Annotated in this window: 180 protein-coding genes, 2 tRNA genes and 3 pseudogenes (1 of these 185 cut by a window edge); 137 read left to right on the top strand and 48 right to left on the bottom strand. The window is 64.8% G+C overall.

Going from position 1 to position 192,752, the window contains the following annotated elements:
• The 4 genes from AC1D02_RS18125 to AC1D02_RS18110 form a co-directional block, all read left to right on the top strand.
• Nucleotides 1-244: EF-Tu C-terminal domain-related protein (locus AC1D02_RS18125; protein WP_477319369.1), on the top strand; the 244-nt coding region annotated here is incomplete at its 5' end.
• A 124-nt stretch (nucleotides 245-368) separates the two neighbouring features.
• Nucleotides 369-686 carry a 30S ribosomal protein S10 gene (gene rpsJ, locus AC1D02_RS18120; RefSeq protein ID WP_010394389.1) on the top strand — a complete coding sequence of 106 codons (318 nt, stop codon included), beginning with the start codon at nucleotides 369-371 and terminating at the stop codon, nucleotides 684-686.
• A 143-nt stretch (nucleotides 687-829) separates the two neighbouring features.
• Nucleotides 830-1,312, top strand: a complete 483-nt coding sequence (locus AC1D02_RS18115; protein WP_477319366.1) for a DUF2784 domain-containing protein — start codon at nucleotides 830-832, stop codon at nucleotides 1,310-1,312.
• Nucleotides 1,313-1,378: 66 nt separating this feature from the next.
• On the top strand, nucleotides 1,379-1,819 hold the full coding sequence (locus AC1D02_RS18110) for a hypothetical protein (protein WP_477319364.1): 441 nt from the start codon (nucleotides 1,379-1,381) through the stop codon (nucleotides 1,817-1,819).
• Between the two features lie 107 nt (nucleotides 1,820-1,926).
• Here the strand turns inward: AC1D02_RS18110 and AC1D02_RS18105 are convergent, their stop codons facing one another.
• A complete protein-coding gene (locus AC1D02_RS18105; RefSeq protein WP_477319362.1) occupies nucleotides 1,927-3,216 on the bottom strand; it encodes a tetratricopeptide repeat protein in 1,290 nt (429 codons plus the stop codon).
• Here AC1D02_RS18105 and creB point away from each other — a divergent pair.
• The 35 genes and pseudogenes from creB to dsbD all read left to right on the top strand — a co-directional run bounded on the left by creB (nucleotide 3,215) and on the right by dsbD (nucleotide 24,253).
• Nucleotides 3,215-3,895: a two-component system response regulator CreB gene (gene creB / locus AC1D02_RS18100; protein WP_477319360.1), complete on the top strand. Its 681-nt coding sequence runs from the start codon at nucleotides 3,215-3,217 to the stop codon at nucleotides 3,893-3,895. The genes AC1D02_RS18105 and creB overlap by 2 nt on opposite strands.
• Entirely contained in the window at nucleotides 3,892-5,310 is a 1,419-nt protein-coding gene (creC, locus tag AC1D02_RS18095) for a two-component system sensor histidine kinase CreC (protein ID WP_477319358.1), read from the top strand. Before creB ends, creC begins: the two co-directional genes overlap by 4 nt.
• Nucleotides 5,311-5,380: 70 nt before the next feature.
• A complete protein-coding gene (creD, locus tag AC1D02_RS18090) occupies nucleotides 5,381-6,784 on the top strand; it encodes a cell envelope integrity protein CreD (RefSeq protein ID WP_477319356.1) in 1,404 nt (467 codons plus the stop codon).
• A 252-nt stretch (nucleotides 6,785-7,036) separates the two neighbouring features.
• Nucleotides 7,037-7,285 (top strand): annotated as a pseudogene (locus tag AC1D02_RS18085) (BrnT family toxin); the annotation flags it as partial.
• A 42-nt stretch (nucleotides 7,286-7,327) separates the two neighbouring features.
• Nucleotides 7,328-7,636 (top strand): hypothetical protein, encoded by a 309-nt coding sequence (locus AC1D02_RS18080; protein WP_477319396.1) that lies wholly within the window; start codon nucleotides 7,328-7,330, stop codon nucleotides 7,634-7,636.
• Nucleotides 7,637-7,754: 118 nt separating this feature from the next.
• A tRNA-Val gene (locus AC1D02_RS18075) sits at nucleotides 7,755-7,831 on the top strand.
• Between the two features lie 259 nt (nucleotides 7,832-8,090).
• Nucleotides 8,091-8,747 carry a 50S ribosomal protein L3 gene (rplC, locus tag AC1D02_RS18070; protein WP_477319354.1) on the top strand — a complete coding sequence of 219 codons (657 nt, stop codon included), beginning with the start codon at nucleotides 8,091-8,093 and terminating at the stop codon, nucleotides 8,745-8,747.
• A 3-nt stretch (nucleotides 8,748-8,750) separates the two neighbouring features.
• Nucleotides 8,751-9,371 carry a 50S ribosomal protein L4 gene (rplD, locus tag AC1D02_RS18065; RefSeq protein ID WP_477319352.1) on the top strand — a complete coding sequence of 207 codons (621 nt, stop codon included), beginning with the start codon at nucleotides 8,751-8,753 and terminating at the stop codon, nucleotides 9,369-9,371.
• Complete coding sequence (gene rplW / locus AC1D02_RS18060; protein WP_305507716.1) at nucleotides 9,368-9,685, top strand: 50S ribosomal protein L23; 318 nt, start codon at nucleotides 9,368-9,370, stop codon at nucleotides 9,683-9,685. The genes rplD and rplW overlap by 4 nt, the downstream gene beginning before the upstream one ends.
• Complete coding sequence (gene rplB / locus AC1D02_RS18055) at nucleotides 9,685-10,512, top strand: 50S ribosomal protein L2 (RefSeq protein ID WP_099789543.1); 828 nt, start codon at nucleotides 9,685-9,687, stop codon at nucleotides 10,510-10,512. The genes rplW and rplB overlap by 1 nt, the downstream gene beginning before the upstream one ends.
• Before the next feature lie 9 nt (nucleotides 10,513-10,521).
• Entirely contained in the window at nucleotides 10,522-10,797 is a 276-nt protein-coding gene (gene rpsS / locus AC1D02_RS18050; RefSeq protein WP_119811777.1) for a 30S ribosomal protein S19, read from the top strand.
• The gene (rplV, locus tag AC1D02_RS18045) at nucleotides 10,794-11,126 is read left to right on the top strand and encodes a 50S ribosomal protein L22 (RefSeq protein ID WP_180279404.1); all 333 of its coding nucleotides are present in this window, start codon (nucleotides 10,794-10,796) and stop codon (nucleotides 11,124-11,126) included. Before rpsS ends, rplV begins: the two co-directional genes overlap by 4 nt.
• A gap of 9 nt (nucleotides 11,127-11,135) precedes the next feature.
• A complete protein-coding gene (gene rpsC, locus AC1D02_RS18040; RefSeq protein WP_477319349.1) occupies nucleotides 11,136-11,981 on the top strand; it encodes a 30S ribosomal protein S3 in 846 nt (281 codons plus the stop codon).
• A gap of 2 nt (nucleotides 11,982-11,983) precedes the next feature.
• Entirely contained in the window at nucleotides 11,984-12,403 is a 420-nt protein-coding gene (gene rplP, locus AC1D02_RS18035) for a 50S ribosomal protein L16 (RefSeq protein ID WP_477319347.1), read from the top strand.
• Between the two features lie 12 nt (nucleotides 12,404-12,415).
• A complete protein-coding gene (gene rpmC, locus AC1D02_RS18030) occupies nucleotides 12,416-12,607 on the top strand; it encodes a 50S ribosomal protein L29 (protein ID WP_223464557.1) in 192 nt (63 codons plus the stop codon).
• Nucleotides 12,604-12,876 (top strand): 30S ribosomal protein S17, encoded by a 273-nt coding sequence (gene rpsQ, locus AC1D02_RS18025; RefSeq protein ID WP_099789557.1) that lies wholly within the window; start codon nucleotides 12,604-12,606, stop codon nucleotides 12,874-12,876. Before rpmC ends, rpsQ begins: the two co-directional genes overlap by 4 nt.
• 320 nt (nucleotides 12,877-13,196) lie before the next feature.
• On the top strand, nucleotides 13,197-13,565 hold the full coding sequence (gene rplN, locus AC1D02_RS18020) for a 50S ribosomal protein L14 (RefSeq protein ID WP_099789560.1): 369 nt from the start codon (nucleotides 13,197-13,199) through the stop codon (nucleotides 13,563-13,565).
• 9 nt (nucleotides 13,566-13,574) lie between these two features.
• The gene (gene rplX, locus AC1D02_RS18015; RefSeq protein ID WP_477319344.1) at nucleotides 13,575-13,889 is read left to right on the top strand and encodes a 50S ribosomal protein L24; all 315 of its coding nucleotides are present in this window, start codon (nucleotides 13,575-13,577) and stop codon (nucleotides 13,887-13,889) included.
• Between the two features lie 2 nt (nucleotides 13,890-13,891).
• The gene (rplE, locus tag AC1D02_RS18010; RefSeq protein ID WP_305507733.1) at nucleotides 13,892-14,431 is read left to right on the top strand and encodes a 50S ribosomal protein L5; all 540 of its coding nucleotides are present in this window, start codon (nucleotides 13,892-13,894) and stop codon (nucleotides 14,429-14,431) included.
• A 4-nt stretch (nucleotides 14,432-14,435) separates the two neighbouring features.
• On the top strand, nucleotides 14,436-14,741 hold the full coding sequence (gene rpsN / locus AC1D02_RS18005) for a 30S ribosomal protein S14 (RefSeq protein WP_305507735.1): 306 nt from the start codon (nucleotides 14,436-14,438) through the stop codon (nucleotides 14,739-14,741).
• Nucleotides 14,742-14,755: 14 nt separating this feature from the next.
• Nucleotides 14,756-15,151 carry a 30S ribosomal protein S8 gene (gene rpsH / locus AC1D02_RS18000; RefSeq protein WP_477319341.1) on the top strand — a complete coding sequence of 132 codons (396 nt, stop codon included), beginning with the start codon at nucleotides 14,756-14,758 and terminating at the stop codon, nucleotides 15,149-15,151.
• Between the two features lie 10 nt (nucleotides 15,152-15,161).
• Nucleotides 15,162-15,695 carry a 50S ribosomal protein L6 gene (gene rplF, locus AC1D02_RS17995; protein ID WP_305507739.1) on the top strand — a complete coding sequence of 178 codons (534 nt, stop codon included), beginning with the start codon at nucleotides 15,162-15,164 and terminating at the stop codon, nucleotides 15,693-15,695.
• An 11-nt stretch (nucleotides 15,696-15,706) separates the two neighbouring features.
• Nucleotides 15,707-16,069: a 50S ribosomal protein L18 gene (rplR, locus tag AC1D02_RS17990; RefSeq protein WP_099916724.1), complete on the top strand. Its 363-nt coding sequence runs from the start codon at nucleotides 15,707-15,709 to the stop codon at nucleotides 16,067-16,069.
• 11 nt (nucleotides 16,070-16,080) lie between these two features.
• Complete coding sequence (rpsE, locus tag AC1D02_RS17985) at nucleotides 16,081-16,599, top strand: 30S ribosomal protein S5 (protein WP_054265836.1); 519 nt, start codon at nucleotides 16,081-16,083, stop codon at nucleotides 16,597-16,599.
• A gap of 10 nt (nucleotides 16,600-16,609) precedes the next feature.
• Complete coding sequence (rpmD, locus tag AC1D02_RS17980) at nucleotides 16,610-16,798, top strand: 50S ribosomal protein L30 (RefSeq protein WP_305507743.1); 189 nt, start codon at nucleotides 16,610-16,612, stop codon at nucleotides 16,796-16,798.
• Nucleotides 16,799-16,826: 28 nt separating this feature from the next.
• Complete coding sequence (gene rplO, locus AC1D02_RS17975) at nucleotides 16,827-17,258, top strand: 50S ribosomal protein L15 (protein ID WP_477319337.1); 432 nt, start codon at nucleotides 16,827-16,829, stop codon at nucleotides 17,256-17,258.
• A gap of 29 nt (nucleotides 17,259-17,287) precedes the next feature.
• Nucleotides 17,288-18,622, top strand: coding sequence for a preprotein translocase subunit SecY (gene secY, locus AC1D02_RS17970; protein ID WP_477319335.1), 1,335 nt, complete (start codon nucleotides 17,288-17,290; stop codon nucleotides 18,620-18,622).
• A 21-nt stretch (nucleotides 18,623-18,643) separates the two neighbouring features.
• Nucleotides 18,644-18,862 (top strand): translation initiation factor IF-1, encoded by a 219-nt coding sequence (gene infA, locus AC1D02_RS17965; protein ID WP_005663428.1) that lies wholly within the window; start codon nucleotides 18,644-18,646, stop codon nucleotides 18,860-18,862.
• 37 nt (nucleotides 18,863-18,899) lie between these two features.
• The gene (gene rpmJ, locus AC1D02_RS17960) at nucleotides 18,900-19,013 is read left to right on the top strand and encodes a 50S ribosomal protein L36 (protein WP_010394471.1); all 114 of its coding nucleotides are present in this window, start codon (nucleotides 18,900-18,902) and stop codon (nucleotides 19,011-19,013) included.
• Nucleotides 19,014-19,041: 28 nt separating this feature from the next.
• A complete protein-coding gene (gene rpsM, locus AC1D02_RS17955) occupies nucleotides 19,042-19,407 on the top strand; it encodes a 30S ribosomal protein S13 (RefSeq protein WP_426115698.1) in 366 nt (121 codons plus the stop codon).
• Between the two features lie 12 nt (nucleotides 19,408-19,419).
• Entirely contained in the window at nucleotides 19,420-19,824 is a 405-nt protein-coding gene (gene rpsK, locus AC1D02_RS17950) for a 30S ribosomal protein S11 (protein ID WP_008444339.1), read from the top strand.
• A 184-nt stretch (nucleotides 19,825-20,008) separates the two neighbouring features.
• Nucleotides 20,009-20,632 (top strand): 30S ribosomal protein S4, encoded by a 624-nt coding sequence (gene rpsD / locus AC1D02_RS17945; protein WP_477319331.1) that lies wholly within the window; start codon nucleotides 20,009-20,011, stop codon nucleotides 20,630-20,632.
• Between the two features lie 111 nt (nucleotides 20,633-20,743).
• Nucleotides 20,744-21,721, top strand: coding sequence for a DNA-directed RNA polymerase subunit alpha (locus AC1D02_RS17940; RefSeq protein ID WP_073222604.1), 978 nt, complete (start codon nucleotides 20,744-20,746; stop codon nucleotides 21,719-21,721).
• 220 nt (nucleotides 21,722-21,941) lie between these two features.
• Nucleotides 21,942-22,337, top strand: a complete 396-nt coding sequence (rplQ, locus tag AC1D02_RS17935; RefSeq protein WP_477319329.1) for a 50S ribosomal protein L17 — start codon at nucleotides 21,942-21,944, stop codon at nucleotides 22,335-22,337.
• A 122-nt stretch (nucleotides 22,338-22,459) separates the two neighbouring features.
• A complete protein-coding gene (gene dsbD / locus AC1D02_RS17930; protein WP_477319327.1) occupies nucleotides 22,460-24,253 on the top strand; it encodes a protein-disulfide reductase DsbD in 1,794 nt (597 codons plus the stop codon).
• On the opposite strand, the gene AC1D02_RS17925 is transcribed toward dsbD, so the two are convergent.
• A complete protein-coding gene (locus tag AC1D02_RS17925) occupies nucleotides 24,217-24,906 on the bottom strand; it encodes a hypothetical protein (protein WP_477319325.1) in 690 nt (229 codons plus the stop codon). The genes dsbD and AC1D02_RS17925 overlap by 37 nt on opposite strands.
• A gap of 154 nt (nucleotides 24,907-25,060) precedes the next feature.
• A complete protein-coding gene (locus AC1D02_RS17920; RefSeq protein ID WP_477319323.1) occupies nucleotides 25,061-25,558 on the bottom strand; it encodes a Spy/CpxP family protein refolding chaperone in 498 nt (165 codons plus the stop codon).
• 195 nt (nucleotides 25,559-25,753) lie between these two features.
• On the opposite strand from AC1D02_RS17920, the gene AC1D02_RS17915 reads away from it, so the two are divergent.
• The 5 genes from AC1D02_RS17915 (at nucleotide 25,754) to AC1D02_RS17895 (ending at nucleotide 33,216) form a co-directional block, all read left to right on the top strand.
• The gene (locus AC1D02_RS17915; protein WP_477319321.1) at nucleotides 25,754-26,482 is read left to right on the top strand and encodes a response regulator; all 729 of its coding nucleotides are present in this window, start codon (nucleotides 25,754-25,756) and stop codon (nucleotides 26,480-26,482) included.
• A complete protein-coding gene (locus AC1D02_RS17910) occupies nucleotides 26,479-27,843 on the top strand; it encodes an ATP-binding protein (protein WP_477319319.1) in 1,365 nt (454 codons plus the stop codon). The genes AC1D02_RS17915 and AC1D02_RS17910 overlap by 4 nt, the downstream gene beginning before the upstream one ends.
• A gap of 101 nt (nucleotides 27,844-27,944) precedes the next feature.
• Complete coding sequence (locus AC1D02_RS17905; RefSeq protein WP_477319317.1) at nucleotides 27,945-29,111, top strand: efflux RND transporter periplasmic adaptor subunit; 1,167 nt, start codon at nucleotides 27,945-27,947, stop codon at nucleotides 29,109-29,111.
• The gene (locus tag AC1D02_RS17900) at nucleotides 29,108-32,200 is read left to right on the top strand and encodes an efflux RND transporter permease subunit (protein WP_477319315.1); all 3,093 of its coding nucleotides are present in this window, start codon (nucleotides 29,108-29,110) and stop codon (nucleotides 32,198-32,200) included. Before AC1D02_RS17905 ends, AC1D02_RS17900 begins: the two co-directional genes overlap by 4 nt.
• A gap of 212 nt (nucleotides 32,201-32,412) precedes the next feature.
• Complete coding sequence (locus AC1D02_RS17895; RefSeq protein WP_477319313.1) at nucleotides 32,413-33,216, top strand: hypothetical protein; 804 nt, start codon at nucleotides 32,413-32,415, stop codon at nucleotides 33,214-33,216.
• Between the two features lie 85 nt (nucleotides 33,217-33,301).
• Here the strand turns inward: AC1D02_RS17895 and AC1D02_RS17890 are convergent.
• Nucleotides 33,302-33,448, bottom strand: a pseudogene (locus AC1D02_RS17890) (ATP-binding protein); the annotation flags it as partial.
• 91 nt (nucleotides 33,449-33,539) lie between these two features.
• On the opposite strand from AC1D02_RS17890, the gene AC1D02_RS17885 reads away from it, so the two are divergent.
• Together AC1D02_RS17885 and AC1D02_RS17880 are read left to right on the top strand one after the other, a co-directional pair.
• Nucleotides 33,540-33,710, top strand: coding sequence for a hypothetical protein (locus AC1D02_RS17885; protein WP_477319311.1), 171 nt, complete (start codon nucleotides 33,540-33,542; stop codon nucleotides 33,708-33,710).
• Between the two features lie 485 nt (nucleotides 33,711-34,195).
• The gene (locus AC1D02_RS17880) at nucleotides 34,196-37,465 is read left to right on the top strand and encodes a protein kinase domain-containing protein (protein WP_477319309.1); all 3,270 of its coding nucleotides are present in this window, start codon (nucleotides 34,196-34,198) and stop codon (nucleotides 37,463-37,465) included.
• A gap of 117 nt (nucleotides 37,466-37,582) precedes the next feature.
• Here AC1D02_RS17880 and hemB read toward each other — a convergent pair whose 3' ends face one another.
• Both hemB and yihA read right to left on the bottom strand, forming a co-directional pair.
• Nucleotides 37,583-38,593 carry a porphobilinogen synthase gene (gene hemB / locus AC1D02_RS17875; protein WP_477319307.1) on the bottom strand — a complete coding sequence of 337 codons (1,011 nt, stop codon included), beginning with the start codon at nucleotides 38,591-38,593 and terminating at the stop codon, nucleotides 37,583-37,585.
• Between the two features lie 18 nt (nucleotides 38,594-38,611).
• Nucleotides 38,612-39,328 (bottom strand): ribosome biogenesis GTP-binding protein YihA/YsxC, encoded by a 717-nt coding sequence (yihA, locus tag AC1D02_RS17870; RefSeq protein WP_477319305.1) that lies wholly within the window; start codon nucleotides 39,326-39,328, stop codon nucleotides 38,612-38,614.
• Between the two features lie 158 nt (nucleotides 39,329-39,486).
• On the opposite strand from yihA, the gene AC1D02_RS17865 reads away from it, so the two are divergent.
• The 5 genes from AC1D02_RS17865 to AC1D02_RS17845 all read left to right on the top strand — a co-directional run bounded on the left by AC1D02_RS17865 (nucleotide 39,487) and on the right by AC1D02_RS17845 (nucleotide 45,303).
• Complete coding sequence (locus AC1D02_RS17865) at nucleotides 39,487-40,170, top strand: c-type cytochrome (protein ID WP_477319303.1); 684 nt, start codon at nucleotides 39,487-39,489, stop codon at nucleotides 40,168-40,170.
• 114 nt (nucleotides 40,171-40,284) lie between these two features.
• Nucleotides 40,285-42,378, top strand: coding sequence for a cytochrome c biogenesis protein ResB (locus tag AC1D02_RS17860; protein WP_477319301.1), 2,094 nt, complete (start codon nucleotides 40,285-40,287; stop codon nucleotides 42,376-42,378).
• A gap of 24 nt (nucleotides 42,379-42,402) precedes the next feature.
• A complete protein-coding gene (ccsB, locus tag AC1D02_RS17855; protein WP_477319299.1) occupies nucleotides 42,403-43,554 on the top strand; it encodes a c-type cytochrome biogenesis protein CcsB in 1,152 nt (383 codons plus the stop codon).
• A 115-nt stretch (nucleotides 43,555-43,669) separates the two neighbouring features.
• Nucleotides 43,670-44,647, top strand: coding sequence for a protein-methionine-sulfoxide reductase catalytic subunit MsrP (gene msrP / locus AC1D02_RS17850; RefSeq protein ID WP_477319297.1), 978 nt, complete (start codon nucleotides 43,670-43,672; stop codon nucleotides 44,645-44,647).
• Between the two features lie 2 nt (nucleotides 44,648-44,649).
• Nucleotides 44,650-45,303 carry a protein-methionine-sulfoxide reductase heme-binding subunit MsrQ gene (locus AC1D02_RS17845; protein ID WP_477319295.1) on the top strand — a complete coding sequence of 218 codons (654 nt, stop codon included), beginning with the start codon at nucleotides 44,650-44,652 and terminating at the stop codon, nucleotides 45,301-45,303.
• Here the strand turns inward: AC1D02_RS17845 and lysA are convergent.
• Together lysA and lptM are read right to left on the bottom strand one after the other, a co-directional pair.
• Nucleotides 45,296-46,573, bottom strand: a complete 1,278-nt coding sequence (gene lysA, locus AC1D02_RS17840) for a diaminopimelate decarboxylase (RefSeq protein WP_477319293.1) — start codon at nucleotides 46,571-46,573, stop codon at nucleotides 45,296-45,298. The two genes, AC1D02_RS17845 and lysA, sit on opposite strands and share 8 nt — an antisense overlap.
• Nucleotides 46,574-46,575: 2 nt before the next feature.
• Complete coding sequence (lptM, locus tag AC1D02_RS17835) at nucleotides 46,576-46,755, bottom strand: LPS translocon maturation chaperone LptM (RefSeq protein ID WP_477319291.1); 180 nt, start codon at nucleotides 46,753-46,755, stop codon at nucleotides 46,576-46,578.
• A 41-nt stretch (nucleotides 46,756-46,796) separates the two neighbouring features.
• Here lptM and cyaY point away from each other — a divergent pair, with 41 nt between their 5' ends.
• The 4 genes from cyaY (at nucleotide 46,797) to AC1D02_RS17815 (ending at nucleotide 52,756) form a co-directional block, all read left to right on the top strand.
• Nucleotides 46,797-47,123, top strand: a complete 327-nt coding sequence (gene cyaY, locus AC1D02_RS17830) for an iron donor protein CyaY (RefSeq protein ID WP_477319289.1) — start codon at nucleotides 46,797-46,799, stop codon at nucleotides 47,121-47,123.
• A gap of 142 nt (nucleotides 47,124-47,265) precedes the next feature.
• Entirely contained in the window at nucleotides 47,266-47,985 is a 720-nt protein-coding gene (locus AC1D02_RS17825; protein ID WP_477319287.1) for an NYN domain-containing protein, read from the top strand.
• Nucleotides 47,986-48,194: 209 nt separating this feature from the next.
• Nucleotides 48,195-49,586 (top strand): toll/interleukin-1 receptor domain-containing protein, encoded by a 1,392-nt coding sequence (locus AC1D02_RS17820; RefSeq protein ID WP_477319285.1) that lies wholly within the window; start codon nucleotides 48,195-48,197, stop codon nucleotides 49,584-49,586.
• Nucleotides 49,583-52,756, top strand: a complete 3,174-nt coding sequence (locus AC1D02_RS17815) for an nSTAND1 domain-containing NTPase (RefSeq protein WP_477319283.1) — start codon at nucleotides 49,583-49,585, stop codon at nucleotides 52,754-52,756. Before AC1D02_RS17820 ends, AC1D02_RS17815 begins: the two co-directional genes overlap by 4 nt.
• Nucleotides 52,757-52,796: 40 nt before the next feature.
• Here the strand turns inward: AC1D02_RS17815 and AC1D02_RS17810 are convergent, their stop codons facing one another.
• Nucleotides 52,797-55,094, bottom strand: a complete 2,298-nt coding sequence (locus AC1D02_RS17810; RefSeq protein WP_477319391.1) for a penicillin-binding protein 1A — start codon at nucleotides 55,092-55,094, stop codon at nucleotides 52,797-52,799.
• 402 nt (nucleotides 55,095-55,496) lie between these two features.
• On the opposite strand from AC1D02_RS17810, the gene AC1D02_RS17805 reads away from it, so the two are divergent.
• From AC1D02_RS17805 to AC1D02_RS17770, 8 genes are all read left to right on the top strand, one after another.
• Nucleotides 55,497-56,570, top strand: coding sequence for a pilus assembly protein PilM (locus AC1D02_RS17805; protein ID WP_477319281.1), 1,074 nt, complete (start codon nucleotides 55,497-55,499; stop codon nucleotides 56,568-56,570).
• A complete protein-coding gene (locus tag AC1D02_RS17800) occupies nucleotides 56,570-57,220 on the top strand; it encodes a PilN domain-containing protein (RefSeq protein ID WP_477319279.1) in 651 nt (216 codons plus the stop codon). Before AC1D02_RS17805 ends, AC1D02_RS17800 begins: the two co-directional genes overlap by 1 nt.
• Before the next feature lie 15 nt (nucleotides 57,221-57,235).
• A complete protein-coding gene (locus tag AC1D02_RS17795; RefSeq protein WP_477319277.1) occupies nucleotides 57,236-57,907 on the top strand; it encodes a type IV pilus inner membrane component PilO in 672 nt (223 codons plus the stop codon).
• Nucleotides 57,904-58,446 carry a pilus assembly protein PilP gene (locus AC1D02_RS17790; protein ID WP_477319275.1) on the top strand — a complete coding sequence of 181 codons (543 nt, stop codon included), beginning with the start codon at nucleotides 57,904-57,906 and terminating at the stop codon, nucleotides 58,444-58,446. Before AC1D02_RS17795 ends, AC1D02_RS17790 begins: the two co-directional genes overlap by 4 nt.
• A complete protein-coding gene (locus AC1D02_RS17785; RefSeq protein WP_477319273.1) occupies nucleotides 58,443-60,590 on the top strand; it encodes a type IV pilus secretin PilQ in 2,148 nt (715 codons plus the stop codon). Before AC1D02_RS17790 ends, AC1D02_RS17785 begins: the two co-directional genes overlap by 4 nt.
• A 35-nt stretch (nucleotides 60,591-60,625) precedes the next feature.
• A complete protein-coding gene (locus AC1D02_RS17780) occupies nucleotides 60,626-62,572 on the top strand; it encodes an Ig-like domain-containing protein (RefSeq protein WP_477319271.1) in 1,947 nt (648 codons plus the stop codon).
• A gap of 111 nt (nucleotides 62,573-62,683) precedes the next feature.
• The gene (gene aroKB, locus AC1D02_RS17775; protein WP_477319389.1) at nucleotides 62,684-64,306 is read left to right on the top strand and encodes a bifunctional shikimate kinase/3-dehydroquinate synthase AroKB; all 1,623 of its coding nucleotides are present in this window, start codon (nucleotides 62,684-62,686) and stop codon (nucleotides 64,304-64,306) included.
• The gene (locus AC1D02_RS17770) at nucleotides 64,303-65,439 is read left to right on the top strand and encodes a deoxyguanosinetriphosphate triphosphohydrolase (RefSeq protein WP_477319269.1); all 1,137 of its coding nucleotides are present in this window, start codon (nucleotides 64,303-64,305) and stop codon (nucleotides 65,437-65,439) included. Before aroKB ends, AC1D02_RS17770 begins: the two co-directional genes overlap by 4 nt.
• Nucleotides 65,440-65,694: 255 nt before the next feature.
• On the opposite strand, the gene AC1D02_RS17765 is transcribed toward AC1D02_RS17770, so the two are convergent.
• From AC1D02_RS17765 to mutM, 4 genes are all read right to left on the bottom strand, one after another.
• The gene (locus tag AC1D02_RS17765) at nucleotides 65,695-66,579 is read right to left on the bottom strand and encodes an SDH family Clp fold serine proteinase (RefSeq protein ID WP_477319267.1); all 885 of its coding nucleotides are present in this window, start codon (nucleotides 66,577-66,579) and stop codon (nucleotides 65,695-65,697) included.
• Between the two features lie 255 nt (nucleotides 66,580-66,834).
• Entirely contained in the window at nucleotides 66,835-67,926 is a 1,092-nt protein-coding gene (gene mutY, locus AC1D02_RS17760; RefSeq protein WP_477319265.1) for an A/G-specific adenine glycosylase, read from the bottom strand.
• A complete protein-coding gene (locus AC1D02_RS17755; RefSeq protein WP_477319263.1) occupies nucleotides 67,923-69,851 on the bottom strand; it encodes a dynamin family protein in 1,929 nt (642 codons plus the stop codon). Before AC1D02_RS17755 ends, mutY begins: the two co-directional genes overlap by 4 nt.
• Before the next feature lie 35 nt (nucleotides 69,852-69,886).
• Nucleotides 69,887-70,720 carry a bifunctional DNA-formamidopyrimidine glycosylase/DNA-(apurinic or apyrimidinic site) lyase gene (gene mutM / locus AC1D02_RS17750; protein ID WP_477319261.1) on the bottom strand — a complete coding sequence of 278 codons (834 nt, stop codon included), beginning with the start codon at nucleotides 70,718-70,720 and terminating at the stop codon, nucleotides 69,887-69,889.
• An 88-nt stretch (nucleotides 70,721-70,808) separates the two neighbouring features.
• On the opposite strand from mutM, the gene AC1D02_RS17745 reads away from it, so the two are divergent.
• The 14 genes from AC1D02_RS17745 (at nucleotide 70,809) to AC1D02_RS17680 (ending at nucleotide 84,055) form a co-directional block, all read left to right on the top strand.
• A complete protein-coding gene (locus AC1D02_RS17745) occupies nucleotides 70,809-72,599 on the top strand; it encodes a tetratricopeptide repeat protein (protein ID WP_477319259.1) in 1,791 nt (596 codons plus the stop codon).
• Between the two features lie 8 nt (nucleotides 72,600-72,607).
• Complete coding sequence (locus AC1D02_RS17740; protein ID WP_477319257.1) at nucleotides 72,608-73,189, top strand: lipoprotein insertase outer membrane protein LolB; 582 nt, start codon at nucleotides 72,608-72,610, stop codon at nucleotides 73,187-73,189.
• Nucleotides 73,190-73,191: 2 nt separating this feature from the next.
• A complete protein-coding gene (gene ispE, locus AC1D02_RS17735) occupies nucleotides 73,192-74,097 on the top strand; it encodes a 4-(cytidine 5'-diphospho)-2-C-methyl-D-erythritol kinase (RefSeq protein ID WP_477319255.1) in 906 nt (301 codons plus the stop codon).
• Nucleotides 74,098-74,161: 64 nt separating this feature from the next.
• Nucleotides 74,162-74,238, top strand: a tRNA-Gln gene (locus tag AC1D02_RS17730).
• 145 nt (nucleotides 74,239-74,383) lie between these two features.
• On the top strand, nucleotides 74,384-75,334 hold the full coding sequence (locus tag AC1D02_RS17725) for a ribose-phosphate pyrophosphokinase (protein ID WP_477319253.1): 951 nt from the start codon (nucleotides 74,384-74,386) through the stop codon (nucleotides 75,332-75,334).
• A gap of 189 nt (nucleotides 75,335-75,523) precedes the next feature.
• Nucleotides 75,524-76,144, top strand: a complete 621-nt coding sequence (locus AC1D02_RS17720) for a 50S ribosomal protein L25/general stress protein Ctc (protein ID WP_477319251.1) — start codon at nucleotides 75,524-75,526, stop codon at nucleotides 76,142-76,144.
• 100 nt (nucleotides 76,145-76,244) lie between these two features.
• Entirely contained in the window at nucleotides 76,245-76,829 is a 585-nt protein-coding gene (pth, locus tag AC1D02_RS17715; protein WP_477319249.1) for an aminoacyl-tRNA hydrolase, read from the top strand.
• Between the two features lie 134 nt (nucleotides 76,830-76,963).
• A complete protein-coding gene (locus AC1D02_RS17710; protein ID WP_477319247.1) occupies nucleotides 76,964-77,134 on the top strand; it encodes a hypothetical protein in 171 nt (56 codons plus the stop codon).
• 7 nt (nucleotides 77,135-77,141) lie between these two features.
• Nucleotides 77,142-78,227 carry a patatin-like phospholipase domain-containing protein gene (locus AC1D02_RS17705; RefSeq protein ID WP_477319245.1) on the top strand — a complete coding sequence of 362 codons (1,086 nt, stop codon included), beginning with the start codon at nucleotides 77,142-77,144 and terminating at the stop codon, nucleotides 78,225-78,227.
• Between the two features lie 141 nt (nucleotides 78,228-78,368).
• Nucleotides 78,369-79,460: a redox-regulated ATPase YchF gene (ychF, locus tag AC1D02_RS17700; RefSeq protein ID WP_477319243.1), complete on the top strand. Its 1,092-nt coding sequence runs from the start codon at nucleotides 78,369-78,371 to the stop codon at nucleotides 79,458-79,460.
• Between the two features lie 69 nt (nucleotides 79,461-79,529).
• Nucleotides 79,530-80,417 carry a subclass B3 metallo-beta-lactamase gene (gene bla, locus AC1D02_RS17695; protein WP_477319241.1) on the top strand — a complete coding sequence of 296 codons (888 nt, stop codon included), beginning with the start codon at nucleotides 79,530-79,532 and terminating at the stop codon, nucleotides 80,415-80,417.
• Between the two features lie 101 nt (nucleotides 80,418-80,518).
• Entirely contained in the window at nucleotides 80,519-81,937 is a 1,419-nt protein-coding gene (locus tag AC1D02_RS17690) for a coniferyl aldehyde dehydrogenase (RefSeq protein WP_477319239.1), read from the top strand.
• 66 nt (nucleotides 81,938-82,003) lie between these two features.
• The gene (locus tag AC1D02_RS17685) at nucleotides 82,004-82,840 is read left to right on the top strand and encodes an MOSC domain-containing protein (RefSeq protein WP_477319237.1); all 837 of its coding nucleotides are present in this window, start codon (nucleotides 82,004-82,006) and stop codon (nucleotides 82,838-82,840) included.
• Between the two features lie 93 nt (nucleotides 82,841-82,933).
• The gene (locus AC1D02_RS17680; protein WP_477319235.1) at nucleotides 82,934-84,055 is read left to right on the top strand and encodes a GGDEF domain-containing protein; all 1,122 of its coding nucleotides are present in this window, start codon (nucleotides 82,934-82,936) and stop codon (nucleotides 84,053-84,055) included.
• 88 nt (nucleotides 84,056-84,143) lie between these two features.
• On the opposite strand, the gene AC1D02_RS17675 is transcribed toward AC1D02_RS17680, so the two are convergent.
• Nucleotides 84,144-86,129 (bottom strand): monovalent cation:proton antiporter family protein, encoded by a 1,986-nt coding sequence (locus AC1D02_RS17675; protein ID WP_477319233.1) that lies wholly within the window; start codon nucleotides 86,127-86,129, stop codon nucleotides 84,144-84,146.
• A 106-nt stretch (nucleotides 86,130-86,235) separates the two neighbouring features.
• Here AC1D02_RS17675 and AC1D02_RS17670 point away from each other — a divergent pair, with 106 nt between their 5' ends.
• The 8 genes from AC1D02_RS17670 to AC1D02_RS17635 all read left to right on the top strand — a co-directional run bounded on the left by AC1D02_RS17670 (nucleotide 86,236) and on the right by AC1D02_RS17635 (nucleotide 92,822).
• Nucleotides 86,236-87,234, top strand: a complete 999-nt coding sequence (locus tag AC1D02_RS17670) for a KpsF/GutQ family sugar-phosphate isomerase (protein WP_477319231.1) — start codon at nucleotides 86,236-86,238, stop codon at nucleotides 87,232-87,234.
• Nucleotides 87,234-87,770: a KdsC family phosphatase gene (locus AC1D02_RS17665; RefSeq protein ID WP_477319229.1), complete on the top strand. Its 537-nt coding sequence runs from the start codon at nucleotides 87,234-87,236 to the stop codon at nucleotides 87,768-87,770. The genes AC1D02_RS17670 and AC1D02_RS17665 overlap by 1 nt, the downstream gene beginning before the upstream one ends.
• 4 nt (nucleotides 87,771-87,774) lie before the next feature.
• Nucleotides 87,775-88,383 (top strand): LPS export ABC transporter periplasmic protein LptC, encoded by a 609-nt coding sequence (gene lptC / locus AC1D02_RS17660; RefSeq protein ID WP_477319227.1) that lies wholly within the window; start codon nucleotides 87,775-87,777, stop codon nucleotides 88,381-88,383.
• Between the two features lie 24 nt (nucleotides 88,384-88,407).
• Nucleotides 88,408-88,965, top strand: coding sequence for a lipopolysaccharide transport periplasmic protein LptA (gene lptA, locus AC1D02_RS17655; RefSeq protein WP_477319225.1), 558 nt, complete (start codon nucleotides 88,408-88,410; stop codon nucleotides 88,963-88,965).
• Nucleotides 88,965-89,720 (top strand): LPS export ABC transporter ATP-binding protein, encoded by a 756-nt coding sequence (lptB, locus tag AC1D02_RS17650; protein WP_477319387.1) that lies wholly within the window; start codon nucleotides 88,965-88,967, stop codon nucleotides 89,718-89,720. The genes lptA and lptB overlap by 1 nt, the downstream gene beginning before the upstream one ends.
• Nucleotides 89,721-89,723: 3 nt before the next feature.
• A complete protein-coding gene (locus AC1D02_RS17645; RefSeq protein WP_477319223.1) occupies nucleotides 89,724-91,220 on the top strand; it encodes an RNA polymerase factor sigma-54 in 1,497 nt (498 codons plus the stop codon).
• A gap of 71 nt (nucleotides 91,221-91,291) precedes the next feature.
• Nucleotides 91,292-91,645, top strand: coding sequence for a ribosome hibernation-promoting factor, HPF/YfiA family (gene hpf / locus AC1D02_RS17640; protein ID WP_477319221.1), 354 nt, complete (start codon nucleotides 91,292-91,294; stop codon nucleotides 91,643-91,645).
• A gap of 94 nt (nucleotides 91,646-91,739) precedes the next feature.
• Complete coding sequence (locus AC1D02_RS17635; protein WP_477319219.1) at nucleotides 91,740-92,822, top strand: enoyl-CoA hydratase/isomerase family protein; 1,083 nt, start codon at nucleotides 91,740-91,742, stop codon at nucleotides 92,820-92,822.
• Here the strand turns inward: AC1D02_RS17635 and rapZ are convergent.
• The 5 genes from rapZ to ilvA form a co-directional block, all read right to left on the bottom strand.
• The gene (gene rapZ / locus AC1D02_RS17630) at nucleotides 92,819-93,682 is read right to left on the bottom strand and encodes an RNase adapter RapZ (RefSeq protein ID WP_477319217.1); all 864 of its coding nucleotides are present in this window, start codon (nucleotides 93,680-93,682) and stop codon (nucleotides 92,819-92,821) included. The two genes, AC1D02_RS17635 and rapZ, sit on opposite strands and share 4 nt — an antisense overlap.
• A gap of 60 nt (nucleotides 93,683-93,742) precedes the next feature.
• A complete protein-coding gene (gene hprK / locus AC1D02_RS17625; protein ID WP_305507922.1) occupies nucleotides 93,743-94,678 on the bottom strand; it encodes an HPr(Ser) kinase/phosphatase in 936 nt (311 codons plus the stop codon).
• A gap of 51 nt (nucleotides 94,679-94,729) precedes the next feature.
• On the bottom strand, nucleotides 94,730-95,212 hold the full coding sequence (locus AC1D02_RS17620; protein ID WP_477319214.1) for a PTS sugar transporter subunit IIA: 483 nt from the start codon (nucleotides 95,210-95,212) through the stop codon (nucleotides 94,730-94,732).
• 190 nt (nucleotides 95,213-95,402) lie between these two features.
• On the bottom strand, nucleotides 95,403-96,230 hold the full coding sequence (gene queF / locus AC1D02_RS17615; RefSeq protein WP_477319212.1) for an NADPH-dependent 7-cyano-7-deazaguanine reductase QueF: 828 nt from the start codon (nucleotides 96,228-96,230) through the stop codon (nucleotides 95,403-95,405).
• An 81-nt stretch (nucleotides 96,231-96,311) separates the two neighbouring features.
• Complete coding sequence (gene ilvA, locus AC1D02_RS17610; RefSeq protein ID WP_477319385.1) at nucleotides 96,312-97,874, bottom strand: threonine ammonia-lyase, biosynthetic; 1,563 nt, start codon at nucleotides 97,872-97,874, stop codon at nucleotides 96,312-96,314.
• A gap of 142 nt (nucleotides 97,875-98,016) precedes the next feature.
• Here ilvA and AC1D02_RS17605 point away from each other — a divergent pair, with 142 nt between their 5' ends.
• The 4 genes from AC1D02_RS17605 to AC1D02_RS17590 all read left to right on the top strand — a co-directional run bounded on the left by AC1D02_RS17605 (nucleotide 98,017) and on the right by AC1D02_RS17590 (nucleotide 103,498).
• Complete coding sequence (locus tag AC1D02_RS17605) at nucleotides 98,017-98,508, top strand: YqaA family protein (protein WP_477319210.1); 492 nt, start codon at nucleotides 98,017-98,019, stop codon at nucleotides 98,506-98,508.
• Between the two features lie 112 nt (nucleotides 98,509-98,620).
• The gene (locus tag AC1D02_RS17600) at nucleotides 98,621-102,637 is read left to right on the top strand and encodes a DUF3683 domain-containing protein (protein ID WP_477319383.1); all 4,017 of its coding nucleotides are present in this window, start codon (nucleotides 98,621-98,623) and stop codon (nucleotides 102,635-102,637) included.
• Nucleotides 102,634-103,068: an HIT family protein gene (locus tag AC1D02_RS17595; protein ID WP_477319208.1), complete on the top strand. Its 435-nt coding sequence runs from the start codon at nucleotides 102,634-102,636 to the stop codon at nucleotides 103,066-103,068. Before AC1D02_RS17600 ends, AC1D02_RS17595 begins: the two co-directional genes overlap by 4 nt.
• Nucleotide 103,069: 1 nt before the next feature.
• Nucleotides 103,070-103,498 carry a gamma-butyrobetaine hydroxylase family protein gene (locus AC1D02_RS17590; RefSeq protein ID WP_477319206.1) on the top strand — a complete coding sequence of 143 codons (429 nt, stop codon included), beginning with the start codon at nucleotides 103,070-103,072 and terminating at the stop codon, nucleotides 103,496-103,498.
• A gap of 83 nt (nucleotides 103,499-103,581) precedes the next feature.
• Here AC1D02_RS17590 and AC1D02_RS17585 read toward each other — a convergent pair whose 3' ends face one another.
• Complete coding sequence (locus tag AC1D02_RS17585; RefSeq protein ID WP_477319381.1) at nucleotides 103,582-104,403, bottom strand: PA2778 family cysteine peptidase; 822 nt, start codon at nucleotides 104,401-104,403, stop codon at nucleotides 103,582-103,584.
• Nucleotides 104,404-104,512: 109 nt separating this feature from the next.
• Nucleotides 104,513-104,911, bottom strand: coding sequence for a PA2779 family protein (locus AC1D02_RS17580; protein WP_477319204.1), 399 nt, complete (start codon nucleotides 104,909-104,911; stop codon nucleotides 104,513-104,515).
• Between the two features lie 190 nt (nucleotides 104,912-105,101).
• On the opposite strand from AC1D02_RS17580, the gene ubiE reads away from it, so the two are divergent.
• The 5 genes from ubiE to AC1D02_RS17555 all read left to right on the top strand — a co-directional run bounded on the left by ubiE (nucleotide 105,102) and on the right by AC1D02_RS17555 (nucleotide 109,738).
• Nucleotides 105,102-105,836, top strand: coding sequence for a bifunctional demethylmenaquinone methyltransferase/2-methoxy-6-polyprenyl-1,4-benzoquinol methylase UbiE (gene ubiE / locus AC1D02_RS17575; RefSeq protein WP_477319202.1), 735 nt, complete (start codon nucleotides 105,102-105,104; stop codon nucleotides 105,834-105,836).
• Nucleotides 105,837-105,846: 10 nt separating this feature from the next.
• Nucleotides 105,847-106,764, top strand: coding sequence for a Tim44 domain-containing protein (locus AC1D02_RS17570; protein ID WP_477319200.1), 918 nt, complete (start codon nucleotides 105,847-105,849; stop codon nucleotides 106,762-106,764).
• Nucleotides 106,765-106,943: 179 nt separating this feature from the next.
• Nucleotides 106,944-107,579 carry a ubiquinone biosynthesis accessory factor UbiJ gene (locus tag AC1D02_RS17565; protein WP_477319198.1) on the top strand — a complete coding sequence of 212 codons (636 nt, stop codon included), beginning with the start codon at nucleotides 106,944-106,946 and terminating at the stop codon, nucleotides 107,577-107,579.
• Entirely contained in the window at nucleotides 107,579-109,144 is a 1,566-nt protein-coding gene (gene ubiB, locus AC1D02_RS17560; RefSeq protein WP_477319196.1) for a ubiquinone biosynthesis regulatory protein kinase UbiB, read from the top strand. Before AC1D02_RS17565 ends, ubiB begins: the two co-directional genes overlap by 1 nt.
• A complete protein-coding gene (locus tag AC1D02_RS17555) occupies nucleotides 109,145-109,738 on the top strand; it encodes a methyltransferase (RefSeq protein WP_477319194.1) in 594 nt (197 codons plus the stop codon).
• Between the two features lie 44 nt (nucleotides 109,739-109,782).
• On the opposite strand, the gene AC1D02_RS17550 is transcribed toward AC1D02_RS17555, so the two are convergent.
• The 3 genes and pseudogenes from AC1D02_RS17550 to AC1D02_RS17540 form a co-directional block, all read right to left on the bottom strand.
• Nucleotides 109,783-110,907 carry an ABC transporter permease gene (locus AC1D02_RS17550; protein WP_477319192.1) on the bottom strand — a complete coding sequence of 375 codons (1,125 nt, stop codon included), beginning with the start codon at nucleotides 110,905-110,907 and terminating at the stop codon, nucleotides 109,783-109,785.
• 68 nt (nucleotides 110,908-110,975) lie between these two features.
• Nucleotides 110,976-111,644 (bottom strand): annotated as a pseudogene (locus AC1D02_RS17545) (ABC transporter ATP-binding protein); the annotation flags it as partial.
• Entirely contained in the window at nucleotides 111,641-112,594 is a 954-nt protein-coding gene (locus AC1D02_RS17540) for an HlyD family secretion protein (protein ID WP_477319190.1), read from the bottom strand. The gene AC1D02_RS17540 and the pseudogene AC1D02_RS17545, both read right to left, overlap by 4 nt.
• Before the next feature lie 98 nt (nucleotides 112,595-112,692).
• Here AC1D02_RS17540 and AC1D02_RS17535 point away from each other — a divergent pair, with 98 nt between their 5' ends.
• The 17 genes from AC1D02_RS17535 (at nucleotide 112,693) to AC1D02_RS17455 (ending at nucleotide 136,651) form a co-directional block, all read left to right on the top strand.
• A complete protein-coding gene (locus tag AC1D02_RS17535; RefSeq protein ID WP_477319188.1) occupies nucleotides 112,693-113,826 on the top strand; it encodes a branched-chain amino acid ABC transporter substrate-binding protein in 1,134 nt (377 codons plus the stop codon).
• 322 nt (nucleotides 113,827-114,148) lie between these two features.
• Nucleotides 114,149-114,463, top strand: a complete 315-nt coding sequence (locus tag AC1D02_RS17530) for an FmdB family zinc ribbon protein (protein ID WP_477319186.1) — start codon at nucleotides 114,149-114,151, stop codon at nucleotides 114,461-114,463.
• 53 nt (nucleotides 114,464-114,516) lie between these two features.
• A complete protein-coding gene (locus AC1D02_RS17525; protein ID WP_477319184.1) occupies nucleotides 114,517-115,143 on the top strand; it encodes a DUF502 domain-containing protein in 627 nt (208 codons plus the stop codon).
• Nucleotides 115,144-115,172: 29 nt separating this feature from the next.
• Nucleotides 115,173-116,969: an aspartate--tRNA ligase gene (gene aspS / locus AC1D02_RS17520; RefSeq protein WP_477319182.1), complete on the top strand. Its 1,797-nt coding sequence runs from the start codon at nucleotides 115,173-115,175 to the stop codon at nucleotides 116,967-116,969.
• A 172-nt stretch (nucleotides 116,970-117,141) separates the two neighbouring features.
• Complete coding sequence (locus AC1D02_RS17515) at nucleotides 117,142-118,272, top strand: AAA family ATPase (RefSeq protein ID WP_477319180.1); 1,131 nt, start codon at nucleotides 117,142-117,144, stop codon at nucleotides 118,270-118,272.
• Between the two features lie 29 nt (nucleotides 118,273-118,301).
• Nucleotides 118,302-118,856, top strand: a complete 555-nt coding sequence (locus tag AC1D02_RS17510) for a hypothetical protein (protein WP_477319178.1) — start codon at nucleotides 118,302-118,304, stop codon at nucleotides 118,854-118,856.
• A gap of 4 nt (nucleotides 118,857-118,860) precedes the next feature.
• Nucleotides 118,861-119,307, top strand: a complete 447-nt coding sequence (gene nudB, locus AC1D02_RS17505) for a dihydroneopterin triphosphate diphosphatase (RefSeq protein WP_477319176.1) — start codon at nucleotides 118,861-118,863, stop codon at nucleotides 119,305-119,307.
• Between the two features lie 159 nt (nucleotides 119,308-119,466).
• Complete coding sequence (locus AC1D02_RS17500; protein ID WP_477319174.1) at nucleotides 119,467-120,279, top strand: endonuclease/exonuclease/phosphatase family protein; 813 nt, start codon at nucleotides 119,467-119,469, stop codon at nucleotides 120,277-120,279.
• A gap of 24 nt (nucleotides 120,280-120,303) precedes the next feature.
• Nucleotides 120,304-121,464, top strand: coding sequence for a cardiolipin synthase ClsB (gene clsB, locus AC1D02_RS17495; protein ID WP_477319172.1), 1,161 nt, complete (start codon nucleotides 120,304-120,306; stop codon nucleotides 121,462-121,464).
• Nucleotides 121,464-121,841: an RNA-binding S4 domain-containing protein gene (locus tag AC1D02_RS17490; protein WP_477319170.1), complete on the top strand. Its 378-nt coding sequence runs from the start codon at nucleotides 121,464-121,466 to the stop codon at nucleotides 121,839-121,841. The genes clsB and AC1D02_RS17490 overlap by 1 nt, the downstream gene beginning before the upstream one ends.
• Before the next feature lie 202 nt (nucleotides 121,842-122,043).
• Entirely contained in the window at nucleotides 122,044-122,649 is a 606-nt protein-coding gene (locus AC1D02_RS17485) for a TetR/AcrR family transcriptional regulator (protein ID WP_477319168.1), read from the top strand.
• Between the two features lie 38 nt (nucleotides 122,650-122,687).
• Nucleotides 122,688-124,478 (top strand): acyl-CoA dehydrogenase C-terminal domain-containing protein, encoded by a 1,791-nt coding sequence (locus tag AC1D02_RS17480; protein ID WP_477319166.1) that lies wholly within the window; start codon nucleotides 122,688-122,690, stop codon nucleotides 124,476-124,478.
• 22 nt (nucleotides 124,479-124,500) lie between these two features.
• Nucleotides 124,501-126,897 carry a 3-hydroxyacyl-CoA dehydrogenase/enoyl-CoA hydratase family protein gene (locus AC1D02_RS17475; protein WP_477319164.1) on the top strand — a complete coding sequence of 799 codons (2,397 nt, stop codon included), beginning with the start codon at nucleotides 124,501-124,503 and terminating at the stop codon, nucleotides 126,895-126,897.
• 19 nt (nucleotides 126,898-126,916) lie between these two features.
• A complete protein-coding gene (locus AC1D02_RS17470) occupies nucleotides 126,917-128,113 on the top strand; it encodes an acetyl-CoA C-acyltransferase (RefSeq protein ID WP_477319162.1) in 1,197 nt (398 codons plus the stop codon).
• A gap of 181 nt (nucleotides 128,114-128,294) precedes the next feature.
• Nucleotides 128,295-130,550 carry a GGDEF/EAL domain-containing response regulator gene (locus AC1D02_RS17465; protein WP_477319160.1) on the top strand — a complete coding sequence of 752 codons (2,256 nt, stop codon included), beginning with the start codon at nucleotides 128,295-128,297 and terminating at the stop codon, nucleotides 130,548-130,550.
• Nucleotides 130,547-135,742 (top strand): hybrid sensor histidine kinase/response regulator, encoded by a 5,196-nt coding sequence (locus AC1D02_RS17460; protein WP_477319158.1) that lies wholly within the window; start codon nucleotides 130,547-130,549, stop codon nucleotides 135,740-135,742. The genes AC1D02_RS17465 and AC1D02_RS17460 overlap by 4 nt, the downstream gene beginning before the upstream one ends.
• Nucleotides 135,743-135,874: 132 nt before the next feature.
• Nucleotides 135,875-136,651 (top strand): enoyl-CoA hydratase, encoded by a 777-nt coding sequence (locus AC1D02_RS17455; protein ID WP_477319156.1) that lies wholly within the window; start codon nucleotides 135,875-135,877, stop codon nucleotides 136,649-136,651.
• Nucleotides 136,652-136,716: 65 nt separating this feature from the next.
• Here the strand turns inward: AC1D02_RS17455 and AC1D02_RS17450 are convergent, their stop codons facing one another.
• Complete coding sequence (locus AC1D02_RS17450) at nucleotides 136,717-137,484, bottom strand: nuclear transport factor 2 family protein (RefSeq protein ID WP_477319154.1); 768 nt, start codon at nucleotides 137,482-137,484, stop codon at nucleotides 136,717-136,719.
• Nucleotides 137,485-137,759: 275 nt separating this feature from the next.
• On the opposite strand from AC1D02_RS17450, the gene AC1D02_RS17445 reads away from it, so the two are divergent.
• Nucleotides 137,760-138,521 (top strand): lipid-binding SYLF domain-containing protein, encoded by a 762-nt coding sequence (locus AC1D02_RS17445; RefSeq protein WP_477319153.1) that lies wholly within the window; start codon nucleotides 137,760-137,762, stop codon nucleotides 138,519-138,521.
• Between the two features lie 60 nt (nucleotides 138,522-138,581).
• On the opposite strand, the gene AC1D02_RS17440 is transcribed toward AC1D02_RS17445, so the two are convergent.
• Nucleotides 138,582-139,343, bottom strand: coding sequence for a sulfite exporter TauE/SafE family protein (locus AC1D02_RS17440; RefSeq protein WP_477319151.1), 762 nt, complete (start codon nucleotides 139,341-139,343; stop codon nucleotides 138,582-138,584).
• A 168-nt stretch (nucleotides 139,344-139,511) separates the two neighbouring features.
• On the opposite strand from AC1D02_RS17440, the gene AC1D02_RS17435 reads away from it, so the two are divergent.
• Nucleotides 139,512-142,340 (top strand): GGDEF domain-containing protein, encoded by a 2,829-nt coding sequence (locus AC1D02_RS17435; protein ID WP_477319149.1) that lies wholly within the window; start codon nucleotides 139,512-139,514, stop codon nucleotides 142,338-142,340.
• On the opposite strand, the gene AC1D02_RS17430 is transcribed toward AC1D02_RS17435, so the two are convergent.
• Nucleotides 142,335-142,919: an FMN-binding negative transcriptional regulator gene (locus AC1D02_RS17430; RefSeq protein WP_477319147.1), complete on the bottom strand. Its 585-nt coding sequence runs from the start codon at nucleotides 142,917-142,919 to the stop codon at nucleotides 142,335-142,337. The genes AC1D02_RS17435 and AC1D02_RS17430 overlap by 6 nt on opposite strands.
• A 23-nt stretch (nucleotides 142,920-142,942) precedes the next feature.
• Here AC1D02_RS17430 and AC1D02_RS17425 point away from each other — a divergent pair, with 23 nt between their 5' ends.
• From AC1D02_RS17425 to AC1D02_RS17405, 5 genes are all read left to right on the top strand, one after another.
• The gene (locus AC1D02_RS17425) at nucleotides 142,943-143,506 is read left to right on the top strand and encodes a DNA-3-methyladenine glycosylase I (RefSeq protein ID WP_477319145.1); all 564 of its coding nucleotides are present in this window, start codon (nucleotides 142,943-142,945) and stop codon (nucleotides 143,504-143,506) included.
• Nucleotides 143,482-145,134, top strand: coding sequence for an FAD-dependent 5-carboxymethylaminomethyl-2-thiouridine(34) oxidoreductase MnmC1 (gene mnmC1, locus AC1D02_RS17420; RefSeq protein ID WP_477319143.1), 1,653 nt, complete (start codon nucleotides 143,482-143,484; stop codon nucleotides 145,132-145,134). The genes AC1D02_RS17425 and mnmC1 overlap by 25 nt, the downstream gene beginning before the upstream one ends.
• A gap of 106 nt (nucleotides 145,135-145,240) precedes the next feature.
• Nucleotides 145,241-145,942 (top strand): sensor histidine kinase, encoded by a 702-nt coding sequence (locus tag AC1D02_RS17415; RefSeq protein ID WP_477319141.1) that lies wholly within the window; start codon nucleotides 145,241-145,243, stop codon nucleotides 145,940-145,942.
• Nucleotides 145,939-147,597 carry a tetratricopeptide repeat protein gene (locus AC1D02_RS17410; RefSeq protein WP_477319139.1) on the top strand — a complete coding sequence of 553 codons (1,659 nt, stop codon included), beginning with the start codon at nucleotides 145,939-145,941 and terminating at the stop codon, nucleotides 147,595-147,597. The genes AC1D02_RS17415 and AC1D02_RS17410 overlap by 4 nt, the downstream gene beginning before the upstream one ends.
• 165 nt (nucleotides 147,598-147,762) lie before the next feature.
• Nucleotides 147,763-147,978, top strand: a complete 216-nt coding sequence (locus AC1D02_RS17405) for a hypothetical protein (protein WP_477319137.1) — start codon at nucleotides 147,763-147,765, stop codon at nucleotides 147,976-147,978.
• Here AC1D02_RS17405 and AC1D02_RS17400 read toward each other — a convergent pair.
• A complete protein-coding gene (locus AC1D02_RS17400) occupies nucleotides 147,975-148,544 on the bottom strand; it encodes a PhaM family polyhydroxyalkanoate granule multifunctional regulatory protein (RefSeq protein ID WP_477319135.1) in 570 nt (189 codons plus the stop codon). The two genes, AC1D02_RS17405 and AC1D02_RS17400, sit on opposite strands and share 4 nt — an antisense overlap.
• 81 nt (nucleotides 148,545-148,625) lie before the next feature.
• Here AC1D02_RS17400 and AC1D02_RS17395 point away from each other — a divergent pair, with 81 nt between their 5' ends.
• From AC1D02_RS17395 to AC1D02_RS17375, 5 genes are all read left to right on the top strand, one after another.
• Nucleotides 148,626-149,693: a DUF3108 domain-containing protein gene (locus AC1D02_RS17395; RefSeq protein WP_477319133.1), complete on the top strand. Its 1,068-nt coding sequence runs from the start codon at nucleotides 148,626-148,628 to the stop codon at nucleotides 149,691-149,693.
• Nucleotides 149,694-149,719: 26 nt separating this feature from the next.
• Complete coding sequence (locus tag AC1D02_RS17390) at nucleotides 149,720-150,445, top strand: DUF3108 domain-containing protein (RefSeq protein ID WP_477319379.1); 726 nt, start codon at nucleotides 149,720-149,722, stop codon at nucleotides 150,443-150,445.
• Between the two features lie 208 nt (nucleotides 150,446-150,653).
• The gene (locus tag AC1D02_RS17385) at nucleotides 150,654-152,033 is read left to right on the top strand and encodes a hypothetical protein (protein WP_477319131.1); all 1,380 of its coding nucleotides are present in this window, start codon (nucleotides 150,654-150,656) and stop codon (nucleotides 152,031-152,033) included.
• On the top strand, nucleotides 152,026-152,769 hold the full coding sequence (locus tag AC1D02_RS17380) for a hypothetical protein (protein ID WP_477319129.1): 744 nt from the start codon (nucleotides 152,026-152,028) through the stop codon (nucleotides 152,767-152,769). The genes AC1D02_RS17385 and AC1D02_RS17380 overlap by 8 nt, the downstream gene beginning before the upstream one ends.
• Before the next feature lie 7 nt (nucleotides 152,770-152,776).
• Nucleotides 152,777-155,605, top strand: coding sequence for an ATP-binding protein (locus tag AC1D02_RS17375; RefSeq protein WP_477319127.1), 2,829 nt, complete (start codon nucleotides 152,777-152,779; stop codon nucleotides 155,603-155,605).
• A 55-nt stretch (nucleotides 155,606-155,660) separates the two neighbouring features.
• Here the strand turns inward: AC1D02_RS17375 and AC1D02_RS17370 are convergent, their stop codons facing one another.
• Nucleotides 155,661-156,173: a hypothetical protein gene (locus AC1D02_RS17370; protein ID WP_477319125.1), complete on the bottom strand. Its 513-nt coding sequence runs from the start codon at nucleotides 156,171-156,173 to the stop codon at nucleotides 155,661-155,663.
• A gap of 5 nt (nucleotides 156,174-156,178) precedes the next feature.
• The gene (locus AC1D02_RS17365) at nucleotides 156,179-156,682 is read right to left on the bottom strand and encodes a CcdC protein domain-containing protein (RefSeq protein WP_477319123.1); all 504 of its coding nucleotides are present in this window, start codon (nucleotides 156,680-156,682) and stop codon (nucleotides 156,179-156,181) included.
• A gap of 130 nt (nucleotides 156,683-156,812) precedes the next feature.
• Here AC1D02_RS17365 and AC1D02_RS17360 point away from each other — a divergent pair, with 130 nt between their 5' ends.
• Nucleotides 156,813-159,251: a S9 family peptidase gene (locus AC1D02_RS17360; protein WP_477319121.1), complete on the top strand. Its 2,439-nt coding sequence runs from the start codon at nucleotides 156,813-156,815 to the stop codon at nucleotides 159,249-159,251.
• A gap of 103 nt (nucleotides 159,252-159,354) precedes the next feature.
• Nucleotides 159,355-159,516 carry a hypothetical protein gene (locus AC1D02_RS17355; RefSeq protein WP_477319119.1) on the top strand — a complete coding sequence of 54 codons (162 nt, stop codon included), beginning with the start codon at nucleotides 159,355-159,357 and terminating at the stop codon, nucleotides 159,514-159,516.
• On the opposite strand, the gene AC1D02_RS17350 is transcribed toward AC1D02_RS17355, so the two are convergent.
• Nucleotides 159,513-163,913 carry a translocation/assembly module TamB domain-containing protein gene (locus AC1D02_RS17350; protein WP_477319117.1) on the bottom strand — a complete coding sequence of 1,467 codons (4,401 nt, stop codon included), beginning with the start codon at nucleotides 163,911-163,913 and terminating at the stop codon, nucleotides 159,513-159,515. The two genes, AC1D02_RS17355 and AC1D02_RS17350, sit on opposite strands and share 4 nt — an antisense overlap.
• A complete protein-coding gene (locus tag AC1D02_RS17345; RefSeq protein WP_477319377.1) occupies nucleotides 163,913-165,685 on the bottom strand; it encodes an autotransporter assembly complex protein TamA in 1,773 nt (590 codons plus the stop codon). The genes AC1D02_RS17350 and AC1D02_RS17345 overlap by 1 nt, the downstream gene beginning before the upstream one ends.
• 169 nt (nucleotides 165,686-165,854) lie before the next feature.
• Between AC1D02_RS17345 and queC the strand changes: the two genes are divergently transcribed.
• Nucleotides 165,855-166,571 carry a 7-cyano-7-deazaguanine synthase QueC gene (queC, locus tag AC1D02_RS17340; protein WP_477319115.1) on the top strand — a complete coding sequence of 239 codons (717 nt, stop codon included), beginning with the start codon at nucleotides 165,855-165,857 and terminating at the stop codon, nucleotides 166,569-166,571.
• Nucleotides 166,571-167,377: a substrate-binding periplasmic protein gene (locus AC1D02_RS17335; RefSeq protein WP_477319113.1), complete on the top strand. Its 807-nt coding sequence runs from the start codon at nucleotides 166,571-166,573 to the stop codon at nucleotides 167,375-167,377. The genes queC and AC1D02_RS17335 overlap by 1 nt, the downstream gene beginning before the upstream one ends.
• 54 nt (nucleotides 167,378-167,431) lie before the next feature.
• Here AC1D02_RS17335 and AC1D02_RS17330 read toward each other — a convergent pair whose 3' ends face one another.
• The gene (locus tag AC1D02_RS17330) at nucleotides 167,432-168,796 is read right to left on the bottom strand and encodes an SGNH/GDSL hydrolase family protein (RefSeq protein ID WP_477319111.1); all 1,365 of its coding nucleotides are present in this window, start codon (nucleotides 168,794-168,796) and stop codon (nucleotides 167,432-167,434) included.
• Between the two features lie 245 nt (nucleotides 168,797-169,041).
• Here AC1D02_RS17330 and AC1D02_RS17325 point away from each other — a divergent pair, with 245 nt between their 5' ends.
• Nucleotides 169,042-169,785, top strand: coding sequence for a metallophosphoesterase family protein (locus AC1D02_RS17325; protein ID WP_477319109.1), 744 nt, complete (start codon nucleotides 169,042-169,044; stop codon nucleotides 169,783-169,785).
• A 7-nt stretch (nucleotides 169,786-169,792) separates the two neighbouring features.
• Here AC1D02_RS17325 and AC1D02_RS17320 read toward each other — a convergent pair whose 3' ends face one another.
• Nucleotides 169,793-170,167 (bottom strand): hypothetical protein, encoded by a 375-nt coding sequence (locus AC1D02_RS17320; protein WP_477319107.1) that lies wholly within the window; start codon nucleotides 170,165-170,167, stop codon nucleotides 169,793-169,795.
• Nucleotides 170,168-170,413: 246 nt separating this feature from the next.
• Here AC1D02_RS17320 and AC1D02_RS17315 point away from each other — a divergent pair, with 246 nt between their 5' ends.
• Both AC1D02_RS17315 and AC1D02_RS17310 read left to right on the top strand, forming a co-directional pair.
• A complete protein-coding gene (locus tag AC1D02_RS17315; RefSeq protein ID WP_477319105.1) occupies nucleotides 170,414-170,914 on the top strand; it encodes a hypothetical protein in 501 nt (166 codons plus the stop codon).
• A 93-nt stretch (nucleotides 170,915-171,007) separates the two neighbouring features.
• Entirely contained in the window at nucleotides 171,008-172,390 is a 1,383-nt protein-coding gene (locus AC1D02_RS17310; protein WP_477319103.1) for a GAF domain-containing sensor histidine kinase, read from the top strand.
• Between the two features lie 88 nt (nucleotides 172,391-172,478).
• Here the strand turns inward: AC1D02_RS17310 and AC1D02_RS17305 are convergent, their stop codons facing one another.
• Complete coding sequence (locus AC1D02_RS17305; protein ID WP_477319101.1) at nucleotides 172,479-173,984, bottom strand: DUF3369 domain-containing protein; 1,506 nt, start codon at nucleotides 173,982-173,984, stop codon at nucleotides 172,479-172,481.
• Between the two features lie 137 nt (nucleotides 173,985-174,121).
• Nucleotides 174,122-174,865, bottom strand: coding sequence for a DNA-formamidopyrimidine glycosylase family protein (locus AC1D02_RS17300; RefSeq protein ID WP_477319099.1), 744 nt, complete (start codon nucleotides 174,863-174,865; stop codon nucleotides 174,122-174,124).
• A 162-nt stretch (nucleotides 174,866-175,027) separates the two neighbouring features.
• Here AC1D02_RS17300 and AC1D02_RS17295 point away from each other — a divergent pair, with 162 nt between their 5' ends.
• The gene (locus tag AC1D02_RS17295; RefSeq protein WP_477319097.1) at nucleotides 175,028-175,516 is read left to right on the top strand and encodes a DUF3016 domain-containing protein; all 489 of its coding nucleotides are present in this window, start codon (nucleotides 175,028-175,030) and stop codon (nucleotides 175,514-175,516) included.
• Nucleotides 175,517-175,558: 42 nt separating this feature from the next.
• On the opposite strand, the gene AC1D02_RS17290 is transcribed toward AC1D02_RS17295, so the two are convergent.
• From AC1D02_RS17290 to mepK, 11 genes are all read right to left on the bottom strand, one after another.
• Nucleotides 175,559-176,566 (bottom strand): hypothetical protein, encoded by a 1,008-nt coding sequence (locus tag AC1D02_RS17290; protein WP_477319095.1) that lies wholly within the window; start codon nucleotides 176,564-176,566, stop codon nucleotides 175,559-175,561.
• Between the two features lie 25 nt (nucleotides 176,567-176,591).
• Nucleotides 176,592-177,044, bottom strand: a complete 453-nt coding sequence (locus AC1D02_RS17285; protein WP_477319093.1) for a hypothetical protein — start codon at nucleotides 177,042-177,044, stop codon at nucleotides 176,592-176,594.
• A 10-nt stretch (nucleotides 177,045-177,054) separates the two neighbouring features.
• Nucleotides 177,055-177,621, bottom strand: a complete 567-nt coding sequence (locus AC1D02_RS17280; protein ID WP_477319091.1) for an RNA polymerase sigma factor — start codon at nucleotides 177,619-177,621, stop codon at nucleotides 177,055-177,057.
• Between the two features lie 63 nt (nucleotides 177,622-177,684).
• Entirely contained in the window at nucleotides 177,685-178,128 is a 444-nt protein-coding gene (locus tag AC1D02_RS17275) for a thioesterase family protein (RefSeq protein ID WP_477319089.1), read from the bottom strand.
• An 18-nt stretch (nucleotides 178,129-178,146) separates the two neighbouring features.
• Complete coding sequence (locus tag AC1D02_RS17270; protein ID WP_477319087.1) at nucleotides 178,147-179,346, bottom strand: PQQ-dependent sugar dehydrogenase; 1,200 nt, start codon at nucleotides 179,344-179,346, stop codon at nucleotides 178,147-178,149.
• 63 nt (nucleotides 179,347-179,409) lie between these two features.
• The gene (locus tag AC1D02_RS17265) at nucleotides 179,410-180,705 is read right to left on the bottom strand and encodes a M20/M25/M40 family metallo-hydrolase (RefSeq protein WP_477319085.1); all 1,296 of its coding nucleotides are present in this window, start codon (nucleotides 180,703-180,705) and stop codon (nucleotides 179,410-179,412) included.
• Nucleotides 180,702-181,073 carry a nuclear transport factor 2 family protein gene (locus AC1D02_RS17260; RefSeq protein ID WP_477319083.1) on the bottom strand — a complete coding sequence of 124 codons (372 nt, stop codon included), beginning with the start codon at nucleotides 181,071-181,073 and terminating at the stop codon, nucleotides 180,702-180,704. The genes AC1D02_RS17265 and AC1D02_RS17260 overlap by 4 nt, the downstream gene beginning before the upstream one ends.
• A 148-nt stretch (nucleotides 181,074-181,221) precedes the next feature.
• Nucleotides 181,222-183,186 carry a putative bifunctional diguanylate cyclase/phosphodiesterase gene (locus AC1D02_RS17255; protein WP_477319081.1) on the bottom strand — a complete coding sequence of 655 codons (1,965 nt, stop codon included), beginning with the start codon at nucleotides 183,184-183,186 and terminating at the stop codon, nucleotides 181,222-181,224.
• 128 nt (nucleotides 183,187-183,314) lie between these two features.
• Nucleotides 183,315-183,632: a hypothetical protein gene (locus AC1D02_RS17250; RefSeq protein WP_477319079.1), complete on the bottom strand. Its 318-nt coding sequence runs from the start codon at nucleotides 183,630-183,632 to the stop codon at nucleotides 183,315-183,317.
• Nucleotides 183,629-184,444 (bottom strand): hypothetical protein, encoded by an 816-nt coding sequence (locus AC1D02_RS17245; RefSeq protein WP_477319077.1) that lies wholly within the window; start codon nucleotides 184,442-184,444, stop codon nucleotides 183,629-183,631. The genes AC1D02_RS17250 and AC1D02_RS17245 overlap by 4 nt, the downstream gene beginning before the upstream one ends.
• 53 nt (nucleotides 184,445-184,497) lie before the next feature.
• Complete coding sequence (gene mepK / locus AC1D02_RS17240) at nucleotides 184,498-185,046, bottom strand: peptidoglycan L,D-endopeptidase MepK (RefSeq protein ID WP_477319075.1); 549 nt, start codon at nucleotides 185,044-185,046, stop codon at nucleotides 184,498-184,500.
• A 180-nt stretch (nucleotides 185,047-185,226) separates the two neighbouring features.
• Here mepK and AC1D02_RS17235 point away from each other — a divergent pair, with 180 nt between their 5' ends.
• The 6 genes from AC1D02_RS17235 (at nucleotide 185,227) to AC1D02_RS17210 (ending at nucleotide 192,094) form a co-directional block, all read left to right on the top strand.
• Nucleotides 185,227-186,216, top strand: coding sequence for an LLM class flavin-dependent oxidoreductase (locus AC1D02_RS17235; RefSeq protein ID WP_477319073.1), 990 nt, complete (start codon nucleotides 185,227-185,229; stop codon nucleotides 186,214-186,216).
• A gap of 257 nt (nucleotides 186,217-186,473) precedes the next feature.
• The gene (locus AC1D02_RS17230; RefSeq protein WP_477319071.1) at nucleotides 186,474-189,233 is read left to right on the top strand and encodes a M16 family metallopeptidase; all 2,760 of its coding nucleotides are present in this window, start codon (nucleotides 186,474-186,476) and stop codon (nucleotides 189,231-189,233) included.
• Between the two features lie 227 nt (nucleotides 189,234-189,460).
• Nucleotides 189,461-189,979: a CPBP family glutamic-type intramembrane protease gene (locus tag AC1D02_RS17225; RefSeq protein ID WP_477319069.1), complete on the top strand. Its 519-nt coding sequence runs from the start codon at nucleotides 189,461-189,463 to the stop codon at nucleotides 189,977-189,979.
• 151 nt (nucleotides 189,980-190,130) lie between these two features.
• Complete coding sequence (locus AC1D02_RS17220; RefSeq protein ID WP_477319067.1) at nucleotides 190,131-190,649, top strand: GNAT family N-acetyltransferase; 519 nt, start codon at nucleotides 190,131-190,133, stop codon at nucleotides 190,647-190,649.
• A gap of 101 nt (nucleotides 190,650-190,750) precedes the next feature.
• Complete coding sequence (locus AC1D02_RS17215) at nucleotides 190,751-191,284, top strand: DinB family protein (RefSeq protein ID WP_477319065.1); 534 nt, start codon at nucleotides 190,751-190,753, stop codon at nucleotides 191,282-191,284.
• Nucleotides 191,285-191,470: 186 nt separating this feature from the next.
• Nucleotides 191,471-192,094 carry a CPBP family intramembrane glutamic endopeptidase gene (locus tag AC1D02_RS17210; RefSeq protein WP_477319063.1) on the top strand — a complete coding sequence of 208 codons (624 nt, stop codon included), beginning with the start codon at nucleotides 191,471-191,473 and terminating at the stop codon, nucleotides 192,092-192,094.
• A 17-nt stretch (nucleotides 192,095-192,111) separates the two neighbouring features.
• On the opposite strand, the gene AC1D02_RS17205 is transcribed toward AC1D02_RS17210, so the two are convergent.
• A protein-coding gene (locus AC1D02_RS17205) for a M1 family metallopeptidase (protein WP_477319061.1) crosses the window boundary here: on the bottom strand, nucleotides 192,112-192,752 show its 3' end. The gene runs 1,048 nt beyond the window's last position; the window shows 641 of its 1,689 coding nt (coding positions 1,049-1,689); its start codon lies beyond the right edge, outside the window; its stop codon occupies nucleotides 192,112-192,114.

Genomic DNA, 192,752 nt, shown 5'->3' with positions numbered 1-192,752 from the left:
CCGTCACACCCCGTTCTTCAACAACTATCGCCCACAGTTCTACTTCCGTACCACGGACGTGACTGGTTCGATCGAGTTGCCAGCGGACAAAGAAATGGTCATGCCAGGCGATAACGTGTCGATCACCGTCAAGCTGATCAACCCGATCGCGATGGAAGAAGGCCTGCGCTTCGCAATCCGTGAAGGCGGCCGTACCGTCGGCGCCGGCGTCGTTGCCAAGATCCTGAGCGAAGCCAGCAAGTAATACATTAGCATCGCAGTAAATCAGCCAGGGACCTCGCGGTTCCTGGCTGAGTTTTTGATGTACAATGTCGGTCCCCCATATATTGCCGTGCGATAAGCGCGGTTCGCTCTTTAGAGGAAATATCATGTCCGCACCAAACCAGAAAATCCGTATTCGCCTGAAAGCGTTCGATTACAAGCTGATCGACCAGTCCGCACTGGAAATCGTCGAGACCGCGAAGCGCACCGGCGCCGTTGTCAAAGGCCCGGTTCCACTGCCGACCCGCATCCAGCGTTTTGACGTCCTGCGTTCGCCGCACGTCAACAAGACCTCGCGCGACCAGTTCGAGATCCGCACGCACCAGCGCCTGATGGACATCGTCGACCCAACGGACAAGACCGTTGACGCGCTGATGAAGCTGGACCTGCCAGCTGGTGTTGACGTAGAAATCAAACTGCAATAATTCTTGCAGTGGTGACGCCGGCGCGGTGATCCGCGCGGGCGAGTTGGGGCCGGAGAAGTTCGATGCAAATCGGACGATTCCGGCCCCAATGCCGTTTACGCCGCGTTCATTTGCCGCCATCATGGTCGCAGACAGGGGGGCAGATGCAATTCGATTCCGGGACATACCGCGGTCTGGCGAATGCCGTGCTGACGTTGCACGTCGGCGTCGTGCTGTTTGTCGTCGCGGGCCTGATCCTGACCCTGGTGGGCGGCGCCCTGCGCTGGCGCTGGGTGCGCAATTTCTGGTTCCGCGCGGCGCACCTGGCGGCGATCGCGTACGTCGCGTTGCAATCGTGGTTCGATATCGTTTGCCCGTTGACGACGCTCGAGCAGTGGCTGCGCATGCAGGCCGGGCAGGTCGCCTACGAGGGCGATTTCATCGGCTACTGGTTAGGCAAGCTCCTTTTCTATCAGGGGCCGCCTTGGGTGTTCATTGCCGCGTATTCGATGTTCGGCTTGCTGGTGGTGTGGAGTTGGTTTGCCGTGCGTCCTCGCGCGCGATTACATCGATCGGACACAGAACAGGCGGAAAGTTCCGGCTCGCGCGTTGAGCCGCGTTCAGGATCCAACACCGGTTCAAGATAGGATCGAAGGGTTTGTGGCCAAGTTCAGATAGGCCGCGCCTCCCCAGTCGATTCAGTCAGGCTCCCCGTGAAACCTTTTGGCAAACTGCAGGTCGAATGGGATTGGCGCAAGGCGACTTCCCAACCTTCGAAAACATGGCGTATCGTTAGAGGAAGCGGCGACCGTGTTGGAGGATCCGTTGGCCATATTCACACCTATATGAGCGAGGTTGATTGTTTCGACGACGAAATGCTTCCAGAATATCTGGACTGGAGCGGTGGCGTTCGCGGAAAATACGCAGGGCGGCGGCCCGAGAACCGTATTACTGTGTCGATCGAGGTGAAGCAAATGTCCGATGGCCAGTGGTGCGCGGGCGCGATGCAGTTTCCCGAGGCAACAGGAATTGGTGGCGATGCTAAGAGCGCGCTCCGCAATGCTGAGGCTCTGATCGCCGGGATTGTCGAAGATCGATCCGCACGGGGGGAAATTCCCCCGACCGGATTAAACTTTGCGATCGACTACCGGTAAGAGATCCGCAGCTATCGGCATGCTCGCCGCTCTTTGTCAGGCACTCGCCGCTGTTCGGCTTGTTGGTTCCGATAGCTAGCGACTGTCAATTGTGTTCCTCCACCATTTTACGGCCGGATGTTCTGGAGAAGGACGAACTCGCGCACGCCATTCGGATGCGCCTTCTTCCATGCTTCGAATTCCGCGCGATAGGATTCGCGATACATCAACAGCAGGATCGCCGTTTCCAGCTGGCCTTTTGCTTCAAGCTGGCGCAGTAACTCGAGGCTGGGATCGTCGAACGGGCTGGGCGATTTCTCACGCAATTCCGCGGCGACCTGAAGGGCTCCGCGCAGGGCCGCCAGTTCCGCGCCAAATGGCGAGACGGTCCGATCTTTTTGCGTCATCCCGCCCGCTACCGCCAAGCCGTAAGACAACCAGAAGCCCATGTCGACGCTGTTCGGCTTGTCAGCAAGTTCCTTGGCGATTTGTACATTGGGCGCGCCGGTTTTCGGGTCGAGCACGACGCTCGGCCTGTGCTGCAGCCGCAGCCGGGCCATGACCGCCCCATCGCGGCGCAGAAAACTTTCGAGCTTGTCCCAGTTGGGACGCTGGTTCGGATCGGCCGCAATGCCGCTCAGCAGCGCGTCCTGAGCGTCCCGCGTCTTGCCTTGCGCTGCCAGCGAATCGGACAGGAAGCGCCAGGCCTGGCCGTTCAGCGGCTCGATCGTGGCCGCCTTGCGAAAGCGCGCTTCGGCGTCGGCCCAGCGTTTTTGAAGGTAGTAGCAATCGCCGGCGTAGACCCAGGCGGTGGAATACTGCGGGTCGGCCTGCGCCGCCTGCTCATACTTGGCCAATGCTTCCTCTAGGCGCTTCTGGGCAAACAGGGATTCGCCGGCAGCGGCCAGCGCGGCTGCCTCCTTGTTGGGGAGGTGCAGCGGGGTCGGCGCGTCCTGTTGCTCGACCCGCATGATTTCGTTGGCGGTCGGGTCGGCTTCATTTTTTTTAAGCGCACTGCGCGCGAACGCCAGCGACTGCGCGCGGAACTTGGCGCGCTGGTCGCCCGTGCTGCGATCTGCGAGGTAGCCAAACAGGGCCGCGCTCATCGAGTCCGGCATCGACGACGCCGGATCGGCCTTGGCCGCTTCGCGATAGGTGTCGAACGCCTGCTGCGCCTGACCTTGCCCCAGCAGGCTCTGACCGCGATCGATGAGAGCCTGTCCCGCGGCATTGATGCCCACTGGGTTGGCCAGAGCGCTCAGCGCGAAGGCCGACAAGAGGGCGCAAGCAAGAATTCGAAGTCGCATAGTGTTCAGGTCAAGTGTCGGCGAATTGCCGCGAGGAACAAATACTAACATTGTTTTTTGCTCAACTTGCGGCTTGCCGATCCGATCAAACAACGCGATACTCGGGGCCATGAAAACCATCCTGATCGTCGAAGACGAACTGGCGATCGCCGACAGCATCGCCTACGCCTTGCGCACCGACGGCTTCGTGCCGCACCACGTCAGCTTCGGCGCCGCCGCGCTCGCCGCGATTCGCGCCAGCGGCCCCGATGCGCCCGCGCTGGTCGTGCTCGACGTCGGCCTGCCCGACATGAACGGCTTCGAAGTGTGCCGCCAGCTGCGCCAGTTCTCCAACGTGCCGGTGATTTTCCTGACCGCGCGCAGCGAGGAGATCGACCGCATCGTCGGGCTCGAGATCGGCGCCGACGACTACGTCACCAAGCCGTTCTCGCCGCGCGAGCTGGTGGCGCGCATCCGCGTGGTGTTGCGCCGCCTGGCGCCCCCGGCCGCGCCGCCGGCCGCGGCGCGCTTCGAACTGCGCGCCAGCGAAGCGCGCATCCTGTTCCGCGGCCAGCCGCTCGACCTGACGCGCTACGAATACCTGCTGCTCAAGACCCTGCTCGAGCATCCGGCGCACGTGATGTCGCGCCCGCAGCTGATGGACCGGGTGTGGGACGGCGCGCCCGACACCCTTGAACGCACGGTCGACGCGCACGTCAAGTCGCTGCGCGCCAAGTTGCGCGCGGTCGACGCATCGGTCGACCCGATCCAGACCCATCGCGGCCTCGGTTACAGCCTGGTCGCCGCATGAGGATCGGCCTGCGGATCCTGCTCGGCTACTTCCTGATCGTCGGACTGGCCGCATGGTTCCTGCTGAACGTGTTCGTGCAGGAAGTGCGGCCCGGCGTGCGCGCCACGCTCGAAGACACGATGGTCGATACCGCCAACCTGCTGGCGGTGCTGGTCGCGCCCGAGGTGAAAGAGGGCAGGGTGGACCAGTCCGCGCTGCTCGCGCGCATCCAGGACTACGCGCGCAGCAGCGTCGACCTGAAGATCGACGGTCATCCCAAAACCCATCTCGACTACCGCATCTACCTCACCGACGCGCGCGGCATGGTGCTGTTCGATTCCGAGGGCAAGGCGGTCGGCCAGGACTTCTCGCGCTGGAACGATGTGTTCCTGACCTTGCAGGGCAAGTACGGCGCGCGCAGCACCCGCTCCGATCCGGCCGATGACGCCAGCGCGGTGATGCACGTGGCGGCGCCGGTGCGCGATGGCGGCCGCGTGGTCGGCGTGCTGACCGTGGCCAAGCCGATCTCCACGGTGCAGCCATTCGTCAAGCGCAGCCAGCGCAAGATCCTCCAGCGCGGCACGGTGCTGCTGGTGCTGTCGCTGCTGATCGGGCTGGGTTTCGCCTGGTGGCTCACGCGCGCGCTGGGCAAGCTGACCAACTACGCGTCGCGCGTCGAGACCGGCGCCCGCACGCCGCTGCCGGCGCTTGGCAACAACGAGATCGGCCAGCTCGGACGCGCGCTCGAAGCGATGCGCGCGCGGCTCGACGGCAAGGAGTACGTGGAAGAGCTGATGCACACGCTGGCGCACGAACTGAAAAGCCCGATCGCGGCGATCCAGGGATCGGCCGAGCTGCTGCGCGAGCCGATGGAGGCGGGCCAGCGCGCCCACTTCCTCGACACCATCCTGAACCAGAACGCGCGCCAGAAGCAGCTGATCGAGCGCCTGCTCGCGCTGATCCAGGTCGAACGCCAGCAGCAGCTGGCCGCGCCCGAGCAGGTGGCGCTGCGGCCCTTGCTGGCGCAGGTCGCGGCCGATTGCGAGGCGCGGCTGGCGGCGCGTTCTTTGGCGTTGCACGTGAGCGCGGACGATATCGAGGTGCCCGGCGATGCGCTGCTGCTGCGCCAGGCCATCGGCAACCTGGTCGACAACGCGATCGACTTCTCGCCGGCCGGCGGCGCCATCGCGCTGAAGGCCGCGCTGGATGCAGGCCAGGCGGTCGTGACGGTGCGCGACAGCGGCGTCGGCATCCCCGACTTCGCGCGTGATCGCCTGTTCGAGCGCTTCTACTCGCTGCCGCGACCGGATGGCGCGCGCAGCACGGGGCTTGGGCTGCCTTTCGTGCGCGAGGTCACCAGCCTGCATGGCGGCAGCATCGACGTCGCCGGCGATCCGGCCGGCGGCGCTTGCGCCACCTTGCGCCTTGCTTGCTGACTTCACACGAAACGCATCGTCCCCGCACATTGGTTTTTTAGACTGACTGCTTTCCACCAAGGAGTCGGTCATGCAAAAAACGCTGTTCCTCAAGATATTCACCATCGCCGTGCTGATGCTGGTCATCGGGATTCCCCTGCTGTTCATCCAGGCCGTCATCCGCGAGCGCATGGCGTTCCGCCAGGAGGCGGTGCAGAGCATCGCCGCCGACTCGGTGGGCGCGCAGGCGCTGGTCGGCCCGGTGCTGGTGATTCCCTACACCGACGATTACGAGGAACAGGTCGCGATCGCCAACGATCCGCAGAAGCGCACCGAGACGGTTCGCCACCAGGTCAGCCGGCGCCAGCTGGTGTTCCCCAACCTGCTGCAGATCGGCGGCCGGATCGACACCGACAGCCGCTACCGCGGCATCCACAAGGTGATGGTGTTCAGCGGCCAGCACAGTTTAAACGGCGACTTCGACCTGCCGCTGCTGGCCGACCTGCCGCGTGCCCGGCCGAACTCGCGCCTGTCGCTCGGGCGGCCCTTCGTCGCCGTGTCGATCAGCGACGTGCGCGGCGTGCGCGACACGCCGGCGCTGAGCTGGGGCGGCCAGCGCGTCGAGTTCCGCCAGGGCAGCGGGCTGCTGTCGATGAAGAGCGGCCTGCACGCGGACCTGGCGCCGCTGACGCTGGACCAGCCGGACCGCGTCAAGTTCTCGTTCGACCTCGGCCTGGACGGCATCGAGAGTCAGCAGTTTGCGCCGGTCGGCAAGGATAACCGCGTGACGATGAAATCGAACTGGCCGCATCCACAGTTCGGCGGCAATTTCCTGCCTACGCCGAAGGGCAGGGTGATCGATGCCACCGGCTTCAGCGCCGCATGGAGCGTGTCGTCGCTGTCGAGCGACACCCAGCAGCAGCTTACGCGCGCGGAAGCGTCGCCACCGGCCGACGGCCGCAGCGCCGCCGGCACCATCGACCGCTTCAGCGTCGGTTTCATCGAGCCGGTGAATGTATATACACTCGCCGACCGCGCGACCAAATATGGCCTGCTGTTCGTCGCGCTGACGTTTGCCAGCTTCTTCGTGTTCGAGATCCTCAAGCGGCTGCCGATCCACCCGGTGCAGTATTTGCTGGTCGGGCTGGCGCTGGCGATCTTTTTCCTGCTGCTGGTCAGCCTGTCCGAACACATCGCCTTCGTGACGGCATACTGCGTGGCCAGCGCAGCGTGCACGGGCCTGATCGGCTTCTACCTCGCGTTCGTGCTGCACGACTGGCGCCGCGGGTTCGGCTTCGGCGCCGCGCTCACGGTGCTGTACGGCGCACTGTACGGCCTGCTGATCTCGGAAAACAACGCGTTGGTGCTGGGCAGCATCCTGCTGTTCGCCGTGCTGGCCGCCATGATGGTCGCCACCCGCAAAGTCGACTGGTACCAGGTCGGCAAAGCCGCGCCTGCGTCCACGGACCCAATTCTCTCTTCGTCCGCGGCATAAATGGGAGGGGGTGTCTGGTCCTGCGGACCTGACACCATCTTGGGCCGCGACAACGGCAAAAATGCGAGGGACGAGGGCAGGCCGGCAGGGCAGGACCGCTCGTCCCCCGCCGGTCGGGCGGTTGACGCATCGCCCAAAAGGTTCCCGCACGCACTTTGAGGCGAGTCGACGGGGGAGGGCAAGGCTACGGATAGGATCGTACGGATTGCAGCTTGCGCAATCCACTCCCTCGCTCATCCCGGAAGGCCTCCAATGCAACCATCTGGCAATTCGAAGGTCGAATGGGATACGCGTAAGGCGGCTACCAACCTGCGAAAACATGGCGTATCGTTCAGGGAAGCGGAGTCCGTGTTGGACGATCCGTTGTCCAAGATTTCGCCAGATCACGATCACTCGATGGGCGAAGTCAGATTTCGCGCACTAGGGGCTTCTACTGGAGGGCGTACTCTCGTGGTTATCTGTGCGGAAAGGGGCGAGCAAACCCGGATATTGAGCGCGCGCGTCGCTACGCCGTGGGAACGGAGACGTGGGAACGGAGATTATATGAGCAAGGTTGAACCAATCGAAGATGATATCCGTCCGGAATACCTGGACTGGAGCGATGCCGTCCGCGGCAAATTCGCGGGGAGGCGACCGGCGCATCGCGTGACGGTCGCAATTGAAGTCACCCAGCTACCCGACGGGAGGTGGCGCGCGCGCGCTCCGGAATTTCCGGAGGCCATCGGATACGGCGCCGATGCCGACAGCGCCCTCGACGCAGGCGAAGACCGCATCGCTGAACTGTTCGATGGCCGCGCCGAACGAGGAGAAATCCCACCGACCGGACTGAATTTCGCGATTGATTATCGCTAGCACGTCGCCGGGCAGGCGGAAAATGGGGGTAGGTTCGCCGATCTGACCCCGACGCACGGGATGTTTTGGCAAACAGCCCTTGCGCATCGGCGCGCGGCTTATTACAATGCGTCCCCTCGGGCGGTTAGTTCAGCTGGTTAGAATACTTGGTCGACATCCAAGGGGTCGCAGATTCGAATTCTGCACCGCCCACCAGTTTTCCCGGCGCAGCCATGCGCCGTTCCCCCGGCCGAAAGCCTCTTTTTTCGGCCTGGCAATGCGAATTGCCTCCCGCCAGCACTGGCGTTCTGCGAATAGCAACACCTCGACATACCCCCAACTTAGTTGTTGCGTCAACCCCTTTTGCGCGTTATACTAGCCGGCTTCGGTATGGATTCGTCTTTTTTGAATCTATGCCTTTACTTGGTAGTTAAACAGTCAGCCCCGCCCAATCGCAGGTGGGAATGGAGAAAAAATGAGCCTAGGCCTTCTCGGTCGCAAGGTTGGTATGATGCGCATCTTCACGGATGACGGGGACTCGATCCCAGTTACCGTGCTCGACGTGTCGAACAACCGTGTTGCGCAAATCAAAACTCCTGAAACGGATGGTTACACCGCCGTTCAGGTCGCATTCGGTCAGCGTCGCGCATCCCGCGTGACCAAAGCTGTTGCGGGTCACCACGCCAAAGCTGGCGTCGAAGCCGGTACGATGCTGAAGGAATTCCGCGTCGATGCCGCTAAAGCTGCAGAACTGAAAGCTGGCGACGTCGTCGCCGCCTCGCTGTTCGAAGTCGGTCAGAAGATCGACGTGCAGGGCGTCACGATCGGTAAAGGCTATGCCGGTACCATCAAGCGTCACCACTTCTCGTCGGGTCGCGCAACGCACGGTAACTCGCGTTCGCACAACGTTCCAGGTTCCATCGGTATGGCGCAAGATCCAGGCCGCGTGTTCCCTGGTAAGCGCATGACCGGTCACCTCGGTGACGTCAACCGCACCGTACAGAATCTCGAAATCGCCCGTATCGATGCCGACCGCCAGCTGCTGCTGGTCAAAGGCGCCGTACCAGGTGCGAAAAATGGCCAGGTCGTCGTGTCGCCTGCCATCAAAACCAAAGCACAGAAGGGAGCTTAAACGATGGAACTCAAGCTTCTGAATGAGCAAGGACAAGCAGGTTCGAACGTCGCCGCAGCCGATACCGTTTTCGGCCGTGACTACAACGAAGCCCTGATCCACCAGATCGTCGTCGCCTACGCCGCTAACGCGCGTTCGGGTAACCGCAAGCAGAAAGATCGTGAAGAAGTCCACCACACGACCAAGAAGCCATGGCGTCAAAAAGGCACCGGCCGCGCTCGCGCTGGTATGTCGTCGTCGCCACTGTGGCGCGGCGGTGGTCGCATCTTCCCGAACTCGCCTGACGAGAACTTCACCCACAAGGTGAACAAGAAGATGTATCGCGCAGGTATCTGCTCGATCCTGTCCCAGCTGGCTCGCGAAGAGCGCCTGGTCGTCGTCGAAGGCTTCGCCATCGACGCACCGAAGACCAAGCTGCTGTCGCAAAAGCTGCAGGGCATGGGCCTGGAATCGGTCATGATCATCACCGACACCCTGGAAGAGAACCTGATGCTGGCATCGCGTAACCTGCCGAACGTGCTGGTGGTCGAGCCGCGTCACGCCGATCCGATGTCGCTGGTGTTCTACAAAAAAATCGTGGTCACCAAAGCTGCACTGACCATGATCGAGGAGATGTTCGCATGAGCGCCCCAATCAAATTTAGCGAAGAGCGCCTGATGAAGGTGCTGCAGGCGCCGGTCATTTCCGAGAAGGCCACCATGGTCGCGGAAAAGAACGAGCAGATCGTTTTCCGTGTCCTGCCTGACGCCACCAAGCCTGAAATCAAGGCCGCCGTTGAACTGCTGTTCAAGGTCGAAGTGGAATCGGTGCAGACCGTCAATCGCGAAGGTAAGCAGAAGCGTTCGGGCCGTTTCAACGGTCGTCGCAACCATACCAAGCGTGCTTTCGTGTGCCTGAAGCCTGGCCAGGAAATCAACTTCTCCGAGGAGGCTAAATAATGGCACTCGTAAAGATGAAACCAACCTCGCCAGGCCGTCGCGGCATGGTGAAGGTTGTGAACCCGGACCTGTACAAAGGCCGTCCGTTCGCAGCCCTGGTTGAAAAGAAATCGAAGACTGCCGGCCGTAACAACAACGGTCACATCACCACCCGCCACATCGGCGGTGGTCATAAGCAGCACTATCGCCTGATCGACTTCAAGCGTCAGAAGGATGGTATTCCGGCAAAGGTCGAGCGTATCGAATACGATCCAAACCGCACCGCGAACATCGCCCTGCTGTGCTACGCCGACGGCGAGCGCCAGTACATCATCGCAACCAAGGGCATGGCCGTTGGCGACAGCGTGATGAACGGTTCGGAAGCGCCGATCAAGTCGGGCAACTGCCTGCCGATCCGCAACATCCCGGTCGGTACCGTGATGCACTGTGTCGAAATGCTGCCAGGTAAGGGTGCCCAGATGGCCCGTACCGCCGGCGCCGGCGTCGTGCTGATGGCCCGCGAAGGCACCTACGCCCAGGTCCGCCTGCGCTCGGGTGAAGTGCGCCGTGTCCACATCGAATGCCGTGCAACGGTAGGCGAAGTCGGTAACGCCGAGCACAGCCTGCGCAAGATCGGTAAAGCCGGTGCGATGCGCTGGCGCGGTGTTCGTCCTACCGTTCGCGGTGTGGTCATGAACCCGGTCGATCACCCGCACGGTGGTGGTGAAGGTAAAACCGCAGCTGGTCGTCATCCAGTGTCGCCTTGGGGCCAACAGACGAAGGGTAAGAAGACGCGCCGTAACAAGCGCACGACTTCGATGATCGTCTCGCGCCGCGGCAAGAAATAAGGATAAGACATGACACGTTCATTGAAAAAAGGGCCGTTCATCGACGCCCACCTGGTGAAAAAAGTCGAAGCCGCGCAAGCGAACAAAGACAAGAAGCCAGTCAAAACCTGGTCGCGCCGCTCGACCATCTCGCCAGACTTCATCGGCCTGACGATCGCGGTCCATAACGGCAAGCTGCACGTGCCGGTGTATGTTTCCGAGAACATGGTTGGTCACAAGCTCGGCGAATTCGCACTGACCCGCACGTTCAAGGGCCATGCCGCTGACAAGAAGGCGAAGAAATAATGGAAACCAAAGCTATCCTCAAAGGTGTGCGCCTGTCGGACCAAAAGGGCCGCCTGGTTGCTGATCTGATCCGCGGCAAGAAAGTCGGCGCAGCACTCGACATTCTGCAATTTAGCCCGAAGAAGGGTGCCACCATCATCAAGAAGGTTCTGGAGTCCGCCATCGCGAACGCCGAACACAATGACGGCGCCGACATCGACGAGCTGAAGATCGTTCAGATCTACGTTGAAAAGGGCCCGATCCTGAAGCGCTTCACTGCACGCGCTAAAGGCCGGGGCGATCGTATCTCGAAACAATCCTGTCACATCTACGTGACTGTCGGTAACTAAGGGGTCACGATGGGACAGAAGATTCATCCAACAGGCTTTCGCCTGTCAGTAACCCGTAACTGGGCGTCGCGTTGGTACGCGGGCAATGGTAACTTTGCCCAAATGCTCAACGAAGACCTCGCAGCACGTGCGTTCCTGAAAAAGAAACTGAAGAACGCTTCGGTTGGCCGCATCGTCATCGAGCGTCCTGCCAAGAACGCGCGCTTCACGATCTACAGCTCGCGCCCAGGCGTGGTCATTGGTAAAAAAGGCGAGGACATCGAAGTACTGAAGTCCGCCCTGACCAAGATCATGGGTGTGCCGGTGCACGTCAATATCGAAGAGATCCGCAAGCCGGAAATCGACTCGCAGCTGATCGCCGATTCGATTTCGCAGCAGCTGGAAAAGCGCATCATGTTCCGTCGCGCAATGAAGCGCGCGATGCAAAACGCGATGCGCCTGGGCGCCCTCGGCATCAAGATCATGTCGTCGGGCCGTCTGAACGGTATCGAAATCGCCCGTAAAGAGTGGTATCGCGAAGGCCGCGTGCCTCTGCACACCCTGCGCGCCGATATCGACTACGGTACCAGCGAAGCGTCGACCACCTACGGCATCATCGGTGTCAAGGTGTGGGTCTACAAGGGTGACCGCTCGCCGACCGGCGAAGCACCTGTGATCGACACCCCAGCCGACGAGAAGAAGAGCCGCGGCCCACGCCGTGACGATGGCAAGCCAGCCGGCCGCCCACGTCCAGCAGGTCCAGGTGGCGCCCGTCCATCCACCGGCCCGGTTGTCCGCGCTCGTCCTGCCGTCAAGCTGCCATCCGCAGCGGCTGCAGCACCAGCGGCTGAACCAGCTGAGAAAGCAGGAGAATAACCATGCTGCAACCAGCACGCAGGAAGTATCGTAAAGAGCAGAAAGGCCGTAACACCGGCATTTCGCACACCCGCGGCACCGCTGTGTCGTTCGGTGAGTTCGGTCTGAAGGCAGTTGCCCGCGGCCGTATCACCGCACGCCAGATCGAGGCAGCTCGTCGCGCCATGACCCGTCACATCAAACGTGGCGGCCGTATCTGGATCCGCGTTTTCCCGGACAAGCCGATTTCGAACAAGCCGGCCGAAGTTCGTATGGGTAACGGTAAAGGTAATCCGGAATACTACGTCGCTGAAATCCAGCCAGGCAAAGTCCTGTACGAGATGGACGGCGTCGCAGAGGAACTGGCGCGCGAAGCATTCCGCCTGGCCGCTGCCAAACTGCCGCTGGCGACGACGTTTGTCATCCGCCAAGTCGGTCAATAAAAGGAGTTGGATATGAAAGCAACAGAACTCCGCGGCAAAGACCAGGACGCTCTCCAGAAAGAGCTGAATGAGTTGTTGAAGGCCCAGTTCGGCATGCGCATGCAAATCGCTACGCAACAGCTGAGCAACACTTCCCAGCTCAAGAAGGTACGCCGCGATATCGCGCGTGTGAAGACGGTAATGAACTCGAAGGATGCCAAATGACCGAAACTACTAAAGTCGCGCTGAAGCGCACGCTGGTTGGCAAGGTCGTGTCGGACAAGATGGACAAGACTGTCACCGTCCTGATCGAGCGTCACGTCAAGCACCCGCTGTACGGCAAGATCATCATGCGCTCGAACAAGTATCACGCGCATGACGAGACCAACTCGGTCAAGATGGGTGACACCGTCGAGATCCAGGAAGGTCGCCCGATCTCCAAGACCAAAGCTTGGACGGTTACCAAGGTTGTGCAAGCAGCACCGGTAATCTAACAGCTTGTGGGACGGACCTGGCTCGCCAGGTCGGTCCTCAACTGACTAGCAGTAACCAGTCCGGGCCGTTGTACCAGTGGTACGACGGCCCGGCTGACAATTTAGTTCTTGCGGGCCCGCCGGTGTTATGCGATACTAGCGGGCTTCGTTCATGTGTTGCCGCAAAAATTAGTCACCCCGGTGGCTGCGGTCCGAGACGAAAGTTTTTGGAAAGTCCATCACCCAATCAGTTGCTCCAGCAGGGGCCTCTGGCGGGACCAAGACTGACCGCAGGCCCACGTTGTGGGGATTCTTCGGCTTAAGTTGGGAAAGAGAATACTATGATTCAAACTGAAAGCCGGCTCGAAGTGGCCGACAATACCGGTGCCAAAGAAGTCATGTGCATCAAGGTATTGGGCGGTTCCAAGCGCCGTTATGCTGGCATTGGCGACGTGATCAAGGTAACCATCAAGGTTGCTGCGCCACGCGGCCGTGTCAAAAAAGGTGAAATTTATAACGCTGTGGTTGTGCGTACCGCTAAAGGTGTGCGCCGCCAAGACGGCTCCCTGGTGAAGTTCGACGGCAACGCTGCCGTACTGCTCAACGCCAAGCTGGAACCGATCGGTACGCGTATTTTTGGACCAGTCACGCGCGAACTGCGCACTGAAAAGTTCATGAAGATCGTGTCCCTGGCACCTGAAGTTCTGTAAGGAGTCGTAATGGATAAGATTCGTAAAAACGACGAAGTCATCGTTCTGACCGGTAAAGACAAGGGCAAACGTGGTGTTGTGCAGCAGCGTGTAGACGCTGAGCACGTCATCGTGGAAGGCGTCAACGTCGCTAAAAAAGCGACCAAGCCGAACCCAATGACCGGTGTACAGGGCGGTATCGTCGATAAGACTATGCCGATTCACATTTCCAACGTGGCGTTGTTCAATGCCGCGACTGGCAAGGCTGACCGTGTGGGCTTCAAGACCGTGGACGACAAAAAAGTTCGCGTGTTCATGTCCTCCGGCGAAGTAGTGAAGGTTTAATCATGGCCCGTCTTCAAGATTTTTATAAAGAAAAGGTCGTCGCCGACCTGACCGAGAAGTTCGGTTACAAATCGGTGATGCAAGTGCCACGCCTGACCAAGATCACCCTGAACATGGGCCTTGGCGAAGCGATCGCTGACAAGAAGATCATCGAGCACGCGACCGGCGACCTGACCAAGATTGCTGGCCAAAAGCCAGTGACCACCAAGGCTCGCAAGGCTATCGCAGGTTTCAAGATCCGCGAAGGCTATCCGATCGGCACGATGGTGACCCTGCGCGGCGCCCGTATGTACGAATTCCTCGATCGTTTCATCACCGTGGCCCTGCCGCGCGTGCGTGACTTCCGTGGCGTCAACGGCCGTTCGTTCGATGGTCGTGGTAACTACAACATCGGTGTCAAGGAACAGATCATTTTCCCTGAGATCGAGTACGACAAGATCGATGCGCTGCGTGGTATGAACATCAGTATCACCACCACCGCCAAGACCGACGACGAAGCGAAAGCTCTGCTCGCCGCCTTCAAATTCCCGTTCAGAAACTGAGATCATGGCAAAACTAGCACTGATTAACCGCGAACAGAAGCGTGCAGACCTGGTGGAGAAATTCGCCGCAAAGCGTGCCGCTCTGAAAGCCATCATCGACGACCAGTCGAAGACGGAAGAAGAACGTTATGAAGCCCGTCTGAAGTTGCAGGCTCTGCCGCGCAACTCGGCCCCGACCCGCCAGCGTAACCGCTGCGCGATTACCGGCCGACCACGTGGCACATTCCGTAAATTCGGTCTGGCACGTATCAAGCTCCGTGAATTCGCCATGCGTGGTGAGATTCCGGGTATGACTAAAGCAAGCTGGTAATAGGAGAATATGCAATGAGTATGAGCGATCCTATCGCCGATATGCTGACCCGCATTCGCAACGCCCAGGGCGTACAAAAAACGACCGTGGCAATGCCGTCGTCGAAAGTCAAGGTGGCGATTGCCAACGTCCTCAAGGACGAGGGTTACATTGAAGATTTCGCTGTCACCGAAGCCGGTGGCAAGTCGGAACTGAAAATCGGTTTGAAGTATTACGCTGGCCGTCCGGTCATCGAGCGCCTCGACCGCGTGTCCCGTCCGGGCCTGCGCGTCTACAAAGGCAAAGATGACATCCCTAGCGTCATGAATGGCTTGGGCGTGGCGATCGTGTCGACTCCGCAAGGCGTCATGACCGATCGCAAAGCGCGCGCTACCGGTGTCGGTGGCGAAGTTATTTGCTACGTGGCTTAAGGAGTCAACGATGTCTCGAGTAGCTAAGATGCCGATCACTGTCCCAGCTGGCGCCGAAGTGGCGATCACTGCACAGTCGATCACGGTAAAAGGTCCGTTGGGTACGCTGGTTCAGCCCCTGAACGGCCTGGTAAAGGTAGAAAACAACAACGGCACCCTGTCGTTCGACATCGTCGACGACAGCCGCGAGTCGAATGCGATGTCGGGCACCTTGCGCGCCCTGGTCAACAATATGGTGACCGGCGTAACCAAGGGCTTCGAGAAGAAGCTGACCCTGGTCGGCGTGGGCTACAAAGCCCAGGCCGCCGGCGACAAGCTGAACCTGTCGCTCGGTTTCTCGCATCCGGTCGCGCATGCGATGCCAGCTGGCGTCACTGCAACGACCCCGACCCCGACCGAAATCCTGATCAAGGGTATCGATCGTCAGCAGGTCGGCCAGGTTGCCGCTGAAGTGCGTGCTTACCGCTCCCCTGAGCCTTACAAGGGCAAGGGCGTCCGTTATGCGGACGAAGTGGTTAAGCTTAAAGAAACCAAGAAGAAATAATAGGGCTGACCATGGACAAGAAAGAATCACGTCTGCGTCGTGGACGCCAGACCCGCATCAAAATTGCGGAGATGAAAGTAAATCGCCTGTCGGTACATCGTACCAACCTGCACATTTACGCCAACCTGATCAGCCCGGACGCAAAGATCCTGGTTTCGGCCTCGACCGCCGAAGCCGAAGTGCGCGCCGAACTGGCAGGCAAGTCCGGCAAGGGTGGCAATGCCGCCGCTGCCGCACTGGTCGGCAAGCGCGTCGCCGAAAAGGCACTGAAAGCAGGGATTACCGAAGTTGCGTTCGACCGCTCCGGTTTCCGTTACCACGGCCGTGTGAAGGCGTTGGCTGAAGCCGCGCGTGAAGCCGGTCTGAAGTTCTAAGGATAATCATCATGGCAAAAATGCAAGCTAAAATGCAAAGCGACAAGCCGGATGATGGCATGCGCGAAAAAATGATCGCGATCAACCGCGTGACCAAAGTGGTCAAGGGTGGTCGTATCATGGGTTTCGCCGCATTGACCGTCGTCGGTGACGGCGATGGCCGCATCGGCATGGGCAAGGGCAAGTCGAAGGAAGTACCGGTCGGTGTGCAGAAGGCAATGGAAGAAGCCCGTCGCAACCTGATCAAGGTGCCTCTCAAGAACGGTACCCTGCACCACACCGTTACCGGCCGTCACGGCGCATCGAAAGTAATGATGATGCCTGCCAAGCCTGGTACCGGCGTGATCGCCGGCGGCGCAATGCGCGCTATCTTCGAAGTAATGGGCGTGACCGATGTCGTGGCGAAATCCACCGGCTCGTCGAACCCTTACAATCTGGTCCGCGCCACCCTCGACGGTCTGTCGAAGATGAGCACGGCTTCCGACATCGCCGCCAAGCGCGGCAAGTCGGTTGAAGACATCCTGGCTTAAGGTGAACGACATGGCAGAAGCTAAAAAAACCGTCAAGGTTCAGTTGGTCATGGGCCTGATCGGCACGCGCGAATCGCATCGTGCGACCGTGCGCGGCCTGGGCCTGCGTCGCGTCAACTCGGTTTCCGAGCTGGAAGACACCCCTTCGGTGCGCGGCATGATCAACAAAGTCTCGTACCTCGTTAAAGTTGTCTCGTAAGCCTTCGGGCTTACGAACGGAGAAAACAATGGAATTGAATACAATTCAGCCAGCCGAAGGCGCCAAGCACTACAAGCGTCGCGTCGGCCGTGGTATCGGCTCCGGCCTGGGCAAGACCTCGGGTCGCGGCCACAAGGGTCAGAAGTCGCGTTCGGGCGGTTTCCACAAAGTCGGCTTCGAAGGCGGTCAGATGCCTCTGCAGCGCCGTCTGCCCAAGCGCGGTTTCAAGTCGCTCAATGCAACCTTCAAAGCTGAAGTGCGCCTGTCGGACCTGAACAACCTGCCTGTCGGCGACATCGACATCCTGGTGCTCAAGCAAGCCGGCATCCTGCAAGTCCTGGCACGCGACGTTCGCGTGATCCTGTCCGGCGAAGTCACCAAGGCGGTGAACCTCAAAGGCTTGAAAGTGACTGCGGGCGCGAAAGCGGCCATCGAAGCAGCTGGCGGCTCGGTAGCCTGAGTTGGCTAACGGCTTGATCGGAGCAAAAATTGGCGACTAATTCACAACTTGGTAAGAGTGCGGCAGCCGGATTCCCTTGGGGTCGGCTCTGGTTTTTGCTTGGCGCGTTGGTCGTGTACCGCATCGGTGCGCACATTCCGGTCCCCGGAATTGACCCGGTCCAGCTGGCAGCACTGTTCAAGCAGAACGAAGGCGGCATCCTGGGCATGTTCAACATGTTCTCGGGCGGCGCCTTGTCCCGCTTTACCGTGTTTGCACTCGGCATCATGCCTTACATCTCGGCCTCGATCATCATGCAGCTGGTGTCGATCGTGTCGCCGCAGATGGAAGCACTGAAAAAGGAAGGCGAAGCAGGACGCCGCAAGATCACCCAGTACACCCGGTATTTCACGGTGGCGCTGGCGCTGTTCCAGGCATTCGGCATTGCCGTCGCGTTGGAGTCGCAGCAGGGACTGGTGCTCGATCCGGGCATGGCGTTCCGCTTCGTCACCGTCGTGACCCTGCTGACCGGCACGATGTTCCTGATGTGGCTGGGTGAGCAGATCACCGAGCGCGGCCTGGGCAACGGTATTTCGATCATCATTTTTGCCGGTATCGCAGCCGGTCTGCCGTCGGCGCTGAGTGGACTGTTCACTCTGATCTCGAACGGTTCGATCAGCAGCTTTGCAGCGATCTTCATCATCGTGCTCGTGGCACTGGTGACGTACTTCGTGGTATTCGTCGAACGCGGCCAGCGCAAGATCCTGGTCAACTATGCGAAGCGCCAGGTTGGCAACAAGGTATATGGCGGTCAGACTAGCCACTTGCCCTTGAAGCTGAACATGGCCGGCGTGATCCCGCCGATCTTCGCGTCGTCGATCATCCTGTTCCCGGCTACGATCGTGGACTGGTTCACCAAGGGCAAGGATACCAGCACCCCGGTGATCGGTTTCCTGAAAGACCTGGCGGCATCGATGGGGCCTGGTGAGCCTATCCATGCGCTGCTGTATGCGGTGGCAATCGTGTTTTTCTGTTTCTTCTATACGGCGCTGGTATTCAACAGCAAGGAAACGGCGGACAACTTGAAGAAGAGCGGCGCTTTTGTCCCGGGGATTCGTCCTGGCGACCAGACGGCCCGCTACATCGACAAGATCCTGATGCGATTGACTCTGGCCGGCGCGGTGTACATCACCCTGGTGTGTTTGTTGCCGGAATTTATGCAAGCCCAATGGAAGGTACCGTTCTACTTCGGTGGTACTTCCCTGTTGATTATTGTGGTTGTCACCATGGATTTCATGGCTCAAGTACAAAACTACGTCATGTCGCAGCAATATGAATCACTGCTGCGCAAGGCAAATTTCAAGGGCGGCATTCCGACGCGATAAGCGCCCAGGAAGACACAGCGAATGGCAAAAGACGACGTCATACAAATGCAGGGCGAGATTCTAGAGAATCTCCCCAACGCGACATTTCGAGTAAAGCTGGAAAACGGCCACGTGGTGCTCGGCCACATTTCGGGTAAAATGCGGATGAATTACATTCGCATTCTTCCCGGCGACAAAGTCACGGTGGAGCTCACGCCCTACGACTTGAGCCGGGCCCGGATTGTGTTCCGTACCAAGTAAAAATTTAGAAATCGAACCATCCAAAGAGAGTGCAATCATGAAAGTTCTCGCATCAGTCAAGCGGATCTGCCGCAACTGCAAGATCATCAAGCGCAAAGGCGTTGTCCGCGTAATCTGCGTGGAACCGCGTCACAAACAGCGTCAAGGTTAATTTAACGTTATTTATTGAGGAATAACGAATGGCACGTATTGCAGGGGTTAATATCCCAAATCATCAGCACACTGTTATCGGCCTGACGGCGATCTACGGTGTTGGCCGTCCGCGTTCGCAGAAAATCTGCGACGCCACGGGTGTTGCGACCAATAAAAAGGTCAAGGACCTGGACGATAACGAACTCGAGAAGCTGCGCGACGAAGTCGCCAAGTTTGTCGTTGAAGGCGATCTGCGCCGTGAGCTGTCCATGAACATCAAGCGTTTGATGGATCTGGGCTGCTACCGTGGCATGCGTCACCGTAAAGGCCTGCCGGTGCGCGGTCAGCGTACCCGCACCAATGCCCGTACCCGCAAAGGTCCGCGCAAGGCCGCACAATCGCTCAAGAAATAATAGGAAACGACAATGGCTAAGCAACAAAGCAGCGCCGCAGCAGCACGCGTCCGCAAAAAAGTTAAGAAAAACGTTGCCGAGGGCATCGCCCACGTGCACGCTTCCTTCAACAACACCATCATCACGATCACCGACCGCCAGGGCAATGCCCTGTCGTGGGCGACCTCGGGTGGCGCTGGCTTCAAGGGTTCGCGTAAATCGACCCCGTTTGCAGCGCAGGTTGCAGCCGAAGCAGCTGGTAAAGTTGCTGTCGAGTGCGGCGTCAAGAATCTGGAAGTTCGTATCAAGGGCCCAGGCCCAGGCCGTGAATCGGCTGTGCGCGCTCTGAACAACCTGGGTATCAAGATCACCGAAATCCAGGACGTGACGCCAGTACCGCACAACGGTTGCCGTCCGCCGAAGCGTCGTCGTATCTAATACGCGTCAGCTTCACGAAAAGATCGCCGGTGCAGGGCCCGAATAGGGTATACTGCCCGGCTGTCGTCGCCTGCGGCGTTCGCGCATCGGGCTTGTAAGCCACCGTCCGGCTCATCGAGACTGGACTAGCGCCTGCCGCATCGCAAGATGCCTCTGGGGCGTCATCTAAATCAAAGGAAATATTGTGGCACGTTATATCGGACCTAAAGCAAAACTGTCCCGCCGTGAAGGTACGGACCTGTTCCTCAAGAGCGCACGTCGTTCGCTCGATTCGAAATGCAAACTGGACGTCAAGCCAGGCCAGCACGGTGTCAAATCCGGCGCCCGCACCTCGGACTACGGTAATCAGCTGCGCGAAAAGCAAAAAGTCAAGCGCATGTACGGCGTCCTCGAGCGTCAGTTCCGCCGCTACTTCGCTGAAGCCAACCGCCGCAAGGGCAACACCGGCGAAACGCTGCTGCGCCTGCTGGAAGCGCGTCTCGACAACGTCTGCTACCGCATGGGCTTCGGCTCGACCCGCGCCGAAGCGCGCCAGCTGGTCAGCCACAAAGCCTTCACCGTGAACGGCAACGTCGTCAACATCGCTTCGTACGCTGTGCGCACCGGCGACGTGATCGCTGTCCGCGAAAAGGCCAAGAAGCAGGTTCGTATCGTCGAAGCGCTGTCGCTGGCTGAACAAGTCGGTATGCCAAGCTGGGTGTCGGTCGACGCCAAGAAGATGGAAGGCACCTTCCGTTCGTTCCCGGAGCGTAACGAGATCGCCAACGACGTCAACGAAGCGCTGATCGTCGAACTGTACTCGCGTTAATAGCAGTCCAGAAGTAGCCGTTTCCCGCCCGCTCCGACTGGAGTGGGCGTTTTCACTAATGCCATCAGCCTTATCGGCGTAACGAGCCGAGGGTATTGAAAAGGACATTTCATGCAAAACAGTTTGTTGAAGCCACGTATTATCGATGTCGAAGCACTCGGCGCCGGTCACGCCAAAGTCGTGATGGAGCCGTTCGAGCGTGGCTATGGCCACACATTGGGTAACGCGTTGCGCCGTGTCCTGCTGTCGTCGATGGTCGGCTACGCGCCGACCGAAGTGACGATCGCCGGTGTCGTGCACGAGTACTCGTCGCTGGACGGCGTGCAGGAAGACGTCGTCGACCTGCTGCTGAACCTCAAGGGCGTGGTCTTCAAAGTGCACAACCGCGATTCCGTCACGCTGACCCTGAAAAAGGAAGGCGAAGGCGCGATCCTGGCGTCGGACATCGACCTGCCGCATGACGTCGAACTGATCAACCCGGACCACGTGATCGCTCACCTGACCGCCGGCGGCAAGCTCGACATGCAGATCAAGGTCGAAAAAGGCCGCGGCTACGTTCCTGGTAACGTGCGCCGCCTGTCGGAAGACACCAACAAGACGATCGGCCGCATCATCCTGGACGCGTCGTTCTCGCCGGTGCGCCGCGTGTCGTACTTCGTTGAATCGGCCCGCGTCGAACAGCGTACCGACCTCGACAAGCTGATCATCAACATCGAGACCAACGGCGTGATCACGCCGGAAGAAGCGATCCGCCAGTCGGCCCGCGTCCTGGTCGACCAGTTGAACGTGTTCGCTGCCCTGGAAGGCACGGAAGCCGCCGCCGAAGCGCCATCGCGCGCGCCGCTGGTCGATCCGATCCTGCTGCGTCCAGTCGACGACCTCGAGCTGACCGTGCGTTCGGCCAACTGCCTGAAGGCCGAAAACATCTACTACATCGGCGACCTGATCCAGCGTTCGGAAAACGAACTGCTGAAGACGCCGAACCTGGGCCGCAAGTCGCTCAACGAGATCAAGGAAGTTCTTGCATCCCGTGGCCTGACCCTGGGCATGAAACTCGAGAACTGGCCACCTGCAGGCCTCGAGAAGTAATACCAATCACCCGAAAGTACACACCTACTTTCGGGTGGATTCAGCCAAAAAGGACTGGCAAAGCCAGATCCTTTTTAGATGAAAAGACGTAATAATTGCAGCACCCTGGCCTGGCGCGTTGCCAGGCCGGATTTAACCCTTAAGAACCGGTCCGCGATTATGCAAGATCTTGCATAATCGATCGAAGAACTGGAATAAAACATCATCGAAAGGATTTACCATGCGTCACCGTCACGGCCTTCGCAAGCTGAACCGTACTTCGTCCCACCGCCTGGCCATGCTGCGCAACATGACCGTTTCCCTGCTGCGTCATGAAGCCATCAAGACCACCGTTCCTAAAGCTAAGGAACTGCGTAAAGTGATCGAGCCGATCCTGACTATGGGCAAGACCGACACCCTGGCCAACAAGCGCCTGGCCTTCGCTCGCCTGCGCGACCGCGAAATGGTCCTGAAGCTGTTCGCTGAACTGGGCCCACGTTACGCCAACCGTAACGGCGGCTACCTGCGCATCCTGAAAATGGGTTTCCGCGTCGGCGACAATGCACCAATGTGCTACGTCGAACTGATGGATCGTCCAGAAGTCTCGGACGTTGAAGAAGCGCCAACCGCCGAGTAATTTTCGCGCCGGTTAGTCCGACAAAAGCCAGGCTGATGCCTGGCTTTTGTTTTTTCCGGTCGGCCAGATTTTGGACGCGGGTGTAAGATGCTGGCTGCCGTCGCTTTCATCACAGGAAAACCATGTTTCGTCGTCGCCTCCGTTCGTTCTGCGCCTTGCTGCTGCTCACCTGGATGGGGCTGGCGCCCGCGCTGTCCGCCGACGACTACCTGGAGCCCGACGCCGCGTTCAAGTTCTCGGCGCAGATGCAGGATCCGCACACGGTCGCCATCACCTACGCCATCGCCGACGGCTACTACATGTACCGCGAGCGCTTCAAGTTTACTGCCGAGGGCGCCACCTTGGGCACGCCGGCTTTCCCGGCCGGCAAGGTGAAGTTCGACGACACCTTCCAGAAGAACGTCGAGACCTACCGCCACACCGTGACGATCACGATTCCGGTCGACGCGCCGGGCCTGTTCACCATCCACGCGCAGTCGCAAGGCTGCGCCGACGCCGGCCTCTGCTACGCGCCGCAGGACGCCAGCGCGCGCCTGATGGGCGGCGTGGGCGCGCCGGCCATGAGTGTCGCGCCGGCCGCGGCCGCGGTCCCGCCGGCGCCGCCCTCGGCCGTCGTGGCTGCGCCGGCCCCGGCGCCCGCGCCGGCCAAACCCTCCGAACTGTCCCGCCTCGCCGAACTGCTCAAGGGCGGCAACCTGCTGCTGATCGTGCCCGGCTTTCTGCTCGCAGGCCTGATCCTCGCGTTCACCCCATGCGTGCTGCCGATGGTGCCGATCCTGTCATCGATCATCGTGGGTGAGGGCGCCCACGTGCGCCGCGCGCGCGGCCTGCTGCTGTCCGCGGTGTACGTGCTCGGCATGGCGATCGTCTACACGGCGCTCGGCGTCGCCGCCGGCCTGCTCGGCGAGGGCCTGGCCGGCGCGCTGCAGAATCCATGGGTGCTGGGCGCGTTCGGCCTGCTGATCGTGGCGATGTCGCTGTCGATGTTCGGCTTCTACGAGCTGCAGGTCCCCGGCGCGCTGCAAAGCCGCCTGGCCAACGCCTCCGGACGCCAGAAGGCCGGCAAGCTGACCGGCGTGTTCGCGATGGGCGCGATCTCCGCGCTGATCGTCGGACCGTGCGTGGCGGCGCCGCTGGCCGGCGCGCTGGTCTACATCAGCCAGACCCGCAACGTGGTCATCGGCGGCGCCGCGCTGTTCTCGCTGGCGATCGGCATGGGCATTCCGCTGCTGCTGGTGGGCGTGTCGGCCGGCTCGCTGCTGCCGCGCGCCGGCGCCTGGATGGAGGGCGTCAAGCGCTTCTTCGGCGTGCTGATGCTGGCGATGGCGATCTGGCTGGTGTCGCCGGTGCTGCCGGCCGCGCTGCAGATGGCGCTGTGGGCGGCGCTGCTGCTCGGCTACGGCTTCTACCTGATGCGCCCGGCGAAGTTCTGGGCCGCCAGCGCGCTGGGCGCCGCGTTCGCCGTGCTCGGCGTGCTGCAGCTGGCGGGCCTTGCCACTGGCGGACGCGATCCGCTGGCGCCGCTGGCGCACCTTGCGGCCGGCGGGACACCGTCGCATGGCCTGACATTCACCCGCGTCAAGACCGTCGCCCAGCTCGACGCCGCGCTGGCACAGAACGCCGGCAAGACCGCGCTGCTCGATTTTTACGCCGACTGGTGCGTGTCATGCAAGGAGATGGAGAAGTTGACTTTCGTCGAGCCGGCCGTGAAGGCGAAGCTGGCGCAGGCGACGCTGCTGCAGGTCGACGTCACCGCCAACGACGACGCCGACAAGGAGATGCTCAAGCGCTTCGGCCTGTTCGGGCCGCCGGGCATCATCCTGTTCGACACCCGCGGCCAGGAAATCGCCGACAGCCGCGTGGTCGGCTTCCAGAACGCTCAGAAATTTACCGAGTCGCTCGACAAGTTGAAGTAATCGAGCAGTCCTTTCGGCGGCGCGTCCGGATCGGGCAGCTCGAAGTCGTCCGTTTCGGGCGCGCCGCCCATCAGCGCATCGAGGCGTCCGCGCATTTCGATGGCGGCCGGCGCACCCTTCGCTTTCAATACCGCCTGCAGGTACGGCAGGCGCAACTCCGCGAAGTCGTACAGGTCGACGGCTTTCTCCACTTTCAATTGCATCGGCACGCCGCGCAGGCCGAATGTCGCCTTGATCGACTGAGTGTAGAAATCGTAGAGGGCGCGCAGCTTCGCCGGGTCGGCGGGAGCGGGCAATTCCTCCGGCGCGTAGTCGGACTCGGCCAGCGCCTGGCGCGCGGCGGCCAGGCGCGCCAGCATCCGGGCGCGGGCATGCGCGGGCGCCCTTGGGCGGTCCGGCGCTCCGGCCTCGATAATTTCGGGTTGGTCGGCTGCCGGGGCGCCGCTGACGAGCGTGATAAATTCCTGCCGCAGCAATTGGTCGATGTTGGCCTCGTTCAGCCCCAGTCCCGCGACATTTTTCAGCAGCCACTCGAGCGTGTGCCGCCCGTCGATGAGCACCAGCAGCGTGCGCAGCTTGGCCGGCACCTGATATTTGCGCGTCGCGATCTCTTCGCGGCCCTTGTCGGTCTTGTCGTAAATGAAGCTGTGCATTGCCATCTCCCCGGGGTATTGCCGTACGGACATTTTCGGAGAATACACCCAGAAACCGGCGCGATGAAGAAATTGGCGGGAAAGTGTTGCTTAAAAGCACAAAAAGGGCCGGACCCCGTCGGATCCGACCCCTTTCGGGACGCACGCGCGGGATTTAGCCCTGCTTGGCGCCCATGTGGCCGCCGCGATGGCCGTGGTGGCCGCGGCCGCCGCGGGTCTGCTCATCGAAAATCTTCTTCTGCGCCGGATTCAGCGTCGAGTAGAAGGTGTTGAGCGCGCCCAGCTGCGATTCCATGCGCGCGGTGTGCTGCTTGCTCATGGCGATCATCTTCTCCATGCGCTGCGGCGCCGGCATTGCCGCCCACGCCTTGCGGTCGCCCATGGCGGCCATCATGGCGCCATCTGGACGGATCGCCGCCTGGTAGGCCGCCCAGGCCGATTCCTGGCCGCCCGACAGCTGCAGCGCGTCGTGCAGCTTGGCCTGGCGCTTGGCGAAGTGCTCGGCCATTTTGGCCGCGCGTTCCTGCGGCGACGCCGAGGCCCAGCCGTGACGCGCTTCCGGCGCGGCGGTCTGCGCCTGCACTGCAACGGCGGCCGTGCCCATGCCCAGCACGGTCATGGCGATCAGGACATTCTTGCGTAATGTGTTCATTGTTGTTCCTTTGAGAGTCAAGTGGGTTTGTGCATCTCAACTACTCACTGCACAGGATGCATCATCATCTCGCAGTGTTTCCGCCGCGTGTCGGCTGCCCGAGAGTTTGTATCAATATGTTTCGCCTCCGTGTGTATACACATGCCGATACAAATACGCTGTTCACGGGGCCGGTAACTGGCGATAATCCGAAGCATGGATACTCCTTCTACCATTCTGATCGTCGACGACGACCGCGACATCCGCTCGCTGCTGGCGGACTACCTCGAATCGAACGGCTACCGCGCGCTGGCCGCCGCGGACGGCACCGCGATGTGGAAAATCCTCGACGAAGCGCGGCCCGACCTGATCGTGCTGGACCTGAACCTGCCCGGCGACGACGGCCTGACCCTGTGCCGCAAGCTGCGCGCGCACTCGACCCTGCCGGTGATCATGCTCACCGCCCGCAACGAGCCGCTCGACCGCATCCTCGGCCTCGAGATGGGCGCCGACGACTACCTGCCCAAACCGTTCGAGCCGCGCGAACTGCTGGCCCGTATTCGCAGTGTACTGCGGCGCAGCCACGCGATGCCGTCCAATACCCCGTCCGACAACGCCCAGCAGATGAAATTCTCGGGCTGGACGCTGGACCTGACGGCGCGCCACCTGCTCAACCCGGACGGCATCGTCATCATGCTGTCGGGCGCCGAATTCCGCCTGCTGCGCGTGTTCCTCGAACATCCGAACCGGGTGCTCAACCGCGACCAGCTGCTGAACCTGACCCAGGGCCGCGACGCCGATCCGTTCGACCGCTCGATCGACATCCAGATCAGCCGCCTGCGCCAGAAGCTCGGTGAAGACGCGCGCCTGCCGCAGATCATCAAGACGGTGCGCAACGGCGGCTACGTGCTGGCCGGCCAGGTGACGGTGGAGCCGCAGGCATGAGGGATTTCTTCGGCTCGATGACGGGCCGCGTATTCATCACCCTGTTGCTCGGCATCGTGCTGTCGGCCGCGCTGACCCAATGGCTGGCCGACGCCGAGCGTCAGCGCGCGATCGAAGACCAGCGCGACCTGCACGCGCTCGACCGCGCCGAGCAGCTGATCATGGCCACCGAAGTAGTGCCGGCGTCGGCCCGCCAGGCCTACCTGAAGGTGGCCAACCGTCCCGGCATGCGCCTCGAGGAAATCAAGCGCGAACTGCCGCACGCGCCGGCGCCGACCGAACTGACCGCCGGGCTGGCGCAACGCCTCGGCCCTGGCTACCAGATCGATTCGGTCGCCACCCGTCCGGCCGCCTGCGACGTGCCGCGCCTGCAGTCGACGATGCTGGGGACGACCCGCGCGCCCTGGCGCGGCGCCTGCGAAATCATCGACGTGCGCCTGCGCGACGGCGAAGCGCTGCGCCTGTCGGTGCTGCCGCCGCGCTCCTCGCCGATCGCGGGCAAGACCGACTACCGCACCATCATCGCGCTGTTCCTGGTCAGTATCGCCGTGCTGGCCTACCTGGTCGCGCGCATGACCACGCGCCCGCTCAAGCAGCTGGCGCAGGCCGCCAAGGATCTGGGCAAGGACATCAACCATCCGCCGCTGGAGCTGACCGGCTCGAGCGAGATCCGCCAGGCCAGCGCCGCGTTCAACGCGATGCAGGCGCGCATCCGCCAGTACATCTTCCAGCGCACCCAGATGCTCGCGGCCATCACCCACGACCTGCAGACGCCGCTGACGCGGCTGCGCCTGCGCCTGGAAAAAGTCGACGATCCCGAACTGCAGGAACGCCTGGTGGGCGACCTGTCGGCGATGCAGGCGATGGTGCGCGAAGGCCTCGACCTGGCGCGCAGCATGGACACCACCGAATCGATGCAGGCGCTCGACTTCGACTCGCTGCTCGACAGCGTGTGCGCCGACGCCAGCGATGCCGGCCAGCAGGTCGACCTGCAGGGCAGCGCCGCGATGGCGGTGATGGGGCGCCCGCTGGCATTGCGCCGCTGCCTGGTCAACCTGATCGACAACGCCGTCAAATACGGCCAGCACGCCAGCGTCACCGTGGAACGGGTCGCCGGCGCCGCGCGCATCCGGATCCGCGACAAGGGGCCGGGCATCGCGCCGGCCGAACTGGCGCGCGTGTTCGAGCCGTTCTACCGGGTCGAGACCTCGCGCTCGCGCGAGTCCGGCGGCACCGGGCTCGGACTGACCATCGCGCGCAACATCGCCGAGCAGCACGGCGGCAGCATCGCGCTGGCCAATCACGCCGCCGGCGGCCTCGAAGTGACCCTCATGCTGCCGGAGTACTACGCCGGGAAATGATGCGCGATTCATGGGACAATGCCGGGCCCTTGCCTGGCGCGGGTTCATCCAACACCAACTACACGAGACAGCCGTCCTTCACGGGGCGGCCGGAAAACAGCATGATGAAGAAGAAGAACATCGGCGTCGTTATCGCCGCCATCGCGATCGTCGGCTCCGCCGCCTGGTACCTGCACAGCGCCGGCACCCCGGCCGCCAAGCCCGCCGCCGGCAAGGGCGCGGGCCAGCCGCCGACCGTGGTCAACGTGACCCGGCCGCAGCGCCAGGACGTGCCGGTCGTGTTGCAGGCGAACGGCACCGTCACGCCGGTCAGCACGGTCGACTTGCATCCGCAGACCACCAGCACGATCCGCACGGTCCACATCAAGGAAGGGCAGTTCGTCAGGAAGGGCGATTTGATGTTCTCGCTCGACGACCGCAGCGACGCGGCCAACGTCGACAAGGCGCGCGCCCAGATCGCCCGCGACCAGGCCGCGCTGGCCGACGCCGAGCGCCAGTTCAAGCGCAGCCAGGAGCTGGTGGCGCAGAAGTTCCTGTCGCAAAGCGCGGCCGACACCCAGCGCGCCCAGGTCGAAGCGGCGCGCGCGCTGGTGGCGGCCGACCAGGCCGCGCTGCGTTCGACCGGCGTCTCGGCCAGCTACAACGCGATCCGCGCGCCGATGGCGGGCCGGGTCGGCGCCATCAACGTCTATCCGGGCAGCCTGGTGCAGCTGGCCACGTCGCTGACCACCATCACCCAGCTCGACCCGATCACCGTCGCCTTCACGCTTCCCGAGTCGGCGCTGGCCGACGTGCTGGCGGCGCAAAAGCGCGGCAAGGTCGAAGTGCAGGCCAGCGCCGGCGCGGCCGCCAAGCCGGTCGCCGGCGCCCTCAGCTTCGTCGACAACACCGTCGATCCGGTGTCCGGAACGATCCGCGTGAAGGCGCAGTTCGACAACCGCGACAGCAGCCTGTGGCCGGGCCAGTACGTCAACGCAAAGCTCACCGTGCAGACCCTGGCCGGCGCGACGGTCATCCCGCAGGCGGCGATCATCACCAACGCCCGCGGCGCCTTCGTCTATGTGGTCGACGCCGACATGTCGGCGCGCCAGGTGCCGGTAACCCGCCTGCATTCCTTCGGCCTCAACGCCGCCGTGTCGGGCCTGACGGGCGACGAACAGGTCATCACCGAGGGCAAGCAGAACCTTCGCCCCGGCGGCAAGGTGGCGCTGGCGGGCGCGAAGAAGGATGACAGCACCCGCCTGGCCAGGAAGGATCCGGCGGCATGAGCATTTCCGAACTGTGTATCCGGCGCCCCGTCATGGTGGTGCTGCTGTCGATCAGCCTGATCCTGGTCGGCATCCTGGCCTACGGCTCGATCCCCGTCGCCGCACTGCCCAGCTATAACACCCCGGTCATCAACGTCAACGCCAACCTGTCCGGCGCCAGCCCGGAGACGATGGCGTCGTCCGTCGCGCTGCCGCTCGAGAAGCAGTTCTCGACCATCGCCGGCATCAACCTGATCACCTCGACCAGCACCCAGGGCAGTACCTCGCTGACGCTCGAATTCGACCCGTCGATCGACATCAACACCGCCGCCGTCGATGTCCAGGCCGCGCTGCTCGGCGCCCAGCGCCAGCTGCCGCAGGAGATGACCGAGCTGCCGTCCTACCGCAAGGTCAATCCGGCCGACGCGCCGGTGCTGTTCATGACGATGACCTCGCCGTCGATGAGCCTGTCGGACCTGAACGACTACGCAGAAAACCTGATCGCGCCGAACATCTCCACCTTGCCGGGCGTCGCCCAGGTGTCCGTCAACGGCCAGAAGCGCTTCGCGGTGCGGGTGCGCGCCAGGGCCGACCTGATGAACGCGCGTAACCTGTCGATGGACGAACTGGCGATCGCGCTGCGCGCGGCGAACTCGAATTCGCCGCTCGGCATCCTCGACGGCCCGAGCCAGACCCTGACCATCCAGGGCAACGCCCAGCTGATGAAGGCGTCCGAATTCGCCGAGCTGATCGTCGCCACCCGCAATGGCGACCCGGTGCGCCTGAAGGACGTCGCCTCGGTCGAAGACAGCTACCAGTCGGTCAAGACCGCCGGCAGCTACAACGGCGAGCGCTCGATCGTGCTGCTGGTGCAGCGCCAGCCCAACGCCAACACCGTGCAGGTGGTCGACGCCGTGCGCGCGCTGCTGCCGCGCTTCGAGTCGCAGGTGCCCGCCTCGATCAAGATCAACCTGGTCAACGACCGCTCGGTGTCGATCCGCGAAGCGATCCACGACGTCAACCTGACCCTGGCGCTGACGGTCGCGCTGGTGGTGCTGGTGATCTTCCTGTTCCTGCACCGCGCCGCCGCCACCTTCATCCCGGCGGTGACGATGCCGATCTCGCTGCTCGGCGCGCTGGCGCTGCTGAACTGGCTCGGCTACAGCCTGGACAACGTCTCCCTGCTCGGCATCACGCTGGCGGTCGGCCTGGTGGTCGACGACGCCATCGTCGTGCTGGAAAATATCGTGCGCCACATCGAGATGGGCAAGAAGCCGATCAACGCGGCGCTGGTCGGCGCCAAAGAGATGGGCTTCACCATTGTGTCGATCTCGATTTCGCTGGTGGCCGTGTTCATCCCGATCTTCTTCATGCCGGGCGTGATCGGCCTGCTGTTCCACGAGTTCGCGGTGGTGGTCGGCCTGTCGATCCTGGTATCGGCGGCGGTGTCGCTGACCCTGGTGCCGATGCTGGCCTCGCGCCTGCTGCCGCCGCACGTCGAGAACGGCGAGGGCGAGAAGAGCTTCATCGGACGCCATTTCGAAGCCGGCTTCACCCGCGTGCGCAACGGCTACGCGAAGACGCTCGACATCGCGCTGGCGCACCGCAACGTGGTGCTGCTGGTGGCGCTGGCCACCTTCGCGCTGACCGTGGTGCTGTACGTGACGATCCCAAAAGGCTTCTTCCCCGAGGAAGACCTGGGCCAGATCCGCGTCACCACCGAGGCGGCCGAAGACACCTCGTCGGCGGCGCTGCTGGAGCTGCAGGACCGCGTGGTCGCGGCGATCCGCGCCGATCCGAACGTGCAGGACGTCACCTCGTTCACCGGCGGCGGCAACAGCGGCCGCATGTTCCTGGTGCTCAAACCGCGCAACCAGCGCGCCAAGATGCCGCAGGTGCTCGACGGCCTGCGCAAGGCCACCCGCGCCATTCCAGGCATCGCGGTCTACCTGTCGCCGATCCAGAACCTGCAGCTGGGCGGCCGCCCGTCCAAGAGCCGCTACCAATACACGCTGCAAAGCGTCAGCTCCGATTCGCTGGGCAGCTGGGCGAGCAAGTTCCAGGACGCGATGCGCAACGACCCGAACTTCCGCGACGTCACCAGCGACTCGCAGAACCGCGGCCTGCAGGCGCAGCTGACGATCGACCGCGACAAGGCCAACACGCTGGGCGTGCAGATGGCCGACGTGCGCACCGCGCTGTACGCGGCATTCGGCGAGCGCCAGGTCTCGACCATCTACGCGCCGGCCGCCAGCTACAACGTGATCCTCGAAGCGGCCGAAGCCGACCGCCAGTTCGACGACGCGCTGCAGCGGGTGTCGGTGCGCAGCCGCGCCGGCGGCCTGGTGCAGCTGGCGTCGTTCGCCAAAGTCGACCGCACGGTCGGCCCGATTTCGGTCAACCACCAGGGCCAGCTGCAGGCGATCACGCTGTCGTTCAACCTGGCGCCGGACGTGCCGCTCGGCGTGGCCACTGCGGCGATCGACCGCATGGGCCGCGACATGAAGCTGCCGGCGTCGGTGATCACCAAGTACGGCGGCGACGCCGCGGTGTTCAAGGATTCGCAATCGAGCCAGATCATCCTGATCGTCGCTGCGCTGGGCGTGATCTACGTGCTGCTCGGCGTGCTGTACGAGAGCTACATCCATCCGATCACCATCCTCGCCGGCCTGCCGTCGGCGGCGGTCGGCGCGCTGCTCACCCTGCGCATCTTCGGCCTGGACCTGACCATGATCGCCATCATCGGCATCCTGATGCTGATCGGGATCGTCAAGAAGAACGCGATCATGATGATCGACTTCGCGCTGCACGCCCAGCGCAACGAGGGATTGAGCCCGGCCGAAGCGATCCGCGAAGCGTGCATCCTGCGCTTCCGGCCGATCCTGATGACCACCCTGGCCGCGCTGATGGGCGCCTTGCCGATCGCGCTGGGGCTGGGCGCCGGCGCCGAGCTGCGCCAGCCGCTGGGACTCGCGGTGGTCGGCGGCCTGCTGTTCTCGCAAGTGATCACGCTGTACATCACGCCGGTGATCTACCTGTTCCTCGACCGCTACAGCGGCACCGGACCGATGACCGACGAGCACCTGGCCGAGTACGAAGCCGGGCATTGATGGCATACTTACGCGAGGCTTAGGGGTTACATCTTGTAACATTGCTCAAGCGGGTCATCTTGTAAGCTGCACAAGACGACCCGCCGGCACGATCCCGACGCGGTATTCCCTACGATTTTCGGAAAGTTGTATTCATTTTGCGTGACCATTCCCATTTTTCGCCACACAACGACGGTGTCTGCGCCCATTGCGGGCAGGCGCTGCCGGTCAGCGTGATCGAATACGGAAAGCGCGGCCCGAACCGCACCGGCCTGATCGTCACGGTCGCGCTGCACCTGCTGCTGATCGCGATCTATTTCCTCCAGCCGCACCGCGACAAGCACGCCGCGCCGCCGGCCGGTTCGACCATGGTGTACGTCGCGCCCCTGCCGATGGGCAAGCCGAAGCCGAAGGTACGGCAGCAGCAGGCGCCGAAAAAAACGCCGAAGACCCCGCCGGTGCAAATGCAGCGCCTGCCCAACACCATCACGCTGCCGCACGAGAAGCCGGTGGAGGTGGTGAAGGAGGAGCCGAAGCCGGTGACCCAGCCGCCGCCCCCGGAAATGGACATGCAGGCTTACATCGACGCGCGGCGCAAGGCCCGCGGCGCCAAGGATCCGAGCGACCAGCCGTCGGAGGAAAGCGAAAACGCGCGCGCCACCCGCATCGCACAAGCCAATATCGCCGCCGCCAACGGCCGCTCGCGCGGCGACGACGGGCCGGACAAGGGATTGTTCAGCATGACGAACAAGACCTTCCACAGCGTCGATTTGCAGTTCCGGGGCATGAATCCGAACTTCAAGCGCCGCTGGCTGCAGCAGGTCACTGTGGAGCAGGGCAATGAGGCCGACCTGGAAACTGCCGTCATCAAGAAGATGATCGAAATGATTCGCAAGGAAGTAAAGGGCGATAATTTCACGTGGACGACCCACAGCCAGCGCGCAGTGCTGATGAGCGCGCGGCCCGAGAATACGGAGCAGCTGTTTGCCTTCCTGATGAAGGACACGTTCCCGGACTACAAGCCGCCGGCGCGCTAGCGTTGCAGCGGCATCGGGCCGCGCCGGGCAGCGTGACGCGCAAGCGGCCCCCGCCGTCCGCGCCATTCGACAGGCACAGCGCGTCGCCGCCGTGATGGCGCGCGATCTGGCGCACCAGGGCGAGGCCAGGCCCGACACCGCCGGCCGCTTCGCTGGCGCCGGCAATCCGGTAGCGCGGTTCGAAGATGCGCTCGCGCTCGGACTGCGGAATCCCCGGCCCGCCGTCGCACACTTCGAACTGCAGCGCACCGTCCCCGGTGCACGCAAGCCGCGCCACAATCGCTGAACCGGCGCCGCAGCAGTTTCGCCTCACCCATCCCGCAATGAACTCCCGCTTCGAGAGCGGCGCCGACGCGCGCGCATTCCTCGGCGAGGATGCCGGTCAGGTCGGCTTCCTTGAGGCAGATTTTTGTAAAGCGCCGCACTTCGAAATTCACAACGCAATTGCCGCGATTAATTCGTCCACTGTTCGACCTGCATCAACCTCGGTGTAATAAATAAAAGCAATGCGAATTTACAAAGTCCGCTATCCAGAATCGCCGGCCGATTGGAATGTCGGCGATTTTATGCGCATAGGATATTTACGGTAGTTTCAAAATATCGGACAGGAGTCCTTGATAAGAAAGTCCGCTTTCCAGCTTTTTGGGCCATGGCCTCCGGCCGCCTAGAATACACGCGATTCCTTTTGGAATTCTCTCCAAATGTAACGTGTTGTTTTTAATTTAAATGGCTAACATTCGTCACGCGATTTTGGTTATATTGAATTCCGGTTTTTATTTATTGACGGTTTCAGGAACTCCGGTTCCTGGGTGATAAGAAAAGAGCGGAACTTAATGCGCGTTGCATAATCGGCCGCTATTAATTTTTTAAAAACTTTCAAAGTAACTGTGACGGGTTTTTAATCGTTAAATTAATAAAAACAATTATTTGCGTTTATCCGGTTTGCCAAAACTAAAATACGGGATGGGTAATGATGAATATGATGACTATCACCAGGTGCCTGGTGACTGTGGCTGGCTGCGGCGTGGCTTTCTCGGTCTCCAGCGCCGTTCCTGACCAGGTGCCCGGCACCCAAACGCAGGACCCGACCCTCAAGCCTGCGCAGCCCTCGAAGCCGCCGCCGCCCGGCATGGTGCAAGGCGCCGGCCCGGCGGCGGCGCCAGCCTCGCCGGGCGACGGCGCCACCATCTCGGTGTCCCGGTTCACCTTCAGCGGCAACGACTCGATTTCCGACGCCGCGCTGGCCGCGCTGGTCGCCCCCTACCTCGACGCGAAGCACGTGTTCGGCATCGACGAGACGGTGGGCATCGTCTGCAACCTGCTCGACGCGCTGGATTACGCGCACGAGAAGTACATTTATCACCGCGACATCAAGCCGGCCAACGTGATGATCGACGTGCGCGGGCGCGTAAAGCTGACCGACTTCGGCGTGGCGCGCCAGTCCGACGGCACCGGCAACGATGGCACCCGCGCCGGCACCATGGTCGGCACGCCGAGCTACATGTCGCCCGAGCAGATCAAGGGACTGCCGGCCCAGGCCGCGGCCGACCTGTTCGCCACCGGCGTGGTGCTGTACCAGTGCCTGACGCTGCACAAACCGTTCAGCGGCGGCAGCGAGTGGGAGATCTGGCAGAAGATCGTCAACGAGCCGCCGCCGCCGCTGTCGCAGTACCGCGCCGGCGTGCCGCCCGCGCTGGAGCGCGCGATGCTGCGAGCGCTGGCCAAAGATCCGAAGGAGCGGCCGCCATCGGCCGCGGCGATGATCGCCGACCTGAAGGCGTCGATCGCCGGCGCCAGTTTCGACCCCGACGCGACGCGTATTGTCAGCAAGCCGGCGACAGGGCCGGCGCGCGACGATTCGAGCATGCGGCCCGTTACCACCCAGGTCACGCGGACGGGCAGCGGAACCGGCTCGCAGCACGGCAACGCCAGCGGCGGCTTCGGCGTCGCCGCGCCGGCGTTCAACCAGCAGAGCAACGAGATCGAGCTGGAGTTCTGGCGCAGCATCAAGGACAGCGGAGATCGCGAGGAATTCCAGCTGTTCCTGGAGCGCTTCCCTGCCGGGACGTATTCGGACCTGGCGCGCAGGAAGATGTCGAAGCTGGCCGGCGCCGTGCCGGCCGACGACACCGATGCGAGCATGGCGCGCCAGATCGAGGAGCAGGAGGCGAAGGTGCGCCAGCTGCGCGCCGACCAGGAGCGCCGGCTGGCCGAAGCGGAGCGCGAACGCGAGCTGGCGCGCCAGCGGGTCGAGGAAGCGCGGCTGGAACAGGTCCGTCAGGCCGAGGAAGCGCGCCGGCTCCAGGAGGAAGAGGAGGAGCGATTGCGCGAAGAGGCCGCGGCGCGCGCGCGGGCCGAGGAAGAGGCGCGGCTGGCGGAACTGGCGCGGCAGGAGGCGCTCGAGAAGGAACGCATTGCGGCGGCGCAGCGGGAAGCGGCGCGGGTCAAGGCGGCGGAAGAGGAGGCGGCGCGCGTCAGGGCGGCCGAGGAAGAAGTCGCGCGCGTCCGCGCCGCGAAGGAAGCGGAAGCGGCGCGTCGGAAGGCCATGGAAGAGGAAGCGGCGCGGGCCAGGGTCGCGGAGGAGGCCGCCGCGCGCGCGAAGGCGGCGCAGGAGGAGAAGGCGCGGGCGCTGGCCGCCGAGGCGGAGGCGAAGCGGATCGCGGCCGCTGAAGAAAAGGCGCGGCTGGCGAAGGCGGCCGAAGAGGAGGCGGCTCGCGCCAGGGCTGCCGAGGAAGCGGCGGTGCGGGACAAGGCGGCCCAGGAATCGGCGGCGCGCGAGAAAGCGCGCGCGGAAGAAGCGGCCCGCGTGAATGTCGACGAGGACGCCACGCGCATCGCGGTCGGCGGGGCCGCGCTGGCCGGCCTGCCGCCGGAATCCGAAGCGCAGCGCATCGAGTGCGCCAACGAACGCGCGCTGCTCGAGGCCAGCGAGGAGGCGGCGCGCCAGCTCAAGCGCAAGAAACAGGCGGACGCGGAACGCCAGGCAGTCGAGGAGCGCGAGGCGGCGGAACTGCGCGCAGCATCGGAGCAGCGTGCGTCCGAGGAGCAGCGCGAAGCGGACGCGCAGCGCCTGAAGGATGAGCAGTGGGCGGCAGCGGAGAAGCGCGCCGCGGAGAAGGAAGCGGAAGCGCAGCGGCGCCGCGAGGCGCAGATTGCGCAGGCCGCGCCGAGCGACGACGAGCCGACGCGCCTGATCCGCCCGGCCGACCGGGCAGGCAAGGACAAAGCGGCAGCCGACGCCGATAAGCAGAAAGCGGCAGCGGAACAGGCGGCGCGCGAGCAGGCAAGGCAAACCACGGAAAGCGAGGCGGCCGCCGAGCGCGAACGCCACGCCATCGGTTCGGCGATCGGCCATGAGGTCAAGGAGGTGGGCGCGGCGCGCGGAATGACGCCGGCGCCGGGGCGGGCGCCGCTGTTCCTCGGGATTGGCGCGGCGGTGCTGGTGCTGGCCGGCGGCGCGTACATGCTGACCTCGAAGAAGGACGCCCCGGTGGAGGCGAAGAGCGCGCCGTCGCGGCCCGATCGCGCGGTCGTGGTGGAACCAGCGGTGCCGCCGCCATCAGTGCCGAGCGGTCCGGCGCGGATCGTGACGCCGCCGCAGCCGGCGCCGGCCGCCGCCCCGGCTGTCACCAACGCGGCGCCACCGCCGGCGCCGGACCTGCGCGCCGAAAAAGAGGCGGCCAGGCGCGCCGAGGCGCAGCGGCTGGCCGACCTCAAGGCCAAGGAACAGAAGGAGCAGAAGGAGCTGGCAGGGCGCAAGGCGGCCGAAGACGCGAAGCTGGCCGAGGAGAACAAGGCGAAGGAAGCCGCGGCGGCGAAGGTGCGCGACGATGCCGCGAAAAAGGACCTGGCGGCGAAGGCGAAGGCAAAAGAGCTGGCCGACCAGAAGGCCAGGGACGACGCGGCGGCCCAGCACGCGAAGGAGCTGGCCGAGCAGAAGGCGAAGGACGACGAAAAGGCCAGGGTGGCGGCTGCTGCGGCAGCCGCGAAAGCGAAGGCCAGGTCCGATCCGGATGCATTGTTCGCGCAGGCCCAGAGCGCCGAGAAGGAAGGCCGTTCGCGCGAGGCGGTCGACCTGTACAAGCAGGCCTACAGCGCCGGCAACGGGCGCGCGGCGCGCATGCTGGGCGATATCTACGGAAAGGGAAGCGGGGATGTCGGGCGCGACTACGGCGAGCAGCTGCAGTGGTACGAGAAGGCGAAGGCGGCCGGTGTCGATGTGCCGACGCCTGGCAAGCGCAAGTATTAAGGGGTCAGGTCCGGCGGACCTGACGCCGTATTTGATGCAGCAGCATGAATCGCGGCACGCCGAATCGACGGCCTGCGACAAACCCGGGGTCAGGTCCGGCGGACCTGACCCCAACCGTCAGGCGCGGGCCTTGAGCAGCCGAGCGATGTCGCGCGCGAAGTAGGTCAGCACACCGTCGGCGCCGGCGCGCTTGAACGCCATCATCGATTCCATCATCACCTTGTCGTGATCGAGCCAGCCGTTCTGCGCGGCCGCCTTGATCATCGCGTACTCGCCGCTGACCTGGTAGGCGAACGTCGGCACCCGGTATTCGTCCTTCACGCGGCGCACCACGTCGAGGTAGGGCATGCCCGGCTTGACCATCACCATGTCGGCGCCTTCGGCCAGGTCCAGCCCGACTTCGCGCAGCGCTTCGTCGCTGTTGGCGGGATCCATCTGATAGGTGTTCTTGTCGGCCTTGCCCAGGTTGGCGCTTGACCCCACCGCGTCGCGGAACGGGCCGTAGAACGCCGACGCGTACTTGGCCGAATACGCCATGATGCGCGTGTGGATGTGGCCCGCTTCCTCGAGCGCCGCGCGGATCGCGCCGATGCGCCCGTCCATCATGTCCGACGGCGCCACCACGTCGACGCCGGCAGCGGCATGGGTCAGCGCCTGGCGGATCAGCATCTCGATGGTCTTGTCGTTGACGATGTAGCCGCTGTCGTCCGGCAGGCCGTCCTGGCCGTGCGTGGTGTACGGGTCGAGCGCGATGTCGGTCAGGATGCCCAGCTCCGGGAACCTGCTTTTCAGCGCCTTGACCGCGCGCGGCACCAGTCCGTCCGGATTGGTCGCCTCGACGCCGTCATAGGTTTTCAGCGACGCGTCGATCACCGGGAAGATCGCCAGCACCGGGATGCCCAGCGTCACGCATTCCTGCGCCACTTCCATCAGCAAGTCGACCGACACGCGCTCGACGCCCGGCATCGACGCGACCTGCTGGCGCTGCCCTTCGCCGTCGAGGATGAACACTGGGTAGATCAGGTCGGACGCGGTGATCGTGTTCTCGCGCATCAGGGCGCGCGAGAACGGATCGCGCCGCATGCGGCGCAGGCGAATGGCGGGATAGGCGGAAGGAGTCAGTGGCATCTCATGCATAAGAAAAAGTTAGTCATCGCTGTCGACCGGGTCGATCAGCACCGCATTCGGATCGCGCTCTTCGTCGGTCAGGCCGAGCAGCTCGATGATCTTGTCGTTGGCCTCCTCGATGCCGATGCGCTTGAGCGCCGAGAACAGCTGCACCGTGAACGGGAAGCCTTCGCCGTCCTCGTCCACATAGCTGTCGAGCATCATGCGCGCCTGGCGCAGCGCGTTGGTCGACTCGTTGCGGTTGAGCTTGTCGGCCTTGGTCAGGATGCAGTGGATCGGCTTGCCGGTCGGGGCGAACCATTCGAGCATCTGCACGTCCAGCTCGGTGAACGGGCGGCGCGAGTCCATGATCAGCACCAGCGCGGCCAGTTGCTCGCGGCGCTGCACATAGTCGCCCAGCAGCTTTTGCCAGTGCAGCTTGGCCGAGCCGGACACTTCCGCGTAGCCGTAGCCCGGCAGGTCGACCAGCAGCGCCTCGATCTCGTCGACCCGGGTCGGATCCTTGCGGTGCTGCCCGACATGGGCGCCGCCGATCGAGAAGTAATTGATGTGCTGGGTCCGGCCAGGGGTCTTCGACGCGAACGCCAGGCCCTTCTGGTTGGTCAGGATGTTGATGGCGGTCGATTTGCCGGCGTTCGAACGACCCGCAAAGGCGATTTCCGGCGCCGTGGTGGTCGGCAGGTCGCGCAGTTGGTTGACGGTCGTAAAGAATCGGGCTTGCCAGAGTTTGGACATGAATTGGAAAATTGCAACAAAAGGGGGCGTTTCCGCTAGAAAGCTATTGTACAATAAGGGGTTACGATTGTTGCGAAGCCTGCTCTTTCGGTTCGCAAGCACGTTGCATGTGGCAGTCCCTAAATAAAACCAATTATTGACTCGTCTAAGGTGTTTGAATGAATCGTGTGTTTTTTCCGTCCGCATCCGCAGCAATTGTGAAATCCCTGCTGGTCGCCGCGTTCGCGGTCTCCGGTGTCGCCGGCGCCGCCGAGCACGCCGCAGCGCCTGCTCCTGCCAAGGCTGATGTCGCCAAGGGCGCCACGCTGTACGACACGGGCGACGCCGCGCGCAGCCTGCCCGCCTGCGTTTCCTGCCACGGCGCCGCCGGCAATTCCACCATCGCCGCCAATCCGAAGCTGGCCGGCCAGGTCGAAAACTATGTCTACAAGCAGCTGGTCGATTTCACCGGCGCCGACCGCAACCAGCCGGTGATGACCACCTACGCCAAGATGCTGACGGACGCCGAGAAGCGCGACGTCGCCGCCTATGTCGGCGCGCAGAAGCAGAAGCCGGGCGCCGCCAAGAACAAGGACACGCTCGACCTGGGCCGCAAGATCTATCGCGGCGGCATCGCCGACAAGGGCGTCGCCGCCTGCGCCAGCTGCCATGGCGCCAACGGCGCCGGCCTGCCGATCCAGTACCCGCGCCTGGCCGGCCAGCACCAGGACTACACCGTCGCCCAGCTGACCGCGTTCCGCAGCGGCGCGCGCAAGAACAGCGCGCCGATGACGGCGCTGGCCAAGCGCATGTCGGATGACGAGATGAAGGCGGTCGCCGATTACATCGCAGGCCTGAAGTAATCGAGCGTCGGCGTCAAAAGCGGGGTCAGGTTCGACGGACCTAACCCCATTCAAAAAGGGCGGCAGCGCGAGCGGGCTGCCCTTTTTGTTGTAGAGCACAGGAATTGTCGAAGCATGAGCACCACCGGAATTGAACTGAAAACCAGGCGCCGCGGTCTCGCCGACGCCGTCGAGCTGGTGTCGTCGATGCGCTTCGCCATCAGCCTGCTGACCATCATCGCCATCGCCGCGATGATCGGCACGGTGATGAAGCAGAACGAGCCGATGCCGAACTACGTCAACCAGTTCGGTCCCTTCTGGTTCGAAATCTTCAACAAGCTCGGTCTTTATGCCGTCTACTCGGCGTGGTGGTTCCTGCTGATCCTGACGTTCCTGATCGCCTCGACCGGACTGTGCATCGTGCGCAATGGCCCGAAGATGATCCGCGATATGCGCAGTTGGCGCGAAAACGTGCGCGAAGAATCGCTGCGCAACTTCCACCACAAGTCCGAATGGACCGGGCCGCTGACCCATGCGACGCTGGCGCAGCAGAGCGCGGCGCGCCTGGCGGACGCCGGCTACCGCACCAAAATCGTCGAGAAGGAAACCGGCACCCTGGTGGCGGCGAAAAAAGGCGCGGCCAACAAGCTCGGCTACATCTTCGCACACAGCGCCATCATCATCATCCTGCTGGGCGGCATGCTCGATTCGGACCTGCCAATCCGCTTCCAGCAATGGTTCATGGGAAAGACGCCGTTCGCCGGCAGCGGCGTGATCGCCGACATTCCCGCCAAGCACCGGCTCGGCATTGGCAATCCCACCTTCCGCGGCAACACCATGATCCCCGAAGGCCAGGCCAGCGACAGCGCCATCATTCCGCAGGCGACCGGCGTGCTGGTGCAGGACCTGCCGTTCACCATCATGCTGAAGAAGTTCACGATCGATTTTTACTCGACCGGCATGCCCAAGCTGTTCGCCAGCGACGTCGTGATCCGCGACCACGAAACCGGCAAGACCTTCCCGGCCACAATCGAGGTCAACAAACCGCTGATCTACAAGGGCGTCGCGGTGTACCAGTCCAGCTTCGAGGATGGCGGCAGCAAGCTCAAGCTGACCGGCTTCCCGATGACGGGCGCCGACAGCAAGCCGTTCGACGTGACCGGCGAAGTCAATTCGTCCACCGACCTCAAGCGCGGCGACGACCAGTATTCGATCGAGTGGTCGGGTTTCCGCCCGTTCAACGTGGAAAACACCGGCAGCAACGACGCGCGCTCGGTCGCCAAGGGCCAAAGCCTGAACGAGCAGTTTTCGGCCAGCCTCGACAAGCACTCCGGTTCCGCCGCGAAGAACGCCAACAACAAGGACCTGAAGAACGTCGGCCCGAGCGTGCAGTACAAGCTGCGCGACAAGACCGGCCAGGCGCGCGAATTCCAGAACTACATGCAGCCGGTGACGATCGATGGCGCCCAGATGTTCCTGGCCGGCATGCGCATTTCGCCGTCCGAGCCGTTCAGCTTCCTGCGCATTCCCGCCGACGACGAGCACAGCGTGCGCGAATGGATGCGCCTCCGCGCCGCGCTGGCCGATCCGGCCCTGCGCGCCGAAGCGGCGCGCCGCTACGCCAAGGGCTCGATGGCGGCCAGCGACAGCGCCCGCGCCTTGCAGGATCAGTTGCGCGAGTCGAGCGAAAAGACGCTGGGCGTGTTCGCCGGCGACGGCAAGATGGGCGGTTTCACCGCGGTGGCCGACTTCATCGGCGCGCTGAAAGTGCCGGAAGCGGAGCAGCGCAATGCCGCAAACTTGTTCATGAAAATGCTCAACGGCACGCTGTGGGAGCTGTGGCAGGCGGCGCGCGAGCGTGACGGCCTGGCGCCGGTGGCCGCCGACGAGACCCACGGCCGCTTCCTGCAGATGGCCACCGTGGCGATGTCCGACAGCTTCTTCTACGGCGCGCCGGTGCTGCTGCAGCTGGACGATTTCACCGAGATCAAGGCCTCGGTGCTGCAGGTGTCGCGCTCGCCGGGCAAGAGCGTGGTCTACCTCGGCTGCCTGTTCCTGGTGATCGGCGTGTTCTCGATGTTCTACATCCGTGAGCGGCGCCTGTGGGTCTGGATCCGCGAGGCGCCGGGCGGCAGCCACGCCCTGATGGCAATGAGCACGCAACGCAAGACGCTCGATTTCGAGCATGAATTCAACGACTTGACAGCCAAGCTGCCGCAATCGGCGTAAGCTGCACGGCATCGGGAGAGCATAATGGAACTATCGCAAGCACACACTTATTCGCAGGCGCCGGGCTATTTTCGCCGTTTGAAAGCGCTCGACTGGCTGTTCGCGGCCATGCTGCTGGGCGGCGCCGTGTTCGGGCTGAGCCGCTACGGCGCCTACATGGATTATTACGAGAAGGCGATCCTGCTGCTAGCCGCGCCGACCTTCGCCGCGCTGGGCTGGCACTGGAAGCCGGTGCGCTGGCTGATGCCGCTGGTGGCGCTGCTGGCGCTGTGGGCCGTGTCGCTGTACGCCGGCGACCTCGACCTGGCGAACAAAAAATTCTTCCTCAAATACATGCTGTCGTCGCAGTCGGCGATCTTGTGGATGAGCACGCTGTTCGTGTTCTCGACCGTGTTCTACTGGATCGGCCTGGCCGGACGCTCGGACTTCGGCTCCGCGGTCGGCTCCAAGCTGTGCTGGGCGGCGGTGGTGCTCGGCTTCACCGGCATGATGGTGCGCTGGTATGAGTCCTACCTGATCGGCGCCGATGTCGGCCACATCCCGGTGTCGAACCTGTACGAAGTGTTCATCCTGTTCTCGATGATCACCGCGATGTTCTACCTGTACTACGAGCAGCGCTACGCGACGCGCCAGCTCGGTCCTTTCGTCATGCTTGTCATCACCGCCGCGGTCGGCTTCCTGCTGTGGTACACGGTCACGCGCGACGCGGCCGACATCCAGCCGCTGGTGCCGGCGCTGCAAAGCTGGTGGATGAAAATCCACGTGCCGGCCAACTTCATCGGCTACGGCACCTTCGCGCTGGCGGCGATGGTCGGTTCCGCCTACCTGCTCAAGTCGCACGGCTACCTGGCAGACCGCCTGCCGTCGCTGGAAGTGCTGGACGACGTGATGTACAAGGCGATCTCGGTCGGCTTCGCGTTCTTCACGGTCGCCACCATCCTCGGCGCGCTGTGGGCGGCCGAAGCGTGGGGCGGCTACTGGTCGTGGGACCCGAAGGAAACCTGGGCGCTGATCGTCTGGCTGAATTACGCAGCGTGGCTGCACATGCGCCTGATGAGCGGCCTGCGCGGGCGCGTGGCGGCCTGGTGGGCGCTGATCGGCCTGGTGGTGACGACCTTCGCCTTCCTTGGCGTAAACATGTTCCTGTCGGGTCTGCACTCCTACGGCAAGCTGTAAATACCGGCGAGTCATATGCGGCGCAGCGCACGCAAAGAATTGACAATTTGGTGTAAGGTTGTCGCGATGTCATTCGACAAAGCTGCATCCCAACACCGAATTGCCGAGGAAAGCCATGCTGATCAAACGTAGCCCGAACGGCCTCGACCTGCCGTTCCCGTCCGAAATCACGCCGCAGGAAGTCTACGAACAGCGGCGCAAATTCATCAAGACCATGGCGGTCGGCGCCGCCGTCGGCAGCTCGCTGTGGGAGATGGCGAACCGCGAAGCCTTCGCCCAGGCGCCGGCGCATGCGCTGGCCGGCAAGCTCAATCCCGCTTACTCCATCATGGAAAAGCAGACGCCGTTCAAGGACGCGTCGACCTACAACAACTTCTACGAATTCGGCACCGACAAGTCCGAGCCGGCCGTCAATGCGCACACCCTGAAGACGCGGCCATGGACGGTGTCGATCGAGGGCGAGGTGAAGAAGCCGATGACACTCGACATCGACAGCCTGACCAAGCTGGCGCCGCTGGAAGAGCGCGTGTATCGCCTGCGCTGCGTCGAAGGCTGGTCGATGGTGATTCCCTGGGTCGGCTACTCGCTGTCCGAATTGATCAAGAAGTGCGAGCCGACCGGGAACGCAAAGTACGTCGAATTCACCACGCTGGCCGATCGCAAGCAGATGCCCGGCGTGGGCAGCCGCGTGCTCGAGTGGCCGTATGTCGAAGGCCTGCGCATGGACGAGGCGATGCATCCGCTCACGCTGCTCACCGTCGGCATGTATGGCCAGGTGCTGCCGAACCAGAACGGCGCGCCGGTGCGCGTGATCGTGCCGTGGAAGTACGGCTTCAAATCGGCCAAGTCCATCGTCAAGATCCGCTTCGTGAAGGACCAGCCGAAGACCGCGTGGAACGTGTCGGCGCCGAACGAATACGGCTTCTACTCCAACGTCAATCCCGAGGTCGACCACCCGCGCTGGTCGCAGGCCAGCGAGCGCCGCATCGGCGAGGACGGCTTCTTCCAGAAAAAGCGCAAGACGCTGATGTTCAACGGTTATCCGCAGGTCGCCTCGCTGTACACCGGGATGGACCTGAAGAAAAACTTCTGATCATGGCCTTCACCGCGACCGCGCGCCAGGTGTTCGCGCTCAAGGCTGTCATCTTCGTGCTGGGGCTGATCCCGGTGGCGAAGATGGCCTGGCTGACCGTCACCCAGCAACTGGTCGAGCCGCTCGAGCACATCACGCGCGGCACCGGCGACTGGGTGCTGTACTTCCTGTGCATCACCCTCGCGGTGACGCCGCTGCGCCGCTTCACCGGCTGGAACTGGCTGATCAAACTGCGCCGCGAACTGGGGCTGTTCGCGTTCTTCTACGCCTGCCTGCACTTCATGACGTTCCTGTGGTTCGACCACTTCTTCGACTTTGCCGAGATGTGGAAGGATGTCCTCAAGCGGCCCTTCATTACGGTGGGCTTCACCGCCTTCGTGCTCCTGATTCCGTTGGCGGTGACCAGCACCAACGGCATGATCCGCCGCCTCGGCGGCAAGCGCTGGCAGTGGCTGCACCGGCTGATCTACGTGATCGCGCCGCTGGGGATCCTGCATTTCTGGTGGATGAAGGCGGGCAAGCACGACTTCGAGCAGCCGATCATTTTCGGCGCCATCGTCGCGGTGCTGCTGGGATTGAGGCTGTACTGGAAACTGAAGCCGGCGCCGCGCGCGCCCGTGCAGGCGGACGCGCGGCGCGGCGGATCGCTTACTTGATCAGCGATTCGAGCGCGAACAGGTCGGCCGGGTTTTCACGCTGGCGGATCAGGTGGGCCTGGCCGCCGTCGACCATCACCTCGGCGGCGCGGCCGCGCGTGTTGTAGTTCGAGGACATCGTCAGGCCATAGGCGCCGGCGCTCATGATCGCCAGCACGTCGCCCGGCTGCGCCGACAGGATGCGGTCGCGCGCCAGCCAGTCGCCCGACTCGCACACCGGGCCGACCACGTCGTACATGTTGGCCGAGCCGTCGCGATGCACCACCGGCTGCACGCCCATCCAGGCCTGGTACAGGGCAGGGCGCATCAGGTCGTTCATCGCCGCATCGACCACGCAGAAGTTCTTCTCTTCGCCCTGCTTGAGGAATTCGACGGTCGTCAGCAGCACGCCGGTGTTGCCGACGATCGAGCGGCCCGGCTCGAAAATCACCTTGATCGGCTGGCCGGCGTAACGCTCGGCGCGCCAGGCGTCGATGCGCTTGAACAGGCGGCCCAGGTAGTCGCCCACCGGCACCGGCGCCGCTTCGCCCGCTTCGCCGTAGTCGATGCCAAGGCCGCCGCCGATATCGAGGTGATGCAGCACGATGCCCTCGAGCGCGAGGGTGTCGATCAGTTCAATCAGCTTGTCGAGCGCTTCGAGCAGCGGCGCGTCGTCCAGCAGCTGCGAGCCGATGTGGCAGTCGATGCCGGCCACTTCCAGGTGCGGCAGCGCCGCGGCGGCACGGTAGGTTGCGAGCGCATCGACGAAGGCCACGCCGAACTTGTTGGCCTTCAGGCCGGTGGCGATGTAGGGGTGGGTCTTGGCGTCGACGTTCGGGTTCACGCGCAGCGACACGCGCGCGGTCTTGCCCATGCTGCCGGCCACTTCGTTCAGGCGGTGCAGTTCCGGGATCGACTCGACGTTGAAGCACAGGATGTCGTGCGACAGCGCCAGGCGCATTTCGTCGACGGTCTTGCCGACGCCGGAAAAGATCACCTTGGACGGGCTGCCGCCGGCGGCCAGCACGCGCAGCAGCTCGCCGCCCGAGACGATGTCGAAGCCGGCGCCGCGGCGCGCCAGGATGTCGAGGATCGCCAGGTTCGAGTTGGCCTTCATCGCGTAGCACACCAGCGCGTCGCGCCCGGCGCAGGCATTGGCGTAGGCGTCGAAGTTCTCGACCAGCGCCGTTTTGGAATAGACGTAGGTCGGCGTGCCGAATTGCGCGGCGATGTCGGACAGGGGCGTGCTTTCGGCATGCAGGACGCCGTCTTTGTAATTAAATTGCGACATATTTATTGTTGGGCGGCTGGAGTAGGGATGGTGACGGGGGCAACCGGAATCGCGGGAGGCTGCACGGGCGCGGCGGCCGGCGCCGGCCTGGCGGGCGGCTTCGGCATGTACAGCGGGCCGGTCTGGCCGCAGCCGGCCAGCAGCGCGGCGGCGCCGATAACGAGCGCGAGAGTGGACTTCACGATTAGAATCACGGATTGATTAGCAGACCTTGGAGTGTAGCATGAGCGAAACAGAATTTTTGGACCTGGCCCAATCCACGCTGGACCAGATCGAAGCGAAGATGGACCGGCTCAACGACGAGGACCTGCTCGATGTCGAGTGCAAGCGCAGCGGCAACGTGCTCGAAATCGAATTCATCGACAACGGCACCAAGATCATCATCAACAGCCAGGCGCCGATGCAGGAAATGTGGGTGGCGGCCAAGTCGGGCGGCTTCCACTACAAGCGGGTCGACGGCCAGTGGATCAACACGCGCGATGGCTCCGAGCTGTTTGCGGCACTGTCGGCGCTGGCAAGCGCCCAGGGCGGAGTTCCTGTGACGTTGTAAGAATCGACAATGCATTGACAATGGCGTCAATAAGTTGAATAATTTGGGTACCACTCATCCCTCGCATTGTCATTTGGTTGGCTTCTGCTTAGGAAGAATTAGCCGCTCAATTGGGCGGCTTTTTCACATCTGAAAGACCAAATTGCCGCTCAGCGCAACGCCATTTCAGAAGACCGCCGTGTATGTTGACGGCTACAACCTTTATTATGGCCGGCTTCGCAACACGTCTTTTAAGTGGCTCGATGTAGTGGCGCTGTTCGACGCGATTCTTGCTCGTCGAGACCAGAATGAAAGGGTGGCCCGACTTCACTTGTTCACCGCTCCGGCACTCGCAAACTTCGCCACGCATGGCCAAGATTCCGTAATCGCGCAATCTGCTTATCATCGCGCGCTGCAATCGAAACATCCCCAGCGATTCGAAATAATTTATGGCAAGCACTCCTATGACCGCAGCGGGGCCTTGCTTCCCACGTTTGTAGCCGGTCAGGCTTACGATCGAACTATTCGTTCCAGGGTATGGAAGCTTGAGGAAAAAAAGACGGACGTGAACTTGGCCCTGCGCATGTATCGGGACGCGTGCAAAGGCTTGTACGACCGGATCATCCTGATGTCCAACGACAGCGATGCAGAACCCGCTCTTCAGGCAATTCGCCAAGATTTCCCCGAAATCACGATAGGACTGGTTATCCCCATTTGGCTTTCAGTTCCGGGTACTGCGGCGCCGCGCAGAGCCAGTGGTTCACTGTTAGCTCAAGCAGATTGGGTCATTCCAAATATCACAGACGACCAATTACGCGAGGCGCAGTTGTCCGACCAAATTCCGACTCGCAAGAAGCCCATTCGGAAGCCGTCACACTGGTAGTGGGTGCCCGCAGAGCATGCTGGTTTGGGGCTTCATCCAATTTCCGCCGAAGTTTGCCAGCGATTTTGTTAATTAATTGATACCTGAAAACATTTCATCATGCTAGCATCGTGATTCCGATGGCATCGTTTGGTGCACGTCATCGGGCGCATTAAAGAGGCTTCCGAGCGCTCGGGGGCTGCGTCTGACGATTTGCGATCACGGTGACCATGTCCAGCCTAGCCCATTTTCCGCTCACGACCCTCGACGACGACGCCTGGGACGACCTCCTCACCTACATTGAAGACAAGCGGGTCATCCCGATCATCGGCCCCGAACTGCTGGAAGTCCAGACCGAGTCGGGACCGCGCCCGCTGTACGACTGGCTGGCCGAGCGCCTGGCCGCCAAACTCAGTGTCGATACTTCCGCACTGCCGCAGCCGTACAACCTGAATGACGTGGTGTGCTGGTTCCTGTCGATGCGCGGCCGGCGCGAGGAAGCCTACGTGCGCCTGCGCGCGATCCTGCGCGACACCGTGTTCGAGCCGCCGCGCGCGCTGCGCCGACTGGCCGCGATCACCGATTTCGACCTGTTCGTCACCACCACCTTCGACCAGCTGCTGGAAGACGCGATCAACGCCGAACGCTTCGGCGGCGCGCAAGCGAACGAGGCGGCCGACGTGATTGCCTACGCGCCGAACCGCGTCGCCGACCTGCCCTCCGAGCGCGAGGCGCTGGTGCGGCCCGTGGTCTACCACCTGTTCGGCAAGGTGGCGGCGTCGCCGACTTACGTCATCTCCGACGAGGACACGCTCGAATTCATCTGCGCGCTGCAAAGCGAGCACCTGGTGCCGGAGCGGCTGTTCCACGAACTCGAACACAACCACCTGCTGTTCATCGGCAGTAATTTCAGCAACTGGCTGGCGCGCATGTTCCTGCGCATGGCCAAGCGCCACCGCCTGTCGGACCCGCGCGACGTCGGCGAAATCCTCGCCGACAGCTTTTCCGGCAGCGACGACCGCTTGATGAGTTTTCTGCAGCAGGTCAGCGTGCGCACGCGGGTCTACACGGGCGCCGAGAAGTTCGTCGACGAACTGTACGAACGCTGGCGGGCGCGCCGCGATAAATTCAGGCCACGCCTGGCGGCGGCCCCGGTGCGCTTCCTGCCGCCGTCCCGCGAAATGCCGGACCACGCGGTCTTCATCAGCTACGCGCGCGGCGACCTGGAGGCGGTGCAGCGCATGAAAGCCGAACTCGATGCGATCGGCGTCACTACTTGGTTCGACATGGAACGGCTGGAAGCGGGCGACGACTACGACCGCAAGATCCAGCGCAACATCGCGCGCTGCTCCTACTTTATCCCGGTGATCTCGCGCACCACGCAGGCGCGCCACGAAGCCTACTTCCGGCGCGAGTGGAGCTACGCGATCGACCGCGCCCGCAACATCGCCGACGGCGCCCTGTTCATCCTGCCGGTGACCATCCACGACACGTCTGCCGGCGACGCGGTGGTGCCGGAACGGTTCCGCAGCCTGCACTTCACGCATCTGCCGGACGGCGCGGTCACCGACGACTTCGGCCAGCGTTTGCGCGAAGCGTTCCAGGCGAAAGGCAACCAATGAACGACTACGACAGCACTGCGTCGGTGAGCGAAGAACTGGTCGACGCCCGCCATCCCTGGCTCGGCCTGGCGTCGTTCAGCGAAGCGACCCAGGGCTTTTTCTACGGCCGCGAGGAAGAAGTGGCCGAGCTGGCGCGCCGGGTCCAGCGCAAGCTGTTGACCGTGCTGTTCGGGCAGTCGGGACTGGGCAAGACCTCGATCCTGCGCGCCGGCCTGGCCCCGCGCCTGCGCCAGCAGGGATTCTGTCCGGTGTACGTGCGCATCGATTACAGCGCCGACGCGCCGGCTCCGGCGCTGCAGATCAAGCAGGCCATGTTGAAGGAAACCGCGGCGGCGGGTCAATGGAGCAAGCCGGGCGCCGACGACGAGCCGCTGTGGGAGTTCCTGCACCGCCGCGACAACGTGCTGCGCGACGCAAACGGCGCGGCGCTGGTGCCGCTGCTGATTTTCGACCAGTTCGAAGAGATATTCACCTTGGCGCAGGCCGACGACGATGGCCGGCAGCGCGCCGCCAATTTCCTCGGCACGCTTGCGGGGCTGGTCGAGAACCGCCCATCGCCGGAACTCGAGCAACGCATGGACGAGGATGACGACACCGCGGCGCTATTCGATTTCTCGCGCAGCGACTATCGCGTGTTGATCACGCTGCGCGAGGACTACCTGGCGCACCTGGAAGGCGTCAAGGGCAGCATGCCGAGCATCACCCAGAACCGCCAGAGGCTGGCGCCGATGACCGGCTCGCAGGCGCTGGCCGCGGTGACAGGACCTGGCGGCTCGCTGGTCACGGGCGAAGTGGCGGAGGCGATCGTGCGCTTCGTCGCCGGCGGGGCGGAGCTGGCCAACGCGCAGGTCGAGCCATCGCTGCTTAGCCTGATCTGCCGCGAGCTCAATGACAAGCGCATTGCCGCGGGCCGCAACGCCATCACCATCGACCTGCTGGCCGGCTCGCACGCCAGCATCCTGACCGACTTCTACGAACGCGCGCTGGCCGACCAGCCGGAGGCGGTGCGCGCAGTGATCGAGGACACCCTGCTGACCGATTCCGGCTACCGCGAAAACGTGGCGGAGGAACGGCTCAGGCGCGCACTGGCGGCCGCCGGCGCATCTGGCGGCGCGCTGGCCGCGCTGGTGGACCGGCGCCTGCTGCGCATCGAAGAGCGGCTCGATGTGCGCCGCGTCGAACTGACTCACGACGTGCTGTGCGGAGTCGTCAAGGACAGCCGCGAAGGGCGCCTGGAGCGCGAACAGCTGGCCGAGGCAGAACGAGCTCTGACGCTGCAGCAGACCCGGGAGCAGGAAAGCCGGCGTGCGCTGGCAAGGGCCCGTAAAGTCGCGGGGATATGTGTGGTGCTGTCGGTGTGCGCGGTGGGCAGCACGGTCTTCGGCTACGTCAACATGCGCCAGGCGGAGAAACTCCGGATCGCCGCCGATCGTTCCCGTGCGGGCGCGGAGAACCTGGTCGGCTACCTGCTCGACGATTTCTACGAGACTTTGCAGCCGATCGGCCGGCTTGACCTGATGGGAGAGCTGGCTCGCCGCAGCGTTGCATATTACGAACACCTGGACGCAGACATGCGCGGTACGGACACGACGCTTAACCAGGCGCGCGCAGGCATGCGGCTCGCGTCTGTGCGGCTGTCGCTGGGCAACGGCGCCGAGGCGCGCGCCCTCGCCGATCGCGCGCTCGCCGGCTTTCAACGGTTGGCTCGCGTCGATCCAGGATCGGAAATCACTGCGTTGGCGTACTCGAATGCCCTGCGCGAGCGCGCCAATATGGCTTTCTCGAATGGCGAGAGGGAGAGCGCCAGGTCGCTCATCGACCAGGCGCGCGCGGTGATCAAACCATTTTTCAGCCGCTCCGGTGCGCCCGCGCAGGTTCGCCGCGAGTATGCGGAAGTGCTCACGCGTTCAGGCTACATGCATTTGCGCGGTGGTCAGCAGGCAGTGGCCGAATCCGAACTGCATGCTGCGATTGGCGCGATCGATGGACTCACGGATGTCCGCGCAGCTGCAGACCGGGCGACGGCCGGCGGCTGGCTGCACGAACTGCTCGCGCGAGGTAAGCGCTTTGACGAGGCTGGAAAAATTGGAGCCGAGGCGATTTTGCAGGCCGAGGCAGTCCTGAAACAAGCACCGAATCATTTTCCTGCGGAGAAGGTGATCGATTTAGTGCATTTCGAGCAGGCGATGGCTGAAATGCATCGCCGTCAGCCAGGGCGCGCGGTGAGGCTGCTGGACCAAATTATCGCGCAGGGAAGATTGCGATTGCAGATGGATCCGGACAATGCGCAAGCGGAGGATCTTCTTGCGATAAGCGTGGCAAATCGCGCACTGGCGGCGTTCCAACAGGGAAAAGTCCTGGAAGCGCGCGCGCGGTTCGACGAAATGTGGAAGATATATGAGGTCCGTGCGCCGTCAACTTATCAAGTCGGAAATCTGCTTCATTTTGCCGCTAACGATATGAACATGTCGGCACAATCAGGCAGGCAAGACGATTTGGAGCGGGCGAGCGAGCGGGTCCGCCGATACGCCAAGATCAAGGAAAACGGCGCCAATGGTTCAGCGTGGTATGGATTGTTTACCACTTATCGCAGTTTGCACGCACTCTTGGTCGCGGGGGATCGCCGGGCTACGCCGGATGCAGCGAGCAATCTGATCGGGGGTGCAGATACCTTCCTTGAGAAATCCATTAAGCAGAAGGAGGCGCCGGAAGAAATCAGGGGCAGCCGTCACCTATTGGCGAGCGCGCTGTCGCTGCGAGCCGAAATGGCCAACGCGAGCGGCGAGTTCGGGAAGGCGGAGGCCACAAGTCGAAGGGTGTTCGAGCTTGTCGGCGAAGAAGACATCAGTGGACCGCTTGAGCCGGCGGATGAGCTAGCCAGGGTCGAATACGCTTACTCACTGATGAAAGTTGGGAAATCGCAGGAAGCGCGTGTCCAGATCGAGAAGGCGATCGCCATCCAGCGCGGCCAATTGAAGGCGGGGAGCGATGATCAGATCCTGCGCATTGAATTGGCCCGCGCGCTCAGCGTGGCTGCGCAGATCACGCCGGCGAGTGGGGCCGCGAACCTGAAAGAGGCACATGCGCTGCTGGCGGGGTTGCCGTCCGAGGTGCAGGCGATGCGGTCGGCGCGGCTGGCGCGGGAACAGGTCGACGCGGCGCTGCACTAAGAAAAATGGGGGCAGGCCGCAGCATCACCCCCATCTTTACCTAGAACAGCTCGTTCTTGACGGCGTCCTTGGTCTTTTCTTCTGCCGGCGTGCCGCGCGTGCCGACGTCCAGGCTCTGCACTCCGGTCCCCGGCGGATTCTCGGCGTAGTAGTACTCGCCGTCGCTGGCCTGCACCAGTCCTGACGGCACCACGCGCTCCACGACCGGCGCGTTCTTCAGCGCCTTCTGCATGTAGCCGATCCAGATCGGCAGCGCCAGGCCGCCGCCGGTTTCCTTGTTGCCCAGGTTCTTGGGCTGGTCGTAGCCGATCCACGCGATGCCCACCAGGTTCGATGCATACCCGGCGAACCAGGCGTCGATCGAGTCGTTGGTGGTGCCGGTCTTGCCCGAGATGTCGGGGCGTTTCAGCACCAGCGCCTTGGTCGCGGTGCCGTACTTGACGACGTCCTTGAGCATGCTGTCGACCAGGTAGGCGTTGCGCTCGTCGATGACGCGGTTGGCGTCGACGCCGGCCTTGTCGGGAATGGCCTGCGACAGCACCTTGCCGTCGGCGTCGGTGACTTTCGAGATCAGGTACGGGCTGACGCGGTAGCCGCCGTTGGCGAACACCGAGTAGGCGCCCGCCATCTGCAGCGGCGTGGTGGCGCCGGCGCCCAGCGCGAGCGTCAGGTAAGGCGGGTTCTTGTCCGGATCGAAGCCGAAGCGGGTGGTGTATTCCTGGCCGTACTTGGCGCCGATCTTATGCAGGATGCGGATCGAGACCATGTTCTTCGACTTGGTCAGGCCTTTGCGCATCGTCATCGGGCCGTCGTACTTGCCGTCGTAGTTCTTCGGCTCCCACGCCTGGCCGCCGGTCTGGCCGGCATCAAAACTGATCGGCGCGTCGTTGATCACGGTGGCCGGCGACAGCCCGCGCTCGAGCGAGGCCGAATAGATGAACGGCTTGAACGACGAACCCGGCTGGCGCCACGCCTGCGTCACGTGGTTGAACTTGTTGCGGTTGTAGTCGAAGCCGCCGACCAGCGCGCGGATCGCGCCGTCGGTGGTGTCGGCCGCGACGAACGCCGATTCGACTTCCGGCATCTGGATGATGCTCCAGGCCGGGCCGCCTTCCTTGGTCACGCGGATCACCGCGCCGCGCTTGATGCGCCGGTTGGGCGCCGCCTTCTCGGCCAGCCAGTCGCGCCCGAACGCCAGGCCCGGGCCGCTGATCTTGATCTCTTCGCCGGACGCGGTGACCGCGGTGATGCCGGCCGGGCTGGCCGCCAGCACCATCGCGGCGACGATGTCGTCGCTGTCGGGATGCTCGGCCAGCTCGGTCTCGATCGCCTCGTCCGCCTCTTCCTTGGAGGCCGGGATGTCGATGTAGGCTTCCGGCCCGCGGTACGGGTGGCGCCGCTCGTATTCGAGCACGCCGCGGCGCAGCGCCAGGTAGGCCGCATCCTGGTCGGCCTTGGTCACGGTGGTAAACACGTTCAGCCCGCGCGTGTAGGTCTCTTCCTTGAACTGCTCGTACACCAGCTGGCGCGCCATCTCGGCCACGTACTCGGCGTGCACGCCGAATTCGGCGCTGTCGGTCTTGATCTTCAGCGGCTCCACCTTGGCCGCTTCGAACTGGGCGTCGGTGATATAGCCCAGCTGGTGCATGCGGAACAGGATGTACTGCTGGCGCGTGCGCGCGCGCTTCGGGTTGACCACCGGGTTGTAAGCCGACGGCGCCTTCGGCAGGCCGGCCAGCATCGCCGCCTCGGCCACGCTGATGTCCTTCAGGCTCTTGCCGAAGTAGATCTGGGCCGCCGACGAGAAGCCGAACGCGCGCTGGCCCAGGTAGATCTGGTTCATGTAGACCTCGAGGATCTGGTCCTTGGTCAGGTTCTGTTCGATCTTCCAGGCCAGCAGCACTTCATAGGCCTTGCGCTTCAGGGTCTGCTCGGACGACAGGAAGAAGTTGCGCGCCACCTGCTGGGTGATGGTGGAGGCGCCCTGGCGCGCGCCGCCGGTGGCGTTGTGCACGGCCGCGCGCAGGATGCCGGTGTAGTCGACCCCGCCGTGCTGGTAGAAGCGGTCGTCCTCGATCGCGAGAACGGCCTTCTTCATCACGTCCGGGATGTCCTTGAAGCGGGTCAGCGTGCGGCGCTCCTCGCCGAATTCGCCGATCAAGACGCCGTCGGCGGAAAACACCCGCAGCGGCATCTTCGGCCGGTAGTCGGTCAGGGTGTCGAGCGCCGGCAGGTTGGGGTAGGCCATGGCCAGCGCGAATACCACCACCAGCACCGCCGCCAGCGCCGAGCCGGTCAGGATGCCCAGCACGATGAAGGCGATGCGGCGCGGCGTCATCGGGCCCTTGCGGCCCGGGGCTGGGATCTTGCCGTCGGATTTCGAAGCACTCATGCGGGTCGATTCTCTCTAATATTGATGCGGCTCATTATAAGGTACGCGCATTATGCACGCGCCGCGCCATCCGGACCCCTTCACTCAAGATGCTTGTGAACCGGCCGACAACTATGATGTCGCCCGGTTCATAGAGTGTCGTTTATCCGCCCGTACCCGGAATGTTCCAGTGCAGAAATACCTTTACACCGCTGTCGCTCTGTTGCTACGATTTAATGTACTGCCTCATGTTGCACGACCTAAGTGGCGGTTTTATAAACACATTACCGTTTTCGGGCGGTTTCATTATTCGTTCTGCAAGGAAACTTTTGCAGCGGTTGCAGTGGGCAGGTGAGGAGCACGCGCGTCATGGTCAATCTGAGTTCCTTGTTCGGACAAGCCAGTCCCCCGTTGGTGGGACTGGACATCAGCACGTCGGGCGTGCGCCTGGTCGAGCTGGCCGACGCCGGCAAAGGCGCGCTGCGCCTCGAACGCTACGCGGCCGAGCCGCTGCCGCGCGGCGCCGTGGTTGACGGCAATATCGAAAACATGGAGCAAGTCACCGAAGCGGTGCGCCGCGTCTGGAAAAAGAGCGGCACCCGGGTCAAGCTGGTCGCGCTCGGCATGCCGCCTGCTTCCGTGATCACCAAGAAAATCATCCTGCCCGCCGGCCTGTCCGAAGACCAGCTCGAAGTGCAGGTCGAATCCGAAGCGTCCCAGTACATCCCGTTCGCGCTCGACGAGGTCAGCCTCGACTTCGACGTGCTCGGCATGGCCGCCAACTCGCCCGACGACATCGACGTGATGCTGGCCGCGGCGCGCAAGGAGAAGGTCGAGGACCGCGTGGCGATCGCCGAAGCGGCCGGCCTGACCGCGGTGGTGATGGACATCGAATCGTACGCCGCGCGCGCCGCGCTGGAGCGCGTCACCGAGGTCCTGCCCGGCGCCGCCGAGCAGATCGTCGCGCTGTTCCAGATCGGCGCAGGCGTCACCCACATTTCGGTGATGGTGAACGGCGACACCATCTACGAACGCGAGCAGCCGTTCGGCGGCAACCAGCTGACCCAGGACATCGTGCGCGCCTACGGCCTGTCGTTCGAGGAAGCCGACGCCAAGAAGAAAACCGGCGACCTGCCCGAAGGCTACCAGGCCGAACTGCTCGGCCCCTTCCTCGAAAACGCCGCGCTCGAAGTTACGCGCGCGATCCAGTTTTTCTACACCTCGACCCCGTACACCCGCGTCGACCAGCTGTACCTGGCCGGCGGCTGCGCAATGATCCCCGGCCTGCTCGACATCGTCGCCAGCCGCACCAAGATCTCGAGCGCGGTGGTGTCGCCGTTCAAGGGCATGCAGCTCGGCGCCGACGTGCGCGAGTCGCAACTGCGCACCGAAGCGCCGGCTTACCTGGTCGCCTGCGGCCTCGCCCTCAGGAGATTTGGCTGATGATCAGGATTAACCTGCTCCCGCACCGGGAAGCGAAACGCAAGCTCAAGAAGACCGCCTTCATGGCGCTGATGGCATTGGGCGGCATCCTCGGCGTGGCCGTGGTGCTGGTGGTCGGCGGCTACAACGCCAGCCGCATCTCGATCCAGAACGAGCGCAACCTGGTGCTGACCCAGTCGAACGCCGAACTGGACAAGAAGATCGCCGCGATCGCCACCCTGAAACAGGAAATCGAAGCGCTGAAAGCGCGCCAGCAGGCGGTCGAAGACCTGCAGGGCGACCGCAACCAGCCGGTCTACCTGCTCGACGAGCTGGTCAGGCAGACCCCGACCGGCGTGTACCTGAAAACCTTCCGCCAGGAAGGCCAGCGCGTGGTGATGTCCGGCTACGCGCAGTCGCAGGAACGTGTCGCCGAACTGCTGCGCAACCTGACCGGCGCCTCGCCGTGGCTGGAGCGTCCCGAGCTGACCGAGGTGAAGGCCTCGACCCTGGCGCAGAGCAAGGCCGGCAAGAAGGTGGTCGAGTTCACGCTCGCGGTGGCGATCAAGCGCCCGCGCGACCAGGATGCCGCCAAGGCCGCCGCCGCTGCCGGCTTGCCGCCAGGCGCCGTCGTGCCGGCGCCCGCGCCGGCCGGCCCCACCATCAAGTAGCGCGGAACGGACCTTATGGATATTAACTTCAAAGACATCGGCGCATCGCTGTCGGGCCAGTTCCAGGGCCTGGCCGGACGCCATCCCGGCATGTGGCCGCTGGCGCCGCGCGTGCTGTGCGCCGCCGGCGTGATGGCCGCCGTCGTCGCGCTCGGCTACTTCGGCTACTGGAGCGGCCAGTTCGAGGAAGAAGACACGCTGGCCCAGACCGAAGTGAAGCTGCGCGACGAATACAAGCTGAAGATGGCGCAGGCGATCAACCTCGACGCCCTGCAGGCGCAGAAGCTGCAGGTCGACCAGTACGTCGACCGCCTGCAGAAGCAACTGCCGAACAAGGCCGAGATGGCGGCGCTGCTGTCGGACATCAACCAGGCCGGCCTCGGCCGCGGCCTGCAGTTCGACCTGTTCCGTCCGGGCCCGGTGGTGGTGCGCGATTACTACGCCGAGCAGCCGATCGACATCAAGGTATCCGGCAGCTACCACGACATCGGCGCGTTCGCCGCCGACATGGCGAACCTGCCGCGCATCGTCACGCTCAACAACATGACCCTGACCGCGGGCAAGGACGGCGTGCTGATGCTCGACGCCGTCGCCAAGACCTTCCGCTACCTCGATCCCGAGGAAGCGAGCGCGCAGCGCAAGGCGCGCGCCGCGGCCAAGAAACAGCAGCAGGGGGCACCGAAATGACGATCAAGCGCATAGCTGCGATAGCGCTGGCGGCATCGCTGGCCGGCTGCGGCGCCAGCGACGTCCGCGAAGTGCGGGACTGGATGGCGCAGGTCAAGAAGGACACCAAGGTCAGCGTGGTGCCGATCGCCGAGCCGAAAACGTTTATTCCGTTCGCCTACACGGCGCGCGAGCAGGTCGACCCGTTCAGCCCCAACAAGCTGCTGGCCGAACTGGCGCGCGCGGCCGAAAAGGGCGACAGCGGCAAGTACAAGCCGGACATGAACCGGCGCAAGGAACTGCTGGAGAACTATCCGCTGGACGCCTTCACCATGGTCGGCGTGATGCAGAAAGGCGGCGTGAACTATGCGCTGCTGCAGGTCGACAAAGCGGTGTACCAGGTCAAGTCGGGCCAGCGCATCGGCCAGAATTACGGGCTGGTCACCGGGGTCAGCGAGAACGTGGTGCAAATCAAGGAAGTGGTTCAGGACGCCGCCGGCGAGTGGGTCGAGCGCCTGTCGAAGCTGGAATTGCAGGAAAGTAAGGAGAGCAGGAAATGATCGCATTCAAAATGAACGGCGCCGCATCCCTCACGGGTTCGCTGGCGCGCGCGGGCGCACTGCTGGTCCTGGCCTTGTCGGCCGCCACGGCATGGGCGCAGGATAACGCGATCGAATCGATCACTGCCAACCAGCAGGGCTCGAACGTGGTGGTCAACATCGCCATGCGCAACGCGCCCGCCAAGCTGCCGATCGGCTTTTCGATCACCAATCCGGCGCGCATCGCGCTCGACTTCGGCGCCACCTCGAACGCCACCGGCAAGAGCGCCCAGGACATCAACCTGGGCGACGTGCGCGCGGTCAACGTGGTGCAGGCCGGCGAGCGCACCCGCCTGGTGCTCAACCTCAAGCGCGCGCTCAATTACGCCACCGCGATCGACGGCAAATCCGTGATCGTCACCGTCGAAGGCTCCGGCGGTGTGGCCCAGGCCGTCAACAGTGCCGGCCTGCCGGCCGCCAGCCAGGCGCGCCCGGCCGCGCGCCAGACCTTGCGCGACCTCGACTTCAAGCGCGGCTCGAACGGCGAAGGCCGCATCGTCGTCGACCTGCCGAACAGCCAGGTCGCGGTCGACGTGCGCCAGGTCGGCAACAGCGTGCTGGTCGATTTCATGAACACCGGCCTGCCGCCAAGCCTGCGCCGCCGTCTCGACGTGACCGACTTCGGCACCCCGGTGTCGCAGATCACCACCGTGCCGCAGGGCGACAACGTGCGCATGAAGATCGAAGCGAAGGGCCTGTGGGAGCAGACCGTCTACCAGAGCGACACCCAGCTGGTGATCGACGTCAAGCCGATCAAGGAAGACCCGAACCGCCTGACCCAGGGCTCCCAGGGCTACCGCGGCGAGAAGCTGTCGTTCAACTTCCAGAACGTCGAAGTGCGCGCCGCGCTGCAGGCGATCGCCGACATCTCCGGCCTGAACATCATCACCAGCGATTCGGTGACCGGCAACCTGACGCTGCGCCTGCGCGAAGTGCCGTGGGACCAGGCGCTCGACGTGGTGCTGCAGGCCAAGGGCCTCGACATGCGCAAGAACGGCAGCGTGCTGTGGATCGCGCCGAAGGAAGAACTGCTGACCAAGGAAAAGCTCGAACTCGAGCAGCGCGCCCAGATCGCCGAGCTCGAGCCGCTGCGCTCGGAAGTGTTCCAGCTCAATTACCAGAAGGCCGAGGCGTTCCGCACCGTGATCGGCCTGGACGGCGGCGCCAACCGCGTGCTGTCCAAGCGCGGCAGCGCCATCATCGACGCCCGCACCAACCAACTGTTCATCACCGACATCGCCTCCAAGCTCGACGACATCCGCAAGCTGATCCTGAAGACCGACGTCGCTTCGAAGCAGGTGCTGATCGAAGCGCGCCTGGTCGAAGCGAACGACAGCTTCAGCCGCACGCTGGGCTCGAAACTGGGCTTCAACGACCTGCGCACCCAGCGCGGCGGCGATTCCGGCTACCAGGTCAACGGCAATAACCGGGTCGCCATCGGCGGCAACCTGAATGGCGCCGGCCAGACCACCGGGCAGGTGGGCGCCGGCGATTCGTTCGCCAACTCGCAATTCCTCAACCTGCCGGCCGCGGCGATCGGCTCGGTGCCGCCGGCCACGGTGGCGTTCTCGCTGTTCTCGGCCGCGGCCAACCGCTTCCTGAACCTGGAGCTGTCGGCGCTCGAAGCGGACGGCAAGGGCAAGATCCTGTCGAACCCGCGCGTGCTGACCGAAGACAAGATGACCGCCGTCATCGAGCAGGGCATCGAGCTGCCGTACCAGGTCGCCACCAGCAGCGGCGCCACCTCGATCAGCTTCAAGAAGGCCAACCTGCGCCTCGAAGTGACGCCGCAGATCACCCCGGACGGCAACGTCGTGCTGGAAGTGGAAGTGAACAAGGACTCCAAGGGCGACGTCACGCCGGCCGGTTTCGCCATCAACAACCAGCACGTCAAGACCAAGGTGCGGGTCGAAAACGGCGGCACCGTGGTGCTGGGCGGGATCTACCAGCAAGCCGACCGCAACAACGAAAGCAAGGTCCCGCTGCTGGGCGACCTGCCGGTCGTTGGCTACCTGTTCAAGACCACCGGGCGCGAGTCGACCAAGACCGAGCTGCTGGTGTTCCTGACGCCGAAAATCGTCGTCGATACCGCGCCGACCCGCTGAACCGAACCAGACACCAGTAACAAAAAGGTTATCCCATGAAGACATCACGAAACACGGCCGCGCTGCGCCTTGCCAATGGCGCCATCGCGCTGGCGCTGGCCGGCATCCTGCTCGCCTGCGGCGGCGGCGGCGGCAGCCCGGGCACGACGGTGGGCACGGGCAGCAGCCCGGCGCCAGGTACCGGCACAGGCGGCGGCACCACGGCGCCGGTCGCCGCGCCGACCATGACGCTCGCCTTCATCAACGCCAGTGGGCAAGCCAGCAATGCGCTCAGCGCCAGTTCGCCGCTGACGGCGAAGGCCACGCTGAAGGACAAGGATGGCAAAGTCATCCCGAATGCGATCGTCGCGTTCACCACGGACAACGCGCTCGCCGTTTTCTCTCCATCGGTGGGCACCGCGCTGACCGATGCCGCCGGCGTCGCCAGCATTTCGGTGCGCCCGGCCAGCTTGTCGGCCGGCGGCGCCGGCAAGGTGACCGCCACGTCGACCGTGGCGGGCGCCGCGGTCACCGGCGAAGCGAACTTTTCGGTCGGCGCCACCGCGCTGACCCTGGGCACGCTGACCCTGTCGCCGGCCAGCGTCGCCGCGTACGGTTCGACCACCGTGTCGGTCGATGTCCTGGCTGGCGGCGCGCGTTACACCGACCAGCAGCTGACCGTCACCTTCAGCTCGACCTGCGTCGCTTCGGGCAAGGCGACCCTGGCCGCCGCCGTGCCGACCAATAACGGCACCGCCACCGCGGTGTTCCGCGACCAGGGCTGCGCCAGCAACGACATCATCTCGGCCACCACCGACGGCGTCTCGAAGCCGGCCACTGCCGCGCTGGCGATTGCCGTGCCGGCCGCCGCGTCGGTCCAGTTTTCGTCCGCATCGCCGGTCGACAACTCGATCGTCATCCGGGGCCAGGGCGGCATTTCGCGCACCGAGACGGCCACGCTGAAATTCAAGGTGTTCGACACCTTCGGCAACCCGCTGCCAGGGCAGCTGGTCAGCTTTACGACGACGACGACCGACGTCCACCTCAACAAGGACGCCGACAACACCGATCAGAACGGCGAGGTCATCACCACCGTCAATTCGGGCGACAAGCCGACCACCTTCCGCGTCAAGGCAACGCTCGGCAGCGGCATCTCGACCTTCTCCGACTCGATCGTCGTCACTACCGGCCTGCCGGTGCAGCGCGCGTTCTCGCTCAGCGTGGGGTCACCGAATCTCGACACCAGTGTCGACAAGCAGAAAGCGACAACGGTCACGGCGCTGATCGCCGACAAGTTCGGCAACCCTGTGCCCGATGGCACTCCGGTCGTATTCCAGACCAATCTGGGCGCGATCGGTTCCGCCGGCAAAGGCGGCTGCAACACCAGCAATGGCGGTTGCACCGTTGATTTCACCGTCCAGAACCCGCGCGTCGCGGCGAACCCGCCGGTACCGAGCGCGTGCAACAACGTGGCGAACGGCGGCTCGCTCGACAGTACGCGGGCCGGCGTGGCGACGATCTGCGCCAGCACCAGCGATGGCGCGTCAGTCCTGTTTGGGAAGATCGCGATTTTCCTGTCGGGCAATAGCGCAGCCAATGTCTTCCTCAACGGCGGCAGCACGCCGCTGTCGCAGTTCACGCCCACCGATCTCGGCAGCTTCGCATCGGCCGATCCGGCCACCTTCTACGTGCAGATCAACGATGCGAACCTGAACCCGTTGCCGTCCGGAACCACGGTGGCCATCACCAGCCTCGCGAATGCCAGCGTCGTCGACGTCATTCCTGCGACCGTGCCGCTGATCTTCCCGCACAGCTTGACCGCGGACGATCCGACCGGCAACAACGTCAGCGGCAATCAGGGATCGATCCACCGCGTAACGCTGTCGAGTACGGCGCCCAAGCCTTGCACGGCGGCCAGCAAGGCGACGTTCAACATGTCGATCACCACACCTTTCGGGTTCACAACGTCGTTTCCGTTTAAACTAGCGTTTACCTGTCCGTAACACCATATTGCGGAAATCACTAAACGGCCAGGTAGCATCCTGGCCGTTTTTTTATTTTGAGCGAATACAGTGCCCAATATTACGAGCAATAACATTTATCTGGTCGGACTCATGGGCGCGGGCAAGACGACGATCGGCCGCATCCTCGCCAGGAAGCTGGGCAAGCGTTTCGTCGACTCCGACCATGAGATCGAGGCCCGCACCGGCGCCTCGATCCCGTGGATCTTCGAAATCGAGGGCGAGGAAAGCTTTCGCCGGCGCGAATCGGAAGTGATCCGCGACCTGTGCGCCGAGGGCGGCATGGTGCTGGCCACCGGCGGCGGCGCCGTGCTGAGCGAGAGTAACCGCGCGCTGCTCAAGTCGTGCGGCACCGTCGTCTACCTGCGCGCCAACGTCAACAGCATCATGGTGCGCACCGCGCACGACAAGAACCGGCCCCTGCTGCAGACCGCCGATCCGCGCCGCAAGCTCGAGGAACTGACGGCGCAGCGCGAGCCTTTGTACCGCGAAATCGCCGATCTGGTCATCGATACCGGCCGACCTAACGTACAATCGATGGTTCAGACCATTCTGGACCAGCTCGAGGCGCTCGAGGCTACGCGCCGCGCGCGCTCCCCGGCGGCCACTTCATCGATGACCCGGCAATCCACCATTTCCCTCAACGTCGAACTCGGCGAGCGCAGCTACCCGATCTCGATCGGCCCCGGCCTGCTGGCCGACCCGGCGCTGCTGGCGCGCCACATCCAGGGCCGCCAGGTCGCCATTGTCAGCAACACCACCGTCGCGCCGCTGTACCTGGAGCGGGTCGCCGCGCCGCTGCGCGCGGCCGGGCGCGAAGTGATCGAGATCGTGCTGCCCGACGGCGAGCAGTACAAGACGCAGGAATCGCTGATGCGGGTGTTCGACGCGCTGCTGGCCAACAAGTGCGACCGCAAGACCACGCTGGTGGCGCTGGGCGGCGGCGTGATCGGCGACCTGACCGGCTTTGCCGCCGCCAGCTACATGCGCGGCGTGGCTTTCGTGCAGGTGCCGACCACCTTGCTGGCGCAGGTCGACTCCTCGGTGGGCGGCAAGACCGGCATCAACCACCCGCTCGGCAAGAACATGATCGGCGCCTTCTACCAGCCGCGCGCGGTGCTGGCCGATACCGCCACCCTGGCCACCTTGCCGGCGCGCGAACTGGCCGCCGGCCTGGCCGAAGTGATCAAGCACGGGGCCATCATCGACGCCGCCTTCTTCGACTGGATCGAGCAGAACATCGGCAAGCTGGTGGCGCGCGACCAGGCCGCGCTGGCGCACGCGATCGCGCGCTCCTGCGAAATCAAGGCCGAGGTGGTGCGCCAGGACGAGCGCGAGGGCGGCCTGCGCGCCATCCTCAACTTCGGCCACACCTTCGGCCACGCGATCGAAAATGGCCTCGGCTACGGCGTCTGGCTGCACGGCGAAGCGGTCGGCTGCGGCATGGTGATGGCGGCCGACCTGTCGCGCCGCATGGGCTACATCGACGAGGCGGCGGTGCGGCGCGTTCGCGCGCTGGTGGCCGCGGCCGGCCTGCCGACCGTCGCGCCAGACCTGGGCGCCGAACGCTGGCTCGAGCTGATGGAAGTGGACAAGAAAAACGAAGGCGGCGAGATCAAATTCATCCTGCTCAAGCCGCTGGGCAGCCCGAGCATCGGCACCGCGCCGCGCGCGCTGCTGCTCGAGACGCTGGCCGCCAGCGTCGTCGCGCCATGAATTTCGACGACCGCCTCGCTCCGTACGCGGCCCATTCGGCGCAAGGGCGCGGGCGCGCGTTCCCGGAAGCGCCGGCCGGCTCGCGCAGCGAATTCCAGCGCGACCGCGACCGCATCATCCACTCCACCGCGTTCCGCCGGCTCGAATACAAGACCCAGGTCTTCCTGAATCACGAAGGCGACCTGTTTCGCACGCGCCTGACGCACTCGATCGAAGTGGCGCAGATCGGGCGCACACTGGCGCGCAGCCTGCAGCTGAACGAAGACTTGGTCGAAGCGGTGTCGCTGGCGCACGACCTCGGGCACACGCCGTTCGGCCACGTCGGCCAGGACGTGCTCAACGAATGCATGCGCGAGCACGGCGGCTTCGAGCACAATTTGCAAAGTCTGCGCGTGGTCGACAAGCTTGAAGAGCATTACGGCGACTTCGACGGCCTGAACCTGATGTTCGAAACGCGCGAGGGCATCCTCAAGCACTGCTCGGCGGCCAATGCGCGCACCTTGGGCGAGCTCGGACGGCGCTTCCTGGAAAAGACCCAGCCGAGCCTGGAGGCGCAGCTGACTAACCTGGCCGATGAAATCGCCTACAACAACCACGACATCGACGACGGCCTGCGTTCGGGGTTGATCACAATGGCGCAGATGGACGAAGTCGACCTGTTCGCGCGTCACCGCCGCGCGGTGGAGCAGCAGTATCCCGGGCTGCCGGGCCGGCGCGCACTGTATGAGACATCGCGCCGCATGATCACGGTGATGACGGCCGACGTGGTGGCCAACTCCGCGCAGCTGATCGCCGACACGGCGCCGCGCAGCATCGACGACGTGCGCGCGGGGCCGCCGCTGATCCGGTTCTCGGACCAGATGAAGGTCGACACCACGGCGCTGAAGCGCTTCCTGCACGCGAATTTGTACCGCCATTTCCAGGTCAACCGGATGCGCGTGAAGGCGAGCCGAATCGTGACGGAACTGTTCGACGCGTTCATGAAGGATCCGGTGCTGCTGCCGCCGGACTATCAGCAGCTGAGCGGGGACGTGGGGCGCCAGGCGCGCAAGATATCGGATTACATTGCTGGAATGACCGACCGCTATGCGATCCGCGAGCACCGCCGCATCTTCTCGATCGACGAGCTGTAACTCGCGTGCTAATCGTAGCGAGGCACTTGGGACACGAATCGCTACGGACGGACGGGAATTATCCTGATCGCGTGGGCGATTCCGTGCGGGACCGCCGTCGTCGGCGCCAGCCGATAATGCGGGGCGTCAACGACACCCATCCGCACAAGGTCGTCGACCAACTTCGATACCTCTTCAATTCGTCGAGATTGCGCCGTCGCCTCTGTGCGCGCAGTTTCAAGCACTGCGGCGACATTTTCTTGAAGTGACATTTCGCTACCCCCTTGCACTATGAATGATTAGCGGAAATCCTTGTCGATCCATTGACTCCGCCAATAAGGAATTATATACCCGCACATTTTCACGCACTTCCGGCACGTTCGAATAATCGTCGATCTCAAGCCGCAAATCGTTCTTCAAGGTATTTATATCGATCATCCTGCCGTGCGAATGCCACCGGTTGTTGTCCATCAAATTCCCTGCAATTTGTTGTGCTCGTTCTTCGCGCTCCGCTTCTGTCACCGCACTGCCTGGATTAGTGGTCCGATGTTCGGTCCAATTCTTGAACTTGTACTTCACGAGCCATTGTTTAAGGAGGGAAATCGACAGTTCTTTCGCTTGTTCAAAACGATGAAGTTCCGCCAGGTCCAGTCCCCTCAACATAACTATCTCAGCCGCACTTAAGCTGTTGTTGTTCGATTTCTCGATAAACTCCCGGACTTTTTCCAAGTAACCGAGCGCCGGCACGAGTCCCCCGGTACCGTTCGAAGATTGCACTTGCGGATCGATAGGGCCAAGAGATGACGCATAGTCCATGTAGATTCGGTCGCCAGACATGCACCAGACAGTGCCTGCGGACATTGCCATATCGGGAACGATGAAGGACACGTGCTGGTAGTGGTGCCGGGTTATTTGAACCATCTTCTCAACGGTCTCGACCACACCGCCCACTGTGGTCAGAACGATGATCAGACAATGCGACTGATGTCCGTCCGGCTTATGTGCGGATGATTTGAGACCTTCGATGATCTCACGGTAGCGTGTTAAGGCATACGGGTAGATCGGTCCCATATAGGCGATCACGTCACACTTGAAATGTTTCTCAAGATTTGTGGCGTAATTCTGGATGGCCAGCGAAATGGTTTGATCGACAGCTTGCACGATGCTCCTGTCTATTCCGGAAGTCAGAGTCTTCAGGGAAACATACACCGCCTCGGAACCAATAACAATCCATCAACATTCCAAGTATTAATTTTGTTGCTTTCGTGTTAGACGTTTGAACTGAATGGGATTGGGTTGTTCGGGCCCGCATTTGACGCGCGAGCAATCGGGGTCTGACCCCAAGATCGAGCTGTAGAACAAATCGACGGACGCGGACAACGGCGGGGTCAAGTCCGGCGGACCTGACCCCAGCTCTCAGGCGAAGAGGCTGGGTCGGGAAAGTTCGACCAGCAGTTTTTTGACCGGGGCAGGCAAGGGCGCCTGCTCGATTTTGGCCATATCCCACCACACAAACCCATCGACCTGCGCGCGATGCGTCAGCGCGATCCGGTGTGGATGAATATGCAGCTTGTAGTGCGTAAACACGTGCACCAGCGGCAGCAGCGCCTGCACTTCCTCGACCTCGCCGAACCGGCTTGCCGCCGCCAGTACGTCGGCCGCTGCCTCGTCCAGAGCGAGGTGTCCATCGGCCTCCGGCAGCGACAGCAAGCCGCCCCAGATGCCGCTGTCGGCGCGCTGTTCCAGCAGCACCTGGCCGCCATCGACGATCACCAGCATCGCCGCGCGCTTCTCCGGATTCGTCTTCTTCGGTTTGCGCACCGGCAGTTCGGCCGTGCGCGCGGTCGCAAACGCGACGCAGCGTTCGCGCAGCGGGCAGCGTTCGCACGACGGGCTGGAGCGCGTGCACAGCGTCGCTCCGAGATCCATCAGTCCCTGCGTGTAGCGCTCGATGCCGGCTTCCGGCAGCAGTGCATCGGCACGGCGCCACAGCGCGTCTTCCACCGGCTTGATGCCCGGGTACTGGTCGATGCCGAACACGCGCGCGAACACGCGCTTGACGTTGCCGTCGAGGATAGCGGCGCGGGTGCCGTTGGCGAACGCGGTGATCGCCGCGGCCGTCGAGCGGCCGATGCCGGGAAGGTCGGCCAGCAGCGCCGGATCGACCGGGAACACGCCGCCGTATTCGGCCACCACGCGCCTGGCGCAGGCGTGCAGGTTGCGCGCCCGCGTGTAGTAACCGAGCCCGCTCCACAACGCCATCACGTCTTCCGATGGCGCGGCGGCCAGCGATTCGACGTTCGGAAAACGCTCCAGGAAGCGCTCGTAATAACCGAGCACCGCCGCGACCTGGGTCTGCTGCAGCATGATCTCGGACAGCCAGATGCGGTAGGCGTCGGTGGTGTTCTGCCACGGCAGCGCATGGCGCCCGTGCTGGCGCTGCCAGTCGATGACGGCGGCCGAAAAAGTCGGGTCGGCCAGCTGGTCGAATTCGGTCAGCCGCTTCACGCGGCCGCCGCCAAGGCCGCCCGCTCCGATTGCAGCGCCAGGTTCACGCCGCCGGCCAGCTGGTGCAGCTGCGCCTTCACGCGTTCCAGGTCGCCCTGCGTGGCTTCGAGCGCCTCGATCTTCTGTTCCAGGCTGCCGGTCGCTTCGTGGATGCGCTGGATCGACGCGAGGCGGTGCTTGAGCTGGTCCTTGTGCTTGCGGATCTCCGCTTCGAGCGGCGCCATGATCACCTTCAGCCACGCTTCGACGTCGGCGTTGGCAGCCCTGAAGTTGCGCCGCACGCGCGAGGCGATCGAGTCGAAGAAGCGTTCCATCAGCGCGCCGCGGCTGGTCATCAGCAGCGTCGTGGTGCCGAACTGCTTCTGGTAGACCGCTTCGACCGTGTCGATCTCGAGCCGGTATTTTTCGAGCGAAAACAGCATCGGCAGCGCCAGCGACAGTCCGTGCTCGGTGGTGAACTTGCGGTACATCGATTCCATCATCTGGCCGATTTCGGTGATCTTGACGTCGGACTCGGCGAGGTGGCCGCGCACCTGGTCGAAGAACACCTTGACCGGCGCGCGCATGCGGGTGGCGAAGCGGCTGGCCTGCATCCCTTCGCGCACGGCGTCGATCTCGGCCTGCACGGTGTCCATGCCCAGCGACGAATACAGCTCGGTCGACAGGCGCGCGAACACCGAGCGCGTGCCGGCCAGCGTCTGCAGGCTGGCGTCGAAGTCCTTCTTCTCGACGTCGATGCGGCGCATCATGTGCGCGACCACGCTCTGGTTCTTGCCGCGCAGGCTTTTCAGCTCGTGCAGCTGCTCGACGATGTCGCGGATGCGCGCGTTGAGCATCGCGTGCTGCGCGCCCACCAGCTGCGCCATGTCGTCCGACAGCTGCTTGCGGATGATGTCCTTCTTGGCCGGAATCAGCTCGTTGAACAGCGCCGATTCGAGCTGGCCGAGGCGGCTCTTTTCGAGCAGCGCCATGTCCTCGTTGATCTTGCCGACCAGCGCCTTCTGCGCCGACACCGGATACACCTGGCGCGGATCGAGCGCGAGCAGCTGGGCGACGCTGGCCTGCTGGCGGTCGATCGCGGCGTCGTTTTCGGCCTCGGTCTTGAGTTCGTCCCACATCGCGTCGATCTTGTTGAGGACCACGATGCGGCCTGTGCCCGGCCCGATGTGGGTGCGCCACACTTCGATGTCGCTCTTGGTCACGCCGGTTTCGGCGGCCAGGATGAACAGCACCGCGTGCGCGTTCGGGATCAGGTTCAGCGTCAGTTCGGGCTCGGTGCCGATCGCGTTCAGGCCCGGCGTGTCGAGGATCACCAGGCCCTGTTTCAGCAGCGGGTGCGGGAAGTTGATGATCGCGTGGCGCCACAGCGGAATTTCGACGGCGCCGTCGGCGTCGACCGTGGCCGCGACGTCCGGATCGGTCTCGTCGAACAGGCCGTAGCTCTTGGCTTCTTCAATCGGCACGCGCTTGGTCAGGCCGACCTGCTTGAAGGTCTCGGTCATGTTGTCGCCGGCGTCGAGCGCCAGCGGGAACACGGTCCACGCGGCGGCGTCGTCACGGTAGTCGCTGGTCGACTGGTGGCCGGCGCGCGTTTCGATCGGCAGCAGGCGCAGCGACGGCGGCCAGGCCGGGTCGTACATCAGTTCGGTCGGGCACATGGTGGTACGCCCAGCCGACGAGGGCAGGATGCGCTGGCCGTAGTCGGCGAAGAAGATCGCGTTGATCAGCTCGGATTTCCCGCGCGAGAATTCGGCGACGAAGGCGATCGACAGCTTGTCGTCGGCCAGCCGGCCCAGCGCGCGCGCGATGCGCTGCTCGGTGGCGGCGTCGGTCAGCTCGGCCGCGTTTACCCACATCTGGTAGCTCGCCAGCGCCTCGGTCACGCCTTCGCGCCACGCGCTGTACTGTTGAAAATCGTGCACCATCGTTTTCCCTGCCTGTTGTGTTGTTTTCCGAGCGCCTATTTCTGGCAATTCACGCAATAAAACGTGGACCGCTGCCCCTGCCTGATCTGGCGTATCGGGGCGCCACAGTTGCGGCACGGCACTCCTGCACGATCATAGACGAAATACGTCTGTTGGAAATAGCCCGATTGTCCATTCACCGCAATAAAATCGCGCAAGGTGCTGCCGCCCTGGACGATGGCTTCGGCCAGGATTTCTCGAATGGCAAGGGCGAGCTTGTCATATCGTCCACGCGAGATGCGGCCGGCGCTGGTTTTCGGGTTGATCCCGGCGCGAAACAGGCTCTCGCAGGCGTAGATATTGCCCACCCCGACCACCACGTCGCCGGCCAGCAGGAACTGCTTGACCGGGGCGCTGCGGCCGCGGCTGGCGCGAAACAGGGTGGCGCCGTCGAAACCCGGCTCGAGCGGCTCGACGCCCAGGCCGCGCAGCAGCAGGTGCTGGTCCAGTTCGCCGTCGTCATGCGGATGCCACAGCACGGCGCCGAAGCGGCGCGGATCGTGCAGGCGCAGCACCTGCTTGCCGTCGGGCCCGTTCACCACCAGGTCGAAATGGTCGTGCTTTTTCAGTTCGGCGCCCGGCGCCAGCACCCGCAGGTGGCCGGACATGCCCAGGTGGATGATCAGGGTGCCGTGCTCGAAGTGCAGCAGCAGGTACTTGCCGCGGCGTCCGGTCGACAGGATGCGGCGCCCGGCAAGCAGCGTCGGCAGGTCCGGCGGGAACGGCCAGCGCAGGCCTTCGCGGCGCAGCAGCACGCTGTCGACCACGCGCCCTTCGAGGTGGGGCGCGACGCCGCGCCGCGTGACTTCGACTTCCGGCAATTCCGGCATCTCAGCACCGCACTTTCAGCGCCGGCGCACACGCGGCGCGAGGGTTGGGCGTAGAATCTGGAATCATTCGTGTCATCTTGGAATTGCCTTGAAAAACGCTTTCGCCATTGTAACCCTCGCTGGACTGCTGACCGCGTGCGCCACGCCCCGGCCGGCGCCGCCGCAGCCTGTCGCGCCCGCGCCGGTTGCCGCGCCCGAGCCCGCGCCGGTCGCCGAGGTTGCCGAGCCGCAAGAGGCGCCGGCGCCCGAGCAGCACCTGCCGAACGTGGCCCTGTCCAAGGAGCTGCTGTACAAGCTGATGAAGGCCGAGCTGGATTTCCGCAACGGCAACTGGCAGACCGCCTACCTGAGCATGATGGTGGCGGCGCAGCAGACGCGCGATCCGCGCCTGGCCCAGCGCGCCACCGAGATGGCGATGTCGGCCCGGCAGAGCGATCCGACGCTGGCGGCGATCCGCCTGTGGCGCGAACTGGCGCCCGGGTCGGAAGAGGCGTCGCAGTACTACCTGGCGTTTGTGGTGATGTCCGACAACATTGCCGACGCCGAGCCTATCCTGGCGCAGCGGCTCAAGGGCGCCGCCGCCGGCGACCGCGGGCTGGCGATGTTCCAGGCCCAGCAACTGCTGGCGCGCGCCAAGGACAAGGCCGGCGCCGCGGCCATGCTGGAACGCCTGGTGGCGCCGTATTCGGCCACGATGGAAGCGCACGTGGTGCTGGCCCAGGCCGCTTTCGGCCGCGGCGACAAGGAGCGCGCTGCTGCGGAAGCGCGCGCGGCGCTGGCGATCAAGCCGGATTCGGAAATCGCCGTGCTGATGCTGGCCCAGGTCAGCGGCGACGAAGCGGCGGCCGAAAAGGTGCTGGCGCAATTCCTCGTGGCAAACCCGGGCGCGCGCGAAGTGCGTTCGGCGCATGCGCGGGCGCTCGTCAGCGGCAAGCAATACGGCCCGGCGCGCGACGAATTCCTCGCCTTGCTCAAAGGCCAGCCCGACAACCTCGGCACGCTGTACGCGCTCGGCGTCATGTCGCTGCAGCTGAACGACAGCAAGGGCGCCGAAGGCTACTTCACCCGCTTCGCCGCGGCGCTGGCGGCCAGGCCCGACAGCGAAGCCGACGGTTCGAAAGCGTTCCTGATCCTGGCCCAGCTGGCCGAAGAGCGCGGCGACACCAAACTGGCGCTGCAATGGCTCGACAAGGTGGAGCAGGGCGAGGACAACGCCTGGTTCAATGCCCAGCTCAAGCGCGCTGCGCTGGTCGCCAAACACGGCGACGTGCCCGCCGCGCGCAAGCTGGTGGCCGGCCTGCCGGCGGCCCAGCCGGCCGAGCAGGCGCAGCTGGTGCTGGCCGACGGCCAGATCCTGCGCGATGCCGGCCAGCTCGAAGCGGCCTTCACGGTGATGCAGGGCGGCGTGGCGAAGTTCCCCACCAATCCCGACCTGCTGTACGATTTCGCCCTGCTGGCCGAGAAGACGGGCCGCCTCGACGTGATGGAAGCCAGCCTGCGCCAGGTGATGCAGCAGGTGCCCGACAACCACCACGCCTACAACGCGCTGGGCTACTCGCTGGCCGAGCGCAACGTGCGCCTGCAGGAAGCGTTCGAGCTGATCGACAAGGCGCTGAAGCTGGCGCCGGGCGACCCCTTCATCATGGACAGCATGGGCTGGGTGCAGTACCGGCTCGGCAACCTGCGCGCGGCCGAGGCGCAGCTGCGCCAGGCCTACGCGCTGCGCAGCGATCCCGAGATCGCGGTGCACCTGGGCGAAGTGCTGTGGCAGAAGGGCGACAAGGCCGACGCGCAGAAACTGTGGCGTGAAGCGCGCGCCAAGGATCCCCAGAACGACACCCTCAAAAACACGCTCGCGCGCCTGCGCCTGAGCCTTTGAAAGACACGATGCAAGCAAAGAAAATTGTAGCCGCCGCCCTGTGCGCGGCGCTGATGGGCGGCTGCGCCAGCGTTTCCGTCAACCCGGTCGCCGACTACCGCAGCACCTTCGACGCGGCCGGCCGGCTGTCGGTCAACTATCGCAAGGACGGCAATCCCGAGTTGGTCACCGTGAATTACAGCTGGTCGCAGACGCCGGGCCGGATCGACATCAGCCTGTCCTCGCCGATGTCGACGGTGGCCAAAATCAGCATCACGCCCGAGTCGGCGACGCTGGTCCAAGCCGACAAGGCGCCGCGCACGGCGAAAGACATCGACACGCTGACCGCGCAGGAGCTCGGCTGGTCGCTGCCGGTGTCCGGCCTGAAAGACTGGATGCAGGGCTACGCCACCGGCGCCGACGGCAAGCGCTTCGCCGCCTCGCCGGCCAACAACACCGTCACCACCAGCGACGGCTGGCGCCTGCGTTTCGTCTCGTGGCAGGATGAGAACGCCGCGCGGCCGGTGCCCAAGCTGATCCACGCCGAGCACAGCGCCAGCGCCACCGCCGACGAATTGGCGATCCGCATCATCATCAATCCGCAAGGCTGAGCATGACGGGACGTTCGCTGCACGATTGCCCGGCCCCGGCCAAGCTCAACCTGTTCCTGCACGTCACCGGCCGCCGCGCCGACGGTTACCACCTGCTGCAGAGCGCGTTCCAGCTGATCGACCACGGCGACACCCTGCACTTCGACCTGCGCGAGGACGGCGAGATCCGCCGCGTCACCGACATGCCCGGCGTGCCGGAGGAACAGGACCTGATCGTGCGCGCGCTGCGCCTGCTGCAGGCCGAGTTCCAGCGCCGCCATGGCCGGCTGCCGCCAGGCGTCGACGTGGCGATCGACAAGCGCCTGCCGATGGGCGGCGGGCTGGGCGGCGGCTCGTCCGACGCGGCCACCGCGCTGATCGCCGTCAACCACCTGTGGCAGGCCGGCCTCGACCGCGACGAGCTGATGGCGCTGGGCCTGCCGCTGGGCGCCGACATCCCGTTTTTCATCTTCGGCGAGAACGCGTTTGCCGAGGGCGTGGGGGAAAAGCTCGAACCTTTGGCCACACCCGACTGCTGGTACGTGGTGATCGAGCCGGGCGTCGCGGTACCCACCGCGGCAATATTTTGCGCCGGGGATTTGACAAGGGACAGCAAACCCGTCAGAATAACGGACTTTTCCAGACACCTGACAGTCGAAAACGATTTGAAGGGGTTCGGTAAAAACGACTTGCAGTCCGTAGCGACGCGCTTGTTCCCGCCGGTAGCCGAGGCGGTCGAATGGCTCGGAAATTACGGCGACGCCAGGATGACCGGTTCGGGAGCATGCGTGTTTTGCGCGTTTGCCAACGAAGCGCAAGCCGACGCGGTGCTGGCCGACATGCCCTCGAAATGGCGGGCGTGGAAAGCCAAATCGCTGACGCGCCATCCGATGCAGGCGCTGTTGCAAGTTGCACGAGTTATAGAATAGAATTTGGTTTGTCGTGATGTTTGACGCTACAATGTCGGGCACAGCGACAAGCAGTAAGTTGCGTAGGGGAATCGCCAAGCTGGTTAAGGCACTGGATTTTGATTCCAGCATACCAAGGTTCGAATCCTTGTTCCCCTGCCATTAATTTTGTCGGACTGTCGATGCGAAGTGTGCGTCCAGCTGGCAGGATCGATGGACTCGCCCTCCGCGAGTCATCCTTAGCATAGCGTCGGCCACTGGGCTGGCGTCTTTTCAAGAATTCAACGTTACTTCTCTTGGGACTCCCATGGCTTATGAAAACCTGATGGTTTTTACCGGCAACGCTAACCCGGCGCTGGCAGAAGGAGTCGCAAAAAACCTCGGCATTCCGCTTGGCAAGGCAGTCGTCTCCAAGTTCTCGGATGGCGAAGTCATGGTCGAAATCAACGAGAACGTCCGCGGTAAGGACGTGTTCGTGCTGCAGTCGACCTGCGCCCCGACCAACGACAGCCTGATGGAAATCATCCTGATGGTCGACGCCCTCAAGCGCGCCTCGGCTGGCCGCATCACCGCGGCAATCCCTTACTTCGGTTACGCCCGCCAGGACCGCCGCCCGCGTTCGGCGCGCGTCGCGATCTCGGCCAAGGTGGTCGCCAACATGCTGGAAAAAGCCGGCGTCGAGCGCGTCCTGATCATGGACCTGCACGCCGACCAGATCCAGGGCTTCTTCGATATCCCGGTTGACAATATATACGCGTCGCCGATCCTGCTGGGCGACCTGCAAAAGAAAAACTACGGCGACCTGCTGGTGGTCTCGCCGGACGTCGGCGGCGTGGTGCGCGCCCGTGCGCTGGCCAAGCGCCTCGGCTGCGACCTGGCGATCATCGACAAGCGCCGCCCGAAGGCGAACGTGTCGGAAGTGATGAACATCATCGGTGAAGTCGAAGGCCGCAACTGCGTGATCATGGACGACATGGTCGACACCGCGGGTACCTTGACCAAGGCCGCTGAAGTGCTGAAAGAGCGCGGCGCCAAGAAAGTCGTGGCGTATTGCACGCACGCGGTGTTGTCGGGTCCTGCGATCGAGCGCATCTCCGCCTCGTCGCTGGACGAGCTGGTGGTCACCGACACGATTCCGCTGTCGGACGCAGCAGCGGCCTGCGGCAAGATTCGCCAGCTGACCTGCGCGCCATTGCTGGCTGAAACGTTCAAGCGCATCATCAAGGGCGACTCGGTGATTTCGCTGTTCATCGACTAAGCAAGACGATTATCGGGGTCTGGTCCTGGCGACCTGGCCCCATTGTTTTAGCGCGGCGCACGGGCAATTTGCCTGGTGCGCCGTTGACGTTTTCTCGGGTTCCAGTTTTTGGGGCCCGATCTCGGAGCCCCTGGTCGCGGGGGCTTCACAACGCGGCGCGATCAAGCGCCGCACTTTTTGGAGTAACACATGAAAGTTATCGCATTCAATCGCACTTTGCAGGGGTCCGGAGCGAGCCGCCGCCTGCGTACTTCCGGCCAGACGCCTGGCATCATCTACGGTGGCGCTGAAGCCCCTGTGCTGATCGCCCTGGACGGCAACGCGCTGTACCACGCGCTGAAAAAAGAAGCCTTCCACGGTTCGATCCTGGACATGGAAATCGACGGCAAGACCCAGGCGGTCATGCTGCGCGACTTCCAGATGCACGCATACAAGCAATTGGTCATGCACGCTGACTTCCAGCGCGTCGATGCGAAGAGCAAGGTGCACACCAAAGTCGCGCTGCACTTCATCAATGCCGACGTTTCGCCAGCGGTCAAGCTGCACGGCGCGATCGTTTCGCACGTGATGTCGGAACTGGAAATCAGCTGCCTGCCAGCCGACCTGCCTGAGTTCATCAACGTCGACCTGGCCACCATCGACGTCGGCCACTCGATCCACGTTGCTGACCTGGTCATGCCAAAAGGCGTGACCGCGCTGACCCACGGCCAGAACCTGACCGTCGCTACCGCTGCCGTTCCAGCTGGCCACGTTGCCGCTGACGCGACCGCGACTGCCGCTGCTGCCGAAGAAGAGACCAAGAAGAAGTAATTCTTCCCTAGTATCAAAAAAACCCGCCCGGCTCGCGCCCGGCGGGTTTTTTCTTGCCCAATTTCCGCGATAATCACGCTTTCGCCTGAAAATTTCAATAATGTCCATCCGCCTGATCGTCGGCCTCGGCAACCCCGGCCCCGAATACGAACAAACCCGCCACAACGCCGGCTTCTGGCTGGTCGACAACCTGGCCAACAGCTTGCCGGGCTGCCGGCTGCAGCACGAGTCGCGTTTCAACGCCAAGGTCGCCAAGACCAAGGTCGGCGGCAACGAACTATGGCTGCTCGAGCCGCTGACCTACATGAACCGCTCCGGCCTGTCGGTCGGGCAGCTCGCGCGCTTCTACAAGATCAATCCGGATGAAGTGCTGGTGGTCCACGACGAGCTCGACCTCGCGCCGGGCATCGTCAAGATGAAGAAGGGCGGCTCGTCGGGCGGGCACAACGGCCTGAAGGACATCACCGCGGCGGTCGGGACGCAGGACTATTGGCGGCTGCGGATCGGCATCGGCCATCCGCGCAGTGCGAATTCGCAGCAGGCGGTGGCCGATTTCGTGCTGCACCGGCCGCGCAAGGAGGAGCAGAGCCTGATCGACGAATCGATCGACAAGGCGCTGCGGGTGCTGCCGCTGGTCTTCGACGGCAAGTTCGACGCCGCTACGATGCAGCTGCACACCGCCTGAGGATCGGACTCGGGATCTGGTCCTGCGGACCTGACCCCATTTTAGCGATAGAGTTTGCGCCGCCTTGCGCGAAACGCCCGAGTTCCAGTTCGCAAACCACTGCGGGATGAACCAGTTTTTGCCGGCGCGCGGGGATGTTCCACAAAGTTCCTCTTGAGCGTAGTGCGCCCAGCCCGTTCATCCGCCAGGGCGACGACCCCTTCGACCAGCTCCGCGAAAATATCTCGTTTCGTCATTTCGGAATTCTGGCGCGAATTCGCGACGCGCGCATCCCTGTCGCACGCAGTTCGGTGTTCCTGCGATAATTTGCCGATGAGTTCACTTTCCTTCCACGCGGGGCCGGCAGCGATGGCGCGCCTGCGCGAGCACGGCTTGCGCGCCGCCGACATCGGCGTCATTCCCGCCGCCGCCGGCGGTCCGAAAGGCCTGATTTTCCAGGCGCTCGACCAGTACCTGTTCGGCCACTGGCTGCCGCAATCGCCGCGCGAGCGCACCCTGATCGGCTCGTCGATCGGCGCCTGGCGCATGGCCGCAGCCTGCCAGCCGGACCCGGTCGCCGCCTTCGCGCGGCTCGGCGAACTGTACGCCGGCCAGCGCTACACCAGCACCAGGCCGACGCAGCGGGAAATCGACGACGTCTGCCGCGACTTGCTGGCCGGTTTTCTTGGTCCCCATGCATTAGAAATTCTTATGCATCCACACTACCGGCTCCACCTGCTGACCGATCGCGGCATCGGCGTGCTGGCGGCGCCGATCGGCCGCAACTCCGAGCTGCGCGGTTTCGCGACCGCCGCGCTGCGCAACATGGTCTCGCGTGGTTTGCTCGCAGGCGTGATGGAGCGCGTCGTCGTCGGCGACCCGCGCGGCGGCGCCGGCTGGCTGCGCGATTCTTTCGACGGTTTCACCACCCACTTCGCCACGTTGACACAGGACAACCTGCCATCCGCACTGCTGGCCTCCGGCAGCCTGCCGCTGATCATGCAGCCGGTGCGCGGTCTGGCCGGCGCGCCGCCGGGCAATTACTGGGACGGCGGCATCATCGACTATCACCTGGCGCTGCCGTATTCGCGGCTCGGCGATGACCTGGTGCTGTATCCGCACTTCGGCGAGCACATAGTTCCTGGCTGGCTGGACAAGGCGATGCCGTGGCGCCGCACCGCGCGCGGTCCGCGCAGAAGCTGGCTCGACAACGTCATCATCGTCGCGCCCAGCGCCGAGTTCCTGCGTCGCCTGCCGCGCGCCAAGTTGCCCGACCGCAAGGACTTCACCCACCACGGCCTCGACCACGACGCCCGCATCGCCGACTGGCGCCGTGCGATCGGGGAGGGCGAACGCCTGCGCGACGAGTTCGCTGGATTCGTCGCAAAGCCCGATCTGTCCCTCGTGCTGCCGATTTGAGGATTCGGAGCGATGGCGGCCCCTCGCCGGCGTTGAAATCGCCTGATTTTGCGGCAGCGCACCCCGTCCAAGGGTACAATGTGGGGTTTTGGGGAATCCTGCGCCCGCGCGGCCCCGTCCATCGATCTAGAAAGTTTTCCCATGAGTCTCCAATGCGGCATCGTCGGCCTGCCTAACGTCGGCAAGTCCACCCTTTTTAACGCCCTGACCAAGGCCGGCATCCCGGCCGAGAACTATCCGTTCTGCACGATCGAGCCGAACGTCGGCGTGGTCGAAGTGCCGGATACGCGCATGCAAGCGCTGGCCGACATCGTCAAGCCGGAGCGCATGGTCAACGCGATCGTCGAATTCGTCGACATCGCCGGGCTGGTGGCGGGCGCGTCGAAGGGCGAGGGCCTGGGCAACCAGTTCCTGTCGCACATCCGCGAAACCGACGCGATCGTCAATGTGGTGCGCTGCTTCGAAGACGACAACGTGATCCACGTTTCCGGCAAGGTCAGCCCGCTCGACGACATCGAAGTGATCCAGACCGAGCTGGCGCTGGCCGACATGGCCGCCGTCGAGAAGGCGATCCACCGCGAAAACAAGAAGGCGCGCTCGGGCGACAAGGATGCCGCCAAGCTGGTCGCCGTGTGCGAACGCCTGATGCCGCACCTGAACGAAGGCAAGCCTGTGCGCACCGCCGGCCTCGATGCCGACGACATGGCGCTGATCAAGACCCTGTGCCTGATCACCGCCAAGCCGGCCATGTTCGTCGCCAACGTGTCCGACACCGGCTTCAAGGACAACCCGCTGCTCGACCAGCTGACCGCCTACGCCAAGGAGCAGAACGCGCCGATCGTCGCGATCTGCGCCGCGATCGAATCGGAAATCGCCGACCTCGACGACGCCGACAAGGGCGCCTTCCTGGCCGACATGGGCATGGAAGAGCCGGGCCTCGATCGCCTGATCCGCGCCGCCTACAAGCTGCTCGGCCTGCAGACCTACTTCACCGCGGGCGTGAAGGAAGTGCGCGCCTGGACCATCCACGTCGGCGACACCGCGCCGCAGGCGGCCGGCGTGATCCACACCGACTTCGAGCGCGGCTTCATTCGCGCCCAGACCATCGCCTACGACGACTACATCGCCTACAAGGGCGAGGCCGGCGCCAAGGAAGCGGGCAAGATGCGCGCCGAGGGCAAGGAATACGTGGTCAAGGACGGCGACGTGCTGAACTTCCTGTTTAACGTGTAAGCAGCATCAAGCTGTAATGAAGGGCGCCACGGGCGCCCTTTTTTTGAACCTGAGAGAGGCAAAATGACAATGTTGAAGAAAATCGTAGCGCTGCTGGCGCTGGCGATCGCAGGTAGTGCGTATGCCAACGAAAACGTCGTCACCTGCGACAAGTGCAAGGACTGGAACAAGCCGGTCAAGCCGTTCAACGTGTACGGCAACACCTGGTACGTCGGCGTCGACGGGCTGTCGTCGGTGCTGATCACCGGCCCGCGAGGCCACATCCTGATCGACGGCGCGCTGCCGCAATCGGCCCCGCTGATCGAGGCGAACATCAAGGCGCTCGGCTTTCGGATGCGCGACGTGAAACTGATCGCCAACTCGCACGCACATTGGGACCACGCCGGCGGCATCGCGGCGCTGCAGCGCGCCAGCGGCGCCGTGGTGGCGGCAAGCGCATCCGGCGCGGTAGCGCTCAAGAGCGGCACCCACGTCGCCGACGACCCGCAGTTCTACGCCGAGCGCACAGTCCACGTGCCGAAGGTCGCCAAAGTGAAAGTGGTGCGCGAAGGCGAGACGCTCAAGGTCGGATCGATCGGTATCACGGCGCACATGACGCCCGGCCATACCCCGGGCAGCATCACCTGGTCGTGGCAGTCTTGCGAGGCGGGCAAATGCGAGGAAGTGGTCTACGCAGACAGTCTGAATCCGATCTCGCGCGACGGCTTCCATTTCACCGGCAAGGACGGCGGCGCGGACATCTCGGGCGCCTTCGCCGCCAGCATCGCCAAGGTCGGCGCGCTCAAATGCGACATCCTGCTGGCGGCGCATCCCTTCCTGGCCGATACTTTCGCCAAGGCCGCCGCGCGCACCCCCGAGCACAATGCCTTCATCGACAGCGCGGCCTGCCGCGAATACGCCGCCGGCGCCGCCAAGCTGCTCGACAAGCGGCTGGGCGAGGAGCGGGCCGCGCACTGAGCGAGCCATTCGCCGCAGCGAAAACACCGGGGTCGGGTCCGTCGGACCTGACCCCGGACTCTGGCCTGCGGTCAAATTGCGCAGTGGCATTACAATAGCTTATGGCTCCCGACCCGATCGACCTCTCCGCTACCTTCGCCGCCCAGCGCTCCGCCTCGCGCGCGCCGGCGCCCGTCCCCTGGGCGTTGCGCGCCGACCGGCTGCGCCGCCTGCGCCAGATCTTGCTGGATCACCGCGGCGCCCTTGCCGCCGCCATCAGCGCCGATTTCGGCCAGCGCTCGCGTCACGAGACCGAACTGCTGGAGATTAATCCGCAGATCGACGCCATTAACCACTCGCTGCGCCACGGCCAGTCGTGGATGCGCGCGCGCCGCCGACCGGTCGGCTACAAATACCTGCCGGGCAGGGCATCGCTGGAACCGCAGCCGCTTGGCGTGTGCGGCATCGTGACGCCCTGGAATTACCCGCTGGGGCTGTCGTTCGGGCCGCTCAACTCCGCGCTGGTGGCGGGCAACCGCGCGATGGTCAAGCTGTCGGAACTGACGCCGCGTTTCGGCGAACTGCTGGCGCGCCTGATTGCCGCCAGCTTTGCCGAAGACGAGCTGCGGGTGTTCAACGGCGATGCCGACCTGGCGCGGCGCTTCTGCGCGCTGCCGTTCGATCATCTGCTGTTTACCGGCTCCACCGCGGTCGGCCACGACGTGATGCGCGCCGCCAGCGAAAATCTGACGCCGGTGACGCTCGAACTGGGCGGGAAGTCGCCGGCCATCATTGGACCGGGCCGGATTCCGGCCGCCAGCTTCGACCGCATGGTGCAGCGGCTGGTGATCGGCAAAGCCTTCAACGCGGGCCAGACCTGCATCGCGCCCGACTACGTTTTCGTGCCGCGCGCGCTCCTGGCGCAGTTCACCGATGCCGCTCGCCGCGCCGCCGCCGGTTTCTATCCCGGCGGGTCCGCGCGCGACTACACCAGCATCATCTCGCAGCGACATTTCGAACGGCTGCAGGCGCTGCTCGACGACGCAGTGGCGCGCGGCGCCAGCGCCACCGCGCTGACCGCCATGCGCAGCGACGCCGGCCAGCGGCTCTTCGCGCCGGTGCTGCTGAACGATTGCGCGGCCGGCAGCCGCGTGCTGGAGGAAGAGATTTTCGGTCCGATCCTGCCGGTAGTCGCCTACGACGACCTCGAAGAGGCGCTGGCCTGGATCAACGCGCGTCCTCGCCCACTGGCGCTGTACTTGTTCGAGTCCGACCCGGCGACCATCCGGCGCGTAGTCGACGGCACGGTATCGGGCGGCGTGACGGTCAACGACACTTTGATGCACATGGGGCAGGACAGCCTGCCTTTCGGCGGCGTCGGCGCTTCCGGAATGGGCTGTTACCACGGGCAGGACGGCTTTCGCACCTTCAGCCATGCGAAGCCGGTGTTCCGCCAGGCCGGGTTCAGTTTCGCGCGCTGGCTGTACCCGCCGTTCGGACGACTTGCGGAACGCCTGCTGCGCATGCCGTCTGCCGACTAGGCAGTTGTCGCCGGCGCCTGCCATCTGCGATACTGGTCGCATCCCAATTTGCAGCATCGACGCGTCATGGCCATTCTGTCCGAACTCATTTTCTATCCCGTCAAATCCTGCGCCGGCATTTCGGTGCCCGAAGCGGTGCTGGCCGAAGCCGGCCTGCAAGTGGAGGGCGTGTGCGATCGCGAATGGATGGTGGTGGACGAACGCGGCCAGTTCCTCACCCAGCGCGAACATCCTCGCATGGCGCTGATCGGGCCGCGCGTTGCGAACGGAACGCTGGAACTGTCCGCTCCAGGCATGGCGACCCACACACTTGCGCCGTCCGCTGGGCCCGCGCGCGCCGTCACCATCTGGGACGACGGCGTGCAGGCCGAGGACTGCGGCGACGCCAGCGCGGCGTGGTTCTCCGAAGCGATCGGCGCGCCGTGCCGGCTGGTGCATTTCCCGACCGCCGCGCGGCGCTGGACCGGCACCAAATGGACCGGCGGCGTCGCCGCGCCGACGCGCTTCGCCGACGGCTATCCGCTGCTGCTGATAGGCGCCGCCTCGCTGGCCGACATCAACGAGAAGCTGACAGCGGCCGGCCGCCAGGCGCTGCCCATGAACCGCTTCCGCCCGAACCTGGTGGTCGACGGCATCGGCGCCTTCGAAGAGGATTATTGCGAATCGCTTCGCTTCGGCGACGCCGAAATCAGGCCGGTGAAGCCTTGCCCGCGCTGCCCGATCCCGTCGATCGACCAGGCCACCGGCGTTCCGGGCCCGGATCCGCTCGATGTCCTGCAATCGTACCGGCGCAAGCCGCAACTGGACGACGCGGTCTGCGTCGGCATGAACTGCATCGTCAGCGCCGTCGCGGGCACGTTGCTCAGGGTCGGCCAGCAGGTGGACGTCGCGCTGGCGTTTTGAACCAGGCAGGGGTGGGCAATTCCGGAAAGATCGCGTAAGGTTGCGATAATTGCGGGAAAATCCGCTATCCAACAAGATCGAGTCAGGAGCGTTATGTCTGAGCCGGGCGCCTCGCCGCGAGAACTGCAAGCCGAAAACGAGTCCCTGCGCGCGCGCATGGACTACCTGATGGAGCAGGCCGAACGCAATCACTCGATCATGTGCCGCCACCAGGCATTCGACCTCGAGATCGTCGGCGCCGCCACCTTCCCCGAGCTGGTCGGCACGATTTTCCGCACGCTGCCGATCATCTCGGACCTCGACATCGTCACCCTGTGCCTGGTCGATCCCGAGGCCGACATCCAGACCGTGATGCAGCGGCTGGGCGTCGATTTCGCCGGCTTCCCGCACCTGGTGTTCGTCGACAGCGCCGGCGCGCTCGGCTTCGGGCCGTCGAAGGCGGAGCAGCCCAAGCCGCTGATGGGGCCCTGGGTGCCGCGCATGCACCACACGATGTTCCCGCAGGCGCCGGCCGGCCTGCAAAGCGTCGCGCTGGTGCCGCTGATGCGCAACCGGCGCATCATCGGCAGCCTCAATCTGGGCAGCGCCGACCCGTCGCGCTTCACGCCGGCGCTGGGCACCGACTTCATCGAGCACATGGCGTCGATCATCGCGATCTGCCTCGAAAACGTCATCAGCAACGAGATGCTCAAGTATATAGGCCTGACCGATTCGCTGACCGGCGTGTACAACCGGCGCTATATGGACCGCCGCCTGCTGGAGGAGATCGGCCGCGCGCGCCGCCAGGCCTACCGGGTGTCGTGCATGTACATCGACATCGACCATTTCAAGGCGGTCAACGACAACGTCGGCCACCAGGGCGGCGACGAGGTGCTGCGCGAGGTGGCGGCGCGCATCAAGGCCGAACTGCGCCTGTCGGACGCGCTGGGGCGCTTTGGCGGCGAGGAATTCGTGGTGGTGCTGGTGGACGCCGACGTCGAGAGCGCGGCGATCTGCGCGCAGCGGATCCGCGCCAGCGTGGCCAACACGCCGTTCGAGCTGTCGACCGGCGAGAAGCTGCCGATTTCGGTGTCGATCGGGGTGGCCACGCTGGACGATTTCGAGCGCGACCACGCGATCGAAGGCGTGGCGCAGGAGCTGGTGGCGCAGGCCGATTCGGCGCTGTACCAGGCCAAAGAGGCCGGCCGCAACAAGGTCGTCAGCTTCGACGAATAATCCGCGGCGCCGGCAAGTTCGGGGTCAGGTCCGGCGGACCTGACCCCTGATGTTGGTCCGCGGCCGCAGCAAAGCGGAATCAGCGTCCTTATTGCAACAGCCGGCCCTCGGCCCGCGTCACCGCATCGCCCGACCCGCGCAGCACCACCACATCGCCCGCATTGAGCAAGGTGTGCGGCGTCACGTCGATGCGCTCCTTGCCGCGCCGGATGATGGTCACTTCCGCCCCCACGTCGTCCAGCTCCAGCTGCTCGATGCGCTTGCCGACCGAGCCGGCGTCGTCGCGCAGGATCACCGAGTGCAGCCGCACGTACATGTGCTCCGGATCGTCCGACGCGTCGCTGGCGCCGTGGAAGTACCCGCGCAGCGATGAATAGCGCTCGTCGCGCGCGCTCTGCACCCGGTGCACCACGCGCCGCAGCGGCACCCCCATCATCACCAGCGCGTGCGACGCCAGCATCAGGCTGCCCTCGAGCGCCTCCGGAACCACTTCCGCCGCGCCGGCCCGCTTGAGCAGGTCGAGATCGGTGTCGTCATGGCTGCGCACGATCACGTGCAGGGTCGGCGCCAGCTCCTGCACCAGGTTCAGCACCTTCAGCGCCGACGGCGTGTCCGCATACGTGATCACCAGCGCGCTGGCCCGGTAGATACCCGCGGCGACCAGGCTCTCGCGCCGCCCGGCGTCGCCGTACGCCACGTTGGCGCCGGCCGTCTGCGCCTCCTGCACCCGCTCCGGATCGAGGTCGAGCGCCTGGTAGGCGACTTTTTCCTCGCCCAGCAAGGTCGCCAGGCTTTGCCCGCTGCGCCCGAAACCGGCCACGATCACGTGCTTCTGCAGCGCCATCGTGCGGCTAGCGATCTGCGTCAGCTGCAGCGACTGCATCATCCACTCGTTGGTGGCGACCTTCATCACGATCTGGTCGGACTTGGCGATGATGAACGGCGCCACCAGCATCGACAGCACCATCGAGGCCAGCACGAGCTGGATGATGAACGGGTCCATCAGGTGCGCGCCTGCCACTAGATTGAGCAGCACGAAGCCGAACTCGCCGGCCTGCGCCAGCGCCAGGCCGGTGCGCATCGACACGCCGTCGGAAGCGCCGAACAGCTTGGCCAGCAGCGCGATCAGCGCGAACTTGAGCAGCACCGGGCCGGCCAGCAGGATCAGCACGATCCACCAGTTCTCGATCACCAGACGGATATTGAGCAGCATGCCGACGGTGATGAAGAAGAGCCCGAGCAGCACGTCGCGGAACGGCTTGATGTCTTCTTCCACCTGGTGCTTGTACTGGGTCTCGGAGACCAGCATGCCGGCCACGAAGGCGCCGAGCGCCAGCGACAGGCCAGCCTTCTCGGTGATCCATGCCGCGCCCATCACCACCAGCAGGAGGTTGAGCATGAACAGCTCCTGCGAGCGGCGCTTGACCACCAGCGTGAACCACTTGCGCATCAGCTTCTGGCCGAAGAACAGCAGCAGCACCAGCACGATGACGGCCTTGAAGCTGGCCCAGGCCAGGGTGGTGGCCAGCTTGGCCGGATCCTGCGCCAGCGACGGAATCAGGATCAGCAGCGGCACCACAGCCAGGTCCTGGAACAGCAGGATGCCGATGATGCGGCGCCCGTGCGGGCTTTCCAGTTCCAGCCGCTCGGTGAGCATCTTGGAGACGATCGCGGTCGACGACATCGCCAGCGCGCCGCCCAGCGCGAACGAGGCCTGCCAGCTGATGTGGATGGACGGCGGCAGCTGGGTGGCGATGACCCAGCCGAACAGCATGGTGGCGGCGATGGTCAGCACCACCTGCGCCATGCCCAGCCCGAACACGATCGAGCGCATCGCCTTCAGCTGCGACAGCGAAAACTCCAGCCCGATCGAAAACATCAAAAATACAACGCCGAATTCGGCCAGCGCGTGGGTGGTGGCGTCGTTTTCCGCCATCCCCATGGCGTGCGGGCCGATCAGGATGCCGACCGCCAGGTAGCCCAGCATCGGCGGCAGGTGCAGCATGCGGAACGCCACCACGCCCAGTACGGCGCTGCCCAATAGCAGTAATGTGAGTTCTAATCCTGAAACCATGGACCGCCCGCCGCCGTGGCGAAATTGTGTTTAATTGTGACTGGCAAGTTTTTTGCTTTCCCAATTCGTTTATACTGCTGGAACGAGTGTAACCGATGAAAAAACAATGTTGAAAGCTTTTGACGAAAACCTGACCCGCCGCTCGATGGAGCTCGCCCGCGAGACCCTCGAGATCGAGGGCGACGCGATCCGCGCGCTGCACCAGCGCCTGGCGACGGACGACAGCGTCGGCCATGCGGTCGGACTGCTGCTGGCCTGCACCGGCCGCGTGGTGGTGTCGGGGATCGGCAAATCGGGCCACATCGGCCGCAAGATCGCCGCCACGCTGGCCTCGACCGGCACCCCGGCGATGTTCGTGCACCCGGCCGAAGCGGCCCACGGCGACCTCGGCATGGTCACGCCGCAGGACGCCTTCATCGCCATTTCCTACTCCGGCGAAGCGGCCGAACTGATGGCGATCCTGCCGATCGTCAAGCGCATGGGCGCGCCGCTGATCTCGATGACCGGCAAGCCCAATTCGAGCCTGGCGCAGCTGGCCGACGTCCACCTCGACATCTCGGTGGCCAAGGAAGCCTGCCCGATGAACCTGGCGCCGACCGCCAGCACCACCGTCACGCTGGCGCTGGGCGACGCCCTGGCCGTCGCGCTGCTCGACGCGCGCGGCTTCAAGGAAGAAGATTTCGCCCGCTCGCATCCGGGCGGCGCGCTGGGCCGGCGCCTGCTGACCCACGTGCGCGACGTCATGCGCAGCGGCGACGACGTGCCGAAAGTGACCGCCGACGCGCTGCTGCCGGCCGCGCTGCTCGAGATCACCCAGAAGGGCATGGGCATGACCGCCGTCGTCGACGACGCCGGCCGCCCGGTCGGCGTGTTCACCGACGGCGACCTGCGCCGCATGATCGAGAAGGTCCAGGACTTCACCAGGATCACCATGCGCGACGTGATGCACGCCAACCCGCGCCGCATCCATCCCGAGCAGCTGGCGGTCGATGCGGTCGCGATCATGGAAGAATTCCGCATCAACCAGATGCTGGTGGTCGACGCCAACGACAAGCTGGTCGGCGCGCTGCACATCCACGACCTGACCCGCGCGAAGGTGATCTGATGACCGACACCACGCTCGACCACATCCGCCGCGCCGCCGCCATCAAGGTGCTGATCCTCGACGTCGACGGCGTGCTGACCGACGGCAGCCTGACCTACGGCGAGCACGGCGAAGTGACCAAGACCTTCAACGTGATGGACGGCCTGGGCATCGAACTGCTGCAAAAGACCGGCGTGCAGGTCGCCATCATCAGCGCGCGCAAGTCGCCGGTGGTGATCCGCCGCGCCGCCGACCTGAAGATCATGCACGTCTACCAGGGCACGCACGACAAGCGCGTGGCCTTCGCCGACCTGCTAGAGACCACCGGCTTCACGGCGGAGCAGTGCGGCTACATCGGCGACGACGTGATCGACCTGCCGCTGCTGCGCAAGGTCGGCTTCGCCGTCACTGTGCCGAGCGGCCATCCCGAAGTGCAGCACCGCGCCCATTACGTCACCCGCGCGCCGGGCGGACGCGGCGCCGTGCGCGAGGTGTGCGACATGGTCATGCGCGCGCAGGGCAACTACGACGCGGCGCTGGCGCCGTATTTCGCATAGCGCGATGAGCCGCGCCAACCACAAGCGCACCGCGCATCGCTGGCAGGTCGGCGGAATGCTGATCGGCGGCGTGGTGCTCGCGCTGGGCAGCTTCTGGCTGGTTCAGGTGATCAACGGCGGCGACATCGGCAAGGCGTCCGATCCGCTCAAGGGCGAGCCCGACTACACTGTCGAGAAGTTCAGCTTCGTGCGCATGACGCCGGCCGGCAAGCCGCGCTACATCATTTCTGGCGACAAGCTGACGCACCGTCCCGACAACGACGTGTCCGACGTCGAGGGGCCGGTGATGCAGAGCATGTCGGAGACGCAGCATCCGACCACCATCACGGCCAACCATGCCCGGCTCGACCAGGTGCGCAACGTCGTCGAACTGCGCGAAAACGTCAACATCGAACGCCCGGCGTCGGCCGCAGGCCAGCGCCTGCGCCTGAAAACCGAAGCGCTCACCGTCCTGCCGGACGACGAGCAGATGAAAACCGCGGCGCCGGTCGAGATGCTCTCGGGCGCCAATACGATCACCGGCGTGGGAATGTTCGCCGATAACGCCGCGCGCCACGTGAACATCGCCAGCAAGGTGCATATCGTGCTGCCTCCGCCGCCGCCGCGCCGCTAATCCACATTAGAAACCCAGGACAACATGAAAAAGACCTTGCTGCTGATCGTGCTGATGGCCGCCACTTTCCAGATGGCCCAAGCCGAACGCGCGGACTCGAACAAGAAGACGGAGATCACCGCCGATTCCGGGTCGGTGGACGACGTCACGCAAATCCGCACCCTCGTCGGCAACGTCCAGCTCACGCGCGGCACGCTGGTCATGAAGGCCGGTAAAGCGGTCATGCGCACCGACCCGGAAGGGTTCAGCTATGTCACGTTCACCGCGTCGGCCGGCGGCCTGGCCACCTTCCGCCAGAAGCGCGATGGCGGCGATTTCTGGGTCGAGGGCGAGGCCGAGCGCATCGAGTATGACAACAAGGCGGAGATACTGAAGATGTACACGCGGGCCAAGCTGACCAAGCTGGAAGGCGCGCGGGTCGCCGACGAAGTCGAAGGCGCCTTCATCTCCTACGACAGCCGCAAGGAATTTTCCAGGGTCGAGAACACCAATACCGGCGAATCGAAACCGGGCGGCGGACGGGTCAAGATCACGATCCAGCCTCCCGTTAAGTCCGCGCCGGCGCCGGCGGGAAAGCAATGATGGATACAAAATCCTGCGGTAACACCCTGATCGTGCGCGGCCTGCAAAAGAGCTACGGCAAGCGGCTGGTGGTGCGCGACGTTTCGCTGCAGGTCGAATGCGGCGAAGTGGTCGGCCTGCTCGGCCCGAACGGCGCCGGCAAGACCACCTCGTTTTACATGATCGTCGGCCTGGTGCCGTCGGACGCCGGCTCGATCGACATCTCCGGCGTCGATATCTCCAGCCTGCCGATCCACCGCCGCGCGGTGCTCGGCCTGTCCTACCTGCCGCAGGAGGCCTCGGTGTTCCGCAAGCTGACGGTGGAGGACAACATCCGCGCCGTGCTCGAGCTGCAGAAGGTCGACGGCAAATCGCTGACCAAGGACCAGATCAACGAGCGCCTCGATACCTTGCTGGCCGACCTGCAGATCGAGAAGCTGCGCGAGAACCAGGCGATGTCGCTGTCGGGCGGCGAGCGGCGCCGCGTCGAGATCGCGCGCGCGCTGGCGACCAATCCGCGCTTCGTGCTGCTCGACGAGCCGTTCGCCGGCGTCGACCCGATCGCCGTGATCGAGATCCAGCGCATCGTGCGCTTCCTGAAGGAGCGCGGCATCGGCGTGCTGATCACCGACCATAACGTGCGCGAGACGCTCGGCATCTGCGATCGCGCGTATATTATCAATCAGGGTGCGGTGCTTGCTTCGGGACGTCCCGACGACATCATCGCGGACGAATCGGTGCGCCGCGTCTACCTGGGCGAACATTTCCGCATGTAAGCCATGAAACAGTCACTGCAACTACGGACTTCCCAACACCTCGCGCTGACGCCGCAGCTGCAGCAGTCGATCCGTCTGCTGCAGTTGTCCACGCTCGAGCTGCAACAGGAACTGACGCAGCTGCTGTCCGATAATCCGCTGCTCGAACGCCTCGACGACCCGCTCGACAACTCGGTGCGCCTGCTGGCCGATGGCGCCATCGGCACGCCGGCGTCGCCGGGCGAAGCGCCGTCCGAGCCGGGCGCGCAGGACGCGCCGCCGGGCGAGGGCAGCGGCGAGGCGCCCGGCGCCGGCGAAGGCGAGGGCGGGGGCGACGGCGAAACCCCCGAGGCGGCCGGCGGCGACAGCGAGGACTGGGGCGAGGCGGGCCGCAACAAGACCCCCGACGACGAGGATTCGCGGCCGCAGATCGAAGCGTCGGCGACCACCCTGCGCGATCATTTGATGGAGCAGATGCGCCTGGCCATGCTGGGCACGCGCGACCGCGCGCTGGTCGAACTGATGATCGACGCGCTCGACGACAACGGCTACCTGACCGAGTCGCTCGAAGAGATCCTCGAGCGCCTGCCGCCCGAGCTGGAACTCGACCTCGACGAACTGAAGACCGCGCTGTCGCTGCTGCAAAGCTTCGACCCGGCGGGCGTCGGCGCGCGCAACGCCTCCGAATGCCTGGCGCTGCAGATCAAACGCATGCCCGGCGTGCCGCTGGTCACGCGGCGCATGGCGCTCGACATCGTCTGCAAGCACCTGGCCTGGTTCGCCCAGCGCGATTTCAACAAGCTGAAAAAAGCCCTCGACTGCGACGACGAGGACCTGCGCGAGGCGCAGGCCGTGATCCGCAACTGCAATCCGCATCCGGGCGCGGCATTCGGCACCGGCGCCTCCGACTACGTGGTGCCGGACGTGATCGTGCGGCGCGCGAAGAACGGCTGGACCGTCTCGCTGAACCAGGAAGTGATGCCGCGCCTGCGCGTCAACAGCATGTACGCCAACCTGCTCAAGAACGGCAAGGGCGAAGGCCAGCTGGGCGCGCAGCTGCAGGAAGCGAAGTGGCTGATCAAGAATATGCGCCAGCGCTTCGATACGATCCTGCGCGTGGCGGAGGCGATTGTCGAGCGGCAACGGAACTTTTTCAGCCATGGCGCGGTTGCCATGCGTCCACTTGTGCTGCGCGAAATTGCTGATACACTGGGTCTACACGAGAGTACGATATCTCGTGTGACAACCCAAAAATACATGCTCACGCCGCATGGTATGTTTGAGTTGAAATACTTTTTTGGGAGCCACGTCGCCACCGAAGCAGGGGGAGAAGCATCCTCCACGGCGATACGGGCACTCATCGTGCAACTCACAGGAGCCGAAGACCCTAAAAACCCTTTATCAGACAGTAAGATCGCAGACATGCTGGGGGAACAGGGGATGGTTATTGCACGACGCACGGTCGCCAAGTACCGTGAAGCGCTCAAGATACCGCCAGTGGCCCTCCGTAAAAGTTTGTAGATCGACCTCACACGCTGTTCCTCTGCGCGTATGACGCACGAACAGGTAGCGACATCATCAAAGGAGTGTGTATGAATCTCACAATCAGTGGACATCATCTTGAAGTGACCCCAGCCATCCGTGAATACGTACAGAACAAACTGGAGCGAGTGAAGCGTCATTTCGATCAAGTGATCGACATCGCCGTGATCCTCACCGTCGATAATCTGACTGAAAAAGAAAAACGGCAAAAAGCCGAGATCAACTTGAGGCTGCCGGGTAAAACCGTGAATGTCGCCAGCCTGTCACACGACCTGTACGCTGCCATCGACAGCCTGATCGACAAGCTCGATCGACAAGTCATGAAATACAAATCCCAAGTGCAGGAGCACAACCACCAGGCCATCAAGCATCTGCAAGAGCCGGAGCTCCCCGCCGCCGCATAAGGCCGGCATCACCTGAAAGCGAGGGCGCCGTCGGCGCCCTTTTTGTATCTGGCGCCTGCGTTAAAATACGCCCTTTCCGACCACGATCCCGACCATGACCGACTTCGTCAAAACCCGCATCGCCAACCGCACCGGCATCATCACCCTGGACCGCCCGCGCACGCTCAACTCGCTGTCGCTGGAAATGATCCGCGCGCTGTCCGACGTGCTGCTGGCGTGGCGCGACGATCCCGCGGTGGACGCCGTGGTCCTGCGCAGCAGCACCGACAAGGCGCTGTGCGCCGGCGGCGACATCCGCTACTTCCACGACGTCGGCACCTTGCCGACGACCGGCGGCAGCGCCTCGCTGGAAGACTTCTTCACCGAGGAATACACGCTCAACCACCTGATCCACTTCTACCCGAAGCTGTATGTGGCGGTGATGGACGGCGTGGTGATGGGCGGCGGCCTTGGCATCTCCGAAGCGGGCCCGGACACCGGCCTGCGCGTGGTCACCGACGGCACCAAGCTGGCCATGCCCGAGGTGAACATCGGCCTGTTCCCGGATGTGGGCGGCAGCTACTTCCTGGCGCGCGCGCCGGGCAAGCTTGGCCTGTACCTTGGCCTGACCGGCCTGACCGTGCGCGCCGCCGATGCGCTGTACGCCGGCCTGGCCGACACCTTCGTGCCGCAGGCGCAGATGCCCGCGCTGGCGCAGCTGATCGAAGAGACGCCAGGCGCGGAGCTGCGCGCGGCGATTACGCAGTTTGCCGCGCCGTTTTCGGCAGGCGTCGGCACGCTCGAAACGGAGCGCGCGTCGATCGACCGCCACTTCGGCGCGCCGACTGTCGAAGCGATCATGGCGTCGCTGGAGTCGGACGACAGCGTGTTCGCGCAGAAGGCGCTGGCCGCGATGAAGAAGCGCTCGCCGCTGCTGATGCGCGTGACGATCGAGCTGCTGCGCCGCGGCGCGGACATGAGCCTGGCCGACTGCCTGCGCCTCGAGCGCATCCTGGTGCGCCGCAATTTCGAGCATGGCGAAGTGCTGGAAGGGATCCGCGCGCTGGCGATCGACAAGGACAACGAGCCGAAATGGAATCCGCCGACGCTGGCCGAAGTGACCGACGAGATGGTCGCGCGCTTCTTCGACTCGCCCTGGCCGGAGCGGGCGCACCCGCTGCGCGACCTGGGGAATTAAGACTGTTCGCGGTGGCGCAGCACGACCCGTTCGGTCGGGCTGAAATGCGCCGCGAGCCGTTCGGCCATGTACACCGAGCGGTGCTGGCCGCCGGTGCAGCCTAGCGCCACGGTCAGGTAGCTGCGGTTGTCGGTCTTGAACGACGGCAGCCACTTTTCGATGAAGACGCGGATGTCTTCCAGCAGCTCGGCCGCGCTGGGCTGGGCGTCGAGGAAGGCGATTACCGGCGCGTCCATGCCGGTGAGCGGGCGCAGCGTGATGTCGTAGTAGGGGTTCGGCAGCGCGCGCACGTCGAACACGAAGTCCGCATCGAGCGGCACACCGAGCTTGAAGGCGAACGATTCGAAGAACAGCGTCAGCGGCGCGCGTTCGATCTCCACCAGCTCCTTGATCCATGCGCGCAGCTTGCTCGCCGACAGCTCGGAGGTGTCGATCACGTGGCCGAGCTGCTCGATCGCCGACAGGCGCTCGCGCTCTTCCAGGATGCATTCGATCAGGGTGCGGCGCGCGGCCGGATTGGCGTGCGGGCGTAGTTCGTGCGACAGCGGATGACTGCGGCGCGTCTCGGAAAAGCGCGCCACCAGCGAATGCGTGTTCGCGGTGAGGAACATCACCTTGACGTCATGGCCCTGGTCTTTCAGCATGCGCACGTTGGCGGGCAGGTCGACCAGCGACTCGGCGCTGCGCGCGTCGACCGCGACGGCCAGGCTTTCGCTGCCTTCGGCATGGAGGGTGTCGACCAGCTGCGGCAGCAGGGCCGGCGGCAGATTGTCGACGCAGTAGTAGCCGCCGTCTTCGAGGACGTTGAGGGCCACGGACTTGCCGGAGCCGGAGATACCGGTGATGAGTACGATGCGCATGTATTGATGATACCGCAAGCTGCTGTTTGGGGTCAGGTCCGCCGGACCTGGCGCCGTGTTTCAGTCGCCGCTCATGGCCTGGCGCTGGCGCTCCATGAATTCCTGCAGCGTGTCGATGCCGCGCAGTTGCAGAATCGTGTTCCGCACCGCGGCCTCCAGCAGCACCGCGATGTTGCGGCCGGCCGCCACGGGAATCACGACCTTGCGCACCGGCAGGCCCAGCACTTCCTCGGTCGGGAACATGAACGGCAGGCGCTCGACTTCCTCCTCCAGCGCGCTGCGCCGCACCAGGTGCACGATCAGCTTCAGGCGCATCTTGCGCCGCACCGCGGTCTCGCCGAAGATCGCCTTGATGTCCAAAAGGCCCAGCCCGCGCACCTCGAGCAGGTTTTGCAGCAGCGCGGGGCAGCGTCCCTCGATCATGTTCGGCGCGATGCGCGAAAACTCCACCGCGTCGTCGGCCACCAGGCCGTGGCTGCGCGAGATCAGCTCGAGACCCAGCTCGCTCTTGCCCAGGCCCGAGTCGCCGGTGATCAGGACGCCCACGCCCAGCACGTCCATGAACACGCCGTGCATGATGATTCGCTGCGCCAGTTTCTTCGACAAATACACGCGCAGGTAGTCGATCACTTGCGCGGCCGGCAGCGGCGTGGAGAACAGCGGAATATTTTGCTCGTCGCAGATGGCGAGGATGTCGGGCGGCGTGTCGAGGCCCTGGGCGATGATCAGCGCCGGCGGGCCGCCCGCAATCAGCTCGCCGATGACGTGGCTGCGCGAACTCGATTTGAGGCGGTGGTAGTAAGTGAGTTCCTGGTGCCCGAACACCTGGATGCGGCCGGGGTGGATCAGGTTCAGGTGGCCGACCTGGTCGGCCGCCGAAGCCACGTCGCCGGAGATCAGACGCTCACCGCCGGGAAAGCCGGCGAACCAGCCAAGCTGCAGGCTTTCGCGGTTGTCGTCGTACAGCCGTTGGATCGTCAGCGGGGTTTGCAGCATGAACGGGTCTTCTGAAAAGTGAAGGGCGGCAAGGCGCCCGGCACCGGAAGTTTAACCCAAGGCTTGCAGGCTAGGTTGCCAATTGACGATGCGCGCATGCACCGATTTCGGATCGGGATCGGTCGCCAGCGCGGTGCGGATGGCGTCGTCGGAAAACATTTCGGCGATCTCGGACAGGATCTCGAGGTGCTGCTGGGTGACGTGGTCCGGGATCAGCAGGAAAAACAGCAGGTTGACCGGCAGGCCGTCCGGGGACTCGAACGGGATCGGTTCGGCCAGGCGCACGAATGCGGCCAGCGGGGACTTCAGGCTCTTGCTGCCCTTGATGCGGCCGTGCGGCACGGCGACGCCATGGCCCAGGCCGGTGGAGCCGAGGCGCTCGCGCGCGAACAGGTTGTCCGACACGGTCGAGCGGGCGATGCCGCAGTTGTTCTCGAAAATCAGTCCTGCCTGCTCGAAAGCGCGCTTCTTGCTGGACACTTCGAGATCGAGCAATACGTTCTCGAGAGATAAAATTTTGCTAAGGTTCGTCATAAGACCATCGATGGTGCGACGCACAAAGGTGCTTGCGAGCCAGAATTATAGGCCTGTTTCCCGGCCGTGGCATGCGAATTCTGGCGCCGCAACTGTTCAACAACACGGCCTGCGCCCCTTGATCACGCTATTCCCAATGTGGTAATAACGTCAATACGGGGCGTTGGCATCGTTGAGTTGTGTCAAACGTCTATTGACGCGCGTTACGCAGATTGGGAGGGCGCCCACTGGTAAAGTTGGTACGCCAGGGGTTAATATCAAGCCCACCGCGGCGGGTATATCTGGCGTACACAGCCAGTTTTTGCGGCTTGCAGCTGCGCATGATGTCGACGAAGATGCGCTCGACACATTGCTCGTGAAACTCGTTGTGCTCGCGGAAACCGATCAGGTAGCGCAGCAGGCCCTCCTGGTCGATCTGCGGGCCGATGTAGTGAATTTGCACGCTGGCCCAGTCCGGCTGTCCGGTGACCAGGCAATTCGACTTCAGCAGGTGCGACACCAGCTTCTCTTCGACCGGCGCCTCGTCGTGGCTGGCCGACAACAGCGACGGCATCGGCGAGTATTGGTCGACTTCGATGTCGAGGCGGTCCAGCAGCAGGCCGTCGAGTTCGCCCATCTTCAGCGTCTCGAACTGTTCCGGCAAGGTCAGCGTGACCTGCACCGGCGCGCCGAAGCCGCCCGACAAGTCTTCGCGCAACAGCGCGAGCAGCGCCTCCTCGTTGGCCAGGCGGGTCTGGTTGAACGAATTTAAATACAGCTTGAACGACTTCGACTCGATAATATTCGGCGTGTCGGCCGGCGCGACGATGGTCGCGATCGCGACTTGCGGCTTGCCGCGCATGTTCAGCCACGAAATTTCGTAAGCGTTCCAGATATCGACGCCGAAGAAGGGCAGGGTGCCTTGCAGCTGCAATTCGTCGCGCTTGCCCTGGCGCGGGATAGGGAACAGCAAGTCCGGCGCGTATTGCGTCTGGTAGGCGGAGGTTTTGCCCAGCGGCGATTGGTCAACAGTAGTCATACTTCTTTCGGTGGGGTCAGACCCGCTTTTTAGTAAGTCAAAAGGGCATTTGTCCGTTTTTTAGGCGGGTCTGACCCCTTTTTATAGGAACAGCTTGTAGACGGGATTGGCGCTTTCATCCCAGTAACGATAGCCCAGCGTGGTGAGAAATTCGCGGAACTGGCCCATCTCGTCCGGCGGCACCTGCAGCCCCACCAGGATGCGGCCGACGTCGCCGCCCTGGTTGCGATAATGGAACAGCGAGATATTCCAGTTCGGCGCCATGCTGTCGAGGAAGCGCATCAGCGCGCCGGGCCGCTCCGGAAATTCGAAACGATACAGCAGCTCGTCGTGCGCCAGCGCGCTCTTGCCGCCGACCAGGTGGCGGATGTGCAGCTTGGCCAGCTCGTCGTGGGTCAGGTCGAGCGTGCGGAAATCGTGCGCCTCGAACGAGCGCGCCAGCACGCCGGACTCGCCGCGGTTGGCGATCTGGATGCCGACGAACACGTGCGCGTCGGCCTCGCCGCTGATGCGGTAATTGAATTCGGTGACGTTGCGCGGGCCCACCAGTTGGCAGAATCGCTTGAAGCTGCCGCGCTGCTCGGGGATCGTCACGGCGAATACCGCCTCGCGCGACTCACCCAGTTCCGCCCGCTCGGCGACGAAACGAAGGCGGTCGAAGTTCATGTTGGCGCCGCCGGCCACCGCCACCAGCGTCTCGCCCTTGATCGGGTTGCGGCTCAGCGCCGAGCGTTCGACGTACGCCTTGGCGCCCGCCACCGCCAGCGCGCCGGCCGGCTCGAGGATGCTGCGCGTATCCTGGAACACGTCCTTGATCGCCGCGCAGATCGCGTCGGTATCGACGATGATGATCTCGTCGACCACCTTCTGCGCGATGCGGAAGGTCTCTTCGCCGACCAGGCGCACCGCGGTGCCGTCGGAGAACAGGCCGACGTCCGGCAGCGTGATGCGCTCGCCCGTTTTCAGGCTGCGCGCCATCGCGTCCGAGTCCAGCGTCTGCACGCCGATCACCTTGATGTCCGGCCGCACCTCCTTGACGTAGGCGCCGATGCCGGCCACCAGCCCGCCGCCGCCGATCGCGACAAAAATCGCGTGGATCGGACCTGAGTGCTGGCGCAAAATCTCCATGCCGATGGTGCCCTGGCCGGCGATCACGTCGGGGTCGTCGAACGGGTGCACGAAGGTCAGCTTCTGCTCTTTTTCCAGCGTGATCGCGTGGTTGTAGGCGTCGGTGTACGAGTCGCCGTGCAGCACGATCTCGACGTTCGGCCCGCCGCGCGCGCGCACCGCGTCCACCTTGACCGGCGGGGTCGTGGTCGGCATCACGATCAGCGCGCGCCCGCCCAGCTTGCAGGCCGACAGCGCCACTCCCTGCGCGTGGTTGCCGGCCGACGCGCAGATCACGCCGCGCTTCAGCTGCGCCGGCGACAGGTTGGCCATCTTGTTGTAGGCGCCGCGCACTTTGAAGCTGAACACGCCCTGCATGTCCTCGCGCTTGAAATAGATCCGGTTGTCGAAGCGCTCCGACAGCGTCGGCGCCAGCTCCAGCGGCGTTTCATCGGCCACGTCGTAGACGCGCGATGTCAGGATTTTTTTCAGGTAGTCGATAGTCATAGTCTGCGGACAAAAAGTTCGTTGGCGAATGCGTGACTGTTCTTATCGGCGGATGACCGAGGCGTGCAGTGCGAATGCCTGCCGCGGGTAGCGGGCCGGGCGTATCGTGTCGTGGCGATGGATTTTCCTCATTATAATGGACGACTCGCGCCGCCGCTTCCCAAGACCCCCAATGATCGAATCCGCAGTAATCTGGCTGCTCAAGCTCATCGCCGCCCCGGCCGTCGGCCTGACTTCGATCTTCATCATCAGCTTCGTTTCCGCCACCCTGGTGCCGCTCGGCTCCGAACCGGCGGTGTTCGCCGTCGTGAAGGCCAACGGCGCGATGTTCTGGCCGGCGATCCTGGTCGGCACGGCCGGCAACACGCTGGGCGGCGCGCTCGACTACTTCATCGGCTATCGCGCCAAGGTGGCGTTCGCCAAGGAGCGCGAGTCGCGCTGGTTCGCCTGGCTGGGGCGCTACGGCCCGAAGACCATGCTGCTGTCCTGGATGCCGGGCATCGGCGATCCGCTGTGCACGATGGCGGGCTGGCTGCACATGCCGTTCTGGCCGAGCGTGATCTACATGGCGATCGGCAAATTCGCCCGCTACGTCAGCATGACGACCTTGCTGCTGTACGTGCCGGACGGATTCTGGAAGCGGATCGCCCACATGCTGGGGTAGTCCGCAAATACTTGACTAGTCAAGTATCGCAAATGGCAAGGCCCGCCAGCGTGGTGCAGCGCAATAAGCTAGAATGGATTTCCCCTGGGTCAGCCACAAAGTCCACCACTACATGAACGCCCCCGTCCCCCTCCAGGCGCTGCTGTCCGACACGCCGAACGGTCCCGCACCAACCCGGCTGCGCGAAATCCCCTACAACTACACCTCGTTCTCCGACCGTGAAATCGTGATCCGCCTGCTGGGCGAATCGTCCTGGCAGCTGCTCGACGATCTGCGCGGCTCGCGCCAGACCGGGCGCTCGGCGCGCATGCTGTACGAGGTGCTGGGCGACATCTGGGTGGTGCGCCGCAACCCGTACCTGCAGGACGACATGCTGGACAACCCGAAGCGGCGCCAGGAACTGATCGACGCGCTGCACCATCGCCTGGCCGAAGTCGACAAGCGCCGCCTGGCGGTCGACGACGAGGGCGGCGACCCCGACATCGCCCGCAACCGCAGCGCCAACGTGGAACTGCTGCTGGCCGCGGCGCGCAAGGCGGTCGACGACTTCGGCGCCGAATTCCGCGCCACCTACGACCTGCGCAAGCGCGCCGTCAAGGTGCTGGGCCGCTACACCGAGAAGCACAACATCCGCTTCGACGGCATCAAGCGCGTCTCGCACGTGACCGACGCCACCGACTGGCGCGTCGAATACCCGTTCGTCGTGCTCACGCCCGACACCGAAGACGAGATGGCCGGCCTGGTCACCGGCTGCATCGAGCTTGGCCTGACCATCATCCCGCGCGGCGGCGGCACCGGCTATACCGGCGGCGCCATTCCGCTGACGCCAATGTCGGCCGTGATCAACACCGAAAAACTGATCGACCTGGGCGCGGTCGAAATGACGCGCCTGCCGGGCGTGGACCGCGACTACGCGACAATCTACTCCGGCGCCGGCGTCGTCACCAAGCGCGTCTCGGACGCCGCCGACAAGGCCGGCTTCGTGTTCGCGGTCGATCCGACGTCGGCCGAAGCATCCTGCATCGGCGGGAACATCGCCATGAACGCCGGCGGCAAGAAGGCCGTCCTGTGGGGCACCGCGCTCGACAACCTGGCCTCGTGGAAGATGGTCGACCCGAACGGCGACTGGCTCGAAGTCACGCGGATGGACCACAACCTGTCGAAGATCCACGACGCTCCGGTGGCCACCTTCAAGCTCGAATGGACCCACCCGAACGCGCGCGGCGAGTCGAAGGACGCGCCGTTCAAAACCGAGACCCTGACCATCGAAGGCCGCAAGTTCCGCAAGGAGGGCCTGGGCAAGGACGTCACCGACAAGTTCCTCTCCGGCCTGCCCGGCATCCAGAAAGAAGGCTGCGACGGCCTGATCACGTCGGCGCGCTGGATCCTGCACCGGATGCCGAAGTACGCGCGCACCGTCTGCCTCGAATTCTTCGGCCAGGCGCGCGACGCGATTCCGTCGATCGTCGAGATCAAGGACTACCTCGACGGCCTGCCGGCGAAGGGCGCGCAGTTCGAAACCGTGCGCCTGGCCGGCCTCGAACACCTCGACGAGCGCTATCTGCGCGCGGTGGGCTACGCCACCAAATCGAAGCGCGCGGTGCTGCCGAAGATGGCGCTGTTCGGCGACATCGTCGGCGACGACGAAAACGCCGTGGCGCTGGCCGCCTCCGAAGTGGTGCGCATTGCGAACACCCGCGTCGGCGAAGGCTTTGTCGCCGTCAGCCCCGAGGCGCGCAAGAAGTTCTGGCTCGACCGCGCCCGCACCGCGGCCATCGCCAAGCACACCAACGCCTTCAAGATCAACGAAGACGTCGTCATCCCGCTGAACCGCATGGGCGAATACACCGACGGCATCGAGCGCATCAACATCGAGCTGTCGATCAGGAACAAGCTGCAGCTGGTGGAACAGCTGCGCGCCTTCATCGGCGGCGGCAACCTCCCCGTCGGCAAGAGCGACGACGCCAGCGGCGAGTCGATCGGCGCCGACGAGATGCTGGGCGACCGCGTGCAGCAGGCCGACGAAGTGATGGCCGAAGCCGAGGCGCGCTGGCGCTGGCTGCTGGATAACCTCGACCAGCCGCTGGCGGACGCGAAAGAGCAGATGTACCAGCTCGGCCTGCAAAAGCTCGACGCGATGTTCGAAGCGCGCCTGGCCGAGCAGCCCGACGCCACCGTGTTCGACATGGTCCAGGATCGCACCATCCGCGTCTCGTGGAAGCAGGAGATCCGCGCGCAGGTGCGCCAGATCTTCAACGGCGCCGCCTTCAAGGCGATCCTCGACGAGCTGGCCGCGATCCACGCCAGGGTGCTGCGCTCGCGCGTGTTCGTCGCGCTGCACATGCACGCCGGCGACGGCAACGTCCACACCAACCTGCCGGTCAACTCGGACGACTACGCGATGCTGCAGGACGCGCACCAGGCGGTCGGCCGCATCATGAAGCTGGCGCGCTCGCTCGACGGCGTCATCTCCGGCGAACACGGCATCGGCATCACCAAGCTCGAATTCCTGCACGAGGACGAGATCAGCGAATTCCGCGACTACAAGCTGCGCATCGATCCGGAAGGGCGCTTCAACAAGGGCAAGCTGCTCAACCTCGACGGCCTCGGCGCCGACCTGCGCAACGCCTACACGCCGTCGTTCGGCCTGATGGGCCACGAATCGCTGATCATGCAGCAGAGCGATATCGGCGACATCGCCAACAGCATCAAGGACTGCCTGCGCTGCGGGAAGTGCAAGCCGGTATGCACCACGCACGTGCCGCGCGCGAACCTGTTGTATTCGCCGCGCGACAAGATCCTCGCCACCTCGCTGCTGGTCGAAGCCTTCCTGTACGAAGAGCAGACCCGCCGCGGCGTCTCGATCAGGCACTGGGAAGAATTCGAGGACGTCGCCGACCACTGCACCGTGTGCCACAAGTGCGTCACACCGTGCCCGGTCAACATCGACTTCGGCGACGTCTCGATGAACATGCGTAACCTGCTGCGCAAGATGGGCAAGAAGAGCTTCAAGCCGGCCAATGCGGCGGCGATGTTCTTCCTGAACGCGACCGACCCGACCACGATCAACGCCACGCGCGCGGCGATGGTCGGCATAGGTTTCAAGGCCCAGCGCATGGGCAATACGCTGCTGCGCAAATTCGCGCACAAGCAGGTGGGGGCGCCGCCGCCGTCGACCGGCAAGCCTCCGGTGCGCGAGCAGGTGATCCACTTCATCAACAAGAAAATGCCGGGCAACCTGCCGAAGAAGACCGCGCGCGCACTGCTCGATATCGAAGACGACAAGATCATCCCGATCATCCGCAATCCGCAGCAGACCACGGCCGACACGGAAGCGGTGTTCTACTTCCCGGGCTGCGGCTCGGAGCGATTGTTCTCGCAGGTCGGACTGGCGACCCAGGCGATGCTGTGGGAAGTCGGCGTGCAGACCGTGCTGCCGCCCGGTTACCTGTGCTGCGGCTATCCGCAGCGCGGCGCCGGCCAGTACGACAAGGCCGACAAGATGATGACGGATAACCGCGTGCTGTTCCACCGCATGGCGAATACCCTGAACTACCTCGACATCAAGACGGTGCTGGTTTCTTGCGGCACCTGCTACGACCAGCTGGCCACCTACGAGTTCGACAAGATCTTCCCCGGCTGCCGCATCATGGACATCCACGAGTACCTGCTGGAGAAGGGCGTCAAGCTCGAAGGTGTCAACGGCACGCGCTACATGTACCACGAGCCTTGCCACAATCCGATGAAGCTGCAGGATTCGGTGAAGACCGTGAACGCGCTGGTAACGACCGTGGACAACGTCAAGATCGAAAAGAACGACCGCTGCTGCGGCGAATCGGGCACCTTCGGCATTTCGCGTCCCGACATTGCGACGCAGGTGCGCTACCGCAAGCAGGACGAGATGGAGAAGGGCGCCGTCAAGCTGCGTGCCGACGGCTTCGAAGGCGAGGTTAAGATACTCACCAGCTGCCCATCGTGCCTGCAGGGCCTGACGCGCTACAACCACGACGCCGGCGCTACCGCCGACTACATCGTCGTCGAAATTGCCAAGCACCTGCTGGGCGAGAACTGGCTGCCGGACTATGTCGCGCGCGCTAACAACGGCGGCATCGAAAGGGTTCTCGTATGATTGGTGCGGCAGACCGATGTGAGTTGTGCGATCTGAAGGCCGATGTCATCTGGGCCGACGACAAGATGTCGATCATCCTGGTCGACGACGCGACTTATCCGGGTTTCGTGCGCGTGATCTGGAAGGATCACGTGAAAGAGATGAGCGACCTGGCCGACGCCGATCGGCTGGCAATCAACGACGCCGTCTGGCGCGTCGAGCTGTCCGTGCGCGCCGAGATGGCGCCGCACAAAGTCAACGTCGCCAGCCTGGGCAACGTGGTGCCGCATTTGCACTGGCACGTGATTCCGCGTTACGCTGACGACGCGCACTTTCCGAGCCCCGTGTGGTGCGCGGCGGTGCGCCGGACCGAAGAAGAGATATTGGCGGCGCGGCGCGCGCTGCTGCCGAACCTGCGTGCGGAGATCGTCCGCCGAATGAATGAAAGATAAGATGGCCACTACCCCGATCCCGACCGCGCTGACGGTTCACCAGAAGTCCCGCGTTCTCGATATCGCCTTCGACGATGGCGCGTCGTTTACGCTGCCGTTCGAATATCTGCGCGTGTACTCTCCGTCCGCGGAGGTGCGCGGACATGGCGCGGGCCAGGAAGTGCTCCAGCTGGGCAAACGCGAAGTGGGCGTTACGGCGCTCGAGCCGGTGGGGAATTACGCGGTCAAGCCGACGTTCTCGGACGGGCACGACACCGGCCTGTACACGTTCGAATACCTGTACAAGCTGGGAGCGGAGCAGGGCGCGTTGTGGGCGGATTACATGCAGCGCCTGAACGACGCCGGATTTGCTGGCGATACGGGCCGGGAGCCGGGCGCCGCGATTGCAGGCGCCCCAACCAAAGCCAAAAGCTGCGGCCACAACCACTAACCTCGAAAACCGTCATTCCTGCGGAGGCAGGAGTCTATGCTGACTCAGCATAGGTTGATGCCTCCGCAGGAACGACAAGCGGGTCAGCGCTTTTCAGCCTGATCGATTGTCTTCAGGGTCGCCTGCGCCTGTTCGCGCCATGGCCCGCCCAGCGCAACTGCCTGCTCCGCCGCCTTGCGCGCTTCCGGCAGCCGACCCAGTTCCATCAGCACCATCGCCAGGTTATTCAGCGCCGCCGTATTCTTCGGATCGCGTTCGGTCGCGCGCATGAACGCATCGGCCGCAGCCGCGCGATCATCCGCCTTGTACGCCGTATTCCCCAACCCAATCAGCAGCGCCGGATTCCCCGGCCAGCGTCGAACAGCAGCCGCGTAGGTCTTCTGCACCTCGCCCGCCTTGCCGTTCTTCTCGAAACCCACCAGCGCATCGAGCACGGTGGATTCGTCGGTCGTCACCGGAATCCGTCCCGGCGCCAGCGCCACCATCCCCCAGTACTTGCTGCGCGCCCAGGTATGTTCGAAAGTCGACATCGACATCACCATCCGCTGCGTGGTGCCCGAGCGCAGGATGATGTCGCCGCGCGCCAGGTCGTAGCCGATCACCACGGCATAATGCCAGCGCGGGATCATGGGAAGGCTGAGATTTTGCAGAACGATCACCACATTGCCGGCCGCGACTTCCGTCAGCAGCGCATCCATGCGCGGCGCGATGGTCACGCCGAAGGCACCGTTGCGGCGCGCCGATGCCAGCATCTCCACCTGCAGGCTGCCTTCGCGCGCCGGCAGGTAGACCTGCGACACCAGCGCGTCCGGCTCCACGTCGAAGCCGGCCGCGCCGAGCGCCATCGCCAGCGCGGCGGGACCACACTGGTACTGCTCCTGCGCGAAGAATGGCGTCGCCGCCAGCTCCGCCCGCGGCGCGACCTGCGCATGCGCGGCCCGCAGCGCCGTGGTTTGCGGCGCCGCGCAGCCTGTGAGCAGCGCGGCGATCAGGATCGCCGCAATCGATAAGCGATTAATGACGTACCGAGCGGGTGAACGGGAAGATCTTGGTCAGGCCGAGGATGTCGGTGACCAGCAGCAGCACGAAGATGAAGATCAGCGCGCCGACCACACCATCGCCGCCGGCCGGCAGCGCGTCGATCTGCTGCGCGACCGAGACGGCTTCGGCGTCGGTCAGCGCGGTGGTGCGCGCTTGCGCTTCTTCGGAGGTGATGCCGTATTTGCCGAGCGCGGCCTGCACCTCGGCGCGCTGCAGGGCCGCCGCCACCTTGACGCGCGCCTGCTGCGCGGCGCCTGCGGCCACTACCTGCTCGGTGCTGATCAGCGCGGCCTGGGCCGACTGGGTGATGCCGAGGAAGACCAGCGACGAAATGATGATGTTAACGAACAGGTTCCTGAAACGGCGGCTCATGCTGATCTCCTTGAAGTGATGTTGAAATGCCGGCTGTCAATACGACATCGGTTTGACAGCTTAGCGGAATTTCAATTTCGATGGCATGCGGATTCGCAACAAAATGTTACCGAGTGGCAACTGACTCACCCGTGAGCCCTCCGAGAGTGGCCGCTTGTATAATGCAGCCAACATAACCGGCAGCCACCCTATGACCAATACCACCCATTTCGGCTATAAAACTGTCTCCGAGGACGAAAAAGTCCACGAAGTCGCCAAGGTTTTCCACTCGGTCGCCTCGAAGTACGACGTCATGAACGACCTGATGTCGGCCGGCCTGCACCGCGCCTGGAAGATCTTCACTATCGCCAAGGCCGGCGTGCGCCCCGGCTTCAAGGTGCTCGACATCGCCGGCGGCACCGGCGACCTGGCCAAAGCCTTCGCCAGGCAGGCCGGCCCGAGCGGCGAGGTCTGGCTGACCGACATCAACGAGTCGATGCTGCGCGTCGGCCGCGACCGCCTATTGAATAAAGGCCTCGTCACCCCCACATTGCTGTGTGACGCCGAGAAGTTGCCCTTTCCTGACAATTACTTCGACCGTGTCAGCGTCGCTTTCGGCCTGCGCAACATGACCCACAAGGATCAGGCGCTGAAAGAAATGCGCCGCGTGCTGAAACCGGGCGGAAAACTGCTGGTGCTGGAGTTTTCGAAGGTAGCGGCGCCGCTGCAAAAGCCGTACGATGTGTATTCGTTCTCCGTATTGCCGTGGCTGGGACAGAAAATTGCCGGCGACGCCGAAAGCTATCGTTACCTGGCCGAGTCGATCCGCATGCATCCGGACCAGGAAACGCTGAAAACGATGATGCAGGACGCCGGCCTCGAAAGCGTCCACTATTACAACTTGACGGCAGGTGTGGCCGCCCTTCACACCGGTATCAAACTTTAGGAAGAACAGCATGAAAAAATTCGTAGCCAGCATGATGATCGCCATCACCGCGTTTGCGATGATCGCCGAAGCGACCGCCCGTCCACTGGGCGGCGGACGTTCGATCGGCCGTCAGTCGCAGTCGGTCACGCGCCAGCAGCAGGCAGCGCCGGCGCCGATGCAGCGGCAGCAGGCGGCTCCGGCCGCCGCACCTGCAGCCCCGGCCATCGCGCCCAAGCCTGCGTCGCGCTGGAAGGGCATGCTGGGCGGCGCCTTGCTCGGCCTCGGCCTGGGCGCGATGCTGTCGCACTTCGGCCTCGGCGGCGCCATGGCCAGCGCAATCAGCTCGATCCTGATGATTGCGCTGCTGGCGATTGCCGCGATGTTCATCTACCGCATGTTCACGCGCAAGAACAATGCGCCGGCGGCTGCCTCGCCATTCAACCAGTTCTCCAACCCGGTACCGGCAGGCGGCACGCCTGACATCGGCTCCGGCCTGAACCAGCCGGCCGCGTTCCAGCCGCAATCGGCCGCGTCGACCTACGCACCGGTCCAGCCTGCCGCGCCATGGGGCGTGCCTGCCGACTTCGATACGGCCGATTTCCTGCGTCACGCCAAGCTGTCCTTCATCCGCATGCAGGCCGCCTGGGACAAGGCCGACGTCAACGACCTGCGCGAGTTCACCACGCCGGAAGTGTTCGCCGAACTGAAGATGCAGATCCAGGAACGCGGCGCCAGCCCGGACTTCACCGACGTCGTCTCGATCGACGGCGAGCTGCTGGGCATCGAAACCGTGGGCAGCGAATACCTGGCCAGCGTCAAGTTCACCGGCATGATCAAGCCGGCGCCGACCGCCCTGGCCGAGCCGTTCGCCGAAGTGTGGAACATGTCCAAGCCGGTGTCGGGCAGCTCCGGCTGGGTGCTGGCAGGCATCCAGCAACTGTCGTAACCTTATTTTTCTGATAAAACTTCCTGTGCTGCCGGGATTCTGGGCGGCAAACTGGTAAGATCGAAACCGCCCGACTCAGCCCGGGCGGTTTTGTTTTTTAACGCTGTATCACCCTGATTGATCTGTCGTTCCTGCCTGCGCAGGAATGACACTGCGGCTTACCTGTGAATATCATGTCAATGTCGAGTCCAAACACTTTTGCCGCGCCCGTCGTCGCGGCGATCAACCACTTGCTGGCGCAGGAAGCCTGGGCCCGGGATACGCTCGCCCTGCACGCCGGCAAGGTGGCGCTGATCGACGCCGGCAGCGTCGCGCTGCGCATGCAGGTCACGCGCGACGGCATGGTGTCCGCGGCCGGCGACGACCAGGCGGCCAGCGTGACGATCCGCATGAAGCTGTCCGACCTGCCGCTGGTCGCCGCCAACCGCGAGCGCGCGTTTTCGTACGTGAGGATCGAGGGCGACGCCGAATTCGCCAACACGATTTCGCAGCTGAGCAAGGGCCTGCGCTGGGAAGCCGAACACGACCTCGAGCGCCTGGCCGGCCCGATCGCGGCGACCCGCATCGCCGGTGGCGCGCGCAGCCTGTTCGACGCGGCGCGCTCGACCCACCGCAAGCTGACCGAGAACCTGGCCGAGTTTTTCCTGGAAGAGCAGCCGGTGCTGGTGCGCCCGGCCATGCTCGAAGAGCTGTCCGACGACGTGACGCGCCTGCGCGACGACGTCGAGCGGGCCGCCAAGCGCCTCGCGCGACTGGAACAGAAGCTGGCGCCGCGCAGCGCCGGCCTGGTAACGCAAAACCAAATGGATAGCTGATGATATTGAAATTCCTGCGCCTGTGGAAAATCCTGCGCGTGTCCACCAAGTATGGACTCGACGAGATCGCCATTTCCGGCCTGAAAGTGCCGCGTACCGCCAAGCTGATCGACACCGTCATTTTCTGGCGCGACATTTCCGCTCCGCGCGGCCTGCGCCTGCGCCTCGCGCTCGAGGAACTCGGCCCGATCTTCGTCAAGTTCGGCCAGGTGCTGTCGACCCGGCGCGACCTGATGCCGCCGGACATCGCCGACGAGCTGGCGCGCCTGCAGGACCGCGTGCCGCCGTTCGATTCCGACCTCGCCATCGCCCAGATCACCAAGTCGCTCGGCGCCCATCCCGAACAGCTGTTCGCCAGCTTCGAGCGCGACCCGGTCGCCTCCGCCTCGATCGCCCAGGTCCACTTCGCGGTGCTCAAGAACGGCCGCGAAGTCGCGGTCAAGGTCCTGCGTCCCGGCATGAAGAAGACCATCGACGAAGACGTCGCGCTGATGCACGTCGCCGCCGGCTGGATCGAGCGCCTGTGGGCCGAGAGCAAGCGCCTGAAGCCGCGCGAAGTGGTCGGCGAGTTCGACAAATACCTGCACGATGAACTGGACCTGATGCGCGAGGCGGCCAACGCAAGCCAGCTGCGCCGCAATTTCGCCGACTCCAAGCTGCTGATGGTGCCCGAGATGTACTGGGACTACTGCTCCAGCGACGTCATCGTGATGGAGCGCATGCATGGCATCCCGGTGTCGCAGATCGAACGCCTGGCCGCCGAGGGCGTCGACCTGCGCAAGCTGTCCTCGGACGGCGTCGAGATCTTCTTCACGCAGGTGTTCCGCGATGGCTTCTTCCACGCCGATATGCACCCCGGGAACATCCTGGTGTCGATCGCGCCCGAGACCTTCGGCCGCTACATCGCCCTCGATTTCGGCATCATGGGCACGCTCAACGACTTCGACAAGGATTACCTGTCGCAGAACTTCCTGGCCTTCTTCCAGCGCGACTACAAGCGCGTGGCCGAGGCCCACATCGAGTCCGGCTGGGCGCCGCCCGAGACCCGCGTCGACGAACTCGAAGCGGCGGTGCGCGCCTGCTGCGAGCCGATCTTCGACCGTCCGCTGAAGGACATCTCGTTCGGCCAGATCCTGCTGCGCCTGTTCCAGACCTCGCGCCGCTTCAACGTCGAAGTGCAGCCGCAGCTGGTGCTGCTGCAAAAGACCCTGCTCAATATCGAAGGCCTGGGGCGCCAGCTCGACCCGAACCTCGACCTGTGGAAGACCGCCAAGCCGTACCTGGAGCGCTGGATGGGCGAGCAGGTCGGCATCCGCGGCTTCGTCGAGCGCCTGAAAGCCGAGGCGCCGCGCTTCGCCCACATCTTCCCGCAGCTGCCGCGCCTTGTTCACCGCGCGCTGGAAAACGTCCAGACCGGCAACAACGACAACGAGCTGCTCAAACTGCTGGTGATCGAGCAGCGCCGCACCAACCGGCTGCTGTCGTTCTTCGCGTATTTCGTCGGCGCGCTGGGCCTCGGCCTGGCCGCGATCCAACTGTACGTGCGCTACCACGCGGCGGGCTAAATGCCGGAGTTCGACAGCCGCGATCCGAACACGCCCGCGTTCTGGGACGAGCGCTTCGAGCGCGGCTTCACGCCGTGGGACCGCGGCGGCGTGCCCGAAGCGCTGCGCGATTTCGCCGCCCGCTCTGGAGCGAAGACTGTCTTGATCCCGGGCTGCGGCGCCGCGTACGAACTGGCGTTCCTGTCGGAGCAGGGCTGGGATGCGACGGCTATCGACTTCTCGCCGGCCGCGGTGGCGACGGCGAAGGCCGGCCTTGGCAAGTGGGCGGGCAGGGTGGTGGAGGCCGACTTCTTCAAGTACGCGCCATCGAAGCCGCTCGAGATGATCTACGAGCGTGCCTTCCTGTGCGCCTTGCCGCGCGCGATGTGGCCGCAGGTCGCCGCGCGCTGGGCGGAGCTGCTGGCGCCGGGCGCCTTGCTGGCCGGGTTCTTCTTTTTCGATTCGGTCGCCAAGGGTCCGCCGTTCGGCATCGGCATCGAACGCCTGGACGAACTGCTTTCGCCGAATTTCGAGTGCATCGAAGACGCCGCGGTGACGGATTCGATTCCCGTCTTTGCCGGCAAAGAGCGCTGGATGGTCTGGCGCCGCCGTTAAAAAAATGGTGTCAGGTCCGGCGGACCTGACACCGGGGTTGACGCTCAGTCGAGCGTCCTGCGATAGCGCAGCATCGCGACAGATCCAGCCACCAGCATGAACAGCCCGATCGGCCACATATGCGGCGCGATTTCGGCGAACCCATTCCCCTTCAACATGATCCCGCGCACGATGCGCAGGAAATGCGTCAGCGGCAGCGCCTCTCCGATCATCTGCGCCCACCGCGGCATGCCGCGAAACGGAAACATGAATCCCGACAGCAGCATCGACGGCAGGAAGAAAAAGAACGTCAGCTGCATCGCCTGCAACTGGCTCTTGGCGATGGTGGAAAACGTGAACCCCACCGCCAGGTTCGCCGCCATGAACAGGATCAGCGCCACCGACAGCAGCAGGTAACTGCCGATCATCGGCACATCGAACAGCAGGCGCGCCGCGACCAGCACCACCGTCACCTGAACATACCCGATGCCGATGTACGGCGCGATCTTGCCGATCATGACCTCGATCGGCCGCGCCGGCGTGGCCAGCAGGTTCTCCATCGTGCCGCGCTCGCGTTCGCGTGTCATCGCCAGCCCCGTCATCATCACCATCGTCATGGTCAGGATCACGCCGATCAGCCCCGGCACGATGTTGTAGCGCGCCAGGCCCTCCGGATTGTAGCGGCGCTGCACGCGGATCTCGTACGGCATCTCCCCCGGCTGCAGCCTTGCCAGCGCGCCCTGGGCATCGTGCGCCAGCACCTGCCGGCCGATGCTGCCCAGAGCCGCCAGCGCCGCGCCTGATGCGGCAGGATCGGTCGCGTCGGCGGCGAACAGGATCGCCGGCCGCTCGCCCCGTTCAAGCTGGCGCGCGAAGCCGGGAGGAATCTCCAGCACGAATTGCACCTCGCCGGTTGCCAGCAGGCGGCTGGCCTGCGCGCTGCTCTTTGGCCGCTGCGTGATGCGGAAGTAGCCCGAGTTCTCCAGCCCTGCCACCAGGCTGCGCGAGAACGCGCTGTCGTCCGCCGCCAGTACCGCGGTGGGCAGCGCGCGCGGATCGGTGTTGATCGCGTACCCGAACAGCACCAGCTGCATGATCGGCACGCCGACCATCATCGCGAACGTCAGCCTGTCCCGCTTCAGCTGCAGGAATTCCTTGACCAGGATGGCCAGCAGGCGCGCCCAGTTCATGAGAAATTGTCCGTCGATGCGGCGATCAGCGCGACGAAGGCGTCTTCCAGCGTCGGCCCGCCGGTCTGCGCGATCAGGTCCGCGGCGGTTCCCTGCGCGAGCAGCTTGCCGTAGGAGATGAACGCCAGTTCGTCGCAGCGTTCCGCCTCGTCCATGTAGTGGGTCGACACCAGCACCGTCATGCCCTTGCCGGCCAGCGCGTGCAGGTGGTCCCAGAATTCGCGCCGCGCCTTCGGGTCGACGCCGGCGGTCGGTTCGTCGAGCAGCAGCAGTTTCGGATCATGCAGCAGGCACGCCGCCAATGCCAGCCGCTGCTTCCAGCCACCCGACAGCGCGCCCGCCAGCTGGGTGCGCCGGCTGGCCAGGCCCAGTTCATCGAGCGTCGCCGTCACCTTGGCGGCGCGGCCGGGAATCTCGTACACGCGCGCGATGAACGACAGGTTCTCTTCGATGCTCAGGTCGTCGTACAGGCCGAAGCGCTGCGTCATGTAGCCGACCTGGCGCTTGATCTTCTGCGTCTCGGTCCGCACGTTGAAGCCCAGGCAGGTACCTTCGCCTTCATCCGGGGTGAGCAGGCCGCACAGCATGCGGATGGTGGTGGTCTTGCCGCTGCCGTTCGGGCCGAGGAAGCCGTAGATGCGGCCGCGCGCCACGCGCATGTCGATGTGGTCGACCACGGTGCGGTCGCCGTACCGCTTGGTCAGCCCGCGCACGTCGATGATCATCTCGCCGTTCATGGCGCGCGCGCTCCGATCCGCACTTCCAGCGGCTGGCCGGGATGCAGCCGGCGCGCCTGCTGCGGAGCGGGCCGCGCCTCGACCAGGAAAACCAGGCTGGCACGGTTCTCCTTGCTGTAGATGACGGGCGAAGTGAATTCGGCGCTGCGCGCGATGAACGAGATCGTCGCCGGAATCGGCTCGCCGCAGCCGTCGCAGCGCAGCGAAACCTGCTGGCCCAGGGCGAGCGAGCCGACCACCGGCTCGGTCACGAAGAAGCGCGCCTTGATGTTCTCGGGCGGGAGCACGCTCACCACCGGGCTCCCGGCGGGCACCAGCTCGCCCTCGCGGTAGAACACCTCGGTCACGTCGCCCGCCTGCGGGATGCGCCGCACCTTCTGGTCGACCTTCCAGCTGGCCTGCGCCAGTTGCGCTTCGGCCGCCTTCTGGTCCTGCGCGGCGGCGTCGATCTCATCGCTGCGGGCGCCCAGTTGCGCCACCCGAAGCTGCGCCTGCAATTCGTTCACGCGCGCCTGGTCGCGCGCCACGGCCGACCGTGCCACGTCGAGTTGGGCCGGCGCGATGAAGTGCGCGTCGATCAATTTCTGCTGGCGCGCCAGCGCGGCGACCGACAGCGCGCGGTCGGCCTGCGCCTGCGCCAGTTGGGCCTTCACTGCGGCCAGTTCGTCGGGCCGCTTTCCCTTGCGGATGTCGGCCAGCTGCGACTGCGCGCGCTGCACGCGCGACTGCGCTTCGGCGCGTTCGGCGCGCTCCGATTCTTGCTCCAGCACGAAGGCCGGCGCGTCGGCCGCCACCTTGTCGCCAGCCTTCACATACACCTTGGCCAGCGTACCGGCGATGGGCGAAGCGATGCGCACGTACTCGCCTTCCGCATAGCCGGGAACGAAGTCGTCGGAATGGCGCGCGCAGCTCGCGGCCAGCAAGCATGCCAGGACGATGATGGGCTTCATGCAGCGCCTCCGTGGATTCGACCGCCGTTAATGAAACTATACGCCGGTGCAGCCCAGGACGCGTACACTCAGGCAATCCCCCGAATAAGGAAATCGCCATGCGTCGTTCCACTCTCCTGATTGCGTTTGCCCTCGCCGCCGCCCAATCCGCCCACGCCCAGCAAGAGGTGAAGATCGGCAGCGCGATGCCGGTGTCGGGCCCCAGCTCCCACCTTGGCAAGGACACCGAAAACGGCTCGCGCCTCGCGGTAGAGGAGTTGAACGCGAAGGGCGCCACGATCGACGGCAAGAAAATCAGATGGGTGCTGCTGGCCGAAGACGACGGCGGCGATCCGAAGCAGGGCACCGCCGTGGCGCAGAAGCTGGTCGACGCCGGCGCGGCGGGTGTGGTCGGCCACCTGAATTCGGGCACCACCGTGCCGGCCTCGAAGATTTACCACAACGCGGGCATCCCGCAGATCACGCCGTCCGCCACCACGCCGCTGTACACGCACCAGGGCTTCAAGTCGGCGTTCCGCGTGGTCGCCAACGACAACATGGTAGGCGGCACGCTTGCGCGCTACTCGGTCGGCACGCTCAAGGCCAAGCGGATCGCCGTCATCGACGACCGCACCACCTTCGGCCAGGGACTCGCCGACGAATTCGTCAAGGGCGTGAAGGCCGCGGGCAGCGCGCGGATCGTCAGCCGCCAGTTCACCACCGACAAGGCGGCCGACTTCAATGCGATCCTGACCCAGATCCGCGGTCAGCAGCCCGACGTGATTTTCTTCGGCGGCATGGACTCGGTGGCGGGACCCATGCTCAAGCAGATGAAGGCGCTCGGCATCGACGCGAAGTTCGTCGCCGGCGACGGTGTCTGCTCCGGTGCGCTGGCTCAGCTGGCCGGCGATGCGGTCGGCGAGGACAAGGTCACCTGCGCCAAGGCGGGCGGCGTCAGCGGCGAACAGGAGGCGGTGCTCGACGCCTTTGCCAGGCGCTTTGTCCAGCGCTTCAAGGCCGAACCGGAAAACTATTCGCCCTACGCCTACGACGCCGTGATGGCGATTGCGACCGCCATGCAGGAAGCGAAATCGGCCGATCCGGCCAAATACCTGCCGGTGCTGGCGAAGATCAGGCACCAGGGCGTGACGGGCGCCATCGCCTTCGACCCCAACGGCGACCTGCGCAACGCGGCGCTGACGCTGTACACCTACCGCAACGGCAAGAAAACCAAGCTGCAGGTAGTGCGCTAGCAAAGGACGAAAAAAAGCCCGCATGCGCGGGCTCCTTAACTCTATCTTCTTTTGTGTCATGCGGCAAAGCGCAGATTTCTGTTTCTTGAGGCGGCCACTTGCGTGTCCAGCCGCTGGCAACATGTGTCAGCGGTTGGTATTTAATCACTGATGTTGATTCCCGGCAAAGAGTTTTTCAATCGCGAAGAGCCAAAAACAACACCTGCCGGCCGATCCCGGCGTTTGCGGCCGCCGAACCGCCTCCTGCTTTTAGCGATTGCGGTCAAGCCCGTCCACAAAAGCTTTATAATTCAGGGTTTTGACGATTTTTGCGGAGTTCTCGATGCCGATTTACGCCTACCGCTGCGATGAATGCGGGTTTGCCAAGGATGTATTGCAAAAGATTTCGGATCCCGTGCTGACCGTTTGCCCGTCGTGCCACAAGCCGGCCTTCAAGAAGCAGCTGACCGCGGCCGGTTTCCAGCTCAAGGGCACCGGCTGGTACGCCACCGATTTCCGTGGAGGCGGCGCCGCGCCGTCGACCGGCACCGCGAGCGGACCGGCAACCTCCGGCACACCCGCCGCGCCGGCCGCCAGCGACAGCGCCCCAGCCGCGGCAGCCACGCCGGCCGCGCCATCCGGCGACAGCAAGTCCTGAACCACTGCGGGAGCCGGCACTGGCCGCTCCCTTGACCCTGACCCGAGAGATCGATGCGTAAATACTTCATTACCGGATTGCTGATTCTGGTTCCGCTCGCCATCACGGCGTGGGTGCTGAACCTTGTCATCAGCACGATGGACCAGTCGCTGCTGATCGTGCCGGAGCGCTGGCAGCCGCGCACGCTGTTCGGCTTCGACATCCCGGGCCTGGGCACGATCCTGACGATCGCCATCGTGTTCCTGACCGGCTTGCTGACCAACAACCTGGTCGGCAATTACGTGGTCAAGCTGTGGGAGCGGCTGCTCAAGCGCATCCCGGTGGTCAGCTCGCTGTACGGCAGCGTCAAGCAGGTGTCGGACACGCTGTTCTCCTCGTCCGGCAACGCGTTTCGCAAGGCGGTGCTGCTTCCTTACCCGCACGCCAATTCGTGGACCATCGGCTTCCTGACCGGCGTGCCGGGCGGCGACGTGCGCAACCACCTGGTCGGCGACTACGTCAGCATCTACGTGCCGACCACGCCGAACCCGACTTCCGGCTTCTTTCTGATGATGGAGCGCAGCGCCGTCATCGAACTCGACATGAGTGTCGACGCGGCCCTCAAATACATCGTCTCGATGGGCGTCGTCGCCCCCGAGACCCTGCCGGTCAAGACGCCGGCGGCAACCGAACTGAATTAACCAACCTGGATCGAAAAAATATGTCCACCATGCGTACTCACTATTGCGGCCTCGTCACTGAAGAGCTGCTCGGCCAAACCGTCAGCCTGTGCGGCTGGGTGCATCGCCGCCGCGACCACGGCGGTGTGATTTTCATCGACCTGCGCGACCGTGAAGGCCTGGTGCAGATCGTCTGCCATCCGGACAACGCCGCCGTGTTCAAGGCGTCCGAAGCGGTCCGCAACGAGTACTGCCTGCGCATCACTGGCGTGGTCACCAACCGCCTCGAAGGCACGGTCAACGCCAACCTCAAGTCGGGCAAGATCGAAATCACCGCCACCCAAGTCGAAGTGCTCAACGCGTCGGTGGCGGTGCCGTTCCAGCTGGACGACGACAACCTGTCCGAGACCACCCGCCTGACCCACCGCGTGCTCGACCTGCGCCGCCCGCAGATGCAAAACAACCTGCGCCTGCGCTACAAGGTCACGATGGAAGTGCGCAAGTACCTCGACGCGCTCGGCTTCATCGATGTCGAGACCCCGATGCTGACCAAGTCGACCCCGGAAGGCGCGCGCGACTACCTGGTGCCGTCGCGCGTCAACGCCGGCAAATTCTTCGCGCTGCCGCAGTCGCCGCAGCTGTTCAAGCAGCTGCTGATGGTCGCCAACTTCGACCGCTACTACCAGATCACCAAGTGCTTCCGCGACGAAGACCTGCGCGCCGACCGCCAGCCTGAATTCACCCAGATCGACTGCGAGACTTCGTTCCTGTCCGAGCAGGAGATCCGCGACCTGTTCGAAGACATGATTCGCGTCGTCTTCAAGAACACCCTCGACATCGACCTGCCGAACCCGTTCCCGGTGATGGACTACTACACCGCGATGGGCCTGTACGGTTCGGACAAGCCGGACATGCGCGTGAAGATGGAATTCACCGACCTGACCGACGTGATGAAGACCGTCGACTTCAAGGTGTTCTCCGGCGCCGCCAACATGGAAGGCGGCCGCGTGGTCGGCCTGCGCGTACCGCAGGGCGGCGCCATGCCGCGGTCCGAAATCGACGCCTATACCCAGTTCGTCGCCATCTACGGTGCCAAGGGCCTGGCCTACATCAAGGTCAACGAGAAGGCCAAGGGCCGTGACGGCCTGCAGTCGCCGATCGTCAAGAACCTGCACGACGAAGCGCTCGCGAAGATCATCGAGCAGACCGGCGCGCAGGACGGCGACCTGGTGTTCTTCGGCGCCGACAAGGCGAAAGTCGTCAACGACGCGATCGGCGCGTTGCGCGTGAAGATCGGCCATTCCGAGTTCGGCAAGAAGGCCGGCCTGTTCGAAGACGTGTGGAAGCCATTGTGGGTGATCGACTTCCCGATGTTCGAGCACGACGACGAGACCGGCCGCTGGAACGCCACGCACCATCCGTTCACCGCGCCGAAGGACGGCCACGAAGATATGCTCGAGACCAATCCGGGCGCCTGCATCTCCAAGGCCTACGACATGGTGCTGAACGGCTGGGAGCTGGGCGGCGGTTCGATCCGTATCCACCGCGAAGAAGTCCAGAGCAAGGTATTCCGCGCGCTGAAGATCGACGCTGAAGAAGCGCAGCTCAAGTTCGGCTTCCTGCTCGACGCGCTGCAGTACGGCGCGCCGCCGCACGGTGGCCTGGCGTTCGGCCTGGACCGCATCGTCACGATGATGACCGGTTCCGATTCGATCCGCGACGTGATCGCGTTCCCGAAGACCCAGCGCGCGCAGTGCCTGTTGACCAACGCGCCGTCGGAAGTCGACGAGAAGCAGCTGAAAGAGCTGCACATCCGCCTGCGCAACGCCGAGCCGAAGGTCTCGTAACATCCGGTACTACACTTGGGGACGATGGCGAAGATGATTCGCTATCGTTCCAAATTTCTTGTCGGAACTTGTGTTGTGTTAAATTGCGTTCTTGGCAATCACTAGAATGAACTATCGATTCTAGCTCCGAGCGTCGCGGGGCGAAAAATTTGCGTAGCATAAGGCGGAAGAGATGCACATCAGTCACATAAAGTTGCGAAATTGGCGGAACTTCCACACGGTCAATGTAGCGCTTGACTATCGGGTCTATCTCATTGGTCCTAACGCATCCGGGAAGTCAAACTTCCTTGATGTTTTTCGCTTTCTGCGAGACATTGCCGGCGAGGGACTTCAAAAAGCTGTTCAGAGTCATCGTGGTGGAATCTCGTCACTTCGAAGCCTTAGTGCGCGCCAATATTCGAACATCGATATCGATATCGAGATTACCGACGAGGCGGATACCTGGAACTATCGCCTAGTCATTAACCAAGATAATCTGAGCCGTCCAATTATCAAAGAAGAGTTTGTTACTAGAAACCAAATTGAGATCGAAAAGCGTCCGAACGAAGACGACAAACGAGATCCGGAGCGCCTCCGATACACATCGCTAGAACAAGTAGTAGCAAATCAAAAATTCAGGCAGCTCTCGGATTTTTTTCGGACCGTGTCCTATCAAAATTTGCTGCCACAAGTGGTCCGCGACCCAAAGGGCTTTACATCTATGCCGGTTTCGGACGATCCCTTCGGACGAGATTTTATGATGAGGTTGTGGCGTACACAGTCGCGAACACGCGATTCTAGACTGAAAAAAATCGGTCTGGCTTTGAAGGTTGCGGTGCCACAACTTACAAAAATCACAGTCGACATGGATGAGGTCGGCTCTCCCCACCTCATTGTGGGATATGAACACTGGCGTTCCATCGATGCAAAGCAGTATGAACGTGACCTCTCCGACGGCACGCTTCGTCTCTTAGGTCTATTGTGGAGTCTCTTTGAAGGCACAGGCCCTCTTCTTCTGGAAGAACCAGAAATCTCCTTACACTCTGAAGTCGTGCGTCGATTGCCAGAAATAATCGAGAGAATCAATAGATCCCGGAAAATCAAACGACAAGTCGTGATCAGTACTCACTCCGAGGATCTACTTAGCGATAAGGGCATTGCCGCAGAAGAGATACTTAGACTCGAGCCTAGTAAGGATGGAACGCAGGTGATCGAGTCAAGTGCTGCAGAAAAGGAGATGATCAAAGCAGGCCTAACTGTCGCTGAGGTCATCCTGCCGAAGTCGGCCCCGAAGAATATCTCTCAGTTGGCTTTTGCGTTCTGATGCGAGTGAATGTATTGGTTGAAGGTCACGTGGACGACGCGATCGCTCGTAGGATTATCGAAGCGGTCGGCCATGAAGCTGGATTGGTGTATGGGAAAAAGGGATGGACGTACATCCGAGATCGCGTCTCTGCGTTCGATCGCGCGTGCAGTGTGGATGCTCTATGCACCCTAGTAGACTTCATGGACACCAGAATGGCTTGTGCACCGTCCGTGGTGCGCGAATGGTTGCCTAACCGAGATCGAAATCATATTTTTCGCGTGGTCGTCAACGAAATAGAGTCTTGGGTTATGGCCGATCGTGCAGGCTTGGCCGCCTTCTTGAATGTTCCAATTTCAAAAATTCCTCATAATCCTGAAGATGAACCTGATCCGAAGTTGACCTTGATTAATCTGGCTAGAACCTCGCGCAGCAAAGCAGTGCGGGATGCACTGGTGCCGGGCGCGGGGAAATCCGCTTCAGAAGGGCCGTTGTACACATCAGAATTGGTTAGATTTGTGCAGGATTCGTGGAACCCAGCTGCGGCGCGGGTTATCGCGCCAAGCCTCGATCGAGCGCTCATTAGGCTGGCAGCCTTGAGGTGAGGGCGTGAACAAAATCCCCGAATCAGTCCTGGTCGTCATCCACACCCCTGAACTGGAGGTGCTGCTGATCGAGCGCGCCGACAAGCCGGGATACTGGCAGTCGGTCACCGGCTCGCTCGACACTCCGCACGAACCGCTGCTCACCACCGCCACCCGCGAACTGTTCGAGGAAACCGGCATCGTGGCCGACGGCGCCGCCGTCGTGCTGCAAAACTGGCACCTCTCCAACGTCTACGAAATCTACCCGGTCTGGCGCCATCGCTACGCACCCGGCGTCACCCACAATACCGAGCATGTGTTCAGCGTCTGCGTGCCGCGCGACGTCGCCGTCACCCTGAGCCCGCGCGAGCACCTGAACCACATCTGGCTGCCCTACATCGAGGCGGCCGACCGCTGTTTCTCGTCTTCGAACGCCGAAGCGATTCTGCAATTGCCGAGGCATTTCCCCTGACCCGTCGTACCTGCGCAGGCAGGTACCCATAGTGAGCGTGATTTCCCTCTGGGCGTCTTCAGCATGGATTCCCCCCTGCGCGGGAACGACAAGCGACACCCCGCGCACGATAGACGTGCTTGCCAAATGAACATCGGCCGATCCGGTTAGAATGTTCCCATGAAGATTCGAGTAGCCACCTATAACATCCACAAGGGCGTGTCGTCCATCGGCAGCAAGCCGCGGGTACTCGCCCTGAAAAAGGCGATCGCCCAGTTCGAGGCCGACGTGGTGTTCCTCCAGGAAGTGCAGGGCCAGCACGACAAGTTTTCCACCAAATTCGGCGAGGAGAGCACCGGCCACCGGCACTGGCCGAAGTCGGCGCAGCACGAATTCTTTGCCGGCGACTCGCACCATTCGGCCTACGGCATGAACGCGGTCTACGACCACGGCCACCACGGCAACGCGCTTCTGAGCTCCTTCCCGATCGGCGACACCCGCAACCACGACGTCTCCGACCACGCCTACGAGCAGCGCGGCATCCTGCATTGCGTGCTCAAGACCGACAAGGGCCCGGTGCATTGCTACGTGGTCCACCTCGGCCTGTTCGAGTCTGGCCGCGGGCGACAGACCGAGGCGCTGATCGACTGCGTCAACAAGTCGGCGCCGAATGGCGAACCGGTGATCATCGCCGGCGACTTCAACGACTGGCGCAATACCCTGAGCGGCAAGCTGCGCGACGAACTCGGCGTGGTCGAGGTATTCGACGAACTCGGCACCGACTCCACCTTGGGCGGCTTGATGCGCAACCTTGTCGGCGCCAAGCGCAAGGTCACGCCGGCGCGCACCTTCCCGGCCGCGCTGCCGTGGTTCCGCCTCGACCGAATCTACGTGCGCGGTTTCAAAGTTGACACGGCCGAAGTGTTGCATGGTACTTTGTGGGCGAAGCTGTCGGACCACGCCCCCATCGTGGCCACCCTCAAGCTGTCCTGAGGCCCGCAACCACCCATTTCGCCTATGCGTTCGGTCAATTTTCTTGCTCAAAATGACGTCACCCTGCTCGAAAGCGGCACCGCCTTTTTCCCGGCGCTGATCGCCGCCCTCGACGCGGCCGAGCAGGACGTCCACTTCGAAACCTACATCTTCGCCGCCGACGAAACGGCGCTCGCGGTGGAGCAGGCGCTGATCCGCGCCGCCGGCCGCGGCGTGAAAGTGCGCGTCGTGACCGACTGGTTCGGCACCGGCAACCAGCGCGCCAAACAGCTCGGCATCGCCTTCGCCGAAGCCGGCGTGCGCTACCGCGTCTTCAATCCCTGGTTCAAGCGCGGCGTCACGCGGACCCACCGCAAGATCGCGGTGATCGACCGCGAAATCGCCTTCGTCGGCGGCATCAACGTCAACGACGACTGGCTGTGCGACTACGATCCGAGCGAACGCCTGCCGGCGCCGCGCTGGGATTTCGCGGTGCAGGTGCGCGGCCCGCTGGTGGCGCAGATCCACCGCGAGGCGCAGGCGCAGTGGGCGCGCGTCGGCCACCTTGGCCTGTTCAAGCGGATCGACCTGTTCCGCGAAATGAAGCACACCGGCCACACCAGCGGCGACGCGCCGATGATGGCCGGCTTCGTCGTGCGCGACAACCTGCGCAACCGCCGCACCATCCAGCGCGCCTATTTGCAGGCGATCGGCCGCGCCAGGACCAGCGTGCTGATGGCCAATCCGTATTTCGCGCCGGGCCGCAAGTTCCGCGAGGCGCTGGCGCAGGCCGCCAAGCGCGGCGTCAAGGTCACCCTGCTGATCGGCGTCGGCGAATTCTGGCTGCAGGACATGGTCGCGCACTCGTTCTATCCGAAGCTGCTGGGATGCGGCGTGACGGTGGTCGAATACCACAAGACCCAGCTGCACGCCAAGGTCGCGGTGGTCGACGACGACTGGGCCACGGTCGGTTCCAGCAACTGCGACGGCCTGTCGCTGTTCCTCAACCAGGAAGCCAACGTGGTGGTGCGCGACGCGACCTTCGCGCGCAGCATGCGCGAGCACATCGAGCGCGGCATCGCCGACGGCGTGATGATCCAGTGCGATCACTTCAGCCATGTCGGCCGCTTCAAGCGCGCGGGCTACGAAGTCGCCTATTTTTTCTACAAAATGATCATGAAGGTTTTCGCGATTGGCTACGCCTGATGGACAACGTACGAATCGATAAATGGCTGTGGGCGGCGCGCTTCTTCAAGACGCGCTCTCTGGCGACGGACGCCGTCGACAACGGCAAGGTGCGCCTCGGCGGCGACCGGATCAAGCCGGCGCGCGCGGTCAAGGTGGACGACGTCCTCACGATCGACAACGGCGCCGAGACGTGGGAAGTGACGGTGCTGGGCATCTCCGACAAGCGCGGCGCGGCGCCGGTGGCGCGTCTGCTGTACCAGGAGACCGAGGCCAGCGTGCAGAAGCGCGAGAACGAAGCGTCGGCGCGCAAGCTGTACCGCGAGCCGGCGACCATGATCAAGGGGCGGCCGACCAAGCGCGATCGCCGTGCACTCGACAAGGCCGGCGGCGAATGAAGGTCAGGGGTCAGGTCCGCCGGACCTGACCCCCAACCTCCACCTCCGTTGCGCCGCATCAATATAGAACAGCAACTCTAAAGTTCCCGTTTGACATTTCCTCCCGAGTGGATAATAGTACGAGCGTTCGGATTTATTTCGCGCGCTGGCGCACCGCTGTTTCAACCAATCGGGTAACCCCATCAACACATCCGTCAAATTCATGCGCAAGGGCGAACTCACCCGCGCCGCCATCCTCGACGTGGCGCTCGACTTGGCCAGCCGCGACGGCCTCGAAGGGCTGACCATCGGCCTGCTCGCGGACAAAATGAACATGAGCAAATCCGGCGTGTTCGCGCACTTCGGCTCGCGCGAGGATTTGCAGATCGAAGTGCTCAAGCTGTATCACAGCCGCTTCGAGCAGGAAGTGTTTTTCCCCAGCGTGCAGGAAGCCCGCGGCATCACCCGCCTCAAGGCCATGTTCGCGCGCTGGATCAAGCGCGTCAGCGTCGAAATCGCCTCCGGCTGCATCTACATCAGCGGCGCCGTCGAATACGACGACCGACCCGGCCCGATCCGCGAAGAACTGGTCGCGATGGTGCGCGCGTGGCAGAGCGCGCTGCTGCGCTGCGTCCAGCAGGCGATCGAGTGCGGCGACTTGAAGCCGGACACGGACGCCGAACAGATGGTCTACGAAATGTACGGCCTGATCCTCGCGCTGCACCACGACGCGCGCTTCCTGCGCATGCCTGGCAGCGTGGAGCGCGCCAGGGCCGGTTTCGACCGGCTGATCGAGAACTACCAGAATCCGCAAAAGCACCAGGGCTGATCGCCGCCCTCTATTAATACCTCGTCAGGAGAATCATCATGGGTCAATACGTCGCGCCAATCCGGGACATGCAGTTCTTGCTGCACGAAGTCTTCAACGTCACCGAAGAACTGAAGGGCATGCCGAAGTTCGAAGACGTCGACGCCGACATCATCAACCAGGTGCTGGAAGAGGGCGCCAAGTTCACCCAGGAAGTGCTGTTCCCGTTGAACCACTCGGGCGACCGCGAAGGCTGCCACTACGATTCGGCCACCAGGTCGGTGACCACGCCGAAGGGCTTCAAGGAAGCCTACAAGAAGTACGTCGACGGCGGCTGGGCCGCGCTCGCGTGCGATCCTGAATACGGCGGCCAGGGCCTGCCGATCGTGCTGAACAACTCCTTCTACGAGATGCTCAACTCCTCGAACCAGGCCTGGTCGATGTACCCGGGCCTGTCGCACGGCGCCTACGAGTGCCTAAAGGAGCACGGCACCGACGAACAGAAAAAGCTGTACCTGCCGAAGCTGGTCTCGGGCGAATGGACCGGCACCATGTGCCTGACCGAAGCGCACTGCGGCACCGACCTTGGCATGCTGCGCTCGAAGGCGCTGCCGCAGGCCGACGGCTCGTGGCTGATCACCGGCTCGAAGATCTTCATCTCGGCCGGCGAGCACGATATGTCCGAGAACATCCTGCACCTGGTGCTGGCCCGCGTTCCGGACGCGCCGGAAGGCTCGAAAGGCATCTCGCTGTTCCTGGTGCCGAAGTTCCTGCCGAACGCCGACGGCAGCGTCGGCGAGCGCAACCCGATCACCTGCGGCGCGATCGAAGAGAAGATGGGCATCCACGGCAATTCGACCTGCCAGATGAACCTCGACAGCGCGCGTGGCTGGATCATCGGCGAGCCTAACAAGGGCCTGAACGCGATGTTCGTCTTCATGAACGCGGCCCGCCTTGGCGTCGGCATGCAGTCGCTCGGCCTGACCGAAGTCGCGTACCAGAACGCGCTGGTCTACGCCAAGGACCGCATCCAGATGCGCAGCCTGTCCGGCCCGAAGGCGCCGGACAAGCCGGCCGACCCGATCATCGTGCATCCTGACGTGCGCCGCATGCTGCTGACCGCCAAGGCCTTTGCCGAAGGCGGCCGCGCGTTCTCCTCGTATGTCGCGCTGCAGATCGACCGCGAACTGAACCACCCCGACGCCGACGTGCGCAAGGAAGCGGCCGACGAAGTCGCGCTGCTGACGCCGATCATCAAGGCCTTCATCACCGACAACGGCTGGATCGCCACCTCGGAAGCGATGCAGGTTTACGGCGGCCACGGCTACATCGCCGAATGGGGCATGGAGCAGTACGTGCGCGACGCCCGCATCAACATGATCTACGAAGGCACCAACACCGTCCAGTCGCTCGACCTCCTGGGCCGCAAGATCCTGATGGACAACGGCGCCAAGCTGCGCAAGTTCGGCGAGAAGATCAAGGCCTTCGTCGAAGAGAACGGCACCGACGAGGCGCTGTCCGAGTTCATCACGCCGCTGGGCGACCTGGGCGACAAGGTCACCAAGCTGACCATGGAAATCGGCATGAAGGCGTTCCAGAATCCGGACGAAGTGGGCGCCGCCGCCGTGCCTTACCTGCGCGTGGTCGGCCACATGGTCTACAGCTACTTCTTCGCGCAGATGGCGAAGATCGCGCTGGCCAAGGAAGACTCGGGCGACAACTTCTACAAGGCCAAGCTGGCCACCGCGCGCTTCTATTTCGCACGCCTGTACCCCGAGACCGCAATGCTGATCCGCCAGGCCCGTTCCGGCTCGGCCAACCTGCTGGCGCTGGACGCCGACCTGTTCTAAGAATAACGAGAGAGAGACCAACATGACCAATTTCATCGTCAAGAAAGTCGCCGTTCTGGGCGCCGGCGTAATGGGCGCGCAGATCGCCGCCCACTGCGTCAACGCCAGGGTGCCGGTGGTGCTGTTCGATTTGCCGGCAAAGGAAGGACCGAAGAACGGCATCGTCCTGCGCGCGATCGAGAACCTGAAAAAGCTCAGCCCTGCGCCGCTCGGCAACAAGGACGACGCCGGCCTGATCGAAGTGGCCAACTACGAGGACAACCTCGAGGCGCTGGCCGGCTGCGACCTGATCATCGAAGCCATCGCCGAGCGCATGGACTGGAAGCACGACCTGTACAAGAAGGTCGCGCCGCACATCGCGCCGAACGCGATCTTCGCCTCGAACACCTCGGGCCTGTCGATCACCGCGCTGGCCGAGGGCTTCGACGAAGCGCTCAAGGCGCGCTTCTGCGGCGTCCACTTCTTCAATCCGCCGCGCTACATGCACCTGGTCGAGATCATCCCGACCGCGTCGACCAGCCCGGCGATCGTCGACCAGCTCGAAGGCTTCCTGACCACGACCCTGGGCAAGGGCGTCGTGCGCGCCAAGGACACGCCAAACTTCATCGCAAACCGGGTCGGCATCTTCGGCATGCTGGCGACCATCCACGAAGCCGAGAAGTTCGGCCTGTCGGTGGACGTGGTCGACGACCTGACCGGCGCCAAGCTCGGTCGCGCCAAGTCGGGCACTTTCCGCACCGCCGACGTGGTGGGCCTTGACACGATGGGCCACGTGATCAAGACCATGCAGGACAACCTGGCCGACGATCCCTTCTTCGCGCTGTACAAGACGCCCGACGTGCTGGCCACGCTGGTGTCGAAGGGCGCGCTGGGCCAGAAGGCCGGCGCCGGCTTCTACAAGAAGGTCGGCAAGGACATCCAGCGCCTCGACTTCGCCACCGGCGAATATGTGGCCGGCGGTGGCAAGGCTGCCGACATCATCGCCCGCATCCTGAAAGAGAAGGACCCGGTCAAGAAATTCAAGGCGCTGCGCGAGTCGACCAACCCGCAAGGCCAGTTCCTGTGGGCGATCTTCCGCGACGTGTTCCACTACATCGCGATCCACCTCGACTCGATCGCCGACAACGCGCGCGACATCGACTTCGCGATGCGCTGGGGCTTCGGCTGGAACGTCGGCCCGTTCGAAACGTGGCAGGCCGCCGGCTGGCAGCAGATCGCGACCTGGATCAGCGAAGACATCGCCGCAGGCAAGGCGCTGACGAAGGCGCCGTTGCCGGCCTGGGTCACCAGCGGGCCGGCCGCCGAAAAGGGCGTGCACACGCCTGAGGGTTCGTTCTCCGCGTCGAAGAACGCCTACGTGCCGCGCTCCGAACTGGCCGTCTACCAGCGCCAGGCGTTCCGTGCGCAAGTAGCAGGCACCGGCGCCATCGACGGCAAGACCGCCGGCACCACCTTCCACGAAGACGACTCCGTGCGCATCTGGCACATGGACGACGAAGTGCTGGTCATCTCGCTCAAGACCAAGATGCACGTGATCGGCGAAGGCGTGATCAACGGCTTGAAGATGGCGCAAGCCGAAGCCGAGAAGAACTTCAAGGGCCTGGTGATCTGGAACACCGATGCGGCCGAAGGCGGCGCGTTCTCGGCCGGCGCCGACCTGCAGTCCGCGCTGCCGCTGTTCATGCAAGGCGGTGCCAAGGCGATGGAGCCGGGCATCAAGCTGCTGCAGAACACCTTCATGGCCATGAAGTATTCGAGCGTGCCGGTGGTGGCCGCGGTCGCGGGCCTGGCGCTCGGCGGCGGCTGCGAAATGGCGCTGCACGCGTCCAAGCGCGTCGCCTCGATCGAATCCTACATCGGACTGGTCGAAGTCGGCGTGGGCCTGATCCCGGCCGGCGGCGGCCTGAAGGAAGCGGCGATCCGCGCCTCGAATGAGGCCAAGGGCAGCGACATCCTGCACTTCCTGAAGACCGGCTTCACCAACGCCGCGATGGCAAACGTGTCCAAGTCGGCGCTCGAAGCGAAGGCGATGGGCTACCTGAAGGAAGACGACGTCATCGTGTTCAACGCCTACGAGCTGCTGCACGTGGCGAAGGTCGAAGCGCGCGCCATGTTCGACGCCGGCTACCGTCCGCCGCTCCAAAAGCCGATCACCGTGACCGGCCGCTACGGCTGGGCCACGATCCGCGCGCAGCTGGTCAACATGCGCGATGGCGGCTTCATTTCCGCGCACGACTTCAAGCTGGCCGACATGATCGCCGAAATCGTCACCGGCGGCGATGTGGACCAGGGCAGCGTGGTGAGCGAGCAGTGGCTGATGGACATGGAGTGCAAGGCATTCCTCGAGCTGCTGAATAATCCGAAATCGCAGGAACGGATCATGGGCATGATGCAGACCGGTAAGCCGGTGCGCAACTGATCGAACGAGAGAGAACACTATGAGCAAACAACTTCAAGACGCCTACATCGTCTCCGCCACCCGCACCCCGATCGGCAAGGCGCCGCGCGGCATGTTCAAGACCACCCGTCCGGACGACCTGCTGGTGCGCGTGATCCAGTCGGCGATGGCGCAGGCGCCGGGCCTCGACCCTAACCTGATCAACGACGCCATCATCGGCTGCTCGTTCCCGGAAGCCGAGCAGGGCTTCAACATCGCCCGCATGTCGGTGCTGCTGGCCGGCCTGCCGAAGACCGTCGGCGGCGTCACCGTCAACCGCTACTGCGCCTCGGGCATTACCGCGATCGCGATGGCGGCCGACCGCATCCGCGTCGGTGAAGCCGACGTGATGATCGCCGGCGGCGTCGAATCCATGTCGATGGTGCCGATGATGGGCCACCACCCGTCGATGAACATGAACATGTTCACCGACGAGAACATCGGCATGGCCTACGGCATGGGCCTGACCGCGGAGAAGGTCGCCACCCAGTGGAAGGTCTCGCGCGAGCAGCAGGACGCGTTCTCGGTCGAGTCGCACCGCCGCGCCATCGCCGCGCAGAAGGCCGGCTTCTTCAAGGACGAGACCACGCCGGTCGAGATCATCACGCGCACGCCGAACCTGGCCACCGGCCAGGTCGACGTCAAGACCCGCACGGTCGACACCGACGAAGGCGCGCGCGCCGACTCGACGCTGGAGTCGCTGGGCAAGCTCAAGCCGGTGTTCGCCGCCAAGGGTTCGGTTACCGCCGCCAACAGCTCGCAGATGTCGGACGGCGCCGGCGCGCTGCTGATCGTCAGCGAGAAGATCCTGCGCGAGCACAACCTGACCCCGCTGGCGAAGTTTTCCTCGTTCGCGGTCAAGGGCGTGCCGCCGGAGATCATGGGCATCGGTCCGAAGGTCGCGATTCCCGCTGCCTGCGCCGCGGCCGGCATCACCCAGGACCAGCTGGACTGGATCGAGCTGAACGAAGCCTTCGCCGCGCAGGCGCTGGCGGTGATGGGCGACCTGAATCTGGATCCATCCAAGGTCAACCCGATGGGCGGCGCGATTGCGCTGGGCCACCCGCTCGGAGCGACCGGAGCGATCCGCGCCGCGACCGTGATCCACGCGCTGCGCCGTAACAACCTGAAGTACGGCATGGTGACGATGTGCGTCGGCACCGGCATGGGCGCCGCCGGCATTTTCGAGCGCGTTTAAGCATTCGCCCCCCCCGAATGCAAAGCGCCGCGGACCCCGCGGCGCTTTGCATTTGTGCGGCCCGTCATGGCCAAACAGACTAGAATGAAAAGGTCAAAGCGGCTCTAAAAATGCCACCATTTCACAGCGCAACTCGCAGCGGCGCGGGATCGTTATCCTGGCGGCGCGGGGGCGCGCTGTCATGAACAGCGTCGAGTCCGTCGCCGCCCCGGTTGCCGAAACGCACGATGAACCGGCGGTGCTGCTGGTCAACGACGACCCCGGCGCCCTGTTCGCGCTGCGCGCCGTGCTCAGCGACCTCGACGCGACCATCGTCACCGCCACCTCCGGAGAGCAAGCGCTGCTGCGCCTGCTCAAGCAGGATTTCTGCGTGATCCTCATGGACGTCAAGATGGCCGGCCTGGACGGCTTCGAAACGGCGCGCCTGGTGCGCTCCCGGCCGCGCTCGCACGACACCCCGATCATCTTCCTCACCTCGCACCGCGCCACCGATATCGACCGTTCCAAGGGCTTCGAGGTGGGCGCCGCCGACTACCTGTTCATGCCGGTCGCGCCCGAAGCGCTCAAGGCCAAGGTCCAGGTGTTCCTCGACCACGCCCGCTCCGGCAAGCTGCACCGCCAGTCCGACCTCACCCGCAATTCGCTGAGCGAGGCGCTCGAGCGCGAACTGGGCCACGTCACCAGCCTGAACGAGGCGCTGCGCAGCGAAGCGTCGACCCGCCAGCACGCCGAATCGCTGGCCCGGGCCGCCGCCACCGAGCGACTCATCGTCGAGCACGCCGGCGAGTACGTCGCCCTGCTCGACAGCGGCGGCGCCTGGCTGTACGCCAGCCCCAGCTACCATTCCCTGCTCGGCGGCGCAGCCCAGCTCGGCGCCAGCTTCCTCGACATCGTCCATCCGGATGACCGCGACCGCGTGCAGGCGGCGATCTCGCGCCTGGGCCGCAACGACGCGCCGGAGCGCCTGCAGTTCCGCGTGCTCGGCCCCACCGAGCGCTACTTCGACTCCGACACCAACCCGATCCGCGATCCGTCCGGCACCGTGCTGCAGGTGGTGATCGTCGCGCGCGACGTCACCGAGCGCAAGGAGATGGAAGCCTACGTGCTGCAGCAGTCGTTCCACGACGGCCTGACCGGCCTGCCCAACCGCCTGCTGCTGCTCGACCGCCTGAGCCAGGCCACGGCGCACCGCGAGCGCCTGCACGCCCAGGTCGGCGTGCTGTTCCTCGATCTGGATCACTTCAAGGAAATCAACGACACCCTCGGCCACGCCGCCGGCGACCGCGTGCTGCAGGACGTCGCCGAGCGGCTGATCGGCTGCGTGCGCGACGGCGACACGGTGGCGCGCATGGGCGGCGACGAATTCGTCGTCCTGCTGGTCGGCCTGCACCAGCTCGAGGATGCCGCGCTGGTGGCTGAAAAGGTCATCGCGGCCGTCTCGGCGCCGTGCCAGATCGAAGGCAGCGAATTGCACGTCACGCCCAGCATCGGCATCGCCATCTTCCCCGAGGACGGCGACAACCCCGACACCTTGCTGCGCAACGCCGACATCGCGATGTACCACGCCAAGCGCGACGGCGGCGCGCGCTTTTCGTTCTTCGCGCCGGCGATGCAGGAAACCGCGGCGCGCAAGCTGGCGCTGGGCGGCGCCCTGCAGCGCGCCATCGGCGCCGGCGAATTCGTCATGCACTACCAGCCCAAGATCAGCACCCGCTCTGGCGCCATCTGCGGCTTCGAGGCGCTGATCCGCTGGCCGCAGGCCGATGGCCAGCCGTGGATCTCGCCCAGCATCTTCATCCCCATCGCCGAGGAGACCGGCCGCATCGACCCGATCGGCACCTGGGCGATCGAGCAGGTCGCCGCCGAACTGCGGCGCTGGCACGAGCAGGGCATCGACGACGTGCCGATCGCGGTCAACGTCTCGGCCCTGCAATTCCGCCGCGAGAACGTCGCCAGCAGCCTGGCGCAGGCGGTGCAGGCGGCCGGCATCCTGCCGTCGATGCTCGAGGTCGAGCTGACCGAGTCCGGCCTGATGTCCAATCCCGACCAGACCATCGCCATCCTGCACCAGATCCACGATCAGGGAATGACGATTGCGATCGACGACTTCGGCACCGGCTACTCCTCGCTGGCCTACCTCAAGCGCTTCCCGATCGACAAGCTCAAGATCGACGCATCCTTCGTGCGCGACATCGCCACCGATCCGAACGACGCCGCGATCGTGCTGGCCGTGATCACGCTGGCGCACGTGCTGAACCTGACCGTGATCGCCGAAGGCGTCGAAACGCCGGCCCAGATGGAGTTCCTGATCGCGCACGGCTGCGACGAATTGCAGGGCAACTATTTCAGCGCCGCGGTGTCGAACGACGACGCGCTGGCGCTGATCCGGCGCGGGCCATTCAGCCTGGCGCAGCCATCGACGGGGGCACCGACATGACGACCGAACTTGCGACGCCGGAGCGGCGCGCCCAGACCCGCCGCGCGCTCGGCCGGCGCGCCCACGACGTCGGCGCCTACGAACGCCGCGGCGCGGATTACGGCAGGCCCTCGATGCTGCTGGAGGCTCTGGTCGGGGTACGCGAGGGTGATTTCGGCACCCGCCTGCCGCACGACTGGACCGGCATCGACGGCAAGATCGCCGACACCGTCAACGAAATCGCGATCATCCACGAGAAATTCGCCAGGGCAGTCGAGCAGGCCGCGTTCGCCGTCGGCACCGACGGCAAGCTCGGCGAGCGCATGAAGCTCGACCGGACCGATGGCGCCTGGGGCGTGAAAATGAACGCGATCAATTCCATGATCGACAACCTGGTGCAGCCGGTGCGCGAAGTGGGCCGGGTGATCGGCGCCGTGGCGCGCGGCTCGCTCACCGAAAGCATCCAGCTTGAAATCGACGGCCGCCCCCTGAAGGGAGAGTTCCTGAAGAATGCGCGCACCATCAACACCATGCTCGACCAGCTCAACAGCTTTTCCAGCGAAGTCTCGCGGGTCGCGCGCGAGGTCGGCACCGAGGGCAAGCTGGGCGGCCAGGCCGAGGTCAGGGGCGCCTCGGGCGTGTGGAAGGACCTGACCGACAACGTCAACCTCATGGCCAGCAACCTGACCGGCCAGGTGCGCAACATCGCCGAGGTGACCACGGCGGTGGCCCAGGGCGACCTGTCGCGCAAGATCACGGTGGACGTCAAGGGCGAGATCCTGCGCCTGAAGGACACCATCAACCTGATGGTCGACCAGTTGAACAGCTTCGCCGGCGAGGTCACGCGGGTGGCGCGCGAGGTCGGCACCGAGGGCAAGCTGGGCGGCCAGGCCGAGGTCAAAGGCGTGTCCGGCGTGTGGAAGGACCTGACCGACAGCGTCAACGCGATGGCCAGCAACCTGACCGGCCAGGTGCGCAACATCGCCGAGGTGACGACGGCGGTGGCCAAAGGCGACCTGTCGCGCAAGATCACCGCCGCCGCGAAGGGCGAAGTGCTGGAGCTCAAAAGCACCATCAACATTATGGTCGACCAGCTGAACAGCTTCGCCGGCGAAGTGACGCGGGTGGCGCGCGAGGTCGGCACGGAGGGCAAGCTGGGCGGCCAGGCCCAGGTCAAGGACGTGTCGGGCGTGTGGAAGGACCTGACCGACAGCGTCAACGCCATGGCCGGCAACCTCACGGTGCAGCTGCGCGACGTGTCGAAGGTGGCGACCGCCATCGCCAGCGGCGACCTGGGACAGAAGATCACGGTCGAAGTGCAGGGCGAGATCCTGCAAATCAAGGACGTCATCAACGTCATGGTCGACCAGTTGAACAGCTTTGCCGGCGAAGTGACGCGGGTGGCGCGCGAGGTCGGCACCGAGGGCAAGCTGGGAGGCCAGGCCGATGTGAAGGGCCTGTCCGGCGTATGGAAGGACCTGACCGACAACGTCAACCGCATGGCCAGCAACCTGACCGCCCAGGTTCGCAACATCGCCACCGTCACGACCGCCGTCGCTTACGGCGACCTGTCGCAGAAAATCACGGTGGACGTCCAGGGCGAGGTGGCGCAGCTGAAGGACACCATCAACATCATGGTCGGCCAGTTGAACAGTTTCGCCGGCGAGGTGACGCGGGTGGCGAAGGAGGTCGGCACCGAAGGACGGCTGGGAGGCCAGGCCTATGTGCCTGAGGTGGCGGGCGTGTGGAAGGACCTGACCGACAACGTCAACCTGATGGCGTCCAACCTGACCGGCCAGGTGCGCAACATCGCCACCGTGACGACGGCAGTGGCCAACGGCGACCTGTCGCGCAAGATCACGGTCGACGTGAAAGGCGAAATCCTCGAGCTGAAAAACACCATCAACGTCATGGTCGACCAGCTCAACGCCTTTGGCAGCGAAGTGACGCGGGTCGCGCGCGAGGTCGGCACCGAGGGCCGGCTGGGCGGGCAGGCCCAGGTCAAGGGCGTGTCCGGCGTGTGGAAGGACCTGACCGACAGCGTTAACCTGATGGCGGCCAACCTGACCGACCAGGTGCGCGGCATGGCCAAGGTGGTGACCGGGGTCGCGGTCGGCAACCTGAAACAGAAGATGATGGTGCCGGCCAAGGGCGAGGTGGCGGCGCTGGCCGACACCATCAACGACATGGTCGACACGCTGGCGACCTTCAGCGACCAGGTCACGCGGGTGGCGCGCGAGGTCGGCGTCGAAGGGCGCCTCGGCGGGCAGGCCGTGGTGCCGGGCGCCGCCGGCAGCTGGAAGGACCTGGTCGACAACGTCAACGAGCTGGCGGCCAACCTGTCGACGCAGGTGCGCGCGATCGGCGAAGTGGCCACCGCGGTGACCAAGGGCGACCTGGGACGCTCGATCCAGGTGGCCGCGCGCGGCGAGGTGGCGGACCTGAAGGACAACCTGAACCAGATGATCCGCAACCTGAAGGAAACCACAGAGCGCAATACCGAGCAGGACTGGCTCAAGACCAACCTGGCGCGCCTGACCCGCATGCTGCAGGGGCAGCGCGACATCGTCAACGTGTCGCGCATGCTGCTGTCCGAGCTGGCGCCGCTGGTCGGCTCGCAGCACGCGGTGCTGTACCTGATGCAGGCGCCGGCGAAGGGAAATGACGGCGCGCCGCACCTGCGCCTGATGGCCAGCTACGGCTACCAGGAGCGCAAGAACCTGTCGAACGAATGGGCGGTGGGAGAAGGCGTCGTCGGCCAGGCCGCGTTCGAGAAGAAGCGCCTGCTCATTTCCAACGTCCCCGAGGGCTACGTACAGATCGTCTCCGGGCTGGGCCAGGCCAGCCCGCGCAACATCGTGGTGCTGCCGATCCTGTTCGAAGACCAGGTCAAGGCAGTGATCGAGCTGGGGGCCTTCGCGCCGTTCCAGGCGATCCACCTGACCTTTCTCGACCAGCTGTCCGAAGGCCTGGGCATCGTGTTCAACTCGATCGAAACGGCGTCCGGCACCGAGACCTTGCTGCGCCAGCAGGCGCAGCAACTCGAAGGCGAGTTCAAGTCGCAGCAGAACAAGCTGCAGGAGACTAATGCGGAGCTGGAGCGCAAGGCGCACCAGCTGGCCGAGCAGAACGCCGAAGTCGAGCGCAAGAACACCGAAATAGAGGAAGCACGCAACAGCCTGCAGGAAAAGGCGGAGCAGCTGGCGCTGACGTCCAAGTACAAGTCCGAATTTTTGGCCAACATGTCGCACGAACTGCGCTCGCCGCTCAACAGCCTGCTGCTGCTGGCCGAGCAGCTGCGCCAGAACCGCGACCAGAACCTCTCCGAAAAGCAGCTCGAGATGGTGCGCGTGATGCACAGTTCCGGGCGCGACCTGCTCCACCTGATCAACGACATCCTCGACCTGTCGAAGATCGAGGCCGGCAGCGCGACGCTGGAAATCGGCGACGTCGCCACCGACAAGCTGGGCAGCGAAGTCGACAAGGCATTCCGTTACCAGGCCGACGCCAAGGGCCTGCGCTTCACGCTCGATTTCGCCGCGGACCTGCCGCCGGTCCTGCGCACCGACGGCCAGCGCCTCAAGCAGGTGCTGACCAACCTGCTGTCGAACGCCATAAAATTCACCGCGAAGGGCAGCGTGGCGCTGTCGGCGCGGATCGCGCGCGCCGGCTGGAACCCCGACAACCAGCTGCTGTCGCACGCGCCGCTGGTACTGGCCTTCAGCGTCAGCGACACCGGCATCGGCATCGCGCCCGAAAAGAAAAAGCTGATCTTCGAAGCCTTCCAGCAGGCCGACGCCAGTACCTCGCGGCGCTACGGCGGCACCGGGCTGGGGCTGGCGATCAGCCGCGAGATTGCGCGCCTGCTGGGCGGCGAGCTCGATGTGGAAAGCGAAGAGGGGGTGGGCAGCACCTTCACGTTCTACCTGCCGCAGCAGGCGATCGGCGCGCGCGCGAAGGCGCCGCCGGCCAGCGTGCGGGCGGCCGCCGCGCCCACCGCGCATGATGAGGAGCGTCCCGAAGGCAGCAAGCCGCTGTTGCTGATCATCGAAGACGATCCGGTATTTGCGCGCACCCTGCACGACCTGGCGCACGAGCGCGGTTTCGAAACGCTGGTCGCCGGCGGCGGGGAGGAAGGCTTCAGGCTGGCGAAGGGAAACCGGCCGGACGCGATCACGCTCGACCTCGAGCTGCCCGACGTCGACGGCTGGACCATCGCCGACCGGCTGCAGGCCGATCCCGACACGCGCGGCATTCCGGTGCATGTGATCTCGGTGCGCGACCGGCCGCGCAGCTCCGCGCGCCATGGCGTGGCCAGCTACACGACCAAACCGGCCGACCTCGACACGCTGGCGCAGGTGTTCGCCGAGGTGACCGAGCAGATGGCGCGGCCGATCCGCGTGCTGCTGCTGATCGAAAACGATATTCACAAGCGCGGCGCCATCATGGAAGCGCTGGCTGGGCCGGACCGGCTGTTCGACGCGGTGCCGAGCGCCGCCGAAGCGCTGTTGGCGCTGCACAGCCGGCCGTACCAGGGCGTGGTGGTGGAGCTCGACCTGCCCGACGAAGACGGCATGACCTTGCTGACGCAGATCCGCGGCGACCCGGCGCTGGCGGCGCTGCCGGCGATTCTTTACTCGGATCGCGCGCTGGCGCCGGAGACGGTCGAACGGGTGCGCCAGCTCGACGCCGCAGTCGTGGGCGAAGGCGGCGGGCCGCTCGAGCAGGTCACGCCGGCAGTGGCCAGTTTCCTGCAACAGGTGAAAGTCGAAATGCCCGATCCGCCGCCGCCTCCCGCGATGGGTGACGACGCGCCGGCTGCGTCCGAACAGCTGCGCGGCAAATGCGCGCTGATCGTCGACGACGACGCGCGCAACCTGTTCGCCCTGACCGGTCTGCTGGAGAGCTACGGCATGGACGTCAACGCGGTCGAGACGGGAGAGGAAGCGTTGCGCCAGCTTGACGAAAAGCCGGGCGTCGACATCGTCCTGATGGACATCATGATGCCCGACATGGACGGCTACGAAACGATGCGGCGGATCCGCGCGGACGAGCGCTTCGCCAAGCTGCCGATCATCGCGCTGACGGCCAAGGCGATGCTGGAAGACCGCACCAAGTGCCTGGCGGCGGGGGCGTCCGACTATGCGTCCAAGCCGGTCGACACCGAGCAGCTGCTGGCGCAGCTGTGCGTCTGGCTCGCCGCCCCAAAATGAGGGAGGGGTCTGGTCGGGCGGACCTGACCCCAACTTCTAGGCTGCGGCCTCTAAACGGTGGTGGGGAGCGCTCGACAGCGATCCGCGCCGACGTATAATCGTTCTCGACCTCACCCTGAACGAAAGCAGCGCATGGACATTTTGACGAGCAAGGCCGACGGCATCCTGACGATCGAATTCAACCGCGCCGAGCGCAAGAACGCGATCACCGGCGCGATGTACCAGACGATGGCCGACGCGCTGACCGACGGCGAGCAGGACGCCGCCGTGCGCGCGATCCTCATTATCGGCAAGCCCGAGATCTTCACCGCCGGCAACGACCTCGACGACTTCCTGAAGAACGCCCCCGCCGGCGGCAAGCCGGACCTGACGCGACCCGTGTACCAGTTCATGCGCGCGCTGTCCGGCACCACCAAGCCGGTGGTGGCGGCGGTCGCCGGCGCGGCGATCGGCATCGGCACCACGATGCTGATGCACTGCGACCTGGTGTACGCGGCCGACAACGCCAAGTTCAGCATGCCGTTCGTGCAGCTGGGCCTGTGCCCCGAGTTCGCCTCCAGCGTGCTGTTCCCCGGCATCGCCGGCTATCCGCGCGCGGCCGAAAAGCTGCTGCTGGGCGAGGCGTTCGCCGCGCAGGAAGCCTGCCAGATGGGCATGGTGTCGAAGGTGCTGCCGCTCGACGAGCTGATCCCGTACGCTTCGCGCCAGGCCGCCAAGCTGGTGGCGCTGCCGGCCGCGTCGGTGCGCGCCACCAAGGGCTTGATGAAGCGCGCCAAGAACGTCGAGATCGAAGCGGCCCTGGAGGCCGAAATCGAGCTGTTCAGCGCGATGCTGCAAGCGCCCGAAGCGAAGGAAGCCTTCACCGCCTTCTTCGAAAAGCGCAAGCCGGATTTCTCCAGGTTCGCGTGAAAATTATGCAAGATTTCGCATAAAATGCCGTGTCGGGGTCTGGGCCCGCGGACCTGACCCGACCCTCAGTTTGTCGCCGTCGCCTCCGCGACAACGTTGCCGTTCTCCCGTACCACGAGCCGCGTTGCCTTGCCGCTGCCGTCCTGCGAAAACGCCGCGGTGATCGGCCGCTCCTTCAGGAAGAAGGTGTTCTTGCTCGACGGGTACAGCTTGAACAGCTTCCCGCCCGCATCGACCAGAAGGTGGTCGTCGCCATTCGTGACGGTCAACACCATCTTGTCCTTGGCCAGGTAGGTGCCGTTAAACTGCGCCAGCTCCGTCGCCGACAGCTGCGTCGTCGCCGTCGTGTTCTCGAACCGGGGCGCGACGTGGTCGTAGCTCAGCACACGCGACACCTTCCACGCACCGCCTTTCAGCAGCAGCATGTGCGTGAAGCGCGCGCGGCTGCCCTGCGTCTCGACGCCCTTGCTGGTGTTGTAGAACTGGTGCTCGCCCGACATCACCGCGCCGTACACCTTGCCCTTGTCCTGCATCGGATAGACGCGGATCGTGCCCGCCACCGCTTCGCGGCGGACCTTGTTGTCGGGATTGCCGCAGATGTTGTTCCTCATCGCCGTGGCGAAGGCCGGCACGCCCTTCATGACCCCGCCCTGGTCGTGGTAGAACTCGAGATCGTCCGTGCTCATTTTTTCCATCGTCGCGACATCGCAGCTGTTGTAGGCTTGCCAATAGGCGGCGTCAAATTTCTGCAGCGTCGCTTCGACATCCTGGGCAGCCGCGAGTTGCGGGAGGAGCAGGAGGGCGCCGGCGGCGCGGATCAGGAGATTTTTCATGGTGATCGGTCCGGTAATGTTGATGGCGAATCGACTCTAGCAAGCCTGCTCGACAATGCGATACCGCGATCTGACCAACGGTGCGATCGGCTGGACAACCGGTCGGTTGGCACGACGAACGGTCGCCGCGAAAAGTTCAGCCCATCGACACGATCAGCGAGCGGCATCAACGATGTCTGCTTTGGTTCGTGCGGCGCAGGCGGCGGCGCTACGATGGTGGCTTGCGTGGCGCTGAGCGCATGGGCGGCGCCGCAACCACTTCATGGAGCCGGGAAATGAATACGAAAAACAGGAAATCGCGCGCGCTGCTGACGGCAGGCACGCTTGCGCTGCTCTGCGGCGGCGCCTTGGCGCAGGCCGAGATGCAGGCCCGTATCGCCGTCGACCAGGCGGGCGCAACGGCGACAGCGGTGGCGCCGGCCAGCAAGGACGAAGCGACGGCCGCCAAGCACGTCAACGACGCGGTGGCGGTGGTCCAGAAAATGCAGGAAGAGCCGCGCATGAAGGAATTGCTGGCGCAGGCCAAGGGCATCTTCATCGTTCCGACCTACGGCCGCGCGGCGCTCGGCGTGGGCGCCGAAGGCGGCGCCGGCGTGCTGCTGATCAAGAAAGCCGACGGCGCCTGGAGCGATCCGGCGTTCTACAACATCGGCGGCATCAGCGCCGGCGCGCAGGCCGGCGTGGAAGCGGGCGCGATCGCGCTGGTGCTGAACAACGAAAAAGCGGTCAACAAGTTCATGCAGAAGAATAAGTTCGCGCTCAACGCCGCCGCCGGGCTGACCATCGTGAACTGGTCGAAGATCGCGCAAGGTTCGCTGGGCGATGGCGACGTGGTGGCCTGGAGCGGCGCCAAGGGACTGTACGGCAGCCTGGTGTCGGTAGGCGTCAACGACATCCGCTACAACCAGAAGCTGACGGACGCCTACTACCACCAGACGGTGCCGGTGACCGATGCGGTGGCGGGCAAATACACGGTGCCGGCGTCGGATGCGCTGAAGCAGGCGATGGGTCCGGCGCCGGCGACACCCGCGAAATGAGCATGGAGGGAGCTGGTCCCGCCAAGCGGCGGGGACGGTTTTTTCCCCGGCGCGTGCGCTTCAGGTGAGCAGCATTTCCGCGCCCGCGGCCAGCAGCACCGCGCAAAACGCGATACGCAGCGCGAGCGGAGAGAACCGGTGCGCCAGCGCGACACCGGCCGAGATGCTGACCAGGCCGCCCGCCGCCAGCGGCACCCCGATGTGCCAGTCGACCAGGCCATGGTGCGCGTAGGTGCCTAGCGCGATCAGCGCCCCCGGCACCACGAGCGCCAGCGCCACGCCTTGCGCGCGTGTCTGCTTCATGCCGTAGAGGGTGACCAGCGCGGGCACCACGATCAGCACGCCGCCGACGGTGAACAGTCCCGACATCGCGCCGCAGGTTATACCCAGCAACGCCAGCGCCGGCTTCGGCACCGGGCGCTCGGCCGTGTCGGATGGCCCGCGCGCACGGTACTCCCACATGAAGAACAGCCCCATGACGATCAGGAAGGTGGTGAAGGCGACCTGCAGTTGCGATGCCGGAATGCGCGCGGCAAATTTCGCGGCGACGAAGGTGGCCAGCATGGACAGCGCGCTCATCGCCGCCACCGGACGGAGCGCGATGCGGTAGCGCTGGTGATAGCGCAGGAATCCGATCAGCAGGTTAGGTGCAATCATCACCAGCGCTGTTCCCTGCGCCACTTGCTGATCCATTCCGTACAGATAGCCGAGGGTGGGGATGGCGATCAGGCCGCCGCCAATGCCCAGCAATCCGCCGGCCAATCCGAGCGCCATCCCCAACAGGAAGTCGGCCAGGACGAACAGCAGAAAGTGGACATCCATGGATCTTCTTTGAACGTTTCAGGACACCTCCATTCTATTCGATGCCAAAACGAAAGGAATTTATCCCGCCCATCCAGTCGAACCCGTTCGTCACGACATCAATAGGACACACTGTGATAATGTGAAATAATGCGGCACAACGGTATCGCCGCCCAACCAGGGGTTCGATTGGTCCAGATTTTTGCACTCGACGAAGAACTTGCAGCGTGGAACGCCGAACTGGCGGAGCTGCAGGGGCCGGCGCGGCTGGACTGCCTGCTCACGCTGGCCTGGCACTTGCGCCAACGCGACCCGGCGCGGGCGCGCGAGCTGGCCGGCGAGGCGGCCGCGCTCGCCGCAACCTTGCCCGAACTTCAACGACGCCATGCCGAGGCGCGCCTGCTGCTGGTCGACGGCGAGGCCGAGTGGCTGTCCTGCCGGCTCGATGCCGCCCATGAGATTGCCTTGCGCGCCGCCCAGGCCTGCGACGCGCTGGGCGACGCCGCCGGCAGCGCCGATGCGCACTGGCTGCGCGCCTGGATCGAGGTCGACCGCGGCAACTCGGCCGCGAGCGACGCGGCGCTGGCCGCGGCCGCCGGCGCCGCGCTCCGCGCCGGCGACCCGGTGCGGATCGACGTGTTCGATGCCTGCGCCGCGCTGTTCGCCGTGTTCCGCGACGTTGCCAGCGCCGATGCCAAATGGGCCGCGCGCTTCGACCTCGACGACGAGGACCTGCATCCCGCTGCGCGCGGCTGGATCGCCGACTACGCTGGCACCAGCGCGTTCCAGGTCGGCGATTACGGCCGTGCCATCGCGCTGCTGATCCGCGCCTACGAGATGGCGGTGGCAACCGGCCAGGTGCGGCGCGCGATCAACCTCGCGACCAACATCGGCAACGGCTTCACCAGCCTGAACGCCCACCACGCCGCGCTCGAATGGATGCAGCGCGGGCTCGACCTGGCGCGCCCCACCGGCTGGCCGTTCTCGGTGGGCTTAGGCCTGATGCAGACCGCGGAGACGCTGCGCCAGCTGGGCCAGCGCGACGCCGCGCGCGAACTGCTGCACGAAGCGCTGGTGACGCTGCAGCCGCTGGCCGGCTCGCGCGGCTACGCGGTGGCGCTGGAATACCAGGGCGACCTGGCGCTCGACAGCGGCGACTACCAGGGCGCGCTCGATAGTTTTTCCCGCCTGGGCGCGCGCGGCGATGCGCTCGGCCAGGTCGAACTCCAGACCGGCGCGCGGCGCGGCCAGGCGCACGCGCTGTCGCAACTGGATCGGCCGCAGGAAGCGCTGGCGATGGCCAACCAGGCCCTGGCGCTGGCGCGCGAACACAACGACAACCACAATGTGATCGGCACACTCAAGGTGCTGGCCGAAATCCACGCGCGCCACGTGCTGCCCGCGCCGGCGCCGATGGCCGAAGCCAGCGCGCCGCTGCACTACCTGCAGCAGGCGCTGGCGATCGCCTCCGGCATCGAAGGCTACACCGTGCCTGGCGACCTGCTCGACGCGCTGGCGCGCGAGTACGCCAACGTGGCCGACTTCCGGCGCGCCTACGAAGTGGCGCTGCTGGCCGGCGCCGCGCGCGAGAAGATCCACAGTCAGGAAGCGACCAACCGCGCCATCGCGATGCAGGTGCAGTTCCAGACCGAGCGCGCGCAGACCGAAGGCGAGCATCACCGCCAGCTGGCCGCGGCCGAGGCGCGCCGCGCCGAAGCGCTGCAGCAGATCAGCGCGACGCTCGAACACCTGTCGGCGATCGGCCAGGAGATCACCGCCCACCTCGACGCCGAGGCGGTGTTCCGCGCGCTCGACCGCCACGTGCACGGGCTGCTCGACGCTACCCACTTCTCGGTGTTTTTGCTCGAACCGGACGGCCAGTCGCTGCGCTGCGCGTTCGGCGTCGAATCGGGCAAGACGCTGCCGGCGACCCGCTTCGAACTGTCCGACCCGACCGCCAATTCGGCGCGCTGCGTGCGCGAGCGGCGCGAGATCATGGTCGAACGCGACGAGTCGTTCCAGCCAAACCTGATCCCGGGCACGCTGCCGACCCTCAGCGTGCTGTTCGCGCCGCTGCTGGTGGGCGAGCGCGTGCTCGGCGCGATGACGGTGCAGTCGCCGCGCTCGGGCGCCTACGGCGAGCGCGAACGGCTGATCTTCCGCACGCTGTGCGCGTACGGCGCGATCGCGCTCGACAACGCCAGCGCCTACCGCCAGGTGGCCGCGACCCAGGCCCAGCTGCTCGACAAGAACCTCGAACTCGAAAAGGCCTACCAGGCGCTGGAGGACGTCAGCCTGACCGACCAGCTGACCGGCCTGCGCAACCGCCGCTTCTTCCTGCAGCATGTCGACAGCGACGTCGGCCTGAGCCTGCGCGGCTACGACGATCCTGTGCGCCACGGCGGCGCCGCGCGCGAGTCGGTGCCCGGCAAGGACTTGGTGTTCTTCATGGTCGACCTGGACCACTTCAAGGAAGTCAACGACCAGCACGGCCACGGCGCCGGCGACGCGGTGCTGGTGCAGATGCAGGAACGGCTGCGCGAAGTATTCCGCGAGTCCGATTACCTGATCCGCTGGGGCGGCGAGGAATTCCTGGTGCTGGCGCGCGCCACCCATCGCGACGAAGCGAAGGTGGTGGCGGAACGGATCCGCGAGGCCGTGGCGGGCCGCGAGTTCACGCTGCCGGACGGCACGCAGCTGCACAAGACCTGCTCGATCGGCTTCGCCTGCTTCCCGTTCCTGCCGTCGGAGCCGCGCCTGCTCAACTGGTCCGAAGTGGTGGAGCTGGCCGACCAGGGCCTGTACCTGGCCAAGCGCTCCGGACGCAACGCGTGGGCGGCGGTGTACAGCACCGGGAAGACGCGTCCGGAAGGCCTGTTCGCGCGCCTGATGGCGCACCTGGACCAGGCGCTGGAAGAAGGCGAAGTGCGGCTGGTGACCAGCCTGGAGAACCTGCCGGTGCCGGCCGGTCCGAAGAAGCGCCGCCTCGGCCTCGGCGCCGGCAAGATCGCCTCATAGCCCCCGCATCATCGCCGCCACTGCGGCCTGGTCGGCCGGCGAGCGGTTCTGGCTCAGCTTCCATTTGCCGCGCAGGCTGTCGAGCGGGATCTCGATGCCGACGATCGCCCTGAGCATGGTGGCGATGTAGTCGGGCGGCGCGTCGGCGACCGACCACGGCGCCGCGCGCGGCGCTTCATGGTGCGCGGTCAGGCGCTGAAGCAGCGCAAGGATCCATTCCGGATCCTCGATCGCGCGCAGCACGCCGTGCGCGTGCACCACCGCGTAGTTATACGTAGGGACCACTTTCCCGCTCAACGGCTTTTCCTCGTACAGCGACGGCGACACATACGCCGACGGCCCCTGGAACACAGCCAGCACAGGCGTGTCCGCCAGGCGCCACAGCGGATTGGCGCGCGCGACGTGGGCGCGCAGCGTGCCGAATGGCGCGTCCGGCGTCGGCGCCGCCAGCTCGAACGGAATGTGGTCGGCGTCCAGTCCCGCTTCCGAATGCGTGACCAGCGTGCCGAGCGGATGAGCGGCCACCAGCGCCTGCAGCACGTCGAGGCGGTCTTCGTTGAAATGGGATGGGGTGTACATGCGATGAATTATACTTTCACCCCATGACTACCACCCGCTGCAGCTGGGCCAACATGGCCAATCCCAAATACATCCACTACCACGACCACGAGTGGGGCGTGGCCTGCCACGACGAGAACGTGCTGTTCGAAATGCTCAACCTCGAAGGCGCGCAGGCGGGCCTGAGCTGGGAGACCATTCTCAACAAGCGCGACACTTACCGCGTCGCGTTCGACGGCTGGGACGCCGGGAAAATGGCCCGCTACGACGCCGCCAAGGTGGCCGAGCTGCTGGCCAATCCCGGCATCGTGCGCAACCGGCTCAAGGTGGCCGCGGCGATTACCAATGCGCAGGCCTACCTGCGGCTGCGCGAAGAAGGCATGACGCTGGACCAGTACCTGTGGGGCTTCGTCGACGGCGCGCCGATCGTCAACCACTGGCCGAGCGGCGCGCGGCCGGCCAAGACCGAGCTGTCCGACCGCATCTCGAAAGACCTGGCCAGGCGCGGTTTCAAGTTCGTCGGCTCGACCATCATGTACGCCTACATGCAGGGCATCGGCATGGTGGACGACCACGACCCGGCGTGCTTCGTGCGCGCGTCGCGCTGACTGACATGGACTTCCGGCCGCATTGGCGCGGACGCGAGCGCTATGTCGTGTTCGACTCGCAGTGGGATGGCGGCGCCGCCTTGTTCGAGGCGTGGCGCGGCGACCCGCAGCGGCCGAAGCGACTGCACGTGATCGCGCTGGCCGATGGCGCGCTGCCGGGGTTCCGGCGCGTGCTGCAGGCGCAGGATGCGGTGACGCTCGACCTGCTGCATGCGCCGATGGAGGAGGCGCTCGGCCAGCTCGATGCGCGCATCGACGCGGTGCTTCTGCATGGCGGCGAGCCGGCGGGATTGGCGCGGCCGCTGGCAAGGCTGCTGGCGCGCGACGCGGTGCTCTGGTCGCAGGGACTGGGCGAAGCGCAGATCGTCGAACTGGCCGGCACCGGCTGGAACTTCGGGGTCAGGTCCGCCGGAACTGACACCATCTTGAGCGCACACTTCGCAACACGAAAACCGATTCCCCCAGCGCCGCCCGAACCCGATCGCCGCGCCATCGTCATCGGCGCCGGCCTGGCGGGCGCCGCCGCCTGCGAACGCCTGTGTGCGCGCGGCTGGCATGTGACGCTGGTCGAACGCCACGCCGAGCCGGCGATGGAGGCGTCCGGCAACCTGGCAGGCATCACCATGCCGCTGCTGTCCAGGGACGACAACATCGCCTCGCGCCTGTCGCGCGCCGCCTTCCTGTTCGCGCTCGATTACTGGGACCGGCTGGGCGGCGTCGGCGCCGCGATCGATGGCGCGCGCTGCGGCGTGCTGTTCGCCGCGAAGGACGCCGCCAACGCTGCGCTGCAACGCGCGATCGCCGCGTCACGCCGCTACCCGGCCGATTACGCCGAGTGGCTCGAACCCGGCGCGCGCTTCGGCCAAGTGGCGCCGCACGGCGCGTGGCTGTTCCCGCAGGCCGGCTGGATCCGCCCCGCCAGCGCCTGCCGCGCCATGCTCGACGCCTGCGGTCCGCGATTGACCGCGCATTTCGGCGCCGGCAGCGTCACCCTCGAACGCGATGGCGGCGAATGGCGCGCGCGCGGACCCAATGGCCTGGAGATCGCGCGCGCCCCGGTCGTCATCATCGCCGCCGGCGGCGGACAACTCGCGCAGGCCGCTGCGCTGCCGCTGTCGCGCGTGCGCGGCCAGGTCACCCATCTCGACCCCGAAGCGCTGCCCGACCTCGGCGTGGTGCTGTGCCGCGAAGCCTACGTCACGCCGGCGTCGGGCGGCGTGAAAAGCGCCGGCGCCAGCTACGACGACGATGACGACCCGGACCTGCGCGCGTCGAGCCAGCACGAAAACCTGGAACGGGTGCGCTCGATGCTGGCCGATTCCACGCTGGCGCCGGACGCGCCGCTGGCGGGCCGGGTCGGCTTCCGCTCGGTGGCGCCGGACCGGCTGCCGCTGGTGGGCGCGCTGCCCGAGCCGGACTTCGCGCTGGGCGCCGAGCGCCTGCGCGAGCTGCCGCGCCAGCCGGGACTGTACGGCCTGCTGGGCTACGCGTCGCGCGGCCTGACCTGGGCGCCGCTGGCGGCCGAACTGCTGGCCGCCGCGCTGGAACACGAACCGCTGCCGATCGAGAAGAAGCTGGCCGAGGCGCTCGATCCCGGCCGCTTCCTGCTGCGCGGCCGGCGCGCCTGACCGCGAATACAACAAGGTCTGATGTAATCGGCAGGAACCAATCCGGAAGGGCGTATAATTGTCCCATGGCAACTATTTTCATCGGCTCCCGCTCGCTGGAGGCATCTTGACGACCGACGACACTTCCGGCGCGAACGACCTGTTCCTGTTTCTCGCCTCGACCGCGCACGACATGAAGAACTCGATCAGCGTGCTGTCGGGCACCCTCGAATCGCTGCTCGACGATGCGACGCCGGCGATCGGCCCGGCCTACCCGCAGATGGCGCGCGCGCTGTACCAGACCAAGCGCCTGAACGACAACCTGATGCAGCTGCTGGCGCTGTACAAGCAGGTCGGCAAGCCGGAATACCCGTTCGACATGCAGCCGCTGGCGGTCGGCCACCTGGTCGAACAGGTGGTCGCGGCCGAACGCGTGCTGCTCAAGTCGCGCGGCATCACGCTCGACATCGACGCCGACCCGGACCTGGTCTGGCATTTCGACGAAGACCTGATCATCGGCGTGCTCGGCCATGCCATCAACAACGCGGTCAACTACACGGTCGACCGGATCCGGCTGGCGATCGCCATCGTCGACGGCTGCCTCGAGTTGCGCGTCGAGGACAACGGCTTCGGCTATCCGGCGGCGATGCTGAAGGACGGCGTGTCGGCCGCCAGCAGCGTCAATTTCATGACCAACAGCACCGGCCTGGGCCTGTATTTTTCCAGCGAAGTGGCCAGGATGCACAAGCACCGCGGCCGCTGCGGCGCGCTGCGGCTGGAAAACGGCGGCGCCTTCGGCGGCGGCTGTTTCGTGCTGACCCTGCCATGAGCGCGCGCTCGCCGTTCGACACCCCGGCCGCCGGCGTCTCCGCGGTCGACTGGGCCAGCAAGAGCTACCTGGTGGTCGACGACTTTATCGGCGTGCGCCAGCTGCTGCGCGAAAGCCTGCGCAACCTCGGCGCCAAGAACATCGACCAGGCCGCCAGCGGCGGCGAGGCGATCGGCATGCTGTCGCGGATCCGCTATGACGTCGTGCTGTGCGATTACAACCTGGGCGAGGGCAAGAGCGGCCAGCAGGTGCTGGAAGAGGCGCGCATGCGCAACTACCTGCTGCCGTCGAGCGTGTGGATGATGGTGTCGGCCGAAAAGAGCGTCGAGTCGGTGATGGGCGCTGCCGAGCACCAGCCCGACGCCTACCTGCTCAAGCCGATCACCGAGGGCGTGCTGCTGACGCGCCTGAACCGCGTGTGGCACAAGAAACAGGTGTTCCGCCCGATCGACCTGGCGTATGCGGAGAAGGACTACCTGCGCGCGGCCAAGCTGTGCGACGCCCAGATCGAGGTCGACAAGATTCACCGCATCGAGCTGCTGCGGATGAAGGCCAGCCTGATGCTCAAGAGCGGCGAGCCGGACAAGGCGCGCGAGGCCTACGAGCGCGTGCTGCAGGAGCGCGAGTACCAGTGGGCGCGTTCCGGCGTGGCCAGGATCCGCCTGGCCAACGGCGAAATCGAGCAGGCGCGCCAGATCTTCCAGGCCGTCATCGCCGACAACCGCTACTACATCGATGCCTACGACCAGCTGGCCAGTTCCTACCAGCAGATGGGGCAGTCCGAGGAGGCGTGCAACGTGCTCGAGCGCGCGGCCAAGCTGTCGCCCAACTCGGTGCAGCGCCAGAAGAGCCTGGGCGAGGTCAGCTTCAAGCTGGGCAACCTGGGCATGGCCGAGAAGGCCTTCCGCAAATGCATCGCGATCGGCGAGTACTCGGTGATGAAGAGTCCCGAGGCATATTTCGGCCTGGCGCGCGTGTGCGGCCAGAAAAACGAGATCAAGGAAGCGCTGCAGCTGCTGCTGACGGTGCAGCGCGATTTCGGCCACGACGAGCACATCCAGCTGCGCAGCAAGATCACCGAGGGCATGGTGTACCACGAGAGCGGCGACTTCCGACGCGCGCGCAAGGCCGGCGACGACCTCGAGGCCCTGTTGAACGCCAATCCGGCGCGGCCGGAAATCAAGGTGTGCCTGGAGATGGCGACGCTGCTGCTGGCGGTCGGCGTCAAGGAGGCGCCGGTCGACCTGCTGTGCTACGTGGCGCGCAACAACCACGACAACACGCTGCTGCTCGACGAGGTGCAAAAGATTTTCGACAAGGCGCGGATGGGCGAGGAGGGCATGGCGCTGATCCGCTCGTCGAAGAAGGAAGCGTCGGACCTGATGAACCAGGGCGTGCTGCTGTGGAAGACCGGCAAGCTGGTGGAGGCGGTGGAATGGATGCGCCACGCGCGCAACGTGCTGCCCAACAACCTGCGCATCCTGTTCAACGCGGCGCAGATCCTGCTCTCGCGCATGCAGCAGCAGGGCTATGACGAGGCGCTGGCGGCCGAGGCCACCGAGGTGCTGATGCACGTCGACCGGGTCCAGCCGGGACAGCAGCGCTTCGCCCAGATGATGGAGCAGCTGGCCAAGCTTGCCCCCGTGGCCGAATAACGCGCTCGTCGTATGCCTTGATGGTTCCGCGTGCTCGGTATGGGTAGCAGCCTCCGCTGGTACGACAGGCCGATGCCTCGCTTGCGTGCCGCGGATCCCCGGCGCTGGTGATAAACTGCTAACCCTGCGGGTCACACCGTATCCATTTCCAGGAAAGGCACAGGCATGCGCGACATCGCTCACGAAGTCTACGAAAAAATGAAAGTTGGCAGCACCGCCTGGATTCGTCCGGTTGCGGCCAAAGGCGACACCCTCGAATCATTCCAGGGCGTCCACGACCAGGCCAAACAGCTGGCCGAAGAAGGGCTGATCTCGATTTCCACGGTCAAGCGCCAGGCCGACGGCCTGATCGACTCGATCCGCATCCTGCGCCTGGCTTAATCCTTGTCCGGCTTGGCCTTGCCGTTTTTCGGCTTGGCCCCATTCGATTTCTCGTTCGCCGCCGGCGCCGTGGCCATCCGCGCCGCCGCTTCCTGCGCCATCGTGGTCGCGTGCGTCATCGCCTCGGATGACGACACGGCGCTCGCGACCGCCTGCTTGAACTGATCCTGCAGCACGTTCCACCACAGCGCCGGGTCCGGCATCGACGCGGCGGCGCCCGCTTCCGGTTGCGCCCCGGCCTTGTCGTCCTTCGCCTCGCCCGCCGGCTTGTTCATCGCTTCGGTGAACGAGGCGCCCATCGATTTGAGCGAGGCGATGGTGCCGCGCTGGATCTCGAGCGCCTGGATGGTTCCGCGCAGCATCGCCGTGTTGACGTTCAGCCAGGCTTCGACCGCCTTCAGGTCGGCGATCTTCTTGTCGAGGTCGTCGACCGACAGCGCCGGGGCGCCCATGCCCGGAATCGCCATTCCCGGCACGCTCATGCTGCCCCACAGGTTCTTGACGAAGTCGAGCGTGTCCGTCATGGCGCCGGCGCCTGGCATGTTGGGCATTTGGGGATTCTGCATGATGGTCTCCGATGGGTGAGTGACAAGCGTAGCAGATAACTAACACCGCTTCAAAGAATCTGGAACGGTTACACTAGATAAATGACGATTGCATTGATTCCCGTCCGGCCCGGTCGCGCGCTGGCGCTCGGCGCGGCGACGATTTTGCTGCACCTGCTGGTGCTGTGGTGGATCATGCCACGGCTGGAGGCGGCCAAGGCCGCCGGCGACACGGTGGTCGAAACGCGCCTGGTCGCCATTGCGCTGCCGCAGCCGGCGCCGTCGATTCCGCCGCCGAAGCGTTCCGAACCCAAGCCGCGCGCAGCGGTGTCCGCGGTCGCGCCTGTGGTGCAGGGCGAGGTGGTCGAGCCGGGCGCGGTCGATCTGTTATCCGACGTACAATCTATTCAGGCGACAACGGTCACCGGGCCGGCGCTGCCGGAACCGGCCGCCGCGCCGCCCGAGCCTGCTCCGGCGCCTGCGCCGGCTCCAGCCGCGCGCCAATATCGGGTCGACCTGCCGCCTTCGTCCCGGATCGTGCTCGACGTCGAGCGCACCGACGCCGACGGCAAGCGCTGGCACGGCGAGCAGGCGATCGCGTGGCAACTGAACGGCGACCGCTACAAAATGACGGTCGAGGCTGGCATCCGCGTGGTGGTGCGCGTCAACCTGCTGGTGCTGGAAAGCGTTGGCAGAGCAGGCACGACCGGTTTCGTGCCGGAAACGATGACGGAAAAGCGCCGCGGCAAGGCGCAGACGGCAACCCGCTTCGGCGACGGCCACATCACGTTTTCGGCGTCGCCCGCCTCGTACGACTTGCTGCCGGGCGCGCAGGACAAGGCGACGGTGCCGCTGCAACTGGCGGCGATCGCGCGCGGCGACGTCAGCCAGCTCGACCGCGGGATCGACATCCTGGTCGGCGAAGACAAGGACGCGAGCGTGTTCAAGTTTGTCGCGCTGGGGCAGGAACAGATCGACACCGCGCTGGGCCGGATGCACGCGCTGCACCTGTCGCGCCCGCCCCGGGCCGGCGCCTACGGTTCGCGGCTGGACATCTGGCTGGCGCCCGCGCTGGGCTGGCTGCCGGTGCGGATCAGGAACACGGAAGCGAGCGGGGCGGTGACAACCCAGACGGTCAACCAGATAGAAACCATGGAAGCGGGAAGCTGAAGATGCGGAGTCGACGATTGCAACACATGGCCTGCGGCGCGCTGCTGGCGCTGGCGCTGGGCGGCGCCGGCGCGGCCGAACACCCCGTGATCAAGCGGCCGGTGGAGATGGCGCCGCCGGTCGAGCTGGTGTATTCGATCCAGGCGCGCCAGAAAGGATTTTCGATCAGCGGCGAGGCGACGGTCGGCTGGCGCGCCGGCGGCGGCAAGTATGCGATCCGCTCGGTCACCAAGGCGATGCTGTTCGGTACCATCATCGACAACCGCAGCGAGGGCGCGATCGACGGCTTCGGCCTGGCGCCGGTGACGTTCAGCGAAAAGCGCATCCGCCACGATCCGTACACGACGACTTTCGACCGCGCGGCCAAGACCATCAGCTTCACCGAAAGCAAGGAAACCTATCCGCTGCTGGGCGGCGAGCAGGACCGCGCCAGCGTGTCGTGGCAGCTGGTGGCGATCGCCCGCGCCCAGCCGGAGAAATTCGTGCCGGGGTCGGAGTGGGTGTTTTTCGTGGCCGGGCGGCGCGACGCCGAGCCGTGGACCTTCAGGGTGGTCAAGAAGGAAACGCTGAAGACCGGCATCGGCCAGGTCGAGGCGCTGCACCTGCTACGGCTGCCGCCGCCGGACTCGAAAAGCCAGGCGCTCGACATCTGGCTGGCGCCGGCGCAGGAATGGTATCCGGTGCGGCTGCGCTTCACCGACAGCGACGACGAATTCGTCGATCAGGTGCTGGAGAAAATCCACAAGAAATAAGCGCAGGGGCGGGGGGAAGTCCGGCGGACCTGAGCCCGGGTTTGTCGCCGCGGCGTGAACTTGCAGATGCCCACGCGAAACCCCGGTGTCGCATAAGTTTCTTTTTGACAACGCATTTCCGGCAGCCGGCGCGGCCGTAGCTGATATACTGACGCCCCGCGAGCGAACTGGTGTTCGTCCACGCGAACGACACTGGTACCCGGACACGATGATCGAAACACTGGCAGGTGCGGCGCTGGCCGCAGACTCACTGACAATTGGGCAGGACGACGACGCCGACTCGCTGCAGGCGCACTTCCACGCCGGAATTTCGGCCGACGAGATCGAGCAAGTCTTCCACCTGAAGCGCGCGCAGCCGACGCTGCAGGCGTTCACCGCGCTGTTCCACGGCGGCTCCGACGGCGTGCTGATTCGCCTGCTGGTGCTGCGCGAACTGGCCGCCGACAGCTCCGTCTCGGCGTTCTCGCGCGCCGACATCAACACCAAACTGGCCTACCTGATTCCCGAAAGCCTGGAGACCGTGCTGACGCGCCTGCGCACCCACGGCCTGCTGGCGTGGGACGCGCAGAACGCCGTCTACCGCGTCACGCCGATGGCGCGCAACGTGCTCGCCGCGCTCGAAACGCTGCTCTCCATGGGCCAGGCCGACAACGGCGACGACGCCGACATGGGTTTCCTGCTGTCGCAGGTGGCCGGCGCCCAGGCGGTCGGCGGCGTCACGGTCGACCAGCTCAAGCACCTGCTGGGACGCCTGGTCGACCTGACCGACGAATTCCGCGACGCGATCGCCTCCGGCTCAGAATTCCGCCTGCGCACTTCGCAGTCGAAGTGGCACATGGCCTGCGACTGGGTCGAGAAGGGCTCCGAGATCCTGCGCGCGATCCTGGCCGACGAACGCGCCGATTCCGCCACCCACAAGGCGGCGCAGGCGATCGGCCGCGCCCAGAGCGCGCTGCTGAACATGCAGGGCATGTTCTCGCGCGCGCTCAACCAGATCGAGCGCCAGCGCGTGCACCTCGGCCAGTCCGGCCTGTCGACCACCGACGTCAAGCGCTGGCTGCTGGCGCACGAAGACCTGTCCAGCCTCGCGCAGGACGCGATCGACCGCCCGGTGGTGCCGCTGTTCGCCACGCCGGCCGAAATGATCGACGTCGCCGAGACCGAGCTGCTGGCCGAGCGCCACGCGGTGGCCGGTCCTGCGGGCCTGCCGGCTGGCCAGGACGCGCCGCTGACCGTCAACGACGCGCCGGCGATCCAGGTCGAACTGGACGACTGGCTGGCGCGCCTGTCCGACTTTGCCAACCTGGGCAACTTCCCCAGCTTCTCGGAGAGCGGCCCGAAGTCGGTGCCGATCCAGGATTCGCTGCTGCCCGCCACATTCGCGATCGCCTCTTACCGCGCCTCGATGCTGCCGCTGCTCGGCGACGCCGCCGAAGCGAGCCTGCAGGGCGCCACCGCGCAGCTGGCGCGCCTGCCGATCGTGTTCGCGCCGACCGACGACATGGTCGCGCTGAACGATCCGCACGTCGCCGCGATGTCGATCGCCACCCTCTCACTTGACCTGGAAAGCGGCCCGGCCGATGAATGACGATTCCCAAATCCTGATTGCGCGACTGCTCACGCACCAGACCCTGCGCCGCGACGACAAGATGGTCAAGCGCGTGCTGTCCGATGAACTGTTCCGCGCCGAAGTCGACAAGCGCCTGCTCGAGTCGGGCCTGAAGCTGCTCGACAACGTCTACGCCGACCACGTCACGCTGGCGCTGCACCGCGCCGTCGAGCCGAAGATCTTCGGCGCCAAGGACATCTGGCAGAACAATAATTTCGGCCTCACGCGCGACGGCGTGGCGCTGCTGGTGGTACTGTGGGCGCAGATCATCCTGCCCAAGCGCGAGCGCCAGGAGACCCACCAGAACGCCGACGACGACCAGAACGACATGTTCGACAAAGACCGTCCGATGCCGCGCGCCGAGGACACCTCGATCGGCATCTCGTATACCGCGCTGTTGGCCGACTTCGGCGAAAAGCTCGGCAAGAAGACGCGCATGGACATGAACCTCGGCATCCTGTCGAAGCTGAACTTCATCGAGCGCCGCGGCGACCTGATCCTGGAGGGCCCGCTGCTCGACCTGATGATGGACACCGACGCGCTGAAAGAACGCATCATCAACGGCGCGCTGGCCGACATCTTCAAGCGCTCGCCGATCACGGTCGCCGTGCCGCGCAAGGTCGCCGCGGAACCGGGGTCAGGTCCGGCGGACCTGACCCCATCTTCGGACGCTGACGTCGACATCGACGCCGACGCCGACGACACCACCATCTGAGAGAGCCATGTTCCACATCAAATCACTAGAACTGGTCCATTGGGATTACTGGCAGCGCATCAAGAACATTCCGCTCGACGCCAAGATCATCACCATCGCCGGCCAGAACGGCTCGGGCAAGACCACCTTGCTCGACGCGCTGCGCACCCTGTTCGGCCTCGATTGCTCGATGGGCCGCACCTACAAGCACTACGCGCGCCACTCCGGCCAGCAGACCGCGTGGATTCGCGCCGTGGTCGACAACAAGACCGTTGGTCGCCAGCTGTCGAACCGTCCGTTCCGCAGCTCCGGCTTTTTCAGCGACGACGAAGTCACGCTGTTCTGCCAGATCCAGAAGAACGGCGGCGACTGGAAGCGCCAGTACCTGATGCGGCCGGGGAACGTCGACATCGAGGAAGTGACCGAAGCGACCGACTGGCTCGGCGTGGAAAACTACCGCAAGCGCCTCGCCAATGCCGGCCTGTCGCCGGCGATGGCGAAAGTGCTGGCGCTCGAGCAGGGCGAAACCGACAAGCTGTGCGAATACGCGCCGCGCCAATTGCTCGACCTGGTGTTCCAGGTCTTCGGCGACAAGGAAGTGCTGGACGCCTACGACGAAGCGAAACGCCACCAGCGCGACACCGAGACGGAACTGAAGCGCTTCGAGACGGAGCTGGAAGCGTCGCGCACCAACCTCGAAGGCCTGCGCCTGCGCGTTGCCAACTACCACCAGTGGGAAGACCTGCACAAGGAACGGCGCAACCTGCTCGAGGAGGTGCTGCCTAGCCTCGAATACCATGAAGCGCGCGAGAAGGCCGCCACTGTCAGCCGGCAGCTGCGCGATGCGCGCAAGCCGATGGCGCAGGCCGACTCGCAAATCGCCGAGCGGCGCAATTCGCTCGCCAACTTCACCCGCGCGCTGACCGATGCGCAGGAACAGGAAATGCTGCTGGAGCAGGAGGCGACCGTATTGGGCAGCCGCCTGGCGCAGCTGAACGGCAAACTGAAGCCGCTCGACAGCCTGCTCGAACAGAAGGAACGCCTGCAGAAGCTGGCGGCCGATTCCGGCGCCGACATCGCCGAAGTCTCGGCCCAGCTGGAAGGCAAGGAAGCCGAGATGGTCAGGCAGCGGCAGGCGCGCGACGCGATCTCCGCGCGCATCGCCGCCGACCAGGCCACCATCTCCGCGCTGCAGGGCAAAAGCGCGATGCCGGAACCGGAGCCGGTGCGCGCCATGCGACGCGCGCTGCGCGACGCGAATATCCCGCACGCGATGTTGTCCGATATCGTCGAAGTGACCGACGCGAAGTGGCAGGGCGCGGTCGAAGGCGTGTTGGGCGGCTACGCTTCGGTGGTGCTGCTCGAGCGCGCGAAAGACGCGCCGGCGGCCTACCGCCTGGCGGAGCAGGAACGCTATCGCCACTTCATCGTCCCCGACTGCATCGACGCCCCGGTGCGCAAGGACGGCAGCCTGCTGTCGGTGGTGCGCTTCTCGGCGCCGGCCCCTGGCTGGCTGATCGACCAGCTCGAGCGCATCGAGCGCGTCGAGTCGGTGGACGCCGGCTTCAAGATGGCCAACTCGGACGAGTGGATCACGCCGGACGCCTACCACCGCGAACGCCGCGGTGGTCGCTCGCTGTTCGTCGAAGCATCGCGCTACCGCTTCGGCCAGGCCGGCCGCACCGGCCGCCTGGAAGCGCTGCAGCGCGCGCTGCCGGGCCTCGAATCGCAGGAAGACCAGCTGACCCTCGCGGTCAGCAAGCTCGCCGCCGAAGTGGGCGCGCTCAAGGCGCGTATCGCCGGCGTCGACGCGGCCAAGGAACTGGCCGCGCGCCACGCCGAATTCGAAGAAGCGGTGCGCAGCAGCGCGCCGCTGAAGGCCGAGCGCCTCGAAGTCGGCTCGCGCCTGGGCGAACTGCAAGGGCTGACCAAAGCCGCCACCGTCACGCGCACCCGGGCCGACACGGTGTGCCAGAATGCCCGCATGGCGCTGTCCGAAGCGGAAGCCGGCATGCGCCTTGGCCACAAGCGCCAGATCGAGCAGCGCCACGAGCACGCCAAGGTGCTGGTCGACCTGCGCCGCAGCTGGCGCCACCTTCCGCACAGCTGGAAGCGGCCGGCGCGCCGCGCATCGCTGGTGGCCGAGCACAAGAACACCCACCAGGTCGACCTGCGCGTGCAATCGCTGCAGCACAGCCTCGCGCGCGACGACTGGGAGCTCGACCCGACCGTGATCGACCAGCACCATCGCCTGAACGAGCAGCTGCACGGCCGCCAGAGCGAGACCGACGAGCGCCGCTACCAGAATAACCGGGCGATCGAGGCGACCACCAATGCGCGCATGGCGTACATGGACCGGCTGCGCTACACGATCAAGACCTACTCCAAAAACATCAAGGAGCTGGGCGAGCTGGCGGGCATCGACGTGCACGCCGACCCGGTGCGGCTGGAGAACGACGACGTGCAGCTGTCGCAGGCCGGCCTGCACGTGCGCTTCAAGTTCGACGGCAAGGACCAGATCGGAATGAACGACGGCGAAGCGTCGGGCGGCCAGCAGGTGATGAAATCGCTGGTGCTCCTGATCGGATTGCTGAAGTCGGAAGATGGTTCCGGCGGCTTCGTGTTCATCGACGAACCGTTCGCCCACCTGGATATCCGCAACATCCAGCTGGTCGGCGAGTTCCTCAAGAACACAGAGGCGCAGTACCTGATGACGACGCCGCTGACGCACAACACCGACGTCTACGACCCGTCCGAGCTGACGCTCATCACCAGCAAGAAGAAGAAGGACATGCCGTGGGCACAGCCGATCTTCGTGCTGCAACGACGCGCCACCCCAGAAAAAGCCGCGGCGTAAAACGAAGAAGGGGTCAGGTCCTGCGGACCTGACCCCAGTCCTTGGGCCGCGGCTTCTAAACCTTGTCGATCGCCTTGCGGATCCGGTAACGCCACAACGCAAGTCCCGCCGAAATCGTCCCGAAGTATCCGCCCGTCAGTCCGACCGCCAGCATCGACACCATGCTGTCGGTGAAGCGCGGCATCGGCACATTGCTGCCCTGGTTCGCATACAGCTCGAAGCCGACGTACAGCACGCGCGCCGTGAACAGCATCGCAATCAGGATCCCCAGCCGCGCCGGCGGCGTGAAGTAATAGCCTTCCTCGGTCTCCTCATAGCGCGTGTGCTTCAGCCCCCACACGCCGTAACCGATGCCGGCGGCGGTGCCGAGCGCCAGCCATCCCAGCATCGCAGGCCGCGAAAACAGTTCCGATGCCGGCACCAGCACCATCGCTGCAAACACGAACAGCCCGGTGTTATGGCGCGAGACGATCGAGCGCTGGCGCGCCATCGCCGTGCGCAGGCGCGAGTAAATACGCCAGACCAGGAACGGCGTCAGTACCAGCAGGGTGAGGGTGGTGATGTTCATCGATCTCAGTTCGATTGCGCCGACGCGCTTTTCCGCCAGCGCAGGATGCCGGCGGCGTAGGTGGTGTAGTAACCGGCCAGCACGCCGAACACGATCAGGGTCAGCGGGCTGTTCGCGAAATCCTGCGAATGCGAGACGCCCAGCACATAGAACTCATAGAAGCGGTACAGCAGGCGGCCGACGAACAGCATCGACACCAGGATGCCGATATGCGCGTTCGGCGTGTAGTAGAAATCGGGTCCGATTTTTTCGTAGACGGTCTTGCGCAGGCCGATCGCGCCAAGCACGACGCCGCCCGCGACGCCGGCCGCCATGCCCGCCAGCGACATCGGATGCGCCAGCGCCATCGAGGCGAGCATGACAAGAATCAGGGGGAACAGGATCACGCCGACCCAGTGGCGCCATGCCTGCGAATGCTGGCGCACCATCAGGCGCTTGACGCGCTGGTAAACACGCCACATGACGAAGGGGACGAGGACTGCCGCGATGATCGGAGCTGATGGTGCCATGTTCAATGATCCTTGAAGGGGGGACGTTATCGAGCCGCCATTGTAATCCGCGCGCGCCGCCCCGGCCACATGCCGATTGACATCCGCCGTCCGAATGCGCAACATGGCTCGTCCAATCACCGAGGCCGCCATGCGCAAAACTCTTCCCGCCGTCCCATTAGCCTTGTCTCTGCTCGCCGTCGTGCCAGCCCATGCCCAGTATCAACTGCCCCCCGCGCCCTTGCAGGCGATCGTCGACGCGCCGCGCGCGCCTGCCTTGAGCCTGTCGCCCAAGCGCAACCTGGCGGCGATGGTCGCCACGCCGGCGCTGCCGTCGATCGTCGAAGTGGCGCAGCCCGAGCTGAAGCTGGCTGGCCTGCGCATCAATCCGCGCACCTATTCGCCCAGCCGCTTCAGTTTCGGCACCGACCTGACGCTGCTCGACGTGCGCACCCAGGCCGAAGCGAAAGTGACCGGCCTGCCGAAAGGCCTTCGCCTGGCAGACCTATCCTGGTCGCCCGACCAGCGCCACATCGCGTTCACCCACGTGGCGTTTTCGGACAAGGGTTCGGCGGTCGAACTGTGGCTGGTCGACGTCGCCGCCCGCAGCGCGCGCAAGCTGACGACGCAGCCGATGTCCTATGTGTCCGGCGCCGGCTTCAGCTGGCTGCCCGACGCCAGCGGCCTGCTGGTCCACTTCAAGCCCGCGTCGCTCGGCAAGGCGCCGCCGACCACCGGCATCCCGACCGGCCCGAGCATCCAGGATACCGGCACGGCCGGCACCACGCGCCAGCTGCGCACCTATCCCGACCTGCTCAAGAACGAGGAAGACGCGCGCCTGTTCGAGCACTACGCGACCGTGCAGCTGGCGCTGGTCGACCTGGCCGGCAAGACGCGCCTGGTCGGCGCGCCCGACCTGTTCACCGGCGCCCGCGTCGCGCCGAACGGCAAGTACATCCTCGCGCAGGCGATGAAGCGGCCGTTCTCGTACATCGTGCCGGCGTCCAGCTTCGCGCGCCGCATCGACGTGCGCGACCTGTCGGGCAAGCAGGTGCACCTGGTGGCCGAGCGGCCGCTGGTCGAGGGCCTGCCGCCGGGGAACGACGCGGTGCAGGACGGCGTGCGCGACGTCAGCTGGCGCGTCGACGCGCCAGCCACGCTGGTGTGGGCCGAAGCACAGGACGGCGGCGACCCAGCGAAGAAGGCCGACATCCGCGACATCGTCTACACCCACTCGGCGCCGTTCGCCGGCCAGCCGGTGGTGCTGGCGAAACTCGGCTCGCGCTACAACGGCGTGCAGTGGGGCCGCGGCGACCTGGCGCTGCTGTCGGAAGCCTGGTACAAGACGCGCGCGGTCAAGACCTGGCGCATCGCGCCGGACCAGCCGGCCACCGCGCCCCAACTGGTTTTCAGCTACTCGGCCGAGGACCGCTACAACAATCCGGGCCGCCCGGTGACCCAGCCCGACGCCGCCGGCTTGCCGCGCCTGCTGATCGGCCCCGACACCACCATCCTGCTGGACGGCGCCGGCGCATCGAACGAGGGCGATCGCCCGTTCATCGACCGCTTCAGCCTCGCGACCAAGAAGAAGGAACGGCTGTTCCAGAGCGCCGCGCCGTACTACGAAAATCCGGTGGCGGTGCTGAGCGACGACGGCATGCGCCTGTTGACCACGCGCGAGTCGCCGACCGAGCGCCCGAACTACTTCATTCGCGATCTGACGAAACCCGCCGACGCGCAGCTCACCGCGCTGACGCATTTCCCGCATCCGACGCCGCAGCTGAAGGACGTGCAGAAAGAGCAAATCCGCTACAAGCGCGCCGACGGCGTCGACCTGACCGCGACGCTGATGCTGCCGCCGAACTACGATCCGAAGCGCGACGGCCCGCTGCCCTTGCTGATGTGGGCGTATCCGCAGGAGTTCAAGAGCGCCAGCGCCGCCAGCCAGACCACCGGTTCGCCGTACCGCTTCAACGCGGTCAGCTTCTGGGGCCCGGCCGCCTTCCTCGCGATGGGCTACGCGGTGCTGGACAATCCGTCGATGCCGATCGTCGGCGCTGGCGACGCCGAGCCGAACGACACCTACCTGCCGCAGCTGGTGGCCAACGCCGAGGCGGCGGTCAATGAGGTGGTGCGGCGCGGCGTGGCGGACCGCCACCGCATCGCGATCGGCGGCCACTCGTACGGCGCTTTCATGACCGGCAACCTGCTGGCGCACACGCGCCTGTTCAAGGCCGGCATCGCGCGCAGCGGCGCCTACAACCGCACCCTGACGCCGTTCGGCTTCCAGTCCGAGGAGCGGCCGTTCTGGAAGGCGCAGGACGTGTACCACACGATGTCGCCGTTTAATAACGCCGACAAGATAAAGGATGCGCTCCTGATGATCCACGGCGAGCAGGATAACAATTCCGGCACCTTCCCGATCCAGAGCGAGCGCATGTTCCAGGCGATCAAAGGCTTGGGCGGGACGGCGCGGCTGGTGATGCTGCCGAACGAAAGCCACGCCTACCGCGCGCGCGAATCGATCATGCAGATGCTGTACGAGACCAATCTCTGGCTCGAAAAATATGTCAAAAACGCGAAACCTTAACGGTTTTTTGGGGTCTGACCATAGGTCAGACCCGCATTCGTAGCGAACGCAATCGGCAAGCTGATTGTGGTAACGTCAACACTCCATTTGCAGGAGCGAGACCATGAATCCAGCAGTTATCGAAGCGCACCGCGCCCCGGACCCGGTGCCGGCCGACCAGCCGACGCCCGAGCCGTTCGACAATCCCCATCCGCATCATCCGCCGGTGCATACGCCGCAGAACGACGACCAGGTTCCCGACCCGAATCCGTCAATCCTGCATTAATCGAAGGCCCATGAATACAGCACGTCGAGCGCGGTGTTCGTGCCGGTCTGCAGTTGCAGGGTGATGCGCGGATTGAGCTTGTAGCGCAGCTTCACCAGGCTCGACGCCGTGGTCGCGCCCTGCTCGAAACTGATGTAGGCGCGCGCCGAGATCCGTTTGCCGACCGTGACCACGGTGCTCTCGAGCCCCTTGGCCTGCGACAGTCCCAGTTCGTCGACGCCCAGCGAGTTGGCGAGACGGGACTGGAAGCCGCCGCCTTTTCCGCCCAACAACGCGCCCGCAGCGGCGCTCAGCACGCCGGCCTCGTTGCCCGACGTGCCTTCCATCCCATGCCCCAGCACCAGCCATGACAGCTTCTCGCTGTCCGGCACCGACGGCGTCGACACCAGCTTGGCGGCCGGCGCCAGCGCCGTGCCGCGCACTTCGACGCCGGCCTCCACGTTGGTCTCGGTGAGCTGGTCGCCGTCCGGGCGCTTGCGCACCGCGAGAATGTTCAGCGACGGATTGTCGTAAGGTCCGTTGAAGGTGATGACGCCGCGTTCGATTGCCAGCTTCTGGCCGTATGCCGCGTAATTGCCGGAGACGACGCGGATGGTGCCGTTGACGCGCGGCGCCCGGCCGCCGGAAGCGCGCACCCGCGCCGTGCCGGCCAGCTCGGCGTCGATGCCCATGCCGCGCAGGCGGAACGAGTCGCCCAGGTCGGCTTCGACATCGACGGTCAGCGGCATCGCCGGTTTGGCATCCTTCGGCGGCAGGCCGGCCTTGTCGCGGCCCAGCACCACAACGTCGTCCGACAGCACCGGCCGGCCCTGCGGCGCCAGTTCGACCAGCGCGCGGTCGGCCTTGAACTTGCCGTCCAGTGTGAAGTGCTTGGCGTCGCGCACCAGCGTGCTCTGGCCGGTGATGACGAGAGTGCGGTCCGGGCGCGACAGGATTTCGAGCTTGTCGGCCACCAGCTTCAGGTTCATCGTCGCTTCGCCGCCGGAGAAGCGCACGGCGCCGTCGGCCACTGCGCGGCCGGTAGCGCCGTCGAAGGCCAGGCGCTGCAGCACCAGCTGGTCGCCGGCCAGCTGCGCGCGCAACTGGCCATTGCGCAGCTTGACGCCCTGGTCGGCCCAGCGCAGCGCGAGATTGTCGCCGCTGACGCTGCCGTTCAGGGTAGGGGAGCCGACGGTGCCGGCGCCGGTCAGGTTCAGCTTGAGCGCGCCGTCCAGTTCCAGCGCGGGCTGGCCGGAGAGCGGCGCGAGCCAAGCGACCGATCCCATGTCGGCGGTGGCTTCCAGCCTGAGCGGGCTGTCGTTGCCGAGGCGCCCGTCGATCATGCGCGCGGTGGCGTCGACGCGCGCGTGGCCGGCCTTGACGCCGTCGATATCGAGCTGCATGCGCAGCGCGCCGCCGGCGACGTCGGCGCGCGCGTCGAGCGTGCGCAGGCCGAGCACCACTGGCACTTCGCTGCCGGCGACCAGGTCGCCTTTTTCACGGAATACGTGCAGCATGCCGTTCAGCGCGGGCGCCGCGCCGGCCACGGCCTGCATGTCGAGCGCCCATTGCGCGCCCAGCGTCAGGTCGCCCGCGAGATTGTCGCGCATGCCTTGCGAGAACTGCGACAGGTAGGTCAGCGGCACGCCGGCGGCGATGCCCTTGCTGGTCCAGCGCGCGCCGTTCTTCTCCAGCGACTGCACCGATACCGTGCCTTCGGGGAGCTTGATCACGGCGTTGGCCAGTGTGACCTGCTCTGGCTTGGTCAGTCCCATCACGCCCGAACCCGGCGCGCCGGCAAGGCGCAGCGCGGTCGGCGCCTGCAGCGTCAGCGCGTAGCGGCCGGTGTTCTGCAGCTTGTCGACGGTGCCGGTCCAGGTGCCGGCGTTCCATCCGCCGCGCACCTCGGCCAGCCCATCGAAGCTGTCGCCCTTTGCGGTCAGGCGCAGTGCGTGCGCACCGCGCGTGCCGCTCGTTTGCAGGTGCGCGTTCGCGATGCGCATCGCGCCGCTGGCGTAGTTGACGATCTCGATGTCGCTGACCAGCGGATCGGCCGCGCCCTGGCCGCTGCCCACGCTGGCGGTGGCGCGCAGCGTCTTGAGCTGGTGCTTGCCCAGCAGGCGCAGGTTCTGGCCGTCGAGCGCGAGCTTCAGCGCCGGCGCCTGCATGCTGCCCGAGACCGTGCCCGAGCCTTTCAGCGCGCCGCCGAAGTCGGGGCCGAGCACCGCAAGCTGCGGCGCGTCGATGCGCCAGTCCAGCTGGTCGCTGCCGGCGCCGAAGCTGCCCTTCGCGTTGATCACGTTCGGGCCGACGTGAAGGTCGACGTCGGCGTTCGACACGTGGCGCGCGTCGGCGGCGACTTTGGCGTAGCCGAACAGCGGCGCGTTCGCCAGGGTCGACGGCTGAAGGTTCAGGTTCAGCGCGCCGTGCCAGTCGGCGCCGAGGCGGCCGCTGAAATCGAAGGCGCCGTTGACGCTTCCCGGCAGGGGCGAGCCGAACGCCGCGGGATTGAACCTCTGCGCCGTGCCGCTGGCCTTCATTTCCATTACGCCGGCAGTCAGCCAGGCGTCGCCGCCGGCGTGCAGGACGCCGTTGTCGGCCTTGCGTGCGGCGGGTGTCCATCCGAGGCCGTTCGCATCGACCACGAAGCTGGTGCGCGGCGCGGCCATCGTGCCGGTGATCGCGCCGCTGGCTTTCAGCGCGCCATACAGGTCGCTGCGCGCCGCCGACAGCTGCTTGCCGTCGACGTTCCATAATAGGCGCTCGCCCGGCTTGCCGAAGCTGCCGCGCAGGTCGATCGCGTTCTGCCCGAGCGCCAGCGCGGCGTCGACGTTGCTGACGTGCGCTGCGTCCGCATCGAGCTTGCCTTTGCCCGACAGCGGCTGGTTGAACAGGCGGCTCGGGCGTAGCGTGAAGTCGGCCGCGACCTTCCACGCCGGCGCGACGTGGCCTGCGGCGTGGATGTCGGCATTCAGGTCCGCGACCGGATAGTCGCCCAGCGCGGCCGGATTGAAATGCGCGGCGCTGGCGTTGACCTTGAACTTCTGGTCGCCAGCCAGGCTGGCATTGCCGGTCAGGTCGACCCGCCCGGCGCCGACAGCCAGCCGGCCTTCCTCGATCGTCAGCAGGCTGTCTTCGAGCGAGGCGCGGGCGTCCAGCCGCAGGCCGCTGTCGGCCAGCCTGGCGATCAGCATCTGGCTATTGCCGGCGTTGGCCAGCTTGATGTCGCCGGCGATCTTCGTCGACTTCATTCGGCTGTGCAGCAACTTCAGGTCGATGCGGTCGGTGTGCAGCGCGAATTCGGCGGTGCCGAGGCCCTTGTCGTCCCTGGTGCGCGCGACGACGCCGCTGCCGGTGAACTTGCCGGCGGCGCCGAAGTCGACCAGCACATCACTGATGTCGAGCTGCGCCAGGCTGCCGCCCAGTTTTCCGCGCATCGCCCGCAGCGGCAGGCGCTGGTGGTCGATGGTGCCCGCCGGGCCCTGGTTGTCGATGGCGACGCTGCCGCTGACGTCGCGGTTGGCGCCGATCTTCGCGGCGACGGCGATCGACAGGTCCGCGGTCGGCAGCGCCGGGTTGAAGAAGCCGGGATCGATGCCGCGCCCGTTGATGGTCATTGCGCGCAGCGGAATCGGCTCGAACGGCGCCAGCGAGAATTTGGCGTCGCCCACCGCGGCGCCGGACTGGCCGTCTGCCGCCAGCTCGGTGGCGGTCAGGTCGCCGGTCGCGCGCAGGTTCAGCTGGGCCGGCTTCTGTCCCGCCTTCGGCTGGAGCTGGGTCAGGCTGCCTTTCGCGTCGAGCGCGAACGGTTTCGACGCGCCGATGCTGCCGTCGGCCTTGAGCATGCCGACGGTGGTGATGGCGCTGGCGTCGCGCAGCTGCCAGCCCTTGCGGTCGCCGTGCAGCTTGAAGCGCACGTCGGCCAGCACGGTGCCGGCGGTGGCGCCGGGCGGGATCATCTCGACCTTCGCGACCTGGCCGTCGGCGATCGCCAGCTCGAACGGCGGCGCCAGCGACACCGGCATTTTGGCCGGCTCGGTTTCGCGCAGCGCCCTGGTGGTCACGCTGGCCGCGCGCAGCTTGCTGATGGCGACGCCCTTCGACAGGTACTGCCATGGCGACCAGTCGATGTCGATGTTGTCGGCGTCGATCTGCTGGTCGGGACTCTTGAACACCGCATGCGCGATGTGCATCGACCCGTACAGCGATCCTGTCACGCCGGTCATGACGATGGCGCCGTTGCTGGACGTGGCGACGCGCTGCGCCAGCGTTTGCAGCGTGGCTTCGCGCCCGCCGTACCAGTAGGCGCCGGCCAGCAGCGCGGCGGTAATCGCGGCGGCGATGGCGAGGCGGCGCGGCCATCGGCGAGTGCGCACCGGCGGCAGCGCTTTTCCGGTGGGAGTGTCGTGGGCGGCCATCAGAACGTGAATCCCAGCGAGAAGTGCAGGCGCACTTTTTTGACGGCGTGGCCGTAAGCCACATCGACGTTGATCGGTCCGACCGGGCTGCGCCAGCGCGCGCCGATGCCGTAGCCGGACTTCGGATGCAGGTCTTTCAGCGAATCGGCCGCGTTGCCGGCGTCGTAGAAAAACGCCACGCCGTACGGCGGCTTGAACCAGTACTGGTATTCGGCGCTGCCGGTGAGCAGGTAGCGTCCCGGGACCACCGCCTTGCCCTCCATGACGCCCAGCTCCTGGTAGGCGTAGCCGCGCACCGACTGGTCGCCGCCGGCGCGGAACAGGAAGGTGCTCGGCACGCCGACCTTGCGCTTCGACGCCACGGCGCCGGCTTCGGCGCGCAGGATCAGCGTGCTGGCCGATCCGATCGGGCGGAAGTTGACGAAGCGGGTAGTGGCGCGGATGAAGCGCTCGTCGGTCAGCACCGGCAGCACGGCGCCGCCGATGGTGCCGTTGATGACGTAGCCGTCAGTCGGCGACAGCAGGTTGTCGAGCGCGCGCTTGGTGATGCTGTAAGTAAGGGGGACGCTCTTGCTGCTGGTGGTGCCGATCACGCCCGCGACGTTGCGCTGCTCGCTCAGGTATTCGAGCGTCACGCTGCGTTCGAGCAGCGGCGAACCCCAGGCGCGGCGCGCCGCCAAGGTCGAGACGCTCAGGCGCACGCCTTCCAGGTCGGTGCGCTCGAAGCCGGCGCCGATGCTGTCGTTGTAGCCTTGCGGCTTGGTCGGGAAGTAGAAGTCGGCGCGCGCGGTCTGGCGCAGCGTCTCCAGGACGACGTTGCTCTTCATGCGCAGGCCGAACACCGACAGGTCGTCGTAGCTGACCTGCGCGCGGTTGCCTGTATTGGTCGAATAACCGAGACCGGCGGAGACGTTCTTCTGCTTGTTCTCGGTCACGCGCACCAGCAGCGGCGTGGTCACGGGACCGACGGCGACGGCCGGCTTCGGCGCGCCTTTCTGCTCCTCGGTCAGCTGCTCGATGTTCTCGTCGAGAATGGCGGCCATGTCGGCGCTGACGTCGACGCCGCTGAAGTAGCCGGTGTCCTGCAGGCGCGCCTGGAATGCCTGCAGCGCCGCCTCGTTGTATTCCTCGCCCGGCTTGATCTGATTGAGGTTGGTGATGAGGGTGGCGGGGTAGCGCTTCAGCCCTTCGATGCGCAGCTCGCCGAAATGCACTTCGGGGCCGCTGTCGAGCACCACCTTGAGCAGCGCGCGGTGCATGTCGGGATCGACCGTCGCCTGCGATTCGACCAGCTGGGCGCGCGGATAGCGCACCTGCATCACCTGGCGCAGCAAGTTGCGCTTGGCCTGTTCCCAGTCCGCGGTGCGAAAGCGCGCGCCGACCGGCAGGCTCCATTTGGCGCGCAGCGCGTCGCCATTGAACTTGACCGCGGTCGCCGCGATCGGCTCGAAGCCTTGCAGCACCAGGTCGATGTCGCCGACCAGCACCGGCTGGCCCGGGTCGACCATCACGCGCGCCTGCAGCTGGCCGTTGCTGTCGTCGAGGCCCGCGCTGACCCTTGGCGAGTAGTAGCCTTCGGTGGCGACCAGCGTGCGCACCTGGTCGGGCGTGTTCTTGATCAGGCGCTGCAGCTGGTCGCGGTCGAGGCGCGGGTTGCCGCGCCAGCGCACCAGGTCGAGGTTATCTTCCAGCAGCTGCTCGAGGGGGCGGGGCGCGTCGATCCTGACGGTGTAAGGAACGCCTTGCGCCAGGGCGCCGGCCATGGCCAGCATGCCGAACACGGGCAACCCGATCTGTGCCAAAATTCGTGGTCGTGCCGGCGCATGCGCGGATCTGTGGTCGGGTCTTGCGAGAAACATGTCGCTCCATTCGGTAAATGCTGAGCGCATCTTACCGGATCGTTGAAATTGATGGCGAACGCCTCACCTGAAAGCCCTATCCATGTCGCATACCGATTCAGCCCTGGTCCTGTTCAGCGGAGGCCAGGATTCCACCACCTGCCTGGCCTGGGCGCTGGAGCGCTACGCGCGCGTCGAAACCATCGGTTTCGACTACGGCCAGCGCCACGCGATCGAGCTGACGGTGCGCCCGGCGGTGCTGGCCGGCGTGCGCGCGATCAAGCCGGAATGGGACGCGCGGCTGGGCGAGGACCACATGGTGGACCTGGCTATCATTGGCCAGATTTCGGATACCGCGCTGACCAGCAACGTCGAAATCGAGATGCTGGCCAACGGCCTGCCGAACACCTTCGTGCCGGGCCGGAACCTGCTGTTCATGACCGTGGCCGCGACGCTGGCGTACCGGCGCGGCTTGACGGTACTGGTGGGCGGCATGTGCGAGACCGATTTCTCCGGCTATCCGGACTGCCGCGACGACACCGTGAAGGCGCTGCAGGTGGCGCTGAACCTCGGCATGGCGACGCGCAGCAAGCTAGAGACGCCGCTGATGTGGCTCGACAAGAAGCAGACCTGGGAGCTGGCCAAGGAGGCCGGCGGCATGGCGCTGGTCGACCTGATCCGCGAGCAGACCCACACCTGCTACCTGGGCGACCGCGGTGCGCTGCACCCGTGGGGCTACGGCTGCGGCGCCTGTCCGGCGTGCGAACTGCGCGCGCGGGGCTATGCGCAGTTCGCGGCCGCCGAAGCCGCCGCCGGCTGATGATGAAGGCGCAGCTTGGCTGGCTGTGCCTCGGCGCGGCGCTGGCCGGATCGGCAAAGGCGAAGGAGCCTGTCCCGGCCGAGCTGGCGAAACGCCCGGTCGCGCTGGTGGCCGACGACTGGTGCCCGCAGCACTGCGAGTCCGACCCGAACCGCAAGGGATACATCGTGGACATCGTCAGCGGCGCGCTGGACGAGGAGGGCATTCCCTACACGATCGTGTATCGGCCGTGGACGCGCGCGCTGCGCCTGACGGAGCTGGGCACCTACGACGGCGTGCTGACGCCGACCGTCGCCGGCTACGCGCAGTTTCAGTTCCATCGCGAGGCGGTGGGCTACCAGCAGTACTGTTTCTACGTGAACGCCGATTCGTCCTGGACCTATTCGGCGCCGAAAGACCTGCTCGGCAAGCGCGTCGGCTACCTGAAGGAGTCGGGCTTCGGCCATCTCGGGTCGTACATGGCCGCGAACAAGGGCGCCATCAAGGTCGAGGAGTTCGCCAGCAGCGACGACTTCATCCGCCGCATCTTCAAGTTCCTCGCCGCGGGGCGCGCCGACACGGTGATCATGACCACCGACGTGTACGACATGGCGGTGCGGTCGGGCGATACGCCGCGCACGTTTCGCAGCGCCGGCTGCCTGGCCAGCGAAAAGCTGGCGGTCGGTTTGACGAAGGCGCATCCGGAACGCTCGCGCCTGATCGGCGAAAGGCTCGACAGCGGCATCCGCAAGCTGCGCCAGTCGGGCCGCCTGAAGTCCATCCTCGATGAATACGGCATCGCAATGTGGCCGGCCTCCCAGCGTTAGCGGCGCGCCGATTATGCAATATTTCGCATAATTTCCGGGTCCCATCGCGACTGGCTAGAACCAGCCGCGCTCGATCATCCTGACTTGCATGAAGCGGGCGAACAGCGCGTTCTCGAACGGCGTCGGATGGACGCTGTCGGCGAACAGGTAGTGGCTGACATCGCCGGCGATAAGGTTGCTGCCGTTGCAGGCCAGCGAATACCCCTGCAGCGCATTCGGACCGCAGGCCGGCGTGGTGATATTGGTCAGGCCGTAGGAGGCCGGAGTGAGCGCCTGGTCGTGGGTGAACGCGAACGCGTCGGCCAGCAGCACCTTCGGCTGGCCGGCGACGCCGTTCTTGAGCTGCTCGTTGAAGGCGGCGACCATCGCCTTGATCAGCTCCTGCACCGATGCCGGCTGGGCCAGCGACGACGGGGTATTGGCGAGGTCGCCCAGGTTGCCGAGCACGACGAAGTTGGCGCCCTTGCCGACCAGCTGGTTGTTCACCAGCGCGGCCAGCTCGGCGCCGGCGCCGCCCATCGCGGCGACCAGCGCCGGTCCATGGTCGGCGGCATATTGCGCGCCCGCCGCGGCGCCCGCGGCCTGCGCGTCCACCTGCGCCTGCGCCACCATCGGGCCGTAAACGGCGGGATCGGCGACCGCGGCGTTGCCCGGCTGCCGCGCCGCTTCCGCCACCGCGGCCTGCACCACGCTGGCGTCGGTGTGACCGGGGCGCGCGGCTTCGGCCCGCAGCGCCGCGCCGATCGCCGCCGCCGCCGCCGCGGGATCGCTGGCGCCGGCCGCAAGCTGCGCCGTCAGCGAGCTGCCGAACTTCGCGGCGCCCGCCGCCTGGCCGGCCGCGGCGGCATCGGCCGCGAGCTGGTCGAGCAGGGACAGGGCATCGTTGCCGCCCCCCGACACGAACACCAGTTCGTCACCCTTGAATTTGCCGCCGGAGCGCGCCAGGTGGTTGGCGATCTGCGTCGCCACCGGCACGGTGAGCTGCCCCAGCGGCGAGCCGGTCAGCTTGTTGCGCGGGCCGACGGGATTGTTCACGCGCGCGCCGCCCTGGGCATAGCCGAAGCAGCCGGGATGGTCGGTGACCGGCACCGAGAAGCCCAGGCTGGCGTCGCCGTCGAGTCCGGTCTGCGCGGCGCAGGGAGCCGGCAGGCCCAGTTGCGCGGCGATGACTTCGGTCCAGTTCTTGCCGGTGAGGGTGGGATTGATTGCGGTGTTGTCGCCGTTGATGGTGTACTTGCCGCCGCGCGCCGCGGCCACCGCGCCGACCGCGTAGGTACCGACGTCGGACAGACTGTCGCCGAAGGTCACCTGTGCACTGTAGTGATTGCGCTTTGGCTGATCGCTGTCGCTGTGGCTGCCGCCGCATGCTGTCATCAGCGCGGCCACCAGCAGGGCCAGCAATAGATTGATTGTCCGCATGATCACTCCCGTATGGAAATGTAGCGAGGAAATCGAATAAGAACGTCGCGCACGGAGGCGTTTCGCACTCCCTTCAATATGCCAGCGTTCTCTCGGCGGCGGCACACGATTGCCGGGATTGTCGAGTTAGAGGTGGTCGATCAAAGCGGGCTGTCGCGGCCGGCCGGCGCCGCCGCCGTGGTATGATTCAGCCCCAGCCATGGCGTTGTTGCGCCGCGGCGCCATCACCGTATGCCACGCCCTCCATGCGCCTCGCCCTCCTCACCGACCTGCACGCCAATCGCGAAGCGATGAGCGCCTGCCTGGCGCACGCCGAGCAGCAAAAAGCCGACCAGTACGCGTTCACCGGCGACTTCGTCGGCTACGGCGCCGATCCGGCATGGGTGGTGGACACGGTGATGCAGTACGTCGCGCGCGGCGCGGTGGCGGTGCAGGGCAACCACGACTACTCGGTCACGCGCGAGACGCGCCCGCAGATGCACGCCGAGGCGCGCGAGGTGATCGAATGGACGCGCGGCCAGCTGAACGCCGAGCAGATGGCCTTCCTGGGCGCGCTGCCGCTGACCGAGGAACGCGGCAACATGCTGTTCGTGCACGCCAGCGCTTCCGATCCGATCAAGTGGGAATACGTCACCGGCATCGAAGAGGCCGAGCGCAGCCTGCGCGCCACGCATTGCAAGATGGTGTTCTCGGGCCACGTGCACAAGCCCTCGCTGTTTCGCCGCGCCGACGACGGCCGCATGGGCAGCCATACGCCGGCGCCGGGCGCCCGCATCGCGATCAAGCCGCAGCACCAGCACCTGGTCATCCCGGGCGCCGTGGGCCAGCCGCGCGACGGCAACTGCAGCGCGTGCTACGCCTTGTACGACGATGTCACGCGCGAGCTGTCCTACTTCCGGGTGCCTTACGACCACGGCGCCGCGGCGCGCCGGGTGATCGCCTCCGGCCTGCCGATCGTGTTCGCGATGCGCCTGATCGAAGGCATTTGAAGCGCGCTTAAACGGTCTGCGCCTTGAGGCGGTTGCGGCGCGAACGGCCCATGAAGAACCAGATAATCGCGACCGGGATCAGGATCGGCAGCAGCAGCGGCGAGATCGCGGCGGCGACCACCAGCGCGGCCAGCGCGAGGGCGAACACCACGATCACGCCGACGCCGGCGAACACCACTGCCAGCACCGCCCCGACGAACAGCATCACCAGCGCCGCGATGATCATGCCGCCGCCGGCGAACAGCAGTCCCAGCACGGCGCCGAGCGGGCCGCCGACCTCCTCGCCGTCGATGTCGAAGGTCATGCCGGATCCATGTCCGAACAAATTCCAGGCCAGCAGGGCGAACAGGAACAGGATGACGAAGGGGGCGATTTTTTTCATGCCAGGGCCTCTTTGTGTGGTGAACGATTCGAGTGGGTATGCATGCACTGTAGCGATGCGGCCCGGGGCGAGCCATCGGATTGCGACAGACTGCAATTTCGGCGGGTCGGGCGCGGCCAAAGGGGCGATGAATTGCGCGGTGCGCCGCGGGTTTTCCATTTGTGCGGCGCGCAAAGATGCGGTCAGGTCCGCCGGACCTGACCCCGTAGCTGTAGAATGGCGCCTTGAGAATTTGAAAGCGCACACATGAACGACCACGCAGAAGAACACCAGCCGGACGACGACGAACCGGTGCAGGAACCGCGCCTGTGGAAGGGCAACGGCTGGACCGCGAAGGTCATCAAGAATGAGGACGACGAGGGCTGGGCGGTGGCGATGATCAAGGACGGCGAGCCGGAGCCGGCGCTGGTCGGCCCCTGGACCATGGGCCGCGACAAGAAGAACCCGAAGCCGCTCGACACCAACGCCTTCAACACGCTGGTCAAGACCGCGGCCGAAGTGCTGCGGCGCCACGAGCAGCAGCTGCACGCGCAGCTGCACAAGAGCGTCATCGTGTTTGCCAACGGCGGCGAGCTGAAGGTCACGCTGGACATCATCCCGGACGACGAGCATCCGTACGCGCTGCTGTCCGCCACCGACGAGATGGGCGAGCGCATCGCCCAGGTCAAGGTGAGGCCGGACTTCAAGCTGTCGCCGTCGAGCGCCTCGGACTGGGTCGAGAAGGATTTCCCGGCGCCGCGCGCCTAAAAGCCACACTTTCCGTCCTTTTGTTAAACGGCCGGAGCCGATCCGGCCGGGGAACTGCTAATATTTCCCCGATGCACTAACAAGAGGATCACGATGGAAGAAAGCCGTCTCAATCGACTGGAGACTGTGCAGGCGATGCTGCTCGAACTGGGGCAGATGTCCACCACCTGCAGCGATATCACCGAATTCATCCGCGCCGTGCACCGTTCGCTCGGGCGCATCATGTATGCCGCCAACTTCTACGTCGCGCTCAAGGAGAACGACGAAGGCGGCGTGCGCTTCGTCTACTTCGTCGACGAGGTGGACGAGACCATCGACCCCGACAAAGTCATCACGCTCGCGTCGCCCAACCAGTCGCCGACGGCGTGGGTGATCCTGAACCGCAAGAACCTGTTCATGTCGGCGGGGGACGACCCCGTCGCTCATCCCGAGCGCGTCGGCTGGGGCATCGGCAGCACCGCCGAACAGTGGATGGGCTGCGCGCTGCTCGACCAGCAGCACCAGGCGCTGGGCGCCATCGTCATCCAGAGCTATACGCCGGATCACACTTTCAGCGAAGAAGACCAGGCGCTGTTCGCGCTGCTGGCGAACCACGTGTCGAACGCGCTGCAAGGCCTGCAAAGCATGGACCGGCTGGAGAAGGCGGTGCACGAGCGCACCGCGGCGCTCGAGCAGAAGAACGCGGCGCTGCAGGAAGCGCAGTCGGAGCTGGTGCGCCAGGAGAAGCTGGCGTCGCTGGGCCGCCTGGTGGCCGGCGTGGCGCACGAGATCAACACGCCGCTGGGCATCTGCGTGACCGCGACCAGCCACCTGGTGCAGGAACTCAAGCTCACGCGCGAGGACCTGGCGGCCGGCGTCATGACCGCCGAGAGCCTGGACTCCTTCCTCGACATCGTCGACCAGTCGCTGCGCATCATGACCACCAACACGCAGCGCGCGGCGGCGCTGGTGCGCAGCTTCAAGCAGGTGGCGGTGGACCAGTCGTCCGACGACATCCGCAATTTCAACCTGAGGACCTACCTGCACGAAGTGCTGCTGTCGCTGCAGCCGAAGCTCAAGGGCCGGCCGGTGAAGGTGGAGATCGACTGCCCGGCCGAGATCCTGATGGAGAGCTTCCCCGGCGCGGTGTCGCAGATCGTCACCAACATGGTGATGAATTCGCTGGTGCACGGCTTCGAGGATGGGCGGCCCGGGTCGATCGCGATTCGCGCGGCGCTGGAGGACGACGACATGGTGGTGTTCGACTACGCCGACGACGGCGCCGGCATGGATGCCGACACGCTGGCCAAGCTGTTCGATCCCTTCTTCACCACGCGGCGCGGCAGCGGCGGCAGCGGTCTGGGTGCGCACATCCTGTTCAACCTGGTGACCGGGTCGCTGGGCGGGACGGTGAAGGTGGAGAGCGCGCCTGGGCAGGGGCTGAAGTATCACCTGCGGTTTCCGCGCAGCCGGCGCAAGGAGCGGCGCGCGGCGTAAACGAAGCTGTTCCTTCGTTACGCGGCTCCGACAAAACCGGGGTCAGGTCCGACGGACCTGACCCCGGCAATTGGTCCGCGGCGTATCCCTAATCCGGCCAGCGGCGGTTGATGTCCACCGCCTTGTCGATATTCGCAATCAGCAGCTCGACGAACTTCGGATCGAGATGGCGCCCCGCGACTTCGCGCAGGTGGCCGGTGACCTGGTCGATCGGCCACGCCTCCTTGTAGCAGCGCTTGTGGCACAGCGCGTCGAACACGTCGGCGACCGCGACGATGCGCGCGTACAGGTGGATGTCGTGACCCTTCAAGCCTTGCGGGTAGCCGGTGCCGTCGAATTTTTCGTGGTGCTGGTGCGCGATCACCGCGGCGGCCTTGAGGATCGGGCGCGACGAGCCGTCCAGGATCGACAGCCCGACGTTCGGATGCTGCTTCATGATCTCCCACTCGCCTTCATCGAGCTTGCCCGGCTTGAGCAGCACCGAATCGGGAGTGGCGATCTTGCCGATGTCGTGCATCGGCGCCGCGTGCATCAGCACCGCAGTTTCGTCGTCGCTCATGCCCGACGCCTGCGCCAGCAAATGGCACACCTGCGACATGCGGCGCACGTGGTTGCCCGCTTCGTGCGAGCGCGATTCCACCACGTCGCCCAGGCGCAGGATCAGTTCGGCCTGGGTATCGGTGATCTCCTGGTTCAGCAGGATGTTGTCGAAGGCGATGGCGACGCCGGAGCAGAACACTTCGAGCAGCTGCGCGTCGATGTCCGAGATCTCTTCGACGCCCTTGAGCACCAGCAGCGAGGCCTTGCCGCTGCTGTTGGGGAAGAAGCCGACGTAGGTGTCGCCGTGCAGGCGCGAGATGCGGTTGCGGCGCGCGTCGTCCAGCTGGGCGATCAGCTCCGGCGAAATGACGTCGCCGTCGATGTCGCCGATTTTCGCCAGCACTTCGTATTCGGTCTCGCCCGTGATCAGGCTGGCGCCGGACAGGCGCAGCAGCATGCTCTGCTCGAGGCGCAGCAGCGCGACGACTTGCTGCAGCAGGCCGCTGGCGAAGTCCTTCAGGTTACGCTGCTGGAAAATGTGGGCCGAGGCGGCGATCACGCGCTCGAGGCCTTCGCGATAATTGTGCTGGGCGCGGCGCGCGTCCTCGACCTTCATGATGTCGCGGTAGGCGCGCAGCGCTGCGAACGTCGTCGTGAACAGCTTGGTGCGATCGAGCTCGGTCTTTTCCTTGTAGTCGTTGATGTCGTAGTCGACGATCACGCGCTCTTCCGGCGCCTGGCCCGGCTGGCCGGTGCGCAGCACGATGCGGGTGAACTGGTTGTCCTGGTCCTTGCGCATCCAGCGCGCCACTTCCAGGCCGCTGTCTTCCTTCTCCATCACCACGTCGAGGAACACCAGCGCGATGTCGGTCTCGCGCGCCAGGATTTCCTTGGCTTCGGCGCCGCTGTAGGCGTGCAGGAAGGTCAGGGCGCGGTCGTCGAGCCGGAAGCGCGACAGCGTCAGCTTGGTGACGTCATGGATATCGGGTTCGTCGTCGACGAGCAGGACTTTCCATGGGGCGAGCTTGGGCGCGGCGGACGACAGAAAAGACATGGGGCGAATTCCGATACCGTAGGATGTCAATGCAACAAGATTACATTGCTTAATAGCAGGCTTTGCGACGATTGTAGTATGAGAAATGCCTGATAACAACAAACATTGTTAAATTGGATTCCGGGTCACAACAGGCCCTAGGCTGCGGGATAGCGCTTCTGGCAACGTTCGCAAAAGAAGCTGCGGCGCTTGGTGTGCCCGAGGTGGGCCTTTTTGAAGGGGATGTCGCAGCGCGGACAGGTGACTTTCTTGTGCGCCAGCCAGTGCTGGCGCAGCACGAAGGCCTTCTTCCATTCGAGGAAATCGAAGCTGTAGTTGCGCGCTTCGGCCACCAGCTGACGCAGCTTGGCCGGCGGCAGCGCGCCGACCGTCGACAGCGGATGCACCCGGATGCGGAACAGCACCTCGTTCTTGATGATGTTGCCGACGCCGGCGAAAATGGTCTGGTCCAGCAGGGCGTCGCAGGCCAGCGTATCGGGCGCGGCGCGCAGCTTCTTCAGCGCCCTGGCCGCGCTCCAGGTGTCGGACATCACGTCGGCGCTCCAGTCGTACACCGCGTCCAGGTCCGGATCGACTTCCTTGATCGAGCAGCCGTAGAAATTGATCGCGCCGCCGTCTTCCATGCCCAGCGCCAGGCGCGGCGGGCGGTCCTTCTCCTCGTCGATGCGATAGCTGCCGAACAGCATGAAGTGGACCCGCAGCACGATTTCCGGCAGTTCGATGATGAACTGCTTGCCGAACGAGCGCAGCGACAGGATCGGCTGTCCGACCAGCCCGGCCGGGTCGACCGCGGTGGTATTGCCCTTGGCGCTGACGATGTGCTGGCCCTCGAAGCGGGCGGTTTCTTCTTTCAGGATGACGATCGATGGTCCTTCCGGCATGGCGCTCCTCCTTTTCGCCATTCTGGAACGGTTCGCAGAATCCGCCCGTGCGCGGCTTAACATTTCGATACAAACCTGCGTTGTCAGGAACAAACGCGCGGGCGGAATCGGCGTATATTTGCAGTCGGGGGAATCCCTCCACAGCGAGTGAAGGAATCGGACATGAGCACCACATTCAAGAGCGTGGCCCTGGCGGGCCTGTTAGCGTTGGCGGCGGGCGGCGCGTCGGCCGGCGTGACGGTGACGTTTAACCATCCCGAAGAATTCCGGGACATGCCGTTTTCGCCGTGGGATCGCGAGCAAGTCCTGAAAGAGCTGGGCGACCACTTTGCGCTGCTGGGGCGCAAGCTGCCGCCGGGGCAGGATCTGCGCATCGAGGTGCTCGACCTGGACCTGGCTGGCCAGATGCGGCATGGCCGGATGGGCAACGACATCCGCGTGCTGCGCGGCGGGGCCGACTGGCCGCGCATGGTGATCAGGTACAGCGTCGAGTCGAACGGCCAGGTGATCAACAGCGGCGAGGACCAGCTGCGCGACATGATGTACATGGACCGCAGCAATCCGTATTTCGACGGCGAGCCGCTGCGCTACGAGAAGCGCATGATCGACGACTGGTTCAAGGAGAAGTTCGGCATCCGCCGCCGCGGCTGATGCAAATGGGGTCAGGTCCGCGGGACCAGACCCCAACATGGTTTACTGCGCCTTCTTCTCGATGCGGCGCTGCACGTTCGCCATCACGTCCTTGACCGCATAGTCGGACGGCACCGCGAACAGCGACGCGGCCGGCTCTTCGCGCTTGATGCTGCCGAGGCGATAGATGTTGTCCCCCGTGCGCGGGTCGCTGTGCTTCGTCAGCACCGTCACCTGCAGCTCCGGCGAGAACCAGGTCTCGTCCGACACCACGATCGCGTTGCGGTTGCCCACCTCACCGGCCGGAATCTCGTAGCTGCGCATCTTGCCTTCGGCCTTGATGCCGTCGATGTCGCGCGTGCCAAGGTCCTTCGTGGTCGCCTTGGACGACCATTTCGAATCACCGAAGGCGCCGGCCAATGCGCCGAGACGAACCTGGAGGTCGCCGCCAGGTGCGAGCAGCATATGGTGGCGCCCCTCGATCTTCATCCGTTCCGCCTTGTCGATCTCGATCTTGACGTCGTCGCCCTGGTCGCCGGCATGGCGAATGATGATCTCGCGGCGCTCCCTCATCTCCGGCAGCTTGCCTTCCTTGCGCAGCGCTTCGATGCGGGCGCGCGCCGCTTCGGCCGCAGCGGCGTTCAGCTGCTTGTTCGGCGCGATCTGCGTCGCCGTCTTCTCGCGCGGGTTGAGGATGTAGGTCGTGCCGCTGACCGGATCGTGGATCGTGATGTGGCGCACTTCGCCCTTGGGGTCGCGCATCTCCTGGCGCGTGCGGCCGGCGCCGTCGCGGTAGGTCATCGAGGTGGTCTTGTGGGTGATCTGGTTGCCGTCGGCGAGGTTCTGCACGCGCTCGGTGATGACCTCCGCGGTGTACGGCAGGTTCTTTACCGGCCTGCCGGCGAAGCGCATGCCTATACCGGCAAAGGCGTTGGCGTCGAAAGCCCGCACCTCGCGCACTTCGCGGGCGACGACCCGATTCTCTTGTCGCTCGCCCTCGGATTCGGCGGCAAGGGCAGGGACAAACAGCGTGGATAGCAGTGCGGCCAGAATGAAGTTAGTGCGTTTCATGTCGTTCCTCTTGGTTGGGTGGGTGTTATTCGGACGCCAGGCGCAGCGCCAGTGGATGGCCGTCGAAGCCGATCAGCATTTCGGCCTTCACCATGTCGCCGGCGTTTTCCGGATTGACCGCCACGCCCAGCGCGGCCAGCGAAGAGCGCGGCACGGTGGTTTCGAGCATGCGCGGCGCCGGGTCGTGGGTGATGCGCTCGTAAGAGTCGAGGGCGATGAAGGCGCTGTCGTCGCTCGCCGGCTGGAACGGCGCGCGCGGCACCGCCAGCACCGCCAGCAGCACGGCGGCCGCCGTGCCGAAGACGCCGGCGATGCGCCACGGCGCGATCGCGTACCAGCGGCGCGGCTTGTGATGTGCGGCGAATGCGGCCATCAGCTCCTTGCGCACGCCGCGCGGCGCATCGAGGCCGGCCATCTCGGCGCGCAATGCGTCGAACGGGGAGGGAAGGGCGGTGTCGCGGGTGTCGGTATCGTTCATGGCGGGCCTCTCAGGCGGCGGTATGCATGGCGGGTCGGTGGGCGCCCAGGCGCCTGGCCAGGGCGGCGCGTCCGCGCGACAGGCGCGACCGGACGGTGCCGATGTCGATGCCGCAAATGGCGGCGATCTCGCTATAGGAGCGGTCGTGCATCTCGAACAGGATCAGCACGTCGCGGTAATGGGGCGGCAGCTGCGCCAGCGCGCGCCGCACGTCGGCGGCCTGCTCGTCGCACAGCATGCGGTACAAAGGTTCGGCGTCCTCGCCGGCGGCGGTGTCGTCCTCGTCGTCGGGCGCGGCGACCGCGCGGTCCTGCTTCATCGCCAGGTTGCGCGCGACGCCGAACAGGAAGTTTTGCAGCGCGCCGCGCAGCGGATCGAAGCGCAGGCTGCCGGTGAGCAGGCCCATGAACACTTCCTGGACGATGTCGGCGGCGGCGTCGGACGAGCCGCAGCGCAGCACGCAGTAGCGGAACAGCGGGCCCTGGTGGCGCAGGTACAGCGCCTCGAAGGAGGCGGCAGCGCCCGCGCGCGCCTGGCGCAGCAGTTCGGTGTCGGAAGGGTCGGTAGTGGTCGTCATGGCGTGGCTCTCAATGGTATTCCCATCTGCACGCCGAAAAGTTCCAACTATTTTTGGACGGGGCTAATCGAGCCAGTTCACGCGGGGGAACTTGGAGCGGAAGTCGTCGGTCATGGCGACCACCTGGCCGGCCTTGTAGTTGAAGAAGACGAAGCCGGATTTGGCCATGGCGATCAGTTTCTTGTCGCGCGGCCGGGTGATGCGGAAGGTGATATCGCCGCCGTACTTGTTGAAGTCCATGACGCCGACCTCGAACAGCAGCTGGTCGTGCGCGTGCGCTTCGGCGCGGTAGGTCGTGGCCAGGTCGGTGACGATGATGCCGCTGCCGTCGCGCTCCGTTTCGGGGACGCCGAATTCGAACAGGAAGCGCGCGCGCGCCTCGGAGATCATCGAGATCATCGAGTCGTTGCCGAGGTGGTTGGCGCCGTTGATGTCCGTAACGCGGACCGTCATGGGCGTGGAGTAGACGTATTGGTCTTCGGGGAAGTCGAGGTGTAAGCGTGCCATGGCAGCGATTTTACCTCGTCATCCGCCGGCCCGAACGATTTTGTAGATCGTGCCGTTGGCCGCGATCACATACAGCTCGCCATCGGCGTCGGTCCCGAACGAGACGACGTTGCCGATCCTGGCCACCGGCCAATTGGTCTGCTCGGACACGCCGGCGCTCGAATACAGCACGCTTTTCAGGAAGCCGCTGCAGTAGTCGGAGTAGAAGTAGCGTCCGGCCAGTTCCGGAATCGCCTTGCCGCGGTAGACGTAGCCACCGATGATCGCGCAGGCGCCCGCGCCATGGTCATAGTCGAACGCCGGCGCGGTCAGGCCGGCGCTGCTGCAGGTGGTCGCGTTGTAGCAGATCGCGCCTTCGAAGACGTTCCAGCCGCAGTTCAGGCCCGCCAGCGTCGCCGCGCTGATGTCGACCTCCTCGCGCTGCCCCTGGCCGACGTCGGCGATGTACAGCTGGCCGGCGTCGAACGCGAAGCGCCATGGGTTGCGCAGGCCGTAGGCCCAGATTTCGGCGCGCTTCCCGGCCTGGCCGGCGAACGGGTTGGATGGCGGAATGGCATACGGGGCGCCGGCCGTCGCTCCGCTGACGTCGATGCGCAGCAGCTTGCCGAGCGCGCTGCCGAGATTCTGGGCGTTGCGCGGCGGATCGCCCGCGCTGCCGCCGTCGCCGGTGCCCAGGTACAGGTAGCCGTCCGGACCGAACGCCAGCAGGCCGCCGACGTGGTTGGTGAAATTCGGGTGCGCGATGCGCAGGATTTCCAGCGCCGAGGTTGAATCAGCCAGGTTGGGGTTGCCCGAGACGGTGCGCCGCTCGACGATGATGTTGGTGGCGGCGTCGGTGTAATACACGTAGAAGCGGCCGTTGCTGGCGAACTGAGGGTCGAAGGCCATCGACAGCAGGCCGCCTTCGCCGGCCACGGTCACCCTGGCGCTCATGTCGAGGAAGGGAATGGCCAGTACCGCGCCGTTCTGGCGGATGCGGATGCGGCCGGCCCGCTCGACGATGAACTGGCGCGGGTCGCCGGGCGGCGATACCATGAATATCGGGCTGTCGAGGCCGCTGACGAAGGTGCTCAGCGACAAGGTGAGCGGCGTCGGCGCCGGGGCCGGCGGTGCGGGTGCGTCCGGCCCGGTCACGCCGGAGCCGCCACCGCCGCCGCCGCAGGCCGCGAGCAGCAGCGTGGCTATCAACAGCAACTTGCGCGCGCAATCGATCAGCATCACAGCCTCCCCGACGACCTTTTACTGTCGGATTTTACGCGCCGCGATGGTGGGCGGCGCGCGCTAGCGGGTCAGGCGGTACAGCAGCAGTGCGGTGCGGATCGCGGCCCGCTCGACCGAGGCGGGATCGAGGTCTTCCTCCGGCGAGTGCATGCCGCGTCCGCTCGCGCCCAGCCCGTCCAGGCTGTCGACATACGGCGCCGCGAACTGCACGTCGCCGGCGCCGCGCGCCTCGGCCGGCACCGCGTCGACCAGGCCCAGGCCGGCGTCGGCGCTGGCCTGCGAGTACAGATCCAGCAGCTTCAGGTTGCCCGGGGTGACGGCCATCGGCGGATACGATTCGGTGAAGCGCACGCTGGCGCCGGCACCGGGCAGGCTCTGCGCGACGATCGCGCGCATTTTGGCGTGGGCGCGGTCGCGCTGGGCGTAGTCGAGGTAGCGCAGGTCGCCCTTGACGATGACGCGGTTGGCGATCACGTTGGTCTTGCCGAACGCGGTGCCGCGCGACATCGCCGCGTCATAGCCGACGTCGGTGCCGCCCAGGATGACGCCGGGATTGAAGGTCAGGCCGGGCTCGATCACCTGCTGGCGGAAGCCGTCGAGGATGCGCGCCGCTTCGTACACCGCGCCGTAGCCGGAGCCGGCGCTGAAAATTCCGGACGAGTGGCCTTGCTTGCCGGTGACTTCGAGTTCGAAGCCCGACGAGGCGCGCCGCCCGACGGTGCCGGTGGCGCGGCCGTCGGCGGTGGGGATCGTGCCCTCGAAGCTGAGCGCGACGTCGCTGCGCTTGGCCAGCTCGACCAGGTCCCCGCGCGACACCGATTTCGGGTCGCCGGCGTTTTCCTCGTCGCCGGTGAACAGCACGGTGATGCGCGCGCCGTCGAGCACGCCGGCGCGCTGGAGGGCCCGCAGCGCCTGGATCACCACCACGTCGCCGCCCTTCATGTCGCTGACGCCCTGGCCGCGCACGCGGTCGCCGTCGCGCGCCCATTTCTGCACCGGGCTGTCGGCTTCGAACACGGTGTCGAGGTGGCCGAGCAGCAGCACGCGCTTGCCCTGGCCGCCCTCGCGGGTGGCCAGCAGGTGGCCGGCGCGGCGCATTGCCGGCGGCATGTCGATCCAGCGGGTGCGGAAGCCGAGCTGGTCGAATTCCTTGCGGAACAGGTCGCCCACCGCGCGCACGCCGGCCGGGTTCATGGTGCCGCTGTTGATGTTCACGCTGCGTTCGAGCAGGGCGAGGGCGTCGGCCGATTGCGCCTTCACTTCGGCGACGATGCGCTGCTCGGCCGGCGTCAGTTCGGCGGCGTGGCCGGCGCCGGCCAGCGCTAGCAGGAGGGCGGCGATCGGCGCGCGCATCATGCCGCGTCCAGCCGCTTGTTGCTCACCTGGACCGAGGCGGTCTGGATCAGGCCATCCACCACTTCGTAGATCGCCACCATGTCGACCTTGCCCGTGCCTTCCGGGAACGTGCGGGTGACTTCCTCATGGTCGATCACGATGTTGCCCATGACCACGCGCTGGCGCAGGCGCGCATGCAGGTTCGGCTCGGCCAGGCGGCCCGCCATGCGCTCGCGCATTTCGGCGTGGCCACTGGCGATCAAGGTGGCGGGATGGCCGTACTGGCGCGCGTCGGGCGCGTAGGTGGCGAGCAGGGCGTCGATGTCGCGGGCGTTGTAGGCGTCGAGCTGGCGCTGGACGACGGCGTCGGGGGAAGCTTGGTTGGTCATCGTGTCGGTTGGGCAAGAGTTTATCGCCCGCCGATTGTACGACTTTTATGCGCCGCGGCCCAAGGGCTGGGGACTAGGCGTCCCCGTCGCTCCGGCGGACCTGCCCCCGGGTTTGTCGCCGCCGCGAGTGCTGCCACCGCAGAAACGTCTACGCCGGCAGCATGGCCCCGAAATCCTCAGCCGGCACCGCGTGCCCGAACAGGAAGCCCTGGGCGAAGTCGCAGCCGGCTTCGCGCAGCATCGCCGCCTGCTGGCGCGTCTCGACGCCCTCGGCGATCACGCGCAGGCCCAGCTTGTGCGCCATCACGATGATCGCCTCGCACAGCGCGACATTGGCGGCGTCGTATTCGAGGTTGTAGACGAAGGACTTGTCGATCTTGAGGAAGTCGAGCGCGAACTTGCGCAGGTAGGACAGCGACGAGTAGCCGGTGCCGAAATCGTCGAGCGAAATCTTGATGCCGGCCTGCTGGAACGCGAGCAGCTGCTTGAGCACGTCGGCATCCGACGCCAGCAGCAGTCCCTCGGTGATTTCCAGCCCCATCTCGGGCACCGTTGCCGCGGTGCCGGGCGCATGGCCGTTGGACAGCCACTTCCGGCAGTTCTGGCCATTGCCTTCGTAGAACTGCACCGGCGACACGTTGACGTTGATGGTCAGCTGCGGCTCGCGCTGGCGCCAGTCGCGGGCCTTGACCAGCGCCTGCTGGTAGACCCAGTCGCCGATGATCGAGATCAGGCCGGTGTGCTCGGCGATCGGGATGAACTCGACCGGGCTGATCTCGCCGCGCTCCGGATTGTGCCAGCGCACCAGTGCTTCGGCCTTGCGGATTGTGCCGGTGTTCATGTCGACGATCGGCTGGTAGTAGACCTCGAGCTGTCCGGTCTCCACCGCGCGGCGCAGCTCGTTGGAGAGCGCCATCCGGCTTTGCGCCGCGTCCTGCATGCTGCTCTTGAAGTAGGTGAAGCGGTTGCGCCCGCGCTCCTTGGAGCGGTACATGGCCTGGTCGGCGTTGCGCAGCAGGTCGCCGGCGTTGCCGGCGTCGCGCGGGAAGATGGTGATGCCGATGCTGGCCGAGATGTAGGCCAGTTCGTCGCCGACCATGAAGGGCCGCGCCAGGTCCTCGCACAGCTTTTGGGCGATGTCGGTGACCGACGCGACTTCGTGCAGGCCAGCCAGCGTGATGGTGAATTCGTCGCCGCCCAGGCGCGCCACCGTGTCGCTGTCGCGCACGTGGCCCTGCAGGCGCTGGCCAACCGCCTTGAGCAGCATGTCGCCGGCCTCGTGGCCGCGGGTGTCGTTGATTTCCTTGAAGTGGTCGAGGTCGATGAACAGCAGCGCGAGCGGCAGCCCGCTGCGCTGCGATTTCTTGATGTCGATCTCGAGCCGGTCCTGGAACACGTTGCGGTTGGCCAGGCCGGTCAGGCGGTCGACGTTCACTTCGCGCAGCGCCTGCTCGACCTGCCGGCGGTCGTGCACCTCGTGGCTCAGCGCGTGCGCCTGCTGCTGCAGGGCCGCGATAGTGCGCCGAAGCGAGGAGCGCTCGATGTGCGGATCGTAGCTTTCGGCCGGCAGGACGTCGGTGTGCAGCGTGCACACTTCGTGGAAGGTGGCCATGTCGTCGGCGGTCGGGAAGGCCGACAGCGGGTAGGCGCACAGCAGCGTGAAATCGAAATGGCGCAGCAGGTTGTTGAAGTAGCGTTCGACGTGGACCGCGGCGTCGTGCTTGACCGGCGGGCACAGCTGACAGCGCGGCTGGGTGCGCAGCAGCGCCACCATTTCGCCGAACACATAGAGCTTGCCGGCGTGCGATTCGCTGGCGTCGAGGATGACGTTGCCGATGGTGTCGCGGAAGCGCGCCTCGTCGGGGTGGCCGTCCTGCATGAACAGCGGCAGCGCCATGTCGGCTTCGAGGCGCATGTACTGGCCGTGGGTTGCGATCCGGTCGCCGTCGAGCAGGTCGCGGCCGCGCAGGGCCTTTTCCAGGCGCGCCAAATGGTCGCCGGTGGCAATCGCGATTGCCGTGTCGCCGGCCTTGAGTGCGGAGCCGACAAAGTCCACCAGGCCCTTGATGAGGAAAGTGTCGTCCTCGTAGAACTGTACGATGTGTGCGCCCATAAGCTGTTAGACACAACGGGATCGGTTCGGTTTCTTAATTCTACGCGCATGCGAGGAATTTGGCGGCGCGGACCAAGGTCGGGGTCAGGTCCGCCGGACCTGCTTCCCGGGTTTGTCGCCGCCGGCTGCTATTTTTGGGGCGGCCACTGGTAGACCAGGTCGGCGCGACGGGTCCTGGACACGACGCCGCGCGGATCGATGACGACGACGAACTCGCCATAATGGCCGCCAGCGCCAGGCGTCAGGTAGCGCCACACCTCGACGCCGCTGTCGAAGCGGATCGAGGTGGTGGACCCCAGTTGCGCCAGCAGCTGGGCCTTGGTGGTCACGCCCGGCTGCACCGCCTGGTCGGCGTTGGGCGCCTTGAGCACGGTGCCGGGGGGCGCCTGCGGCGTCACCGCGCAGCCGGCCAGCAGCGCGATCACCACAAATGCGAGCCGCTTCATGGCGCTTCTCCCGGCGGCTTGTCGATGTAGTCGAATTCGACCAGGGTGTCGTCGGGCCAGGACTTGTCCCAGACCGGCGCGTAGTAGCTGCGGTCGAGCAGCACCTGGCAATCGCAGAACGGCAGCGACTCGGCGGTCTGCTGGCCGGCCGCATACAGCAGCGCATACGGCAACGCCAGCGTGCGTTCGCCATGGCGCAGGGTGACGCCGAAGATCGGGCGTTCGGCGAAGAACAGATAGTTACCCTCGGGGTCCGCGCATACCTTGTCGGTATCGGTCAGCATGTTCGACAGCCAGCCGAAAATCGGCGCGCTGTTCGAGATCAGCCCCGCGTCCATGCCGACCTTGCACTCGAGGCGCAGGTCGCCAAGCCGGCGCGCGCCCTCGGGCACACCGGGCGTGCGCACCGACACGCGCCAGGTCATGGTGTTGGTCTTGCGGTTGGCCAGCACGGCGGCGTCCTCGCGCAGCGCCTGGTCGTTGCGCGGCAGGACAAAGCTGTTGTCCTCCGCCACCGGTACGGGAATTGTGATGTTGTCGCCCGCCACGCGCAGGGTGATGCCGGTCATCTTCGTTTTCGAAATGCGCGGCAGCAGCGTGAAGCGCAGCGTGGCGTTCGGCGCCAGCGCATGCTCGCGTTCGAAGCGGTCCATGCCCTTGATCATGCGGCGATACGACTTGTCGACCGGGTCGCGGGTGGCGGACACGGTGACGCTGGGGATGGGGGCAGTGCTGGATTGCGCGAAGGCCGGCGCGCCGCAGCACGCGGCGAGCGCGAAGGCGCACAGGGATCGTAGCGAAATTGAAATCATGTTCGAATGGTACGCCGATCGCGGAAGGATCGACGCACCACTGAACGGTTGGCTTACCAGTGGCGCAGGCGGCCGGTGTCCATATGGACGAATTGTGAGTCGGGATAGTAGCCGACGCCGCCGCCGCCGGCGTGCAGCGCGGCCTTGTGCAGCATCGCCAGGTCAGTGCCGGGCATGCGGACGTCGATCGCCTTGCCGTCCAGGTGCATGCTGTGCTTGGCCACGCCGTTGGTGGTTTCGGCCAGCAGCTGATTGGTTTCCGGCGAGCGGTAGCCAGAAATGATGTGCAGGATGCCGTGGCTGCCGGCGACCTGGCGGCTGACCTGGTCGAGCAGGAACAGCAGCTTCGGATCCATCTCGGCCACTTTGTTGTTGCGGTGATCGCGCAGGAGCTTGTTGATGTCCTTCATCGCGTCGGGGATGAACTTGCCCTCGGCCCAGAAGGTGCTTTTCAGCGTCTCGCCGGTGTGCGTGTTGTACATCCGCAGGGTGCGCTCGTTGGGTATCGCGAGATCCGCGGCCCGGCCGATTGCCGGGACGGTCAGGGCCGAAGCCAGCACGGCGGAACTTTTCAGGAATGAGCGACGTTGGTTCATTGACATGGATAACTCCTATCGCGCTTGTTCGCTTGACTTCAAGTATACCGCGAATAGCGGTTTGGCGCAGGGCGTGTCCGTGAGGAAACGCCCGTAAACACAGGCGCGGTGCGATTTTGGCTTCGCCGGCGCGAATGAACGGATGGGCATAGAATGGCCGATCTACTTTTCCGCAGCGAGCCATCCATGATCCCTTTGTCCGTACTCGACCTGGCCCCCATCGCCGAGGGCAGCGACGCCGCCCAGTCGTTTCGCAATTCGCTCGACCTGGCGCAGCACGCCGAACGCTGGGGCTACCAGCGCTTCTGGCTGGCCGAGCACCACGGCATGCCGGGCATCGCGAGCGCCGCGACCGCCGTGCTGATCGGGCACGTGGCCGGCGGCACCAGGACGATTCGCGTCGGCGCCGGCGGCATCATGCTGCCGAACCATTCGCCGCTGGTCATCGCCGAGCAGTTCGGCACGCTGGCGTCGCTGTATCCGGGCCGCATCGAGCTTGGGCTGGGCCGCGCGCCAGGCTCGGACCAGGTGACCGCGCGCGCACTTCGCCGCAACCTCGGATCGGACGCCGACGAGTTTCCCCAGGACGTGGTCGAGCTGCAGGATTATTTCTCCGACGCGCCGCGCCAGCAGGTGAAGGCAGTGCCCGGGACCGGGCTGAAGGTGCCGCTGTGGATACTGGGGTCGAGCCTGTTCGGCGCGCAATTGGCGGCGGCGCTGGGCTTGCCCTATGCGTTCGCGTCGCACTTCGCGCCGCAGCAGATGATGCAGGCGATCGAGCTGTACCGCGCGACGTTCCGGCCGTCGGCGCAACTGGCCAAACCGTACGTGATGTTGGGCTTTAACGTGTTCGCCGCCGATACCGACGAGGAGGCGCGGGTGCTGGCGACGTCGATGCAGCAGGCGTTCGTCAACCTGCGCACCGGGCGGCCGGGCAAGCTGCAGCCGCCCAAGCCGGGCTACCTGGAGAGTCTGGATCCGCAGGCGTATGCGATGCTGGAACAAGTGCTGTCGTGTTCGGCGATCGGATCGCCCGAAACCGTGCGCACGGCGATGGAGGCGTTCGTCAAGCGCACCGGGGCGGACGAACTGATGATCACGTCGCAAATCTATGATCATGCAAAGCGCCTGCGCTCGTTCGAGATTGCGGCGCAAGTGCGCGACGGCAGCGTCTGAGCCTGGAAGCCGACGTACCAGCGCAGGCCTGGTACCGATGCTGAGCGCGCAGAACCATTTGTGTCCGCCCAGCATGGGTTCCTGCCTTCGCAGGAACGACTGCTTTACTGAGCGGCATGAGGGGGCGGGTCCGCCGGGTTGGCCGCCAACCGCCCGACGTATGCATATATAAAGATTTCCTAGTTGCCTACACGAAATAGCAATAAAATGGCGGCACGGCATTGGCCGACACCATTTGTTCATTTCGGAGGTAAAGCATGACCACGTTTATCCGCGCCGGCGTTATCGCGGCGTCCCTCGCCATGTTGCCTTTGGCCCAGGCAGCGGCACCGGCCTCCAGCAAGGTCGACATCGCAATTCCCGATATCCCTTACACCAAGTTCGTGCTGAAGAACGGCCTGACCCTGCTGGTGCACGAAGACCACAAGGCGCCGATCGTCGCGGTCAACACCTGGTATCACGTCGGCTCGAAGAACGAGAAGGTCGGCAAGACCGGCTTCGCGCACCTGTTCGAACACCTGATGTTCAGCGGCAGCGAGAACTTCAACAAGACTTACATCAACGCGATGGAGCGCATCGGCGCGACCAACCTGAACGGCACCACCAACAACGACCGCACCAATTACTTCGAGAACGTGCCGACCTCGATGCTGGACTACGCGCTGTTCGCCGAGAGCGACCGCATGGGCCACCTGCTCGGCGTGGTCGACCAGAAGAAGCTGGACCTGCAGCGCGGCGTGGTGCAGAACGAGAAGCGCCAGGGCGAGAACCAGCCGTACGGCGTCGCCTACCAGCTGCTGACCGAGAACACCTATCCGGTCGGCCACCCGTACTCCTGGACCGTGATCGGTTCGATGAAAGACCTGGACGCGGCCTCGATGAGCGACGTGCAGGAATGGTTCAAGACCAACTACGGCCCGAACAACACGACCATCGTGCTGGCCGGCGACATCACGCCGGAACAGGCGCGCGAGAAGGTCGAGAAGTACTTCGGCGACATCCCGGCCGGCCCGCCGCTGGCCAAGCACGAGGCGTGGATCGCCAAGCGCACCGGCACCCATCGCACCACCGTGCAGGACCGCGTGCCGCAGGCGCGCCTGTATCGCGTATGGAACGTGCCGGGAGCGCACACCGCGACCGAGCCGCTGCTGGACCTGGCGGCGCACATCCTGGGCGGCGGCAAGACTTCGCGCTTCTACAAGCGCCTGGTCTACAAGGAACAGTTGGCCACCAGCGCGACCGCGAGCAACGACTCGAACGAAATCGCCGGCCAGTTCGACCTGGTCCTGACCGCGCGTCCGGGCGTCGACCTGAAGAAGCTGGAAACGGCGGCCGACGAGGAACTGCGCGCGCTGATGAAGACCGGCCCGACCGCGGCCGAACTGGAGCTGGCCAAGACCGCGTCGCTGGCGCGCTACGTGCGCATCGTCGAGCGCATCGGCGGCTTCGGCGGCAAGAGCGACCTGCTGGCGTCGTGCCAGACCTACACCGGCAATCCGACCTGCTACAAGGATTACCTGAAGGCGATCAAGGCGGCCACCCCGGCGCAGATCAAGCAGGCGATGAACGAGTGGCTCAGCGACGGCGATTTCCTGCTCGACGTGCAGCCGTTCCCGACCGGCCTGGCCACTTCCGCCAAACTGGACCGCAGCAAGGAACCGGCGATGGGCAAGCCCGAATCGCTGAACCTGCCGGCAATGCAGCGCGCCACGCTGTCGAACGGCCTGACAGTGGTGCTGGCCGAACGCCATGCGGCGCCGATCGTCAACTTCAACATGATGATCGACAGCGGCTACGCGTCCGATTCGAACGACCTGCCTGGCGTGGCCAGCCTGTCGATGCGCATGCTGGGCGAAGGCACGGCGAGCCGCAATTCGCTGAAGATCGGTGAAGAGTTCGAATCGCTGGGTGCGAATTATTCGTCGAGCAGCAACCTCGACGGCGCCTCGGTGCGCATGGACGTGCTGAAGGCAACGATGCCGAAGGCGCTCGACGTGTACGCCGACATCATCCTGCATCCGGCGTTCGCGCAGAACGAAATCGATCGCCTGAAGAAGGACCAGCTGGCGGCGATCCAGCGCGAGAAGGTCAATCCGAACGCGATGGCGCTGCGCGTGATTCCTGGCCTGTTGTACGGCAAGGGCCACGCCTACTCGCTGCCGATGAGCGGCACGGGCACCGAAGCGGCGGTCGCGAAGATCAAGCGCGACGACCTGGTGGCGTATCACCACACCTGGTTCAAGCCGAACAACGCGACCTTGCTGGTGGTGGGCGACACCACGATGGCCGAGCTGACCCCGCTGCTGGAGAAGGCGTTTGCCGGCTGGAAGGCGGGCGACGTGCCGAAGAAGAACGTGGTCGAAGTGCAGCAGCCGGCCAAGACGGTCGTGTACCTGATGGACCGTCCGGGCGCGCTGCAAAGCGTGATCTACGGCGTGCAGCTGGCGCCGCCACGCAACTCGCCGGACGCGGTGCAGCTGGGCGTGGTGAACAATATCTTCGGCGGCACCTTCAGTTCGCGCATCAACATGAACCTGCGCGAAGACAAGCACTGGTCGTATGGCGTGCGCTCGCAGTTGCCGCCGGCGGTGGGCCAGCGCCTGTTCCTGAGCAGCTCGCCGGTGCAGACCGACAAGACCAAGGAAGCATTGCATGAGCTGGTGTCGGAGTATGGCTACATCGCCGGCGCCAAGCCGATCACCGCGGCGGAGCTGATGGATGCGCAGACCAACGAGACGCTGGGTTTGCCGGGCCAGTTCGAGTCGGCATCGCAGCTGAGCAACGCGTACTCGACCATCCTGCAGTACAAGCTGCCGGAGACTTACTACAACACCTTTACCGGCACGGTAATGGCGATGACGCCTGAGCAGACCAACGCGCTGGCGGCCAAGTCGTTCATGCCGGGCAAGCTGGTGTGGTTGGTGGTGGGCGACATGAGCAAGGTCGAATCGGGCATTCGCGACCTGAAGCTGGGCGAAGTGCGCAAGATCGACGCTGACGGCAACGTCACGCAGTAACTGAAGGCTGCGGCAGCCGCGGCCCAATCCCCGGAGTCAGGTCCGTCGGACCTGACCCCGAACTTTGGTCCGCGGCGCAAGCAGCGCAAGGGGCCCGGCCCTGTGGGCCTGACATCTCTCGTGAGTCCGGCGCAGGATTGAGTCCGGACGCCCGCAATGGGCCAGGAGCAGACAGTCGACGCTATTCTGAATGATGTGGTTATGCTATTGACCCAAAAAACCTACAAATGAACATCGCCACGATCGCTGCGCATCTGTGCTGGGATGACAAACCCCTGACCAGAAGCCTTTCACGGGCTGCCGGCGCTGGCGCACTCACTGCGGTGTTGACGTTGCTGCTCTCTTATCTATTGTTTGCGTTGCTGGGCCGCCCCAATATGGGGGGCCTCGCAGGAGGCGCAATCTTCGATAGCGGCTGGATACCCACCTTCTTTGCCGCGGTAATTTGGGCGCCGCTGTGGGAGACGCTTATCGGTCAGATGATCCCGGTCGCCGTTTTGACGTCGTGCGGTGCTCGGCCTCTGACGGCGATCCTCGTTAGCGCCATATTGTTTTCCGCCGGCCATGTGGCTTCTGGTGGCGGTATAGGGCAGGGTGTCGTGACGTTAATAGCGGGCCTGTGTTTTTCCAGCATCTTCGCTGCTAATCTACAACGTGGCTTCGTGCCTGCCTACGGACTAACGGCGACTGCGCATGCGACCAACAATGCGCTTGCACTGCTGCTCTCGTTTGGATTCGGCTTGTAGCTAGCCGCTCCGCGAGCACTGTGCCGGCGACATTTCAGTTGTTCTGGCTTTTGCGAACGTCCGCTTCGGGTCGGAAGCGGTCGCCCAGCAACTGCTGCAATCGGCCGAATGGGGACGGTGGAACCATTTAAACTTTTAGGATGCGCTTCTCATGGATCACGCCTTTTCGATTTCCGTGCCTCGCCTTCATACAGATCGGCTTACGCTTCGGGAATATCGTGTTGAAGACTTCGAATTATTTGCTGACCATTTGTCGAATGCCGAAAGCTCGGCTCATTTAGGTTCGGCCGACCGTCAGACCGCTTGGCGCATCTTCAACTCACATGCTGGATTTTGGCTTCTGAGCGGGGCTGGCTGGTGGTCAATCGAGGACCGGCAGACAGGTCAGCTGGTTGGCAGCGTAGGCGCTTTCTTCCGCCACGAATCAACTGTAATGGAGATGGGATGGAATACCTATCGAGCATTCTGGGGAAAAGGAATTGCGAACGAAGCGGCGAGGGCAGTCTTGAATTATGCGTTTGAAGTTCGGCGTGAGCCAAAGGTTCGCGCACTGGTCGCTTCTGGCAATGAATCATCGCGACGCGTTGCCGAGCGCCTGGGAATGACGTACGAAATGAAAACTGAGCTGAACGGCAAGGAAATCAACAGTTATATGCGTGAGCGTACCTGACGCGGCTGCGATCGGCGACATGCAGCTGTCTGCTGTCCAAAGCGGACGGTGGCAGTTTTTCAACCCTCAGGGAAGTTTTTGCTAAAGGGATATACCTAAGAATGCCAACCCGGGAAGACATCGCGCTATTGGCGCGCTATAACGCGTCCATGAACACCAGGCTGTATGCTGCCGCCGCCACCTTGCCCAAGGACGTGCTAAACGCCGACCGAGGGGCGTTTTTTGGCTCCGTTTTGGGCACCCTGAATCATATCGTCGTTGGCGATATCATCTGGCTACGCCGGTTCATGGCACATCCTTCTGACTTTTCGTCGCTGATGGCGATGGCCGACATCCGGCCCCCCACGAGTCTTGCGCATATGTACAGCGACGACCTCGACGGGCTTGTAGCGTATCGCGCGAAGCTCGACGCGATCATCACGACATTGGCGGCAGAAGTATCAAACGAAGATTTAGCACAGCCCCTTGCATACAAGAATTCAGTCGGAAACTTCCGGAAGAATTTTGGAAGCTTGCTGCTTCACCTGTTCAATCATCAGACGCATCACCGTGGCCAAGCAAGTACGCTGTTGGCGCAATCGGACGTTGAAATCGGCGTGACCGATCTGCTCGAATGGATACCTGATTGCCCTTGATACCATCGAATGCCACAGGACGCGGGCTGACACTCGCGTCTTTCTAGCTGTTAGCGCGCCGAGCGCTTGTCCATAAAACCTGCCGAACTACGATTGATCTGGTTTATCTGAACACGGGGCCAGGTCCGCTGGCACTGACCCATTCTTGAACAGTCCGGGAACATCTTGTCGTCAACTAGCCCACCAATGAAAGAAGCAGCCCTGCTGATCACGATCAGCTTCGGGTGGTTTATAGGTTTGTCCGTGATGGCCGTCATGAACGGCTTTCCGTCGTCGCAGTCGTTTTCGGACGCCGCCCTGACCGTGATGCTGCTGACGGAACTCGTGTTCGGCGCGATGGCGCTGGCGTTCCTGCACTTGCGCGGCTACCGGTTACAGGAGCTGCTGCCATCGCCAAGCTGGCGGGGATGCGTGGACGGCGTGGCCGTGTGTGCTGTGGCGCTGGCGGCATGCATCGCGGTTGCACAGCTGATCCCGTCCAATCGCGACATGGTTCAACCGATCGCCCAAATCGTCGCCAACGCCAAACCTTCCCTTGGCATGGTGATCGTCATGTCGATGCTGAACGGACTCTATGAGGAGACGTTCCTGCTCGGCTACCTGGTGCGCGGCTTCGCGCCGTCCGGTGCGTCGTTTGCATTGGGGCTGAGCGTGCTGATACGGCTGCTCTACCATCTCTACCAGGGACCAAATGGCGCGGTTTCCGTCGTGGTATTCGGACTGGTCCTCGGCGCCGCGTATTGGCGCACGCGCCAGTTGTGGCCCGCGGTCGTCGCTCACGCCCTGGCCGACATGCTGGCATTGGCGTAAGCGTCAGGCGCCAACGGTCAGCTCGCCTTTTTCTTCTTCGCCTTTTCGTACTCCTGGAACTGCTCGATATGCTGCAGCCTGCGCAGCACTTTCGAATGCGGATCGAGGGTCCACGTCGCGCCCGCCGGCAACGCCACGCTGCCCTGGCCATCCTTCATCTCGACCGTCTGCACCTGGCCACCCACGCGCACCTCGACCGGCATCGGGAACGGCTTGTCGCCCTCGGTCTTCCAGCGCAGCGCCAGCTTGCCGTCGCGCGGCGTCGCCACCAGCTCCGGCAGTTCCTTCTGGTACATGTAGACGTCGAAGAACCAGGTCAGGTCGCGCCCGCTGGCCTGGTTGACGAAGCCGATGAACTCGCGCGTGCTGCCGTAGCGCGGCGGGTTCTTGCCCGGCGCCGGCGCATCGGTGCCGTACACCAGCTCGCGCACCGCGCGGAAGAACACGTCGTCGCCGACCAGTCCGCGCAATGTGTGCATCACCAGCGCGCCCTTGACGTAGATGTCCTGTCCAGGGCCGCCGCGCTTCTGGTCGTACACGTCTTCCTCGGCGCGCGGCTTGCCCGACACCATCGGCGCCTTGTTCGAGATGGTCGAGCGCATCTTCATCAGCGTCGAAAAGAATTCCTGGTCGCCGCGCAGGTACTGCATGTATAGCG

This window comes from Massilia sp. P1_C10, assembly GCF_056406475.1.
The sequence above is the reverse complement of the archived record's forward strand: the minus strand, read 5'-3'. Positions and strand labels throughout refer to the sequence as shown.

Excerpts from the sequence above, each read along its gene's own strand:
- rpsJ (WP_010394389.1), top strand. The coding sequence starts at position 369 with ATGTCCGCACCAAACCAGAAAATCCGTATTCGCCTGAAAGCGTTCGAT.
- AC1D02_RS18115 (WP_477319366.1), top strand. The coding sequence starts at position 830 with ATGCAATTCGATTCCGGGACATACCGCGGTCTGGCGAATGCCGTGCTG.
- creB (WP_477319360.1), top strand. The coding sequence starts at position 3,215 with ATGAAAACCATCCTGATCGTCGAAGACGAACTGGCGATCGCCGACAGC.
- AC1D02_RS18105 (WP_477319362.1), bottom strand. The coding sequence starts at position 3,216 with ATGGCCCCGAGTATCGCGTTGTTTGATCGGATCGGCAAGCCGCAAGTT.
- creC (WP_477319358.1), top strand. The coding sequence starts at position 3,892 with ATGAGGATCGGCCTGCGGATCCTGCTCGGCTACTTCCTGATCGTCGGA.
- creD (WP_477319356.1), top strand. The coding sequence starts at position 5,381 with ATGCAAAAAACGCTGTTCCTCAAGATATTCACCATCGCCGTGCTGATG.
- AC1D02_RS18080 (WP_477319396.1), top strand. The coding sequence starts at position 7,328 with ATGAGCAAGGTTGAACCAATCGAAGATGATATCCGTCCGGAATACCTG.
- rplC (WP_477319354.1), top strand. The coding sequence starts at position 8,091 with ATGAGCCTAGGCCTTCTCGGTCGCAAGGTTGGTATGATGCGCATCTTC.
- rplD (WP_477319352.1), top strand. The coding sequence starts at position 8,751 with ATGGAACTCAAGCTTCTGAATGAGCAAGGACAAGCAGGTTCGAACGTC.
- rplW (WP_305507716.1), top strand. The coding sequence starts at position 9,368 with ATGAGCGCCCCAATCAAATTTAGCGAAGAGCGCCTGATGAAGGTGCTG.
- rplB (WP_099789543.1), top strand. The coding sequence starts at position 9,685 with ATGGCACTCGTAAAGATGAAACCAACCTCGCCAGGCCGTCGCGGCATG.
- rpsS (WP_119811777.1), top strand. The coding sequence starts at position 10,522 with ATGACACGTTCATTGAAAAAAGGGCCGTTCATCGACGCCCACCTGGTG.
- rpsC (WP_477319349.1), top strand. The coding sequence starts at position 11,136 with ATGGGACAGAAGATTCATCCAACAGGCTTTCGCCTGTCAGTAACCCGT.
- rplP (WP_477319347.1), top strand. The coding sequence starts at position 11,984 with ATGCTGCAACCAGCACGCAGGAAGTATCGTAAAGAGCAGAAAGGCCGT.
- rpmC (WP_223464557.1), top strand. The coding sequence starts at position 12,416 with ATGAAAGCAACAGAACTCCGCGGCAAAGACCAGGACGCTCTCCAGAAA.
- rpsQ (WP_099789557.1), top strand. The coding sequence starts at position 12,604 with ATGACCGAAACTACTAAAGTCGCGCTGAAGCGCACGCTGGTTGGCAAG.
- rplN (WP_099789560.1), top strand. The coding sequence starts at position 13,197 with ATGATTCAAACTGAAAGCCGGCTCGAAGTGGCCGACAATACCGGTGCC.
- rplX (WP_477319344.1), top strand. The coding sequence starts at position 13,575 with ATGGATAAGATTCGTAAAAACGACGAAGTCATCGTTCTGACCGGTAAA.
- rplE (WP_305507733.1), top strand. The coding sequence starts at position 13,892 with ATGGCCCGTCTTCAAGATTTTTATAAAGAAAAGGTCGTCGCCGACCTG.
- rpsN (WP_305507735.1), top strand. The coding sequence starts at position 14,436 with ATGGCAAAACTAGCACTGATTAACCGCGAACAGAAGCGTGCAGACCTG.
- rpsH (WP_477319341.1), top strand. The coding sequence starts at position 14,756 with ATGAGTATGAGCGATCCTATCGCCGATATGCTGACCCGCATTCGCAAC.
- rplF (WP_305507739.1), top strand. The coding sequence starts at position 15,162 with ATGTCTCGAGTAGCTAAGATGCCGATCACTGTCCCAGCTGGCGCCGAA.
- rplR (WP_099916724.1), top strand. The coding sequence starts at position 15,707 with ATGGACAAGAAAGAATCACGTCTGCGTCGTGGACGCCAGACCCGCATC.
- rpsE (WP_054265836.1), top strand. The coding sequence starts at position 16,081 with ATGGCAAAAATGCAAGCTAAAATGCAAAGCGACAAGCCGGATGATGGC.
- rpmD (WP_305507743.1), top strand. The coding sequence starts at position 16,610 with ATGGCAGAAGCTAAAAAAACCGTCAAGGTTCAGTTGGTCATGGGCCTG.
- rplO (WP_477319337.1), top strand. The coding sequence starts at position 16,827 with ATGGAATTGAATACAATTCAGCCAGCCGAAGGCGCCAAGCACTACAAG.
- infA (WP_005663428.1), top strand. The coding sequence starts at position 18,644 with ATGGCAAAAGACGACGTCATACAAATGCAGGGCGAGATTCTAGAGAAT.
- rpmJ (WP_010394471.1), top strand. The coding sequence starts at position 18,900 with ATGAAAGTTCTCGCATCAGTCAAGCGGATCTGCCGCAACTGCAAGATC.
- rpsM (WP_426115698.1), top strand. The coding sequence starts at position 19,042 with ATGGCACGTATTGCAGGGGTTAATATCCCAAATCATCAGCACACTGTT.
- rpsK (WP_008444339.1), top strand. The coding sequence starts at position 19,420 with ATGGCTAAGCAACAAAGCAGCGCCGCAGCAGCACGCGTCCGCAAAAAA.
- AC1D02_RS17940 (WP_073222604.1), top strand. The coding sequence starts at position 20,744 with ATGCAAAACAGTTTGTTGAAGCCACGTATTATCGATGTCGAAGCACTC.
- rplQ (WP_477319329.1), top strand. The coding sequence starts at position 21,942 with ATGCGTCACCGTCACGGCCTTCGCAAGCTGAACCGTACTTCGTCCCAC.
- dsbD (WP_477319327.1), top strand. The coding sequence starts at position 22,460 with ATGTTTCGTCGTCGCCTCCGTTCGTTCTGCGCCTTGCTGCTGCTCACC.
- AC1D02_RS17925 (WP_477319325.1), bottom strand. The coding sequence starts at position 24,906 with ATGCACAGCTTCATTTACGACAAGACCGACAAGGGCCGCGAAGAGATC.
- AC1D02_RS17920 (WP_477319323.1), bottom strand. The coding sequence starts at position 25,558 with ATGAACACATTACGCAAGAATGTCCTGATCGCCATGACCGTGCTGGGC.
- AC1D02_RS17915 (WP_477319321.1), top strand. The coding sequence starts at position 25,754 with ATGGATACTCCTTCTACCATTCTGATCGTCGACGACGACCGCGACATC.
- AC1D02_RS17910 (WP_477319319.1), top strand. The coding sequence starts at position 26,479 with ATGAGGGATTTCTTCGGCTCGATGACGGGCCGCGTATTCATCACCCTG.
- AC1D02_RS17905 (WP_477319317.1), top strand. The coding sequence starts at position 27,945 with ATGATGAAGAAGAAGAACATCGGCGTCGTTATCGCCGCCATCGCGATC.
- AC1D02_RS17900 (WP_477319315.1), top strand. The coding sequence starts at position 29,108 with ATGAGCATTTCCGAACTGTGTATCCGGCGCCCCGTCATGGTGGTGCTG.
- AC1D02_RS17885 (WP_477319311.1), top strand. The coding sequence starts at position 33,540 with ATGAACTCCCGCTTCGAGAGCGGCGCCGACGCGCGCGCATTCCTCGGC.
- AC1D02_RS17880 (WP_477319309.1), top strand. The coding sequence starts at position 34,196 with ATGATGACTATCACCAGGTGCCTGGTGACTGTGGCTGGCTGCGGCGTG.
- hemB (WP_477319307.1), bottom strand. The coding sequence starts at position 38,593 with ATGCCACTGACTCCTTCCGCCTATCCCGCCATTCGCCTGCGCCGCATG.
- yihA (WP_477319305.1), bottom strand. The coding sequence starts at position 39,328 with ATGTCCAAACTCTGGCAAGCCCGATTCTTTACGACCGTCAACCAACTG.
- AC1D02_RS17865 (WP_477319303.1), top strand. The coding sequence starts at position 39,487 with ATGAATCGTGTGTTTTTTCCGTCCGCATCCGCAGCAATTGTGAAATCC.
- AC1D02_RS17860 (WP_477319301.1), top strand. The coding sequence starts at position 40,285 with ATGAGCACCACCGGAATTGAACTGAAAACCAGGCGCCGCGGTCTCGCC.
- ccsB (WP_477319299.1), top strand. The coding sequence starts at position 42,403 with ATGGAACTATCGCAAGCACACACTTATTCGCAGGCGCCGGGCTATTTT.
- msrP (WP_477319297.1), top strand. The coding sequence starts at position 43,670 with ATGCTGATCAAACGTAGCCCGAACGGCCTCGACCTGCCGTTCCCGTCC.
- AC1D02_RS17845 (WP_477319295.1), top strand. The coding sequence starts at position 44,650 with ATGGCCTTCACCGCGACCGCGCGCCAGGTGTTCGCGCTCAAGGCTGTC.
- lysA (WP_477319293.1), bottom strand. The coding sequence starts at position 46,573 with ATGTCGCAATTTAATTACAAAGACGGCGTCCTGCATGCCGAAAGCACG.
- cyaY (WP_477319289.1), top strand. The coding sequence starts at position 46,797 with ATGAGCGAAACAGAATTTTTGGACCTGGCCCAATCCACGCTGGACCAG.
- AC1D02_RS17820 (WP_477319285.1), top strand. The coding sequence starts at position 48,195 with ATGTCCAGCCTAGCCCATTTTCCGCTCACGACCCTCGACGACGACGCC.
- AC1D02_RS17815 (WP_477319283.1), top strand. The coding sequence starts at position 49,583 with ATGAACGACTACGACAGCACTGCGTCGGTGAGCGAAGAACTGGTCGAC.
- AC1D02_RS17810 (WP_477319391.1), bottom strand. The coding sequence starts at position 55,094 with ATGACGCCGCGCCGCATCGCCTTCATCGTGCTGGGCATCCTGACCGGC.
- AC1D02_RS17805 (WP_477319281.1), top strand. The coding sequence starts at position 55,497 with ATGGTCAATCTGAGTTCCTTGTTCGGACAAGCCAGTCCCCCGTTGGTG.
- AC1D02_RS17800 (WP_477319279.1), top strand. The coding sequence starts at position 56,570 with ATGATCAGGATTAACCTGCTCCCGCACCGGGAAGCGAAACGCAAGCTC.
- AC1D02_RS17795 (WP_477319277.1), top strand. The coding sequence starts at position 57,236 with ATGGATATTAACTTCAAAGACATCGGCGCATCGCTGTCGGGCCAGTTC.
- AC1D02_RS17790 (WP_477319275.1), top strand. The coding sequence starts at position 57,904 with ATGACGATCAAGCGCATAGCTGCGATAGCGCTGGCGGCATCGCTGGCC.
- AC1D02_RS17785 (WP_477319273.1), top strand. The coding sequence starts at position 58,443 with ATGATCGCATTCAAAATGAACGGCGCCGCATCCCTCACGGGTTCGCTG.
- AC1D02_RS17780 (WP_477319271.1), top strand. The coding sequence starts at position 60,626 with ATGAAGACATCACGAAACACGGCCGCGCTGCGCCTTGCCAATGGCGCC.
- aroKB (WP_477319389.1), top strand. The coding sequence starts at position 62,684 with ATGGGCGCGGGCAAGACGACGATCGGCCGCATCCTCGCCAGGAAGCTG.
- AC1D02_RS17770 (WP_477319269.1), top strand. The coding sequence starts at position 64,303 with ATGAATTTCGACGACCGCCTCGCTCCGTACGCGGCCCATTCGGCGCAA.
- AC1D02_RS17755 (WP_477319263.1), bottom strand. The coding sequence starts at position 69,851 with ATGGTGCACGATTTTCAACAGTACAGCGCGTGGCGCGAAGGCGTGACC.
- mutM (WP_477319261.1), bottom strand. The coding sequence starts at position 70,720 with ATGCCGGAATTGCCGGAAGTCGAAGTCACGCGGCGCGGCGTCGCGCCC.
- AC1D02_RS17740 (WP_477319257.1), top strand. The coding sequence starts at position 72,608 with ATGCAAGCAAAGAAAATTGTAGCCGCCGCCCTGTGCGCGGCGCTGATG.
- ispE (WP_477319255.1), top strand. The coding sequence starts at position 73,192 with ATGACGGGACGTTCGCTGCACGATTGCCCGGCCCCGGCCAAGCTCAAC.
- AC1D02_RS17725 (WP_477319253.1), top strand. The coding sequence starts at position 74,384 with ATGGCTTATGAAAACCTGATGGTTTTTACCGGCAACGCTAACCCGGCG.
- AC1D02_RS17720 (WP_477319251.1), top strand. The coding sequence starts at position 75,524 with ATGAAAGTTATCGCATTCAATCGCACTTTGCAGGGGTCCGGAGCGAGC.
- pth (WP_477319249.1), top strand. The coding sequence starts at position 76,245 with ATGTCCATCCGCCTGATCGTCGGCCTCGGCAACCCCGGCCCCGAATAC.
- AC1D02_RS17710 (WP_477319247.1), top strand. The coding sequence starts at position 76,964 with ATGTTCCACAAAGTTCCTCTTGAGCGTAGTGCGCCCAGCCCGTTCATC.
- AC1D02_RS17705 (WP_477319245.1), top strand. The coding sequence starts at position 77,142 with ATGAGTTCACTTTCCTTCCACGCGGGGCCGGCAGCGATGGCGCGCCTG.
- ychF (WP_477319243.1), top strand. The coding sequence starts at position 78,369 with ATGAGTCTCCAATGCGGCATCGTCGGCCTGCCTAACGTCGGCAAGTCC.
- bla (WP_477319241.1), top strand. The coding sequence starts at position 79,530 with ATGTTGAAGAAAATCGTAGCGCTGCTGGCGCTGGCGATCGCAGGTAGT.
- AC1D02_RS17690 (WP_477319239.1), top strand. The coding sequence starts at position 80,519 with ATGGCTCCCGACCCGATCGACCTCTCCGCTACCTTCGCCGCCCAGCGC.
- AC1D02_RS17685 (WP_477319237.1), top strand. The coding sequence starts at position 82,004 with ATGGCCATTCTGTCCGAACTCATTTTCTATCCCGTCAAATCCTGCGCC.
- AC1D02_RS17680 (WP_477319235.1), top strand. The coding sequence starts at position 82,934 with ATGTCTGAGCCGGGCGCCTCGCCGCGAGAACTGCAAGCCGAAAACGAG.
- AC1D02_RS17675 (WP_477319233.1), bottom strand. The coding sequence starts at position 86,129 with ATGGTTTCAGGATTAGAACTCACATTACTGCTATTGGGCAGCGCCGTA.
- AC1D02_RS17670 (WP_477319231.1), top strand. The coding sequence starts at position 86,236 with ATGTTGAAAGCTTTTGACGAAAACCTGACCCGCCGCTCGATGGAGCTC.
- AC1D02_RS17665 (WP_477319229.1), top strand. The coding sequence starts at position 87,234 with ATGACCGACACCACGCTCGACCACATCCGCCGCGCCGCCGCCATCAAG.
- lptC (WP_477319227.1), top strand. The coding sequence starts at position 87,775 with ATGAGCCGCGCCAACCACAAGCGCACCGCGCATCGCTGGCAGGTCGGC.
- lptA (WP_477319225.1), top strand. The coding sequence starts at position 88,408 with ATGAAAAAGACCTTGCTGCTGATCGTGCTGATGGCCGCCACTTTCCAG.
- lptB (WP_477319387.1), top strand. The coding sequence starts at position 88,965 with ATGGATACAAAATCCTGCGGTAACACCCTGATCGTGCGCGGCCTGCAA.
- AC1D02_RS17645 (WP_477319223.1), top strand. The coding sequence starts at position 89,724 with ATGAAACAGTCACTGCAACTACGGACTTCCCAACACCTCGCGCTGACG.
- hpf (WP_477319221.1), top strand. The coding sequence starts at position 91,292 with ATGAATCTCACAATCAGTGGACATCATCTTGAAGTGACCCCAGCCATC.
- AC1D02_RS17635 (WP_477319219.1), top strand. The coding sequence starts at position 91,740 with ATGACCGACTTCGTCAAAACCCGCATCGCCAACCGCACCGGCATCATC.
- rapZ (WP_477319217.1), bottom strand. The coding sequence starts at position 93,682 with ATGCGCATCGTACTCATCACCGGTATCTCCGGCTCCGGCAAGTCCGTG.
- hprK (WP_305507922.1), bottom strand. The coding sequence starts at position 94,678 with ATGCTGCAAACCCCGCTGACGATCCAACGGCTGTACGACGACAACCGC.
- AC1D02_RS17620 (WP_477319214.1), bottom strand. The coding sequence starts at position 95,212 with ATGACGAACCTTAGCAAAATTTTATCTCTCGAGAACGTATTGCTCGAT.
- queF (WP_477319212.1), bottom strand. The coding sequence starts at position 96,230 with ATGACTACTGTTGACCAATCGCCGCTGGGCAAAACCTCCGCCTACCAG.
- AC1D02_RS17605 (WP_477319210.1), top strand. The coding sequence starts at position 98,017 with ATGATCGAATCCGCAGTAATCTGGCTGCTCAAGCTCATCGCCGCCCCG.
- AC1D02_RS17600 (WP_477319383.1), top strand. The coding sequence starts at position 98,621 with ATGAACGCCCCCGTCCCCCTCCAGGCGCTGCTGTCCGACACGCCGAAC.
- AC1D02_RS17595 (WP_477319208.1), top strand. The coding sequence starts at position 102,634 with ATGATTGGTGCGGCAGACCGATGTGAGTTGTGCGATCTGAAGGCCGAT.
- AC1D02_RS17590 (WP_477319206.1), top strand. The coding sequence starts at position 103,070 with ATGGCCACTACCCCGATCCCGACCGCGCTGACGGTTCACCAGAAGTCC.
- AC1D02_RS17580 (WP_477319204.1), bottom strand. The coding sequence starts at position 104,911 with ATGAGCCGCCGTTTCAGGAACCTGTTCGTTAACATCATCATTTCGTCG.
- ubiE (WP_477319202.1), top strand. The coding sequence starts at position 105,102 with ATGACCAATACCACCCATTTCGGCTATAAAACTGTCTCCGAGGACGAA.
- AC1D02_RS17570 (WP_477319200.1), top strand. The coding sequence starts at position 105,847 with ATGAAAAAATTCGTAGCCAGCATGATGATCGCCATCACCGCGTTTGCG.
- AC1D02_RS17565 (WP_477319198.1), top strand. The coding sequence starts at position 106,944 with ATGTCGAGTCCAAACACTTTTGCCGCGCCCGTCGTCGCGGCGATCAAC.
- ubiB (WP_477319196.1), top strand. The coding sequence starts at position 107,579 with ATGATATTGAAATTCCTGCGCCTGTGGAAAATCCTGCGCGTGTCCACC.
- AC1D02_RS17555 (WP_477319194.1), top strand. The coding sequence starts at position 109,145 with ATGCCGGAGTTCGACAGCCGCGATCCGAACACGCCCGCGTTCTGGGAC.
- AC1D02_RS17550 (WP_477319192.1), bottom strand. The coding sequence starts at position 110,907 with ATGAACTGGGCGCGCCTGCTGGCCATCCTGGTCAAGGAATTCCTGCAG.
- AC1D02_RS17540 (WP_477319190.1), bottom strand. The coding sequence starts at position 112,594 with ATGAAGCCCATCATCGTCCTGGCATGCTTGCTGGCCGCGAGCTGCGCG.
- AC1D02_RS17535 (WP_477319188.1), top strand. The coding sequence starts at position 112,693 with ATGCGTCGTTCCACTCTCCTGATTGCGTTTGCCCTCGCCGCCGCCCAA.
- AC1D02_RS17530 (WP_477319186.1), top strand. The coding sequence starts at position 114,149 with ATGCCGATTTACGCCTACCGCTGCGATGAATGCGGGTTTGCCAAGGAT.
- AC1D02_RS17525 (WP_477319184.1), top strand. The coding sequence starts at position 114,517 with ATGCGTAAATACTTCATTACCGGATTGCTGATTCTGGTTCCGCTCGCC.
- aspS (WP_477319182.1), top strand. The coding sequence starts at position 115,173 with ATGCGTACTCACTATTGCGGCCTCGTCACTGAAGAGCTGCTCGGCCAA.
- AC1D02_RS17515 (WP_477319180.1), top strand. The coding sequence starts at position 117,142 with ATGCACATCAGTCACATAAAGTTGCGAAATTGGCGGAACTTCCACACG.
- AC1D02_RS17500 (WP_477319174.1), top strand. The coding sequence starts at position 119,467 with ATGAAGATTCGAGTAGCCACCTATAACATCCACAAGGGCGTGTCGTCC.
- clsB (WP_477319172.1), top strand. The coding sequence starts at position 120,304 with ATGCGTTCGGTCAATTTTCTTGCTCAAAATGACGTCACCCTGCTCGAA.
- AC1D02_RS17490 (WP_477319170.1), top strand. The coding sequence starts at position 121,464 with ATGGACAACGTACGAATCGATAAATGGCTGTGGGCGGCGCGCTTCTTC.
- AC1D02_RS17485 (WP_477319168.1), top strand. The coding sequence starts at position 122,044 with ATGCGCAAGGGCGAACTCACCCGCGCCGCCATCCTCGACGTGGCGCTC.
- AC1D02_RS17480 (WP_477319166.1), top strand. The coding sequence starts at position 122,688 with ATGGGTCAATACGTCGCGCCAATCCGGGACATGCAGTTCTTGCTGCAC.
- AC1D02_RS17475 (WP_477319164.1), top strand. The coding sequence starts at position 124,501 with ATGACCAATTTCATCGTCAAGAAAGTCGCCGTTCTGGGCGCCGGCGTA.
- AC1D02_RS17470 (WP_477319162.1), top strand. The coding sequence starts at position 126,917 with ATGAGCAAACAACTTCAAGACGCCTACATCGTCTCCGCCACCCGCACC.
- AC1D02_RS17465 (WP_477319160.1), top strand. The coding sequence starts at position 128,295 with ATGAACAGCGTCGAGTCCGTCGCCGCCCCGGTTGCCGAAACGCACGAT.
- AC1D02_RS17460 (WP_477319158.1), top strand. The coding sequence starts at position 130,547 with ATGACGACCGAACTTGCGACGCCGGAGCGGCGCGCCCAGACCCGCCGC.
- AC1D02_RS17455 (WP_477319156.1), top strand. The coding sequence starts at position 135,875 with ATGGACATTTTGACGAGCAAGGCCGACGGCATCCTGACGATCGAATTC.
- AC1D02_RS17450 (WP_477319154.1), bottom strand. The coding sequence starts at position 137,484 with ATGAAAAATCTCCTGATCCGCGCCGCCGGCGCCCTCCTGCTCCTCCCG.
- AC1D02_RS17445 (WP_477319153.1), top strand. The coding sequence starts at position 137,760 with ATGAATACGAAAAACAGGAAATCGCGCGCGCTGCTGACGGCAGGCACG.
- AC1D02_RS17440 (WP_477319151.1), bottom strand. The coding sequence starts at position 139,343 with ATGGATGTCCACTTTCTGCTGTTCGTCCTGGCCGACTTCCTGTTGGGG.
- AC1D02_RS17430 (WP_477319147.1), bottom strand. The coding sequence starts at position 142,919 with ATGTACACCCCATCCCATTTCAACGAAGACCGCCTCGACGTGCTGCAG.
- AC1D02_RS17425 (WP_477319145.1), top strand. The coding sequence starts at position 142,943 with ATGACTACCACCCGCTGCAGCTGGGCCAACATGGCCAATCCCAAATAC.
- AC1D02_RS17410 (WP_477319139.1), top strand. The coding sequence starts at position 145,939 with ATGAGCGCGCGCTCGCCGTTCGACACCCCGGCCGCCGGCGTCTCCGCG.
- AC1D02_RS17405 (WP_477319137.1), top strand. The coding sequence starts at position 147,763 with ATGCGCGACATCGCTCACGAAGTCTACGAAAAAATGAAAGTTGGCAGC.
- AC1D02_RS17400 (WP_477319135.1), bottom strand. The coding sequence starts at position 148,544 with ATGCAGAATCCCCAAATGCCCAACATGCCAGGCGCCGGCGCCATGACG.
- AC1D02_RS17395 (WP_477319133.1), top strand. The coding sequence starts at position 148,626 with ATGACGATTGCATTGATTCCCGTCCGGCCCGGTCGCGCGCTGGCGCTC.
- AC1D02_RS17390 (WP_477319379.1), top strand. The coding sequence starts at position 149,720 with ATGGCCTGCGGCGCGCTGCTGGCGCTGGCGCTGGGCGGCGCCGGCGCG.
- AC1D02_RS17385 (WP_477319131.1), top strand. The coding sequence starts at position 150,654 with ATGATCGAAACACTGGCAGGTGCGGCGCTGGCCGCAGACTCACTGACA.
- AC1D02_RS17380 (WP_477319129.1), top strand. The coding sequence starts at position 152,026 with ATGAATGACGATTCCCAAATCCTGATTGCGCGACTGCTCACGCACCAG.
- AC1D02_RS17375 (WP_477319127.1), top strand. The coding sequence starts at position 152,777 with ATGTTCCACATCAAATCACTAGAACTGGTCCATTGGGATTACTGGCAG.
- AC1D02_RS17370 (WP_477319125.1), bottom strand. The coding sequence starts at position 156,173 with ATGAACATCACCACCCTCACCCTGCTGGTACTGACGCCGTTCCTGGTC.
- AC1D02_RS17365 (WP_477319123.1), bottom strand. The coding sequence starts at position 156,682 with ATGGCACCATCAGCTCCGATCATCGCGGCAGTCCTCGTCCCCTTCGTC.
- AC1D02_RS17360 (WP_477319121.1), top strand. The coding sequence starts at position 156,813 with ATGCGCAAAACTCTTCCCGCCGTCCCATTAGCCTTGTCTCTGCTCGCC.
- AC1D02_RS17355 (WP_477319119.1), top strand. The coding sequence starts at position 159,355 with ATGAATCCAGCAGTTATCGAAGCGCACCGCGCCCCGGACCCGGTGCCG.
- AC1D02_RS17350 (WP_477319117.1), bottom strand. The coding sequence starts at position 163,913 with ATGGCCGCCCACGACACTCCCACCGGAAAAGCGCTGCCGCCGGTGCGC.
- AC1D02_RS17345 (WP_477319377.1), bottom strand. The coding sequence starts at position 165,685 with ATGCTGGCCATGGCCGGCGCCCTGGCGCAAGGCGTTCCTTACACCGTC.
- queC (WP_477319115.1), top strand. The coding sequence starts at position 165,855 with ATGTCGCATACCGATTCAGCCCTGGTCCTGTTCAGCGGAGGCCAGGAT.
- AC1D02_RS17335 (WP_477319113.1), top strand. The coding sequence starts at position 166,571 with ATGATGAAGGCGCAGCTTGGCTGGCTGTGCCTCGGCGCGGCGCTGGCC.
- AC1D02_RS17330 (WP_477319111.1), bottom strand. The coding sequence starts at position 168,796 with ATGCGGACAATCAATCTATTGCTGGCCCTGCTGGTGGCCGCGCTGATG.
- AC1D02_RS17325 (WP_477319109.1), top strand. The coding sequence starts at position 169,042 with ATGCGCCTCGCCCTCCTCACCGACCTGCACGCCAATCGCGAAGCGATG.
- AC1D02_RS17320 (WP_477319107.1), bottom strand. The coding sequence starts at position 170,167 with ATGAAAAAAATCGCCCCCTTCGTCATCCTGTTCCTGTTCGCCCTGCTG.
- AC1D02_RS17315 (WP_477319105.1), top strand. The coding sequence starts at position 170,414 with ATGAACGACCACGCAGAAGAACACCAGCCGGACGACGACGAACCGGTG.
- AC1D02_RS17310 (WP_477319103.1), top strand. The coding sequence starts at position 171,008 with ATGGAAGAAAGCCGTCTCAATCGACTGGAGACTGTGCAGGCGATGCTG.
- AC1D02_RS17305 (WP_477319101.1), bottom strand. The coding sequence starts at position 173,984 with ATGTCTTTTCTGTCGTCCGCCGCGCCCAAGCTCGCCCCATGGAAAGTC.
- AC1D02_RS17300 (WP_477319099.1), bottom strand. The coding sequence starts at position 174,865 with ATGCCGGAAGGACCATCGATCGTCATCCTGAAAGAAGAAACCGCCCGC.
- AC1D02_RS17295 (WP_477319097.1), top strand. The coding sequence starts at position 175,028 with ATGAGCACCACATTCAAGAGCGTGGCCCTGGCGGGCCTGTTAGCGTTG.
- AC1D02_RS17290 (WP_477319095.1), bottom strand. The coding sequence starts at position 176,566 with ATGAAACGCACTAACTTCATTCTGGCCGCACTGCTATCCACGCTGTTT.
- AC1D02_RS17285 (WP_477319093.1), bottom strand. The coding sequence starts at position 177,044 with ATGAACGATACCGACACCCGCGACACCGCCCTTCCCTCCCCGTTCGAC.
- AC1D02_RS17280 (WP_477319091.1), bottom strand. The coding sequence starts at position 177,621 with ATGACGACCACTACCGACCCTTCCGACACCGAACTGCTGCGCCAGGCG.
- AC1D02_RS17275 (WP_477319089.1), bottom strand. The coding sequence starts at position 178,128 with ATGGCACGCTTACACCTCGACTTCCCCGAAGACCAATACGTCTACTCC.
- AC1D02_RS17270 (WP_477319087.1), bottom strand. The coding sequence starts at position 179,346 with ATGCTGATCGATTGCGCGCGCAAGTTGCTGTTGATAGCCACGCTGCTG.
- AC1D02_RS17265 (WP_477319085.1), bottom strand. The coding sequence starts at position 180,705 with ATGATGCGCGCGCCGATCGCCGCCCTCCTGCTAGCGCTGGCCGGCGCC.
- AC1D02_RS17260 (WP_477319083.1), bottom strand. The coding sequence starts at position 181,073 with ATGACCAACCAAGCTTCCCCCGACGCCGTCGTCCAGCGCCAGCTCGAC.
- AC1D02_RS17255 (WP_477319081.1), bottom strand. The coding sequence starts at position 183,186 with ATGGGCGCACACATCGTACAGTTCTACGAGGACGACACTTTCCTCATC.
- AC1D02_RS17250 (WP_477319079.1), bottom strand. The coding sequence starts at position 183,632 with ATGAAGCGGCTCGCATTTGTGGTGATCGCGCTGCTGGCCGGCTGCGCG.
- AC1D02_RS17245 (WP_477319077.1), bottom strand. The coding sequence starts at position 184,444 with ATGATTTCAATTTCGCTACGATCCCTGTGCGCCTTCGCGCTCGCCGCG.
- mepK (WP_477319075.1), bottom strand. The coding sequence starts at position 185,046 with ATGTCAATGAACCAACGTCGCTCATTCCTGAAAAGTTCCGCCGTGCTG.
- AC1D02_RS17235 (WP_477319073.1), top strand. The coding sequence starts at position 185,227 with ATGATCCCTTTGTCCGTACTCGACCTGGCCCCCATCGCCGAGGGCAGC.
- AC1D02_RS17230 (WP_477319071.1), top strand. The coding sequence starts at position 186,474 with ATGACCACGTTTATCCGCGCCGGCGTTATCGCGGCGTCCCTCGCCATG.
- AC1D02_RS17225 (WP_477319069.1), top strand. The coding sequence starts at position 189,461 with ATGAACATCGCCACGATCGCTGCGCATCTGTGCTGGGATGACAAACCC.
- AC1D02_RS17220 (WP_477319067.1), top strand. The coding sequence starts at position 190,131 with ATGGATCACGCCTTTTCGATTTCCGTGCCTCGCCTTCATACAGATCGG.
- AC1D02_RS17215 (WP_477319065.1), top strand. The coding sequence starts at position 190,751 with ATGCCAACCCGGGAAGACATCGCGCTATTGGCGCGCTATAACGCGTCC.
- AC1D02_RS17210 (WP_477319063.1), top strand. The coding sequence starts at position 191,471 with ATGAAAGAAGCAGCCCTGCTGATCACGATCAGCTTCGGGTGGTTTATA.